We start from the raw sequence: 176,366 nt of genomic DNA, 5'->3' as shown, positions 1-176,366 counted from the left end.
AGCATAGGGAGGAATTGGTTAGTTTTTGAATGTTTAGCAACTCCAAAATACTATTCTTTCACTCTCTATGCTATGTTGTGCTCTTTAAAACCCAGTATTATCCTATATTCCCTGAAAAGTTCGCGTTTTTTTACAAAGTTGACTGTGTCCCACAGTCAACGGGAAAGGGATACAAAAATACCTTAGTGCCCTTTGCGCCATTCTTTGTGAACTTTGCGGTTAATTATCTCTTAATTTTTGCAATCTCAATTTGTTGAGCGAGTTTATCTATTTCTGCATAGATCAATTCAGGTACCGAAGCATCCCAAACACTCGGCAGTCCATAGACCATTTGCGAAGAAGCCCCTTCATAGCCACCTTCCTTCAAAATTGTTACCGAAGGGATATAGCCCATCACGTCGTTGGAATAGCCCATCACAAAAATATCTTGCCCAAATCGCTTTTTGCATTCGATCGCGTATTCAATGACCAATTCTCCACCAAAGCTAAACAGCGGTTGGTCGCCCAATTTCCAAATTTGCAGAGGATAGGAATACGATGAGAGAAACGACTTTCCCTGCTTCATTTCGGCCAATGTTCGCGTAGCCCAACGTTGCAGATACGGCGTCGTTTCACTTTGGGTTTTTATCAATTCTGCTTCCGTTGGAGGAGTTGAAAGGGGGAGCGTTATCTCGGAATAAGCGGTTTGGAGTTGTGCCGACAAAGACCGCATGGGTTCTTCCAACACTCTATCCACGGCCGCTGCCAATTCGCGACCGTACTGTCGTGCCAATGAAATCGTGCGTCGAGGCAACGGATTTTGGTCACCGGCGGCTCCCTGAAAAAACAGTGCAGTAACGCCCGGGTGGGTGTTTTCCAGTTCAATTTGCGCAAATCCCGGGTAATCGCCCGAAAATTGGTAAATGTCCAACACCGTCGGGTGACAGGCGTAGCCAAAGGCAATTGCTTTGAGTTTTCCGTTGGCCGTTACGGCTTTTATGACCGGTACGGCATAATCATTGGGGCCTTTCAGTTCGGTTTGTTCTCGCAAAGACGCTTCTTTGTTGTTGCGTCGATTTACCTGAAACCTTGTTACGCCGTTTTGTGCAAACAGTTCAACGGGTTCTAAATCTTTCAGCGCCCGCTCTACCAAATTAATGACCTGCGCTTCCAGTTGACGTGAATAACGGGCAATTTTGGCTTCCTCGTTCGCATCCAACGGATAAATATCGTGCAACGCATCGTCCAAAACTGGTCCCGAGTGCGTATGTGAACTGTTGAGAATAATCTGTGCTTTGGTCAGTCCGAATTTGTCATGAAGTTGCACTCGAATGCGGTCAGACATCGCTTTGGGAAAACCCAGTATATCCGTCGTGACGAGCACACATTTTTTGCCGTTTTCATCTTCCAATGCCAATGCTTTGGCCCATAAGTCATGCAATTTCCCCTCGGAAGCGTGGGTACGGGAAGCATACCCTGCCTGCCAAACGGATTCTTTGGGCGTGATAATTACCTTGGCAACGCCCGCTTTCCACCCCTTTGCCCACGTTGTTGAAATGACTAAAAATCCAATCAGCCAAAGGTGATTTTTCATTTGACGCTCAGGAGTTTATCGGCGTGGGTATAGATTTTTTCGATGGCGTTGGCGATTTCGTCCATGTCTGCCTTCGTGCCCAACAGCATATTTTGGGTAAACCAAACCGCTTCTTCATTGCAAAGTCGGTCATTTTGGGGACAATGATTGCGTTCTACGTAGCTTTTGAAGTCAAGCTGCGCTTTGGTATACATTTTTTGGAAATTTTTCGACTGAAATGCGTCGTTTAGGTATGGCATATTATTTAGCGTCGCGTAGCCTTTGGAGCAGGGAATCCCCTCCGCTGATAACGCTTTCAGGAAGGTATCGCGAGACAATCCTTTAAATCCTTCTTTTTTGTAACGGAAAGGAAACAGGTGAAAAGCCGCCCGCGTCACGTTGTCGTACAATTTGTAGGGAACAACGCCCGGGATTTTCTGAATCTTTGCTTTCAAATAGGCCGCATTCTCGTTGCGGAGCGTGGTTTCGGCGTCCAATCGCTTGAGTTGCGCCAGACCGATGGCCGCCTGGTATTCCGTGATGCGTTGTTTATTTCCCTGAATGATTGTTCCTGCCCCAATCACGCCCGACGCCATACCGAAAGGGTTTCCGTAGTTGTGATATGAGAAACATTTGTCCATGAACAGGTCATTGTTGCTCACAATGGCACCCGCTTCACCGATGGCTAAGTTCTTGGAATTCTGGAAACTAAAACAACCCGCATCGCCGAAGGTACCCACTTTTTGGTGGTTGATCTCAGCCATGTGCGCCTGACAGGCATCTTCAATCACCGCCAGATTGTGCTTTTTGGCAATGGCCAAAATTGGCGGCATGTTGGCCGGCAAGCCCAAAATATGCACCGGAATGATAGCTTTGGTGCGGGGCGTAATTTTGGCTTCTATTTTGGCGGGGTCAATCTGAAACGTTTCGGGGTCCACGTCCACAAAAACGGGCATCGCGCCCGTAGCAATGACGGGGGCTACCGTTCCGATAAAAGTATAGGGAGGAATCAGTACCTCGTCGCCGCCGCGAATGTCCAACTGCATCAAAGCGGTAATCAATGCATTGGTACCGTTCATGACCGCCAATGAGCGTTTTGCTCCTACGGTTTCGGCCCATTTGGCTTCAAATTCATTGACCACTGCCGCCCGCGACCACACGCCGCTCCGCATCACTTCGAGCAATTGCTTTTCGTCGGTTTCGGGTTTCCAGATGGGCCAAGTCGGCCAGCCTTTGCTGCGAACAGGCTTGCCGCCCAGTAAAGCCAGTGGCTCGGTCAATGAAAATGAAGTAGGGGCAAAGGGTTTTGTAGCCTGATTTTCAGTGGTTTTTGCAAGGAGGGTAGGTGTCAATACCGCCCCTAAGCCCGTCAATGAATTTCGTTTCAGGAATTCACGTCGTGAAAAATGGTTGGAAGGCATGGCAAAGGATAGTTTAAGATTTTTTTGCTTTTTTGATCACACTTTCAAGCGTCACAACGGCTCCCCCCTGACGTTTGCTTTCGTCGGCTGCTTCCATGAAAGCAAAGATTTCGATGGTTTCTTCGGGTGATACGGGAAGGTTGCCCGTTTCGAAATAGTTGACAATATCTTTTAGCAAGGGCTCGTAGCCGCCGTAGGGGCCCAATACGATGTTTCCGTTTTTGGTGTAAACTGTGCCGCCGTAGTCGTGTTTTCCCGTGCGCGTGCCGCGAAAGGTGCCTACGCGCCCGTCGGCCCAAGTGCCAATCACAATGTCGGTGCCTTCATTGTGAACACGGCTAACTTGTTTGCAACCCGTCCCCATAACAGTATAAAGCGTTTCGACGCCGTGGATGCCGTACCAAAACAAATCCGGGTGTGTTTTTTCAAGCACGGCCGGGCTGAACGTATCGGCACCGACGACGATACTTTTATCCACTTTTTCCACGCCTTTGATGTGCCGAAGTGACGAGGCCGAAAATAGAGGAATATTGTACTTTTTGGAAGCTTCAAAAATGGCAATAGCATCGGAAAGCGAAGCCGCAATGGGTTTGTCAATAAAAACGCGCTTGCCTGCCTTGAGCACCTGAAGGGCCTGTTCGAGGTGAAGGCGGCCGTCGTTGGTTTCCAGCAATACAACATCCACTTTTTTGAGTAAATCAGCGATGGAGTCGACGATTTCTACGTTCTGTTTTTTAACTTCTTCGGTATAAGCCGGAACGCGCTTGGTGCTGCTTTCAATGTCTTTGCTGCCTTGCGGGTAGGCGGCCACTACTTTATACCCCAGAAAATCGGCACTTGCCTCGGGCGCATTGAGTGCTTTGACAAAAGCTGTGCTGTGGGAAGTATCCAAGCCGATAATGCCAACGCGTTTGCCCGCCGCCACAGACTTTGCGGAAACAGATTCAGGGTTGATGAAACTGAAAGCCAGTGTACTGAGTGCGGTATTTTTGACAAACTTTCGTCGGCTTACAACTAATTTTTTCATGACAAAATGGTAAGAGTTAAAGAATAGACAATCAATATATCTATATTTAGTAGGACATTTTGTACTACTGCCGGGAAATTTTGAAGGATTATTTTTTTAACTTTACAAAGTTAGTTAAAATTTGTTTACATTTTTGCATAAAATTTGATTACAAAAAATGAAGATAGACTCGCTTGCCAATAAAGTATATATAGAACTAAGAAAAAAAATCCTGTCAAATCAGTTAGTGTCGGGCACGAGATTGAAAGAGGATATTTGGGCTAAACGGTTGGATGTAAACCGCATGGCGGTGCGTGAAGCGTTGACGCGACTGCTGGGGGAGCAATTGATCGAGACGGGAGAAAAGGGGGGCTATTTTGTAAAGTCAATGAGTGCAGAAGATGTTCGGCAAATTCGTGAGTTGCGGGAAATTTTGGAATTAGGCGCTATTCGCCTGGCTATTCAAAAAATGGACGAAAAAGGGATTCAGAAATTGGAAGAGATATGCAATGATTTCACTTCGATGGTGGAAAGGGGCTATTTTGGCGGAGCCTGCGAAGCAGATGTTAAATTTCATGAAACCCTTATTGATTCTGCACAGAACGATAAATTGAAGGATATTTACGAAATAAGCAACATTCCGCTCTTTCACCAAAAGTTGGGAAAGTCGCAAACACACATGGATGATTATGAGCTTACTGATCAGGAGCATCGCCAATTGTTGAAAGCCATTAAAGAAAAAGATGTTCAGCTTGCCGAAGAAACCCTCACCAAGCATCTGCTGCGCGGAGAGGTAGAGGCGTTGGAGTTGGATTAGACATTCTGTCACCTTATTTACTTTGCCCGGCCCAAGATGCGTTCAGCATCTTGGGCTTTTTCTTTTCCTGAAAAGCACGGCTGTTCTGTCTCGGCTCAGTTATTTGGCGTGGGTCATTTTTTATTTTTCTAAAAAAAATTTAATCAACTTTTTTTGTTTACAAAAATATACTTTCTTTGTAAACAAATTTTCGAAAAATTGTCAGGTAATAATGATCGAATTACCTACTATCCTTCGGTAAATTGAGCTTCAATAATCAACTCACTAAAATTACATTCGTATAAACCCTATTCAGTAGTAACGCTTTTCTTAAACATCAATCTAGACATGAACAACTTTTTCCTACTCCGAAAAAAAGGGGTAAGCTTGCTATTGCTTTGCCTGCTTACGTCCATTGCGGTGTACGCTCAGACTTCCATCTCGGGGAAAGTCGTGGGTGCAGACGACTCGCAACCCATTGCGGGCGCTTCCGTTTTGATCAAAGGAAATACCACAAACGGTGCCATTACAGCCGCCGACGGGACCTTTAAGTTGTCAGTTGGCCCCAATGCGGTATTGGTCGTTTCTTACATTGGATACCAGCTTCAGGAAATTCCGGTAGGCAACCAAACAACCTTTAACATCTCGCTGACGCCGTCGGCAACTACGCTCGGCGAAGTGGTGGTGACGGGTTATTCGTCGGAACGAAAAAAGGACATTACAGGCTCCGTATCGGTCGTTGATGTGAAAGCACTGAAGTCAATTCCTGCGGGTTCGGCGGTGCAAGCCCTTCAAGGTCAGGCAGCTGGCGTAACGGTGCTGAGTTCGGGAGCGCCGGGAAGTCCGAGCAATATTTTTGTGCGGGGCATTACTTCCTTCGGAAATACGCAACCCTTGGTGTTGGTGGATGGTGTGCAGGCCGAACTCAACGACGTAAGTGCCGATGATGTGGAATCCATTCAGGTGCTGAAAGACGCGGGCGCGGCCGCCATTTACGGAGTTCGCGGGTCTAACGGCGTAATTGTAGTAACTACCAAAAAAGGTAAGTCAGGACAACCGGTTATTTCGTACGATGCCTACTTCGGCAATCAACAGCCGTTGTCGGGCAATGTCTTCAATTTGCTTAACTCGCAGGATTTTGCCCGTTTGACCAAAGTGGCTTATCCAAGCACGGGGCTATTTCAAAATGGCCTTCCCGACTTTACGTATAGAGGCCCGGGTGCCACGGGTGTGGGCAATGCCGGCAGCCCGGCCGTTGATGCTTCCAAGTATAATTTTGACGCGGCCAATCCCGGAGCCAATTACCTGATTCAATCTGTCAACAAAACAGGGACCGATTGGTTTCATGAATTATTCCAAAATGCACCCATGACCAGCCATAACCTCACCGCAAGCGGCGGGACCGACAAGTCTAATTACATGGTTTCGTTGGGGTATTTTAACCAACAGGGGACAATGCTGAAAAGCTACCTTGAGCGTTATTCGGCCAGAATAAACACGCAGTTTAAAGTTAAAAACAACATTCGGATTGGGGAAAATCTGTATATTTTCTACAAGAAAAACCCCGGCTTTGACAACTTGAGCACCGGTAACCCCATTGCCTGGACTTACCGCGCCATGCCGACCATTCCCGTGTATGACATCAAAGGCAACTACGGAGGAACCTTCGCCGGTCCCGAGTTGGGGAGTTCCTCCAATCCAGTAGCGGTGCAGATGAACACCATCAATAACAAAACCAACGCGTGGAATGCGGTAGGAAATGTGTATGCAGAAGTGGATTTCCTAAAGCATTTTACGGCCCGCACGAGTTTTGGCGGAAGTATTGATAATCAGTACGCTACCAACTTTACCTTTACCCCTTATAACAATTCCGAAGGAAATACGAACCCCAACACCTTCTCGGAAATTGCGTTGTACAACAGCAATACCATGTGGACGAACACACTTTCGTACACCAACGCGTTTGGCAAACATACCCTGAAAGTAATCGTCGGTTCGGAAGCCATTCGCAACTACGGACGCTACATGATCGGCTCGGCCAGCCGACTGTTTTCCACCAATTTTGACTACTTGAGTCTTTCCAATGGAACCATCAACATTACCAACGCCAGCAGCGCATACAACAACACGCTGTTTTCGGTTTTCAGTCGTTTGGATTATGCCTACAATGACAAATACTTAGTGGGCGTGACGGTGCGTCGTGATGGTTCATCGCGCTTTGGGTCTAACCGCCGTTACGGAACCTTCCCATCGGTATCTCTGGGCTGGCGCTTGTCGGGCGAAGAGTTTTTGAAGGATGTGACTTGGTTGAATGAGTTGAAACTGAGAGCCAGCTACGGTGTATTGGGATCGCAAAACAACGTAAGTCCGCAAAATGCCTATACTCTCTTTGGCGGAACATTTGCCAATGCCTATTATGACATTGGCGGTAATGGTTCATTGGCGCAGGGTTTTGCGCAAACCAGCATCGGAAACCCAAATACGGGTTGGGAAGAAAATATCGTGACCAATGCTGGATTAGACGCTACCATTTTGAACAACAAACTGGACATTTCGTTTGAATATTACCAAAAATCCATCAATGGACTGTTATTTACCCAGCCTCTCCCCGCCACGGCGGGCGGTGCCACGGCTCCGACGGTCAACATTGGTGACATTCAAAATAAAGGGGTGGATTTGGCACTCAACTATCGTCAAACCATCAACCCAAGTCTCAAATTCAATATCGGTGCCAACATCACGACCTACAAAAACGAAGTAGTAAGCATTCCCGGACCGGGCTATTTTGACGTTGCCAATACCCAAAATTTGGGGAATGTGGTCAGAAATCAGGTGGGTCAGCCGGTAAGCTCTTATTTTGGGTATCAGGTGCTGGGTATTTTCAAAAATGATGCCGAAGTAACGGCGTCTCCTACCCAAAGCGGCGCTGCTCCCGGTCGTTTTAAGTATGCGGATATCAACGGCGACAATAAAATCGACGCTACCGACCGTACATTCCTTGGCAGTCCCAACCCTGACTTTACCTATGGTGTCAATTTGGGCGTAACCTACCGCAACTTTGATTTCTCCACGATTCTGTACGGCTCGCAGGGTAACGAAATCTACAATACCATTCGGTCATTTACGCACTTTTTCAGTACCTACGTAGGGGCCAAAAGCAATGACCTGCTCAATGCCTGGACGCCCGAAAATCCGAACAGTTCGATTCCTAAAATTGAGTCAACGGGCTCGTTCAGTTCGTCGGGCGTTTCCAATTCATTTTACGTAGAAAACGGTTCGTTCCTCAAAATGCGCTCGTTGATGATAGGCTACACGGTGCAACCGGCCGTTCTGAAAAAATTCGGAATGAACAAGCTGCGGGTGTACGCACAGGGAGCCAACTTGTTTACGCTGACCAAATACACCGGCTTAGACCCCGAATTGAGCGGGAACAGTTCGGCGTTTGGGATTGATTACGCCAACTATCCCAACAACCAGAAGAACTTCATCCTTGGACTTAATCTCTCCTTCTAAAAACTTTGACTCACATGAAACGATTTAATTATCTCCTATTCATAGCCTGTTTGGCGTTGGTAACGACCACCAACTCCTGCAAAGAAGATTACCTCGAAATCGGAGCGTTGGGCTCTACGAGTGAAGCCACCCTGACCAACAAAGCAGGGGTGAAAGGTCTCCTGACGGGGGCGTATTCGCTGCTCGACGGCTGGGGTGTACCCAATACGACTTATTATTTTGTGGGTGTCAGCAACTGGATCTTTGGAGGCGTGACCTCCGACGATGCCCACACCGGTACGCAGGCCTCGGCTTTGCCACCGATGGAAGCGGTTGAAAGTTACAACTATGACGCGTCGATGTTGCCGTTCAACAATAAATGGATGGTGTTGTACGCGGGTGTTCAACGCGCCAACGACGTATTGCGGGTTTTAGCCAAAACGACAGATGTATCAATGTCGGCCGAAGAAGCCAAACAGATCAAAGCCGAGGCCATCTTTTTGCGGGCAGTGTATCATTTGGAAGCGGCCAAAATGTGGGAAAATGTGCCGTATTTGGATGAAAACGTCAGTTATTCCAACGGAAATTATAACGTAAGCAATACAACGCCCGTTTGGCCGAAAATCGAAGCCGATTTCAAATTTGCCGCCGAAAACTTAAGCGCCACCAAAACGGAAGTAGGCCGGGCCAATAGCTGGGCAGCAAAAGCATTTTTGGCCAAAACCTATTTATTCCAAGACAAATACACGGACGCTAAACCCGTATTGGAAGAGATCATTGCCAATGGCGTGACGTCTTCGGGTGCAAAATACGCGTTGGTTAATTATGCCGACAACTTCAACCCTTCCAAAAAGAACGGCCCTGAGTCGGTCTTTGCAGTACAGATGTCAATTACGGAATCGTTCCAAAACGGAAACTACGGCGATGCGCTCAACTTCCCGATGGGCGGGCCCGCTACCTGCTGCGGAGCGTACCAACCTTCTTTCAGCTTAGTGAATTCGTTTAAAACGGATGCCGAAACAGGTTTGCCATTGTTGGATACCTTCAATGATTCAGACGTTAAAAATGACCAAGGCATCGAAAGCAGCACGCCGTTTGCGCCTTACACGGGTACATTGGATGCGCGCCTTGACTGGACGGTGGGGCGTCGCGGAATTCCTTATTTGGATTGGGGGTTGCACCCGGGCAAAGCGTGGATTCGCGTTCAGGCGGTGGCGGGACCCTATAGCCCTATCAAAAGTATTTACTACCAGGCAGCGGCGGCAACCACTTCGTCTTCTTCGCGTTGGACGTCCAACAATTACACCATGATTCGTTTTGCCGATGTGTTGCTGTGGGCGGCGGAAGTGGAGGTTGAAATCGGAAGTTTGGCAAAAGCGCAGGAATATGTGAACCGAGTACGTGCCCGGGCAGCGAATCCGGCAGGATGGGTGAAAAAATACGTAGACAACACCGGTCCGTTGAAAGGCTTTACCAATGAGCCAGCGGCCAATTATAAAGTAGGTTTGTACACTACAGAATTTGCAGCCAAGGGCAAGGAGTTTGCCCGCGAAGCCGTTCGTTTTGAGCGTAAAATCGAATTTGGCATGGAAGGCCACCGCTTCTTTGATCTGCGCCGTTGGGACAATGGAACGGGCTACATGGCCAACACCCTGAATGCGTACGTAAAGCACGAAACATCTATACCCGGCTACGACTTTACGTACATGAAAGGTGCGACGTTTAAGAAAGGGAAAAGCGAATTGTACCCCATTCCGCAGGCACAGATTGATTTGAGTGTGGTAGACGGTAATTCTGTCCTGAAGCAGAATCCAAATTATTAGGTTATAGATAAATGAACAGTTAGTATTCACACCAGTTATTAGAATTCTTTGTCATTCCAGATTTGGAAGAAATCCTTTTTCGGGATGGCAAAGAAATTATCAAAAAAAACTATATTTAGTGCGGTCCTAAACTTATAAAGTATGCTGTTTTATGCCTCCACCTATGCTGACCTCAATCGGGCAGCAAAAGACAAAATAATTATCTTACCTCTGGGAGCCATAGAACAGCACGGACCACATTTGTCGGTGTCGACCGATACCGATATAGTAACTCAGGTTGCTCAGCAGATAGAAAAAAAATTACCCGATGCGGTGTTGCTTTGTCCGACGTTGCCGTTTGGGTCGAGCCATCATCATTTATCTTTTGGAGGTACCATCAGCATTGCCCCCGAATTGTACACACAAGTGCTGATTGATTTGGTAAACTCATTGGTAATCAGCGGTTTTAAAAAAATTATTTTACTCAATGGCCACGGAGGGAATATCACTCCTGCAAAACAGGCGTTGGCGGTATTGAGCAAACGTTTTGACGTAACTCACCAGCCAACGATTGCCCTGGCGACGTATTGGGAAGTGGGCGGAAAAGCCTTTGCAGGAGAGCCTCCCATGCAAAGCCCGGCACTCAGCCATGCCTGTGAATACGAGACCAGTATGATGCTGCATCTGTTTGCGGATAAAGTATGGATGGACCGAGTAGAGCGAGCCCAACGCCCAGAAAGCAACGGCTACATTCCGTGGGAAGATGACGAGCCGTATCGAGGGGTGACGGTCTTTAAGCAAACGGAATTCATTTCGAGCAACGGCAGCAGCGGTGAGCCGCAACTCGGCACGGCCGAAAAAGGCAAGCACTTGGTTGACCACGCTGTAAAAGCCCTGGTGAACTTTATTGAGTCGTTCAAAAATTGGCCGTTGTCGGAGCGGTTTGTTTAACCACAAAGGACATTAAGGTTTTACACAAAGAACCCAAAGTAAACTCCATTTGTGCACTTAGCGCTTTTCTTTGAGGACTTTGTGGTAAAATAATGCTTGTGTTTGTTTTTTTAATAGATTGATTGTTAGTAAGTTATGTCAAAGAAAATCGAAATAAAACATCCTGACAAAGCCGCCAACACGGGAGCGTATTCAGCGGGCGTATTGGTTGGAGAGTGGCTGTTTATCAGCGGGCAGGGGCCGTTGGATTTGGCTACGGGTGAGGTCATTCACGGTACCATAGAAGAAGAAACCTTGCTGACGTTGTCGCATATTCAAAAAGTAGTCGAAGCGGCCGGAGGTACGATTGATGATATAGTCAAATGCACGACTCATTTGGAAGATATCAACGATTTTGACCGCTATGATGCCGCTTACGCGTCCTTTTTCAAGGGCGTTAAGCCTGCTCGTACTACGGTGCAGTCGGTGTTGTCGGATGGGATAAAGATTGAAATTGACGCAATTGCGATTATTTCTAAAGAGAATGGCAAATAAAATACGTATCGGTACGGTAGGGTTGGGCCTGATGGGCAGCAGCATTGCTACCTGCATTTTGGCAGCAGGGTATGAGGTAACGTCGTTGGTCAAAGAGATTTCCATTGCCGATGAAGCACATACCCGAATCAATGGTTTTTTGAAACAACTCTACGACGAAGGGATTTTAACGGAAACGCCAGAAGTTGTATTAGAACGCCACATCATTACAGATAACGTAGCGCTGTTGCGTGACCATGAAGTGGTGATTGAATCCATTACCGAAAACATTGACGAGAAAAAAAGCGTCTATCACAAACTCGAAACGGTGCTCTCTCCCACGGCCATTATCGGCAGCAATACTTCGGCGATTCCCGTTACGGTACTGCAAAGCGGGCTCCAACATCCCGAGCGTGTTTTGGGAATCCACTGGGCCGAGCCGGCACATATTACGCGGTTCATGGAAGTGATTTGCGGAAATGAGTCAGACATCCAATACGCTTATCAAATCGTGGCTTTGGCCGAAAGTTGGGGGAAAGAACCTTCGTTGCTCAAAAAAGACATTCGTGGTTTTATCACCAACCGCATCATGTACGCGATGCTGCGCGAAGCATTTCATTTGGTCGAAAACGGCTACGCTACCATGGAAGACGTGGACCGCTCCCTGCGCAATGATTTGGGCTATTGGATTACGTTTGCGGGGCCGTTTCGCTTTATGGATTTGACGGGTATTCCGGCGTATCTGACCGTGATGAAAGACCTCTTTCCAGAACTCAGCAACGCAACCCAAGCCCCAAAATTGATGGAAGAATTGGTAGCCTCCGGGGCCAAGGGCGTGAGCAATGCCCAAGGCTTTTATCCATACACGCCCCAAAGCGCCGAGCATTGGGAAGAACAATTCATTGAGTTTAGCTATGATATCCGAAAATTGGCAAAAAAGTATTCACAAAACACCTCAGAAAGCGAAAAATGACGATTATCCACTCCATAAAAGCCACTGAAGTTGTCGTGCCGGCCAAGCCTGGCAGTTTGAATTCTGAGGAGGTGATTGACAAAGATGCGGCGTTTGCGCAGAAATTTTTAACGGGGGAACGTTGGACGGAATTTGCCAACCAACCCAAATGGATTCTTGAAATTACGCTGAAAAACGGCCTGACCGGCATCGGTGAAACCTACCGCAGCGCTTCAAAAGAGTTGCTTTACGAAGCCATGCAAACTTTTGTCGGACAAGATATTCTAAAATTAAACTGGCGGCGGTTGCCCGTAAACGACCAACGAATTTACGAAGCTTTTGAGACGGCAGTGCTGGACTTGGTGGGCAAATTACTGAATGTACCTGTCGCTCAATTGCTCGGCGGCGCTTACCGCGACCGCATTGATTGTTTTGGTTGGACGGGCCGCCGTACGCCGGAAGAGGCGGCCCAAAAAGCCTACGAAGCGATGCAGAAAGGCCATAAAGCCTTCAAATTCAAATGCTCCGATGAAGATCCCGTACGGCTGTGGACGGAAGAAATCAGGAAAAAATGCGGTGACGGCATCAAAATCCTGCTCGACCCCAACCAACGCTGGACTGACGTTGCCACGACCCTAAAACTGATGGAAGGCGTAGAAAAAGACATTATGCTCGGTTTGGAAGATCCTATTTTGCACGCTGATGTGGAAGGGTTCAAGTATCTGCGTGATAAGTTAGGCATTCCGATGTACCGCCATATTTCGTTGCCTTATACCCAAGACATTCGCGATATGATCGCTTTTGTACGGGCCGATGCCGTGGACGGTTATAATTTCAACGGCTCGGCGTACAATTGCGTTTTACTGGCCGAAATCGCGCATTTGGAAGGCAAATCCTGCTGGCGTGGGTCAGAAGTGGATTTAGGAATTTCAGAAACAATGGGTCTTCATATCGCGGCCGCAAGCGTCAATTGTACTGTTCCCTCTGATATTTTCGGGGAGCTGGTGCGGGAAGATGATTTGCTCGTTCAGCCCATTCAATTTGAGAAGGGCTCCGCACTTGTTCCGCAAGGCGCTGGACTTGGGATTGAGTTGGACAGAGCGGCGTTAGAGAAGTATAAAATAAGTGAAATGAACGCTCAGTAAATCCACAAACTATGAAAAAATCGGTTGTTTCCTGGTCTATTTTGTTTGCCTGTAATTTCATGTGGGCGTTTCATTTTACGAGCATCAAGCTGACGCAGGATCAGGTCGGGCCGTATTTTACGGTGTGGGCACCCATGTTGTTGGCCACCATGTTGTTGGCTCCGTTTGTAGCCCGAGACTTTAAAAAAGGGGGCAAAAAGCTGAAAGATATTTTGATTTTTGTTCAGTTGGCGGCGTTGGGCGCGTTTCCGTCGCAAGTATTGATGACCTGGGGGACGCAGTATTCCTTGGCCAGCAATGCCGCTATTTTGGTTCTGACCTTGCCCGTCATTACTGCCGTGTTTGCATTCCTCATTTTGAAAGAAAAAATGAATGCCGCCCGTTGGGTGAGTTTTGCCATTGCCATCATCGGGGTCGCTTTGTGCTCCACCGACGACATCAAAGGGGCCGATTTGAGTTCACGCTATGCGTTGGGAAATATCCTGATTTTTCTGGCCATTTTGGGCAATGCCTATTACAACGTCGGCTGCAAGAAAATTGCCGAGAAATACACCGAAATCGAAATGGTGTTCTACACCTATTTGGTCATGTGTATTTTGCTGACGCCGTTGGTGCTGTATTATGAACCCGAAATGTTTGGCAAAATTCCCGAGTTCACCACCAATACTTGGATAGGTATGATTTCGTTGACGGTATTCCATAATTTTCTTTCCATGGTGCTGTTTTTCAGGGCTTTGAAGTATTTGGACGCTACCCAAGTCGCCTTGTCAAATTACCTGATTACATTCATGGGCTTGCCCATAGCGGCCCTTTGGTTGGGCGAAAAACTCAACACACAGGCCATTATCGGAGGGGTATTGGTTCTGGTTTCTACCCTTATTCTCTCCATTGTTGATAGTAGAGTACAGCAAAAAAAATTGGTTAATAATAATTCCTAAAGTTATGTCAGAGCTAACAAACGAACTTTTCGGCGTTGTTCCGATTATTCCCACACCCTTTACCGAAAACGAGGAAATCGACGAAGAGGCCCTCCGCAGTTTGATTGATTTCGCCATAGCGGGCGGTATCAAAGCCGTTTGCCTTCCTGCTTACGCAAGCGAGTTTTACAAATTGACCGACGACGAAAAACTTCAAGTCGTACGTGTAGCGGTTGAGCACGCCGCAGGACGCCTCAAAATTGTGGCGCAGTCCAACCATCCATCTCTGAAAGTGGCCATAAAATTGGCGCAGGCCAACGTGAAAGCGGGCGCTGATGTGGTGTCGTTGGCGGTGCCGCGCATTTTCAGTTTGCCCGAAAGTTCGTTGAAACAATACTTATCAGAATTCCTGCAATCCATTCCCAATACCCCCGTTTTGATTCAGGATTTCAACCCCGGCGGTTCATCTATCAGCGTGGAGTTTATCAAAGAATTGATGGATGAAAATCCTAATTTCAAATACCTGAAACTCGAAGAACCGCTTTGTGCCCCCAAATTTGAAAGCATTATTAAAGCCACTAAAGGAAAAGTCGGCTTGTTTGAGGGATGGGGTGGTCTGTACATGCTGGAGTTGGTGCCCATCGGTATCAGAGGCGTGATGCCGGGGTTGGCGGTTTCTGATATTCTTCAACGCGTGTTTGACTTGCGTCGCAGCGGTGAAGATGGAAAGGCGTTTGATTTGTTTGAAAAAGTGATGCCTCAGATATTTTTCTCGCTGCAAAACATGGAACTGTTCCATTATGCCGAAAAAGAATTACTCATCGCTCGCGGCGTATTGAGCAACAGCATTGCCCGTAAAGCCGCTTATATTCCCGACGCGTCGAGTATCAGCTACATTCGTGAATTAAATCAACGTGTGATTGACGTACTCAATGACGAAACCTACGCCATTCGTCCTGCGGTGGCAGTGGCGGTATAAATGAATTTGAATTTTAAGAATGTGGTGTAAGCATTGGAACACGGATTTTACGGATCCCTAAAGCGTTCGGGGACACGGATTATAAGATTTTATCCGAGAAAATCCGTGTTCCCAAAGGGATTCGTGTCATCCGCGTTCCATTTTGACAATACTGTCAAATACTCTATATTCCTAAATAAATCGGTCAAATGCTCTCACTGAGAGTTACACAAAGTACACTTTGAGTAACTCTGTGACCCCAATTTTAATCAGATATAAAACATGAACGAATTTAGCAGACAGGTGGCGTTGATAACGGGTGCGGCCTCAGGAATTGGACTGGTGGTAGCCCATAAACTCCTTGCCGAAGGTGCCAATGTTGCCCTACTTGATTTTAACGAAAAAGGGTTGCAACAGGAGTTTGAAAGCTACGGCGACCGAGCGTTGCTTATCGGCATTGACATCACCGATGAAGCACGGGTGCAGGAAGTAATTCAACAGGCGTTGGAGCATTTTGGCAAAGTGGATATTCTCGTCAACTGCGTGGGAATCACGGGTATCACTAACCTCAAAAGCCACGAAGTGAGCAGCGAGAATTTGCATAAAGTGTTTGAAGTCAACTTTATGAGTTGTTTTTATACTTCAAAAGCTGTTTTGCCTTCCATGATGGCGCAGAAATACGGACGTATCCTGCACATTGCGTCGATTGCGGGTAAGGAAGGGAATGCAGGCATGTTGGCCTATTCGGCTTCCAAAGCGGCAGTGATTGGGCTGACCAAAGTACAGGGCAAAGAATATGCGGAATACGGCATCACGGTCAATGCCTTGGCCCCGGCTGTGATTCAAACGCCCTTGGTCGATGCTATGCCCGAAGTACAAGTAAAATACATGACCGATAAAATTCCGATGAAACGTTGCGGCACGCTCGACGAAGCTGCCAACTTGGTGGCTTACATCGTATCATCCAAAAATAGCTTTACCACTGGCTTCACCTTTGATTTGTCGGGAGGAAGAGCGACGTATTAGACAAATTGAAGTCACCAAAGTGCAGGCGGTTTCTCAAAACCGCCGGTGGATTTCCTCATCACCTGAGAACTTTGTTCACAAGGTTTTGAGAAACCTTATTTGGCGGATAGGAGTATCCGCCGGCACATTACTGCACTAAACCATTAATTTTTTATTTATGAAATCCCTTTTGATTGTTTTTTGTACCTGTTTTTGGGCGTTTGCAGGGATTTTTGCCCAAAATCGCCCCATTTTATACCCCGAACCGACTTCCATTCAGTACGGACAAGGGGAACTGTTGCTGCAAAATCTCTCGCTTTATGTAGCGCCGACGGCTTCTAAAGACCTTGTTTTTGCCCTGAACGAACTCAAACAAACGATTCGCGAGCGGAGTGGAAAGTCGCTTAAAATGGCCAATGCTGCCAATACGGCGAACATTCGTTTTACCGTCAAAACACCGGGACGGGAATTGCCCGAAACCAACGAAGCACAGCCCGGAAGCACACGGGAACAGTACTCACTTTCTGTGAATGCCAAAGGGGTGGAAATCAACGCTCAGACCTCAACGGGTTTGTATTACGCCGTTCAAACGATTCGACAGTTGATTCAGGGTTCGGGAGCCAAAGCAGCGTTGCCGTTTGTGACGATTCAAGACCAACCTCAGTTGGCTTTTCGGGGGGTGATGATGGATTTTGCGCACGGTGGTTTGTTGACTATAGAAGAGATCAAAAAACAGATTGACTTTTTGGCACGTTGGAAAACCAACCAATATTATTTCTACAACGAAGTCAGCATTGAGCTTGACGGCTATTCCACCCTCAATTACAAGGCAAGCTACACCCAAGACCAAATCAAAAGCATCATAGCCTATGCCCGTGAGCGGCACATCGACGTGATCCCGTTTGTGAATTTTTACGGGCATTTGCACGAACTGATTCGAAACGAAAAATACGCTTCACTGGCCATTGGGCGCTACGGACACGAGCTTGACCCGCGCAATGCCGGTGTACAGACGTTGCTCAAAAACTGGATAAAACAATATACCACGCTGTTTAAAAGTCCTTTTATTCACGTGGGTTTTGATGAAACCTGGGAAACCAAGCGTCTGAACAGTACGGGAGAAATGTCCTTGAATCCCGAAGCGCTGTTTATTCAGCAACTGACCTTTGTGAGCGATGAGTTGAAGCAATACGGCAAAACCCTCATGGCGTGGACGGACATGAACTCGTTTTATCCCGAAATCATGAAGAAATTCCCCGCCGAGGTCATTCCTGTCATTTGGCAATATTCGCCCGATTCGGCGGCTACGTACCATTATTTGAATCCCGTTTTGAAAGAAAAGAAGCCATTTTTTATTCAACCGGCCGTTTCGGGTTGGGGACATATTTATCCCGAAGCTGAGTATACGTACGACAACATTGATCTGTGTTTGCGAGCCGGAATGCGGCATCAGACGCTGGGCTTTATCACCTCTGTTTGGACAGATTCTGTGGAGCCGTTTGTGCGCTCGTCGTGGATGTTTATGGCCTATGGCTGCATTTCTGCCTGGCAGGGAAAATCTCCTGATAAAAAGGTATTTGCCCGAAACTACGCGTCGGTGATGTACCCCAATGCTGCCAAAGAAATGGGCGATGCCTTTGACAATATCGCTACCTCGGTCGAATATTTGAAGAAATGCTTGGGCAAAAATACCCAAAGTATGCCGCGCGGCACGTTAGTAGAAGCATGGTCGAATCCCTTTTCAGCCTATTATCTGGCCAATACCGAAGCACACGCGGCAGAGTTGAGGGAAGTTAGAAAATACAGCGAAGAGGCGCAGGCCAATTTGATAGATGCTCTGAAAAAAGCCTCTAAATCAGACAGTACTTTTATCAATTCATTGCTGGTGTCGGCACGGCTCATTAATTATTCGGCCACGCGATTTATCTGGGCCAAAGCCATCGTGGACCGCTGGAATTATGCCATGCTCGTCAAAAAGAAGGAAGATTACGTCATTTATGATTTGACGTATCCCTGTCACAGTTTATTGGTGGATGCGATGGACGAAACGGGCGAGTTGAAACAAATTTACACTCAAACGTGGCTTTCGGAATACATGCCCTATCGACTCAACTCTATTTTGGGGCGGTTTGATGTGGAATATAGTCTTTGGCGAAAACTGCACCTCAAAGTCGTTGATTTCCAGATTCAACGAAAAAAAGAAGAGCCTGTGCAGTCATTTGAAGCAATGTTTAAACCCGATTTTTAGGAAATGAACAACATAGAATTTATCAGTCCCATCAACGGCGATATGCTCCATTCGTATGATGGTTTGGTGATAAAGGGAGCCTTGCAAACCATTGTAACGGTCAAAGCGCCATTGAAGCATTTGATTGTGATTAACGGCGTACAAGCAAGAGAACGAGAAGGTGTTTTTGAAGCACAAATCGTCCTTACTGAATACAAGAATTCGGTAGAAGTTCAAAACAGAACCACGGGCGAAAGCCAACAAATAACGGTTTTTTGGTTACCCAATTTCGCAGGTCACTACCGCCTTTCGATTGATGATAATATTTGGTTTTTGCGCGATATTCACCAAAATTCAGCTCATTATAATTCTATTTTTGAGAATGAATATTTAGGGTTTTTGAAGCAGGTTCACGACGCCTATGGTACCAAAATCCACCTGAATCTTTTTTACGAAACGGATGGTTTTAACCTGTCGCAACTAACTGATAAATATAAATCTGAATGGACCTCCAATGCTGATTGGCTTCGTTTGAGCTTTCACGCACGCGGTGAGTTTCCCGATATGCCGTACCGAACGGCGGGCTATCAACAAGTGGCGGAAGACTGCGAATTGGTCAAAAACGAGATTCGGCGCTTTGCGGGGGAGGCCGTAATGGGGCCTGTCACTACGCTGCATTGGGGCGAAGCCACCGTCGAAGGTTCACGGGCGCTTCGTGATGCGGGTTATGTGGGGCAATTGGGTTATTTTAACGTAGATGATGGTCTGTTCGCGGTGTCTTACTATTTGACTGTGGAGCAGCGCCGTCAATTGAAAAAACGCTTTGTATGGCACGATACACAGGAAGGAATTACGTTTATCCGCAGCAGCATTGTCATTGATAAAAAAGAGCTGCCCGACATTGTACCGCACCTCGACAATTACGCCAATCTGCCGTCAGGCTTGCCCCCGTACGTTGATTTTTTGGTGCACGAGCAATATTTCTATCCGTTTTACGAAGCCTATCAACCCGATTTTCGCAACCGCATCCTAACCTGCGTCCAATGGGCCACCCAAAAAGGCTACCAACCTGCTTTTCTCGGAGATTGTATTTTTTGAGATAAAGGGTTGAGTAAGTAGGCAAAAATGCAAAAAAGAATAATAATCAACCCAAAATCTCTGATTTTTTAGTTTTCTAGCCTTCTCGTGAAACGCCTTGTAATTTCGGATAAAGCGCAACGCGCCCGAAATTACAGAGCGTTGAAGGAGAAGGCGGGGCCCAGCGGCCTAGAGCGAAACCACTATTTCTAAACGCCAAAACTTGAAAAGGCTACCCAAAACATGGAAAACAACCGCAGAAATTTCTTAAAAACGGCAAGCGCAACAGGTTTAGGGCTTCTTGCTTCCAATCCCTTTGCCGCTTACGCCAATACCCCCGAAGAAATGGCGCAAGTTTACGAACAAGCCAATCATACCCGCGTCCAAAAATTCAACATGAGTGGCTATGCCGCTCCCAAACTCGACAAAGTGCGCATCGGATTCATCGGTTTGGGCAATCGCGGCATGGGAGCCGTGGAGCGGATGAACAAAATCGAAGGCGTAGAAATCAAAGCCTTGTGCGACCTTCGCGCGGAAAAAGTCAATGTCGCTAAAAAGTTGGTGGAAGCCTCTGGGCATCGTCCCGAAACCTACATAGGCAGTCCCGAAATCTGGAGAAAATTGGCTGAGCGCACCGACCTTGACCTGATTTACATACTTACGCCTTGGGCGTTTCATACCCCAATGGCGGTATTTTCGATGGAGCACGGCAAGCACGTATGCGTGGAAGTTCCCGCCGCCAAAACCATTGAAGAAGCCTGGCAGCTGGTCGAAACATCCGAGCGGACCAAGAAGCACTGCATGATGGTCGAAAACTGCTGCTACGATTTTTCGGAATTGCTCACGCTCAATTTGGCCCGTAACGGTTTTTTTGGAGAGATTGTCCACGGCGAGGCCGCCTATATCCACAATTTGCAGGAATACATGTTCTCAAAAACGCATTTCTATCAATTGTGGGAACTTCACGAAATGTATCAACGCAAAGGAAACCTGTACCCAACGCACGGGCTGGGGCCGATTTGCCAAGTGATGAACATCAATCGCGGGGATAAAATGGAGTACCTGACGTCGATGTCGAGCAGTGATTTTGTATTGGGAAATTTAGCCAAAGAGCTCGCCGCCAAGGATGATTTTTACAAACCTTACGTGGATAAGCAGTTTAATGGCAACATGAGCACCACGACCATCAAGACTAATAAAGGCAAAACCATTATGGTTCAGTATGATGTGTCGTCGCCAAGGCCCTATTCGCGGATTCAGTTGGTGAGTGGTACCAAAGCAGTGGGTTTGAAATACCCCGAACCTGCCCGGTATTCCACGGGGCATGAATGGATGAGCGCCGAAGAATACAAAACTTTGGAGCAAAAATACCTGCCGCCGATTGTGAAAAAAATGGGCGAAATCGCCAAAAACGTCGGCGGGCACGGCGGCATGGATTTTCTGATGGACTGGCGCACAATTGACTGCCTTCGCAACGGCCTCCCACTCGACCAAGATGTCTACGATGCGGCTTTGTGGAGTTGTATTGCGCCGCTGAGTGGCTGGTCGGTGGCTCATCGTTCTAATTCCATTGATGTACCCGACTTTACGGGCGGCTCGTGGAAAAACAACGCGCCCGTCGATATTTCGATGACCAAAGGCGGTACTACAAAAGCGAAAGTTTGATGAATGACCCCAAAAAGGATTTTGCCTTGACTTTTTGAATTTTATATGGCATTTTGCGTTTATTATTCTGTAAAATCAGTTGAAAAACCTAAAATCTCCTACATTACATGGCAAATCCAACCTTATCGGAAAAATCATTTATAAAGGCCGCGCGGGAAGGTGTTGGGCAGGGCCCAATGACCGTGCAGGGTACCGTCAATAAAATCATCCTAATGGGGGTGCTTGTACTCGCCTCCGCCTTGGGCAGCTGGTTTTTGTTTGCCTCCAATCCAGCATTGATTATGCCTTTGGCCATTGGCGGAGCCATTGCGGGCTTTGTGATAGCGTTAATTCTGGCTTTTAAACAACATTTGGCTCCTACGCTTGCACCTTTGTATGCAGTAGTGGAAGGGGTTTTTGTGGGTGCAACTACGCTCTTTTTTGAAAGTATGTATCCGGGCATCGGCCTATCGGCGGTGTTGCTCACGTTTGCGATACTGGCCGGAATGGTCGGTTTGTACAAAGCGGGTGTGATTCGCGCCACACCTACATTTAAGCGGACTATTTTGGCGGCTACGGCGGGCGTTGCCATCTTTTATTTGGTCGCAATGGTACTGCGGATGTTCAGTATTGAAATGCCCCTTATCTACGACAATGGTTGGTTTGGTATTGGCTTTTCGCTTTTTGTAGTGGGCTTAGCTGCTTTTAACTTAGTATTGGACCTCGACATGATTGAGCAAGGTGCCGAACACGGTGCTCCCAAATACATGGAATGGTATTGTGCCTTCGGCATGATTGTGACCATTGTGTGGCTGTACATCGAAGTACTGAGATTGTTAGCGAAGCTTTCCAGCCGCGATTAAAAAACATACTTTAAAATATTTTTTCAAAGACGTCGGACGTAGCTGTTCGGCGTCTTTTTTTTGGTGGCGTCTGATTTTTTTTAAAGTAGCGGCTACTTTAAGGTATATACGTGCATTTGTGAGAAATTGTGGGAATAATTATATTTTTTGTTAGTTAATAAAAAGTAAATAAGGTTTAAACAGAATAATAAGTATTTGAGCTAAAATATTTAAGTAGTTTAATTAGGTATTTTTGCAAATAAAAAGTTTATTATTTTGTATAAATAAATATATTTAAAATAATATTTGGAATAAAGGTGCAATAAATCTAAAATTGCATCTTTATTACTGCCAAGCAAGAAAAGCTCCTCGCTCTTTAAAATTAAGTTTTATTCGAAAATGGCCGCAAACTATTAAGAATATCAATGGCATAAATCTGTAAAAGAAATGTGCTGTTTAAATTGGAAAAATACAAATATTGCCCAATAACTTAATATCCATTAACCATGAGGAAGTTTTTTACCACAACCTGTTTAGTGGCCTCTATGCTTGTCTCTTTAGCGAGCTATGCCCAAGATCGACTGTTGAAAGGCCGTGTCCTTTCCAAAGACGGTTTAAGCCTACCCGGCGCCAGTATCGTCATCAAAGGTTCCGACCGCGGAACGAGTGCAAATTCAACGGGAGATTTCTCCATTTCGGGCCCTCCTAACGCCGTTTTGGTTGTTTCTTTCATCGGCTACAAGCCGCAAGAAATTGCTACTGGCAATCAAACAACTTTTGATATTTCGTTGGATGAAGATGCCTCTATTCTGAGTGAAGTTATCGTAACGGCTTTGGGAATTACCCGTGAGAAAAAAGCCTTGGGCTATTCTGTGCAGGAAGTAAGCGGTAAACAAATGACGCAGGCGCGTACCACCAACTTCGTGAATGCACTTTCCGGAAAAATCGCTGGGGTGCAGGTCACTGGCTCCAACGGCGCGCCGGGCGCTTCTTCCCGTATTCTGATTCGGGGTGCAAGTTCCATCGGAAGCAACAACCAGCCTTTGTTTGTCGTTGACGGGATTCCTATTGATAACGGTAACTATGGCTCAGGAACGGGCGTAGACTATGGCAATGGCGCGGCATCTATCAACCCCGACGACATTGAGAATGTAAGCGTACTGAAAGGGCCAAGCGCGGCGGCTTTGTACGGCTCGCGCGGGGCGAATGGCGTTATTTTGATTACGACCAAAAGCGGAAAAGGCTCGAAAGGCATTGGCGTTTCGGTCAATTCAAACACCGCATTTGACAGTCCGTTTCGTTTGCCTGAGTGGCAAAATGAATACGGACAAGGTAACAAAGGCCTGTTCTCATTTGTGGATGGAACGGGAAAAGGAGTAAACGACGGTGTGGACGAAAGCTGGGGACCTAAAATGGACGGCCGACTTTTGCCACAATTTGACTCGCCGATTGCCGCCGACGGTACCCGCACGCCTACACCTTTTATTCCGCATCCTGATAACGTTAATCAATTCTTCCAGACTGGTAAGACTTTCACGAACAACATTGCCATCACGGGTGGAAACGAAAAAGGCGATTTTCGTCTTTCCTATACTGACCTGAACCAAACAGGGATTTTGCCCAATACCGATTACAAGCGCCGTACGGTATCGCTGAATGCGGGTTGGAACCTGACCAAAAAATTGAGCATCCGTGCAACGGGTAACTACGTGGTAGACGGTAGCGATAACCGGACCAACTGGGGCCTTTATTTTATCTGGTTTGGCCGTCAGGTGGACATGGAGAAATTGCAGAATTATCAGGCACCGGGCAGCATTTATCAAAACAACTGGAACTACAACTATTGGACGAATCCATATTATGTGTTGAACTTGAGCACCAAATACAACAAGCGTGACCGCGTGTATGGCAACTTGGCCGCTACGTATAAATTTAACGATTGGTTGACGCTGACGGCACGCTCAGGAACCGACGTATATGTAGACCGTCGTAAAACCAAAAACGCCGCGCGGATTGATAACCTCAACGGCTCTAAACAGTACGATAGCTACAACGAAGAGCAGATTTTTATTCGCGAATCTAACTCCGACGTTCTGTTGACCGCTACGCATAAATTCGGTGAGTTTGACGTGGCTGCCAACTTTGGTACCAACCACCGCAGCAATTATTATCAACGCAACTACATGGGCGCTACGGAGTTGGCAATTCCTCGCGTATGGAACTTGGGTAACTCGCGCCAAGCCAAAGTTGCCGAAAACTCGTTTACCGAAAAACAAGTAAACAGCGTATACGCGGCCGCAAACATCGGCTTTAGAAATTACCTCTTTCTGGATTTGACCGCTCGTAACGACTGGTCAAGCGCTCTGCCTTCCAACAACCGTTCGTACTTCTATCCTTCGGGGTCGTTGAGTGCGGTATTGACGGATATGTTTAATATCAAGTCTACGGTATTATCATTTGCCAAAGTACGGGCGGGGATTGCCCGCGTAGGAAACGACACCGATGCTTACCGTTTGATTCAGGCATACAAGTACGAAAACCCGTGGGGCAGCACACCTTCATTGTCGGAAAACAACGCCATGTTGAACGCAAATTTAAAGCCTGAGTTGACCAATTCGTATGAGATTGGCGCAGAGGTAAAACTGTGGCGTAACCGCGTTGGGTTGGACGTAACTTACTATGACAAACAATCTTTCAACCAGATTCTTGACGTAAATATTTCGCAATCGACGGGCTTTAATTCTAAACTTTTGAACGCTGGTAAATTGCAAAACAAAGGTATTGAGATTCAACTGAGCGCCACGCCTGTAAAAGCGGGACCGTTTCAGTGGGACATTGCGGTCAACTGGGCGCGTAACCAGAATAAAGTCATTGAATTGGCCGAAGGCTTAACTACCTATACTTTAGGAACGGTGCGGGGAATGAGCATCGAAGCCCGGGTAGGACAGCCGTACGGAACTTTCTTCGGGCAAGGTTTTGCCCGTGACCCAAGCGGCAATATCATTTACGATAAGAGCGGTTATCCTACCTTAAATCCTACCCGTCGAATTTTGGGGAATTTCACACCTAAGTGGATTGGTGGTTTCCAGAATACCTTTACCTACAAAAATGTTTCTTTGAGTACCCTAATTGATGTGAAACAGGGCGGAGATATTTTCTCGCAATCGGTAAACATCGGCCGCTATACGGGTGTATTGGCCGAAACAGTACTGGGCCGCGAAGGAGGTATTGTTGGAGAAGGAGTTGTAAATACAGGGACAGCTACGGAGCCAGTATTCGTACCAAATACTACGCGGATTTCTTCGGAAGAATGGCACCACAAATACTACGCGCTGACCAACAACGAAGGAACTATTTTTGACGGAAGTTTTGTGAAACTGAGAGAAGTAAAACTGACATACGTGATTAGTGGTCAGGTGTTTAAAAAACTTCCATTCCGTGATATTTCGCTCTCGGTGGTAGGTAGAAACTTACTTTTGTTGCACAGCAATGTGCCGCATATCGACCCTGAAACCAGTTTTTATAACGATGGAAACCTTCAGGGAATTGAGAACGGGCAAGTTCCAACCACCCGCAGCGTTGGCTTCAACATCAGTTTTAATCTGTAACGAGTTGTTTCAGACTTGGAAAGTCTACAAACTTTCCAAGTCTTGTTAATTCTGTTCTAATAAATTTCAAAATGAACATTCACATGAAAAATATATTTCACTCTTTTCGCTATAAAGCCCTCACGGCCGCATTGATGCTCAGTGTTACGGCGTGTACGGATAAATTTGACGAAATCAACACCAACCCCAATGCGCCTTCGGTGGCCACGGCCGACTTGTTTTTGCCGCACGGTATTCAAAGTGCGGTTGATGCCTATTGGGGCGGGTCGTTGGGGATGGATATTGGCAATTTGATTCCTCAATATTGGGCGCGTATTCAATACACCGACATCGACCAGTATTCGATTTCTAGCGATGTGTACAGCAACGCTTGGCAAACCTTCCACGTGGAGGCGTTGCCCGATTATCAGCGGATTTATAAGCTGGGCGTTGACACAAAAAACCCTAACTATCAGGCAGTAGCCATGATTATGCGCTCTTGGGTTTATTCATTGTTGACCGATATTTACGGAGATATTCCGTATACGCAGTCACTTCAAGGATTAGAAGGTGTTTTACAGCCCAAATATGATACCCAAAAGGAAGTATACGCAGGTATCATCAAGGAGTTGAAAGCGGCCAATGACATGATTGACGCTGTCGATAAATCCAAAGCCATCGCGGGCGATATTCTTTTTGCCAATAACCTGACTCGCTGGAAGAAATTTGCTAATTCGTTGAGTTTGCGCCTGCTTAACCGGATGCTAAGTAAAGCCGATGCTGCAATGGACGTAAAAACCGAAATCGCCCGTATTTTGGGTGACCCCGCCAAATATCCCGTCATTGAGTCTAATGCCGACAACATTCAACTTAATTATCTGGATGCAACAAACAATAACAATCCCATCAATCAAAACCGAAAAACCCGCGACGACCACCGCGTGAGTGCTACAATTGTGAACAAATTGGCGGCCATGAAAGATGCAAGATTGGGCGTTTATGCCGACAGGCCCGCCGACGGTGGTGATTATAAAGGCGTTCCGAACGGCCTTTCCAATGCCGATGCCAACGCGTTAGGTCTATCTAAAACCTCCAAAGTAGGTGCTTATTTTGTGAGTGCCACCGCCCCTGGCGTTATTTTGAGTTACTCAGAATTACTGTTTATCAAAGCCGAAATGGCTTACAAAGGAATTACGGCGGCGGGCGATGTCGCGGCCAATTATACCAATGCCATTACGGCTTCGCATACGCAGTATAAACTGACGGTTGGGGCTGATTATTTGGCGGCCAACGCGTTGAAAACGGGCGCAGACGGGTACACGCAAATCATGGAACAAAAATGGATTGCTTTGTTTGGACAAGGAATTGAATCGTGGACGGAGTTTCGTCGCACGGGAATTCCTGCTTTGAAGCCTGCGGTTATTAACGTAAACGGCGGTGTGATTCCGACGCGCTTGCCGTACCCAGGGTCTGAAGAGTCACTGAACTATACTAACTTTAGTGCTGCGCTTAAACAGCAAGGAGGGGCAAACGATATGAAGTTGAAGCTCTGGATTGCAAAATAAAGTAACTCCTTATTCAACAACAAGGTTTTAGCTGTGGTGTTTCAGGGCTAAAACCTTGTTGTTTAGGTTTTTGTATTTATAATAAATCGTTATACTATACCAATCATGCTAATGAAAACCACGCTTCGGTCTACACTCATTTCCTGTTTTGCGCTCACGGCGTTGTCGGTGGCAGCGCAAGACGATGCCGCCTTGCTGAAAAAAGCGAAGAAAATTCACGAGAAAGCTTTTACCGTAGATACCCACGCCGACACGCCGATGTTGCTCTCGCGCGGCGGGTTTGACATTACCAAAGACAATGACGCCCGTACCACCAACAGCAAAGTAGACTATCCGCGTATGAAGCGCGGGGGATTGGATGCTATTTTCTTTGCCGTCTATTTAGGACAAGGACCACGTACGCCCGAAGCGCACGAAGCGGCCAAAAAACGCGCTTTGGGGATTTTTGATGCGGTCAATACCACGTTGAAAGAAACGAGCGAATTGGCCGAACTCGCTACCACGCCCGAAGATGCCTACCGCATTGGAAAAACAGGTAAGCGGGTGATTTTTATCGGGGTAGAAAATGGCTACGCCATGGGCCATGATTTACCAATGTTGCAGAAATTTTATGATTTGGGTGCCCGTTACATGACGCTATGCCATTCAAGTAACAACGATATTTGCGATTCTTCCACAGACCCAAAAGGTGCTGAATACCAAGGGCTAAGCCCATTGGGTGAGCAAGTCGTCAAAGAAATGAACCGTTTGGGTATGATTATTGACGTGTCGCACGTGTCAGATTCTACGTTTTATGACGTAATTCGACAGTCAAAAGTGCCTGTTGTGGCAACACATTCGGGGGCAAAGGCCATCTGCAATCACCCACGTAACCTCACCGATGATATGCTCAAAGCATTGGCTAAAAATGGCGGAGTGATTCAACTAAACTTGCTAAGCGATTATATCAAGACCATTCCAGCAAGCCCAGAAAGAGAAGGTGCGCTGAAAGAATTGTACGCAAAATACAGCATCAAAGACCGTCGGGGAATGATGACGTTGCCCGAAGCGGAGCAACAAAAAGCGCGGGCTGATTTTATGGAATTGAATAAAAAATACCCGATTCAGTTGGCTACCGTCAAAGATGCCATCGATCACATTGACCACATCGTGAAGCTAATCGGCATTGACCACGTGGGCATGGGGGCTGATTTTGACGGCGGCGGTGCATTGGCAGATTGCTTTGATGTTAGCCAATACGAAAACATGACCATCGAATTGGTGCGCCGGGGTTATTCTAAAAAAGACATTGAAAAAATCTGGAGTGGTAATTTCTTTCGCGTGATGAAGGCCGTTGAAAAAGGAAAAACGCGCGAATTAAGTCTCAAATAAACATAAACTGATTAAAATCTGATACCTTTAACCGTTAATTTACACTCACAACAATCTGAAACGAAAAGAGTCGAGCACTTGCCCGACTCTTTTTTATGAAACTTGGAAAGTCTCACAATGACGATTTTTTTACCTCAAAGGTAAACGTTTTACTTCCTGCCAAACCATTTTCGGACATGCCCTGAATGACTGCTTTGTACGTACCTGGTTGGTCGGATGAATAGAAACTGAGCGATTGCTTACCCTGAGCATCTGTGATGACCTGCGGTGCCCAAAACAATAGGTTCCTAAAATCAGGCGTGCGGCTTTTCAGTTGTTCGGAGGTGTCATAGACGGGTGCATAAAATGTTTTTTTCCCCTGAACGCCTTCGTACGACTGCACCAACGCCAGTGGGTCGAGCGGAAAGCCAGCCAAATCTCCTTTGTAGGTAGAAAAACTCACAATGCCCGAAAACGCCATTGGGCCTAAGTAATAAAGCCCACTAATTACTTCCAGTTTTTTGATTTTTAGCGGGTCAAACGCTATGATTTTATCGGTATCAAATACGGGCACGCCGTCAATCAGCATGAGTGGGTCTTCTTCAAAAAAGACGCTTGGTTGGAGTTTATCAAAGACTAAAAAATAGAATTTTCCGCGACGTTTGCGAACGCCCACACCCGGTACATATTCACGCAAAACCTCTTCTACCGTCGGAAAACGGGTAAAAGCATCTAGGAAATACTTCTCGTCGGGGACGCCGTAAAAAGCCAGCGTGTCGGTTTCTCCCGTTGTGGTTTGCAGAGCAGATTTGGGCAAAAACGCGTTTTGAGCTTGCATATTGATGCTTCTTGTTAGCAAGTGATTCTTCCAGCCAGCATCAAAGGCAAACTGGGGGAGCGAATACGACGAGATTTTATCGGAAAAAGGACTGTTGATTTCGATGCGGTAGGTGCTGTCGTACTGAGTGTTGGTTTGGACAATGATTTCTTTTGGTCCGAAAAAATGCTTTACCTCGTACGAAATCCGACCAGCGGTGTCGCTGCGCGATACAAATAGTTGAGGTCGCTTGCTTGGAGCGGCAAGATACGTGGCAACATACGGGGCTGGTAAGCCTGTTTGGGCATGTACAACCTTGCCCGAAACAAAATGCCCACCCTGCTCAGGGAGGTAGTTATAGACTACTTTCTTATCAATCTCTTCCCAATTGAACCGTCGCCATCCGTGGGTAAGCATCAGGTTATCAAGAGCTTGGTCAGCTTCCTGTCCTGAATTTATAAAATAATAAGAGGGTGACTCAACGGTTCCTTTCAGGTCGGAGGTCAGGGCCAGATACGTATCAATCAGGAGCGGCTCTTCGGTGGGGAGGGAGTCTGCCAAAAACACCGAAACCGACAAATCGGCCACGGTGGGCGTGTTTGATTTGAGGGAAGACGTGAGTTCAAGATTGATTTTTTCGCGTGTATTGTACTGCTTTTTATCGGGCTGGGCCGAGAGAAGGAGCGATTGCGTGGGGCGCTTAAAATAAAGTCGCTCACAAACGGGTTTTTGGTTTGCGTCAAAAATCGTAAGGGCCGTAATACCATCTCCTAAAGTGCTTTTAGGAAGCGTAAAGGTGGCTTTCCCACTGGTAAGAGCCTTCTTTTCCGTCGCTTTCGGAATAGATTTGGTATGCGAGAAGAGGTAAACTTCCGAATCCCCCGTTTGGGTAGGTGCCGAAACCGTGACTTCTAGCGCCAACGTCGATTCTTTGACCTGCATCACATAGCCCTGCGTTTTGATGGTCGGTAGAGTATACGTAAACCATTGTCTTTTTGCATCCAGGAGCAGTACTCGGTAGGCTTCACCTTCTTTGGGCGTAAATGAAAAAGTGCCGATTCCGAACTTCAAAGGTTCAAAATGGGCAACCGTATCATTTTGTTGATTGACGATACTTCCCTTGAATTTTATGCCTTTGCCATCTTGGCCCACGGCCCGAAAGGCTACATTGCTTTCCAGTCCCTGTACCAGATTTCCACCTTCGGGAAACAACTGCAAATCGTAAGCAAGAGTGGGTTTTGGGGGGGACGAAAGGCTAGGTTTGCTGAAAGGATTAACAATGCTGACGGTGGTTTCAAAATAGAAATCGGGACTAAAATTTTTCATCCAGTGGGTATAGCTACGCACCGAATACTGCCCACTTCCGACAAAAGGAGGAATAAAAACCGAGCCGAAACCCTTGCCGCCGTCCAATGCAATTTTTGTTTGTAACACTGGGTTGTGGTCGCGGTCTAGTACTTCCAGATAGGCTACTTTGCTCATATCCAACGGTGTATGCAACGAAGCATCCAGGCAAAAAGTCTTGAACCACATCGTTTCACCCACCAAATACAGCGGTCGGTCAAGGTGGACAAATACTTTTTCCTGCACTGCCTGTTGGTTGTGTTGAGCAAGCCGCTGAGATAGTGATTTGCTTTGTCCAACGCCAAGGGTGGGAGTCAAAAGACTCATCCAAAGTGCTGTTTTTTTTAAGAATGAAGAAGGGTTCATGGAGGCGGAAAAATTTATCATGACAACATTATGGCCAAAAACTTGGACGGGTGGTATTTCCGCCCTTGGTGCGACAATCTCCGCAGCCAGGGTCACCGATGATGTACTCAGGAACCCGGGCACCATCTGCCCAGTATTGCGTAAGAAGAAAACTTTGGGCTTTGATGGCATCCGCAATGCTCAGGGTATCAAGTGGTTGGCACGACTGAGGTCTCCCCAGAGCGGGCGACAAAAAAATGCGTTTTTCTTGCGGTACGCCTGCACTAAAAAAACCAAAAACAAGCTCCTGAGAGTTGGTCGTGCACTTAATGTTTCCGGTGATTTGAGAAGGCTGTGAGTCAAATAACCCGCCCGTTGTTTCGGTGGTTTTGGCGAGCGCGTTCCAATATTCATAGCCTTCCTGCGTCAATCCGAATTGCTTAACGATGATGCTGTATTTGACGAGCAATTTGCCAGCCGAGGCGGGAATGTGGGTGATGGGCGCATCCCGAATCACATCTTGGGTGAGTTTGATGGTGGAGCCAAGCAAAATAGTGGAAGGAGTTTCGGTTCTCCAGCAGGTGTTAATGTTTTGAACGCGGTCAATGATGGCATTATTCTTTATTTCATAGAGCGAATAAAGTGGCATGTTGTACTCCCAAGTTTCTTCAAATTTCCAGCGATAAAAACGTGTTTTATTGAGCGGGTCGTGGGTGTTGATATTGATTTGGAGTGAGCTTCGGTCGGCGGCTATTTTGTACGTAATGCTATCAATCGGTGGCGTTTGTTTGGGGGTTGTATAGTCAGAAAGGAATTCTTTTTTACCCGTAGTTTTAACCCTGATTCGAAAATTTTCGGCGAGGTTAAAAGTTCTGGGGGCCAATCGGTAAAGCCCTTTGCCGATTTCGGTAAACAAAAAAGTGCTGCCTTTGTCGCCCTCCACAATCACTTGGGCGCGTAGCTCGGGTGTAAACGAATTTTTGTTGGAGACCAATTGGGTGTAGGTCAACGTAATGCGGCTACTGTCTTTGCCGCCCGTGTTCAGAAATCCATCGATGACCAAAAAACGGTCGGCCGCCGTAACTTCAGGCGGGGTAAATGGCAAAACGCAGCCGTCCAACATCACCAGACTGACAACCACTGCGATAAGAGATAAGAGGGTTTTCATAAGTATCAATAGCGATGTGGGCTAAAATCTAAAATTGTACGTAACGGTCGGAATCGGTTGCCCGAAAATGGACAGCATGTAGCCTTTTACGACGCCGTTTTGACTTCTAAAATAAACGGAAGAGGGATTTTTACGGCCCAATACGTTGAAGATGGCAAAGGTCCAAGAGCTGTGCGCTAGTTTTTTGATTTTGTGATTTCCTTCAATGTTCATCGAGAAATCAACCCGGTAGTAATCTGGAATTCTGAATTGGTTGCGGTCGGCGTAGTAAATACGCGGCACGCCTTCCAAAATATATTTGCCGATAGGCGGAGTATACGGTCGGCCACTGCTGTAAGTAAAATTGAACGAAAGACTGAACCGGTGCGAAAACTTATAATTGCTGACCAGCGTAAAATCGTGCGGTTTGTCGTAGTTGCTCGGATAATAATTGCCCTTGTTGGGCGCGTCGGAAGAGGTGCGGTCGTTGGCGCGCAACAGTGAGCGGGCGTACGTGTAGCTTACCCAACCGTTGAGTTTACCCGTCAGTTTTTTCAGCATCACTTCAATTCCGTAGGCTTTTCCCGTGGTTGAAATCACGGCGGTTTCAACACGATGATTCAGAATAAGCGAGTCGCCACCTTTGTAGTCCAGAAAATTCTGAATGTTTTTATAATAGGCTTCGACCGAGAGTTCTAGTTTGTTGCCCCGCAAATTACGGTACACGCCTGCGGCCAACTGACTGCCCAATTGCGGCTTAATGTATGAATCACTCAATTTCCAGATGTCGGTTGGTGACATCACCATCGTGTTTGTCAGCAAATGAATGTACTGACGCGTGGTGTTGTAACTGACTTTGACCGAAGTACTGTTGTTAACCAAATACCGCGCCGAAACCCGGTATTCGGGCCCTTGGTAGGTTTTGATGTTTTGGCCTGCGGCGAAGGTTTGGCTACCGTCGCTGTAAATCTTTTCAATCGGGAGGCCGGGCGTATAGGTGTAGACGGTTTTGGGTCCAAGGTAATTGAACAATGAAAAACGAATCCCACCACTCAATGAAAGTCGGGCATTTACGTCAAATCGGTCTTCTAGGTACACGGCACTTTCGATGGCTTGCTCGGATTCCATCACGTCTGAAATCAGTAATGACTCGGGATGTGATGGCCGCAAGGAGCCAGGGTATAGTTTGTAATAAACCGTATTGACCCCAAAATCCAAGGTATGCTGACGATGCAAAAAGTAAGTAAAGTCGGCTTTGACGGTGGACTGGCTGATGTCAAATTTTAAATCAAATGCGGCGGTGGGCACGCGTTGGCTGCCGATGTCGTATTGGTAGCGACTGTAGGCGGTTGTAAAAACGCTGTAAAACTTGGGATTAAACGTATGTTTCCATTTCAACGAAGCCAATTGATTTTGGTATGAATAGGCCGTGTCGCCGAAAAAGCGGAACTTGTCTTTACTCAAATAACCCATCAGCGAAAGGCTGTTTTTTTCGTTAATTTCGTGGTTAACGTGGAGGTTTACGTCATAAAAAGAGGCCGTACTTTGGCTAAACGAAGCATTCTCCAGTTTTTTAAGTACCCAATTGGAATACGTCGAGCGTCCGGCCAAAATGAACGAACTTTTTTCCTTTACAATCGGCCCCTCGATGGCAAAACGCCCCGTCAGGAGGCCGATTCCCCCCGAACCGACGAATTTTTTCTTGTTGCCGTCGCGGCTATTGATTTCCAATACCGACGAAAGCCGCCCTCCGTATTTGGACGGAATGGTACTTTTGTACAGTTCTACTTCCTTAATCACGTCGGGGTTGAAGGCGGAAAAGAACCCAAACAAATGCGAAGGATTGTAGACCACGGCGTCGTTGAAAAGAATGAGGTTTTGGTCGGTAGAGCCCCCGCGAACGTTGAGTCCTACGCTACTTTCGCTGACCGCTTTTACGCCTGGCAAGGTAAGCACTGTACGTAGCAAATCGGTTTCGCCAAACGCCGTCGGTACCTGTTTCATGGTTTTGATATTGAGCTTCACCTGCCCCATTTGAGTTCCTGCGATGTTGACGTCACGGCCAGCGGTGATAGACACTTCTTTCAAGGCCGTTACGCTTTCCTGCATTTCAATGTCGAGTTTACCGTCGCCATACAGCACAATGCGCCGGTAGGTATCGCGCATTCCGATGCTTTTGATTTTTAGCGTTTGCTTTCCGCGCGGAAGGGTCAGCGAAAATAACCCTAGTGCGTCGGTAGAAACCCCCACGGAAGGCGATTCGATATAGACCGCCGCGCCGATGACAGGCTCGCCCGTCACGGCATTCCGGACATACCCCGAAACCGTCGATTTTCCTTCAGTGATGCGCTGTCGTTGGGCGCCGATGTTGTACAGTTTGCTCTCGGCGGTCGATAGCAGCTTGTCTTGTTCTTCCGAAGTGGGCGCTACGTATTGGTTTTGATCCGACTCTTTGTTGGACGTATTCAGGTTAAACAGGTCGTCGGAGAGTTGCGTAATGATTGGTTGCCCCGATGTCACAAACACCCGTTGTTGGTCATCGATTGAAAACTTAAACTCTGTGTCTTTAAATACCTGAACCAACACCGATACCAACGTTTGGTCTTTGACTTGCAGGGTGATTTTGAGGCTGTCGAGTTGCGAGGCGTCATAGTAAAAATAGTGTCCAGTTTGCGCTTCGGCTTCTTTAACAAATTGGCCAAACCGCGCCTCGTTTAAATCCACAGTTAGACGTTTTTCTGCCTTTGTTTGGGCCAACAAAGCCGAAAATGTGAGCGAGAAAAGGAGGGTTGTAAAGAGTAAAGAGTGTTTCATGGGCGTAGCTTATCATACTGAGTGGCCATCTGTACCAGCGCCTGTTCGCGGGCTTTTCGGAAATTGATTCGGTTTTCACGGAGCGCTTTTCGGAGCGCAATTTTACGGTCGTTGTAGAGATTGAGCGCGGCTTTTTTTGAGCGGATTAGATGATATACTCCGTCTTTTTTGATGTAAAAAAAGTTTTTTGGAGGAAAATAAACCGTGACTTTATTGTTCTCAATCTGTTCTTGTCGTTCTTTTATGCGCCGGGCAAGCACTTGCGTTTCTCCGTCGTACAAAAGCTGATAAAACCCCGTAGGTACTTCTACCCCTTTTTCTTCATTTTTCTCTATTCTGATAAAATGATTTTCAGCGACCGAAAAATGGTGAATTCGTTCGCTTTGCAACTGCACCAGCCCTGAGCGCTCGGGATGCCGGGCCACTACGTAGCCTTTTACAATGTCATAAAGCAGGGAAACATTCTCAAACAACTGCCCGTCGTAATACACGGAGCCTTTTTGCCAATCTTCGACCTGAAAAAACTGGTGTTCTTTCGAGCGGCTGTCATAAATATGATAGCGGGGGCCGTTGTATAAATGGGGAGAATAAATAGTTGCCGCTTGATAAAGGGCCAATGGCGAGTTTGTCGCATTTTTAGCAACGGTGCTTGTATCTGCGCCTTGACCTCGACCCAACAAACTCATCCAAAGGGATGCCGTAAGAAGGAATAAAATTTTTTGCATGTGGTGTGAATAATGCAGTTTTAATAAAAATAGAAAGTACTTCAATGATGGATTTTACTCCTTTGATTATCATGGTTTTAAGAGGTGTAAAAGTATTCTTTGCAGCCCGCTTGTAAAGAATACTTTTGCCTTTTTAGCGTATCACTGGCGCCCCTGACAAATACAGCGAATGGCCCCGAAACTGCGGGTTTCGGCGTGCCACTCAAATGCGGCATTGTAGCGATTGTTTTCCCAAAAAAACTTCTGTCGAGGGCGGTTATAATTGCCGGTTTCTGTCATGGTTTCGGCATCGTACAAGCGTCCGTTTACCATTACGTATTTTATGCTTTCACTGTTGCGAAGATTTTCCAACGGATTTTTATCAAGGACCAGCAAGTCAGCTAATTTACCAACTTCTAACGAGCCAATTTCTTTGTCCAAACCCAAGGTTTTAGCAGGGCCGATGGTGGCTTGTTTGAGCGCTTGGAGATTAGATATGCCGCCCTGACCCAGCATCCAGAGTTCCCAATGCGCACCTAAGCCTTGCAGCTGCCCGTGTGCCCCCAAATGAACACTGACGCCCGCATCGGTTAGCTTTTTGGCCGTTTGTGAATTGCCAAAGTGACCAAAATCGTCGTCTGGTAGCATTTCCCGGCGGCGAGAACGGCTGTCGATAATTGAGCGAGGAGTGAAGCGAAGTAAGCGTGATTGCTCCCAAACGTTGGTTTTTTGGTACCAATAATATTCACCCGAAACACTGCCGAAACTCACAATCAGCGTGGGTGTGTAGCCCGTTTTGCTGTTGCTCCATAAAGATACCACATCTTTATAAACGGGGTCAACGGGAATATTGTGCTCGATGGTGGTGTGACCGTCCATAATCATGGTCATGTTGTGGTTGAAGAATGACCCACCTTCTGGAACGACCAACATGCCCAGTTCGCGGGCGGCCTGAATGATTTGCTGGCGCTGATTGCGACGCGGTTGGTTATAGCTTTTGACCGAAAATGCCCCCACTGCTTTCATCCGCCGTAAATGCGAACGGGCATCGTCAAGGCTGTTTACCACGGCTTTAAAATCGCCGTCTGCTCCGTACAAAATAGTTCCTGTGGAGTATATACGTGGCCCAATCATACGCCCCGATTTCACCATCTCCGATTGACTGAAGACCATTTCGGTGTTGGAAGAGGGGTCGTGAACGGTGGTGACGCCATAAGCCAAATTGGCAAAATACGACCACTGCTGTTGCGCCGATTTTTCGTTGCCCGTGCCGATGTGTGCGTGGGCATCAATGATTCCGGGCATCAGGGTTTTTCCAGTGGCGTCAATGACTTTTGCTTCCGCGGGAATTTTGACCTTCCCCGCCGCGCCGAGGGCCACAATTTTGTTGCCTTCAACAACCAGTGTCCCGTTTTTAATTACTTCCAACTGCCCTTCTGCATTTTCTTTCATGGTTAGAATGGTTCCGCCCTTAAAAGCGACCATGCCTTTGGGTACATCGGTCGGTAGTGTGAGCCCAATCGGAATGCCCGTGGAATCAATAGCGGGCAGTTTTTCGGGTGCACCTTCAACAAACAAAAAGCTTTGTTGTACCGAGCGTGTGAAATAATCGGGGCCGATGGTCCAGTGTAGTTTTTGGCTATCGTTGGACCAGTGCAAATAATCGCCAGCGTCGCGCGTGACTTTATAAACAGGAAAGGCTTTGGTATTGCCCGATAAATCAACGGCTTTGCCCGTGGCGGGGAAGGCAGCAATGTAGAGATGAAATAATTCCTGAAACGCAATCCACTTGTTATCGGGACTGGGTACAAACTTGGTGGCGTATTGGGAGCTAAAATGGGTTTGCTCGTCGGTATTGCTGAGGTTTACGCTTTTAAAGGATTTGGTTTGCCCGTCTTCCAGAAAGAAAATGCGGTCGCCAGTGGCGTTGAAGAGTGGCTCTTCGCCGCTGTCGCGGAGCAAGGTTCCTTCGCCGCCAGTGGCGGGCATGAGGTATAATCCGGGTTCTTTGCCGAAGGCGTAGCCCATGTAGCCGTTGCCCGTTCCTTTTCGATATACAATTTTGGAGCCATCGGGCGAGAACGCAGGTGTTTGGTAAAAGCCTTTTTCGGTCGTCAGGGTTTCAACAGAATTGTTGGTCAGATTCAACTTTCGGATGCTGCCCGTCAACGAGTCATTCCAAGTGGTGTAAAGCAAAAACTTCCCGTCGGGGCTGAATGTCGGCTCATATTCAAATACATCGTTAGCGGCAGTGAGGCGCTCGGGCGTGCCGTTGGGCAATGTTTTTTTGTAGAGATAACCCGCCGCGTGAAAAATTAAAGTTTTTTCATCGGGGGAAGTTCGGGCGTGACGAATCATTTTGGATTGGAAGGTCGGTGTAAAGACAGTTTGCGGAAAACGAACTGCTTCCTGTACCGTCAGGCTGGCATTGACCGTAAACGGAATTTCGGTGGCTTTGGCGCTGGCTATGTTGACCCTAAATAATTTGCCTTTTGCCCAAATGACAATGTCTTTGCCGTCGGGTGTCCAGTCGTAGTTGGGATAAAGGCCCATGATGGCCCAGGCTTCCTGCTGGTCTTTGTTCAATTGGTCAAAAACGGGAAATTCTTCGCCCGTTTTTAAGTCATGGATATACAGGACCGACTTGGTGCGCACCCGGCGCACAAACGCCAGTTGCTTGCCATCGGGCGAAATCTGCGGCCGTACCGCACCGCCGGGCCCAGTCACGATATTTTTTAGCGCGCCCGTTTGGCGGTCAAAACGACGAACGACATAAATTTGTCCGTTGGGGTCTTTGTTGTACTGAAAGAAAGGACCCTGGCTCATGTCTTCGCTGAAATATACGTAGCGGCCTTCGGGTGAAACACAGGGCTCGCCCGCGTCTTGTTGGTCATTTTTGCGTTTGGTCAACTGCAATCCTGCCGTACCACCGCTGGCATGATACATCCACATTTCGCCCGCCCCTAATGAGCGAGACGCCGTAAAATGTTTCCGAGCAATAAGATACTGTCCGTCGGGTGTCCAAACGGCATTGTTAAGGAGTCTAAAATCTTCGTTGGAAATTTGTTTCAGGTCTGAGCCGTCGCGTTTCATGGTCCAGATATTGTCGCCGCCGCCTCGGTCGCTGGTAAAAGAAATGCGCTTGCCATCGGGGCTGTAGCGCGGCTGAATCTCCAGCGGCAATCCGCCCACCAGTAGCTTAGCTTCGCCGCCGCCGATTGGCAACGTATAGAGGTCGCCGAGTAGGTCAAAGACGATTTCTTTGCCGTCGGGACTAACGTCGAGGTTCATCCATGTGCCTTCATTGGTGGTGAATTTTACTTCCTTGGAAGGGCCTTGGGGTTTGGATACGTCCCAGGTTTCTTTGGGTTTTTGGGCCATGGCCTGACAAACGGCCAAAGCTGCCGCAAGGGCGAGGGTAGCATTTTTTTTCAAGGGAAAAGGGGCTTGGAATGATGAAATGTGTGCTAAGGATTGGCGAACCAAAGTTTCTCAAAAATAACGTTAAAGTACGGTAATGACAAATGAGAAGACGTAATGGCTTAAACTACTTCTTTTTTGCCCATCTGTTGTGCAATCATACTGCCCACTAGCAATTGTAGCGCATGATAAATCATCAGCGGCAGCAACGCCACGCCCAACGTGACGGGGTTGGGAAACAGCACTTTACCCATCACGGCTCCCTGCACTAACGATTTTTTGGAGCCGCAAAACAACACCGTGATGGTATCTGGGCGGTTGAAGCCAAGCCAACGACTGACCAAAAGCATGATTCCGAACATGACAGCAAAAAACAATAACATCCAAAGGCCCAGCCCCACGATTTCACCGAAGGATTGGTTGCTAAACATGTTGTTGGCAAACGATTCGCAAAAAGAAGTGTAGACAATCAACAAAATAATGAATTGGTCAAACATCCGCAGTGTACCGTTGTAGCGCTCGGTCCATTTGCCCCATTTTTTGTGCAGGAAAAAACCAAGGATAACAGGTAATAACACTTCTAAACATAGGCGAAGGATGATGGATGAGATGTCGAAATTAGCGTCCTGTTTTTCCAGTAACTGACTCATCCACAGTGGTGTAATAAAAATGCCGATGATACTGGAAACACTGGCGTTGAAAATAGCAGCGGGTAGATTGCCGCCCGCAATCGCCACCATCACCACCGAAGAAGAGACGGTGGAAGGCAGCGTCGCTAAATAAAAGATACCCAACCACGTCAACGAAGAAGTATCAACGTTGAAGGCTTCTCCAATACCAAGAATAATGAGTGGAAACAACACAAAAGTGGTCAATTGAATCACCAAGTGAAGTTTCCAGTTGCTCAAGCCACTTTTTAGTTTTTCAGGATTGAGTTTTAGGCCGTAAAAAAAGAAGATAACTGATACGCCATATTCGGTGATGTCGGGCAAGTGTAAAGGGCTTTGTTCGGTGCCGAAGGCCGGAAAAAAATAGGCCAATGCTATCATTCCAAGCAACGCGAAGAAAAATCCGTTGATGCCGACTTTTGCCAATAACTGAATCATTCGTATTCTATTTATCAATCGGTACAAAGTTAATCCGATAACGCAAATAAGTATGAACGAACCTTTAGAATGGAAAGAATCAGTGAAAACAATCGGAGATTACGTAAGAATAGGTCACTTTTAGCGAATTAGTGTTCAAAAACCAATTTTTTATCCCAATAAATACATCGAACAAAACCAATTTTTTAGTGAAAAAATTATATTTTTGTTGTAAACCCTAAATCTTTACAAACGATGAAAACAACGGTAATTTCTAACGGGTCGGAGCTGAAAACAGTCGTAGATTATTTTTATCAATGGGAAAAAACGCAGCCAGACAAGGTTTTTTTGCGTCAGCCTTTTGGTAAAAAATTCAAAGACTTTACGTGGGCTGAAACGGGAGAGCAGGTAAGGCGATTGGCTGGATACCTTGTTTCGCTGGGGTTAGAGCCACAAAGCAACATCGGGCTGGTTTCAAAAAACTGTGCAGAATGGATTATTGCCGACCTCGCCATCATGATGTCTGGGCATGTTTCGGTGCCGTTTTATCCCACCCTTACGGGCGAGCAGTTAAATCAAGTGTTAACTCATAGCGGTTGTCAGGTGCTTTTTGTTGGAAAAATCGATAATTGGCAGGGAATGAAAAAGGGAATTCCTACAGGTGTAAGCTGTATTTCTTTTCCAACGTATAATCCTGACCCTGAGCATGTACAGTGGGATGATATCCTTGCTTACAGCAAACCGATGACTGAGTCGCCCCGACCGAAGTTAGATGATTTATTCTCCATTGTATATACTTCTGGTACCACAGGCAATCCCAAAGGAGTAATGCTTACGTACAAAGCGATGGCCAAGGTCATGCACGTCACCCAAGATATGATGCTCTATCATTTGCCCGAGACCCGTTTTTTTTCGTATTTGCCCCTATGTCATATTGCCGAGCGGAATGTGGTGGCAGTAACGGCCGTAGGCACGGGAGGGACTATTTACTTCGCAGAGTCATTGGATACTTTTGCGGCGAACCTAGCTGCTGCACAGCCTACGCATTTTTTTGCAGTGCCACGCATCTGGACTAAATTCCAATTGGGAATTTTGGCAAAAATGCCCCAGAAAAAGCTCGATATGTTGCTCAAAATCCCTATTCTGAGTGGCATTATCAAGAAAAAAATCCGTAAAGGGTTGGGGCTTAATGAAGCGAAGTTTATTTTGACGGCGGCGGCTCCGATGCCGGTGTCATTGATTACGTGGTTTCGCCGTCTGGGAATAAAAATTCAAGAAGCGTACGGAATGACCGAAAACATGGGCGCAGTATGTATGGCCCCCGCCGATGCGCCCAAGGATGGAACCGTAGGAAAGCTGTATCCAGGGGTAGAAGTAAAAATAATGCCCGATACGGGCGAAATCCTGACGCGCGCTGAATGGAACATGATAGGCTATTATAAAGAACCCCAAATGACTTCGGAAACCATCGATGACGAAGGATGGATTCATACGGGGGATGTGGGCGAAATTGACAGTGAAGGCTATATCAAAATTACGGGTCGGGTAAAAGAAATGTACAAAACTTCTAAAGGTGAATACGTGGCACCTTCACAGATAGAATTTGGATTTGCGGACAATAAGCTGATTGAACAAATCTGCGTAGTGGGCCAAAGTTTACCGCAGCCCATTGCTTTGGTGGTTTTGTCCGAAATTGCTCGGGCCGTTGAACGCGACGCCGTCACTCAAAGTCTAGCCGCTACACTCTCGGATGTGAACCCCAAACTTAAATCTTACGAGCGTGTACAAAAGATTGTCGTAATGAGAGAAGCTTGGACGGTCGATAACAATATGTTGACACCCACCATGAAAACCAAGCGCAATGTGATTGAAAAAACCTATGGCCAAATGATGGAGCCTTGGTATGAAGGAAAAGAGAATGTCATTTGGGAATAATTGGTGAACTGGCTTGAAGGTCGTGAGCCAGCCCTTTAAAGTCGTAGCCCTCAATCTATTTTTTTCAAGAGGTTATCGGTTCTCAAAGGCATTGAGTTGCAGGTAGAAAGAAACCAGAAGTAGGGAGGGGAAAAGTACTTTTTTGTGGTATGCCGAATTATCTCAAGCAAGGATGTTGCCTTTTTGCTATTTTTAAGGCAAAAAAACGACACCATGTCTAAACCCCAAGGACTCCTTACTATTGACCAACTACGCGAAGCTGTAGACCAACAAACCATTGAAACCATTATTGTAGCCTTTACTGACCATTACGGGCGGCTCGTCGGAAAACGTTTCGACGCTGATTTTTTTGTCGATGATATTTATAAACACGGCACCCACGGCTGCAATTACCTCCTCACCACCGATATGGCGATGGACCCAGTGCCAGGGTTTTCGTTTGCCAACTGGGAACTCGGCTACGGTGATTTTCATTTAGTGCCCGATCTTTCTACGCTGCGGGTAGCGGCGTGGCTTGACCGCACCGCGATGATTATCTGCGATGTTAAAAACGAAAAATCGCACCAATATGTTGACATAGCGCCCCGTTCAATCCTGAGAAAACAGCTTGATAAAGCCGCTCAACACGGGTTTGACGTGCTGGCCGCTTCCGAGTTGGAATATTATCTGTTTGAAAACAGTTTTCGCGAAGCGCACGAAACGGGTTTCGCGCAACTGCGCGCTGTAGGCTGGTACATCGAAGATTACCATATTTTGCAAGGTACCCGTACCGAGCCGTTCAACGCGGCGGCGCGGCGTTATTTGAAGCAATCGGGCGTGCCCGTTGAAAACTCCAAAGGAGAATGGGGCTTGGGTCAACACGAGCTCAATGTACGCTACGCCGAAATACTAGACATGGCCGACCGCCACGTGGTGTACAAACAATGTCTCAAAGAAGTGGCCGATGCCATGGGTTGGAGTATTACGTTTATGGCCAAATTTGCCGCCGACCGCGCGGGTTCTAGTTGCCATATTCACATCAGTTTGTGGAAAGATGGCGAAACGGCCTTTGCAGGCGACAATACGCTGGGGCCCGTTCAGTGTTCAGATACATTCCGTTGGTTTTTAGGGGGTTGCATTGCTCATGCCCCCGATGTTATGGTATTTTATGCCCCAACCATCAACTCATACAAGCGCTATGTAGATGGTTCGTGGGCCCCTACGCGTCTGGCGTGGAGTTATGACAATCGCACTGCTGGTTTTAGGGTAGTGGGTCAAGGCAAAAGCCTACGGATTGAGTGCCGGATTCCGGGGGCGGACTGTAATCCTTATCTAGCTTTTGCGGGATTGTTGGCGTGTGGATTGGAAGGAATTGAAAAGCAGATTGAGCCACCAGCCATTTTTGAGGGTGATATCTATGCCGCGGCGCATTTGCCGAGGGTTCCGTACACCTTGGCTGAGTCCATTGCGATTTTCTCCAATAGCGAGTTTGCCAAGCGGAGTTTTGGGCCCGAAGTAGTGGAGCATTACACGCATTTTTATAAAACAGAGCAGGCCGCTTACAATGCATCGGTGACCGACTGGGAACGGAAACGGTATTTTGAACAGATTTAAGGGGTTAGAAAGAGTTGCTAAGTGAATTTTTAAATTTTTTCTTGAAATAATTCATTTAATCAATTTATCTACTACTTTTGCAACGATTATTTCTAAACCTCTACTACAAATACTTAAAAAAGCCTTCTGCATTGCGCAGAAGGTTTTTTTATTTTTACGCAGAAAATAACTTTCGCTGCTTTTCTTGCGTTGTATTCTACGTAATATTGCACATCATTCATTAATCAACTCTTTTTAGCAAAATGACAACTAAATTTCTCCGCAATGCATTTGCAATAGCATTGGCCGCAGGTTCGTTGCAGGCTATGGCACAATTTACGCAGGCTCCACTTCCGTACGCATCGGATGCTCTTGAGCCCAATATTGACAAGACTACCATGGAAATCCATTATGGACGTCACCATAAAGCCTATATCGACAACTTGAACAAGGCCGTGGCGGGTAAACCAGAAGAAAAATTGACGCCTGATGCGCTGGTAAAAGGAATTACGAAAGAAACTGCTCCCGCAGTGCGCAATAACGGTGGGGGACATTGGAATCACACCTTCTTTTGGAGCATCATGGGGCCCGGCAAAGGCGGCGCGCCCAAAGGAGCATTGGCCGATGCCATTACCAAAGATTTTGGTTCATTGGACGAATTCAAAAAGAAATTTAAAGAAGCAGGTACTACCCGTTTTGGTTCAGGATGGGCGTGGTTGATTGTAAAAGATAAAAAATTGGTGGTCACCTCTACGCCAAACCAAGACAATCCATTGATGCCCGTAGCTGATGTACAAGGCGCGCCGATTTTGGGGGTTGATGTGTGGGAGCACGCATATTATCTTAAGTATCAAAACAAACGTCCCGACTATCTAGACGCTTTTTGGAATGTCGTGAATTGGGATAAAGTAGCCGAATTGTATGCGGCAGCGATGAAGTAAAGACTTGATTTTATCTGTCATATAAAAAAAGAGAATGCCCTGCGGCATTCTCTTTTTTTATATAGTTGATTTGGTAATCTATTCTTTACTAGGTACTTGTGTGCTAGTGTTGTCATTTGTTGGGGGAAGGGCTTCCAAGGCAGATTCTGGCGTTTCTTCTTCCAATGTTGAAGTAGGCTCGGTGACATCTTGTGTTGGGATTACCTCCGTTTCTGATGCGGGTGTTTCGGTTTCGCCTTCGGATGCAACGATTGATGCAACCTCGGTAATTTCATCCGTTTTCGGAGCCTCTTCAATCTCTTCGTGCTCATCCAAACGCGGGAAAAAAGTGCCCTGAAACATCAAAATGATACAGACACCGATAAAAATACAGGCGTCGGCAAAGTTGAAAATAGGCGTTGTGTAGTATTGCCCCCCCCAAACAGGAACCCAATCAGGTACAAAACCTTCCCAAAAATCAATGAATACCATGTCAATAACCTGGCCGTGAAACCACGGAGTGGGAGAGCCGTAAGGGGCATTGTCGATAAGCACTCCGTAAAAAATACTGTCAATCAAGTTGCCGATGGCTCCCGCCAAAATCATGGCCATAGCCCAGAGGAGTCCGTTGGAGGCTCCTTTTTGGGCAAGGCGCAACATATAGCCAGCAATAAAAATCATGGCTCCCAGCCTGAATACCGTCAGAAACAACTTGCCGTATTCGTGGTCAATTTGCATCCCAAACGCCATGCCCGGGTTGGTTACGTAATACAGCTTGAACCAATCTCCGATGAGTCTAATTTGCCCAGCAAATCCCGGAGACATATACTGGTGTACGAGCAATTTTGAAGCTTGATCTACACTGATAAGCAACAGGGCGAACAAAAAGAATTTGAGAGGGCCTTTGGGGGATTGAGTCATGGAATGGGGATTAATGAACAACTTTCATGGTGTGGCGACGACCCACTTCACGTTTGATAAGCAAAAACTCGCGGCTGCTTTGTCCCGCAATGGATTTATTTTCTTCGGCACGACGGAACAAATATGGCATAACCGTCTCAACGGGGCCATAAGGTACGTATTTGGCTACGTTATAACCTGCATTGGCCAAATTGTAGGAAATATTGTCGCTCATTCCGAGCAACTGCGCAAACCATACGTGCGGGTCGTTGTGCGGAATGTTGAGTTTTTGCATTAATTCGATACAGTAAAAACAACTGCTTTCGTTATGGGTTCCCAAACAAATAAAAATCACGTCACGGTTTTCGAGGGCAAACAAAATGGATTTGTTGTAGTCGCAGTCGGTGTCTTCTTTGGTAGCGTGGATTGGGTCTTGGTATTCGCTTTCGTAGGCGCGTTGGCGTTCTTTTTCGAAGTAGGCACCTCTTACCAATTTAGCTCCTAGAAAATACCCGTCTACTTTTGCTTCGTGAGTGGCTTTTTTCAGATTTTCCAGCATATCGCGGCGGTACATCTGGAATGTATTGTAGACGATGGGCTTTTTGGTGTTGTATTTTTGCATTGCCTTGTACGCCAGTTGATCAATTACATCCTGAATCCAGCTTTCTTCGGCATCGACAAAAATTTTGACATCCAGATCGTGGGCTTTTTGGCATAATTGGTCCACGCGTTGTTTGAGGCGTTCAAAAGCAACTTGCTCGTTGGAAGTAAGGGGCTCTCCCGCCTGAATTTTCTCCATCAGAGGGGTTGAACCAATCCCCGTTACCTTAAAAACTGAAAACGGAATCCCTTCGGTTTGGCTCGCTTTTTCGATAGTTAGCAGAATTTCGCTAGCAGTTTTATCAAAACTCTGCTCATTGTCTTCTCCCTCAACCGAATAGTCTAAAATTGTTCCAATTTTAGACTTTGCCAAATTATCTATGGTTTTGTTGCACTCTTTTATATTTTCACCTCCACAAAATTGGCCAAATAAAGTTGCTTTTATGAGGTTTTTGACGGGAAGTCGTAACAAAAGCGCGAGTTTTATAAAAAAAGTTCCTAATTTTACAAGCCAAGGTTGATTCATTAATGCAAATAGCCAGTAAGTTTTCTTTAACTGGAAATTTGACTTTGATGAGAATGCAACCGAAGTGTCATCAAACGAAACCCCTACTTGGGGGGAAGCAACACTTATAGACATAATTTTAACGTGCGTTTGTTGTTATAACAATAAAACAAATGCAAAATTACAAAAGTTGTCCTTAGCTATCAAATTGTTAATATCAGATTGTTGTACTTAATTAATTTTTTTAATTTTTCTCGATTATGAGTGCCACCTTAGAAATTTTACCAATGAGTTCGTGGGTTGATACGGGAGGGAAACCACTCGTCATTGCAGGCCCATGCAGTGCCGAAACTGAAGAGCAGGTTTGGGAAACCGCGACCCAGATTAAAGCATTAGGATATGCAAACGTACTGCGCGCGGGCGTGTGGAAACCACGTACCCGTCCTGGAAGCTTTGAAGGAATGGGCGAGGCTGCGTTGCCTTGGCTTGCTGCCGTAAAAAAAGAAACTGGTTTGCCGATTGCTGTTGAAGTAGCTACTCCTCAGCACGTTGAACTTGCTCTTAAATACGGAATTGATATTTTGTGGATTGGAGCCCGTACCACCGTTAACCCGTTCAATGTTCAAGATTTGGCGGATGCGTTGCAAGGGGTGGATGTGCCTGTGTTGATCAAAAACCCAGTCAATCCAGACTTGGCATTGTGGATTGGAGCATTTGAGCGTATTAACCGTGCTGGCATCAAAAAACTCGGAGCTATTCACCGTGGTTTTTCGAATGCGCAGGAAACAAAATACCGCAACTCTCCCATGTGGAATATTGCCATCGAACTCAAAACGATGTTTCCAGAGTTGCCCATGATTGGTGACCCTAGCCACATGGCCGGAAAACGTGCGTATTTGTTCGAAATTGCACAACGGGCGTTAGATTTAAACTACGATGGTCTCATCATTGAGTCACACTGCAACCCAGACAAAGCGTGGTCGGATGCGGCTCAACAATTGACGCCAGCTGCTTTGGGCGAAATGCTGCACGAACTGCACGTTCGTAAGCCCGAGTACGGCACAGATTATATCAATCAGTTGGAACAACTACGCAGTAAACTCGATAATCTTGACCGTGAACTACTAGAGATTTTGGGCACGCGTATGTCGTTAGTGGAGCAGTTGGGTGAATACAAGCGTGATAACAACGTGGCCGTTTTGCAAATGGATCGTTGGAGACAACTTCGTAAAAACCGCGCCGATTTGGGTAAGCAAATGAATTTGTACCCTGATTTTGTGGAAGAGTTGTTTGAACTGATTCACATGGCTTCTATCCGTAAGCAAACAGAAGTAATGAACACGACGCCGGCTGCTTAGTTTCAGTTTAGGCACGATTGATTGTCATACCACGAGGCCGCCCCAATTGGGCGGCCTTATTTTTTGAAAGAAATAGATTGAACTAAGAGTGCTACTCGGTTTTGATACTGTCAACAGGATTCATGAGAGCGGCTTGGATAGCTTGGTAGGTGACCGTCAGAAAAGAAATAAAAATGATGATGAATGCCGTGTAGCCAAAAATGTTCCATGATATTTGGATTCGATAGGCAAAACCCTGCAACCATTTGTCCATGAAATAGAATGCAATCGGCGAGGCAACAATCACCGAAATAAAAGAGAGCTTTAAAAAATTCTTGGACAACAATGCAACAATACTCATGACCGAAGCACCCAATACTTTGCGAATACCAATCTCTTTGGTGCGTTGTTGAGCAGCCAAGTGCGTTAATCCAAATAAACCCATCCCGCAGAGTAACATCGAAAGAAGCGTGGCGAAGCCTATGATTTTTTGCCATCGTTGTTCTTGGATATAATCTCGATTGTTGAGCTCATCCATAAAACTATACTCATACACGGCATTCGGAAGGGCTTTTCGATAGATTTTTTCAAAGGCTTTGATGGCTTCCTGCTGCCGATTTTTGTCAATTTTAAGCCAAATACCGCCGTGATACACATCGTTTGTGGTCATAACCAAAGGAGAGATTCGATTGCGAAGTGACCCGAAATGAAAGTCCTTGACGACGCCCACAATTCGGGCGGGTGATTTGATAAAAAAATCTTCCGTTTTTATCAAGGCTCCAATAGGGTTTGCCAATGCTGACGCTTTTACAAACGCTTCATTGACAATGACTTCCTGGTTGCTGGATAAATTTCGTCCTTCTTTTAGACGAATGCCCAACACCGAGAAATAATTTTGGTCAATATTTTGGTAGCTGCTTTTCACCGTGCGTTGATTGACTTTGGCTTTGTAATTACTGCCCCGATCTTCGCCAAATGAAATCTGTACAATAGACGGTTCTTTGGCTACTTCGTTTTTGATAAATTCAGCAAAGGGTTTGGTCTCTCGGTTGCCGCTGATGTACGAACGAATGACTTGGTAAGGGTTGTACCCCAAATCCTTGGTGCGGACGTAGTTCATTTGTTGGTAAAAAACAATAGAAGCAATCAGCAAAATAGCCGCCAATGCAAATTGAAGAACCACCAAACTTTGTCCCAAAAAACCGCCTCCTGAAAGCTTCTGCTTACTGTATAAAACCTCGGCGGGTTTAAAATTGGAAAGCATATAGGCAGGGTATAAGCCGGACAGTAAAATGTTGACCAACAATACGATGATAAAAGAAAATATAAGTCTCCACTCAAAAATTTCCCCAATTTCAATTTGCTTATTTGCCAATTCATTGAATATTGGAAGTAAGATTAACATAAAAACAAGTGCCAAAAGAAAGGCTGTTACGCATAAAATAGCTGATTCGCCCAAAAATTGGATAATAATTTGGCTTTGATGACTGCCCGTCACTTTGCGAATTCCTACTTCTTTGGCGCGTTTGAGCGAACTAGCAATGCTGATATTGACAAAATTGATGCTCGCCATCAATAAAATAAAAATGGCAATGCCCAGAAAAACATACGAATAAAGTGGATTGCTGTAATTAATGGCCCCTCCTTCACCACCTGTATTTAAGTGATTTAGGTGAATGTCAGTAATAGGTTGCAAGCCATAATTTGTTTCAGGATTGTGGCCATTTTCCTTGATTTGCTCCTGGGCATGTTGGGCGTGAACTTGGTTAAATTTTTTGATAACCAATGCCTTATCCGCTTTAGGGTTCAATACTACAAACGTTCCGAGGTAAGCATTTAACCAAGCAGTATCCTCAAAACTCAACTGCATAAAGCTAAAAGGATGCAGTACATCAAACTGAATCGAAGAGTTTTTAGGAGGATTTTCCACAACGCCTGAAACGACCAACGGTTTGCCCAAACGATCGGCAGACGGATCGGCTTCCATGTGCAAAATTTTGCCGACTACGTTGGTTGAGTTGAAAAATTTGAGCGCTGTTTTTTCCGTAATAACGACCGAGCCAACGTCTTTCAACACTGTTTTAGGATTGCCATGAATCAACTTAAAACTAAAGACATTGAAGAAGTTATCGTCAGCAAAAAGCAATTGAAGTTTAAATGCTTTTCGGTCGGTGCGAATGTCTCCAAAAATGGCTCCGCCCATTACCCTTACGTACTCTTCCATTTCGGGTATTGCCGCTTTGAAAGCAGGTCCTTGTACTTGTCCCGTCCCTCCTGAGGTTTGAGGGTCTTCTCCTTTAGCAGCAATTAACGTAGTGGTAATTCGGTACAAATCAGGGCTTTTTTGATGAAATGTATCGAAATTATGTTCATCTCGAATGTATAAAATAGCCAACAATACACAGGTGAGACCAAAAGCCAGACCAATGACGTTGATACTTGAATACAGTCGATTTTGCCAAAGGTGGCGCAACGCGATTTTGAAATAATTGCGTAACATATAAACAAAAAGTCGTTTTCTGAGTAGCTTAAATGTTCTCTAAATGGCTGACTTCGAGCCGATACCCAACGCCGTGTACCGCCGCGATTTTTAGCGAAGTATCTTCCTGAAGCAGCTTCCGCAGGCGCGACACAAAAACATCAATGCTGCGTCCTACCGTAACACCTTCATCTTCCCAAACCGATTTAAGAATAAAATCTCGTTCCAAAACCTGATTTTGGTGTTTGATGAACAAGTGCAGCAATTTAGCTTCTCGGAAGGTGAGATTATGTTGTGTATTGGCTGTATATAATAGTTGGTTATCCAAATCCATACTTGATTCGCCGAAATGCAACCGCGTAGATTTTTCAATGGTCTGTTCCTCAGGAATTTCAATAAGCGGAGTAAGGGGCGCTTTTCTTCGTGAAAATACAACATACGAAATGCCGATAAAGGCAACCCCTAACCCTAATGTCCACCAAACCGGGCTGGATTTTGGGCTGTTTTCAGGGGCAGAGAATGTTACTTTTACATTGTAACAGCCCACTATCTGATCACGCCCGATGCAGGCAACTTCTTTGCTTTTGGAATAATCCAGAAAATTGTATCCCAGTTGCAACTCGTTGGTTTTGCAGTCTATGACTGCTACATCGTAGTTGTTTTTGATGCCATGCAGGTCAAACGACTCTTGTAGCGCAACTGGTAACTGGCTGTAATCGAATGACTTACTTAGCTGTAGCACAAAAGTGCCATCATCTAATTTCCTGACCGCAGGGATGCGGGAAGTGGAATCGCCGCTTGCCAACAACAGGCGGTGGCCTGTGCGGCGAAGCGCGAGGTTCGTCTTTTCTTCAAATCGTTGCGAGTTGGTGGCATCAGTGTCAGGAGTTATCCAGGCAAACTGCCCAAACAGTAAGCTGATTGCTAAAAACGAAGCCACGATTGCCAATTTCCCTACCATGATTTCCATAAGTTCTTTATCAAATTTAGCAGAAATAGCTTATAATTTCGTAAAATACTACCAAGGCCCTTTCTTTTTCACCTGATAAAAGCGTTTGCCATCAAAACGATAGAGTCCTTGCCCCGTACCCCACCACATATTTCCTGACCTGTCTTGATACATACTTTGAACACAACAATTAAGTCCGTCGGCTACTGTAAACGCGGTAAATGCTTTGGGATTTGGTAAGGGAACGGAAGGGTCAAACCGCGTAGTACTGCCTCGGGCTGTAATCCAAATGATACCCGACTGTTCAATAATGAGTCCCCAAAATTCAGTTCCGCCTAATCCGTCTTTGGCGGTATATTCTGTAAAAGATTTGCCATCAAATTTACAAATACCGTTTTTCATGGTAAACCACATATTTCCGGCTTTATCCTGTGTTATGCCTCCGGCATAGTTTTCCCCTAAACCTTCCTTTTCATTGAAGTTTACAATCGTTTTTCTATCAAATCGAAAAACCCCTTTATTCGAAGAAGCAAACCAAATGTTTCCACTTCTGTCTTCCATGATGCCTGCAACGTTTATAGGAGGAAGTTCCTTAAATAATGAAAAAGGTTGACCACCTGTGCTATCGGCAGCCGGGTCATATTGGTAAACGCCGCCGTGGGTGCCTACCCAAATAGCACCCGATTTGTCAACAAGAATCCCTTTTCGAGTTATATCAAGATGGTTTAGCCCATCTTTTTGACTATAATTTTTAAATGTTTTTCCGTTGTACTTATACACTCCTTGGTCAGTGCCAAACCACATATTGCCATCTTTATCTTCATTGATAGCATACACAGTGTTGTTAATAAAACCATCTGGATTGGAAAAGTAAGTCAACGTTTTTTGGTCATACCTCACTACGCCTTCTGCTATGGTGCCAAACCATAAATTCCCTTTCGAATCCTGAAAAATACTTCGGATATATTGACTGACTAAGGTAGTGTCAAAATCAGGGGCTAAAGCGGCGGACTTAAAGTTTTTTATTACCGTTGGAATTGGTTTTGACGCATCGGTTGTCTTCCTCGGCTGACCATTGCAAGAGTTTAGAAATATCCCCACCAAAAGCCAGTTATAAATCAGGTTGCGAAACGCATATTTTGCCATTTTTCTTTGTTTTTTGCTGCAAAAATGTTCATAAAAAGCACTTATTTCTGACCGGCTGCACTTTTAAAGTCCGTGAGAGTCTTTCCATCATAACGGTAACGGTCACCTCCAATCCAAATACTTTCATCATTAGCCCATAACATCCCAAAAGGCAGATTCCTATGCCCTTCATATTTTGTCTTTATTACTGTTACATGTGGCTTTTTATCAGACAATGACTGTTCATCAAAACGGAAAATAGGCCCACCTATACTGGTCAAAACGTTTCCCTTTTTATCTTCGATTATAACACCAGCACCAACCTCATCGATTTGGCTAAAGGAACTGCCGTCATAGCGCCAAAGACCATCGGCGCCGAACCAGATATTGTCTTTTTTGTCTTTAATCATAGACCATACGTTACTGAAAGTTTTGCCGTCTTTATCGGTGAGAGTGGTAAATGATTTTCCATCATAAATGGAAATATCACCCCGTGATCCAAACCAAATTTTGCCTGTTTTGTCTTCAACAATAGCGTGAACATCATTATTGGACAGTCCATCCGCAGTTGTAAAATTTCGAAACGATTTACCATCATAGCGGCTTACACCACCTGCAGTGCCAAGCCAAATAATGCCGGATTTATCTTCATAAATAGGCATAACAGAATTATCGGCAAGTCCATCTCTTGTTGTAAAATTTTGAAAGGATTTTCCATTATAATAAAAAACACCTGAGCCATACGTGCCGAACCAAAAATTTCCCTTTCTATCTTCAAAAACAGAAAAAAAAGGCTCTGAGATCAGTTGGCCTGTGATTTTGGTAAACGATTTTCCACCTGCCCGTCTGGGATCGTATCGAAAAACCCCATCGCTCGCTGCAAACCAAATATCCCCATTTCTATCTTGCTCAATATCCCAAATGTTAGAAGTGAGTGTGTCTGTGGTTTCAGACTTGATATTATCTTTTGATGTGTTTGTTTGGTCTTGTCCACAGGAGGTGTGAAAAACAAACATCAAGAACAAAGCATATACGTGTGCGTATTTCATAATTTATTTACTCAGCAACCTCCTTTGCGAGGGGCACGTTTAAAAATTACTTTACTATCTCGTTCTACATAGTCGCCCGATACTATTGGATAGGCATACTTGGGCGCGTGCGATACGTTATGGCTTTTTATAATTATTTTGTCGTTAACTTCCAGACTATGCAATTGCTCAAGTTGAGACTTTTCTGGCTCAAATTTTACAATATAATCGTCCCCATTAATCCTTACCATCACTCCGAAACCTAATCTTGAGCCTGGCGGAAGAGAACGAGAGGTTACAACAGCCTCCATATTGGTAAAAGCACTTATATGCTTCCTTATTTTAGTTTCACTGGCATACACTTTTTTACCTTCGGGAGACGCTTCCCATTTTTTGTACATGATACCATCAGGGGTAGCCTCCCATTTTTTCAATGCAGCCTTTCTTTCAGCGGCAGAGAGCGGCACGCCGCCCAGAGGCTTTGGGATTGACTTTTTAGAAGTTTCATTTTTAATTTCAAGATTAGCAAATACCAGTCCGCTTACCACAACCAGCGGTAAGATCAGCGCATAAATGATTTTTTTCATATTTTTTGTAGGTTTAAATTTCATGGCTGTTCATTTCTTCCAAAACGATAAAAGAGAATTTAGCACCCGTCCCCGCCTTTTTGTTTTGCCAACAATGGGCCTAAAATCATGTACATTAAGTCGATCTTGGCCAAATTAATGACGCGCTTGGCCTTGGCATCGCTTTCGCGAGCGGGTTCGATGATGAGTTGGTCACCAAAACGGGCTAATGCCAAAATATGGGCTACCTCTACTTCGTACAATTCTCGGGTATCAGAAGATAAACCCTTGTTGACCACCTGGCCTTCGTGTTTGAGATAAATTTTAAATGGAACTCTGGGAGAATCTGCCGAATTGGGATTTCCTTTGACCAGCGCCAATAAGCCTTTACTTCCTTTCCAAAAAGTTTGATAATCCAACGGTTTGCCGTTCAATACCAGCGGATTTCCATAAAAATAGTTTTCACCGCCTCTGGAGAAGGTATGGGTGGTAGAGAAAGCCAACACTAAACTTAGCGTGGCGAACAGATGCATCATTGATTTTTTCATTTTTGTAACATTTTTAGTTGTTTATTTCCTTCATGAATTTTGTAATCTCACCCTTTACTTCTGGGTCAATATCGGGGCGTTCGACTTCTGCCTGTAGCTTACTGAGTGCTTTTTGCTTTTGGCCTGCCTGAATATAACTTTTGGCTAAAGCTGTGATATACATGTGGTTAGGCATTAGCTTATAAAAGTATTCGTAAAAAAGAATGGCGTCATTGACTCTCTTTTGACTGAGAAACTCATCGCCGATTTTTAAAATATTGTTGTGGTTAAAATAGGTGATTTCATACTGCTCGTGTACTTTCTCGCTTTTATACAATTGGTCAAAACCTTTCAGGGACTCTGCCACCGTTTGGGTTTTAAGCAGCGAATCCAAATAATTAGAGATAGGGTTTCTGTTTACATTCAAGGGTTTAGCCCCTGATAATACCCGTTTGAGATAATCGGTCGAATTGAAAATAAATACGTTTTCTCCCGTTTTGTCATCCTTGCGGGTATTGGAAAAAATACCTATAAGTTGCCCGTTGGCGTCAATCAAAGGAGAACCGCTGGAGCCACCCAAAAACGTTTTCTCCATTCCGTCTAACTTGACAAAAATGTGCGGCCCTTCTCTTTTGATGATTTTTCCCGCCACGGTAATCGTTTGGTCAAATCGATAAGGATTGCCCGTCAGATACACTTTTTCTCCTACTTTGGCAGTTTCCTCCCGCATTTTTAAGGGTTGAATTTTGGGAGAAACAGATTGCGTCGTGAAAACAAGCCAATCCCGTTGAAGCACGCCGTTGTCATATCCGTCGAAGAGTTTTTCGGTAGGGTCTTCGTTGATCAATTGTCCGATGACGACTGAATCTTTGGGATTTTTTTTTGGGTACATTTTCCACTTTTTCAGTTGGTCATTGACGGTAATGTTCTTCGATGTTTTATTTCGGGCTACCCACAAAACATGCTTGACGGTCACGGCCAACGTCTCTTTACCGGTGTCCAATAAAAAACCGCTGCCTACATACGTGATGGTCGGATCTTCGTAGCGGTCACCGTTTTTATACAATACATCGTTTATCAAAGCGATTTGCGGCCATTGTTCAAATGGTTTACTTACCCAAGGTTCCTTTTTTTGCGCAAAGCTCCCAAAGGAGATGAATACAAATAGAGGAATAAGTAATTTTCTCATTTGACCAAAATTTCGTTGTGGGGCAGGGCATATTGCTTCTCTAAGGTCAATAAAACGATGGAATCACCTTTTTTACACTTTACCAACACTTGCTGAACTTCAATTTTTCGGTAGTTTTCTCCCGAAAACATCGTTAACGTTTTCGTGTTTTCATCCCGAATCGCGATTTTGAAAGGCAGGTTTTCAACAGGCTTGCTTTTTTTAAGTGATAGCTCGGCAGTTGCTACCGTGAGTTCACCTCGGGCGTTTAGAGGTAAACTACATTTGCCCGTAGGTGTATATTCATTCACGACGATTTTATTGTCTAAAAAAGCCGCCGAACAAACCTGCTGACCATAGCAGTAAAATGCTAAGACGGAGAGCAACAAACTCCCCGTCATCATTTTGATTGTTTTCATTTTTTTGGTTGTTTTTAGGTAAAACTTCGATGGAAGCAAAAGTATCAAGCACAACCGAACAAAAAGAAAAACGCCTGTAAAAGAATGTAAACGAAATGTAAAAGTTTGTTATTCGGAGCGCAACGACCGGGTCGGGTTCATTAATGTAGCTTTAAAGGTCTGAAAACCAACCAGAAAAATGATCAATAATCCAAAAATAATTCCGACGCTCGCAAACGGAAGCCAACTCATTTCAATACGGTACGCGTAGTTTTGCAGCCACTGATTCATGGCCATTAATACCAATGGAAAAGATATCAGCGTAGCTACGGCGCTGACCATCAAAAATTCTTTCAGAAACAGCATCACCAAACTTACGCCCGATGCACCCAATACCTTGCGAATGCCCAATTCTTTGGTACGACGCGCTACACTCAGCGAAACCATGCCGATAACGCCCAAGAGTACAATGATGATGGCCAAAACGGTAGCCAACTGCGCAGCTTTTTTGAGGCGTACTTCCGATTGATACAAATTCTTCAGCATTTCATCCAAAAATTCGAGTTCAAACGGCGCTCCCGGCAGCAGTTCATTCCATTTTTTTTCGAGTGAAGCCACCGATTTGTTCAACGAAGAAGATTGAATTTTGAAGGAAAAATAACGGTAAACGTTGGTGGTTTTGAGGTGAATGAACGCCAATGGACCGATGTTTTTGCGCATAGATTCAAAATGGAAATCGTCCGTGACGCCCGTCACGGTAAACGGTTGCGGGAATCCCTGTAATCTTACTTGCTTTCCAATGGCGGCTTCGGGAGTGGAGAAATTCAGTACTTTGGCGGCTTTGGCGTTCAAAACAATACGGTCGGACACAAACGTTTGTTGTGGTTGGTGAAAAAACGTGCCGCTTCGGATGGGGATTTGGTAAGTGCGCGCATAGTTTTCATCGGTTTGTAAAACAGGCACAAAGACGGCTTGCGTGGAGTCTTGACCCACGTGGAAAAGCCCTGACTGAAAGCCCGTTTTTCCGTTTGGAATTTCAAATGAAAGGCTGACTTCTCGCACGTCGGGCAGGCGCGTCATCTCTTTGCGGATGGTTTCCATCTTTTCAATGCCCTGCGCCGACCAATCGCGCGGAACGGCGGCCCACACGATGGATTCTTTGGAATAGCCTAAGTCTTTGTCAAAGAAATAGTTGACTTGACGGGCAATGACAACGGCGGCTCCAAATACAAACAACGCAATGGCAAACTGAACGGTCATCAGCGAGTAGCGGAAAATGCTTTTTTGGTTGACGGTTTTCATTTTGCCCTTCATGGAATCAATGGACGGCAAAGACGAAAGCACAAAAGCCGGATAAGCTCCAGCAATCAGTCCGACAAAAAGCCCCAACAATACCGCACTGATTAAAAAGACCGGAAGCGCACTGAACAGGGAACGGAGTTCTTTTTCAAGGATTTCAGCAAAAAACGACCGCGTCACTTCGTACAAAACCAACGAGAAAAGGGTGCTGAAGGAAGCAATCAGAATGGATTCGGTCAAATATTGCCCAATCACCTGCTTTTTTTCACTCCCCAATACTTTCCGAACGCCAATTTCTTTCAGTCTACTTGACGAACTCCCAATGGAGATATTAACAAAATTAACAACGGCCATGAACACAATGAACAGAGCCACTAAGCTGAGTGTCAGGAGGGTTTTGTTGATAAGTCCGTTGTTGTTTTCTCGGTGCAGCGTGCGTAACGGTTTCAAGATCACCTCAAGATTCGCTTTTACCAATTCGGAGGCGTTCGTGGCAATGGTTTGGGCAATGGGTTTTTGTAAATCGGCGGGCGTGATGCCTTTTTTGAGTTCAATGTAGTTGACAACGTAAGCATTGTTCCAAGTATTCATGCCTGCTTCTCGGCCAAAAAAAGCCAAACTGCTCATGGGCAACAAAACTGGAATTTCGGTACTGACAAACTGAGTGACGGAATTGAAGGGTAGGGGAGCCAATACGGCCGTAATCATAAAGTTCTTCCGTTCGCTCGTAAAGGATTCTATTTGAATGGTTTGTCCGACAATATCCGTTTTGCCGAAATATTTTAAGGCCATTTTTTCTGAAAGAACGACCGAATTGGGTTGATTCAGCGCCGTACGGGCATCTCCGTGCAGGAGCGGAAAACCGTACATGGTCAGCAACGTGGAGTCGCCGATTTGAATATCTTCCCTAAAATGTTTGTCGCCTTTGGAAATTGTGGTGGAAACGCCGTCAAAACGGTAATAATTTTCAATCAGATTGGGATATTGCTCTTTCAGCGTTTTGGCCAACGGTGCCAATGACGTAATCTCTATGCCCATGTTGGGCTGCTTCCACTTGCTTTGAATAATGTACTGGTTCTCAATATTCCGTAAGTCGGAATTGACCTGCCATTCGTCCCATACGTAGCTGCCGATCAACAGCGTAAAAGTCATGCCGACAGACAGGCCAAAAATGTTGATAAATGTAAATATTCCGTTTTTGCGCAGATTGCGCCAACCGATCTTGAAGTAGTTTTGAAGCATGGTTTTGTACGTTTAAAATGGCCTTGCAAGGTACGTACAAAACATTTTTGGGGTTTGTTAAAAAACCTTAAAGAAGAAGTAGGGGCGGCGTCCGCGTGCCTCCGCCCTCTTTCTGCATAAAACTATGCAGACGTAAAATTGGGTAGACGTAAGCGGTGCGCCGCCGCGGGCCTGCCCCTACATTGACAGGCATCAATTACTTTTACATTCGCCCTTTGAAACAACGGCAATACCCACCCGGCCTGCTTCGCAGGAGTTTCCGTAAGTTTTGCCGTTGCACCCACAAACTGGGTCATACAGGGTATAACAGGCCATTCCGTTGTCTGGTTTTTCTACACATTCGGTGCTTACTTCTTCTTTCTGACAACCAGCCAAGGCCGCAATCAAAACGGCAGCAAATACTTTTTTCATGGGATTTTGGAATTATTTAAATCTATGTCCTCAGCGTGTTATGCGTATTTCTGAAATCTCAATTTCGTCCATTTCATTGGTTTTCCCCCAGCCGCATTTGACGGTTTGTTTTTTGCCCGTAAGCGTGTATTTCATCTCTACCTCCACCGAATACACCCCGTATTGGGCAGTGGCCGCCTGAATAATGGAATTTACTTTTTCTTTCGATGAATCGCTCGGCAAATAAGAAACCATTTCATCCTTCAAGTCAACTGTAAAGTGCCAATCGCAGCCATCAACCGCCAGAGCATTCACCAGTTTAGCCTTGGCAATCGTTGTTTCCTGAGGCTGAACTTTGGAGGAACAGCTAAAAGTGACTGCCAGTAGCAATAGGTTGAGAAAAGTAATCGGTTTCATCTTAGTCGTTTTTTAGCTAAGACGAAATTGGAGAATAAAAAGTTGTAATCCGAAGAAAGAAAGCCAACAATGGGTAATTTCTATAAAAAATATTCCAAGCCTGACTTCTGAGAAATCAAGACTTGGAATGGTAGAATTTCTCTTTGAGCTTTATTCGGAGCGCAAAGAAGTGGTCGGATTGGTGAGCGCGGCGCGAATGGCTTGAAAACTAACGGTCAAAAATGCAATCGCGATGGCGATAAGCGCCGTGAGGGCAAATACCCACCACTGAATTGGTGTACGGTAAGCAAAATCGGATAACCACTGACTCATGAGCCACCACGCCGACGGCGACGCAAGGAGAATGGCAACGCCGACCATTTTGAGAAAATCGAACGACAACAGCGTCATAATGCTCATGACCGATGCGCCCAGAACTTTGCGCACGCCGATTTCTTTGGTGCGTTGCGAGATGACCATGATGGCAATGGCAAACAGCCCCAAGCAGGATAAAATAATGGCCAAGGTGGCGGCGCTGAAAAATATCTGTGAGATGCGCTCTTCTTTTTGGTATTGTTTGTTGGTGTTTTCGTCCAAGAATGAACCCAGAAATTCAGATTTGGGGGCCACTTCGTTGTACGTTTTTCGCAATAAGCCAATCGTCTCATCTACGTGGTCGGGGGCAATTTTGACGAAAATATAATTGATGGGAAAACCATTCATAAAAAAGGAAACGGCTTCAATTTCGCGGTGTAGCGATTCAAAATGAAAGTCTCTGACCACGCCGATAACTTTGTGTTTTTCTTCGGTATTGAGCGTCACCCCAATCGGATTTTTTACACCCAATTGTTTGGCCATTGTTTCATTGATGACGGCGGCGCCTGCGGTATCGGTGGCGAATGTTTCCGAAAAATCCCGTCCATCAATCAGCTTCAGATCGAGGGTTTTCACGTATTCATAATCTGCCGTCCGCATGTTGGTTTTAATGCCTTTGCCATTTTGTTCAAAACTCAAGACCGACTTAGAAAAAGAGCCGTCTTGCCCGCGCCCCAGATTGACATCGGAGCCCGTCATGCTCAAGATGCGCGGCTGATTGGCCAAGCGAGTGCGGAAATGTTGCAAAAGACGTTTGCCCGAGATTTCATGGCCAATCGGAATGCTGTATACTTGTGTAGTGTTAAATCCTAATGGCTTGGAACGCAGGTACTTGATTTGGGTCCAGACAATCATCGTGCAGGCAATCAGCAAGACTGACATCGTAAACTGGAAGATGATGAGCATGTTGCGAATCCCCCCCGAGCTGCCGCTTACTTTAATTTTCCCTTTCAATACCTCCACTGTATTGAACCTTGTTACGGCCCAAGCGGGATACCCACCTGCAATCAGCGTAATGAGGACAAAGCACAACAAAATAATGCCGACCAAGGCGGGAGTTTTGAGCATTTCGAGCGACAGGGTCGTGCGGAAAATGGCGTTATATTGGGGAATAAATAGATAGGCCAAGACGATTCCCACGCCAAAAGCGGCAACGCAAATCAGAAAAGCTTCTCCCCAAAACTGCCCTACAATCTGGGACTTAAAGGCGCCGAGTGCTTTGCGCATTCCCACTTCTTTGGCGCGGGTAAACGATTTGGCGATGGACAAATTGATGAAGTTGATAGCCGCAATCAGCAAAATTACCAGGCCAACAATGAGCAACGTATAGGGATATATTTTGTTGATGGCCTGTCCGCGACCGCCTACTTTGGTGTCAAAATGGCTGTCGGCCAATCCCATAATTCTAGTGCTGATGATTTCGCCCCGGGCATCGGGTTTAGCTCCTTCTTTTTTCAATTGCTCGATGTTGCCTTTGTAATATTTGGCCGTGAAAGGTTTCAGGCGATTTTCAAAAGCGGCCAACGATGTTTTTTCGTCAAGTTTAAGATAAAGCGCGTGTTGAACGTTGTCCCATCGGTCTTTATTGAGACTATAATCACTGATATTTTCGATACGAACCAGTATTTCATTGTCAATACTGGTATTTTCTGGGCCTTTTTCCAGAATGCCCGTCACCAAAAATGATTGTTCTTTATTGCCGTGATTGATGGTGAGGGTTTTTCCCATCGGGTCTTGGTCCCCAAAAATATTCTTGGCAATGTCTTCGCGCAACACTACATTGCTTAAATCCTTCAGTGCCGTATTGGGGTCGCCTTTCAACAGTTTATACCCAAAAACCTGAAAGTATTCAGGGTCGGTGAAGATAATCATTTCGTTGATGAGCTTGTCGCTTTTCAACAATTGCGCATTTCCGGTCAGAATACGTGCCGCTAGTTTTACTTCTGGGTATTCTGCTTTCAGGGCGGCGCGCATGGGTAGAGGCATGTTGTTGCCGTATTGTTCACCCTGCGGCTCGATTACTTTTTGGTAAACGCGGTATACGGCGCCTTGTTCTTCGTGAAATTGGTCAAAAGTCAGTAATCCGTATGCCGTCAAAAGCAATAAGGTACTGATGCCGAAGGCAACCGAAAGGCCTATCAGATTAATAAAGAGGTAGGTCTTGTTTTTCCACAAGTTGCGGAAAGCGATTTTGAGGTAATTGCGTATCATGGTTGTTAGATAAAAACAAAAAAAATATAGGGGCAGGCCCGCAGCGGCGATACCGTTTGCGTCTGCCCATTTTATGTTTGTTCGCGTTCTGGGCAGACGTAAAGCCTGCCCCTACGGCAGAATACTAATTTGCACCCGTCAAAATTTGTCGTTGTTTGATTAAATCTTCTTTTTTTACGAACGTAATAGGTACGAATTCATCCGTCGGTGCGCCGATGTAATAGAGCGTCCAGTCTTGATCGTACTTGGAAAGAATGTGACGAAGGCAATCGGCCCGGTCAACGGTCGGAATACCGCAATCCTCCCAGTAAAAAAGCTCTACACGGTAGTGCAGGGCCTGTTTTTGGCCATTGATGGTGACTTCGATTTCGATGTCCTGCTTCCCCAATTGGGTCGGAATTGGAATTGCAATATGTGCCATGTGTTTAAAGGTTTAATAAGGAGTATAAAAAAGGAGATAACAGCAAAGTCTCTTTTTTTCGGACAAACGTAATCGGAATGAACTGCTCCGTGGGCGAACCCATATAATAAAGCGTCCAATCTTTGTCATACTCAGAAAGGATATGGCGCAAGCATTCCGCGCGGTCAACGGTTGGCATACCGCACTCGTTCCAATAAAATAATTCAACGCGGTAGTGCAGCGCCTGCCGTTGACCATTGATGGAAACCTCTACTTCAATGTCCTGTTTTCCGAGTTGAGAAGGAATTGGAATCGCAATGTGTGCCATACGTTTGAATATAATAATGATTTTAAAATGGCTGTTTTTACAATAGCTCAAACCTTGTACCAAATACTAAATGTGACTGATTAGCAGTGTTTTGTGCTTAGAGGAGAAGTGAATAATTGTCCGAATATGGACACCCTTTGTTCGTTGATGGACAGCGGACAAAGGGTGTAAATTGAATAGGGGTGAAGATACCGCAGTTTGATTATTCCGAACGGAGTGCTTTGACGGGATTGGCAATGGCCGAGCGGTACGTTTGAAGACCGATGGTCAGGCCGCCGATGAGAAACAATAGCGCAAGACAGGGCCCAAATGTCTCAATACCAATGGAAACATGGTACGAGAAATTGAGCAAAATAGCCATGCCCGCGAGATACCCCAACGGAATAGCAACGGCCGATGCAATGAGTAGCAACCGCACAAAATCCCAAGATAGGCTCCAAATAATTTGGTGAACGGCGGCCCCCATTACTTTCCGGATGCCCACTTCTTTGGTGCGGGTTTCGGTGTTATAAGTCACCATTCCCAGTAATCCCATGCAGGCAATCGAAAACGCAATGGCCGTCAAAACGCCCAGAAAATTATTGTCGTCGTCGTGAGAATGACGCTCCAGAAGATAGTCGTTGTACCACTGCCCAGCAAACGGCTCGTAAGGATACAGTTGTTTCCATACTTTTTCAATGGCGGCAACGGTAGTAGTGGAACCTGCTGTTATGGTTACGTTCAGAAATCGAAATTGCGCAGGCTGATACTGAAGCAGCAAAGGTTTTAGGGCCCACACAAAACTGGCATAATTGAAATTTTTCACCACCCCCGCAACGCTGACCTCGCGGTTGTTGCTCAATAAAATTGTTTTTCCAATGGCCTCTTTGGGCGTTCCCAATCCGAAGCCTTTGAGCGCTTCTTCGTTGATAATGACCCGGTTTTTAGAGGCGTCAGCAGGCTTTAAATTGTCTCCTGCCAGCAGCTTTAGCCCCAAAGCAGGTATCAACTCATGGTTGATAGAAAAATAATCAATCAGGGTTGAATCGTTTTTGTCGCGTTGGCGATACGCCCATTGGTTATCGGGATGGGAGCCAAAAAGAGCAGAAGTGGCCGCCACGTGTGCTACACCTGCCTGCTGGTCGATGGCGCTAGCGAGTTTTTCGTAGGGTTGGTCGGGCAGAACAGGAATCGTCAAAACCTGTTCGCGCACAAAACCGTAATCTCCTTCTGCCATGTAGGTTTGCTGACGATCAAGTACATACAACGTAATCATGGCTAACAAAGACACCGCAAATTGCACGACAATCAGCGATTTTCGCAACGAAATTCCACGAATAACCTTCAGGCCCGTGTGGCTGCGGAGTACTTGAGCTGGTTCAAAATTGGAAAGAATACGGGCAGGGACCCATCCTGCCAGCAGGCCCGCTACAATGCTGAAAACCACAAACAGCAGACCCGTTTCCCAGCCCCACTTTACGCCGCCGATGAGCCAACGCTGTACAAATCCCATGGGTTCTACCATTTTCAGCCCTACAAAAGCCAACGCTAATCCTAGTAAAGACAAAATCACCGACTCAGCCATAAACTGCGCCATCACCTGCCAGCGCAGCCCGCCGACTACTTTGCGAATGCCTACCTCCCGAGCCCGGCTCAGTGAACGGGCTAAGGTAAGGTTGATGTAATTGAAAACGGCCAATAAAAGAGTCAATAAACCGACGCCCATTTCCGTGGCCAATTTGCCGTAGGTCGGTTCGTAGGTGCCGCGCATCAACTCTTCATGCGAGGGCGCAATGGCCGATAGCGCCTGAGCGCGAAAGTGGTAGGAATTAATTTTAGTATTTTGAATAATTTGGGTCGTACGGGCCGCTACCGACGCTAGACTTTTCTCGAATGTCTCCTGCGTTATACCTGGCTTGAGCAGAATGTAAGTGTAGCCTTCCTGATGGTTTTTCCAGTCGGTGAGGGCTTCGCTTTTCAGGCTTTGGGCCGATAGCAGCATGTCAAACTTTTGGTGAGACCTACCCAGCGTGGTATTGTCAATGATACCGGTCACGGTAAATGCCCCAGCTCCATCATATTGAATCACTTTTCCGATTGGGTTGGCTTTGCCGAAAAACTTCTCGGCCATATTCTTGGTAAGGACCGCCGTGTGAGGCGCAGTCGCGGAGGTTCCTGAAATAATCGGATAGCCAAATACCCTAAAAAAGTCCGCATCTACCCAAAAGGTCATGGGTTGGAGGCGTTTGCGGCCGTCGTCAAACTCGCCATAAGCCCGAATAAAATGCGTGGCACCTTCCACGAAATCATAGTCTTTTTTTAGTACATCGGCCAGCGGCAGAGGTGCCGTGGCAAAAGCCATGCGGTCGTTGTTTTTGTTAATTACATCTGTCAATAGCCGATACGTGCGCTCGGGATGCGGATGGAAATCGTCGTAATCAAAGGAGCCTTTGATGTCAATCAGCGCCAATAGACAAATCATCATTCCCGACGCCAACCCAAAGATGTTGATAAACGAAAACAGCTTGTATTTTCGAAGATTACGAAAGGCGATTTTGAAGTAGTTGTAGAGCATATTGGGTAACTGCTAAATGAACTTTTTCTGATTACGTCTTTTATTTGCTCAAACCTCGTACCAAGAAATTAATGTGTTGACTGTTAGTGGTTTGTTGAATGGAAAAAGCATCTGTTTGTCCGATTTTGGACATGCTTGTGCGGTTACGGACAGCTGTAACTTGAAGTTGTAAAGCTATCGAAGAATCAATTCGACGCGACGGTTTTGGGCACGCTCCGTTTCGTTGGCATTGGACGTGAGCGGCCGCGTGCCACCGTAACCTTGAGCCGTAATTCGGTCTTCTGCAATTCCTTTTTCAATAATATAATGACGGACTACCTTGGCGCGATTTTCCGACAGCGCTAGGTTGAGGCGCGGGTCGCCGACGTTGTCGGTGTGGCCGACAATTTCTACCGTCAGGCTAGGATTCTTCCTCAAATAATCGGCCAATTTATCCAATTCTGGATAAGAACTTGGGAGTAGATTGTAGCTACTTTGCTCAAAAGTAACGTGGTTCAAAACCATTGGTTGTCCTTTTTCGGGTGGAAAACCCACTTTCTCCGTAACGGCTTTAGGTAGTTCAGGGGTTTTGGTGGGTGGTGTATTGACCTCCCTTTTTAGGGGCAAAGAAGCGGGTGATTTAGAGGTTTTGGGGCCTGGTTTTAGCGTTGATTTAACCACAATAGGGGGCAAATCTGTTTCTGGTTTATCGGGGACGACAACGGGTTTTGGAATCGATGCTCCAGCTTTGTATAAAAAGTTGGTTTGGATAGGTTGCGGTTCCAACGCATTGGGCATTTGCCAATAAATCTGTACTTCGCCTTCCAGCATCGCATTGAAGTACTCGATTTTTAAATCATAGAATTTCCCTCCTTCAAGTTTTACATTTCCCCGAAAATTGCCCGAATCGTGCAAGCCCCACGCGTCCATGATTAGCTTCCCGCCGACCCATATTCGAACGCCATCGTCTACTTTGGCCGAAAACTGATACACGCCCGTGGTGGGAGGATGTAATTTGCCCGTCCACCGTACGGAATAATAACTGTTGTCCATGTTGGGCCCAGGATTGCGGCCACGCCACGAAAAATTGATTTGAGGATCGACGCGGGTAAATACCTTTCGTTCAAAATTTTGCCCATTGTAGTACTCTCCTTGCAAGCCATGCTGCGCTCGTATTTGCATTGCCAGCAAGGCAATGCTTAAAAATAATATCGTTTTCATGCTGTTTTCTTAAAGGCTGCGTGTCGTTCTGACTAAACGAAAATAACACAACTTTCAGAAATGACGAAACGAGAAATGATGAGCGGTGGCCGTGAGTTTTGAAAATGGGCGTAGCGCTATTTTTTTAGCGCATAAACGGTTCCGTCAAAGCAGGTAATGACCAATAAATCGTCGGACAGTGCAGGAGTGGAAAAAATGGCGCCTAGTTGTTGGTACATTATTAATTGGTCTTCGGGAAAGGGCAACAGTTGCCCAATGTCGTCGCGGTAATCGCCGTTTTCTTTGAAATACTTGGCTTGATGGGTGCGCGAGGCGTCGTTGGTAAATTTCCATTTAACTGTCCCCGTTTTCAGTTCTATCCCAACTAATTGGCCTTTCAATGTGCCGAAATAACCCATTGTTTTCCCCAAAGCCGTTCCCCCGAAAATATTAAAATTCGCATCAGCTTTCCAATGAACTTTACCCGAAGCAATGTCAACCGCAAACAGTTGTCGGTCATCGGAAGTGCCGAGGTAAATCACTGAATCATTGGGCGTGATTGGTAGTGCCCAGCCCCGCGGGAAGGTTTTTATCCAATGACAATACCCGCTGTTTTCATCAATGGCATAAAAGTTAAAATCGCGCGAGCCCACCAATACCAAGCCCTTCGCCACCACAGGGTTTCCCATGATTTCCCCTTTAGGAAAAAAACGTTGCCCCGTTGATTTGAACTTCCAGTGCAGTAGCCCAGTTTGGGCATTTAGAGCGTATAAATAGCCATCAAAAGAACCAATAAAAAGTCGGTTATGGTGCAGGAACGGTTTGGTATGCACGACATCGTCGGTTTTGTAATTCCAAATCAATTCACCAGTGCTGCTTTTGAGGGCGTAAACATAGCCATCTCCCGAACCAAAATAGACGATTCCATTTTGAACAATGGGCGAGGAATGGTAATAATCAGCAAAGTCGTTGCGGCGGTCACCCAAGTAGCCCGTTGCAGTTTGAAACTTCCAGTTTTGCTTGCCCGACTTTTTGTTCAAACAATACAAAACGCCGTTGCCGCTGTAAAAAAATAGATTGTCATTTTCGAGGCACACGGTAGAACGAATCACGCCCGAGGTTGGGTATTTCCACTTTAGGGCCCCCGTCTTTGTTTCAAGAGCGTACAGGCTGCGGTCGAGGCTGCCAAAGTAGACTAAATCTCCATCCACATCCATGACGGGCGAAGAGATAATGGGCCCAGTTTTGAATTGCCAAGCCAAAGAAGGAAGCTTGTCAAAATCAGTGGATTGCGAAAAGGTATTCACTCCACACGCTAGAAGAAGAAAAAAGAAGATTTTATGCATTGGACTCAATTACCAAAGTTTAAATCTGACCTCCTTTAAGCCTTTTGATTGCAGATAATCGAGCAATTCTTTAGCATCTTCGCCGCCGCGTTGGGCGTGATGAAGCAACGAAAATCCGTGTGCTCCTTTGGAGGTAATAAGTTGAGGCATAGCTTCCAGTTGCGGCTTGACCAAAGCAGTTTTGCCGAGCATAGTCAATACGAAAATATTGGGACGTGCGCCTTGGCTGAGTAGGTAATTCGCAATTTCTTTGTTGCCCACGTGCCCAGCGGCTTCGAGTGCTGTTTCAAAATCACCACCACCCCAATCCCATGCCGCAAAGAGTAAATTGGGGTGCTCCTTGTGCATGGCCTGAATTTTTGTCAAATCTTTGTGTCCTGCTCCCACAAAATCGCGCACCAAGTCTGGGGCGTAGGCAGCCGGCTTTTCTTGTTGGGCCAAAATCAGTTGCGGAGCGGCGGCAAGGCCCGTTCCGAAGGCTATTTTCTGTAAAAAATCAATTCTTTTCATGAAGTGTAAAAAGGTTTACGATTAAAGGGCGTCTGCTAAAGGCAATTTAATCATAAACCCTCATGCCTAGCGAATCAGCGTGTTTAAGTTGCGCTAAAATCCCACGATTTGGGGGAGGTTTTAGGCGGCTATTCTGATTTTAATGATTTTACAGGATTCATCAACGCGGCTTTGATACTCTGAAAACTCACGGTCAAAACGGCGATTGCCATTGACAACACCCCCGCCGTCACAAATACCCACCACTCGATGTCGATGCGGTAGGCAAAGTTTTGCAGCCATCTATCCACGGCGTACCACGCAATGGGAGAAGCGATGACTATCGCAATCAGTACCAACTTGATGAAATCTTTGGAGAGCAGCGTTGTGATACTCAATACCGAAGCGCCCAGCACTTTTCGAATACCGATTTCTTTGGTGCGCTGCTGAATCACGTAGATAGCCAAGCCCAGCAAACCCATGCAGGCAATGAAAATGGCCAACAACGAAAACACTCCGAAAATACGTTGCGACACCTGCTCCGACTGGTACAGTGCATTCCAATCGGAATCTAAAAAGGAATAATGAAACGGTTGGTCGGGTTGGTATCGTTTCCAAATGTTTTCTATTTGACCGACCAACGGCTTGGGGTCTTGCGACTTGACCCGTACCACGATTTCGTTGTTAAATCGCCGGATTAAGCGGTCGTTAAGGATAAACAAAGGGACGATTTTTTCGTGCAATGAACTGAAATGGAAGTTTTTAACCACCCCCACTATCGTATAAAAAACGGGTGGGCCGTCCTGTTGCGCAAAATTGTCGGGACTGATGATTTGCTTGCCTATGGGGTCGGTTAGGCCTAGTTTAGTGACAGCCTCTTCGTTGAGAATGACCGATACGGAGTCGTTGAATGTACGCTCAAACGCTCTGCCGGCCAGCATGGTCATGCGCATGGTTTGCAGGTATTGCTCATCAACGAGTGTGCCGCGTCCCGTCACGCTTTCGTTGTCGCCATTTTTGCGGAAGGTAATTCCGAAAAAGCCTTGTTTTTCGCCAGGGGTTGACGAGGTTCCTCCTACGCTTTCTATCCCTGAAATCTGCTCCAATTCCCGCTTAAAGGTCTCGGTTTTGTTCCCAAGAAAACCAACGCCTTGTAGTTTGATGATGGATTCTTTGGTAAAACCGAGTTCTTTTTCCTGCAAAAAATTCAACTGACTGTACACGATGATGGTGCCAATAATGAGAATGATGGAGATGGAAAATTGAAAAACCACCAGACCATTGCGCAGCAGATAGCCTTGACGAGTAGATAAAAATTTGCCTTTCAACACCTTAATAGGCTCAAACGCTGAAAGTACGCCCGCTGGATAACTTCCCGCCAACAAACCCACAAAAATGGCCAATGCTGGTAAGAATGGGAATAAAGACCAATTGAGAAAATAGCTGATAGCCAATTGCTTACCTGCCAGATTGTTGAAAGAAGGAAGAAACAATGCTACCAATCCAACGGAAACCAAAAAACTGAACAGGCTTAGCAAAACCGATTCGGTCAAAAACTGTGCGGCCAACTGCCCTTTCGTGGAGCCCATGGCTTTGCGAATACCTACTTCGCGGGCGCGCTCGGATGACCGCGCTGTGGCCAAATTCATGAAATTGATGCAGGCAATCAGCAAAATAAACAGCGCGATGACCGAAAATAAATAAACCAGCGTGCGGCTACCGTTGGGTTGTAGTTCTGCTTCTATGTTGGAGTCAAGGTGAATGTCGCGGATGGGTTGTAGGAAATAGAAATAGCCGTTTCCTGCTTTTACGTAATCTTTGTACGAAACCCCAAAATTGCGCTCCACTTCACCAGCGGCGTATTTTTCGACGACCTTTGGAAACTTCGCTTCCACGGCGGCGGCCTGCGTATGCGGTTTCAATAACAGATACGTATGGGCTGAAAAACTAATGTGGTTAATTTGGTCGGCGGGTTGTAAGTTGACCGTAGAAGCCAGAAAATCAAAGGTAAAATGCGCATTGGTTGGCACATCTTCGCAAACACCAGAGATTTCCAGTTTCGGTCCCTGCACGAGCTCGACGAATTTGCCGATGGGACTCACTGTGCCGAATAAACGTCGTGCGGTGCGTTGGGTTAGCACGACCGTATTGGGCCGAGATAGTACTTTGGTCGGTGCGCCTTCGATCAGAGGAATTTGGAATACTTGAAAAAAGGCTGAATCGGCAAAAAGAAAAGCGCGCTCTTCGAGGGTTTTGTTGTTATGACGTAGCAGTGTGGCGCCTTCTCCGTTAAAATTGAAGACTCGAATCGATTGCTCTATTTCGGGAATTTCCTTGCGAACCGACTGCGCGTAAGATGCTGGTATGATGGCGTATTTGGTGCTGCGGTCGGGGTATTTGCGTTCCAATGCCATGCGATAAATGCGCTTGCCCTGCGGCCAAAAATGGTCAAAATTCAGTTCGTCGGCCACGTACAGCACAATCAGCATACAGCAGGTCATGCCGATGGAAAGACCCGTAACGTTGATGAACGTATTCGTCTTGTTTTTCAACAGATTACGAAGCGCGATTTTGAAGTAGTTTTTGAACATGGGTTTTAGGTTTTGTCTATTGGGACAGGGAAAAAACGGAACACGGAGTAAAGAAAACGTACGTTCTCCGTGTTCCAATTTTATTCCTTTCTCCAAATTTTATTCCGATTTCAGCGACCTTACTGGATTCATCAACGCGGCCTTGATGGCTTGAAAACTGACGGTCAATAGGGAAATGACCACTGCTAAAACTCCCGCAAGGAGAAACATCCACCACGAAATTTCGATGCGGTACGCAAACTCCGTCAGCCATTGGCGCATGGCAAAATAAGCGATGGGTGAAGCAATAACGACCGCAATGACGACCAGTACCAGAAATTCCCCAGAGAGCAGACTCACGATGTTGGGCACACTCGCTCCCAATACTTTGCGGATGCCGATTTCTTTGGTGCGTTGCTCGGCCATGTACGTAACCAGCCCAAAAAGTCCCAAGCAGGCAATCAAAATCGTCAGAATAGCAAAGGTGAGGGCTACCTTGCCCACGCGCTGCTCGGCGCGGTACATTTGGTCAAATGATTGGTCTAAAAATTGGTAGCTGAAGGGCATATCAGGGGCCATTTTTTTCCATTTGGCCTCCACTTTACTCACCAATCCTGGCACGTCGTTGGTGTTGATTTTGAAGGCCGCCGACCAACTGTTGTTGCCCAAACGCATGCACAAAGGCCCGACCGTTTGGCGGAGCGATTCGTAATGAAAGTTTTTCACTACCCCCACGATTTCGTACACCATATCCAGACCAGCAGACGGGCCACTTGAAGTATAGATTTTTTTGCCGATAGGCTCGTCATAGCCCAGTAGTTTGGCGGTGGTTTCGTTGATAATCACGGCGGAAGAATCTGAACCGAATGATTTTGAGAAGTTTCGGCCTTTGATGATTTCCATGCCCAGCGTAGGTACATACTCATAATCTACCCTCCAAACCTGCATATTAAAGCCGTTTTTCATGTCCATCACGGCCTCTTTAGAAAACGTGTTATCGTTGCGAGAAGAACCCGCAACGGGTAGAAAACCCGCAAACGAAGCACTTTTTACGCCCGCTATTTGGGCTATTTCATTTTTGAAAACTTCAGCGTTGGTGGCCAAGGCGCCTGTGCCATTGATGATGAGTACTTGGTCTTTGTCAAAACCCAGTTTTTTAGTTTGGATATAGTTGAGTTGTTGGTAAACAATAATGGTCCCGATGACCAACACCATTGATGTTACAAACTGAAACGTAACGAGCAAATTGCGGAGATTGCTGCGCTTAAAACCCGCATTGAGCTTGCCTTTAAGGACTTCAATGGGCCGAAACGATGACAGGAAAAAGGCAGGGTAATAGCCAGCTAAAAGTCCGACCGCAAAAGGCAACAGAAGCAGAAAGGGCAAAAGACTAGGTTGAAGCAGTGAGAAAACCGAAAAAGTCTTGGCCGAAATATCGTTGAAATAAGGCAGTAAAATAAACGTCATAAGCAGGGCGAAGGCAAATGCTAGGTAGCTCGTCAGGGTAGATTCGGCAATAAACTGACCGATGAGTGTTTGCCGTTCGGTACCCAACACTTTTCGGATACCCACTTCTTTGGCGCGATTGGAGGAGCGGGCGGTGCTCAGATTCATAAAATTGATGCAGGCAATGAGCAACAAAAACAACGCCACTGCCGAAAAAATGTACACGTATTGAATATTGCCGTTAACGCCCAGTTCGGCCGTAAGATCTGAATGTAAGTGAATGTCGGTCAGCGGCATCAGATTGTATTCCAGTTTGTTGCCTGCTTTTTTGAATTCATCCATCGTCTCGACCTGCATAAATTGCTTGGCTTGCGGGAGAATATACCGTACTACATATTCGTCAAATTTTTTCTCAAAAGCCTTATAATCGGTGCCTTCCCGGAGCAAAAGGTACGTGTGGAAATTGTGACTTAGATAACTACCGAACTGATAATCAACATTGTCCATCGAGAAAATAAAGTCAAAATGGAAATGTGAATTGACGGGCATATCCTTAATAACCGCCGTGATGTTGTACATCGTTTTATCTTCCAGACCTACCTCAATTGATTTTCCGACGACATTGGTTGTGCCAAAATACTTACGGGCGGCGCTTTCGCTGATGACGGTGGTGTTGGGGTTATCGAGCGCCGTTTTGGTATTCCCTGCGATGGCTGGCAGCGTAAACACATCAAATAACGTAGAGTCGGCGTAGGCTACCCGTTCTTCTACAATATACTCATTGCCTTTTTTGATGTGCCTTGAGCCGCTCGACGCATAAAAACGGACGAACTGTTCCACTTGCGGGTAGTCTTTTTTGAGCGTTGCGCCCATCGGGTCGGAGGTGACGGCGAGGTTTAAATCAGTGCCACCAAAACGTATAGCGGAGTGAATGCGGTAAATGCGGCCGGCCTTTTCATGAAAACGGTCATAGCTCAGCTCGTCGGTCACGTAGAGCGCAATCAGCATAAAACAGCACAGACCAATGGCCAAACCCGCAATGTTGATGAATGAGAAAGTCTTGTTTTTCATCAAGTTTCTCCAAGCGATTTTGAAATAGTTTGTCAGCATGATTTTTTTGGTGATTAAAAATGTAGGGGCAGGCCTTGCGTCTGCCCTCTTAATTCTGATTTGCGTCTGTACTCTTATGTTTCCTGCGTTATGTTGTAGGGCAGCCCCTACGATTATTCCGATTTTAATGATTTCACGGGGTTCATCAGCGCGGCTTTAATACTTTGAAAACTCACCGTCAGCAAGGCAATGGCAATTGCCGCGATTCCGGCCAGTACAAATACCCACGCGCTGATTTCGATACGGTAGGCAAAGTCCTGCAACCATTGATTCATGCCCCAGTAGCCCAATGGAAACGCCACGACGCAAGCAACGACAATCAGTTTCAGAAAATCTTTGGATAACAAACCGATGATTTGTCCCACGTTGGCCCCCAACACTTTGCGCACGCCGATTTCTTTCGTGCGTTGTTCGGCGGTAAAAGTGGCTAAGCCAAACAATCCCAAACAGGCAATGAAAATGGTTAGCCCCGAAAAAAGACTCAGGATAGTACCTGTTTTTTGTTCGGCGATGTAGGTTTTTGAGAAAAGCTCATCCATAAATGCGTACTCAAACGGCTCATCCACCCCAAACGCCGCCCAACGGGTTTTTATAGAGGTGAGCAATCCAGACACGTCGCGGGTTTTCACCTTTACGATAAGTCCCCAGTTGTTTTCATAGACCATCAAAAGTGGCGAAATGGACTCGTGGAGTGATTTAAAGTGAAAATCTTGCACGACGCCAATGACTTTATAGACTTTCTTGAAGCTGTTGTTACGTGTGATGTGGTGCCCTACGGCGTTGTTGCCCCAACCAAAGGCTTTTGCCGCGGCTTCGTTGATGATGATGCCCGCCGAATCGGAAGCAAACGCTTTCGAGAAGTTACGACCTTCAACGATTTTCATGCCCAATGTGGGAATGTATTGGTCGTCAATGCCGTATTGCAACGTACGCATGATTTGCGCTTCGTTGTTTTCGGGATACGCCAGCGAATTGTTGGAGTTGGTAGGGCCAGCAGGTCGATATGGTGAGGCTGTTACATTCACCACCCGCGAATCTTTTAGGAGTTCTTCACGGAAAATGGCTTCGTTTTTACCCAACGCCCAGGAGTTTTGCAACACTAACAATTGGTCTTTATCGTAGCCGAGTTTTTTGTTTTGAATGTACGAAAGCTGTTGGTAAACCACCGTTGTCCCCACAATAAGGCAAATCGAAATGCAGAACTGAAATACCACCAAACCGCTGCGCAGGCCAATGGTTTTTTTGCTACCTGTAAACCGGCCTTTTAATACCGCAATGGGCTTAAAAGAAGAAAGAAAAAAGGCTGGGTAGCTTCCCGCCAAAACGCCGACCACCAGACCAAAGGCCAGCAGTCCTGCCAACGTGAGCGGATTAGCCATGAAGTCAAGGTGTAGGTTTTTGCCAGACAAATCGTTGAAAACAGGCAACGCCACTTGGACCAAAATCATCGAGAGTACCACCGCAAACGACGTCAGCAGGATAGATTCGAGCAAGAATTGGCGTACTAATTCAAGTTTAACGGAACCCAGTACCTTCCGAACCCCCACTTCACGAGCGCGTTTGGAAGCCCCCGCCGTGGCCAAATTCATGAAGTTGATGCAGGCAATAAGGAGCATAAACAGGGCAATAGCCCCAAAAATATACACGTATTTTATATCCCCACTTGCCTCCAACTCATTGGTGCCTTCAGAATAAAAATGAATATCGGTCAATTTCTGTAATTGCAAACCAAGTTCATTGCCTTTGGTGCGAAACTGCGACAGGCTCATGCCCATGGCCTGAAGGATTTGCGGTCCCATGTATTTTTCGACGGTGGCGGGTAGTTTGGCTTCTAGTTTTTTGTAGTCAGTTCCTTCTGCCAACAGCAAATAGGTGAAGTAATTGGAAGTCAGCCAAGAGGTTGATTTTGCCTCGTCATCCGAGGCCATTGAACCCAATAAATCGAAATGAAAATGAGAATTGGACGGAATTTTATCAAACAGCCCCGTCACTCTAAACGCGGGAGCATCGGCGCCTTTTCGGAAATGAATGACTTTGCCAATGGGGTTTTCGTTGCCAAAATACTTTTGAGCCGCAGCCTTGGAAAGTACCACGCAATTGGGTTGAGTCAAGGCCGTTTTGGGGTCTCCTTGCAAAAAAGGAATGGTGAATACGTCAAAAAAATTGGCGTCAACGTAGGCCATTGGGGCGTCGTTGAATAGTTTTTCGCCTACAACTACCCTTGGTGTGCCGAAATTACGCAGCCGGGCGGCCTCTTGCACCTCCGAATAATCATTTTTTAATGCTTGTGCCGTGGGAGGCATCACGAATGATTCGTTGATTTTTCCGCCGTTGATGTTGGCCTTAAAAACAACCCGCACAATTCGGTCAGCATTTTCGTTGAAACGGTCGTAACTCAGCTCGTCCTGTACAAACAGGCTGATGACCAGGCATGTAGCCATCCCGATGGCTAGGCCGAAGATGTTAATAAATGAATAGACCTTATTTTTGACAAGGTTACGATAGGCGATTTTGAGGTAATTTCGTAGCATAATTTTTATGTAGGAAAAGAGGAAACACGGAAACCGGAGTAGCGGAACACGGAAAACGTACGTACTCCTTGTTCCAATTTTACTCCGATTTCAATGATTTTACTGGATTCATCAAAGCCGCTTTAATGCTTTGAAAACCAACGGTTAAAAATGCAATCAGTACAGCCAGACCACCCGCCGCCGCAAATACCCACCACGAAATGGAAATGCGGTACGCAAAATCTTGCAACCATTTGTCCATGAAATAATACGCGACGGGCGAGGCAATAAAAATGGCCAACAGCACCAACAACAGAAAGTCTTTGGATAATAACGCCGTAATACTTGCCACCGAAGCACCCAGTACTTTGCGGATACCAATTTCTTTGGTGCGCGACTCTACCGTAAACGTAGCCAAGCCAAAGAGGCCCAAGCAGGCAATAAATATGGCCCACAAAGAAGCAGTGGTGAAAATATGGCTGTATTGCTGCTCCGAAACGTAGAGTTTGTTGAAATTCTCATCGACAAAAAAGTAGTCAAACGGATTGCCAGTAAAATACGTTTTATAGAGTTTATTCAACGAGGCTATTTTTTCGGGCATCCGGTCGGCCGTTAAGCGAATGGTGAAGTAGGCGTTGTTGTTTTGGGGATAAAAAATTATGGGGTCAATGGCTTTTTGTAAGCTGGTATGGTGATAGTCTTTGACCACACCAATGATTTCGAGGTAGCGCTCATCCCATTTGATTTTGGTGCGAATCGCCTGCTCGGCAGAGGTGAACCCTAGTTGCTGAATGGCGCGTTCGTTCATCAGAACCTTACTGTTTTGATTCCACTCCACCTTACATTCTTCGGCGGTGAAATTCCGACCCGCTTTGAGGCCAATTTCGTAGGTTTTTAGAAAACGCTCGCCAATGATGGCAAACGAATACGCTTTGAACTCATCGCCCGATTTTGAATTGGGCTGCGTAAAGCCAGCCGTAGAAAAATTGTACCAACCACTGGGAATCGTTCCCGATGTACAATAGTCTTTTATGAAGCTCTGCTGCGTCAATTCGTTCCAAAAAGCGTTTTTACGCGCGGCGTAGGTGCTGTCTTTGCCGATTTCAGGCCCGCGAATGACCAATAACTGCTGCGTGTTCATGCCCAGATTCTGACTTTGCATGAAGTTCAACTGGTTGTAAATCACGATCGTTGCCAACACCAGCGTAATCGAAATGGAAAATTGGGCCACCACCAGCGATTTGCGGAGAAAAACCCCTTTGGAGGTTTTGTTCAGCTGCCCTTTCATCGTTTTGATGGGATTGAAATTAGAGAGTGCGAAGGCGGTATAGGCGCCCGATGCCAACGACCCAAACAATACGACGAACAATCCCCATATCCAAACGGGGGTGTAGCCTAATGTTTTGAGAGACAGTGGTTTGTCAAGTAATTCATTGAAGAATGGTTGTAGCGCTGATACGAGCACGAGCGCCAAGGCAAAACCCAATAGGTTGACCAACATGGACTCGCCCAAAAACTGCTTTACCAAATGCCACTGTGTGGCTCCGATAACTTTCCGTACGCCTACTTCATTGGCACGTTTGAGCGAATTGGCGGTCGAAAGATTAACGTAGTTGAACCACCCGATGATTAAAATCAAAAAGGCGATTCCTCCGAGCATGTACACGTATTTGAGATTGCCCAAGGTTTGAAGCGTATCGTTGAGCGATGCCGACAAATGGGTGTTTTTGAAGGCTTGTAACCGAAAACGAACCCCGTCATTCTCTTTGCTCAATTCGTTGCGCATGGCCGTCAATTTGGCTTCAAACGCGCTAGGATTTACGCCTTTATTGAGCAGAAAAAACATGTTTATGTATTGAGAATCAATATTTTCTGTATCGGCCCAATCGTTGCCTGCCAAGTTGGCGGGAATTTTTAAGGTTTCTAATGAGAAGACCAAGTCGTACTGAATGTCGGAGTTGGAAGGCATGTCGGCGTAAATGCCCTCGACAGTAAAGGGCATCGTTCCAAATTGATTGGACAACGTGAGCACTTTGCCCATTGGGTTTTCAGTTCCAAAGTATTTTTTTGCACTTGTTTCCGACACAAAAACTACGTTAGGTCTGGCTAGTGCAACAGGCTGTCTGGATTTGAGCGGAAAGCTAAAAAAGGAGAAGAAATTGCCTTCGGCGTAAGAAATGTTCGTTTCACGAAATGATTCGTTGGCGGGGCCTTCTTTTTTGACAATTCCTTGCGCCATGCCGTCGGCGAAACGGCAGTAGGATTGAATATCGGGAAAGCGCTGCTTGGCCCGCGAAGCCCAACCGGGCTCCACTTCGCCCCATGTAACTCCTTTGGGGTCTTCATTGAGCAGCCGGTACATATCTGGCAGATTGGTATGAAACTGATTGAAGCTTTTTTCGTGGCTGATGTATTGGAGTATCAGCAAAAAAGCCGAAATGCCCATGGCCAACCCAGCGATGTTAATAAAGCTGTACACCTTGTGGCGAAATAGGTTACGAAATGCTATTTTGAGGTAGTTTTGGAGCATGGTTTCGGGAGTTTGGGCGAGAAAAAAAGAAGGAAAGAACAAAGATTCATTCTTTCCTTCACAGGCTTTTGTTTACATATTACCCGATGGGGTGCATGGGTTGATTAAAATACAAAATTCGTTCATGGCTGTATGAAACGGAAAATGCTTTATAACGAGTGAGAGGTAGTAAATGGCTGTTAGTAACCTCTTTTAAATGGTTTCTAATCTTATTTCCAAATCCGTACCAAAAACATAAGTGTTTGGTAATCAGTAAATAAAAAAATCGTCAGTGTAAAAAAATGTCCATAAACGGACATTTTTAGTTCGTTTATGGACAAAGAGATTCGTAAACATAAAACACGGAGAACGGAAATACGGGAAAACGGAGAACGTACCCATTCTGTGTTCCGAATAGTTATTCTGATTTCAAACTCGTTACGGGATTCATCAACGCGGCTTTAGTGGCTTGAAATATGACGGTGAGCAGAGCAATGACAATAGCCAAGACACCAGCCAAAATGAAAATATCAGCACTTATGTCGGTTTGATAGGCAAAGTCCTGCAACCATTGATGAATGATGTAATAGGCGATAGGAAAGGCAATGCCGTTGGAAATGAATACCAAACGAAGGAAATCTTTGGACAACAGCGAAACAATATTGACCACGCTTGCCCCCAACACTTTACGAACGCCAATCTCTTTGGTTTTTTGTTCGGTTGTAAACGTAATTAACCCAAAAAGCCCCATACAAGCGATTAAAATGGCAATGCCCGTAAATCCTGAAAAAAGATAGCTCATGCGCTGTTCGGCGCGGTATTGCTTGTTGAATGCCTCATCCAAAAAATAATATTCAAATGGTGCGTCTGACTCGTATTTTTTGTAGCTCTTCTCAAGGGAAGCAATTTTCTGCTGAAAATCTATTTTAGGATCTAATCGCAGATAAAGTGCTTCTAGACTCGTCGTATCTTTGACCACTTTGAACATCATTGCGTCAATTTTTGACTGTAGCGAAGTAAAATTAAAATCTTTCAAAACGCCTACTATCTCAGCTTTCTGACTGTCAAATAAGTCTAATTTTTGGCCAATGGGCTTGTTGGCAATTTTTAACTTTCCTATGGCGGTTTCATTAATTAAAATGCGATCACCGAAAGCCAGTTCATCCATATTGGCGGGTTTGTATTTCCATTCTAATCCCAGTAGCGAGAAGAAATTTTCATTTACGGTCATGTTATTGATACTCACATCTTCGTGGGTGATAGGCGTTTTGGTAAAAAACATATTCCAACCACCAGTAAACAAACTCATTGAAGCTGCGCCAATTTGTTGAATTCCAGCACTCTGTGTTAGGTCATGGCGAAAAGCAGCATAATGTTTTTGGGCGGCTTTTGATAGCGTAATAACCAATACCTGCTCTTTGTTTATCCCAATCTTTTTGGTTTGCAAGTAAGTCAGTTGTCGTTGTACCACAAGACTAAAAATAATTAGAACAACAGAGGCTCCAAATTGAAAAACGATAAAAGTTCGTCGTAAGGCAACCCCCTGATTGGATGATGATAACTTTCCTTTCAGAATCGAAAGAGGTGAAAATTTTGACAGCAACAGCGCTGGATAAGAACCTGCAATCAGTGCGGTAATTATAACTAACGCCAACAAAATGGCCAAAAACAAAGGGCTGGTCACGAAAGAATCATCAATGTTCAAATCAAGCAAACCGTAGAAAGATTGTTTTAACACCTGAAAAAGAACCAATGCCAAGACAAAGGAAATCAGGCTCATAAGGATGGATTCTCCGTAAAATTGCGCTGCCAGATTTTGCCGATTTGCGCCAAGCACTTTTCGCACCCCCACTTCTTTGGCGCGTATGGTGGAACGGGCAGTGGTCAAACTCATGTAATTGATAAGTGCCAATAGCAACACAATACCTGCAATGCAAAGAAAAATCATTACGTATTTGGTATTGGAAGAATCTGCCCAGTTATTGCCCAAATGTGTATCTAGCAATGGAAGTAAAAAGTACGCGGAATGGCTCTCAAGCTCGCTTTTTTTATCAGTCAGGAGTTTAGGAATGACCTTTTCAACTTTTGCTTTTGATTCAGGCTTATCCAAAAGAAAATAAGTTTCATAACTTCCAGTTCCTACAGCGTCCTCTGTCTCATAACGGTTCTTGGGATTGCGTTTCATGATTCCTTCAAACGTAGGAAGTGAAGCAATAAAATCGAAGTGAAGCGAGGAGTTAGTTGGAAGTTGTTTGATAACTCCTGTTACTTTCAATAGGTCATTTTTGTTATAAGTCAATGTCTTTCCTATCGGGTTTTCATTGCCAAAGTATTTTTGTGCAATTTCTTTGGTAATGACTACGGTATTGGGCTCTGCCAACGCAGCAGATGCATTGCCTTTCAGAAAATCAAATGCAAAAATCTTGAACAAAGAAGGCTCAGAGAAGTAAAATCCTCGCTCAAAAAATTGATGGTTTGCGTCAGATTTGACAATCACATCCTCTCGAAATGAGGAAGCAATACGTACAAAATCTTTCACTTCTGGGTTGGCTTGTTTAACGGCAGGTCCAAAGTTTTTAGATATCTGATTGAATTGAACCGTATTTCCGCCAAATGTCATTCGAACCAAGGTAGAAAAAATTCGTCTCCCATTGGGATGAAACCTGTCATAGCTCAATTCGTGCGAAACATACAGTAAAATCAACATGCTTACGGCCATACCCATGGCCAAACCGACAATGTTAATGAAGCTGAAGGTCTTGTTTTTGAGCAGATTCCGAAGTGCGATTTTAAAATAATTGCGCAGCATATTTTTTATGATTGGAAAACGGAGTTATGGAACACGGAGAACGGAGTTATGGAAAACGGAAATACATTCTCCGTTCTCCCTTTTTCCGTGTTCCCAATATTTATTCTGATTTCAACGATTTGACTGGGTTCATCAACGCGGCTTTGATACTCTGAAAACTGATGGTGATAAGCGCAATAGAAACCGCCAGAATTGCCGCCAAGACAAACATCCACCAACTGATTTCAATATGATAGGCAAAATTTTGTAGCCATAGATTCATAGCGTAATACGCCAACGGCGAGGCAATTACAATGGCAATGACTACTAATTTTAAAAAATCTTTGGACAATAACGTGGTGATTCCTGCCACCGAAGCGCCTAAAACCTTGCGAATCCCGATTTCTTTGGTGCGAATTTCGGTCGTAAACGTAACCAAACTAAACAGCCCCAAACTCGACACCAAAATCGTTAAAAATGCAAAGGCATTGAACAAAACCATCATGAGGTGGTCTTTCTGATATTGTTTTTCGATAGTGCTGTCGAGAAATGAATATTCAAAAGGGTCATAAGGGAAATGTTGCTGCCACGCTTTCTTGACAGTCGTCAGGTGTTCAGGGCGTGTTTTTACAATTAAATTATGAGGTGGAAATTTGTTATAAACCATGACCAGTGGCTCAACTAAATTGTGCAATGATTTATAATGAAAGTTCTTAACGACTCCAACGATTTTTCCTTTATGGCCAAATCCATCAATAGGTTGTCCGATGGGTTGTTTCCAACCACTCATTTTAACAAATGCTTCATTGACCAGAAAACCTTCATTTTTGTCGGAAGTATTGGTGAGTGATAAATTGCGACCTGCGGCCAATTTCATACCAAGCACCGAAACATAATGTTCGTCTATGAAAGAAAAATGAACCATAACTTCGCGTTTTTTACCGTTTGAAGTAAAGATTGCTGGTCCTATAGCAATAGGCTCAAAGCCTGAGCTTACGGTGATGTCTTGAGTATCAGGATGTTGACGCAGTGTGGCGGCCAACGCGTGACCTTTGGTTTGAGCCAAGGAATCAGCAGGTAATTGCACTGCCAGAATATGATTTTTATCAAAACCCGGAGAATGATTCTGTAAAAAATCCATTTGCCGGTAGATGACCAACACGCCCACGATCATCCCGACGGCCAACACAAATTGAAAAACGGTGATACTTTGACGCAGCCAAACGACTTTCCCTGTTTTGTTTACCAAACCTCGCAACGCTTCGGTCGGGCGAAAAGCCGATAGGACAAAGGCAGGATAAAGTCCACCTAAAAGCGTAGTGATGATTAAACCCAAGGCAATCCAAATGCTGAGTTGAAGCCAGCTGGTTTGGAGTTGAATTTCCAATAAATCATTCAAAACAGGAATTGCTATCTGTAAAAGCAACACACTCATAAGTACGGAAAGCGTACTTATGAGCAATGATTCAAACAAAAACTGTCGAATCAATTGCGTCCGGAAAGCTCCGTTTGCTTTCCGAATTCCGACTTCTTTGGCGCGCTCGGTAGCCCGTGCGGTAAGTAGGCTGATATAATTCAGCAGCGCAATCACCAATACAAACGCGGCCAGAAAGGAAAAAAGATAGCCGTATTGTTTGTTGCCCTTGGGCGTATCTTCCAGTTTTCCCTCACTATAATGGACATCATTCAGCCATTCGGTTTGAAACTCCAATGAATACCCTTCATCGCCCATTTGATTTAATTCAGGCTGAATATAACGTTGGCTAAGAATATTCAGTTTTTTCTCAAGTGTTTTTAAATTCGTTGTTCCTTTCAATAAAACATAGGTATAAACAGAGAGGTCGTCAATGATCCAAGTTTTGGCTTTTGAAAAGTCACGAGAAAGTAAGATATTGATTCTCAGATCGGCATTAGAAGGCAAATCAGCCATAACGCCCGTAATCTGGTAAGGCGTTTTGTTAATTTGAAGTGTTTGGCCTACCGCGTCTTTATCCCCAAAGTATTTTTTTGCCAAGGTTTCGGTAAGAACGGCGGTATTGGGTTGAGTCAATGCCTGTTGGCTGCTTCCTGCCACAAAAGGATACGAAAACACGTCGAATACGGCTTGGTCGGCATAGTATACATCGCCTTCGTTGAATAGCTTGGCCTTATGTTTAATGGTTGCTGCAACAGAATGAAAACGCACCGCTTTTTCTACTTCGGGGTAATGACGGTTAAGAAAAGGTGCTAAAAGTGTCGGGCTGTTGGCCACCGCCATCGGTTCGTCAGGTGTTTTCAAAAAGGAGGTGATTCGTATGATGCGGTCGGCCTTTGTGTGAAAACTGTCATACGTCAGTTCATGACGCACGTACAAAGACATCAGCAAACAGGCCGCCAAACCAACAGCTAGCCCGATGATATTGATGCTACTATACAATTTATGACGCCACAGACTTCTCAATGCGATTTTAAAATAATTGCGCAACATGGTTGTTAGGGTTTCATTATTGGGACAGGGAAGAATGGAGTTGCGGAACACGGAAAATGTACTTTCTCCGTGTTCCGCAACTCCGTGCTCCGAATACTTACTCCGATTTCAAACTCGTCACGGGGTTCATCAACGCGGCTTTGATGCTCTGAAAACTGACCGTGAGAAAGGCAACACTTACCGCAAGGAGCGCCGTAGCCGCAAAAACCCACCATTCAATGTCGATTTTATACGGAAAATCAGCCAGCCATTTGTTCATCACGTACCACGCTATGGGTGACGCAATAATCAACGCAATTAACACCAGACCGATGAACTCGACGGAAAATAGGCTCACAATTTGACCCGTAGAAGCGCCTAATACTTTGCGGATTCCCACCTCTTTGGTCCTTGATTCGGCCATGAAGGCCACTACGCCGTATAGCCCCAAGCAACCAATAAAAATGGCAATGCTTGCCAGCAACCGGAAGAGTGCGTACATGCGTTCTTCGTTTTTATAAAAGTTATTGAGTTTTTCGTCCAAAAACTCGTATTTAAACGCAAAATCAGGGAAAGTGGCATTCCAAGTAGTTTCTACTTGGCCGATTAATTGACTGATGGCCTCAGTGCCACCCTGTTGCGTCGAAAGTTTAATGCCGAGCGATTGGTACGTATCGCGCCGGGTGGTTAATACACATGGATTGGTTTGTTGGTGAAGCGAAAAAGTGTTAAAATCTCTGACTACCCCAACAATCGGTTTTTTGACTCTACTGCGCCCGCCGATTGTTAGGTGCTTGCCGATGACCTCGTTCGGGTTTTGAAAGCCCATTTTTTTTACAAATGACTCATTAACAATGACTTCTCGTATGGTGTCGGCGGGTAGGTACATTCGCCCCGCTATCAGGTGCAGGCCGTAGGTGTTGATATAGGAGGTGTCTGCCATGCGCATCACGATGCCGAAATCGGCCTCCTTTTCGGCGTTTTCAAATCGGAAGCTCGACCACCAGTTGCCGTCTGAAGAGGGAACCGAGATGCCGTAACTCAGCGACTTAACGTTGGGCAACGCGGCCAATTGTGCCCGTAGTGTTTCGAGTTGGCCCGGCTTGCGTTCGGGGATATTGATTGTCAGCACCGCTTCTTTGTTATAGCCTAAATCTGCCGAACGAAGGTGAGTCATTTGGGTGTAAGCGATGATGGTGCCGATAACGAGCATCTGTGAAATGGCAAACTGAAATATAATCAGCCCTCGGCGAAGCGATAACTGGTTGCCCCCTGTCATGCGCATTTTGCCTTTTAGCGCCAGAATCGGCTGATAACCAGATAAAACCAATGCGGGGTAAAAACCAGCCAGCACGGTGGTGACCAACGCCAACAACAGTACAAAACCAATAACTACTGGGTCGAACAGCACGAGTGCAGTGGCTTTGATGTCAAGTAATTCGGCGACGTAAGACATGGATAAATACGCTACTAAAAAGGCTAACAAAATAGCGAAACCCGTCATTAGGCCCGTTTCACTCAAAAATTGACGCACCAACTGAAATCTAGAACTGCCCAATACTTTTCGTACTCCCACTTCTTTGGCGCGGCGCAGGGCTTGGGCGGTGGCCAGATTGATAAAATTGACGCAGGCCGTAATCAGGATAAACAACCCAATCAGCGCCATGGCCCAAATCATCTGTTTGCTAACGGTTCGGCTCGCAGGGTTCTCGGTACGGGTGTCAAAATGGAGGTCAGTCAGGGGCTGTAATTCGTATTGAATCTCTTTGGCATCGTCGGGCTCGAGGTATTTGTTGACAAACGGCACCAACCGCTGCTGCATTTGGGCGGCGGCTACTTTTTCGGGTAATGCCAGATAAATTTGAGCACCACTGTAGGTAGAGCCCCAAGAATCCCAGTCTCCGTTGGCACCGTATTGTTTGAGCGAAGCAAATGACAGCAGAACCTCAAAGGGCAAACTGGTCGTAGCTGGTGGGTCTTTTACAATGCCCGTTACGACGAAATCCATTTTATTTTCAATCTTGATGGATTGTCCCATCGGGTCAACATCGCCAAAATATTTCTTTGCAATGCGTTCCGTCAATACAACCGTATTTGGATTCTTCAAGGCAGCTTTTGCATTTCCCGCTTTCCATTGATAATCAAACAATTGAAAATATTCTGGCTCTATAAAAGCGATAACGCTGCCTTCTTCCTGAAACTTATTCGCTTTTTGGTTATTGACCCTTACCAGTGCGCCGTAGAGGTCATAAACCATCGTCAATTGGTGTTTTAGCTCGGGAAAATCATTACGTAGAGCTGCTAAAGCAGGCAACGGAAGGCCAGTGTTGCGGCCATCTCCTTCGGAGGTTTTGTTGTAGGTAATGATTCGGTACGTGCGGTCGGCATTGGCGTTGTGTCGGTCGTAGCTTAGTTCGTAGCGAATGGCCAAAAACAACATGAGGCAGCAAGCCAGCGCGAAAGTGAGTCCGGCAATGTTGATGAGCGAGTAATTCCAGTCGCGCTTGAGGGCGCGGAGGGCAGTTGTGAAATAATTTTTTAACATGGCTTTTTGGGTTAAATGAGGGAAGATGGAAAAACGGAGTTATGGAACATGGAGTTTTACGGAGTACGGAGTTACGGAACAAATACGGTCTCCGTGTTCCCCTTTTTCCATATTCCAAATTTCACTCCGATTTTAAAGATTTTACGGGGTTCATCAATGCAGCTCTGATACTCTGAAAACTCACCGTCAGAAATGCAATGCCAACCGCCAAAAATGCGGTAACGCCAAAGACCCACCACGGAATATCAATCCGGTACGCAAAATCCTTGAGCCACAGGTGCATGGCATACCAAGCAACTGGCGAAGCGATGAGGAGAGCGATAAGAACCAGTTTGATAAAATCAGTTGAAAGCAGCGTTACGACGCTGCCCACGCTGGCGCCTAGCACTTTCCGGATACCGATTTCTTTGGCGCGTTGCTCGGCAGTGTAGGTGGCCAAAGCAAACAGGCCCAAACAGGAAATGAAAATTGAAATGGCCGCAAAAATCAAAAAGAGCGTGCGCTGCTTTTGTTCGGTTTGGTACTGGTCGTTGAAGCGTTCATCCAAGAAGGTGTATTCAAACGGATTGTTTGGAAAAAAACGTTTCCACACCTTTTCAACGTGCGCAATGGCTGCGGGCAAATCACCCGTTTTGGCACTCACCGACAGCCGACTGCGCCAGCTTGGACGCATAAACATCACCATCGGGGCAATTTTCTGGTGCAGTGATTCAAAATGAAAATCTTTGACTACGCCCACGACTTGTCCGTCGAGGTTGCCATATTTGAAGCGTTGCCCAATGGCTGCTTCGTTGTTTTTCCATCCGATTGCTTTTATGGCCGCTTCGTTGAGAATAAAATTGGTGGTATCGGCTCCAAAAGTCCGTGAAAAATCACGGCCAGCGGCGAGTTGTATTTCGTAAGTGTTGATAAAATCATAATCGGTCGAAAGTCCCTTGATTTCGGTGCTGACGGGCGTGGTGGTATCCCCTTTGGCCACGGAAGCGCCCATCGAATCCAACAACCGAATCGTGGGTACGCGCGAAGAATGCGTCACGTTGGTGATGCCCGAATGTTGTTTGAGTTGTTGTTTCAGCGTTTCAAAATCAGCCGCCGAACTTCCCACACCCGACATGACCAAAATCTGCTCTTTTTTATAGCCCGTCTTTTGGTTCATCATAAAATCAAGTTGATTGTAGACCACGCTCGTACAAATAATCAAGGCACAGGCAATGGCAAACTGCGTAATCACGAGTACTTGGCGCAGTTTTCCGTTTTTGAGGGCATTCACAATACTGCCTTTCAGGACTTGAATAGGCTGGTAGGCCGTCAGAAAAAAAGCGGGGTAGCTGCCCGCGGCCAAACCCGTGAGTAACACCGCTAAAGTGGCCGTCAATAGGAACTGTCCGCTGAATAACTGCGTGAAAGAGAGGTTTTTGTTGGTAAAATCATTGAGCGTAGAAAGCAACGCCGCCGTGGCAATCAATGCCAATAGCAACGCAAAAAACGTCACCAAAACAGATTCACTCAAAAACTGGCCGATGAGCTGTTGACGTAATGCCCCCACTGCTTTCCGCATTCCTACTTCCTTGGCGCGACTGGCCGAGCGGGCCGTGGCCAGATTCATGTAATTGATACAGGCAATCAGCAAAATAAACAATGCAATGGCCGAAAAAATGTAGACGTATTTGATGTCGCCACCTGGCTCAATTTCGTAGTCTAAGTGTGAATAAAGGTGAATATCAGGGACTTTGGTCAAATGAAGTTCAGAGTATTTGGAGCCTTTTGTACCGTTGTGCTCGGGCAGGTGCTTGTCCTGAAACGCCGGAAAGGCTTTTTCTAGTTTGGCGGGGTCGTAGTTGGCAGCGAGTAAAAAATAGGTAGCAAAGTTGTTGCCGCCCCAGTCGCTACGTAAACCTTCGGCACCGTACAGGCGTTCGTCGTTGAGTGAAGCCGCCGAAAACAAAACGTTGGGGTGAATGTGCGACTGTGCGGGAAGTGGTTCAAAAACCCCTGTAATACGAAAGTCGTATTGGCTATCAAACTTGATGAGTTTTCCAACGGGGCTGACGTTCCCAAAGTATTTTTCGGCCATCGGTTTTGACAAAACTACCGTAAAGGGGTCTGAAAGTGCTTTGTCAGGATTTCCTTCCAACAGCTTGAAATCAAACACTTTAAAGACATTGTCTTCGGCAAAAAACAGCTTGTCTTCGGTATATTTTTTCTCCAAATTATCGGGCAATCTCATTGTTCCCTCGTATTCCAACAGGCGGGTTATTTGTTCTACTTCGGGAAAATCATTCTTGAAATGCGGAAAAAAAGCGGGCGCTACCGTCCCCAGTCGCAGACTGATTTGGCCATCGGTCGACTTGAAATACCGCGAAACCCGGTAAATACGGTCGGCTTTTTGGTGAAAACGGTCGTAACCCAACTCATCTTGCACGTAGAGCGCAATGACCAAAAAACTCGTCAGTCCCAAACTGAGACCTGCAATGTTGATAAACGTAAAACCTTTGTGTTTTAAAAGGCTACGAAAAGCGATTTTGAGGTAGCTGCGTAACATAGTTTTTATAGGAAAAAGGGAACACGGAGTTCTGGAGAACGGAATTTGGGAAAAGGAGCACGGAAATACGTTCTTCGTTCTCCCCTTGTACCGTTCTCCATTTTTCACTCCGTTTTTAATGACTTCACGGGATTGGCCAATGCGGCTTTGATACTGTGAAAACTGATGGTAATCAGGGCAACAATTATCGCGACCAATCCAGCCACCACAAAAATCCACCATTGAATCGTAATGTGGTAGGCAAAATTGTCCAGCCATTTATTCAAGAAAAAATAAGCAATCGGACTGGCAATGAATATGGCGACGAGAATGAGTTTGATAAAATCGGCCGACAAAAGCGTTACGACACTCCCTACGCTTGCGCCCAACACTTTTCGGATGCCGATTTCTTTGGTACGTTGCCGCACCACAAACGCAATCATGCCAAACAAACCAAAACAGGATAAGAAAATAGCCACCCCGGCAAACAATCCGATGAGGGACGCAAATCGACTTTCTTCTCGGTAGCTATCAGCGAGCGACTCATCCAAAAAGCGGTGTTGGAATACTTTTTCGGGGAAAAATTCTTTCCACGTTTTTTCTACATAAGCCAATGTAGCGGGGGTATTGGTCGATGAAATTTTAATGCCAAATTGAGAAAATGTTCCAGGACTTACCTCCATAAATAAAGGGCTTAGGCCCGTACGAAGGTTTTCGGAGTGAAAATCATTGACCACACCTACCACTCGGCCTTTTTTGCCGCCGCGTTGGATATTCTGGCCGATAGCGGCCTGCGGTGACCCAAAATGAAGGGCTTTTACCGCTTCGTTGTTGATAATAAAACCCTCTAAATGATCAGTGCCGTAAGTTTTGTCAAAATCGCGACCTGCCACTATTTTCAGGTCGAAGGTTTTAATGAAGTCATAGTCAACCGAAATACCGGGAAGAACTATACCGTCTTCAATTCTGATTTTTTCGGTCGCAATGGGGTGACGCGCACCGCCCATTCCCGGTAGGTTTGAGGCCAAGGTGACGGCTTTAATGGAAGGGTTTTGCAGTAATTTTTCCTCAAACGCATTGGTCCGATTGCGCAGTTGTTGGTCACCAGGCGAAAACAGATTGTTCATATTTTGACTGAAGAGCGGCACCGCCAGTGTCATGTCGCGGTTGAATCCCAAGGGGCGGTTTTTTAAATAGTCAATCTGCCGCAGCACAATCCCTGCGCCTGCAAGCAGGGCCACCGCTACGGTGAATTGTAGGGTAATGAGGCCTTGGGTCAGCCAATTGCCTCCTTGGCCTTTGCCGCTGGCTTTTCCACGAAAAATGTCGGTGGCCTTGAAGCGCGAAGCAAAAACGGCTGGGTATACCCCTGCCAATAAACAGGCCATCGTAAATACCCCCAAAAACAGCAAAAGCATTTCTGCATTTTGGACGAAAGAAAAGTCGGGTTTTCGACCAAAAAAGGTTTCCATTTGGCCCAAAAACTGTTTGGTGAGTAGTAAGGCCAGCAAAAAAGCGGGAAGTCCCAATAAAAAAGTTTCCGTCAACAATTGTCGGACGATTTGCCACGACTGGGAGCCAAGTACTTTTCGCACGCCCACTTCTTTGGCGCGACTCAGCTGGGCGGCGGTACTGAGATTGACAAAATTAACCACCGCAATGGCCAAAATGAGTACTCCAATCAGGGAGAATATTTGTAAGAAATCGGGGTTGGCGGTAGGAACTACTTCGCCTTCTGCCGTTGATTGTAAGTGGATGTCGCGTACTGGAAAGAGGGCGAAATTTTGTTTGTCCCGTACTTCTTTCATGCCATTTTTAAGGACAAAATCCTTAAACCGCGCATTGACGGAGGAGGCTTTTGCCCCTTTTTTTAGCAATACATAGGTAGTGGCATAAGAGGCCAATTTGTTGTTTTGGATGACGTCTACGATGCCTTCACGAGCAAAATCAGGCTCCACATCGGCGATATTGCGGAAAGGAGCCAGAAAGTCAAAGGTAAAGTGGGCGTTTTCGGGCAGGGAGCGTATCACGCCGCCCACTGTGAAAGGCCCCTGATTGGCGAGCATTAACTGTTTGCCCATACAATCTTCTTTGCCAAAAAAGCGCAGAGCCGTTTTGTCGGTCAATACAATCGAAAATGGGGTATGCAACGCGCGGTCAGGGTCGCCTTGGAGGGTTTCAAACCCAAAGACCTGCATAGTGGTTGAATCGGCAAAAAAAGCATTTTCTACCTCAAAGCCCTGGTCTTGGCCGGGGATTCGTACGCTGATGCTACGGGGATAAAACCGCGTAGTTTGCTCAATTTCGGGGAAATAATTCGGGAGCATTGGCGCAAAAGGTGCTGGTGAGCGCGTGATGGTAAAAGCACTTCCCGTAAAATTAAGCTCATAATTCAGGCGATACAGACGGTCGGTGGTGGGATAATGGCGGTCGTAGGAGTGTTCAAAACGGTACCAGATGAACGTCAGGAAGCAAAACGTCAGCCCCAATGTCAATCCCGCAAAATTGACGAAGGAAAAGAGTTTATTTTTGCGGATTTGCCGAAAAGCAATGCGAATGTAATTGCGTAACATAGTTTTTGTGTTTGGAACATGGAAAACGGAGTAAGAAGAAAGAAGCCCGTTCTCCATTGTTCCGTTGTCCGTTTTTACTCCGATTTCAATGATTTTACGGGATTCATCAGAGCCGCTCGGATGGATTGCGCACTGACCGTTAATAAAGCAATACCGACGGCAACAACTCCCGCTAACCCAAATACCCACCATTGGATGTCCATCCGGTAGACAAAGTCTTTGAGCCACTCGTTCATGGCATACCACGCAATAGGTGAGGCGATGACGATGGCAATCAACACGAGTTTTAAGAAATCTTTTGACAACAACGCCGTGATTCCCAACACCGAAGCACCCAGCACTTTCCGAATGCCGATTTCCTTAGTGCGTTGGGCAGTAGTGTATGCCACCAAGCCGAATAGGCCCAAACAAGCCAATAAAATAGCCAAGCCCGCAAACACCGTAAACACGCGGCTGATGCGGTTTTCGTTGGCGTACATTTGGCGGTATTCTTCGTCAAGGAAGGTGTAGCTGAATGGACGATGTGGCGCAAGCGTTTTCCATTTGTTTTCCAAAAAAGACAGCGTTTGCGGAATATTATTTCCCGTCATTTTGACCAACAATACGTTGCCCCAAGTGACTGGAAAAATACCCAAAGAACCGATGGGCTGTTTCATCGAAGCAAAGTGAAAATCGCGAAAAACGCCCTTGATTTCTCCCAAACGGCCGCCCAATTTGATTTTTTTTGCAACAGCTTCCTGTGGTTTCCAACCTAGTTGTTTGGCCAATGTTTCGTTGATTAAAAAGCGATAATCGCTCTTGGAATCATCTTCAGCGTTGAGCAGTTGTATGTCGGCCTCGGTAAGGTCGCTGCCCGCTATAATCTTGATGTCTAAGGTTTTGGCCAAATCTTCATCTCCCGGAAATGCCGTAATCATCTTCTGGACGGGATTGGATGTGCCTACGGTTTCCACACCGTCGCCCCATTGAATAAACGTGGGCGTTTCGTACGCCAGTGCTACATTTTTGACGTTGGGGTTTTGCGTAAATTCATTTTTCAGCGCCTTCAGATTTTTATTGATGCGCCCATCCGTTGGTAAAGCAATAATGTGCTGTTTATCGTAGCCCAGTTTCTTGTTTTGGATATAATTCATCTGATTGTTGACCACGAGTGTACTCACAATCAGAAAAACGGAAATGATGAACTGTAACACAATCAAGGATTTACGCAACAATAACCCCGAAGCCGTATTCTTAAACGCGCCTTTCAATACTTTGATGGGCTGGAAGTACGACAGCGCCAAAGCGGGATAACTCCCCGCTACAAAACTAACCAGCAGCCAAATGCCCGTCAATGACAAGATTCCAATGGGTTGAAAGAGAACGTTGAATGAAAGTTGGCGTTGAGAAAGTTGATTAAACGACGGCAAAAAGGCTGCTGCCGCCGCTAAACTCAGCGCTAATGCAACCAAGGTAAGCACCAACGACTCGCTCAAAAATTGCCAAAATAACTGTCTGCGAAAGGCCCCCAGTACTTTTCTCATGCCCACTTCCTTGGCGCGCTCGGTGGCGCGGGCGGTGGTGAGGTTCATGTAGTTGGTGGCGGCAATGACCAAAATAAGCAAGGCAATAACCAAAAAAATATAGACGTAGGTGATGTCGCCAGCGGCGCTCATGCCACCTTGGGCTTCGGAATAGAGGTGAACATCGGCGAGAGGTTCGAGCAGATAAGTGACAAAATTGTTACCAGTCATTTCGGTTTCGGCCGACTGTTGGCGCATGTACGAGGCGATTTTTGACTGAAGCGCAGCTATCGAAGTAGAAGGGCGCAGCAGTAAATAAGTGACGTAATTGGCGTTCCACCACGTCTCGGTTTTAGCGGCCGAAAGTGAGTTGAAAGACGCCACAAAATCAAATTGTAATTGAGAATTGGAAGGAGCATCCTCAGCAATGCCTGTCACTAAATAGTCTACTTTGTCTTCCAGTCGAATGATTTTGCCCACAGGTTCTTCTATTCCAAAGTATTTTCGGGCGGTTGAGGCCGTCAGAACCACCTGATTTGGGGCGTTGAGCACCGTTTTTGGGTTTCCTTTCAATAATTTGAACGAAAAGAAATCAAAGAAAGATGAGTCGGCCCAGCAAAAGCGAGGTTCGTTAAACAACAAGTCACCTTGTTTGACCACGACGGTACTTTGAGAGTGGGCGGGGTCGGAGACCCGAACGAAGCCTTCTACCTCGGGAAAGTCGCGCCGAAACGCTGGCCCGACTTTGGTGCCCGTCATGACGGTTTTGTTGGCGGTTCCTTCAATACTATAATGCATCACCGCCCGTGCAATGCGGGAACCGTTTTGGTGAAATTGATCAAAACTCAGTTCGTGTTGGATGTACAAGCCAATCAGCAGACAGGCGGTCAAGCCCGCCGCCAAACCAAATACATTGATAAATGTAAATGCCTTGTGTTTCCACAAGTTGCGCAACGTGGTTTTGAGATAATTCCGTATCATAACAAAAGAAGAAGAAAAGGCTTGTTGAAAATTGTTCAAATGATGTACCAGAAGAGTAAGTAATTGATAAATAAAGATTTGTGTTTTTGGTTTCTAAAGAAAATGTCCGCAAACGGACAGGTTTAGCTTCGTTTGCGGACATGCCAACGATTGGTTTTTTGCCTGATTTGATACTGCTAAACTGCATTGAAGGGAGTTATTCTCTATATTTTGCCCGATAAAGTTTTAAGATACGCCCGTAAAAATGGTCTTTCTGTCGATTAAGTTTGAGGTTTTCCCCAATTCATTATAATCTTGTAGCTTAGCTTAATACTATGGAATTAGGAAAATCAATCAGCAGTTTAACCGTTTTGGTGCACATCATGGTGTGGTTGCTGCTTGGATTTATTGTCCTTTTTTATCCACCCCTTACTTGGGATATGACCGTCCCTACGGCCTTTTGGATTAAGCAGATATTGAATTTTTTTATGTTGGCAGGGATGTTTTATTTCAACGCCCTTTACATGGTCCCTGCGTTTTTAGTCAATGAAAAAAAAACGGTGTTTATTGTGTGGTTTGTGGGGGCTATCGTTTGTTTTTTGGTACTGGCCCGAATCATAGAAATTAATCTTCATGTAAATGAACAGATGGCGGCCTTGAAAGGCAGTAAAAGCATTAAGAGTAAATATACCCTCGATGTTCATCTGTTTATGGTTGCTATTTTGGTCATGGTTATCAGTACCAGTTTTGCGGCTGCTCAGAGATGGCAATCGGAAGTAAAAAAGCATGAAATGATTGAAAAACAGCACATTGCTTCGGAGTTAGCGTTGTTAAAAGCGCAGATAAATCCCCATTTTTTTTTCAACACCCTTAATAATATTTATGCTCTGACTTATTCCGATATTCCTCTATCTAGAGAAGCGATTCTGAAACTTTCTCGCATGATGCGCTATTTATTGTACGAGACCCTGCTAGAGAAGGCATTGTTAAGTCAGGAGATTTCCTTCATGAATGACTATATTGAACTGATGAAATTGCGTCTTCATGCATACACAACCTTGGAGGTTCAAGAATTTAAGTCGGACCATGAATATTCGGTAGCACCCATGCTTCTGCTGCCATTCATTGAAAATGCTTTCAAACACGGGACCAGTTCTCTGAACAAAACGGCCATTTTGATTGCGCTCAATGCCCAAAATGGTATCCTAACCCTAAAAGTAAAGAATCAAATACATCCCAATAAAGATGCTTTTGGGGATACCAACGGGGGTATTGGGCTAGTTAATACCAAACGAAGGCTTGATTTACTTTATCCAGGTCGACATTCGCTTATCATTGATGAAGACTTTGAAAACAAAACGTACCAAGTTGAGTTGAAAGTAGAATTGTAGATACCACCATTCCCGTCAAAAAAGCCATGAAATTAAATTGCATTACCGTAGATGACGAACCACCTGCACTCGGGCTGCTCAATACTTTTGTGGTGCAAACTCCTTTTTTAAACTTAACGGGCCAGTATGCCAACGGGGTAGAAGCGCTACAAGCCATTCATAACCAGCCAATACACCTTGTTTTTTTGGATATTCAGATGCCAGATTTAAACGGAATGGAGCTGGCGCGGATTATCAGCCAAACAAATTCATTGGTGCAGACCCGCATTGTGTTTACCACGGCCTACAACCAGTTTGCGGTCGAAGGCTACAAAGTAGATGCGCTGGATTATCTGATGAAACCATTCAGTTACGAAGAGTTTTTAAGGGCCGCCACCAAGGGAAAAAACCATTTTGAGTTGGCTGAAAATAACCTTCAAGACAACTGCATGTTTGTGAAATCTGACTACAGACTGATTCGGGTAGATTTTGATTCTATTTTATACATCGAGTCATTCAAGGATTACGTCAAGATTCATCTCACCGCGCCTGCCGCTCCCATCATTACGCTGAGCCGCCTGAAAGCCATCGAAGACAAGCTACCTCCCTCAAAGTTTCTCCGGATACACCGCTCGTTCATTGTCGCTATTCATAAAGTAGATTCTATTAGTAGAAATGCCGTTTCTATCGGAAAAACAACGCTTTCCGTGGGCGATTTGTACAAGGATGCTTTCAAAGAATTAATGGGAGTATAGGGGAAGTTAGGCTTATACAGGAGACAAATGGGGTTTGTTTGCCCGAACTTATTTCCCTGGTTAGAGAGTGCGTCTGTCGATAAATTCATCCTCTCTGGCTGATTTTTATTGTGGTTATTGACGCAGAATAGTAGTTTTAAAGTTGCTTAATTTATTTAAGTAGATAGATAATAGTCTTACACCCCTTTGGCACTGCGGGAGGGGTGTTTTTATATGCCATACTCATTGGATTATGTTGTTAAAGAAAACGATGACGTTCCGAAGCAGTTAGCCGCCGAAAATGTTTGAAAAACGTACTAAAAAAGAGTGATTGACGTTATATTTCTAAGTGTAATGCGTTATAAATCACAAACTTCTATTTTATTTCCATGAAATCCAACGTTCTACTTTTTAGCCTTGTATTAGCAATGGGATTATCGGCTTGTGAAAAAATAGACTCCGAAGAACCACCAATCCCTACTGTACCAGAACTGACGCTTGCCGAAAAAGCGAAAAAATATACCGATGAACATCCCGATATTCAGTCTCCCTTGATAGTTAATGCCCTTCCTAAATCGGTAAATGTTGCGCTGGGTACTGTATTCATTGATACTTTTAAGTTTGGTTACAATGCACAGGAGCAATTAGTGCAAATCTCTACGGATAAAGGTCCGGTACTTGATATTACCCTTGACCAAACGGCTCGGAAAGCTACTGGTAAATTTGGTAAGCAGGAACTCAATTTTCAACTCAATCAGAACGGATTAGCTGAAAGTGCCGTAGGTTTTTTTCCAAGTGGGAAGGAGGCCAATAATCAATATTTTTATAAAAATGGCTATTTGGTGGCCATGACGGATAAACTTTACCTGACAACCTTAAAATACAGCGGAAACGGAGATTTATTGGAGTGGAAAGGTACAACCCATCAAGGGGAAAGAGTCAATATATCATACGAATATACTGATTATCCCAATACCATTCGTCAGGAAGTTACCTATTGGACGACTAACCATTTATCTTTCAGAGGTGATTTTTTAGGGAAATACAGTAGTAAATTGCTGAAAAAGGCAGTAATCGGTGTACCTTCCTTAGGTGGCAGTACTTTTGTGCTTGATTTTGAATATACCTTTGACATTAAAGGCCGTGTTTCTAGAATGCTGATTAAACGAGATGCATTGTCAGATGTTTTGTATGAATATCGTTATTAGAAACCACCTCGGTCAATATTGCTTTACTCGTCGGATAAAAACCGACGAGTTTTTTTATGGATTTTTAAAAATAACCACCGTTTGATATTTGCCAATCTGCCTCTACCTTTGACTTCTTGTTTTAAACTTCATTAACGTACTGCAATGAAAAAGACCGTAACCGTTTTATTATCAGTAATTTACTTGACTGTGCTTGTGTCCATGGATGTTGCTTCCCAAAACCCTTTTTTTAGTAACTACAACACGCCTTTTGGCGTGCCGCCCTTTGCTCAAATCAAAAATGAGCATTTTGAACCCGCCTTTATCGAAGGTATGAAACAACAGGCGGCGGAGATTGCGGCCATTGCCGCCCAAAAAGAAGTGCCAACCTTTACCAATACGATTTTGGCGCTGGAAAACAGCGGCGATTTGCTGGACCGCGTCGGAACCGTGTTTTTTAATTTTAATAGCGCCAATACCAACGACGGTATTCAGAAAATTGCGCAAACGCTGTCGCCCAAAATGTCTAAGCACCGCGACGATATCCAACTGAATGCAGAATTGTTCAAGCGGGTAAAAACCGTTTATGACCAACGTAGTACCGCAAAACTAACGCGAGAACAGCTGATGTTGCTCGAAAAAACCTACAAAAGCTTTGTGCGTAGCGGCGCGGCACTCTCGGCCGAAAAGCAAGAACGGATGCGTAAAATCAACGCCGAAATGTCGCTGCTGACTTTAAAGTTTGGTCAGAATCTGTTGGCAGAAAACAACAATTATACGTTAGTCATTGATAAAAAAGAAGACTTGAGTGGCTTGCCAGAGTCGTTGATTGCCGCCGCTGCCGATGATGCTAAAAAACGTAAAATGGAAGGTAAATGGGTGTTTACGTTACAAAACCCCAGCATTATGCCTTTTTTGCAGTACGCCGATAATCGCTCATTACGGGAAAAGATTTTTAAAGCCTACCTCGAACGCGGAAACCACAACGACGCTTACGACAACAAAGCCATCATGACAAACATCGTGGCGTTGCGGGCCGAAAAAGCAGCCTTGCTTGGTTACGAAAACCATGCGGCCTACGTGTTGGAAGAGAGTATGTCGAAAACGCCCGCCAAAGTGAGCGAATTGTTGAATCAATTGTGGACTGCCACCGTGCCCGTGACCAAACAGGAAGCGACTGAGTTGCAGACGTTGATGGACAAAGACGGCAAAAACGAAAAACTAGAAAGTTGGGATTGGCGCTACTACGCCGAAAAATTGCGCAAGCAAAAATACGACCTCAACGAAGAGGAATTACGTCCTTATTTTTCGTTGGAAAACGTGCGTAAGGGTATTTTTACGCTTTGCGAACGACTCTACGGCCTGAAATTTGAGCCGCGTGCCGATATTCCCGTGTACCACGAAGAGGCCACGGCTTATGAAGTAAAAGAGACCAATGGGCAACACTTGGGCGTCATATACATGGATTTTCATCCGCGTGCGAGCAAGCGCGGCGGTGCTTGGATGACGAGTTACCGCAAGCAAGAAATGGAAAACGGCAAGCGCGTAGCTCCGGTAGTTTCCATCGTTTGTAATTTTTCCCGCCCTTCGGGCAATGCCCCCGCCTTGCTCAGCATGGATGAAGTGCAGACGTTCTTTCATGAGTTTGGGCACGCATTGCACGGTCTACTTTCCAACGTCAATTATGGAAGCCTGTCGGGCACGTCGGTGCCGCGTGATTTTGTGGAGCTGCCTTCGCAAATCATGGAAAACTGGGCCACCGAGCCAGAAATGTTGAAATTGTACGCCAAACATTACCAAACAGGCGCGGTGATACCTGAGGCCCTTATTGAAAAAATGAAAAAAAGCAGTTTGTTCAATCAGGGCTTTGAAACGTCGGAATACTTGGCGGCTTCGTTGTTGGATATGAGTTATCACACCCTAAAGCCTGGGCAAACGCCGACGGATGTACTGACGTTTGAAAAAGAAGCGATGGACAAAATCGGCCTGATTTCTCAAATCCCGCCGCGTTATCGCACCACGTATTTCCAGCATATTTTCTCGGGCGGGTATTCGGCAGGCTATTACAGCTACATTTGGTCGGCGGTGTTGGATGCCGATGCTTTTGAAGTTTTTAAGCAAAAAGGCCTTTTTGACCCCAAATCGGCTCAATCTTTCCGTAAAAACGTACTCGAAAAGGGCGGAACCGACGAGCCGATGGCACTTTACCTCAACTTCCGTGGCGCCGAGCCAGACATTAAACCGCTCCTGCGCCGTCGGGGGTTGATGAAGGACGTGAATTGAGGAGTTATCCGTTAATAGTTATCCATATTAAGGAGATTTGATTAAGGAGATTTGAACGTTTGTTCAGGTCTCCTTTTTTGCTTTGGAGAAGCCCGAGTCTTGGGGGTAGATGCAATAATCGGGTTTGCTTTCCATCAGCCAATAAGGCCTGTCTATCCTTTCGATTCCGGGCTTTATCCTATTTTGCTTTCTGCGGGATTAATTCCGACTCACCTTTACAGCACCAATTATACAACCATGAAAAAAATTTATTTTCTTCTCGCTATTACACTTCTTGCTTCTGCCCTCCTGACGCCCGCAATGGCGCAGTTTCCGATGGGGGGAGCCGCTCCGACCAAAGCCCTGCCCGGAACGGCGGGCGACCAAACCCCGAAAGGTAGCTCTAAAATTACGGGTTTTGTGGTGGATTCATCAGTTACTAAAGCCGTCGAATTTGCCAATATTGCGCTCTACAACAAAAGCACTGGCAAAGCCGTAGATGGGACTGTTGCTGACGAAAAAGGGAAATTTGTTTTGAATAAAATCGTGGAAGGAGAGTATCGTTTGCTCATTTCTTTTCTGGGGTTTAAGAACAAAACGATTGAAAACATAACGCTGACCAAAGGTCAAGAACTAGAGCTGGGGGTGATAAAGCTAGGAACTAATGTGCAGACCCTCAGTGAAGTAGTTGTGACTGGGCAGGCCGCTTTGATTGAAGAAAAAGTGGACCGCTTGGTGTACAATGCCGATAAAGATATCTCGGCCAAAGGAGGAGACGCGGCCGATGTATTGCGCAAAGTGCCCTTGCTCACAGTAGATTTAGACGGTAACGTATCGCTCCGGGGTAGTCAAAATATTAGGGTGTTGATTAACAATAAACCCAGTACTATTATTGCCAGCAGTGTTTCCGACGCGTTGAAACAAATTCCTGCCGACCAAATCAAAACTGTGGAAGTGATTACTAGCCCGTCGGCAAAATACGATGCCGAAGGCTCGGCAGGGATTATCAACATCATTACCAAGAAAAACAGCCTTCAGGGAATGAACCTGAACATAGACGGTGGCGTGGGCAACCGAGGCTCTTCGCTGGCCCTCAACGGAAGTTACCGAAAGGGGAAAGCAGGATTTACGCTCGGTGGATTTGGCCGCGCCAACTACAACGTAATTACCAAAACGAGCCTGGAACAAACGGGCATCGTCAATGGTATCACCACGCTGACCCGACAAACGGGCGATGGTAGCAGCAACATGTTGTTTGGGCAATATAACCTTGGTTTTGACTACGACTTGGCCAAAAACCAAAGCATCACCGCTGGGGTACGTTATGGGGTTCGAAACATGGTGAACCAGCAAGATTTGGTAACAAGATTGTTTACCAACGGTGTGGGTGGATTGGCTTCGAGCCGCAATGTAGATGCTAAAAACCTGTCAGGAACGGTTGATATCAACGTGGATTACCTGCATACTTACAAAAAACCGCAGCAAGAATGGAGCATTTCGACGCTCTACAGCCGCAATGGCTTGACGAATGATTTTGACGCCAATTTATTGAACGGCGAAGGCAGCCTGACGAGCCGCCAACGAAACCTTAACGCTAACGTAAATCAGGAATTTACGTTGCAAACGGATTATCAAACACCGATTAAGAAAAACCAGTTGCTAGAATTTGGAGCAAAAGGGATTTTTCGGGAAGTTACCAGCGATTACCGCTACTTATTGGCGGGTCCAACGGGTGAATTTACCAAAGAAATCAATCAACCCTCTGGCGAGCTGATTTATCACCAAAACATCGCGGCGGGCTACACATCTTACACCTACACCACTAAAAAGCGTTATACTTTCAAAGGAGGATTGCGCTACGAACACACATTCATCGACGCCAGCACCCGCGAAGGTGGTCCCATCGGAATCGGTGATTATGGCGTCTTGGTGCCGAGCGTCAACGCTTCCAAAACCATTAAAGGTACGACCTTAAAATTGGGCTACAACCGACGGATTCAGCGCCCAGGATTGCAGCAGCTGAACCCTAACTTCAACGCCGCCAACCCCCAAAATATCACGATTGGTAACCCAAGTTTGCGGCCTGAATTGACCAACAACTTTGAATTAGGATTGAGCAAAACCATCAAAAAAGTATTTGTAAATGCTACCTTTTTCGGGCGCGTGACCAATAATGCCATTTCGCAAGTACGACGCCCTTCCGACACTCTGGCGGGTGCGATTGTGACTACGTTTGAAAACATTGGTCGTCAACACGCTTACGGGACCAACATTTTTGCCAACATTGCCGTTACCTCCAAAATCAACGTAGGGATTTTCTCAAATGTATTCTACACTACCCTGAGCGGACAAGCAATGGGAGAGAACGGGGTGTCACAAAATCTCACCAATGACGGTTTTAACGTAAGTGGTGGGTTGTTTTCGCAGGCACAATTTAAAAATGGTTGGGGGGCGCAGGCATTTGGATTTTTGCAAGGTTCGCAGGTGCAGTTGCAGGGAATGCAGGGAGGATTCGGTTTTTATACCGTAGGAATCAAGAAAGAGTTTAAAAACAAAAAAGGCAGTATCGGGTTGGCGGGAGAAAACTTCCTGAGCCGTCGTTTCAACATCCATACCGAACTCAATTCTGCCCAATTCAATCAGGTAAGTGATGTGTACCTTTACAACCGAGGTGTGCGTATGACATTCACCTACAAAATTGGAAAAATGACCATGGAAGCTCCTAAAAAGAAAGCCCGCTCGGTCAACAATGACGATGTAAAGACGGAAGGAAACGGCCAAGCGGCCCCTGGAGCAGCTCCCGCAGGCGGTGCCTCAAGACCTTAGTGGACTATTTTTAACCTATTCATAATTAACGTATTATAACTTAAAAATCCTAACAAAATGAAAACAAACAAACTTTTGGTTGCAACATTGGTCGCCTTCGTTTCAATCAGTTCGTACGCCCAAACGGTGGATGAAATCGTGGATAAACATATTGCGGCAATGGGCGGCGCGGATAAATTAAAAGGGGTAAGTACAATTGTGATTGAGCGCACACTCTCGGTTCAAAACATGGAAATTCCTAACAAAACGACGGTGATGGTGGGCAAGGCCTTGCGTACGGAATCGTCGGTAATGGGTAATTCTATGGTGCAGGTGGTGGAGGGTGCTACGGGTTGGATGATACGTCCCGCCATGATGGGTGGAACGGGAGACCCAGAAGACATGCCTGCCGAAATGGTGAAGCAACAGTCGGGCCAATTAGACCCATTTGGCGAGTTGTATAATTACAAAGACAAAGGCAATAAAGTAGAGCTGGTAGGCAAAGAAAAAGTAGAAAAAGACGATGCTTATCACCTCAAAGTTACGACGAAAGACGGTCAGGTGATGGAGCAATACATTGATGCTAACACCTTTATGTTGACCAAGCTGAAAACAACGATAAATGGTCAAGATGGCGAAATTATGTTTTCAGATTATAAAGAGGTAGAAGGCATCAAGATGGCCAATACCATGGATATGACTAGTCAAATGGGAGCCTTGACTTTTATCACCAACAAAGTGACGGTCAATGCAAAGGTAGACGAATCTATTTTTAAGAAGCCAACGAAGTAAGAAGTGAAGAGGCTACACATTTTCTTCACCATCTGTTGAACACAAAGCCGCTCCGAAAGGGGCGGCTTTGTGTATTTACTAGTTATTCAACAGATTATTTTCATGGCTTACTCTCTACGACTAACCTCTGCGATAGGGGCGGTCAAATTTTTGATTGTGTTGGTGGGCCGCTAAACGTTGACGTTGTACGGGTGTCAAAACGGACCAAATTTCGCGTTGTTTTTCGTTTTCCAAACGCTGAATATCTCGGCCACTGAGACGTCGTCCTTTCAGGATGCGGTCATAATGATTCTCGATTCTTTTCAACTCATTCTCCTGCTTACGCGTCAGTTTGACGATGTTATCCAATCGGTTGATTTTTAGTTCTTCGTAGGCATTATCAATTCGAGGATTGTCGAATTGTGGTGCCTGATTAGGACGTTGGCTTGGATATTGGCCGCGTTGGGCATTGACAGTTGCGATGCTCAAAAGAGCGAAAGCGGCGATGGCTAAGATGGTCTTTTTCATGGTTGCTGTTATTTGAATTGCTTGTTTTTTGTTGGTTTACGAAGGTTAGAACGAAATGAAAACCCAACGTTTAACGCACTTTTAGTCTAATCTACCAATCGACTGTTCTAGTAGATGGTCTCAAAAAACACACCGATGAATGGAAATATATTTTTTCTTTAGCCCCAATCCCATGTCGCCATTTTGGGGAGAAGAGGCTTCAATGATTCCTTGTTTGATTAGCAATTTAGCCTCAGAAAACTCATTCGTAACTGGGTCGTACCATTGACCGACTATTTCCAAAAAGTTGGTTTTTTGTTTGTTCCCCCCAGTTCTCGGCAATCACTACAGGCCGCACTGCCAGTGGTATACCAAAGTTCTTGGGAACCAGGAACGGGGAATTCTACCAAAATTAGATGAGATAACATCTCAAACATCCTTATCGCTTCAGATGCTGGTAATGTGTCGATAGGTTCGCAGGAGCTATCCAAGAAAGTAAGTCCGCCCAGATTTTCTGTAATAAATAGTCGTTTTTCTTGCATCGAAGACGCGCTAAAAAAACCAAAAACAATTTCATTTGGGTCGCTAATGCACAAAATATTGCCCGTTACTTGCGATGGCTGAGAATCAAACAGCCCACCCGTTACTTCGTTGGTTCTGGAAAGTGCATTCCAGTATTCAAATTCCTGCTGCGAAATTCCATACTGTTTTACCAGAATACTGTATTTAATCCGCAACTTATCACCGAGTACAGGCACAAACGTAATCGGTACATCCCGAATAACATCCTCACTGAGTTTAATGGACGAGGCAACCGTAATCAGCGTCGATTTTCGATTATCCCAACACCTATTAACATCTTCTGTTCGCCCCTTAATTTGTTTGCCAATTACTTCATAGCCAGTATACAGTGGCATTTGATACTCCCAGGTTTCTTCAAAATTCCACCGGTAGAAGCGGGTCTTATTCAACGGGTCATGCGTATTAACATTGATTTGTACGCCTGTTTTGTCTGGACTCACTCTGTAAGTGACACTATCAATGGGAGGCGTTTGCATGGCTGGTACATACTGAGAGATGTATTCTTTGCCGTTTTTTGTACGGATATGGAGTCGGAATTTTTCGTTATCTAAATAAGCAATGGCTCCCACTGTATAAATTCCGGGTTGCATTTCTACAAATTTAAAATTGCTGCCTTTGTCACCTTCTACACTGACCGTGGCCTCCCGCTCCACCATGGGCGGGTCTTTCTCATTGATATTTTGGGTGCGGCTCAATTTAATTTGGCTGGTAGTCAAAGGGCTGACATTCAAGGAGCCATCTACTACCAGAAAGCTGGCCGCCTGCGTGATTTCTGGAGGCATATAGGGTTGAACACAACTATATGCTAAATACAACCCCAACGACAGTATGGATAGATAGAGTAACTTAACGTGATTTTTCATGACTTATCGGACTTATTCTATAAAGTTCTGTCTCTCATTAGAATACCTACAACAAGCACCTATTTTTTTGGATTTCATCGGGCCGCTTCGAGGCCACATATCATTTATTGATTATTAATGGGAGTCGTTTTATGTCCCTATTAAGTCGCTTTAATGACAACTTTTCCCGTTCCATTTCATTCACTATTGGGCACACTTAACACAAGACCGATATTTGTACCCATACTTCACTGTATAGTAGTCGAGTATGCCATTGAAAGTTTTTTATTATAAACAGCCCTTAAAGGTGTATTCACATGTAAGATGCATTAATGATAAATTTCATATAAATAAACAATAAACCTATTAAAGCTATGGACTACTCATTGCCACAGACCATCGATAATCACCTTGGTGAAAAATTGATTTTTAAGCGAATACTACATGAGCCAGACGGTGATGTTTTGATTGGCGAAAACTTTGTACAACCTGGTAGCGGCCCACCCATGCATACACACTGGCTGCAAGACGAAGGTTTTACAGTCTTAAAAGGCCGAATAGGCTACCAATTGGCTGGAAAGCCTAAGCAGTACGCAAATGTAGGGGAGTCGATTGTGTTCAAAAGAGGCGTTCCTCACCGTTTTTGGAACGATGGCTCGGAGGTGTTGCACTGTGAAGCGTGGTTGAAGCCCGCAAACACCATTATATTTTTTCTGAGTAGCATCTTTGCCGCTCAAAATAAATCAGGCAAAGCCCAACCTGAATTTTTTGATGCGTCTTACCTTCTCACCCGCTATGCGAGTGAATATGAAATGAACGAAATACCATACTTCGTCAGGAATGTTGTGATGCCTATTGCGTATCGAATAGGTAGGCTATTTAATAAGTATGAGCATTTTAAAGATGCCCCCGAACCAGTAAAATAACCTTAAAAAGGGTCAGAAACTTGCTAAATATTAAAATCTATCTACAGTTTAGCAAAGGGGACGGCAGAGGAAATCACACCAGTGGTAGGGTAACTCGAAATTCGCGCCCGTCATCCTCAATGATGGGCGCGGGTTGCCCAAGCATTCGGTACTTGGTAAGGATGTTACTCAGTCCTACGCCGTTGCTCAGCACCCGAGTGGATTTGCGCTGTATGTTATTGCTGACTACCAGCTGGTTGGTCTCATTAAGAAACAAATTGATGGTTAGCGGCTGCTCGGGCAATATGACGTTGTGCTTAACGGCGTTTTCAATCAGTAGTTGGAGTGTCAAGGGGGGGAGTTGGCGCTCTTCACCGTTGGACAAAACATTTGCGGTTAATATAAGCGAATCTCCGTGGCGAGTTTTGAGTAAGTGGTAGTATGAGTTAAGAAAGTCAAGTTCTGCCGATAACGGCACCAACGTTGCATCGTTGCAGCGGAGTAAATAGCGATATACAGAACTCAGCTCTTCGCTAAAAGTTTCGGCTTTCTGAGGATCTTCGCCGATTAGGGCCGTTAACGAGTTAAGGCTATTGAACAAAAAGTGTGGATTGACTTGCTGGCGTAGCGCATCTAATTCGGTTTGCATCTTTGCCTTTTTGAGGTCTTCGGCATCCGTCAGGGCCAAACGATAAAGTTTTAGATAATAAATAACTTCATAGACGCCACCGACAATGAAAGCAAACGAAATGGCCATTGCAATATGGGTCAGATACACGCGGGGTGTTGGGGCAGCAATCAGGCCCGTAGGATCAATCTGGCTGAGCCCCCAGGTTTCTATTGGCTGTATCAAGGAGATGAATACCGCGTAACCGATAAACGTAAGTAGAACGCGCCGACCAGTATTATCAATCTGAAAATAGTTGGCTCGTGCTTGAAATACCCACCAGCGTAGTAATTCCCAAGCAGTACCAGTTGTTATCAATCCCCAACCAAAGGTCAGCCATACCAATGACCAATTAAATCCGTACTCACGTATGTAGAAGAACACAAACGGTAGAACAGCCACCGGAACCCCGATGAGTCGAAACCATTTATCGTTGGGTTTAGCACGTTGAGAATCGTAGGTAATTATTGTTTGCACACCGAATCAAAATAGAGAATGTTATGGTAAAAATACAAATTTAGGGATGATAGGCAAAGCGCTAATGACCTAAAAAAACACAAAATCATAAAGGGGGAAACCATTAGGTAATTTCTGTTAAATCTAAGCTATCTTTTGTACGAAAAAGAATGTATGTCCGGCGGCACCTTCGGCCACAAAATGACGCTTCATGATCGTAAATCCGGTTTTAATCAACCAAGATTGATAGGTGTCGGCATCGGCATGACTCCAGTACATAAGCGTACCAGATTCAATCCAGTTTGTTTCTGTGCCTGTCCACTCATCAGCCCCCACCACACACAAAAAATAGCCGTTGGGCCGTAGCCATTGATAAACAGCATTAAGTAACGCCGATTGTTCGGCTAAGGGAACATGAATAATGGAATACAGCGCAATAACGGCATCAAATTCAGCGTCCAGAAAGGTCAACGTTGCCATATCCGCAACCTCAAAACGAGCCTTCGGAACGTTATGGCGGGCCAGCTTGATTTGAACGGGCGAAATGTCAATTCCCAAATACTTGACACGTTGACTTAAAAAGCGGGCCGTTGGGATCCCATCAGCGCAGCCCAATTCAAGAACGTTTGCTTCCAACGGTAAACGTTGGGTTAATTCGTTTAACCAATAACTGTAACGCTCTGGATCTGCCTCTTCATGGTTCATTCGGTAGCGGCTGCCCAATTGGTCATACCCTTGCTGTACAATACGTTTGGGATCTTCCATGACCTGATGCGTTGGTGAAATTTTCTTCATTGACAACGAAGGCAAACAACTGCTTTTGATCAATGCGGCTGCTTTTTCAGTTGCAGATAATCCAAAAAGTAAATGACTTTGAGGGAAAGATTATTGTTTTGGTCGGCTTGCAGGGTGTTTTGTAAGTTATCGAAATAACGTTCATCGGCAACGTTTGAACCGTGAAACGTAGCATTTTTCCAGACCACATTCAAAAAACTTCCCGGGGCAAACTGCCACGTATAGACCATATCGACGTTGAAATAATTGACATTGCGGTTTAACGGATCGGAAAGTTTGGCGCGGGGCGTCAATGCGCCGTCGATTTGCAACGCGAAGAATTCTTTGTTATTAACGGTGCTTGCATAATGTCTTGCTCGGAAAGTGAGCCCCATTTTGTTGGTAAAACTGTATTTTAAATTGAGTACGTTATCAATCGTGTTTACCTTACGCAGGGCAAAAATGATGCTGTTGTCGGGCAAGGTAGTGGTATAACCCATGCCACGCGGACGAGGCAAAAAGCCCAGCCGATAATTGATGGAAAACCTACTGTTGAATCGGTAGGTTTGGCCTAAAAAGAGGTCAATCCCGTTGAGATCATAGAAATTGAGAAACATTCGGTCGAAAAGCTCGGCAGTAAATGAATATTTTTTTGCCGAATTACTTTCTATCCAACCACCCAACGTAACGCTTTGGCCTCGGCTATAAACGTGGCCCATTTGGCGTGGTTCATAAAAGTCGTTCTCGAAGGGACGGTAGTTGAGCATGAGTCCAAACCAAATCAATTTTTTTGTTTGAGCGTTGATATTCAACTGAATACGAGCGTTTTGGTATTTGCTTTCGATATTCCCAATGGGCGAGTACAAATAGCTGATGTCCGAATTTAGGTTGAACATCAACCGATTGTACCAGCCTTTGGGTTCAGTAAAGCGATAGCCGGCATAGATACGATGATTGATAAAATTGTTGTTGGTAAAATACCCTAAGTCATTGCTGTTGAACTTGGTATCGGTCAATTCCTGCGCCACATTGAATGTAAATAGACCGCTGGTTTTGGCAAAAGTAAGGGTATGGCTGTAGCCAGTACTGTTGGGCGTAGCGGCATCTTTGAAGTTTAAACGGCTGATTGCTGCGCTTCCCGCGAGGTTGTAGGTATTTTTCTTGTCAAAAAAACTGAACAGGCCCGCGCTCACATTGGCGTTGTAGTTACTGCTGCCCCGAATCACGCTTGTATTGACAAAACTGACGCTCGAATTGTGTTTCAGCGTTTGGTCAAACACGACAATGTTATAATTGGTTGTTGGGTCGGTTTCAAAGCGACGGATTTCACCGTTTTCAGTATTCTCAATGAGGGCGTGTTGTGGTCGGGTAATAGCATTTAAGATACCGATGCCTAACCCATTTTTGGTACGTCCCGAGATTTTGGTGGCATTGAGCAGTTTGGATTCAGTTGGGTTTTTAGCAATTTTTTCGTTGGAATTCAATGCGTTATATGCTTTGCCTAAGTGAATGGGCGTACCGCCGATGCGTCGGGAATAAAACAGGTTGCCTTTGTTAAACAGCTCCGTTCCTTCGGTAAAAAAAGTGCGGTTTTCATTAAATTTTACTTCAAAAGGCGTCAGATTAAGGACTTGGTTATCGCTTTGTACTTGTCCGAAATCGGGAATCAACGTGGCATCCAACGTAAAAGCCTGATTCAAGCCTAACTTTAAATCAAGACCACCGGAAACTTGATTTGTCCAATTTTTTTGTCCAGCTTCATTCATCGGAAAATGATTGGCATACACCGAAAAATAGGGCGAAAACTGAAGTCTGAGCGGAGGTTTGATGTCGGTAATTCCCGTCCAGAAGCCTTCTTGGGTCAAAAAGCCGTTTATGTTGGGATTGATGGCGTTCCAGGTGTATTGCTGCTCCGTTTTTCGGCGGCGGCGTGTGATGTTTAAGCCCCAATTTTGTACCTTATCTTTGCTGAATCGAATGGCAGAATAAGGGAGAAAGATCTCGAACGACCAGCCTTTGTCGTGCATCACCACCGCACTTTTCCAAACGGCGTTCCAACTGAAATCTTCCCCGCCGTTGTCGCTGTTGGTGTTGGAGGTCATTTTGGCGTCCCATTGCTCGCCGAGCGGCGTGACGAAGTACTCAAAACCGTTGAGTTTGTCGTTGTAGGTGTCAAAAATGATTCCGATGTAGTCGTTCATGCCGAAACCATCGCGGCCTTTCAGTTCTTTGGAGACGCTGTCGAGGCTTCGCTCAAAGCAGGTTCCGCTAAAGTAAATTCCCTCATTGTCATACATCAAAAAGGTTTCGGTATGATTTCCCTGCTCTTCTTTACGCCCGATTACGGGGCGAAACTCCGTGTAATCGTCGGCTTTGGCGGCGTCTTTCCAAGCCAAATCCGTTAATTTTCCATCAATGACAACGGGTAAAGTGGTGCGTTGGGCAGGAAGATTTTTGGGAATGATTTGACCGAATAAAGGGTAAGAAAAGACGGTGCAAAACAGAAGTAAACGCAGTAGTAAACTGTTTTTCATGGGAGAAAGGGGAATGGCTGTAGTACGTTTTATTCAATGACACAAAGCTATCTCAAATTTGCATGACGCCTTCTTAAATAATGTTAAAGGGTCACAAATCCTGATCGGGAGGTATTTTTTAGTCAATGAATAAAGACAAATCTCGGAGGGAAATGTTGCATTTGAGAGTGGATATTTTTTTGGAATACGGAGGACGGAACACGGAATAGGGAGAACGGAAACCCGGAACACGAAATCCGTTCTCCTTGTTCCATATTCCGTTCTCCAACTTCTACTCCGATTTCAAACTCTTCACCGGATTCATCAACGCCGCTTTGATGGCTTGAAAACTCACCGTTAATAAAGTAATGGTCAAAGCACCCGCTGCGGCTGCTACAAAAATCCACCACGAGATTTCGGTTCTATATTCGTATTTTTTCAGCCAATCGCTGAGAAAATACCACGCGATCGGGGCAGCAATAAGACAGGAAATGATGACCAACAGCACGAAATCTTTGGATAATAATCCCCAAAGATTGGTAACGGTAGCGCCCAATACTTTGCGAATGCCGATCTCTTTGGTGCGTTGCTCGGCCACGAACGAGGCCAATCCAAATAGGCCCAAACAGGAAATAAAGATAGCCAATGCCGCAAAAATGCTCGCCAGTTGACCTATGCGCTCTTCTGCTAAGAATTTTCGTTCGTATTCCTGATCGGAAAATTTATAGTCAAAAGGACTTCCCGGATTGAATTTTTGAAATACCGCTTCTATCTTTTTCAGCGATTCGCCGGCGCTCAATGCAGGATTTAATTTGATGTTAATGACGCCCGCCCAATTGTAGTCCATCATGAAAACAGTTTGGTAAACGGGTTCAAAAGGTGAACCCATGAGCATATCCTTCACAACGCCCACAATTTGAAAAGGCTTTCCGTTCCATTTCATGATTTTACCTACTGGATTCTTCAAGCCCATATAACGAACGGCCGTTTCATTGAGCACCATTCCCGACGAATCAGTGGAAAACTTGCGGGAAAAATCTCTCCCCTGCACAAATTGCCAACCGACAGTTTTACCAAAATCATGGGTGACGGCAATGGTTCCGAAGCTATCCTTGAAATTGGGGTCTTTGCCCTCCCAATCAAAACCGCCGTTATGTGAATTGAGATTCGTGGCTGCTGTAGAGGATGTTGACATTTCTATGGCTCCGCCGCTTGCCAAAAGGGCATCTCTGAGAACGTTATAGTCTCTGTAGAGTTCGGGTGTATTCATCGTAACCGTAATCAGCCCGTTGCGATCATACCCGATGGGACGATTTTTAGCGTGTTGGATTTGACGAAAAACGATGCTCGTCCCGATAATGAGTGTCACCGAAACGGTAAACTGAACAACGACCAGTACTTTCCGGGGAACCGAAGCAAAACGACCTACTCGGAAGGTACCTTTCAGTACTTTCACGGGTTGAAAAGAAGAAAGATAAAGCGCCGGATAGCTGCCGGCAATCAAACCCGTTATCAGGCTAAAACCAACTCCCGCGAGCCAGAAAACAGGGTTCTCCCAAAGCAAAGACAGCTTTTTGTCGGCTACTTCGTTGAAAAGCGGAAGCGACAGAAGAACCAAAAGCAACGATACCACAAAAGCAAGTGCCACGACCAACAACGATTCACTGAAAAACTGACTGATGAGTTGTGAACGAACCGAACCCACCGCTTTGCGAATGCCCACTTCTTTGGCGCGCTTCTCGGAACGAGCGGTTGAGAGATTCATAAAATTGATGCAGGCCAACAGCAGCACAAATATGCCAATGATGCCAAACAGCCAAACATACTGAATACGCCCATCTACTTCTCCCGTTTTATCCCAACCGGTGTACAAATGCCATTGGCTCATGGGGTGGAGAAATACCTCATTTTTAAAGGTAGCCATCTCTGGAACGTGTTTTATTTTTACATTTTTAATTTTTTCATTGATTGCCTTAAAATCGGTATTGGGCGCGATCTGAGCCAGCATTTGCCAGGAATTATTGTTCCATTCCGCGTTGTCTTGTGCCCGTTTTACCCAAGATTCTGTCGAAACGTACAAATCCCAAGGTGCAATAAAGGTCATGTCTCTAAAATCTGTGTTGTAAGGCAAATCTTCGTACACACCCGTTACTTTTACGTTGAGTTTATTGTCGATTTTTATGATTTTGCCGATGGGGTCGGTATCGTCGAAAAGTGCCAACGCCACAGATTCAGACAATAGAATAGAAGAAGGGTCTTTTAAACCGGCTCGGGTGCCTTTGAGCATGTTCAATGAAAACATCTCGGGTGCTTCGGGGCTTAGATAATTACCCTTTTTGGTGAATTTCTTTTCGCCGTAAGCCAGAATGTGTTCGTTGGTCCAGGAAGACATAATTACGTGGGTGAAATCAGTTCCGTAAACGGTACGCAGTTCGTTTCCCAGCGGAAGCGGCATGTGCCCGCCCACCCCAAAATCTCCGTTAAATATGCCGCGTTGCATCACTTTTGCAATGAGGTTGTAGTTTTTGTGGTATTTGTCGTATGATAATTCATCCCATAACCACAGGCCGATGAGCATCGCCACGGCCATACCGGTAGCCAAGCCAAAGATGTTGATAAAAGAGTAACCTTTGTATTTCAACAGGTTACGAAAAGCGATTTTAAAATAGTTGCGTATCATGGTCGGGCTGTAGATATAGGTTGTTGGGTAATCGTTTATCTTTTTTCGTTTGGCAAATGGCCGCATTAATTTCACTGCACTGAGCGCATAGCGCCAATCGGCTTTTTGCTTTCCCGCCGTTTGAACCCAATAGGAATACAGTTCCAACAAGTCACCCTCTACCTCTTCGAGAGTGCTTGGGTCGGCCCACCAACGTAAAAGTGTGGTGACCCAGCGCGGTGGTATGGCTGATTTGGGCTTTCCCATGCTATCCTCCCATCAATTGCAGCGTGTCCGGCGGCAATGCTCCCCATAACTCTTCGCGTACTTGCTTTACTTCCATCAGCGCTCTTCGCCCCAATGCGGTCACTTCAAAAAAGCGTTTGCGGCGTCCTCCGCGCTCGGCGGTGGCGCCGCCCATTTTGGAGGACAAAAAGCCTTTTTCTTCCAAGCGCTGCAGCGTGGTGTGAATACTGCTGAAACCCACCGCCCGGCCCGTTTTTTGTTCGAGTTCCTGGGTTACCGTAACGCCGTAAGCTTCTTCGCCCAAAATGGCGACGGTCAGTAAAACTATCTCTTCAAACTCTCCCAAAAAGGTTCGTTTCATATCTTGTTTTATTTGATACGATAATGTCGATAAAATGCCGTGCCAACGAAAGTAAACCCACAGAAAAGGGTATTTGCAGCACTTTTTTACAAAAATGAAACATGGGAGTGTCCGCTTTTGGACAGTAGACGTACCAAAGCGGACAAGGCAATCCGTACAGATTGCCTTGTTGAAATGAAGAATAAAATACAGGTTTACTCCGTTTTTAAACTTTTCACGGGATTCATCAAAGCGGCTTTGATGGCTTGAAAGCTGACGGTTAACAACGTGATGGCTAACGCACCTGCGCCCGAGGCTATAAAGACCCACCAACTGATGTCGGTGTGGTATTCATATTTTTGAACCCAATCATTCATAAAATAGTAAGCGATTGGAGAAGAAATCAGGCAGGAAATAATAACCAACAACACAAAATCTTTGGAAAGTAAACCCCACAAATTGGCTACTGATGCCCCTAGTACTTTGCGTATACCGATTTCTTTGGTGCGTTGCTCGGCAACAAAACTAGCTAACCCAAATAAGCCTAAACAAGAAATGAAGATGGCAAGCATGGCAAAGAAGGTAGCCAATTTGCTGATGCGCTCCTCGTCGCTGAATTTTTTGGCGTATTCATCATCGACAAATTTGTATTCAAACGGAGCCGAAGGATTATGTTTTTTGAAAACAACTTCAAGCTTAGCCAATGCCTCACGTGAGCTGATGGTAGGGTTGATTTTGATATTAATCACGTTGACATCTTTGTAATCCAATACAAAGGAGGTGCGGAAAACGGGGCTGTATGGTGATTGCATCACCAAATCTTTTACCACGCCAATGACTTGAAAAGGTTTTTCGTTAATCTTTACAATTTCGCCAAGGGGCTTCTTGAGGCCCATAAATTTGACGGCGGTTTCGTTCAAAATAATCGCCGAAGAATCCGTTACGAATTCTCTGGAAAAATCGCGTCCTTCTTTAAACTCCCAACCGATGGTTTTTCCGAAGTCATGGGTGACCGATACTGCCGCAAAATTGCCCTGAATGGAGGGGGCTTTGCCACGCCAATCGTAGCCGTTGTTGATTGCCCAAATGGAAGTGACGGGGTTGGATGATTCCGACATTTCGGCCACTACCCCCGTTTTCAATAAATCATTTCTAAGCACATCGTAATGGCCCGTAAGATCAGGCGTATTGATAGGGATCGTTAGTAATCCGTCGCGACTATAGCCGATGGGCCGGCTTTTGGCGTGTTGAATTTGACGAAAAACAACGATGGTGCCGATGATTAAAGTAACTGAAACCGTAAATTGAACCACTACTAATACTTTGCGGGGAACCGCCGCAAAACGCCCTACTCTAAAAGTGCCTTTTAAGACCTTAATGGGCTGAAAAGAAGATAGATATAGCGCGGGATAACTCCCCGCAACTACGCCCGTTAATAAAGTAAATCCGACGCTAAGTAACCAAAATACAGGATTGGACCACAGAAGGAACATTTTCTTGTCGGCAACTTCATTGAACGTCGGTAAAATAAGCTGTACTAATAGCAGAGATAATCCAAAAGCAATAATGACCACTAGCAATGATTCACTGAAAAATTGGTTGATTAACTGTCCGCGTACCGAACCGATCGCTTTGCGAATCCCCACTTCCTTGGCGCGTTTTTCGCTACGAGCGGTGCTCAAATTCATGAAATTGATGCAGGCCAACAACAACACAAAAGCGCCGATAATGCCAAACAACCACACAAATTCGATGCGTCCGCCCGTGTTTATGCCGTTTTTAAACTCAGAATACAGGTGCCATTTCGACATAGGGTGCAGAAAAACAACGGGTTTGAACGCTTTTTCTTCAGGGCGGATTTTATTGAATTTTACATTTTTGATTTTTGCCGAAACCTGAGCTATATCAGCGTTGTTGGCCAATTGAGCGTAGGTTTGGGTAAAATTGCTGCGCCACGGATTCGTCATTTCTTTGATCCAGGGCTGATTACTAAGATATAACTCCCACGGCAGAATAAACGTTAAGTCCCTGAAATCGGAATTGTAAGGTAAATCTTGATACACACCCGTCACTTTTACATTCATTTTATTGTCGACTTTCATGATTTTTCCTAGGGGATCAGCCTCGCCAAAATACGCTTTGGCTACTGACTCAGAAAGCAGTACAGAATTCATGTCTTTCAAACCCGACCGCGTTCCTTTAAGCATTTTCAAGCTTAGCATTTCGGTAATGGCTGGCTCAAAGTAGTTGCCAGTTTTGGTCAGCTTTTTCTCCTCAAAATTTAAAAGATGTTCACCCGTCCACGACGACATAACGATATGCTTGAAATCACTGCCGTATTGAGCGCGTATTTCATCGCCTAAAAGGTAAGGATTGGCGGTTTGGGTGTTTACTTCGCCATCAAATGTTTGATGTTGCATTATCTGCGCAATGCGGTCGTAGTTTTGGAAAGATTTGTTGTACGACAATTCATCGTAAATCCATAGACCGATCAACATCGCGACAGCCATGCCAGTAGCCAGGCCAAAGATGTTAATGAAAGAGTAACCTTTGTATTTCAACAGGTTACGAAAAGCGATTTTAAAATAATTGCGTAGCATGATTGGGCTGTATAAATAGGTTTTAGGATATTTACTTGGTTTACGTTTAATGTATCTTAGTTTAATAAATCCCAGCACTTCCCACCAATAAAACCATTTGGCGCGAGGCTCTCCGATGCGTTTGACTTGATATTCAAACTCTTCGTGCAAGTCTCCTTGGATGTTTTCCAACAAATGCGGAGCGCAAAACCATTCCAGAAAACGGTCAGCGAAGCGAGGTGGTTCAATTTGGGGTTTCATGATAAGGGTTGGTGATGGGCGGACACGAGGCCCGCCCCTACGTTTTTCTTACTCGGTTTTCAAACTCTTCACGGGATTCATCAATGCCGCTTTAATGGCTTGGAAACTTACGGTCAAGAAAGAAATTCCAATGGCAGTAATGCCTGCAACGACAAAAACCCACCATTCTATACCAATACGATACTCAAAGTCTTCTAACCAGTGATTTAGGCCGTAGTAGGCCAATGGAAACGCAATGCCGTTGGCAATCAACACCAATTTGATAAAGTCTTTGGATAACAAAGTAGTAATGCTCGCAATAGAGGCCCCCATTACTTTTCGAATACCGATTTCTTTGATGCGTTGCTCAGCCGTAAAGGTGGCCAAACCAAACAAACCCAAGCAGGCAATCAAAATCGTGAGGATAGAAAAGCATAAAAGCAGCTGTCCAGTGCGTTGCTCAATGGCATATTGGCGTCCTAAATCCTCGTTTACAAATCCGTAGGAGAATAGCTGATTTGGCTCAATTTTTTTATAGATTCGGGCAATGTCGGCCAATGCACGTTGTGTCTGAGTGGGGCGCGTTTTAATTAATAGATTGAAATAGAATTCTTTTGGGCGAAAGCGAACAATGAACGGCTCGATTTTGACATTCATCGGACGGAAATGAAAGTCGCGTAAAACACCAACAATTTTTCCGTCCAAGCCCCAAAAATTTACTTTTTTACCCAGTGCCTTCTGCGGTGTCCACCCCATGCGGCGGGCGGCAGTTTCGTTGATGAGATAGGTGCCAAACTTGTCACTTGTGTCGCTTGCAATGGCGGGAGAGAAGTTGCGCCCAGCGGCTAACGTCATGCCGGTTGTTTTTAGAAAATCAGCGTCAACGTTCATTTGAGTGATCAAAAATTCATTTTTGGGAGTCTTTCCGTCCCATTCGATATACGAAGTGTTTTGCATATTGACCAACGTACTCGTGGTAGCCGAAACCGATGCAATACTGCTCTGTTTGGTCAGTAACTCTTTCAGCGTCATGGCTTTTTGGCGAGTGTCGCCTTTGAGGCGAACGTACAGTAACTGTTCTTTATCAAAACCTAATTTTTTGTTTTGTATAAACTGTAACTGACGGTACAATCCCACCGTGCCAATAATCAACACGATTGACATCACAAACTGCGTTACGACCAGGGTTTTCCGAAAACCCGCCCCTGATTTTTTATCGAAAATCCCTTTTAAGACGCTGACTGGACGGAAAGAGGAAAGATAAAAAGCGGGATACAGTCCCGTCAAAAAGCTGATAAACAGTAATAAGCCGACCATGAAAGCCCCAAACAGCGGTTGTTGAAAAGGCACGGCCATTACTTTACCAGACAACTCGTTGAAAAAAGGCATCAGCAGCTGAAGCAAGAGTAATCCAACTCCCAATGCTAAGCTGGTCATTAACAATGACTCGCCCCAAAACTGCGCAATCAGGCTGGAGCGTAACGCGCCCACGCTTTTGCGAACCCCCACTTCCCGTGCCCGTTGCGTGGCCCGTGCAGTGGATAAATTGATAAAATTGAAGAGAGCAATGAGCAGTACAATCAACCCCACAATGATGAAGATTCGGACGTAGCGGATGTCACCGTGCTTGCCCCAATCGGTGCCAAAATCGAAGTCAGAATAAAGGTGAATGTCACGCAGAGGTTGCAGCAAAAGCGGTGTTTCGTTGCCTTTATCGTAGTTTTTCAGCTGTCCTGCCAATTTTTGGCCAAAGGCGGCTACATCATTATCGGGTCTGATTTTGAGGTAGGTATGGTAATTATTGCTACCCCAATTATAACTCCATTTATCATTCAGTTCAAAGTATTTAAAGGGCAACAACACATCAAATTGAAGATGCGAACGCGCCGGGGCGTTTTCAACAATGCCCGACAATCGAAGCGGACGTTCTTGATTATAATGGATGGTTTTTCCTAAAATGAATTGCGCCCGCCAGTCTTTGCCAAAAAAACGCTCGGCCACGGCTTCACTGATGACGATTTCGTCGGGCGATGATAAAACCGTTTGCGGATTCCCTTTTAAGAGTTTGAACCCAAAAAACGATAAAAAAGAAGGGTCAACCACCCGCATGGCTTCGGGTTCCACCGCCGTTTGTTGGTATTGAAGCAGTCCCGACCAAGCTCCGACGCGAACCGTTTCGGTGATTTCGGGAAAATCATTTTTGAGCGCGGGAGCCAGCGGGCCGGGAGTTACGGCAATGTCATAAAGTCCAGTGGCTTGTTTTTGCCTTTCCGTAACCCGATAGGTTTGCTCAAATTGAGGTACGGCACGGTCGTATTGGTATTCGTCCCATACGTACAGTCCAATCGCTAGGCAGCAGACCAGCCCAATGGCCAATCCAGTGATGTTGATGAGCGAGAAGGTGCGGTTTTTCAACAGATTTCGAACCGCAATTTTGAAATAGTTTTGTAACATATCGGGGCTGTAGGAATAGGTTGTTGGATATTGAGTTGGCTTTCTTTTAATGTATCTTGGTTTCATAAATCCCAGTATCTCCCACCAATACCGCCAACGAGCGCGGCGCACGCCGATGCGTTTGACTTGGTATTCAAACTCTTCGTGCAAGTCTCCTTGAATGTTTTCCAACAAATGCGGAGCGCAAAACCATTTGAGTAGCTTATCGGCTAAGATGGGCGGCTGGGTTTTCATCGGTAAAGGCTGGATTAAACAGATAATTTTAAAGGGCTTGTTAACCGACTCCAAAAACTGACCCGCACTTCCTGAATTTCCTGCAACGTGCGGTGTCCGTAGGCTGTGACCGAAAACAGACGTTTGCGACGGCCGCCGCGTTCGTTGGTAGGTTCGCCCATCTCTGAGTTAACCATTCCTTTTTCTTCCAGACGTTGCAAGGCCGAATGCACCTGATTCAGTCGGACACTTCGGCCCGTTTGTTCAATGATTTCGTGCATCAGTACTACGCCGTAGGCTTGGCCATCCAGCACGGCAACGGTCAGTAAAACGATTTCTTCAAATTCTCCCAGATACGTCCGTTTCATCGGTTTGTATTATTTCTATTTTTGCTGAGCAAATAGTTTGCCAGTAGAGTTTATTGTTATTAAGTATTTGTTTATCAATATTTTATGAGAATAAAAGGCTCTTGTTGTTTGTCCATAATCGGACAACTTTGTACGCTTTAGGACAAAGAGCCTTTGTGCTCTTTGTGAATTCTTAGTGTTCTTTGTGGTTAAAAAATTCGACGTATAGGTAAAGGCAGATAACCAAACCCTTTTTAAAAAAACAAATCATTGATTTATGAAATACATTACGAAATACCTTTTGTGCGGATTGATGCTTTCATTGGGGGCTTTTTCGGGGCAAGCACAGAAAACTCCCGAAGACAAGGCAGGCTGGAAACTCGGTTCTCAGGCCTACTCGTTTCGGTTGTTTACGTTTGCCGAAGCCATCCGCAAAATAGACAGTTGCGGTCTGAAATATGTAGAAGCTTTCCCTGGCCAAACCATCGGCGGCGGGCTACAAGGGAAAATGGATTTCAGCATGGACGCCGCTACGCGTACGGCTGTGAAAAAGATGATCAAAGACAAAGGATTGACGATTGTAGCGTACGGGGTGGTCAATCCCAAAACCGATGCCGAATGGACTACTTTGTTTGAGTTTGCCAAAGACATGGGCGTTTTGAACATCAATACCGAGCCTTCGCCCGCCCAAATGCCGTTGGTGCGGAAATTGGCCGACCAATACAAAATCAACATTGCCTTGCACAACCACCCCAAGCCTTCACGTTATTGGCATCCTGATACCGTTTTGGCGGCGATTGGCGGTAGCAAATATGTAGGCTCCTGCTCCGACATCGGCCATTGGGTGCGCTCAGGTCTTGACCCAGTCGAATGCCTAAAAAAACTGAACGGACACGTATTGGGAATGCACTTCAAAGACGTGAAAAAAGACACGCCCGAAGGTCGCTATCACGACGTAGTTTGGGGTATGGGCGACTGTAAAGTAGAAGCCGTGATTGCTGAAATGAAGCGCCAAAACTTCAAAGGCCCTATCTCGGTTGAATACGAATATCACTGGGAAAACAACGGCCCCGAAATCGCCGAAAGTGTAAAAAACTTCCGTGCAATCTATAGCCAAACGAAATAAACTCCGTAGGGGCAGGCCTTGCGTCTGCCCTCTTTCCTGCGTCTGTCCCTTGCTCTAAGTCTGCCCTCTTTCTTGCGTCTGTCCTCTGCTCTAAGTCTGCCCTCTTTCCTGCGTCTGTCCCTTGCCTTCGCCTGCCTTTTTTTATCAAGTAGTGACTTGCTTCTTCCGACAGATATTTTCAGCCCTTATCATTTATATTTTCGAGTTTTATTGGAGGATAAAGTGCTTCAGGGTTCAGATAATCAGCATTTTAGTTGTTATTGCATTCCTGAATACTAAGTTTAGAAAGCTGCGTAGTTTTTATTGATGGGTTTACACTAAATTTGATAAAAACGTACTCTTTCTTATGAAAAATTTTGCAAGTTTATGGCTGGTAGTATTGGTCTATACTTCCACTTTTGCACAGGGTATTTTCCCTGATCGAGTGACGATACCCAAAATGAGCACCGTTACAAAAAATGCTTTGCCCAACAAAACGGAAGGCATGATGGTGTATGATTCGGACTTGAAGCAATTTAGCTATTGGACTGGTCAACTTTGGGCCAACTTTGGCAGTACCGCTGCTTCAGGAACGGGCTGGCAATTGATAGGAAATGATTTGAGTACCACCAACACTGGCAACGTGGGCGTGGGCATTTCAGTGCCTACGCGCGGAAAATTTGAGGTGTTTGGGGCATTGGGCAACGGCCCTACGTCGGCCGTATTTGGCTCCGACGGGACAGGGCTCTCTTTGCAACGCAATTGGCCTACGATTGGCTTCAATCAATACCGTGATGGCAGCAATGTACAACGACGTATTGGAGAAGGCTATGCCGCTACGCAGTTTTTTGACCCCAACACGGGAGCGATGTTTATCAACACATTCGGCACTGGGGTGGCTAACTCCACATCCTCTTTCAGTGTGCCTACGGGTATTTTTACATTACTCAGCAATGGCAATATTGGCGTGAGGAATGGGGGCAGTTCAAACACTGGTATGTGGATAACACGCGGTGCTACCAACACAAATGGCTCATTGGTGGTATCTGGCACTACCCACAATTCACATTTTCATTACGATGTAGCCGAGGATACCTACATACGGGCGGGCAAAAACAACAGTCGGGTCGTGCTGAATGACATCCCTGGGGGCAATGTTGTTATGGGGGCTGGAAACGGAAAATTTGGTATAAATTCAGGTAACCCCCAATATACGCTAGAAATAAAGCAGGCCGCCAACAATACAGGGTTGGTGCTTATCAACAATACGAATTTTAACAATTGGGAGTTGAGGTCAGAGGTGTATAGTACAGATAACGGAACAGACTGCCTGATGGCGTTTTACAATAATTCATTAAAAGGTTGGATGCGGCCTACGGACGGTGGGTGGTCGGAGAATAGTGACCGTAGATTGAAAAAGAATATTCAAAATTTGGAGAGCGTGTTGGATCAAATCATGCTACTTAGGCCCGCCCGGTACCAGATGATAGACAGCAACCCAAATGCTACGGAATTCATTGGGTTTATTGCCCAAGAACTAAAGGAGGTCTTTCCAGAAGTGGTAGATGTGAGATTAAAGCCGACGAAACACGGTGCTGCGGGCGAAATTGCTGACCTACATGGGGTAGATTATGCTCACTTGTCGGTCGTAGCCATCAAGGCCATTCAGGAACAACAGGGTCTCATTGAAAAACTCCAAAAGCAAAATGAAGAATTGGTACAGTCGTATACGCAATTAATGAAAGATGTAGAGACCCTGAAAAAGAAATGAGCCGACAGAAGAGAAAAAAGTATTGAGAATGGGCAAAAGAAAATAAACAGTTATTCCTTTTGCCCATTCCTTTTTTATTCCACCTTCAAACTCTGCACGGGATTCATCAGCGCGGCTTTGATGCTTTGGAAACTCACCGTCAGGAGGGTGATAAAGATAGACAAAGTGCCCGTCAACCCAATCATCCACCACTCAATTTGAATATGATACGCAAAATCCTGCAACCATTGGTTCATAGCGTACCAAGCCAAGGGCGACGCAACAACGATGGCAAGGGCTACCAATTTGAGGAAATCCTTGGAAAGCAGTGAAATAATACCCGCTACAGAAGCACCGAGTACTTTACGAATACCGATTTCTTTGGTGCGTTGTGTCATGGTAAACAGTACCAAACCGTACAGGCCAAGGCAACTGATCAGAATGGCAATACCCGCAAAAACCACGGATAGCTGAAATACCAGCGTTTCTATTTCGTAGAATTTGGCCAATTGTTCCTCTAAGTATTCATACATAAATACCTCATTCGGATAGCGTTTTTGCCAAGATTGCTGAATAAATTGTAAGGTTTGGTTCGCATTTTGCCCCGAAATTTTAACGCCCACCTTTTTGTAACGATCTGTTTGGGTGGCAATAAAGCAGGGTTGGATTTCTTCATGAAACGAGCGCAGATGAAAATCTTTGACCACCCCAACGATGGGCAAAGCCACGGGCGACAGATAGGTTTCCAGTTTGCGCCCTAAAATTTGTTGCGGGTCCTGAATGTTCAGCTTTTTGAGTAAAGTTTCATTGACCAAATACTCCCGAATGGTGTCGCCGGGCGTAATGTTTCGTCCCGCAACCAAGTGTAAACCATAGGTTTCCAAATACTCAGAATCGGCCGGCCGTTCCCGAATCGGAAACGTTTCCCAAGTGGTTTTTTTTCCAAATTTGAAGGAGCCGCCGTTCATGACCATCGCTGCCGGCGGGCGATAGGACGCGCTCACTGACTTGATGGAAGGAGATTGGCGTAAGTCATTCCGAAAAGCTTCAAAAGCGGTTTTTGAAGGATCGGGTAAATTGATCACTAAAACATTGTCTTTTTTGAAACCTAAATCTGATTCATGCAAATAACGAACCTGATGGGTAACAACTAATGTGGCTACCAGAAGTGCCTGACAAATAGCAAATTGAAAAACTATCAGCAGTTTTCGCAACGAAAAATTCTTGCCGGGTTGAATCAATTGGCCTTTCAGCGCAGCCCACGGACTAAAGCCCGACAATACAAAAGCGGGATAACTGCCGGCCAATAGTGTAACTGCAATGATAAGTAACAGCAAAAAGACAATTGCCTGTGTGTTGAATTGAAAGTTTGAATCATTGGGCAACCATTGATTAAAAATAGGGATACAAATCAACGTAAAAAAGAAGGCCAAAACGGCGGCCGCCAGTACAATAAGGGCTGTTTCGAGCAAAAATTGAAGCATCACCTGGGGTTTGGTGCTCCCGAGTGTTTTACGAATGCCGATTTCTTTGCTACGGCTAAGGGCCTGCGCCGTTGCCATATTGATGAAATTAATGCAGGCAATCAGCATCAAAAACAGACCGATACCTCCCAACGACCAAAGCAGTGAAAGTCGGACGGTTGGGCTTGCGCCAATGCGTTGTACATCAAAATGGACATCGGCCAGTGGTTGCAGATGAAACCGGAAAACGGAGGCATCTTTGCCAAAATGCTTTTGGGAAAGTGCCGGCAGTGCGGCTTCCAGTCCAGCGGCGGCAAGCGGATTTTTGAGGGTAAGATAAACGCGGTCGGTGGAATTCAACCATCCCCAATCATTGACATTAAAACCGGGCATGAGTCGAGGTAAAGTAGCAATAGAAATAAACAGTTGAATGTCGGTGTTGGTCGTTTTGGGAGGGTCAGCCAAAACGCCGGTTATTTTGGCTTCGGCCAAATTGTTTAAGTTGATGGTCCGACCTAGAGGGTTTAAGGCACCGAAATATTTTTTTGCCAACGATTGCGTAATCACCACTGTATTGGGTTCGTGAAGCGCGGTTTTTGCGTTTCCTTGGAGCCATTGATAATCCAAAATATCAAACAATTGCCCCTCGACAAGGGCGGTGGTATTGAGTTCCAAAAAACGCGTTGCCGTCGATTGATGGGGGAGTAGTACGCTGACCGTCAGCTCACGGTTCATTTTTAAGTAAGCTGCTTGCTCTATTTGCGGAAAATCGGCCCGAAATGCCCTAGCCATAGGCAATGGTGCTTCGGGGTAGTATTCTACCGAACCATCTTCCAGATGCAAGTCGGTGACGATTCGGTAGATACGGTCAAATTTTTGATGATGTCGGTCGGTACTCACATGGTGGCTTATAAACAAAAAAATAAGTAAACCACTTGCCATACCGACCGACAGACCAATGATGTTCAGCGTTGTATATACCCGCTTAGCGCGGAGATTTCGCAGAGTGATTTTAAGGTAGTTCTTTAGCATTCCTCTGATTTGTAATGAATTGCGGCTACAAGGTACAGAAGAAAGAAAAGAATTGACGGTTAAAAAATGTTAAGATTTATCGGGTAGACAACTAGCGAGTTTATTCTATCTTCAAACTCTTCACTGGATTCATCAAGGCGGCTTTGATGCTTTGAAAACTCACCGTCAGGAGGGCAATTAAAATGGCTAATGCGCCAGAGAGTGCGTAAACCCACCATTCTACCGTGGTTTTATACGCAAAATTTTGCAGCCACTTATCCATGAGCCATGAAGCCAACGGCGAAGCAATGACGATGGAAATGACTACCAATTTGAGAAAATCACGGGATAACAGCGCCGTAACATTCGACACCGATGCCCCTAGTACTTTACGAACCCCGATTTCTTTGGTGCGTTGTTCAGCCGTAAAGGTAGCGAGGCCAAACAGCCCGAGGCAGGAAATAAAAATAGCCAGAAAGGCAAAGTAATTTGTCAATGAGCCGATGGTCATTTCGCTGCGGTATAGATTCTGAAACTGCTGATCGGCAAACTGATAAGTAAACGGAAATTTCGGATTCAGTTCACGCCACGTTTTTTCAATGCTTGCCAGCGCTTGTTTGGTCTGGCCCGGCTGAGTTCGGACAATGATATTTTTGTTGGATGCATCACGGCTGAGTTTTACAATCATCGGTTCGATGGCCACATGCATGGAATTTTGATGAAAATCTTCCAATACGCCTACGATAGTCCCGGGTTTGTTCCACAACGTCAGCGGTTTCCCGATGGGGTCGTGGTAGCCAATCCGACGGGCAGCGGCCTCGTTAATCAAATAACTCACGGAATCCATGCCAAAATCTTTTCCAAAATCGCGCCCTTTCAACTTTACATTCAAGGTTTTGGAAAAATCATAATCAACGGTAGAAAACTGAAAACTGACGCTGGAGTTAGGGTCTTTGGTGGGCCATTTTACATTGTTTGTACTACCAAAGGTATTGGTAGGGGTGCCATCCATGAAGGTAATGCTCTGAATACCTTGGCTTTGTAGGAGTTGTTGTTTAAATGTGTCATACTTTTTAGGTAAGTCTCCCTCGGACGATAAATAAATCAGATTCTCCCGGTTATAGCCTAAATTTTTGGTTTGAATGAAGTCAAGTTGGCGATACACAACAATGGTTCCGATGATGAGCAACATCGATAGCACAAACTGAAATACCACCAACCCTTGTCGGAATAGCCGGGCCCCCGCCCCGAAGGTGACGGAGCCTTTGAGTACTCGAATGGGATTTAGGGATGATAAAAACAGCGCGGGGTAGCTTCCTGCCACGATTCCCGTCATGAAAACCATGCCAAGCAGTGTTCCCCAAAATGAGAGTTGGTGAAAAGGCAACTGAATATTTTTTTCGGTCAATGTATTAAAAGTAGGCAGCAGCAGACCCGATAACGTGACCCCGAAAATCAACGCCATGGCCGTCAGGAGCAATGCTTCGCCCACAAACTGACCAATCAATATACCCCGTACTGCTCCCACTACTTTGCGTACGCCTACTTCGCGGGCGCGTTTGAGTGAGCGGGCCGTGGCAAGGTTCATAAAATTGATACAGGCAATCAGCAGGATAAAAACGGCCACAATGCCAAACAACCGAACGTACTCAATACGCCCTCCATCCTGATACCCATCTTTGAAGTTTGAATAGAGATAGGCGTCTTGGTAAGGCTGAAGAAACAGTTGAATAACAATATTTTGGCCGATTAAATTGGGGTTGTGCTTCTTCAGAAAGGACTTCATTTTGGCTTCTACAGCCTCGGCTTTGGCATCGGGGCGTAGCTGGATTCGGGTGGCGGTGGCATTGTTGCCCCAGTCTTTAATCCATTCGTTTCGCCTGATAAAATCATCCCAAGTGAGCAGGAAATCATATTTTTCGGAGCTGTGTTGGGGCAAATCTTCAAATACGGCCGTGACCAAATAATCGGCTTTGTTATCTATACGAATACTCTTGCCCACGGCTGCTTGGGGGCTTCCGAAATAATTCTGCGCCATTTTTCGCGAAATAGCAATGTTTGTCGGCCCAGTGAGGGCGGTTTGGACCGAACCTTCAAGCAGGGGTAGACTAAACATCTTAAACCAATCTGCCCCCGCAAAACGGCCCTTTTCTTTGTTGAGTTTTTCACCGACCGAAAAAGTGTGGGTACTTTCCCACGATAACCCCGCTGCGTGGACGATTTCTGGAAACTGTTTCTTGAGTTCGTCGGCCAGTAAGGCGGGAGTACTGGGGGCGGCATCAACTTTGCCGTCGTAGTATTGGCGCTCCATCACGTGGTACAACTGAGGTCCATTGGCGTGGAAGGCATCCATTTTCAGTTCGTCCTGCACCCAAAGCAATATGAGCAGACTACAGGCCATCCCAAGCGCAAGACCGAGAATGTTGATGGCTGAAAAAGTACGGTTGTTGGCGATGTTTCGCCAGGCAATTTTAAAATAGTTACGTATCACGGCTGTGTGTTTTGTTGAAATACGTTATCACTGAAATGGGAAGGAAAAACGGAAAGATACTTGTGAACTAAATTTTATTCCGTTTTTAAACTTTCCACGGGATTGTTCAAGGCGGCTTTAATCGCTTGGAAACTGACCGAAAACAGCGCAATACCTAACGCAACAACGGCGGCCAACGCCAGATACCACCACTTGATTTCGGTACGATAAGCAAAGGTCTGGAGTAATTTGTGTCCTAACCAATACGAAATGGGTAGCCCAATGAGTAGCGCAAGACCGACGAGTTTTAAGAAATCTCCCGAAAGCATGGTGGCAATGCTGCTGATGCTCGCGCCCAGTACTTTCCGGACCCCAATTTCTTTGGTGCGCTGTTTGGCCACGAGCGAAATTAACCCAAAAATCCCCGCACAGGCAATAAGAATGGCGAGAATCGTTACAAAACTGGTCATGCGCCAGATGTTGTCGATGGCTTGGTAAGACTTGGCGACTTCATCGCTGAGGTAAAAATGATTCAATGTTCGCCGTGATGGAATCTTTTTAAACCGTGCTTCAAGATTGTTTATCAGGTCTTTACCTTTGGATTCGTCGGTGAGGCGTACACTTAAAAAACTGCTGAGCTGCTGTTTGCCCGCGTACCAATGCAGGAGTGGCTCAACGTCATCTTTGAGACTTTGGTAATGGAAATTTTTGGTCACACCAATCACCGTATAAATCTGGTCGTTGTTGTTTTGACGTAAGCGTTTGCCCACGGCGCTCGTCCAACCGAATGCTTTCATGGCTGCTTGGTTGATAACGACGGAGTGATTGACGGAATCGGCCGAATTGTCCAAAAATCCACGACCTTCAATAAACGGAATCTTGAACGTTTCAAAGTAGCCAGCGGTACCGCTCACGTGGCGTAAGATGACCTTTTTAGCCTCGTTGCCTTCTGGGAAGTAGTTATTGAAGTTTTGCCAATACTGCACTGGCGTAAGTTCGGAAGCCGTAGATGACACCACGTTTGGGTTTTGGCGCAGTGCGTCCAATATTGCTCTTCCTTCCGAAAGCGCCGCATTTTCGTTGCGATAGGCCAAATCGGTGTTAAAAACCAGCACGTTGTTTTTATCGTAACCAACATCGGCGGTTTTCATGAAATTGATTTGTTGCCGCAGCCCAATGGTTGCCACAATGAGCACGATGGCTAGGGCAAATTGCAAGACAATGAGGCTGTTTTGGCGCAGGCGGCCCCGGCGCGGGTCAGCGGAAATTTTTCCTTTTACGGCCTCGGCCGTTTTCAGGCCCATGAGGTAATAGGCGGGATAAGTACCAGCAATGAAGGCAATCAGCAATGAAATGCCGAAAACGGTTAAAATGGTGGGGTAATCATTGCCGAATGAAATATCCAATTGCATACGCCCGTCGCGGAGCTGATTGAAAGACGGAATCAGAAAATAAATGGCAAAAAGCACGGCCAAGAATGATGAAATCAACATCACAATGCCCGATTCGGTCCAGAATTGATTCAAAATGATGCGTTTGCTCGCTCCTGCCACCTGCTTTACGGCCACCTCTTTGATGCGGGGTAATGCCGATGCCATCGTGAGGTTGATGAGGTTAATGCTGATGATTAACAACAGAAAAATCGCAATGGCAATGGCTCCGTAAATCAGCCCTTTGAACGTAGGGTTTTGATCATGAATAAAGTTTTTGAACGCGCTTAGTCGTAAGATTTGTTTTCGGGATTCGGGCGCAAAATGGGTTTTGACGAGTTGGGGTAATTTAGCTTCTAGCGCGTCTTTGTTGGCTCCTTTTTTGAGTAGTACAAACACGGGCGCAAAGGTATTGTACCAGTCGGCATTGCTCTTAAATCCGGGGAGGGAAGTAAGCGTGCTTGCGGGCATCAATACATCAAACTGCTGCGACGAATTGGCGGGGAGTTTGGCCAGTACGCCCGAAATCTTGAATTGAACGGTATCATCGAGTGTGACGGTCTTACCCACGGGGTCGATGTCGCCAAATAGATTTTGAGCTATTTTTCCGCTCACTATCAAGGCGTTTCGGTCTTTGAGCGCGGTGGTGGCGTTGCCGTATTTGAGCGGAAAGCTAAACACCTGAAAGAAAGTCGAGTCTACAAAAACGGTGCTCTCTTGTACATCTTTGGTGCCGTAATGAATCCAAGGTCGGTACCACGTCTGAACGTGCGTGCCTGTTTCGATTTCGGGATAATCCTTCAGCAATTGCTCCAAAATCGGGTAGACGGTTTGTCCGTATTTTTGGCCGTTGGAAGATTCGGTTTGAACGTAATAAATACGGTCACTTTTTTCGTGAAATGCGTCAAAAGTGAGACATTTTTGGGCAAAAAGTACCAAAACCACCACGCAAGCCATGCCCACCGACATTCCCACGATGTTGATGCCCGTAAAGAGGCGATTTTTCCAAAGCGTGCGTAGCGCGATTTTTAGGTAATTACGTAGCATAAATCGAAAGGTTGAGAATACGTACTTTCTTCACCTCACACTTCATGCCACGCAAAAATGGGCTTGATTTTGAGTGGGTTATGGTTTTTTTGAGGGAGTCAATGTCCATTTTCGGACATTGACTGTTCGGAGATGAACACTTCTAAAAGCTACCTTACCCATTCCCGATAAATGAATAAGGAGAAAGAAATCCGTGTTCCATTCTCCTTTTACCCCTTTCTCCAATTTTACTCCGTCTTCAACGATTTCACTGGATTACCCAATGCAGCTCGAATGGATTGAAAACTGACGGTGAAAAAAGCAATCAGAATGGATAAGGCGGCAGCGATTGCAAACGTCCACGCGCTGATGTCAATGCGGTAAGGATAATTTTGCAACCATTCTTTGATGGCATAATAAGCAGTAGGAAAAGCGAAAATAAAGGAGAAACTGACGAGTTTTAAAAAGTCGGCCGAAAGCAATGTTGTAATGCTCGCCACCGAAGCGCCCAGTACTTTACGGATTCCGATTTCTTTGGTGCGCCGCTCTGCCGAAAGCGTCGCTAGTCCAAACAGACCGATGCAGGAAATAAAAATGGTCAAAATAGCGCCAAACAGCATAATTTGCTTCCATTTGGCTTCCGCTTCGTACCGTTTGATGTTTTCTTCATCCATAAATTTGTATTCGTAAGGGTTGATGGGGAACAGCTTTTTGTAGGTTTTTTCTACGTGTCCCAAACTGGCAGTCTCTGTGCCGGGTTTGATTTTGATGAATACTTTTCCATAAAGGTTGCCAGGTTTCATGGTGAACAATTGCGGTTTGATTTCCTCGTTCAATGACTCAAAGTGATGGTCTTTTACGACACCGATCACGGTATATTTTTCTCCTTCGTTGTACCAAAAATCCACCACCTGCCCCAACGGGTTTTTCCAGCCGACTTTTTTAGCGAATGTTTCGTTTATCAATACTGCTTTGGTCGAGTCTGAAGGAAAATCAGCCGAAAAATTGCGCCCTTTGATGATAGGAATGTGTAACAGTGGGAAATAGGTAGCGTCGACAGTTTCATAGGCAAAACTCTGCTGGGTTTCGCCGTTTACTTTCGCCACGGTTCCCCAACGCCCTCCGTTTTTAGGAGCTACATCTACGATAGTGAGGCTTTTCAACAACTCTTCTTTCAACAATTTTGCCTCATTGCGACTCATCCGGGATTTGTCAATAGTGATTACGTTTTTGTCGTTATAACCCAAGTCTTTGTTGGTCAGATAGCTAAATTGGGAGTAAATCGTCAAAGTGGCAATAATCAAAAACGAAGCCAGTGAAAATTGTAAAACGACCAATCCTTTTTGAAGGTAATTTTTGCCTGAAAGATTAAAGCGGCTGTAGAGGGTTTGCACTGGACTGTAATTGGATAAAACCAACGCGGGATAAAAACCAGCCAATAAACCCGTGGCGATAAACAAGCCGATATAACCCATCACCAATTCGAAATCAAACAGATACGAAAACGAAAGTGCCTTGTTGGAAAGCTCGTTGAAGATTGGTAGTACCAGTTGTAACAAGGCCAAGGCAAAAGCAAAAGCGGCAAAACACAGAATAAAAGACTCGCCCAAAAATTGCATAATTAACTGCCCTCGGCCGCCGCCCACTACTTTACGAACCCCGATTTCTTTGGCACGTTTCAATGAACGGGCCACGGTCAGATTCACGAAATTGATGCAGGCAATCAGCAAAATGAAGAGCGCAATGCCGCTCAGAATGTACGAAAACATGGGATTGCTGCTGTCTTGCAGACCGTTTTGGGCGGGCAGGTCTTTGCTCAAATGCATATCCGTAAAAGGCTGCAACGCATAAACAACTTTGTTTTTATCGCCATACTTCTCGGCAATCATCTTGATGGCTTCCTTGGCATCGGCCAGATAAATCCGGTTCATGGTCGCTTCGACCTTTTTAAGATTCGCATTGGGTTGAAGCACAACAAAGGTGTTCTGAAAAACATTGAACCAGTTTTCGTTGCTCTCCATTTCCTCCTTACTCACCACGTTGGGAAAAAGCACATCAAATTTGATAGAGGAGTTTTGCGGGCAATTTTTAGCAACACCAGTCACGGTATAAGGCTCAAATTGGCTTGCTTCGCCAAAGGAATCCTTTACGAGCAGTGTTTTTCCTAAGGCATCCGTTGTTCCGAAGTGTTGTTCGGCCATTTTCTGTGAAATCACCACTGATTTAGGCGCTTTGAGGGCCGTGTTGGGATTGCCGCTTATCAATGGGAAGGAGAAAATTGAAAAGAAACTGCTGTCGGCGGCAAAAGATTCATAGCTTTTGACTTCTGTTCCCTTCTTAATATCGCTGCGGTCGCCTTTATAACGCACATAAGAACGTATTTCTGGAACGCCAGCACTGAACTTGGGGCCTTGGAAATGTCCGGTATTACCGTCAACGTTTTCTGCGCCTTCGGGCGTAATGGATTTGCTTGTTATCCGATAAATGTTCGGATTATTGGTATGAAATTGATCGTAACTGACCTCATCTTTGGTATACAACATGATCAGCATGGCGGCAGCCAAACCAATGCTTAATCCGATAACATTGATGGCTGAATATACCTTATTATGAGACAAGGTGCGGAGGGTGATGGTTAGATAATTACGAAACATAGATGGCTGAATTAAGGATGGCTGATGGTATTCGTTTTTGGGTTGACGTTGTTTTACAAAAGGGGGGAGCACCGAGACGACATTGAGCACATAGCGCCAAGTTGCCTGTCGTTTTCCCGCTCGCTGATACCAATAGGCGTATAGTTCATCCAAATCACCTTCGACTTCTTCGAGGGTTTCGGCGGGATGAAACCACCGCAAAACGCGCCGGGGCCAGTGTGGAGGATGGAGTTTATTTGCTTTCATAGTCCAGTAAGCCTAAGTTTGGTGGGAGGCATCATTTGCCAGAGTTCGTGGCGGAGTTGTTGAATTTCTTGCAAAGCACGGCTGCCCAAGGCCGTCACCTGAAATATCCGTTTGCGCCGTCCGCCGCGCTCGTTGGTGGCTCCACCGAGTTGAGAACTCACAAAGCCTTTTTCTTCCAGACGAATAAGCGTATTGTGCACCGTGCCAAAAGTCACAACCCGACCTGTATGCTCCTCCAGCGCCTGACTGACCGTAACGCCGTAGGCTTCGCCGTCAAGGATGGCGACCATGAGTAAAACCACTTCTTCAAATTCACCTAAATAAGTGCGGCGCATACCTACAATGATTAGTTTCTATTTTATCGTACAAATAGTTTGCCAAGACACAAAAAATGCCTTCAGGGTCGATTGAAGGCATTTTTTGTAAATTATATCAAGTATAATCTGTCCGTTTGCGGACAAACATTGTCCCGCAGTGGACAGAGAGTAAAAGGTCAGACGATAGTCAGACCGATTTTTACTCCGTTTTTAAACTCTTCACTGGATTCATCAACGCCGCCTTAATGGCCTGAAAACTGACGGTCAGGAGTGTAATGACTAACGCCCCAAAACCTGCCACTGCAAAAATCCATCCTGAAATCTCAGTGCGATAAGTGTATTTCTGTAACCATTCTTGTAAAAAATAATAGGCGATAGGGGCAGAAATAACGCACGAAATGATGACTAAAATGACAAAATCTTTGGAGAGCATTTGCCACAGGTTGGTCACCGATGCACCCAATACTTTGCGAATACCGATTTCTTTGGTGCGCTGTTCGGCAATGAAAGAGGCCAATCCAAAGATTCCCAAGCAACTGATAAAAATGGCGAGAATGGCAAAAAAAGTGGCTAATTGGCCAATACGCTCTTCATTGTCGAATTTTTTGGCATATTCCTCATCCACAAACTGATATTCAAACGGTTGGGAAGGGTTAAACTTTTTGAAAACCGTTTCTACCTCGCTCAATGCTTTGCCAGCACTTGCTAAAGGGTTGATTTTTACGATGATAACTCCTCCCGGATACGGAGTTAAATGATAAATAGAAGGTTTTACCTGTTGAAAAGGAGATTGTACAATCATGTCTTTCACCACGCCGATTACTTTGTTGGAAGTTCCGTACCACTTAATGGTTTCGCCTACTGGATTCTTCAAACCCATAAATTTTACGGCCGCTTCGTTCAAAATCAACCCCGAGGAGTCGGTAGAAAATTCTTTGGAGAAATCACGCCCTTCTTTGAAAGACCAGCCGATGGTTTTGCCATAGTCAAACGAAATGGCTATTGTCTGAAAATCAACGGATAGATTCGGGTCTTTGTCTTTCCATTCAATCGTACTCGTGCTTGAATAATTCTCCGTTGGGGGACTTCCCGCTTCGGCCATGTCGATAATTGCCCCTGATTTTGTCAGTTCTTTTTTTACGGCGTCAAAATGGGTATGAATTTCGGAAGTGTACATGGGTAAAGTCACTAAACCATTGCTGTTATAACCCATCGGGCGATTTTGGGCAAATTTTACTTGACGAAAAACAATGATGGTACCGATAATCAACGTCACCGAAACCGTAAATTGTATCGTTACTAGCACCTGACGGGGTAAAGCTGCCCAACGGCCTGCGCGGAAGGTGCCCTTTAAGATTTTTAGGGGCTGAAACGAAGATAAATAAAAGGCAGGATAGCTGCCCGCCACCAATCCGCAAAGCAAACTAAAGCCAAAGCCTGTGAACCAAAACAAAGGATTCCCCCAAGGAACAGACATGGTTTTATCGGCCACGCTGTTGAAAAAAGGGAGCATGAGTTGCGCCAAAAGCAAGGCGAAAACAAAGGAAAAGAACACCATTAAAAGGGATTCAAAAAAGAACTGATAGACAATTTGGGCACGAACCGAGCCCACGGCTTTGCGAATCCCTACTTCTTTGGCGCGTTTTTCGGAGCGAGCTGTACTCAAATTCATGAAATTGATGCACGCCAATAACAGCACAAACAGTCCGCTGATGCCAAACAACCACACATATTGGATTTTTCCGCCAACGTTGACGCCATTTTTAAAGTCAGAATACAGATGCCATTTGCTCATGGGATGCAGAAAAACCTCTGGTTTTTTCTTTGCTAATTCTTTGCTGACCTTGTTCAACTTGGCGTCTTTAATTTTGTAAGAAACGGTGGTTATATCCGCGTTTGGAATGAGTTGAGCATAAATATGAAAGGCATTGGGCCGCCATGGGTCGGCCATTGTTCTAACCCACTCATTGTTGTTGTAATACAGCTGCCACGGAGCTATAAATGTTACTTCGTGAAAATCGGAGTTAGCAGGCAAATCTTCATACACGCCCGTTACTTTCACATCCGTTTGGTTGTCCATTTTCATGATTTTATCCAATGGGTCAACCTCCCCGAAAAATGCCTTGGCTACCGATTCAGATAACAGGATAGCGTTGGGGTTTTGGAGGCCGTTTCTCGTTCCTTTCAGCATTTTCAGCGTCAGCATTTCCGTAATTTGGGGTTCAAAATACGCACCTTTCTTGCTGAATTTCTTCTCGCCGTAAGACAAAATACTGTATGCATCTTGCGACACAGTCACGTGCTTAAAGTCACTCCCGTAACTTTTGCGGAGTTCTTCGGCCAAAGGAAGCGGTGTATTGGGCCACGTTTGCACTTCGCCGTTGTTGGTCACGTGTTGCATGACCCGCACAATTTTTTCGTAGTTTTGGTGATACTTGTTGTACGATAATTCATCCCACATCCAAAGTCCGATGAGTATTGCCACGGCCATACCGGCTGATAAACCGGCAATGTTGATAAATGAGTAAACCTTGTTTTTGACAAGGTTTCGGACTGCGATTTTCAGGTAGTTGCGAAACATATCGGGGCGGTATAAATAAGTGGAAGGATACTCGGATTTTTTACGTTTAAGGGCAAAAGGGCGAATAAAACTCAGAACATTCCATGCGTATTGTTGTCGCGCTATTTTTGCGCCAAACAGCATCGCCTGCCGCTGAAAACGCTCGTGTAAGTCACCTTGAACCTCTTCCAAAAGATGAGGCGCGCAGAAGAATTCGAGCAGGCGTTCGGCCCAGCGAGGCGGTTTGAGGTCCGGTTTCATGATGGAGCTAAGTTAGCAAGTGGCTTGATGGAAATGGGCGGAGGTAAACCCCGCCTACTATTCTGTTTTCAAACTTTTTACTGGATTCATCAGGGCGGCTTTAATGGATTGATAACTGACCGTCAACAACGTAATCGCTAATGCACCTACGCCGGCCAAGGCAAAAACCCACCACGAAATGTTGGTATGGTATTTATAATCCTGCAACCAATCATTCAAATAATAGTAAGCGATAGGCGTGGCGATGAAGCAGGAAATAATGACTAAAACGACAAAGTCTTTGGAAAGTAAACCCCATAAATGGAATACGGAAGCGCCCAACACTTTTCGGACGCCGATCTCTTTGGTACGCTGTTCGGCCGTAAACGAGGCCAGTCCAAACAAACCCAGACAGGAAATAAGAATAGCCAAAATGGCAAAACCCCCGGCCAATTTGCCGATGCGTTCTTCCGAGACAAACTTTTTGCCAAACTCGTCATTGACAAATTTATAGGAGAACGGAGCCGACGGGATAATTTTTTTGTAGGTTGCTTCAATCTTGGCGATGGATTCGGAAGCACTTTTATTGGGGTTCAATTTGAGCGTCATCCAGTTCACATTTTCGTAGCCCATGAAGTAGATTGTCTGCTTGACAGGCTCGTAGGGAGATTCCATCAGCATGTCTTTGATGACACCCACAATGGTAAAATACTCAGCATCTTTGTCGTCTCCCCATTGCACTACTTTGCCGACGGGATCCTTGATACCCATAAATTTAACGGCAGCTTCATTGATAACGATGGCGGTGGTATCGGTCGAAAATTGCCTTGAAAAATCGCGCCCTTCTTTGAATTGCCAACCGACCGTTTTTCCAAAATCGTGTGTTACCCAGATGGTGGCAAAATCGGCATGCAGGCTCGGGTCCTTCCCCGGCCAGCTAAAACCGCCGTTGTTAGAATGAACACCCGTTAACGGACTGGAAGATTCGGCCATCTCGACAATAGCACCTTTGTTTTTGAGTTCTGTTCTCAACACATCGTATTTGCCGTAAAACTCAGGTGACATCATCTCCATCGTAATCAACCCGTTGGTATCATAACCCATCGGACGGTTTTTGGTGTGCTGAATTTGGCGATATACAATAATGGTACCCGTAATCAACGTCACCGAAACGGTAAATTGAATCACGACCAGCACTTTACGCGGAACCGCCGCAAAACGCCCGGCTTTGAAGGTACCTTTTAAGACTCGAATGGGCTGAAAAGAAGACAGATACAACGCCGGATAGCTTCCGGCTAACAAACCCGTAATGAAAATAAAACCCAGACTGATGAGCCAGAACGTAGGCTCTGCCCAAGGGAAAACCATTTTCTTGCCGCTGACTTCATTGAACCAAGGCAGCAGGACTAAAATAAAGAGGATGGCTCCGACGTAGGCAAAGGCAACCACTAAATAGGATTCACTGAAAAACTGATTAATCAACTGAGCGCGAATCGAGCCGACGGCCTTGCGAATTCCTACTTCTTTGGCGCGTTTTTCGCTGCGGGCTGTGCTTAAATTCATGAAATTGATACAGGCCAACAACAACACAAACCCTCCGACAATGGCAAAAAGCCAAACATATTGAATAAAACCGCCCGTTTTGACGCCTTCTTCCCAGTTAGAGCGCAGGTGCCAATCGCTCATTGGATGAAGAAAAATCTCGGCTTTGAATTTTTTCTCTTCGGCATCCACTTTGTCCCATTTGACATTTTTGATTTTGGCGCTCAATTTCGTCATGTCGGATTGCCGCACCACGGCATTATCGGCGATTTGAGCAAACAACTGAAACGAATTGTTGCCCCATTGATTTTCATCGAACGCCCTTTGAACCCATTTTTGAGAAGAAACGTACAATTTCCAGGGAGCAATAAATTTGAGGTCGCGGAAAGAGGTATTGAAAGGTAAATCTTCGTAAACGCCTGTTACTTTTACGTCCATTTTATTTTCAAGCTTCATGATTTTGCCCATCGGGTCGGTAGCACCGAAAAGCGATTTGGCCGTGGAGGCAGAAAGTATAACGGAATTGAGCTCTTTCAGACCGTCATAGTTGCCTTTCAGCATCTTGAGCGACAACATTCTGGGCATATCCACATCCATGTAATTGCCGGAGCGGGTAATTTTCTTTTCTTCATAGGAAAGAATACGGGCGCCCTGCCAAGTGGCCATCGCCAAATGCTTGAAATCGCTGCCGTATTTGGTGCGAAGTTCGTTCACCAAAGGCATAGGAATAGAGCTTTCGGTGCCTTTGTGTCCATTAAAGGTTTGGTGCTGCATCACTTGGGCGAGGCGGTCGTAGTTTTGGTGATATTTGTCGTACGACAGTTCATCGTAAATCCATAAACCGATGAGCATGGCCACGGCCATCCCAACGGCCAGGCCACCGATATTAATAAAAGAGTAGACCGTGTTTTTGGCAAGGTTGCGCAGGGCGATTTTGAGATAATTGCGTAGCATAGTCGGGCTGTATAAAAAGGTTGTTGGATATGGGTTGGGTTTGCGTTTCAAAGCAAAAGGGCGAATAAAACTCAGGACATTCCACGCGTATTGGCGTCGGGCTATTTTTACGCCAAACAGCAACACCTGCCGCTCGAACCGCTCATGCAGATCTCCCTGCACTTCCTCCAGTAGGTGAGGCGCGCAGAAGAATGTCAGTAAGCGTTCGGCCCATCGGGGAGGTTTGAGGTGAGGTTTCATGATAATGCCAAGTAAGCAAGTGCCTTGGTGGAAATGGGCGGAGGTAAATCCCGCCCCTACCATTTATTCTGTTTTTAATGTCGTTACTGGATTCAGTAAAGCGGCCTTTATAGCTTGGTAACTAACTGTAAATAAAGAAATTGAGAAAATGGCTATACCTGCAAAAACAAAATTTTCCCAACCAACATCCGTACGATACACAAAGCCTTCCAACCATTTGCTCATGGCGTAATAAGACAATGGCGAAGCAATGACGAGAGCAATCAAAACAGGTTTCAAAAACTCTTTGGAGAGTAAAGCGGTGATACTCACCACACTTGCTCCCAGTACTTTTCGGACGCCGATTTCTTTGGTGCGTTGTTCGGCGGTAAACATAGCCAAACCAAAAAGCCCTAAACAACTGATCAAAATGGCGATGAAAGTGAAGGAGTTAATGATTTTTCGCAGTGTTTTTTCTTCTACATATTGTTTCTGAATATCCTCATCCAAAAATGAATATTGGAAGGGAACTTCGGGAACGAGCTTTTTCCAGATTTTTTCGGCATTGGCAAACAAGCTTGTATAATCATTGGTTTGTGCTTCAAGAATCATGTAATCTGGCTGTGAATTATAATGGGTCATTACGGGCGTAATTTCATCTTTCAGCGAATTATTGATGTAATCTTTATGAATACCAATAATGGTATAAGTAGCGATATCATTTCCTGAACCCGTAAAAACTTGGGTTCCAACCGCCGTTTCGACGTTTAATTTTAAATCTTTTACGCTTTTTTCGCTCAAAATCACTTGTTGGTTGGTATCGGCTGGCGTGAAATTTCTTCCTGCAATCAGCTTAATTCCGAGTGTTTTGAAAAAGCCCTCGTCTGCAACATTATTCTTAATTAATTGTCCTTTATCCATACTTCCGCCTGCCTTAAAAACCAGCATATCTTCAAAAAACTGAGAAGAAGGATAATACCTCGCTCCACCTATATTTTTAATCTGATTTTGGGTCAACAATTCATTTTTCAAGGCAGTAAATTTACTTTTGGCGTTTTCGTTGGAAAGAGACACCACGATTTTTTGCTTTTGGTCAAAACCTAAATCTTTGTTTTGCATATAATTCAACTGCTTCGAAATTACCAACACTCCAATGATGAGCACAATGGCAATCGAAAACTGAAAAACGACCAAGCCTTTGCGAAGAACCACCGAGGCAGGATTGAACTTAAACGTTCCCTTCAACACACTTACCGGTTTGAAACTTGATAAATAAAGGGCCGGATAAATGCCGGCTAATAAGCCAGTCGATAAAGCCACAAGAACTGTAATCAGAAGTATGTCAAGGTTTTGAGTAATGTTAAGCTCTAAAGAGCTGTCGGTGAGGGAATTAAGAAAAGGTAAAAGAAGTCTGACGATTGGCAACGCCAGAAAGATGGAAATAAAAGCAATGAGCATTGATTCGCCCAAAAACTGCCCGATCAACACCGACCGAAACGCTCCAACTGCCTTTCTGACACCGACTTCTTTAGCGCGCCGAACTGAGCGGGCGGTAGTGAGATTGACAAAATTAATGCAGGCTATCAGTTGTATAAAGGCCGCAATGGTGAGTAAAATGTATAAAAATGAGATGTCGGAAACCTTATCTGCTTGATTCGTAATGCCTTTTGAATGTAAATGAATATCGGTGATTTTCTGTAGGAAGATCTGCTTGTTCATTCCCAATTCTGCCAATCTTTTTTCGCCGTATCGCTTCAAAAAGGAGGGTATTTTTGCTTCCACACTTTGAGGGTCTGTATTGGGTTTGAGTTTTACATACCCATAAATAAAATTATTTCCTGCCCATTCGGTGTTGTTTCGGGCAAATTCTCCAAAACCTCCACTGTTCAGATTCACCAAAAAACTGGGGCGAAGGTGCGATCTGCCGAAATTTTCATCATAAACCCCTGTAACGGTGTAGGTTGTAGTATTTACATTATTGCCTACTTTGATACGTTTGTTAATGGCTTTTTCATTGCCGAAGAGTTTTTTAGCCACTCTTGTTGAAAGCACTACAGTGTAAGGCGCATCCAACGAATGCTCCGGCGACCCTTCCACGAAACGATAGTTGAACACTTTGAAAAAGGTTGAATCCACCAAAAAGCCTTTGTCTTCAGTGAACGTCGCGGTTTTGCCTTCTACCCCCAAAATGTTATTTTTTGTCGTAAAAAAATTAAGCACTCGGGTGTATTCCATTACTTCCGGAAAGTCCTTTTTCATGGTTGGAGCAATGATAGGCGAACTGGTACCACTGTTAAAGCCCGGCTGATCACCGCTATTGAACTCAATATGAGTGTGAAGGCGGTAAATGTTTTCGGCATCCTTGTGATGAATGTCGTAGCCGAATTGGTCTTTGACAAAAACCAAAATATACAAACAGCACACCGTCCCGGTTGTTAGGCCAAGAATATTGAGCGAACTGAACATCTTGTGACGAACAAGATTACGAAAGGCGATTTTGAGATAATTGCGTAGCATAGTCGGGCTGTATAAAAAGGTTGTTGGATACTCAGGTTTTTTACGTTTAAGGGTAAAAGGGCGAATAAAACTCAGGACATTCAACGCGTATTGGCGTCGGGCTATTTTTACGCCAAACAGCAACACCTGCCGCTCGAACCGCTCATGCAGATCTCCCTGCACTTCCTCCAGTAGGTGAGGCGCGCAGAAGAATGTCAGTAAGCGTTCGGCCCATCGGGGAGGGGCGGCTTTTTTGGGTTTCATAGTCGTTTTTTACATCACAATGCCGAAAGCTGGCAATGATTGAGGGGCAATGGAGTCCCAGAGGCGGTTGCGTTGCTCTCGTACTTCCTGTAAAGTTCTGCTGCCAAGGGCCGTTACGCTGAAAAGACGCTTGCGTCGCCCGCCGCGCTCGGCGGTGGCGTCGCCCATGTGTGAGGAAAGCATTCCCTTTTCTTCCAGACGATGCAAAGCCGCGTGTACGGCACTGATACTCACCGCCCGCCCCGTCTGACGGTCGAGCTCATCGGTAATGGCGACGCCGTACGCGCCTTGTCCGAGGACAGCCACGGTCAGAAGAACAATCTCTTCAAATTCGCCCAGATACGTTCGTTTCATAAAGTATATATTATTAACGTTTGTAGAACAAATCCTTTGCCGGACCGCTAAAAAGGCCTTTGCGGGCAATGAGAGAGGGTTTGCTTAAATAAAATTGTCCGAATTCGTACACGACCTGTCCGGAACTGAACAAAAAAACGGCAGGACAGATGTTGCCGGAACGATATTTTGCTATGCTATCTTTGGTAGAAATGGAATGGTTGCAGGAAAAGATCAGCGGCAACCGTCGGCGGGATATTGAAAACAAAGCCAAACTGTTATCCTTGGGCTGGCGTATCATTACCATTTATGAATGTGAACTAAAATCGACAAAACGGGAAGAGACCGTGTCAGATTTATTATGGACATTGCAGGAAAATGCCACCGATATGTAACCTCGTGGAGGTCATATATCGGTGGCATTTGTACGTCTAAACAAGTTAAACTTCTCCTACGTTGAAGATATGGTCAACAACAGGTAATTTTTAAGGGTTATTTTTTCTTCGCAGGCAAATCCAGCTCCTTTTCAATCTTATCCACTATTTTTTGCCGCTCGGTGGCAGAAGTGTCAGGAGCATTGAGCGTACGCTCGTACAGTACTTCTTCGCCGTTTTTTATGTAGCGGTAGTGTACAAACAATTGCCCAGATTCGGCATTGTATTTTACTTCTTTGTCAAAAAGCTGATTGGGCGCAAGAGAGGATGTTTTTTGCGTATTACTGTGCGTGCTTTCGGTTGAACTCCGCTGCGAGCCGGTAGGTTCAAAGGGCGGGACTGGTGGCACGGGAGGCGTAGGCGGTACCGGTGGGGTAGGAGGCACGGGAGGTGTCGGCGGTACTGGCGGTGTTGGCATATCAAGCCCAAGTGAGTCAAGGATATGAGCCCGAAGTTCGGTGCGCTCGTTCTTACTTAAATGAGCAACATCGTAGGTACGGTCAAAATCAATCGTCCGTCCATCGATGGTGCCGTGAATGCGGATAGACATGGTTTTGCCGTTGTCGTTGGTACTGCTGCTGATGGAGCGATATTGGGCCACAGCCAATGAACTAATGAAGGCTAAACTGAGGATTGTGAAAGTTTTCATGCTTTGGATGGTCTGTTAAACGATTGATATTCAGTAAAATATAAAACGTTGATCAAATGACTTGATTCATCATAACACGCTTAAGAATCAGTGTTCTATTGGTTAAACGTTATTCTGTTTTTAAGGACTTTATCGGGTTCATCAATGACGCTCGAACGGCTTGATAACTGACGGTCAGCAGGGCAATCGCTACCGCCGAAAGCGCCGCAATGGCAAAATACCACCACTCAATGTCGATACGATAAGCGTATTTTTCGAGCCAATTTTTGAGGAAATACCACGCCACTGGAAACGCAATGAGCGTAGCAAGCAACACCAATTTGATAAAATCCAGCGACAACATTCCTACCAGATTAGATACACTTGCGCCCAGCACTTTACGTACGCCTATTTCTTTGGTGCGTTGCTCCGCCGTAAACGATGCCAATCCAAATAGTCCCAGACACGAAATAAAAATGGCCAAAAACGCAAAATAATTGGATAGCTTATTGACCACATTTTCGCTTTTGTACTGATTGGCGTATTCTTGGTCTGCAAAAAAGTATTTGAATGGAAAATTAGGGTTAAACTTCTTGAACACTTTTTCGGTGTTGGCAATAGCATCGGGGGTTTTGCCGCCTTCGGCGCGGATGATGACGACGCCCCAATTCTCCGTTTTGGGCTGTAAGCGCAAAATCAACGGCTCGATGGCTGAGTGAAGCGTGTTGTAATGAAAATCTTTCATCAGTCCCACGATGGTTCCCTTGCGATCCCACATGGTCATTTCTTTGCCAACAGGGTCTTTGTAGCCCATTTTCTTGGCGCTGGCTTCGTTGATGATGTAATTGGTGGTGTCGGTTCCGTATTGCTCGCCGAAATCCCGCCCGCCAATCAGTTGAATACCCATTGTTTTGATGTAGTCGTACGAGATAGCGTTGTTGGCAAAAAGCAATAACTGGGTTGTGTCTTTCCCTGGCCACCTTACGCCTTGTGTAGAAGAGCCTACTTCCAGCGGGTCTGATTGGGAGCAGGTGACGGATTTGATGCCGGGCTGACGTTGAAGTTCCTGTTTGAACGAAGCGAAATTTTTCTGCAAATCACCTTCCAACGGCATATAGAGCAGATTCTCGCGGTCGTAGCCAGCATTTTTGGTTTGGAGATAGTTGATCTGTTGGTGTACAATGATCATACCCACAATGAGGGTAATGGACAATGCAAACTGAAATACGACTAATCCCTGCCGAAAATAAGTGGCACTGGGCTTAAACTTCAATGCGCCTTTCAGCACCACCACAGGATTGAGTGATGACATGAACAGAGCAGGATAGCTGCCCGCCACAACACCTGTCAGCAGGGTTAGGCCAATCAAAACCAATAGAAAACTTGGGTCTGTGAAGTTGAGCGACAGCTCTTTTTCGGTCAGAAGGTTAAAGGTAGGTAAGAGCAAAAAGACCAGCAGAATAGAAAAGAGAAGCGCACAAAATGCAATCAGTATGGCTTCGCCCATAAATTGCCCAATCAGAATGCCTTTGACTGCGCCGATTACTTTCCGAACGCCCACTTCTTTGGCGCGTTTGACGGAGCGAGCCGTGGCCAGATTCATGAAATTGATGCACGCAATCAATAAAATTACGATGGCAACGATGGAAAAAATACGCACATAATCAATCCGTCCGCCGTTCTGTTTGCCCGAATCCCAATTGGAATAAAGGTAAGATTCCTGATACGATTGCAAGAATATTTCGACGTTGCTGTCTTTGTTTTTGGTCTTGATGTAGCCCTTGATTTTGGCGTTTACCTTTTCCAAAGATGCGTTTTTGGTCAACATTACGTAACAGCGCGGCCCGTTATTGCCCCATTCTTTGGCCCATGAGTTGTTTTTGAGCCAGCGGTCGAAGCTCATCAAAAAGTCAAATTTCAGCGATGAGTTTTTAGGAATGTCTTTCAAAATTCCCGTAACCATCACGTCTTCTTTGCCATCAATGCGGATGGATTTGCCCAGTGGATTTTGGTTAGGAAAATACTTTTGGGCGAGTTTTTTGGATATAACCACTCCATCGGGGCGTTTTAGGGCGGTTCGGGCATCGCCCTGCTCCAGTTTGAAACTGAACATCGTCAGAAAATCCCCTTGCACATAACGGCCCTTTTCTTTGTCGAAAGCAGTGCCTACGGTAAAAAGCGGCTGTTCTTCCCACAGCATTTGGCTGGCTTTTTCGATTTCTGGAATGTCTTTGACGATGTTTTCGGCCAGAAGCCCTGGTGTTGAAGGATAGGTCTCAATTTTGCCCGAATAATACTGATTTTCCATGACGCGGTACAGACGCGGGCTATTGTCATGAAATGCGTCCATGGCCGTTTCGTCCTGTACCCACAGCATAATCATCAGGCTGCAGGCCATGCCGAGGGCTAGTCCAGTGATGTTAATAAAACTGTAAACCTTATTTTTAAGCAGGTTTCTCAGCGCAATATTAAAGTAATTACGTATCATAGCTGTATGGTTTTTTGTATATTTGGTAAAAAAACAATCATTATGGGATTAGCGACTGAACCAGTATTGCAGCCAAGAGAACTTTCGCAATACGAAATCGAACGTAAGAAACCTATGCCTACTTTAATTCATGGAGCTATTCAATTTAATATTGGATTTGAATTGAAACTTAAATACCCAAACCAATATCGTATTGCGAGTGAAGTTACCTTAGATACGAAACCTGATGGTAGTACACCCGATTTGGTTTTATACCCAATGAGCGAGCTGGATTATAAAAATGACCCTTCGCGACGAACCGATGCTCCTTTATTAACCATCGAAATACAATCGCCTTCACAAAGCACCAAAGACATGGTCAGTAAATTAGAGCCCTATTTTTATTTTGGCGTAAAATCATGCTGGATTGTCGTTCCCGATTTACAGGCGATTTTAGTGTATGACAATCCCTTTCATTACACGTTTTTCCATAATATAGAAATGCTCAAAGACACTAATTTGAACATAGAAATCAGTCTGGCTGAGGTGTTTAAATAATAGATTGTATTCCGACCTCAAACTTGTGACGGGATTTCTCAAATCCCGTATGACATAGAAGCCAACTGTGAAAAATAACACGAAATGTCCATGGCTGTATAGATTTTGAGCATAGCGGAAAAGGCAGAGGACCATTGCCCTATGCCTTCACGCACTACTTATATGGGTGAATATGTGTTTATACGCGCATTTTCTCGGTCACCACTTTACCATCAAAAAGATTGACGATTCGGTGGGCAAAACCTGCGTCATACGGCGAGTGAGTCACCATGATGATGCTCGTGCCTTCGTCGTTGAGTTGGGAGAGCAGCTTCATCACTTCTTCGCCGTTGGCGGAGTCTAAGTTTCCCGTGGGCTCATCCGCAAGGATTAATTTGGGCTTGGCTACCACCGCGCGGGCAATGGCAGTACGTTGCTGCTGTCCCCCCGAGAGTTGTTGCGGAAAGTGATTGCGACGGTGCATGATGTTCATGCGGGTCAATACCGTTTCAACCATTTCTTTGCGTTGGTCGGCGGGTACTTTGAGGTAAAGCAGGGGAAGCTCCACGTTTTCATACACGGTCAGCTCGTCGATGAGGTTAAAGCTTTGGAACACAAATCCGATGTTTCCTTTACGTAATTGTGCCCGTTGACGCTCCGACAGTTTTGCTACCTCGGTACCGTGGAAGTCATAGCTACCTTCGCTGGGGTTGTCTAAGAGGCCCAGGATGTTGAGCAATGTAGATTTGCCGCAACCAGAAGGGCCCATGATGGCGACAAATTCGCCGTCTTTTACTTCCAAATCAATTCCGTTCAAGGCTGTTGTTTCCACTTCTTCGGTGGTGAAGATTTTCTGGAGGTTAGCTGTTTTTATCATTGTGTTATTTTGGAAAATGGAAAATCGGAAAAAGGAACACGGATTTCACTATTTTGCGTTACTTTTTCACATTATCAATTAATTAAAATGGCCGCTATTCAAAAATTTGAAGATTTAACAGTTTGGAAAATGGGACTTGCTTTAGCAATAGATGTTTACAAGACCCTTGCAGACTGTAAAGATTATGGACTTCGTGACCAAATGCAACGTTCATCTGTATCTATTCCCTCCAATATTGCAGAAGGCTTTGAAAGAGAATATAATAAAGAATTCATACGTTTTTTAAAGGTTTCCAAAGGTTCTGCCGGTGAATTGAGAACTCAAATCTATATAGCAATAGGCATTGGTATCATTGATAACGAACTAGGGGAAGTTTTGCTGGACAAAAGCCGACACATATCGTCTATGCTTAGGAACTTGATTAAAGTCAGAGAAACCCAATTTTCTTAACCGATAATTCTGTGTTCTTGCTTTTCGTGTTCCGTTCTTACTTAACTCCGTTTTCCGTTATTTCAATTCAAGCACTTCTTTATCGCCAAAGTTTGCGTAGCTGCTGGTGATTACTTTTTCGCCCGTTTGCAGCCCTTCCAGTACTTCGTAATATTCAGGGTTTTTGCGCCCCAGTGTGATGTTACGCTTGATGGCGCGTTTGCCGCTGTTGTCTAGCACATACACCCAGTTGCCGCCTGTATCGGAGAAAAACCCGCCTACTGGCAAGAGTACTGCTTTTTCTGCTTTGCCTAATTCTAAACGAATCGGTGTGGATTGTCCGCGTTTAATGCCTTCGGGTGTGCCTTTCGGAAAATTCATATCTACTTCAAAACGTCCGTTTTTTACTTCGGGATAGATGCGCGTAATGGTCAGCGGATTGTCTTTTCCATTAAATTCAAAACTTCCCCCCAACCCGACAAAAATCCGCGATACATAGTGCTCATCAATCGCAACGCGCATTTTGAAACCGTTGAGGTCGTCAATCTGCCCGATGTTTTGGCCTTGGCTGATATTTGAACCTACTTCTACATCTATTGAAGAAAGCAATCCACCAACAGGTGCTTTTACCACGAGGTTATCGAGGGTTTGGCGCCACAGGTCTACGTTGCGTTGGGTCCGCAAAAGCGTTCCTTCCAATTGGCCAATCTGCATTTTGGCGTTTTCTTCCTGATAGATTTGCGATTCAGTTTCGATTTCTTTTTGTTTTACCAACAGTTCGTAATCACGTTTCGAACGCAGAAAGTCAGATTCAGGAATCACCTTGTCTTTGAATAATTTCTGATTACGTTCGTAAATATCTTTGGCTTGGTCAATTTTAAATTCCAGTTCGTTTAACGTCCGACGGATATTAAAACGCGCTACTTTCAATTGTTGACGGGTATTTTGGAGGTCATTCACCAATCGGCTGGCCTCTGTTTCTGATTGTAGGAAGTTGAGTTTGAGGTTTTGGTTTTCTAGTTTCAAGAGCACTTGGCCTTGGGTCACCATGCTGCCTCCTTCCACGATTTTTTCCCGAACATACCCGCCCACGATGGCGTCCAAACGAATGATTTTAAGGGGTTGCACTACACCAGTCACAACAATAAACTCATCAAAAGAGCCAGTTGAAACACTGGATACCGTGAGTTTTTCGGCTTCTACATTGAGTTTGGAGCGTTTATCGGAGAAAAATAATTGATACACGATAAAGGCAATCAAAGCACTGCTCCCTGCAAAAATGGCAATGCGCTGGGTATTCCAAAATTTCTTTTTACGTACGCGGTCCATGGTGCCCTGAGGGTTGTTGCTTTGGCCGATGATCGGATTCTTAACTTCCATTGTTACTATGCTGATTGATGAATGAGTACTTTCTTAAAATGCAGTAAGGAGTTGATTACTTTTCGACCCCTTACTGCTTCATTTTCTAATGGCTGTATGTGTCTGTTTAGTATTCTGCCAATACCCGTGCCAGAAACATAAGTTATTGGTTATGAATGAATTGGTATTGTCTGTGAATTTTAAAATTGTCCGAAAACGGACATGGGTTGTACGCCATTGGACAAGAATAAAAAGTGCACTTTATCTTAATGGTTGATAATGAGGTATTTTGTATTTTGGCACTCTTATTGGGTAAATTTATACATACCGTCAAAAGAGTTGTATTTTACCAAAATTACTAATTAGCTCATTTACAAATATTTCAAATGCTCACCGCCAAAGTATTGATTGTTGACGATGATGTCGACGTTTTGAGTGCTGCCAAATTGCTCCTCAAACGGCATTTCAGTCAAGTGGATATTGAAAAAAATCCCCAGCGTATTCCCTTCTTAGTTACCAACGGCAATTACGACGCTATTTTGTTGGATATGAACTTCACGCGTGATGTTATCAGCGGCAAAGAAGGTTTCGATTGGTTGGACCGTATTTTAGACATTGACCCGCTGGCGGTTGTGGTTCTTTTTACTGCGTTTGGTGACGTAGAAATGGCCGTTCGGGCCATGAAAGCGGGAGCCATGGACTTTGTTTTGAAACCTTGGGAAAACGATAAGTTACTGGCTACTATGCAAGCGGCGGTGCGCAAAAGGGAGGAAAATAAAGCCAAAGTAGGCGGTAGTTCAGTGGCTCCAGCCAACAAACCGACGCCCGGGAAGCCGTTGCCCCAACCCAATTTTGTGGCTTCCAGCGCCATTATGCAGCAGCTGTACGCCACCGCCGAGCGCGTCGCGGTGACGGATGCTACAGTTTTGGTGTTGGGAGAAAACGGAACAGGGAAAAGCGACTTGGCCCAACTTATCCACCAAAAATCCAATCGCGCCGACAAACCTTTCGTCATTGTAGATTTAGGGGCAATTCCCGAAAGCCTGTTTGAAAGTGAGCTTTTTGGCCACGTCAAAGGTGCTTTTACCGATGCCAAAGAAGACCGCGCGGGGCGGTTTGAAGAGGCCCACGGAGGAACGCTGTTTTTAGATGAAATCGGCAATTTATCTCTGCCCATGCAGGCTAAACTCCTGACCGTGTTGCAAAACCGAACGGTGACGCGGGTGGGTTCTAACAAAACCAAACAAATAGACGTCCGAATCATTTGCGCCACCAATCAACCTATTGGCCAAATGGTGGCTGACCGGACTTTTCGTCAGGATTTGCTTTACCGCATCAATACCATTGAGTTGCGTATTCCGCCTTTGCGGGAGCGTCCCGAAGACATTGTGCCGCTGACCGAGCTTTTCCTCAAACAGTACCGTCATCAATACAAACGCGTGGTAACGGCTCTGAGTGCGGCTTTGATTAAACAATTGCAACGTTATCATTGGCCGGGCAACGTGCGCGAACTCCGCAGTGCGGTGGAGCGAGCCGTTATTTTGACCCAACAAAACACGTTGCAACCCGAAGATTTTTTCCAGAATGCGTTTACCGAAACCTCACAGTTTACCGAAACCTACCAGCTGGAAGAAATGGAAAAACAGTTGATTGTAAAAGCAATGAAAAAATACAACGGCAACATCACCGAAGTGGCCAAGGAATTGGGGCTTTCGCGGCAGGCATTGTACCGTAGAATGGAAAAATACGGGCTATGAAACACTTCTCAATCGGTATTTTGTGGCGGGTGTTTTGGCTGACGCTGAGTTTATGCGCACTGTTTTACTTTGTTCCTGATGAGCAGTGGATATTGTCGGCATTGATGGCGTTTATGAGTGCCATTGCGGTATTTCAGTTGTATTATTATGCCACAAGTACAAACCGAAAACTGGCGCGCTTTTTTGAGTCCGTTCGCTATTCAGATTTTGCCGTAAAGTTTCGCTCAGATGATAAAATGGGTGAAAGTTTTCGAGAAATCAATCAGCAGTTCAATGAGGTTTTGGAGGCATTTCGTGTTGCCCGGGCCGAAAAAGAAGCCAATCTTCAGTACCTCAATACCATCGTTCAGCACATCAGTACGGGCCTGATTAGCTTTGGCAGCGATGGCCGGGTGGAGCTAGTCAACAGCGCGGCACTCAAGATGTTGGGGATTTATCGGCTGCGTCAGTTGGAAGATTTACAGGAGCCACACCCGCAGCTTTTTACGTTGATAGCCACGCTTCGCACGGGCGTACGCCAACTTTACCAAACCTCCGACGACGAGTCGTTGTCGGTGCAGGCTACGCAGATTCAGTTGAGAGGCAAGGTGTTACGAATTTTGGTTTTGCAAAATATTCAGTCAGAATTGCAACAAAAGGAGATTGAAGCTTGGCAAAATCTGACGCGGGTGTTGCGTCACGAAATCATGAATTCGCTCACGCCCATATTGTCGTTGGTAGGAACGATGAAGGAAATTGTGCAACTCGACATCGCGCCCGTCGCGCCCGAGAATGAAGGGGTGCAGGACTTGACAGAGGCGCTGCAAACGCTGGAAAAACGCAGCGCGGGAATCATCCAGTTTGTGAATGCCTACCGTGATTTTACTACCTTACCAAAACCTACCTTTGTAGAAATACCCGCCCGTGAGCTACTCAGCGGGGTGCTGCAATTGTTTCAAAAAAGTTTGCAGGAAGCATTTATCAAAACGACCTTAACGATTGTGCCTGAGAGCCTTGTCATTACGGCCGACGCGGACCAAATTGAACAGGTATTGATTAACCTCATCAAAAACGCCATCGAAGCTTTGCAGGGACATGCCAATGCGTTGTTGACGATACGTGCCTATTCCGACATGAATCAGCGCGTGTACATTGAGGTGGCCGACAATGGTCTTGGCATTGAGCCAGAAGCCTTGGAGCGGATTTTTATTCCTTTTTATACCACCAAAAAAACGGGTTCAGGTATCGGATTGAGCCTTTCACGCCAAATTATGCAACAGCACGGCGGTCAGCTCAGTGTGACCTCAGAAGTAGGCAGAGGCACTACGTTTGTGATTGTATTGTAGAGACGCATACGGCGTCTCTACAAAATATTTCCGTCTTTTTTGAGCCAACCTATCTCTACAATGGCCTCAGAATTAATGGGGCCATACACGTGCGGAAAGAGTTCGGTGCCGTTGGGCGCGGGTTCGTACAACAGCGGCGAAGTAAGCTTGTTCTCGTCAATGTGCATCAAAAATAGGTTGTCTACTCCGCTGTAATATCTTTCCAAGACCCCCGCTATTTGGGTTTGCGTGCTGCAATGAATGAATGTTTCGGCATCCAGCGTCTCGCTTTTGTAGGCGGGCGCATACTCAAATTGTGTCCAATATTCTGGCGTAACAATGTGATAAATCATCAGCTTGGAGAAGTAACAGGTTCTTCTTTTTTGGGGAATAACAGGGACGCGATAACGGCAACGGCCAAAATTCCCACAATGATATAAAGCGAATAAACGGTCTTAAAGCCCCAGTCTTCCAGTTGATGATGCCCCAACATTTTGAGTCCAATGAAAGAAAGCAAAATTCCCAAACCGGGTTTGAGGTAATGGAATTTGTCCATGATGCTCGATAAAAAGAAGAACATCGAACGCAACCCCATGATGGCAAACACATTGGAGAAGAAGACAATGTAAGGGTCTTTGGTGATGGAGAAAATGGCGGGGATGGAATCAACCGCAAAAATCAAATCCGTAAAAGCAATCACAATAACGACCACAAAAATGGGCGTGATGTACCATTTATTGTAACGTCGGTGGAAGATGAAAAAATGGTCAACAACGTTGCGGTTATATACGTTAAAATACTTTGAGGCAAATTTTACTGCGATGTGCTCACTTGGATTGATTTCTTCATCTTCTTCTTTCTGAAAGAGAATTTTAGCACCAGTGTAGACCAAAAATGCCCCGAAAATATAGATAATCCACTCAAACTTTTGTAGGAGCGCCGCGCCGACAAATATAAAAACGAAGCGAAGCACTACCGCCCCCGAAATTCCCCAGATCAATACCTTTTTGTAAAACTTTTCGTGAACACCGAAAGAACTGAAAATCAGGATAAATACAAAAATATTGTCGGCAGAAAGGGAGTATTCAACCAGATAACCTGTGATGTACTCAAGGGCCATGTTGTTCTGAAAAATCTGTAAACTGGCCTCAAAATTGCCTGGAACAAGTACTAGATGGTCGGCATATGTGCTTGCAATCTCCTGTAAATGAGCCATATCTGAGACATCATGCACGAGATAGCCGAAATTTTTAATGAAGAAATAAAACCCAACGGACAGTGCCACCCAAACGGCACTCCAGATACCCGCTTCTTTGAAACTGACAATGTGACTTTTTTGCTTAGTAAATACACCGAGGTCGATGAGCATGACGAAAATGACAAATACCGTAAATGCTCCAAAAAATAGAAGTTCGTTAGAAATCATCGCTTACGCGTGGGTTAATTAGTGAAATCGTTCTTGGCTAATAAGCTTCAAACAGCTATCAAAGTTCCGCAGATTCTTTCACATTGACAAACGGTTTCTATCGGGCCCAAGCGGGTGTAGGCGTGGTTTCGTCAAACAGCTCATCAATATAGTACTGCCGGCGGGCGCGTTTGTCGCAGTCATTACTGTTGTCGATGGGGTACAAACAGATAGAATAAACTTCGGTATTGTCAGGATTCATCAAGCTGGCGTAGGTGCCGTCGGCGAATTTTTTGGAGGTATGGAAGCGCGCCAAATAGCAGTGGGCGAGTTCATGAAAAACCAACCCTTCGCGGGTTTGGGGGGTGGTATCTTTCCAGCAAAACTCCTGAATACCAAGGACAATGTGCTTTTGTCGCGTTTGGAGACCTTTACACATTCCGCAGATATAGTTGGCGTCGGGTTGGGCAAACTCAACAATAAGGTTATTTATTTTCAACTCCAATCCGCGTAGTTTAGCTTCTTTGACAAACGCTTGCACGTAAGGTTCAACTTCGGTAGGTACGCGGTATTCGGGGTCGGTTTCTTTTTTACAACTTCCAAAACAAATCGTCAGAAACAAAAACAAAAGGGTGTGCTTTGCCATCGTTTTATTTATTAAAGCGGGAACCAACTTTGATTTTACTTTATCCTAAAAGCAGATGGGGTGCTGATTATAAGTATTTTACCTTAAAACATCAGCGCCATCTATGCGCAGTTGTTCGTAATTTAAAAGGCAGACGACGCTGATGCTGGCTTATTTCTAAAGCGTTTCCATAAACTCCCTGATGGCTTCCGCCGAAGCTTTTGGGTCTTCGACCATCCCCATGTGGCCTGCTTCTTTGAGTACCAAAGTGTGGGTGTTGGGAGAAAGTTTAGACAACTCAATATTCTTTTCAAAGGAAATGAGTTTATCTTCTTCCCCAAAAACAAACAAAACTGGAAGGTTGGAATCTCGAAGTACCACCGTACGGTCGGGGCGAGTCATGATGGCCTTAAATCCCGCAATAACGGCTTCTGTTGGCAATTGAGCGTATTTTTCTATGTGATTTTTGATGACTTCGGGATGCGTTTTAGCATACGCCTCGGCGTACATGTTGGGCCCCGACTGGCGGATAAAAGCGGCCGCTCCGTGGGTTTTCATAAAGGTCAACGTCTTTTTTCGTTGTTCAGTTTTGGCTTCATCGTCGGCATAGGCGGTGGAATGAAACAAGCCAAATCCTTGAAGGAGCTGTGGGTATTTTTCGGCAAATGCCAAAGCGAGGTAACCGCCCATTGAGTGCCCGATAAGCACACATTTTTTAATGCTTATTTCTTCCAACCAAGCGTGCAGCCCATCGGCATATTCTTCAATACTTTTAAACTTGGTCTCGGTCGAGAAATCAGGAGTCAGTACTTGATACTCCTGAAGCAGTGGCTTTATGTCTTCCCAAATGGAGGCGTCAACGCCGTGACCGTGAATCAAAACGAGTGTTTTCATGCTGCGTTGGAGTGGTTATATAATGGTAAAAAATAACAATAGCCCAACAGGAGAATTTCTGCGGGCTATTGTCAAAGATACTCAATAATTAGATTTATGCCACTGATTTCAGGACATATAATGAGGAGCGTTCAAATTTCTCGCGGGCATAATCCAGCGTGAGCGTAAACTCCGTCACGTCTTTCATGGATGGTAAATCAAACATGGCGTCGGTCATGATGGCTTCGCAAATGGAGCGTAAACCACGCGCGCCTAGTTTGTAAGACAAAGCCTGCTCCACGATGTATTCGAGTACATCATCATCAAAGGTCAATTTGATGCCTTCCATGGTAAACAATTTCTGGTATTGTTTGGCCAATGCATTTTTAGGCTCGGTCAAGATTTGGCGCAATGCATCGCCGTCCAGTGGATTGAGGTAAGTCAATGCTGGCAAACGTCCGATGAGCTCAGGAATCAAACCAAATGATTTCAAATCCTGCGCGGCTACATAGCGCAACAGGTTGCCTTTGTCGAAAATTTCGCCCAAACGACGGTCGTTGGTAAAACCAATCGGACGTGAGTTGATGCGCTTAGCAATGTGTCGGTCAATGCCGTCAAACGCACCGCCGCAGATGAAAAGAATGTTTTCGGTGTTGATTGGAATGAGCTTTTGGTCGGGGTGCTTGCGTCCGCCTTGCGGGGGAACATTGACGACTGAGCCTTCCAAAAGTTTTAGAAGTGCTTGCTGTACTCCTTCGCCGCTCACGTCGCGGGTGATGGAGGGGTTATCGCTTTTCCGGGCAATTTTATCAATTTCATCAATGAACACGATGCCCCGTTCGGCGGCTTCGGCGTTGTAGTCGGCCGCCTGAAGCAAGCGTGTCAGAATGGTTTCCACGTCTTCTCCCACGTAGCCAGCTTCGGTCACCACGGTTGCATCGGCAATGCAAAACGGTACTTGTAGCATCTTGGCAATGGTCCGCGCGAGGTAGGTTTTTCCCGTTCCGGTTTCGCCTACCATGATGATGTTGGTTTTCTCGATATGCACCTCATCGTTCGATTTTGGCTGCATGAGGCGTTTGTAGTGGTTGTAAACCGCCACCGAAAGCGTCTTTTTGGCTTCGTCCTGACCAATGACGTATTGGTCGAGGTAGCGCTTCATTTCGAGCGGTTTGATGAGATTAAACTTGGGGGTGGATGGTTTTTCCTTTTTCTTTTTAGGATACAATTCTTCCTGAACTACGCCGTAGCCTTGCTCAATGCAAAAATTACAAATATGGGCATCAATACCCGAGAGCAGTAGCTGGACCTCATTTTTCCGTCTGCCACAAAAAGAACAATTTATTGCTGCCATGAAAGGAGTCAAAATGACCTAATGTTTAAAATTTACGTTGCAAAGTTAAGTTTTAACAATAACAAACCCCAATTAGTTTATCTAACGGACTACGCAGGTTAGGCGGAGTTTGTTGCACAGGTGTTTTTTCTTATGTCCTGAAAATGAGTGCTTCTGTGTTACAAGAACCTATTTAGTCGCTTTTTAGGCACTTTTTATAGAAACGAGTCGAAAAAAATAATGCTTGGATGTTTCATAATCATGCGATTATGAAACATCCAAGCATTAAAAAAGGAAAATATAAAATTAGCCTTTAAAAGTAGCTTCTGCTTTGTTCCAGTCTACTACATTCCAGAATGCATCCACGTAGTCAGGGCGTTTGTTTTGGTATTTCAGGTAATAGGCATGTTCCCACACGTCAAGGCCAATGATTGGCGTACCTTTTACGTCGGCGATGTCCATCAGTGGATTGTCTTGGTTGGGAGTAGAAGTAATGGCAACGCCATCGGCGGTTTTGATCAGCCACGCCCAGCCCGAACCGAAACGGCCCAAAGCGGCCTTTTTGAATTCGTCTTTGAAAGCATCGAATGAGCCAAACTTAGCATCAATTGCTGCTGCCAACTCACCTACTGGTGCACCTCCACCGTTGGGCGAAAGAATGTTCCAGAAGAAAGTATGATTCCAGTGACCACCGCCGTTGTTGCGAACTGCTGGAGAAATAGTACCCGCATTGGCCACCAATTCTTCAATGCTCTTGCCTTCGTTGGGAGTGCCTGCAATGGCGTTGTTGAGGTTGGTCACGTAGGTATTATGGTGACGACCGTGGTGGATTTCCATGGTAGTTTGGTCAAAATGGGGCTCCAACGCATCAGAGGCGTAGGGCAGAGGGGCTAATGTAAAGGACATGACAGTTATAATTTAAGTTTTAACGTGTTACTCGACTGCAAAACACCGTGCCAGCGTTTTATGTTCGCAGCCTGAGAAAAAATTTCTTCAGGAGTTGGGTAATTTCTTGCTCCAATATGCCCCTTTTAACGGTTGTTTTGGGATGAAGGATGTTTTGGGTTAACAAAGAATAGCCGCGTTTGTCGTCGGAAGCTCCGTAGACAATGCGCCCAATTTGGGACCAATACAGCGCCCCGCCGCACATTACACACGGCTCCAAGGTGACATATAACGTGCAATCTTTGAGGTATTTGCTGCCCAGATAGTCGGCGGCGGCGGTGATGGCCAAAATCTCGGCGTGGGCCGTGACGTCGGTCAGTTGCTCGGTTTGGTTGCGGGTTTTGGCGATGATGCGGTGTTGACACACAATGACCGCCCCCACGGGAATTTCTCCCGCTTCAGCGGCCACTTCTGCTTCATAAAGAGCGAGTTGCATGTAGTACTCGTCCGAAAAAAGAGGGTGCATATTTCCGACTTTAGGCATCGTCCGTTGAAATAAACCAAGATATAAAAATAACAAAAGAGGATACAACTGTCGCAGTTATATCCTCTTGTTGGGTTCTGTGGTGAGTGGCTTTAGGCCGCTGCATACATCACGCTCTGCTCTTCTTCGAGATAAACCATCAACTTGTTTAAGGTGGATAATTTGTGATAATCTTCGTCGGGAATGCGCAGGCCGAATTCCTTCTCAAGTTTCATCATCAAATCTACCGTGTCTAAGCTATCAAAGCCCAAATCTTTTACAAAATGAACATTGTCGGTGACCGCTCGGCGTTCTACACCAAAGTCTTCTAAAATAGTTAAAATACGTTCTTTCATGGCATTGTATGTTAATGTTGATGTATTAATCTACATTTAGCTTAACGCCAAAAAAGAGGCAAAAATTTCACGAAATAAGATGAAACCAATAACTATTTCAGAGGGTTTGTTTCAATGTTCTTTAAATCAATAAGATATAAAAAAAGATTTTTGTAAAAAAAACAGAACTAAACTGTTGAAATAGCGATTATTTCGCACTTTTCTTCAAAATAATCCCAGCCAACGGTGGCAAAGTCAAGACCACTGATTGAGGCTGATTATGCCATTTTTCGGGTTGGGTTTCTATCACTTGGGTGTTGCTCACACCGCTGCCGTAAAAAGAAGGAGCATCGCTATTAAACACTTCTTCCCATATTCCAACCGACGGAACGCCAATTCTATAGCCCTGTTGCGGAACGGGGGTCAGGTTGAGAACCACCACAATGGTATCGCTCGGATTAAGCCCTTTGCGCGAATAAGCAACAATGCAATTGTCGCGGTCCTGTGAGTCAATCCACTCAAAACCATCTGGTGAAAAGTTATAGTCATGGAGGGCAGGCTGATTGCGTAGGGCCGAATTGAGGGCTTTAACGCATTCCTGTACTCCTTTGTGCGGTGCATGGTCGAGCAGATGCCAATCCAATGATTGCTGAAAATTCCACTCACGGGTTTGGGCAAACTCCCCACCCATGAAGAGCAGTTTGGTGCCAGGGTGGGTGTACATGTAGGTAAACAACAACCGTAAGTTCGCAAAACGTTGCCATTCATCGCCGGGCATTTTGCCAATCAGAGAACCTTTTCCATACACCACTTCATCGTGAGAGAGCGGCAACATGAAGTTTTCAGAAAAAGCGTACACCAAGCTGAACGTAATCTGGTCTTGGTGCCAACGACGGAACATCGGGTCTTTTTCGAAATACTTGAGGGTATCGTTCATCCAGCCCATCATCCATTTCATACCAAATCCTAGTCCGCCTAGATAAGTAGGTCGTGATACGCCCGGAAAAGCGGTAGATTCTTCCGCAATCGTTTGGGCATCAGGGAAATCTTTGAAAACGGCCTCGTTCATTTCTTTCATCAACGAAATCGCTTCTAGGTTTTCGCGTCCGCCAAACTCATTGGGAATCCATTCGCCGTGTTTTCGTGAATAGTCCAAATAAAGCATCGAAGCAACGGCGTCTACGCGTAGACCGTCAGTGTGGTAGCGGTCCATCCAAAAAACGGCGTTGGAAACAAGGAAAGACCTGACCTCGTTACGACCGTAATTGAAGATATAGCTTTTCCAGTCGGGGTGGTAGCCTTTGCGGGGGTCGGCGTGCTCGTATAAATGCGTACCGTCAAAGTTGTATAATCCGTGGGCGTCGCCGGGAAAGTGCGATGGAACCCAGTCCATGTACACGCCAATGTCTTCCAAGTGAAGACGCTCAATGAGGTACATTAAGTCTTGCGGATTTCCCATCCGGGAAGCGCACGAGAAATACCCTGTGATTTGATAGCCCCAAGAAGGTGGATAAGGTGCTTCCATGATGGGCATCAACTCCACGTGGGTAAAGCCCATTTCTTTGACGTAGGGAACCAAACTATCGGCAATTTCGCGGTAATTCAAAAAACGCTCTGGATTGTCGGGGTCACGCATCCATGAAGCCAAATGCACTTCATACACTGAGATAGGAGAGGTCAGTGAATTGTGTTTGCGGCGGTTGCGCATCCATCCTTCATCCTGCCACTCGTACCATGTGTCCCACACCACCGAGGCGGTTTGGGGGGCTACTTCGCACCAAAGGGCAAAAGGATCGGATTTTTCTAATTCCAAGCCATTGTTCATCGATTTGATGAAGTATTTATAAACTTCACCGCGCCCGATGTTTGGCACAAAGCCTTCCCAAATACCCGAGCCATCCCAACGAGAGCTGAGTGGATGACTGCCGCGCTCCCAGCCATTGAAGTTTCCAATGACCGAAACGTAGTGAGCGTTGGGTGCCCAAACGGCGAAATAGGTGCCGATGACTCCTTTGTACTCGGCTACGTGAGAGCCCAACTTTTCGTATAATTTAAAGTGCTTGCCAGATTTGAACAAATAAATATCAAACTCCGAAAAGCGCGAATAATTTTCAACAGCTTGCAACTGAGCAGGGGCTTCGGCGATGGCGAGGTCTTCCAACGGTTCGGTTTTTTTACGGGTTTTCTTCGGAACGGGCGTTTCGGCTACAACTTCAGTTTTAGTTTTTGCTGATTTTGCCATAATATTGAGTTTAGCGATGGTTCATTATAGGTTGTATGGTGCAAAATAGATTTTTTCGAGCCAAAATTGCACTATAAGTACTAAAAAATCTTTTTCTTTTTCTTTAAGCCTCTTTTCAAAAACCGAGAACCACTTGAATATGAATTTTTTCGACATCAATTCCGTCCTTTTTGAGGCCTGGGGATACAAAATGAGCCACCTTGAGTTTTGGGCAACCGTCACGGGTGCAGTGGCCGTTTGGCTATCAGCACGTGAAAATGTGTGGAGTTGGATTATTGGTTTGTTGAATGTGGTGTTGGCGTTTGCGCTTTTTTACCAAATTCAGCTTTACCCCGATATGTTTTTGCAAGTTTTTTTCTTTATCACTAATCTCATCGGCTGGTGGCAGTGGAAATACCCTAAAGCGAATGAGGCCAACTTAAAAAATGAGTTAAAAATCAGCAAGTTAACCTTGCATCAATGGTTGGTACTGGGCGTAGGCGGGCTGGTGTGTACGTTTGCGATGGGTAGTTTTGCTAAAAATCTACACGAATTTTTCCCCGTACTGTTTAGTCAACCCAGTGCTTTTCCTTACATGGACTCGTTCACGACGGTCATGAGTATCGTGGCTACGTTTATGCTAATTCGTAAAAAAATCGAGGCGTGGTACGTGTGGTTGGTGATTGATGCCATTGCTACTTACATGTATTATGTCAAAGAAGTGAAGCTGTACGCGCTCTTGTATTTTCTGTTTTGCTTCATTGCGGCGTTTGGGGCGTATCATTGGACCAAAGAATACCGCAGCTACGATAAACGATGAAAAAAGGGTTGGTTTTTGGAAAATTTATGCCTTTGCACAATGGGCATTTGGCATTGATTGAGTTTGCATTGTCGCACTGCGATAAAGTCATGGTTTCAATGAGCTATACGCCCGACGACCCTATCCCTGCCGAAATACGCTTTGGGTGGCTACACCAACTCTTTGACCAAAATCCGCGTATCGAGCTATTTCAAGCATTGGACGATTTTCCCGATGAGGGGTTGCCTCTCACAGAAGCTACCAAAATGTGGGCTGATTTTATTCATCAAACTTTTCCTGATGTAGAGGGCGTTTTCTGCTCAGAAGCCTACGGTGTTCCTTTGGGCCGTCATTTGAATTGTCCTGTGGTGTTTTTTGATTTAGACCGCGTTCAAGTTCCAATTTCTGCCACGGCCATTCGCTCAAATCCGTATCAACATTGGGATTTTATACCGCAATTGGTGAGGCCGTATTTTACGAAAAAAGTCTGCCTTTATGGCCCCGAAAGCGTTGGGAAAACAACGCTGACGCGGCAGTTAGCAGAATGTTTTCAAACAACTTTTGCGCACGAAATCGCTCGCGAGGTGCTCACTTCCAATGAGTTTGAAATAGAAAAAATCATCGAAATTGGTGAATTACAAACTAAATTGGTCAAACAAAAAATACGGGAAGCCAATCAAGTGCTTTTCTGCGATACAGACTTGATTACGACGCAAATTTACTGCCAACAGTATTTTGGGTACGTGCCAGAAGAATTGAAAAAATGGGAGGCAGAGATTATCTACGACCTGTATTTGCTATTAAATATTGATACGCCTTGGGTGCCCGATTCATTGCGCGACTTTGGTGATCGGCGGGCAGAAATGTTCGACCTTTTTAAGAACGAATTAGAAAAGCGAGCGCTACCGTATGTGTTGATTGAGGGAAATTGGGACGAACGGTTTATTGCCGCACGAAAAGAAATGGAGAGAATGTTGCAAAAACACTAGCTTTTTTTGTCAAGAGCTAAGGCCACGGCCCTGGCCAAATCAATCGCCAAAAGCATGGGTTGGGTATCTACGTGGTCGAGGGTGTCTTCGGGGCGGTGAATGTGGGGCATAAGCCCGTTTTCATCCAATGCCGACAGCGTAACGCAGGGAATGCCCGCGCGCACAAACCAAGCGCTGTCAAAATCGGCGGTGTGCCAGTTGCCCGTGCTTACTTGGCCAAAATGACGATTGTTTTGAATAATGTTAAGCGCCGATTGAGTAACGATGTTGTCGTATTCAATCAAGGTCATGCTGCCCGTTTGGGTAATGACTTTTAATTGCCCGCTGCCCAACGTGTCAAAATTGATGAGGTATAAAGAACCATCAGCCACCTGTGATTTTCGCTGAAGGGACTTCCAATAGTGATAGGCTCCTACCATTCCTACTTCTTCGGCATTGGTGAGTACGATTTCAATCTCGGTGTTTTTGAGCTGGGTTTTGAGGTGTTCGCCCGTTTTCAACGCCGCTACCACGCCCGTGGCGTTGTCGCTTGCGCCATTGGTATAGCCTTTTTGCCAAAAACCCGCCGTTCCCAAAACCGCCTGCCCGACAAAATACATAGAAAGCAGTATTCGAATCACCAGAAGGTAATTATTTTGGGGTAAATGATAACTCAGACCCACAATCGGGACGGCCAGTGCCATCAGTACCATAGAAGCCCGAATGGAATTTCGAAACCCATCTTTGGACTGACGACTGTACAACGACGACACGGGTGCCGAGTCGTAATGTGCCATCAAAATGAGTTTACGTTTGGCAGTTGGAAGAGAATGCCTTCCAATGATATTTTTGGCTTGGACCAAAGGCGGTAGAAAAAGAAAGATAGAAGGACGCCAATCAAAATAAAGCAGCCCGTTGATGGCAAAGAAAGCGACCAAAATAACCGAAGCCCACCCAAGCCATTGGATGGTTAGCAACCCGACAATAAGCCCACCAATGAGCCAATAAATAACGGGAAGATAGGTCGGAGGTGTGCGGAATGACTGAAAATCAACCGAAAATCCTGCATTTTTCAGTTCCGTGGCGATGATTTCTGCCGCTTTTGCATTAGACTTGCTCGCGGCTCCCCGGTGAGGAAAAGCCGTCAGTTGTTCTAATAAAAGGAGGGGGTCGGTTGGCATAGATTCACCGAGGGCTATTTAATGCGCCACTTGGGAGAGATATTGTATCGTATCCCAATACCAGCGGTAAAACCTGCCCCGCGCGTCACAAATTCGGCATTTTCAATGGGCTCTTGATTGTTTTTGATCGACACTTTCACGTTGGCAATACTCGTAAGTCCCATGACCTGACGGGCGTATACGCTCAAGGTCCACCGTCTCGACATGGCCCAGTTGAAACTAGCCGCCAACTCGGCGTTGATGGAGTGTTGGCGAAGTACTCCTACCGAACCTGAATAAACGAGGGAGTCGGTCCACGTATGCCCACGGGTAGTAATGACGCCGTTGAATGTTTTCTGACTTATTTCGCCATTGGCCCAAACGTATTGCAATCCCCCGCCTAAATGGGCTTCAAGTTTGTCATAAAACACCCGGGCGCGCCAATTGACCCGCAACGGAAACGACATAAACTGAAGGGGATTGGTGCCAATCGCTCGGTTGGTCTGATAGAGATAAACGAGGTTGAGCGGCAAAGAATAGATGCCTGTTTCGACCGACATATAAGGGTTAACCACTCTGCCCACTTTCATGCCGTACATAGGCATAATTCCCGACCCGCCAGGGTTGTATTTGCTGAGCTCTCCCGCAATCATGCGCGTTTGATTACTGAAAATCCCGATGTCTGTTCCGACATACCAATGTCCTCGGAATAGCTTGCTCTGACCAAATCCCGACAATGCAAACAGACATACCAATCCAACTATCGCGTAGCAGTGTTTCATGGGTAGGCAGGGTTAATGACCTGAATGTGTGGCTAATATACGAAGTTTTGAAATTCGGTTTGCAAAAAAACACTGTATTATTTAGCAAAAAGCACTAAAAACAATGAAGGGCCGCTTTTCAGCAACCCTTCGTTGTTTTTAATATTTAAAACCAACCGCCTCCGAGGTTGCGGAAAGGCCAGGGAATGGAGATCAAAATAAGGAGTAATGCCACCAGATAAAAGGTGAAAACTTTGCCGTGGTTCAGCTTTTTTGCCTGTGCGTGGCCGATGGTAATCAGCACGATAGCAACCAACATTCCTACGATGTGTTCGACGGTGTAAAAACGATAAACTTTATCGCTCATCATGTCAAAACGCACTTTTACTCCCCAGTCTAACGCGTAGAGAACCAGCCCGATGAGCAACTGGGTGTGGGTGGCAATCATGGCAAACAGATATACTTTAGAATAGGGCGCATTGGGTTGGCTGCGTTTGGTAAAAGCGGTGTAAATCGCGGCAATCAGAAGCGCAAGGACTACGTAGCGAAGGCCAGAATGGGCGCGTACAAGAATTTCCATAGTTGGTTGTTTATGTATAAATGAATAAAATGCAGTGTTTAAAAAATGAATTTAGGATGGTTGATTGGTCAGGTGTTGCCAGCCTTGGGCTTTGATCGGAAAACGACTGCCGCCTTTGGTTACTAGTTCTACGTTGGTCGGGTCGTTGGTCATGAATCCAGCAAAGCTTATGTGGGGTGAATTCTTGATTTTCTCGTAATCTGACTGTTTAATGGTAAACAGCAATTCATAATCTTCGCCGCCGTTGAGGGCGATGGTCAACGGGCTGATTTTAAACTCATCGGCGGTCAAGAACGTATCGTCGGCAATGGGCACATTTTCTTCAAAAACTTGCGCTCCCGTTCCCGATTGGTTACAGAGGTGCAGAATCTCAGAAGCCAATCCATCCGAAATGTCAATCATCGACGTAGGCACCACGCCCGCTTCCAAAAGTTCATAAACAATATCCGTCCGTGCTTCGGGTTTGAGTTGACGACCTACCAGATACGATTTATCTTCCAACTGTGGCTGCATTTCAGGGTTTTCCAAAAACTCCCGTTTTTCTCGTTCCAGCAGTTGAAGCCCCATATAGGCGGCCCCTAAATCGCCCGTGATACAAATGATGTCGTTGGGCTGGGCACCGTTTCGGTACGAGATTTTGGTTTTATCGACGACTCCCACGGCCGTCACGGAAATCAACAAACCTGAGCGTGAAGACGTTGTGTCGCCGCCAACCAGATCCACTTTGTAGGCTTCACAAGCGGCCTGAATACCCGCGTATAATTCGTCGATGGCTTCGACAGAAAAGCGATTGCTTAGCCCAATGCTTACTGTCACTTGACGAGGAATGCCGTTCATGGCCGCGATGTCGGAGACGTTGACGGCAATGGCCTTGTAGCCCAAGTGCTTGAGTGGTACGTAACTAAGGTCAAAGTGGACACCTTCAACGAGCATATCGGTCGAGACCAGCAAATACTCCTCGGTGGCGGTATCAATGACGGCGGCGTCGTCGCCGATGCCTTTTATGGTTTGGGGAAGCACAGGCGTAAATTGCTGATTTATACGCTCAATCAGTCCAAATTCACCCAGTGTTGCAAGTTCAGTTCTAATCATTTTGAGGAAGATGTCGGATGCCCGACATTTGGTGTAAAGTAATAAGTGAAAGTTTGCATTACAAAACTTTTCGGTGCAAAGTTCGTTAAAAGAATGGCTTTTCCCGTATATCCAACGAATCGTTTTTAAACCCATTAGCTGCGGCAAAGCTCCGTAATCAGAACTTAATACTTACTTTTTTGTTAGAAATAAATATGAAGACGATCATCAAAAAACTCATTTTCGGCACGTTGACGTTGTCATCACTTAGCTCGTGCGGACAGTCAGCCAAAAAGATTGAACAAATGGAAGAAAAATCAAAAACCCTCACGGGGCTGGCCACGGCCACGTTTGGTACGGGCTGTTTCTGGTGTACCGAAGCGGTGTATCAGGAAATGGAAGGCGTTGAGTCGGTAGTATCGGGGTATTCGGGCGGATTTGTGGAAAACCCGACCTACGAACAAGTCTGTGGCAAAGCCACGGGCCATGCCGAGTGCGTAGAAATCAAATACGACCCCAAAAAAGTGACTTATGCTGAACTGTTGGAGGTGTTTTTTCGGGTGCATGACCCAACCACCAAAGACCGTCAGGGCAACGACGTAGGACCGCAGTATCGTTCGGTGATTTTTTACCACGATGCGGACCAAAAAGCCTTGGCCGAAAAAGCCATCAAAGAGCTCAATGCCTCAGGTGCTTTTAGCAAGCCGATTGTGACGGAAGTATCCAAAGCCGAGAAGTTTTATGTAGCCGAAGCCTATCACCAAAACTTTTTTGCCAACAACCCCAACCAAGGCTATTGCGCATTTGTGGTAGCACCCAAAGTGGATAAGTTCAAAAAAGTGTTTAAGGAGAAGTTGAAAGCGCATTGATTAGCCTCTTTTAACGTGATTCACACAAAAAGCCCGATTCGTCGGGCTTTTTGTGTGCCTTTATATATGTATATTTAAAAAAAAAGTGGATTGATTGCCGACTGGAATAACTTTTAGTTAGTTGTGAAAGAAAATATTGGAATTGCAATAGTATACTGGAGGTTTTTTAACAGCCATTGAGCTGGTGAAAAAATAAGATTCGCACAGAAGAGGAGTCTGGTAATCAAGCGTCGAATGTCTCCGCCGATGGTAGGATATTACCTGTAAAGTTAGAGGCTCTTCTCATAAATCTTCTCACCCGCTTCCACCCGCACAGGCAGGGTATTCTCTTTGGGCGGAATGGGGCAGGCGTAAGTAGGATTGTAAGCGCAGTAGGGATTATAGGCTACGTTGAAGTCGAGGGTGAGTTTGCCGTCGGTTATATCGTCGGTTTTAAAATCCAAATAACGCCCACCGCCGTAGGTTTCTTGCGGGGCCGTGGCATCGCGAAACAGGATAGAAAGGCCTTTTTCATGTTTATAAATGAGCAGGCGATACACGTTCAGCTCGGCCGCCTTGCTTGCATCAGGCAATGTAAACTCGGCAAAACCGTACTTTTCGTAGGTGGTGGTGCTGCCGTCGGTCATGGGTACGGTTACTTGCTTATCCTGAGCGTGGTAAGGGACAACAGTAGCCACCACTTTGTAGGCAGGGTTGGGAGCGAAATAATTAAGGCCTTTAAAAGCCGCTTTGTCGCCAATCGGAGAAGTATCGGAATCTTGGTAAAACTTATCTTTTTCTTTGCGGTCTTTCTCCAACTGCGCCACATAATCGGCATCCGAAACCGTTGTTTCTTCCCCAAAAAAAGTATAGCCAATCACCCCGATGATAACGATGGCAATCAGCAACTGTAAAAATTTATTTTTCAACATAGCTTTCAGGATTTAGCGCTAAAAGTGAAGGGGTTAGAAGTTAAGTCAATACCTAACACCTAACCCCTTTACGCTTACATTTATGATTATAGAATTGCTTTTTCCAGGGTAGTTTTTACGCTGGTGTTCATCATTTCTACCAAATATTCCGTCACGGTTTCGGCAAAACCAGTGAGCTTGGTCAAATCGGTATCCCAAAGTTTGGTATTGCTCAATACCACTTGCACAAATGCAGGTACGGTTTCGACCGTCACGCCCTGCCATTGCTCATAGAAATACGCCGCTTGTTCGTCGTTGATGACGTAAAACTCCTCACCGCGTTGACCGAAATAATGCTCATTTTGTTGCTTAACGGCCCGCATAAACAGCAAGTACGCGGCAAAGCCAATCGTAAACAATTTAGGCGCTTTATTGAATTGTTGATAATAACGACGAATGGTAGCTACATTCCTGGCGTTCATTTTCGACGATTGCTGGAGTGTAATTCCGATGAGTTTTTGTTGAATAAATGGGTTGCGGTAACGATTCAGAATATCGCCCGCAAACACTTTCAGCTCGTCCATTTGCTCCTCAAACGGCAACGTCGGTACTATTTCGTCGTAGATAATCTTTTCATAATATTTCGACATGGCAGGGTCGTTCATGCACTGAAACGTAATGTCAAACCCGCTTAAATAACCCAACGGAGCCGCCGCGCTGTGGCTTCCGTTCAGGATACGTAATTTGCGCTCGCGGTAGTAAGAAATATCTTCGTCGACAATGACATTTTCGCTGATTTGCTCAAAAGAAAGGGCTTTCTTCACGCGCTCATCTCCTTCAATCGCCCACAACAAATAAGGCTCCGCTACCGTCAAAAGCGCATCTTCATAGCCGATTTTCTCCTGCAACGCCGCAAACGTAGCCGCGTCGGGCTTACCAGGCACAATCCTGTCTACCAACGAGTTGCAGAATTTAACATGGTATTTAAGCCATTTATTAAACAGTTTCCCCAGTTCATTATACACCGAAATTTTTTCTACGCACTCACGGAGTTTAAGGCCGTTATCGGTAATCAACTCAGTAGGAACTACCACCAACCCCTTGTCTTTTTTGCCTCCGTAAGTACGAAAACGTTCATACAAAAACGCGGTCAGCTTGGCAGGAAATGATTGCGGTGGGCTCTGGAAAATACTCTCCTCTACATACTGAATGCCTACCTCAGTGGTATTGGAAATAATCACTTCCAAATGCGGATTGCGCGCCACCTGTAAGATGCTCTGCCAACTATCCTGCGCCGAAATCACCCGACTGATAGACGTAACGGCCGTGGCCTCGTCGATGGTTTGGCCTTCATTGTCCACCCCACGTACGCAAACCGTGTAGAGGCCATCCTGCTCGGCAAAATCATCGGCCGAACCTGCGGTAGATTTCACCACCACAATTCGTCCGTTGAAAATATTTTGCTTGTTTGCTTTATCAATCAGGTAGTCGCAAAGCCCTCTCAGAAGCACTCCTGTTCCAAATTGCAATACTTTTACGGGCAAATCAAAGGTATATTGAGTTTCGCTATCAATGACTTGTTTAGATAATTTCGGCATAGCTAATGGTATATTTAACAGTTTGGCAGGTCAAAAATGTTTGTATTGGCAAACCTAATAAATTTTGCGCAAAACTTATCTTTGTAGCGACCAAAGCAGTCAAAACTCTAATAGATTTTATTCATTCCGTGGATTTTAGGCCATCTAGTCAAGTCTAAATTTCATAGAATCGAACCGCTAAAATCATTCTTATGAACAATTACATCCTTTACGACGATACCGCCGTCCGTCCGCATCTCTTGCCGTTTACTTTCACGCGTCCTGTGTCAGAAATCCGCTGCGGCATCCTGACATTGACCGAAAAGTGGACGCATTTTCTTCATGCCAAACCCTCTTTTTTGACCGAACCTTATCTTCAGCATAAATTCCCGTTTGTTGCCACCAACGATAATATTTTCCTCAACGGCGCCGTCTGCGCAACCGCTTCCATCGCAATAGCCGTTGGCCAACTAAAAGCAGGGGAAGCATTGATTGCCCTCGAAAACGATCAAGTCATTGCCTACCGTTCACCGTTTGAAGTGGTAAATCCCGTGAGCGAGTTGAAAACGGTTCTTTTTTCCGAACCTATTGTTACAATTCAACGTCTTTGGGATATTTATGGCGAAAACGGTGCACAAATCAAAGCAGATTTTACAGCTCTTACCCAAGGCAGAGTCAGTCAGCCGTTGGCAGACCCTTTTACGCACGTTTACGCCCCAGAAAATGTATTTTTGGAAGAAGGAGCCAAGGTGCGTGCTTCCATTCTGAATGCCGAAAATGGGCCGATTTACATCGGAAAAAATGCGACTGTCAGCGAGGGCAGCGTTATTATGGGGCCGTTTGCGTTGGGCGAGGGCTCTGCCGTCAATTGGGGCGCTAAAATGCGTATGAATACCAGTGTGGGGCCGCATTGTAAAATTGGCGGAGAGGTCAGCAACTCGGTACTTTTTGGCTTCAGCAACAAAGGTCACGATGGTTTTTTAGGCAACTCTGTTTTGGGAGAATGGTGTAACTTAGGGGCGAATTGTAACAATTCCAACCTCAAAAATGATTATACCAATGTGAAGCTTTACAGCTACGCCACCGAAACGTTGGAAGATACAAACCGTCTGTTTTGCGGTCTCTTTATGGGTGATTTTACCAAAGCGGGCATCAGTACTTTATTTAATACAGGTACGGTGGTGGGTGTGAATACCAACGTTTTCGGCGCAGGCTTTCAACCTAAGCATATTCCGTCTTTTTCGTGGGGCGGCGCGGCCGAAGGCTTCACGGAATACCGCATCGAAAAAGCCCTCAAAGTAGCCTATGAGACCGTTAGCCGGCGAGGCGAAGCCTTCGGAGAAACAGAACAGGAGATTTTAAAGCACGTGTTTGAGTTAAGTCGGGGCAACAATCAGAAGTAAGAAGCGAAGAATGCCAAGTGAGAACGGGCAATTATTAATTTTGAACATCCAAAAGTCAAAGCAATGAATAAGCGAAATAAAGCAACTTTGTCATTCTGTAAGAATCTGCATTGCATCGTTCTCCCAGCAATCAGTTTTTTTCCACCACGCCTCCAACGTCTTTTATTATTGCTTTGGCTCATCGTCTTCAGTGCATTGTTCGTTCCTTCTTCATACGCCCAAACCGATACCCTAACGGTGCGTGGAAAAATAGAAAATCTCACGGTGAGGCTGTACCGCCAAGCACCCGAGATTACGGTAGCCCGGGTCAACATTTTACAATCTAATCAAGAAATAGTACGCGTCGCCCAGCTCCAACCCGATGGTCGTTTTGAGTTGAAAATGCCATTGGTGTATCCGTTGGAAGAATGTTATGTGACTTATGCCAACGTAGTAATGCCTTTTTTGGGCGAAAAAGGCACGGTGGAAATCACCCTCAACGGCGACTCTCTGACCAAAAGTGAGGTTCCTATCCGTTTTGGGGGCGCTCACGCGGCTACTAATAATCGACACGCTCATTTTTATGTAGCTTTCAACAAGTGGCTCAAGGCCAATCCCGAAAAGCCCATCAAAGCAGCGACTGGCTTTCACTTTTGGGAAAAAGTGGCCCAAGAGCGCGACCGTAAAATTGATTTCTATCGCACCTCCCAAACCGTCAAAGATACGCTGCTTGACAAATGGGTGATTTCTTCGCTCAACGACGCCGCCAAAGCGAGATTTTACAATTATTTATCGCAGGAAAAACAAAAACTCGCGTTGGCGATATCCGCATCGACCGAATTGGACACTAGCCGTTTTTTTACGTTTGCCAAAGCCGATAGTTACCGCCAATTCACCAATTACGCCTTGGCCACCACGCCCAATTTCCCCGAGTCGTCGTTGCCCGTTAATACCTTGGCTCGTTTGATTTTACAGTATGTGCCCAATATTTCGACCGCCGACAGCCTAAAACTGGTGGGTTATGTGCAGGGAGAAACGGCCAAAATGCGGGAGTTGCGGTGGCTTAGCAATCTGTTTAATCAAAAAGAAGATACACTTCGGCTTATTGCTGCGTTTGAATTGTACACCCGCAAATTCGGTGCCGCACATTCAGCCAAAGAGTTGGACTACTTAAATGCGGTATTTTACGCAGAAAACACCAATAATTTTACCCTAAAAAACACGACCCTCTGGTACAATCACCTGCGCCCAGGGATCAAAAACCCGTATTATGTGCGCTCTCTGGACGAACTTCACCACATCGCCAATCTGGATTCAGCGTTGATTCGTGCCACCGAACCCAAAATGACTAACGCTACTTTGAATAACCCGCTGGAAGTGGTCTCGGGGGTACTGTTGACCAATAACACTTCCTCGTCTGACGAAACGTTATTATGGGACCAGCTCAAACGAAAATTTAAGGGCAAAAATGTGTATTTTATCTTTTGGACAAACGATGAATTGGGCCGCAATGCACTGGCCGAAGCCAACGCTTTGCGGGCGCTTTTACCCGAAAAAAATATAGCGTTTGTGTACCTTGCCGAACATAAAATCAGTACAGAGGTATGGATGGAGGCTATCATAAAAAGCAAAAGTCGAGGCTGGCATATCAAATTGGACGAAGCCCAAAACGACTATTTTGCGGCAATCTGGGACATTGACCACGCGCCTTATTGCGTGCTGATAGATGCCAACGGCAAGTTTATTAAAAGAGACGCCCCACTGCCCAGCGACCGCGAAGAATGGGATAAAATTTGGGATAAAGTCCTGCGTTAAAATTACTTCGCAAAGCGATTGTTTAACAAAGGATACACAACAACGGCCAACAATATCACCACTGAGCCTGCATAAAAACCCGCTGTCATGCGCTCGTTTAAGATAAAATACGCCAGCACCATGCCGTAGACAGGCTCCATGTTGATGGTCAGGTTGAGCGTAAACGGAGAGACTTTTCGCAGTAAATGCACCCCCGCCGAGTACGCATACACTGTACACACAAAAGCTAGAATGACGAGCCAGAGCCAATCCGTCGATTGCGGAATCATTTCCTGGGTGGTCAGGCCACTCGTAAAAGCTACGCCCGCCAAACCTATCAACATGGCGATGGTGGCGCCGTTCATTTCATAAAAGGTAATCAAAAGCGCATTGTGTCGGCGCACAAAACGGCTGTTAGCAATGGTAAAAAGGGCCGCCAAAAAAGCCGACACCAACGCCAGCCCCAACCCCAACGATTGGTCTACCTCAAACCGAAAAATGAGGTAAAGCCCTACAATCACCAACAAACTCAGAAAAATCTCCAGCGGTCGCACCCGCCGCCGCGCAAACAGCGGCTCCAACAATGAAGTAAAAAGCGACGTGGTAGACATTCCCGCCAAACACACCGACGCACTGGATACGTGCGCCGAGCCAAAGAACGTCAGCCAGTGCAGCCCCATGATAGCCCCCACGCCGAGCATGGCCCAACGGTCGTTGGCTGGTACGCGCTTCCATTCTTTCCACAACCATAGCACCACGGCCAAACCAACGGCGGCCAGCAGCGTACGAAAAAACGTAAGACTAATGCGCGAAAGTTGCGGATTGATCAGTTTCCCCAAAATGGCCGTAAAGCCCCAGATAAGTACTAAAAAATGCAAATGAAGATAATCGGCAAAGGTGGGTTTGGGCAGCGGAGAATTCATGCGGGAGATTGATTACGAAAAAGCAAAAATCCATTGATTCTTTCAAAATGACAAACTAATTTTTGCGTTGTTTGCCAACGAATACATTCTAAAAAACTATTTTTACCTCTACATCAGTGATTACGCTTAAAGTAGTATTTCTAATTTAAACATTACCCTATGCGTCTTAATTGCGGTTTTATAATTTTATTAATGGGACTATTTTCCACAAGCATAGCACAGACCTGCGAAAAAACCCAAATTAAAGACCCTATTCTTATTGACGCTATTGGTGAGTTTATTATTAACTGTAATAAAGTCAATGAAATATACAAAGATATGGGGGTTATACATATGGGAGTGCATCCGGATAGTGGAAAGGAGGAAAAAAGAATTAATTTGTGGATAGATCTGACCGATAGTTTTAAAGATAATCCCCCCCAACAATATGCGCATCTGTGGGGAAAGGTTATTTTGATTTATCAACGTGATGCAAAGGGCAAGATAATTAAAAACGAAATTCCCCCCGAACAACTGGAAGCTTTGTTGAATGAGGTTGGTGATCGGGTATTTGTTGAACAAAGGTGGGTGGAGACTTACCATAGAGATGGAAGTTTAAAAAGAAGAAACTACCAAATAGGTATATCAATGGGAGGCTCGCCTACAAGTATTGTCCTTTTAATCAACAAAAAAACGGGAGAAGTAAGGAAGTTGAAAAGTGTCTAAGTGTCTCGTTTCTTACTTTGACACGATTCACCACCTAAAAGCAAATCCCCCCTCCCCTAAAAAATAAATCCGCCTTTCTCACGCCTCACTCCCGACTTCTCCCTACTTTTGTATTCGTCTTGGGTGCCTCATGCCTGCTTCGTAGTGGGCTTTGACGGCTTAAAAGGGAATTCCGTGCAAAACGGAAACTGTCCCCGCAACTGTAAGTTTCATCCAAAGTCGCTCTTAACAACTGCATAAACCACTGGTTTTCAGTCCGCAGTCGATTGTGAACAGTCCGCAGTACTTTTACTGCCAACTATAAACCACCAACTGTAAACTCCAAACCGGGAAGGTGCAAGGGCGATGAAACAAGTCAGGAGACCTGCCCAATGAACTATTTAGTCGCCGCGCACGGAGGATGCGCAGCTAAACCGATTTTATTCATTTACATAGTATGAAAAACACCCTCAATCCCCGTCTGCTGACGTTGCTGTGCTTTATGCTGGCCGCCGCGCTGATTCGTATTCTGAACGTGGCGCAGCTCTCGCCCATTTCCAATTTTACACCGCTTGGCGCGATGGCGCTGTTTAGCGGCGCGTATTTCAGTACCCGTTGGAAAGCCTTTGCTTTTCCGCTTATCACCCTTTTTATCAGTGACTTACTCATCAACGCTGTCATTTACCAAGGCCGCTACGGGATTATCTACGAGGGCTGGTATTGGGTATACGGCATTTTTGCGCTGATTGTTTTTTACGGAAAAGTATTACTACAAAAAATCAACGTCAAAAATGTCGTTTTGGCCGCCGTCATTGCCACGTTATCGCATTGGGTCTTGTCGGATGGCAGCGTGTGGCTGAGCGGTGGCATTGATCTGCGCACGGGTCTACCACTCACCCGCGATTGGGCTGGGTTTGTGCAATGCCTCACGCAGGGCGTGCCGTTTATGCGTAATTTCCTGGCAGGCACGTTGGTGTACAGTGCCTTGCTTTTTGGCGGCTTTGAAGTTCTGAAAATGCGTTTTCCCAACCTGGCCGTTGCTGAATAATGCAGACGGCTCTCATGAATTGGTCGGGAGGCAAAGACTCGGCGCTGGCATTGTACCATAGTTTGCAAAATAACGCCTGCGACGTTCGTTACCTCCTGACTTCACTGAACGACTCCTTCCGACGAATTTCGATGCACGGCGTGCGCGAAGAACTGCTCGACCAACAGGCCCAACGGCTCGGCATCGAACTGCTCAAGCTGCGCCTCCCCGAAACTACGTCTATGGAAGAATATCAAATCCGTACGGCTGAAATTCTCCAACCCCTAGCCGCCGCGGGCATCACAAAATCCATTTTCGGCGATATTTTTCTGGAAGACCTACGCCTTTACCGCGAAAATCAACTAGAGACCGTTGGAATGCAAGGAATATTTCCCCTCTGGAAACGTCCTTCGATGGAATTGCTGGAAGAATTTTGGGGCTTGGGATTCAAAACCATCGTTGTCAGCATAAACGGAAATGTGTTGGATCAATCCTTTTGTGGCCGCGTGCTAGACCGCGATTTTGTCAGCGAATTGCCCCCCAATATCGACCCCTGTGGCGAAAACGGCGAATTTCACACTTTTGTTTTTGAGGCCCCTTATTTCTCCCAACCCATTGATTTTCAGCAAGGAGAAACCGTCGAGATGACCTATCACTTCCAAAATACCGAAGGAGAAGACTTGACTTCCACTTATTTTTTTACAGATTTGTTGCCCATTTAAAGTCATTGCGCAAGATGAATCCTACGTTATCGAAAGACGCGGTACGCGAAATTTACGAATCCCCTATTTTGGAGTTGATTTACCGAGCCGCCACCGTTCACCGCCAACACCACGACCCCCAAGAAGTACAGGTCTGCACCTTGCTGTCTGTCAAAACGGGTGGCTGCCCCGAAGATTGCGCTTATTGCCCACAGGCTGCGCGGTACCACACGGGAGTACAAGCCCATAAATTGATGGAAGTGGATGAAGTATTAAGTGCCGCCCAACGCGCCAAAGACGCGGGTAGCACGCGCTTCTGCATGGGTGCCGCCTGGCGTGAAGTCCGTGATAACCGCGATTTTGATAAAGTACTGGAAATGGTCAAAGGTGTGAATCAACTTGACATGGAAGTATGCTGCACGTTGGGAATGCTGAGCGAAACCCAAGCTCAAAAACTGAAAGAAGCTGGGCTTTATGCCTACAACCATAACCTCGACACGAGCGAGGAGTTTTACGGCGATATTATTTCGACCCGTACCTACGACGACCGCCTCCAAACCATCAATCACGTGCAGAAAGTGGGAATTTCGGCCTGCTCAGGCGGTATCATCGGCATGGGTGAGAGCCACGACGACCGCATTGGAATGCTTCATACATTGGCGTCGCTTCCAGAGGCTCCTGAATCGGTGCCTGTCAATGCACTGGTGGCCGTAGAAGGCACGCCGCTGGAGCATCAAAAACGCGTATCGGTTTGGGATATGATTCGGATGATAGCCACGGCACGTATCCTGATGCCCAAAGCCATGGTTCGCCTCTCGGCGGGCCGTGTCGATATGACGATGGAAGAACAGGCACTTTGTTTTATGGCGGGGGCCAATTCTATTTTTGCTGGCGAAAAGCTCCTAACAACCCCCAATCCTGATGTTGATGCCGATCAAGAGATGTTTCAAACCCTGAATATCAGGCCGCGCCCTGCCTTCAAAGCACAAAAATTGGAAGCGGTTTAATCGCAACGTGCTCATTTGTTCTTGAAAATCCACTATTTTTGATTTTTATTTCGTTATCTCCCTAAAAGAGACACTGAACCAAGACCAAATGCCGCCGCTAAAACCCGCCCAAGGAAAATTATTAATTGCCGAGCCGACTTTGGGTGACCCCAATTTTGACCGGAGCGTGGTGTTTTTGTGCGAACACAACGAACATGGAACCTTTGGATTAGTCTTTAATCAAACCACCAACTTACACCTTAACGACGTTCTGAAAGAGCCCGTTGTGACCAACCTGCCACTTTATCTGGGCGGTCCAGTCGAACAAAACACATTGCATTTTCTTCATCGGTTGTCATTTATTGAAGATGCCGTACCCGTAGGTGATAATTTATATTGGAGCGGTGATTTTGAACAAATTATGAGCATGCTCAACGTCGGGAAAATAACCGAACGAGATTTGCGTTTTTTCATTGGATATTCAGGGTGGTCA

Annotated in this window: 124 protein-coding genes and 1 riboswitch (1 of these 125 only partly in view); of the genes, 45 read left to right on the top strand and 79 right to left on the bottom strand. The window is 45.5% G+C overall.

The window, feature by feature from the left end:
* Nucleotides 1-223 precede the first annotated feature (223 nt).
* From DVG78_RS14500 to DVG78_RS14490, 3 genes are read right to left on the bottom strand one after another with little or no spacing between them, the layout of a single operon-like run.
* Nucleotides 224-1,573, bottom strand: coding sequence for a neutral/alkaline non-lysosomal ceramidase N-terminal domain-containing protein (locus tag DVG78_RS14500; protein ID WP_114461775.1), 1,350 nt, complete (start codon nucleotides 1,571-1,573; stop codon nucleotides 224-226).
* Complete coding sequence (locus DVG78_RS14495; RefSeq protein WP_114461774.1) at nucleotides 1,570-2,973, bottom strand: DegT/DnrJ/EryC1/StrS family aminotransferase; 1,404 nt, start codon at nucleotides 2,971-2,973, stop codon at nucleotides 1,570-1,572. Before DVG78_RS14495 ends, DVG78_RS14500 begins: the two co-directional genes overlap by 4 nt.
* 13 nt (nucleotides 2,974-2,986) lie before the next feature.
* Nucleotides 2,987-4,000 carry a Gfo/Idh/MocA family protein gene (locus DVG78_RS14490; protein WP_114461773.1) on the bottom strand — a complete coding sequence of 338 codons (1,014 nt, stop codon included), beginning with the start codon at nucleotides 3,998-4,000 and terminating at the stop codon, nucleotides 2,987-2,989.
* A 157-nt stretch (nucleotides 4,001-4,157) separates the two neighbouring features.
* On the opposite strand from DVG78_RS14490, the gene DVG78_RS14485 reads away from it, so the two are divergent.
* The 17 genes from DVG78_RS14485 to DVG78_RS14405 all read left to right on the top strand — a co-directional run bounded on the left by DVG78_RS14485 (nucleotide 4,158) and on the right by DVG78_RS14405 (nucleotide 28,823).
* Nucleotides 4,158-4,796, top strand: coding sequence for a GntR family transcriptional regulator (locus tag DVG78_RS14485; protein ID WP_114461772.1), 639 nt, complete (start codon nucleotides 4,158-4,160; stop codon nucleotides 4,794-4,796).
* Between the two features lie 327 nt (nucleotides 4,797-5,123).
* Nucleotides 5,124-8,288 (top strand): SusC/RagA family TonB-linked outer membrane protein, encoded by a 3,165-nt coding sequence (locus DVG78_RS14480; protein WP_114461771.1) that lies wholly within the window; start codon nucleotides 5,124-5,126, stop codon nucleotides 8,286-8,288.
* A 14-nt stretch (nucleotides 8,289-8,302) separates the two neighbouring features.
* Complete coding sequence (locus DVG78_RS14475) at nucleotides 8,303-10,090, top strand: RagB/SusD family nutrient uptake outer membrane protein (RefSeq protein ID WP_114461770.1); 1,788 nt, start codon at nucleotides 8,303-8,305, stop codon at nucleotides 10,088-10,090.
* Between the two features lie 141 nt (nucleotides 10,091-10,231).
* On the top strand, nucleotides 10,232-11,020 hold the full coding sequence (locus tag DVG78_RS14470) for a creatininase family protein (RefSeq protein ID WP_114461769.1): 789 nt from the start codon (nucleotides 10,232-10,234) through the stop codon (nucleotides 11,018-11,020).
* Nucleotides 11,021-11,155: 135 nt separating this feature from the next.
* On the top strand, nucleotides 11,156-11,554 hold the full coding sequence (locus tag DVG78_RS14465) for a RidA family protein (protein WP_114461768.1): 399 nt from the start codon (nucleotides 11,156-11,158) through the stop codon (nucleotides 11,552-11,554).
* Nucleotides 11,544-12,506, top strand: a complete 963-nt coding sequence (locus DVG78_RS14460; RefSeq protein WP_114461767.1) for a 3-hydroxyacyl-CoA dehydrogenase family protein — start codon at nucleotides 11,544-11,546, stop codon at nucleotides 12,504-12,506. The genes DVG78_RS14465 and DVG78_RS14460 overlap by 11 nt, the downstream gene beginning before the upstream one ends.
* Nucleotides 12,503-13,630 carry a mandelate racemase/muconate lactonizing enzyme family protein gene (locus DVG78_RS14455; protein WP_114461766.1) on the top strand — a complete coding sequence of 376 codons (1,128 nt, stop codon included), beginning with the start codon at nucleotides 12,503-12,505 and terminating at the stop codon, nucleotides 13,628-13,630. The genes DVG78_RS14460 and DVG78_RS14455 overlap by 4 nt, the downstream gene beginning before the upstream one ends.
* A gap of 11 nt (nucleotides 13,631-13,641) precedes the next feature.
* Complete coding sequence (locus tag DVG78_RS14450) at nucleotides 13,642-14,568, top strand: DMT family transporter (RefSeq protein ID WP_114461765.1); 927 nt, start codon at nucleotides 13,642-13,644, stop codon at nucleotides 14,566-14,568.
* 4 nt (nucleotides 14,569-14,572) lie between these two features.
* Nucleotides 14,573-15,526, top strand: coding sequence for a dihydrodipicolinate synthase family protein (locus DVG78_RS14445; RefSeq protein WP_114461764.1), 954 nt, complete (start codon nucleotides 14,573-14,575; stop codon nucleotides 15,524-15,526).
* 261 nt (nucleotides 15,527-15,787) lie between these two features.
* A complete protein-coding gene (locus tag DVG78_RS14440; protein ID WP_114461763.1) occupies nucleotides 15,788-16,531 on the top strand; it encodes an SDR family NAD(P)-dependent oxidoreductase in 744 nt (247 codons plus the stop codon).
* A gap of 157 nt (nucleotides 16,532-16,688) precedes the next feature.
* Nucleotides 16,689-18,758: a beta-N-acetylhexosaminidase gene (locus DVG78_RS14435; protein ID WP_114461762.1), complete on the top strand. Its 2,070-nt coding sequence runs from the start codon at nucleotides 16,689-16,691 to the stop codon at nucleotides 18,756-18,758.
* A 3-nt stretch (nucleotides 18,759-18,761) separates the two neighbouring features.
* Entirely contained in the window at nucleotides 18,762-19,835 is a 1,074-nt protein-coding gene (locus tag DVG78_RS14430; protein ID WP_114461761.1) for a hypothetical protein, read from the top strand.
* Nucleotides 19,836-20,057: 222 nt separating this feature from the next.
* Nucleotides 20,058-21,479, top strand: a complete 1,422-nt coding sequence (locus tag DVG78_RS14425) for a Gfo/Idh/MocA family protein (protein WP_114461760.1) — start codon at nucleotides 20,058-20,060, stop codon at nucleotides 21,477-21,479.
* Between the two features lie 107 nt (nucleotides 21,480-21,586).
* Complete coding sequence (locus tag DVG78_RS14420) at nucleotides 21,587-22,321, top strand: Bax inhibitor-1/YccA family protein (RefSeq protein WP_114461759.1); 735 nt, start codon at nucleotides 21,587-21,589, stop codon at nucleotides 22,319-22,321.
* A 485-nt stretch (nucleotides 22,322-22,806) separates the two neighbouring features.
* The gene (locus DVG78_RS14415) at nucleotides 22,807-25,908 is read left to right on the top strand and encodes a SusC/RagA family TonB-linked outer membrane protein (RefSeq protein ID WP_114461758.1); all 3,102 of its coding nucleotides are present in this window, start codon (nucleotides 22,807-22,809) and stop codon (nucleotides 25,906-25,908) included.
* A gap of 83 nt (nucleotides 25,909-25,991) precedes the next feature.
* Entirely contained in the window at nucleotides 25,992-27,452 is a 1,461-nt protein-coding gene (locus tag DVG78_RS14410; RefSeq protein WP_114461794.1) for a SusD/RagB family nutrient-binding outer membrane lipoprotein, read from the top strand.
* Between the two features lie 111 nt (nucleotides 27,453-27,563).
* Complete coding sequence (locus tag DVG78_RS14405; RefSeq protein ID WP_114461757.1) at nucleotides 27,564-28,823, top strand: dipeptidase; 1,260 nt, start codon at nucleotides 27,564-27,566, stop codon at nucleotides 28,821-28,823.
* Between the two features lie 112 nt (nucleotides 28,824-28,935).
* On the opposite strand, the gene DVG78_RS14400 is transcribed toward DVG78_RS14405, so the two are convergent.
* The 6 genes from DVG78_RS14400 to DVG78_RS14375 all read right to left on the bottom strand — a co-directional run bounded on the left by DVG78_RS14400 (nucleotide 28,936) and on the right by DVG78_RS14375 (nucleotide 40,499).
* A complete protein-coding gene (locus DVG78_RS14400; protein ID WP_199563257.1) occupies nucleotides 28,936-31,290 on the bottom strand; it encodes a hypothetical protein in 2,355 nt (784 codons plus the stop codon).
* Between the two features lie 67 nt (nucleotides 31,291-31,357).
* Nucleotides 31,358-32,476: a DUF4249 domain-containing protein gene (locus DVG78_RS14395; RefSeq protein ID WP_114461756.1), complete on the bottom strand. Its 1,119-nt coding sequence runs from the start codon at nucleotides 32,474-32,476 to the stop codon at nucleotides 31,358-31,360.
* Nucleotides 32,477-32,497: 21 nt separating this feature from the next.
* Nucleotides 32,498-35,269 (bottom strand): TonB-dependent receptor, encoded by a 2,772-nt coding sequence (locus DVG78_RS14390; RefSeq protein WP_114461755.1) that lies wholly within the window; start codon nucleotides 35,267-35,269, stop codon nucleotides 32,498-32,500.
* On the bottom strand, nucleotides 35,266-35,994 hold the full coding sequence (locus DVG78_RS14385; protein WP_114461754.1) for a hypothetical protein: 729 nt from the start codon (nucleotides 35,992-35,994) through the stop codon (nucleotides 35,266-35,268). The genes DVG78_RS14390 and DVG78_RS14385 overlap by 4 nt, the downstream gene beginning before the upstream one ends.
* 141 nt (nucleotides 35,995-36,135) lie before the next feature.
* Entirely contained in the window at nucleotides 36,136-39,354 is a 3,219-nt protein-coding gene (locus DVG78_RS14380; RefSeq protein ID WP_229598232.1) for an amidohydrolase family protein, read from the bottom strand.
* 161 nt (nucleotides 39,355-39,515) lie between these two features.
* Nucleotides 39,516-40,499, bottom strand: a complete 984-nt coding sequence (locus tag DVG78_RS14375) for a bile acid:sodium symporter family protein (protein ID WP_114461752.1) — start codon at nucleotides 40,497-40,499, stop codon at nucleotides 39,516-39,518.
* A gap of 234 nt (nucleotides 40,500-40,733) precedes the next feature.
* Here DVG78_RS14375 and DVG78_RS14370 point away from each other — a divergent pair, with 234 nt between their 5' ends.
* The 3 genes from DVG78_RS14370 (at nucleotide 40,734) to DVG78_RS14360 (ending at nucleotide 44,926) form a co-directional block, all read left to right on the top strand.
* A complete protein-coding gene (locus DVG78_RS14370; RefSeq protein WP_114461751.1) occupies nucleotides 40,734-42,413 on the top strand; it encodes an AMP-binding protein in 1,680 nt (559 codons plus the stop codon).
* A 213-nt stretch (nucleotides 42,414-42,626) separates the two neighbouring features.
* On the top strand, nucleotides 42,627-44,006 hold the full coding sequence (locus DVG78_RS14365) for a glutamine synthetase family protein (protein ID WP_199563256.1): 1,380 nt from the start codon (nucleotides 42,627-42,629) through the stop codon (nucleotides 44,004-44,006).
* A 242-nt stretch (nucleotides 44,007-44,248) separates the two neighbouring features.
* Complete coding sequence (locus DVG78_RS14360) at nucleotides 44,249-44,926, top strand: superoxide dismutase (protein ID WP_114461750.1); 678 nt, start codon at nucleotides 44,249-44,251, stop codon at nucleotides 44,924-44,926.
* A 78-nt stretch (nucleotides 44,927-45,004) separates the two neighbouring features.
* Here the strand turns inward: DVG78_RS14360 and DVG78_RS14355 are convergent, their stop codons facing one another.
* Both DVG78_RS14355 and DVG78_RS14350 read right to left on the bottom strand, forming a co-directional pair.
* Entirely contained in the window at nucleotides 45,005-45,826 is an 822-nt protein-coding gene (locus DVG78_RS14355) for a lipoprotein signal peptidase (protein WP_114461749.1), read from the bottom strand.
* 10 nt (nucleotides 45,827-45,836) lie between these two features.
* Nucleotides 45,837-47,045, bottom strand: a complete 1,209-nt coding sequence (locus DVG78_RS14350) for a proline dehydrogenase family protein (protein ID WP_114461748.1) — start codon at nucleotides 47,043-47,045, stop codon at nucleotides 45,837-45,839.
* Nucleotides 47,046-47,170: 125 nt separating this feature from the next.
* Between DVG78_RS14350 and DVG78_RS14345 the strand changes: the two genes are divergently transcribed.
* Nucleotides 47,171-48,268 carry a chorismate mutase gene (locus tag DVG78_RS14345; protein WP_114461747.1) on the top strand — a complete coding sequence of 366 codons (1,098 nt, stop codon included), beginning with the start codon at nucleotides 47,171-47,173 and terminating at the stop codon, nucleotides 48,266-48,268.
* 91 nt (nucleotides 48,269-48,359) lie between these two features.
* Here DVG78_RS14345 and DVG78_RS14340 read toward each other — a convergent pair whose 3' ends face one another.
* The 28 genes from DVG78_RS14340 to DVG78_RS30575 all read right to left on the bottom strand — a co-directional run bounded on the left by DVG78_RS14340 (nucleotide 48,360) and on the right by DVG78_RS30575 (nucleotide 94,197).
* The gene (locus tag DVG78_RS14340; RefSeq protein ID WP_114461746.1) at nucleotides 48,360-50,747 is read right to left on the bottom strand and encodes an ABC transporter permease; all 2,388 of its coding nucleotides are present in this window, start codon (nucleotides 50,745-50,747) and stop codon (nucleotides 48,360-48,362) included.
* Between the two features lie 28 nt (nucleotides 50,748-50,775).
* A complete protein-coding gene (locus tag DVG78_RS14335; RefSeq protein WP_229598231.1) occupies nucleotides 50,776-51,696 on the bottom strand; it encodes a winged helix-turn-helix domain-containing protein in 921 nt (306 codons plus the stop codon).
* A gap of 48 nt (nucleotides 51,697-51,744) precedes the next feature.
* The gene (locus DVG78_RS14330; protein WP_114461745.1) at nucleotides 51,745-52,821 is read right to left on the bottom strand and encodes a ligand-binding sensor domain-containing protein; all 1,077 of its coding nucleotides are present in this window, start codon (nucleotides 52,819-52,821) and stop codon (nucleotides 51,745-51,747) included.
* 41 nt (nucleotides 52,822-52,862) lie between these two features.
* Nucleotides 52,863-53,849 (bottom strand): ligand-binding sensor domain-containing protein, encoded by a 987-nt coding sequence (locus tag DVG78_RS14325; RefSeq protein ID WP_114461744.1) that lies wholly within the window; start codon nucleotides 53,847-53,849, stop codon nucleotides 52,863-52,865.
* A gap of 11 nt (nucleotides 53,850-53,860) precedes the next feature.
* On the bottom strand, nucleotides 53,861-54,415 hold the full coding sequence (locus DVG78_RS14320; RefSeq protein WP_114461791.1) for a hypothetical protein: 555 nt from the start codon (nucleotides 54,413-54,415) through the stop codon (nucleotides 53,861-53,863).
* 59 nt (nucleotides 54,416-54,474) lie between these two features.
* On the bottom strand, nucleotides 54,475-54,930 hold the full coding sequence (locus DVG78_RS14315) for a hypothetical protein (RefSeq protein WP_147277084.1): 456 nt from the start codon (nucleotides 54,928-54,930) through the stop codon (nucleotides 54,475-54,477).
* Between the two features lie 25 nt (nucleotides 54,931-54,955).
* Nucleotides 54,956-56,110 (bottom strand): S1 family peptidase, encoded by a 1,155-nt coding sequence (locus DVG78_RS14310; protein ID WP_114461742.1) that lies wholly within the window; start codon nucleotides 56,108-56,110, stop codon nucleotides 54,956-54,958.
* Nucleotides 56,107-56,508, bottom strand: coding sequence for a hypothetical protein (locus tag DVG78_RS14305; protein WP_114461790.1), 402 nt, complete (start codon nucleotides 56,506-56,508; stop codon nucleotides 56,107-56,109). The genes DVG78_RS14310 and DVG78_RS14305 overlap by 4 nt, the downstream gene beginning before the upstream one ends.
* A gap of 108 nt (nucleotides 56,509-56,616) precedes the next feature.
* Nucleotides 56,617-59,028: an ABC transporter permease gene (locus DVG78_RS14300; protein ID WP_114461741.1), complete on the bottom strand. Its 2,412-nt coding sequence runs from the start codon at nucleotides 59,026-59,028 to the stop codon at nucleotides 56,617-56,619.
* Nucleotides 59,029-59,220: 192 nt separating this feature from the next.
* On the bottom strand, nucleotides 59,221-59,439 hold the full coding sequence (locus DVG78_RS14295; protein ID WP_114461740.1) for a Kazal-type serine protease inhibitor family protein: 219 nt from the start codon (nucleotides 59,437-59,439) through the stop codon (nucleotides 59,221-59,223).
* Between the two features lie 30 nt (nucleotides 59,440-59,469).
* Complete coding sequence (locus tag DVG78_RS14290; protein ID WP_114461739.1) at nucleotides 59,470-59,835, bottom strand: hypothetical protein; 366 nt, start codon at nucleotides 59,833-59,835, stop codon at nucleotides 59,470-59,472.
* Nucleotides 59,836-59,985: 150 nt separating this feature from the next.
* Nucleotides 59,986-62,400, bottom strand: coding sequence for an ABC transporter permease (locus DVG78_RS14285; RefSeq protein WP_114461738.1), 2,415 nt, complete (start codon nucleotides 62,398-62,400; stop codon nucleotides 59,986-59,988).
* 124 nt (nucleotides 62,401-62,524) lie between these two features.
* Nucleotides 62,525-62,821, bottom strand: a complete 297-nt coding sequence (locus DVG78_RS14280) for a hypothetical protein (protein ID WP_114068368.1) — start codon at nucleotides 62,819-62,821, stop codon at nucleotides 62,525-62,527.
* Nucleotides 62,822-62,825: 4 nt separating this feature from the next.
* Complete coding sequence (locus DVG78_RS14275) at nucleotides 62,826-63,128, bottom strand: hypothetical protein (RefSeq protein WP_114461789.1); 303 nt, start codon at nucleotides 63,126-63,128, stop codon at nucleotides 62,826-62,828.
* Between the two features lie 202 nt (nucleotides 63,129-63,330).
* The gene (locus DVG78_RS14270) at nucleotides 63,331-65,682 is read right to left on the bottom strand and encodes an ABC transporter permease (protein WP_114461737.1); all 2,352 of its coding nucleotides are present in this window, start codon (nucleotides 65,680-65,682) and stop codon (nucleotides 63,331-63,333) included.
* A 174-nt stretch (nucleotides 65,683-65,856) separates the two neighbouring features.
* Nucleotides 65,857-66,882: a PA14 domain-containing protein gene (locus tag DVG78_RS14265; RefSeq protein WP_114461736.1), complete on the bottom strand. Its 1,026-nt coding sequence runs from the start codon at nucleotides 66,880-66,882 to the stop codon at nucleotides 65,857-65,859.
* Nucleotides 66,883-66,998: 116 nt separating this feature from the next.
* Entirely contained in the window at nucleotides 66,999-68,207 is a 1,209-nt protein-coding gene (locus DVG78_RS14260; RefSeq protein WP_114461735.1) for an outer membrane protein assembly factor BamB family protein, read from the bottom strand.
* Nucleotides 68,208-68,216: 9 nt separating this feature from the next.
* The gene (locus tag DVG78_RS14255; RefSeq protein ID WP_199563255.1) at nucleotides 68,217-68,717 is read right to left on the bottom strand and encodes an ankyrin repeat domain-containing protein; all 501 of its coding nucleotides are present in this window, start codon (nucleotides 68,715-68,717) and stop codon (nucleotides 68,217-68,219) included.
* 128 nt (nucleotides 68,718-68,845) lie between these two features.
* On the bottom strand, nucleotides 68,846-71,287 hold the full coding sequence (locus DVG78_RS14250) for an ABC transporter permease (RefSeq protein ID WP_114461734.1): 2,442 nt from the start codon (nucleotides 71,285-71,287) through the stop codon (nucleotides 68,846-68,848).
* Between the two features lie 99 nt (nucleotides 71,288-71,386).
* Nucleotides 71,387-73,822 (bottom strand): ABC transporter permease, encoded by a 2,436-nt coding sequence (locus DVG78_RS14245; RefSeq protein ID WP_114461733.1) that lies wholly within the window; start codon nucleotides 73,820-73,822, stop codon nucleotides 71,387-71,389.
* Between the two features lie 113 nt (nucleotides 73,823-73,935).
* On the bottom strand, nucleotides 73,936-76,353 hold the full coding sequence (locus DVG78_RS14240; protein WP_114461732.1) for an ABC transporter permease: 2,418 nt from the start codon (nucleotides 76,351-76,353) through the stop codon (nucleotides 73,936-73,938).
* A gap of 79 nt (nucleotides 76,354-76,432) precedes the next feature.
* Nucleotides 76,433-78,862, bottom strand: coding sequence for an ABC transporter permease (locus DVG78_RS14235; protein ID WP_114461731.1), 2,430 nt, complete (start codon nucleotides 78,860-78,862; stop codon nucleotides 76,433-76,435).
* A gap of 397 nt (nucleotides 78,863-79,259) precedes the next feature.
* Nucleotides 79,260-81,650 (bottom strand): ABC transporter permease, encoded by a 2,391-nt coding sequence (locus tag DVG78_RS14230; protein ID WP_114461730.1) that lies wholly within the window; start codon nucleotides 81,648-81,650, stop codon nucleotides 79,260-79,262.
* A gap of 100 nt (nucleotides 81,651-81,750) precedes the next feature.
* A complete protein-coding gene (locus DVG78_RS14225; RefSeq protein WP_114461729.1) occupies nucleotides 81,751-84,096 on the bottom strand; it encodes an ABC transporter permease in 2,346 nt (781 codons plus the stop codon).
* 97 nt (nucleotides 84,097-84,193) lie between these two features.
* Nucleotides 84,194-86,620 carry an ABC transporter permease gene (locus DVG78_RS14220; protein WP_114461728.1) on the bottom strand — a complete coding sequence of 809 codons (2,427 nt, stop codon included), beginning with the start codon at nucleotides 86,618-86,620 and terminating at the stop codon, nucleotides 84,194-84,196.
* 121 nt (nucleotides 86,621-86,741) lie between these two features.
* Nucleotides 86,742-89,162, bottom strand: coding sequence for an ABC transporter permease (locus DVG78_RS14215; RefSeq protein WP_114461727.1), 2,421 nt, complete (start codon nucleotides 89,160-89,162; stop codon nucleotides 86,742-86,744).
* 104 nt (nucleotides 89,163-89,266) lie between these two features.
* Nucleotides 89,267-91,714 carry an FtsX-like permease family protein gene (locus tag DVG78_RS14210; RefSeq protein ID WP_158550032.1) on the bottom strand — a complete coding sequence of 816 codons (2,448 nt, stop codon included), beginning with the start codon at nucleotides 91,712-91,714 and terminating at the stop codon, nucleotides 89,267-89,269.
* Between the two features lie 74 nt (nucleotides 91,715-91,788).
* Nucleotides 91,789-94,197, bottom strand: coding sequence for an ABC transporter permease (locus DVG78_RS30575; protein WP_114461787.1), 2,409 nt, complete (start codon nucleotides 94,195-94,197; stop codon nucleotides 91,789-91,791).
* Nucleotides 94,198-94,511: 314 nt separating this feature from the next.
* On the opposite strand from DVG78_RS30575, the gene DVG78_RS14200 reads away from it, so the two are divergent.
* From DVG78_RS14200 to DVG78_RS14175, 6 genes are all read left to right on the top strand, one after another.
* On the top strand, nucleotides 94,512-95,567 hold the full coding sequence (locus tag DVG78_RS14200; protein ID WP_114461725.1) for a sensor histidine kinase: 1,056 nt from the start codon (nucleotides 94,512-94,514) through the stop codon (nucleotides 95,565-95,567).
* A gap of 26 nt (nucleotides 95,568-95,593) precedes the next feature.
* The gene (locus DVG78_RS14195; RefSeq protein WP_114461724.1) at nucleotides 95,594-96,301 is read left to right on the top strand and encodes a LytR/AlgR family response regulator transcription factor; all 708 of its coding nucleotides are present in this window, start codon (nucleotides 95,594-95,596) and stop codon (nucleotides 96,299-96,301) included.
* Nucleotides 96,302-96,669: 368 nt separating this feature from the next.
* Nucleotides 96,670-97,488: a hypothetical protein gene (locus tag DVG78_RS14190; RefSeq protein ID WP_147277082.1), complete on the top strand. Its 819-nt coding sequence runs from the start codon at nucleotides 96,670-96,672 to the stop codon at nucleotides 97,486-97,488.
* A gap of 144 nt (nucleotides 97,489-97,632) precedes the next feature.
* A complete protein-coding gene (locus tag DVG78_RS14185; RefSeq protein ID WP_114461722.1) occupies nucleotides 97,633-99,750 on the top strand; it encodes a M3 family metallopeptidase in 2,118 nt (705 codons plus the stop codon).
* Between the two features lie 237 nt (nucleotides 99,751-99,987).
* Complete coding sequence (locus tag DVG78_RS14180) at nucleotides 99,988-102,555, top strand: TonB-dependent receptor (RefSeq protein WP_114461721.1); 2,568 nt, start codon at nucleotides 99,988-99,990, stop codon at nucleotides 102,553-102,555.
* Between the two features lie 57 nt (nucleotides 102,556-102,612).
* On the top strand, nucleotides 102,613-103,326 hold the full coding sequence (locus DVG78_RS14175; RefSeq protein WP_114461720.1) for a LolA-like protein: 714 nt from the start codon (nucleotides 102,613-102,615) through the stop codon (nucleotides 103,324-103,326).
* Nucleotides 103,327-103,446: 120 nt separating this feature from the next.
* Here the strand turns inward: DVG78_RS14175 and DVG78_RS14170 are convergent, their stop codons facing one another.
* From DVG78_RS14170 to DVG78_RS14165, 3 genes are all read right to left on the bottom strand, one after another.
* Nucleotides 103,447-103,833, bottom strand: a complete 387-nt coding sequence (locus DVG78_RS14170) for a hypothetical protein (protein WP_114461719.1) — start codon at nucleotides 103,831-103,833, stop codon at nucleotides 103,447-103,449.
* A 120-nt stretch (nucleotides 103,834-103,953) separates the two neighbouring features.
* A complete protein-coding gene (locus DVG78_RS30080; RefSeq protein WP_158550031.1) occupies nucleotides 103,954-104,115 on the bottom strand; it encodes a hypothetical protein in 162 nt (53 codons plus the stop codon).
* Nucleotides 104,106-105,257 carry a DUF4249 domain-containing protein gene (locus DVG78_RS14165; protein ID WP_114461718.1) on the bottom strand — a complete coding sequence of 384 codons (1,152 nt, stop codon included), beginning with the start codon at nucleotides 105,255-105,257 and terminating at the stop codon, nucleotides 104,106-104,108. The genes DVG78_RS30080 and DVG78_RS14165 overlap by 10 nt, the downstream gene beginning before the upstream one ends.
* Before the next feature lie 353 nt (nucleotides 105,258-105,610).
* Here DVG78_RS14165 and DVG78_RS14160 point away from each other — a divergent pair, with 353 nt between their 5' ends.
* Complete coding sequence (locus tag DVG78_RS14160) at nucleotides 105,611-106,162, top strand: cupin domain-containing protein (RefSeq protein ID WP_114461717.1); 552 nt, start codon at nucleotides 105,611-105,613, stop codon at nucleotides 106,160-106,162.
* Nucleotides 106,163-106,235: 73 nt separating this feature from the next.
* Here DVG78_RS14160 and DVG78_RS30360 read toward each other — a convergent pair whose 3' ends face one another.
* The 8 genes from DVG78_RS30360 to DVG78_RS14120 form a co-directional block, all read right to left on the bottom strand.
* Complete coding sequence (locus DVG78_RS30360) at nucleotides 106,236-107,285, bottom strand: sensor histidine kinase (protein WP_229598230.1); 1,050 nt, start codon at nucleotides 107,283-107,285, stop codon at nucleotides 106,236-106,238.
* Nucleotides 107,286-107,408: 123 nt separating this feature from the next.
* Complete coding sequence (locus DVG78_RS14150; protein WP_229598229.1) at nucleotides 107,409-108,059, bottom strand: class I SAM-dependent methyltransferase; 651 nt, start codon at nucleotides 108,057-108,059, stop codon at nucleotides 107,409-107,411.
* Between the two features lie 29 nt (nucleotides 108,060-108,088).
* Nucleotides 108,089-110,572: a DUF5916 domain-containing protein gene (locus tag DVG78_RS14145; RefSeq protein WP_199563254.1), complete on the bottom strand. Its 2,484-nt coding sequence runs from the start codon at nucleotides 110,570-110,572 to the stop codon at nucleotides 108,089-108,091.
* Nucleotides 110,573-110,843: 271 nt separating this feature from the next.
* Nucleotides 110,844-113,477, bottom strand: coding sequence for an ABC transporter permease (locus tag DVG78_RS14140; protein WP_199563253.1), 2,634 nt, complete (start codon nucleotides 113,475-113,477; stop codon nucleotides 110,844-110,846).
* 1 nt (nucleotide 113,478) lies between these two features.
* A complete protein-coding gene (locus tag DVG78_RS14135) occupies nucleotides 113,479-113,817 on the bottom strand; it encodes a PadR family transcriptional regulator (RefSeq protein WP_114461716.1) in 339 nt (112 codons plus the stop codon).
* Nucleotides 113,818-114,011: 194 nt separating this feature from the next.
* Nucleotides 114,012-116,636, bottom strand: coding sequence for an ABC transporter permease (locus DVG78_RS14130; RefSeq protein WP_114461715.1), 2,625 nt, complete (start codon nucleotides 116,634-116,636; stop codon nucleotides 114,012-114,014).
* Between the two features lie 48 nt (nucleotides 116,637-116,684).
* Nucleotides 116,685-119,303 carry an ABC transporter permease gene (locus DVG78_RS14125; protein WP_114461714.1) on the bottom strand — a complete coding sequence of 873 codons (2,619 nt, stop codon included), beginning with the start codon at nucleotides 119,301-119,303 and terminating at the stop codon, nucleotides 116,685-116,687.
* Nucleotides 119,304-119,317: 14 nt separating this feature from the next.
* The gene (locus tag DVG78_RS14120; RefSeq protein ID WP_114461713.1) at nucleotides 119,318-119,650 is read right to left on the bottom strand and encodes a PadR family transcriptional regulator; all 333 of its coding nucleotides are present in this window, start codon (nucleotides 119,648-119,650) and stop codon (nucleotides 119,318-119,320) included.
* Nucleotides 119,651-119,906: 256 nt separating this feature from the next.
* Here DVG78_RS14120 and DVG78_RS14115 point away from each other — a divergent pair, with 256 nt between their 5' ends.
* Nucleotides 119,907-120,755, top strand: coding sequence for a sugar phosphate isomerase/epimerase family protein (locus DVG78_RS14115; protein ID WP_114461712.1), 849 nt, complete (start codon nucleotides 119,907-119,909; stop codon nucleotides 120,753-120,755).
* Between the two features lie 346 nt (nucleotides 120,756-121,101).
* Nucleotides 121,102-122,505, top strand: coding sequence for a tail fiber domain-containing protein (locus DVG78_RS14110; RefSeq protein ID WP_114461711.1), 1,404 nt, complete (start codon nucleotides 121,102-121,104; stop codon nucleotides 122,503-122,505).
* A 74-nt stretch (nucleotides 122,506-122,579) separates the two neighbouring features.
* Here DVG78_RS14110 and DVG78_RS14105 read toward each other — a convergent pair whose 3' ends face one another.
* The 9 genes from DVG78_RS14105 to DVG78_RS14065 all read right to left on the bottom strand — a co-directional run bounded on the left by DVG78_RS14105 (nucleotide 122,580) and on the right by DVG78_RS14065 (nucleotide 141,730).
* On the bottom strand, nucleotides 122,580-124,979 hold the full coding sequence (locus DVG78_RS14105; protein ID WP_114461710.1) for an ABC transporter permease: 2,400 nt from the start codon (nucleotides 124,977-124,979) through the stop codon (nucleotides 122,580-122,582).
* A 100-nt stretch (nucleotides 124,980-125,079) separates the two neighbouring features.
* Complete coding sequence (locus DVG78_RS14100) at nucleotides 125,080-127,449, bottom strand: ABC transporter permease (protein ID WP_114461709.1); 2,370 nt, start codon at nucleotides 127,447-127,449, stop codon at nucleotides 125,080-125,082.
* Nucleotides 127,450-127,523: 74 nt separating this feature from the next.
* On the bottom strand, nucleotides 127,524-129,905 hold the full coding sequence (locus DVG78_RS14095) for an ABC transporter permease (protein ID WP_114461708.1): 2,382 nt from the start codon (nucleotides 129,903-129,905) through the stop codon (nucleotides 127,524-127,526).
* A gap of 227 nt (nucleotides 129,906-130,132) precedes the next feature.
* Nucleotides 130,133-132,784: an ABC transporter permease gene (locus DVG78_RS14090; RefSeq protein ID WP_229598228.1), complete on the bottom strand. Its 2,652-nt coding sequence runs from the start codon at nucleotides 132,782-132,784 to the stop codon at nucleotides 130,133-130,135.
* Nucleotides 132,781-133,119 (bottom strand): PadR family transcriptional regulator, encoded by a 339-nt coding sequence (locus tag DVG78_RS14085; RefSeq protein WP_114461707.1) that lies wholly within the window; start codon nucleotides 133,117-133,119, stop codon nucleotides 132,781-132,783. Before DVG78_RS14085 ends, DVG78_RS14090 begins: the two co-directional genes overlap by 4 nt.
* Nucleotides 133,120-133,300: 181 nt before the next feature.
* Nucleotides 133,301-135,922 carry an ABC transporter permease gene (locus tag DVG78_RS14080; protein WP_229598227.1) on the bottom strand — a complete coding sequence of 874 codons (2,622 nt, stop codon included), beginning with the start codon at nucleotides 135,920-135,922 and terminating at the stop codon, nucleotides 133,301-133,303.
* Between the two features lie 57 nt (nucleotides 135,923-135,979).
* On the bottom strand, nucleotides 135,980-138,637 hold the full coding sequence (locus tag DVG78_RS14075; RefSeq protein WP_229598226.1) for an ABC transporter permease: 2,658 nt from the start codon (nucleotides 138,635-138,637) through the stop codon (nucleotides 135,980-135,982).
* A gap of 63 nt (nucleotides 138,638-138,700) precedes the next feature.
* The gene (locus DVG78_RS14070; protein WP_114461706.1) at nucleotides 138,701-141,376 is read right to left on the bottom strand and encodes an ABC transporter permease; all 2,676 of its coding nucleotides are present in this window, start codon (nucleotides 141,374-141,376) and stop codon (nucleotides 138,701-138,703) included.
* Between the two features lie 9 nt (nucleotides 141,377-141,385).
* Nucleotides 141,386-141,730 carry a PadR family transcriptional regulator gene (locus DVG78_RS14065; RefSeq protein ID WP_114461705.1) on the bottom strand — a complete coding sequence of 115 codons (345 nt, stop codon included), beginning with the start codon at nucleotides 141,728-141,730 and terminating at the stop codon, nucleotides 141,386-141,388.
* A gap of 149 nt (nucleotides 141,731-141,879) precedes the next feature.
* On the opposite strand from DVG78_RS14065, the gene DVG78_RS14060 reads away from it, so the two are divergent.
* Entirely contained in the window at nucleotides 141,880-142,104 is a 225-nt protein-coding gene (locus DVG78_RS14060; protein WP_199563252.1) for a PDDEXK family nuclease, read from the top strand.
* Between the two features lie 97 nt (nucleotides 142,105-142,201).
* On the opposite strand, the gene DVG78_RS30235 is transcribed toward DVG78_RS14060, so the two are convergent.
* Together DVG78_RS30235 and DVG78_RS14050 are read right to left on the bottom strand one after the other, a co-directional pair.
* Complete coding sequence (locus tag DVG78_RS30235) at nucleotides 142,202-142,792, bottom strand: hypothetical protein (protein ID WP_199563251.1); 591 nt, start codon at nucleotides 142,790-142,792, stop codon at nucleotides 142,202-142,204.
* Nucleotides 142,793-142,901: 109 nt separating this feature from the next.
* Nucleotides 142,902-145,259: an ABC transporter permease gene (locus tag DVG78_RS14050; RefSeq protein ID WP_114461703.1), complete on the bottom strand. Its 2,358-nt coding sequence runs from the start codon at nucleotides 145,257-145,259 to the stop codon at nucleotides 142,902-142,904.
* 42 nt (nucleotides 145,260-145,301) lie between these two features.
* On the opposite strand from DVG78_RS14050, the gene DVG78_RS14045 reads away from it, so the two are divergent.
* Nucleotides 145,302-145,796, top strand: coding sequence for a Uma2 family endonuclease (locus tag DVG78_RS14045; RefSeq protein ID WP_114461702.1), 495 nt, complete (start codon nucleotides 145,302-145,304; stop codon nucleotides 145,794-145,796).
* A 178-nt stretch (nucleotides 145,797-145,974) separates the two neighbouring features.
* Here the strand turns inward: DVG78_RS14045 and DVG78_RS14040 are convergent, their stop codons facing one another.
* On the bottom strand, nucleotides 145,975-146,652 hold the full coding sequence (locus DVG78_RS14040; RefSeq protein WP_013927702.1) for an ABC transporter ATP-binding protein: 678 nt from the start codon (nucleotides 146,650-146,652) through the stop codon (nucleotides 145,975-145,977).
* Between the two features lie 9 nt (nucleotides 146,653-146,661).
* Here DVG78_RS14040 and DVG78_RS14035 point away from each other — a divergent pair, with 9 nt between their 5' ends.
* Entirely contained in the window at nucleotides 146,662-147,102 is a 441-nt protein-coding gene (locus DVG78_RS14035; protein WP_229598225.1) for a four helix bundle protein, read from the top strand.
* A 57-nt stretch (nucleotides 147,103-147,159) separates the two neighbouring features.
* Here DVG78_RS14035 and DVG78_RS14030 read toward each other — a convergent pair whose 3' ends face one another.
* Entirely contained in the window at nucleotides 147,160-148,410 is a 1,251-nt protein-coding gene (locus DVG78_RS14030) for an efflux RND transporter periplasmic adaptor subunit (RefSeq protein ID WP_114461780.1), read from the bottom strand.
* Between the two features lie 416 nt (nucleotides 148,411-148,826).
* Between DVG78_RS14030 and DVG78_RS14025 the strand changes: the two genes are divergently transcribed.
* Nucleotides 148,827-150,197 carry a sigma-54-dependent transcriptional regulator gene (locus DVG78_RS14025; RefSeq protein ID WP_114461700.1) on the top strand — a complete coding sequence of 457 codons (1,371 nt, stop codon included), beginning with the start codon at nucleotides 148,827-148,829 and terminating at the stop codon, nucleotides 150,195-150,197.
* Complete coding sequence (locus tag DVG78_RS14020; RefSeq protein ID WP_114461699.1) at nucleotides 150,194-151,522, top strand: sensor histidine kinase; 1,329 nt, start codon at nucleotides 150,194-150,196, stop codon at nucleotides 151,520-151,522. The genes DVG78_RS14025 and DVG78_RS14020 overlap by 4 nt, the downstream gene beginning before the upstream one ends.
* 17 nt (nucleotides 151,523-151,539) lie before the next feature.
* Here DVG78_RS14020 and DVG78_RS14015 read toward each other — a convergent pair whose 3' ends face one another.
* From DVG78_RS14015 to glgB, 9 genes are all read right to left on the bottom strand, one after another.
* Nucleotides 151,540-151,854: a DUF952 domain-containing protein gene (locus DVG78_RS14015; RefSeq protein WP_114461698.1), complete on the bottom strand. Its 315-nt coding sequence runs from the start codon at nucleotides 151,852-151,854 to the stop codon at nucleotides 151,540-151,542.
* Complete coding sequence (locus DVG78_RS14010) at nucleotides 151,854-152,927, bottom strand: TerC/Alx family metal homeostasis membrane protein (RefSeq protein WP_114461697.1); 1,074 nt, start codon at nucleotides 152,925-152,927, stop codon at nucleotides 151,854-151,856. Before DVG78_RS14010 ends, DVG78_RS14015 begins: the two co-directional genes overlap by 1 nt.
* Before the next feature lie 97 nt (nucleotides 152,928-153,024).
* Nucleotides 153,025-153,552, bottom strand: a complete 528-nt coding sequence (locus DVG78_RS14005) for a hypothetical protein (RefSeq protein ID WP_114461696.1) — start codon at nucleotides 153,550-153,552, stop codon at nucleotides 153,025-153,027.
* Nucleotides 153,553-153,708: 156 nt separating this feature from the next.
* On the bottom strand, nucleotides 153,709-154,425 hold the full coding sequence (locus DVG78_RS14000) for an alpha/beta fold hydrolase (protein WP_114461695.1): 717 nt from the start codon (nucleotides 154,423-154,425) through the stop codon (nucleotides 153,709-153,711).
* 94 nt (nucleotides 154,426-154,519) lie between these two features.
* The gene (gene clpX / locus DVG78_RS13995; protein WP_114068411.1) at nucleotides 154,520-155,758 is read right to left on the bottom strand and encodes an ATP-dependent Clp protease ATP-binding subunit ClpX; all 1,239 of its coding nucleotides are present in this window, start codon (nucleotides 155,756-155,758) and stop codon (nucleotides 154,520-154,522) included.
* A 285-nt stretch (nucleotides 155,759-156,043) separates the two neighbouring features.
* Nucleotides 156,044-156,643: a superoxide dismutase gene (locus DVG78_RS13990; RefSeq protein ID WP_114461694.1), complete on the bottom strand. Its 600-nt coding sequence runs from the start codon at nucleotides 156,641-156,643 to the stop codon at nucleotides 156,044-156,046.
* Nucleotides 156,644-156,701: 58 nt separating this feature from the next.
* Nucleotides 156,702-157,148 carry a nucleoside deaminase gene (locus DVG78_RS13985; RefSeq protein WP_229598224.1) on the bottom strand — a complete coding sequence of 149 codons (447 nt, stop codon included), beginning with the start codon at nucleotides 157,146-157,148 and terminating at the stop codon, nucleotides 156,702-156,704.
* 110 nt (nucleotides 157,149-157,258) lie between these two features.
* Nucleotides 157,259-157,501 (bottom strand): acyl carrier protein, encoded by a 243-nt coding sequence (locus DVG78_RS13980; protein ID WP_114461692.1) that lies wholly within the window; start codon nucleotides 157,499-157,501, stop codon nucleotides 157,259-157,261.
* A 187-nt stretch (nucleotides 157,502-157,688) separates the two neighbouring features.
* Complete coding sequence (gene glgB / locus DVG78_RS13975) at nucleotides 157,689-159,722, bottom strand: 1,4-alpha-glucan branching protein GlgB (RefSeq protein ID WP_114461691.1); 2,034 nt, start codon at nucleotides 159,720-159,722, stop codon at nucleotides 157,689-157,691.
* 139 nt (nucleotides 159,723-159,861) lie between these two features.
* Between glgB and pnuC the strand changes: the two genes are divergently transcribed.
* Both pnuC and DVG78_RS13965 read left to right on the top strand, forming a co-directional pair.
* Complete coding sequence (pnuC, locus tag DVG78_RS13970) at nucleotides 159,862-160,521, top strand: nicotinamide riboside transporter PnuC (RefSeq protein ID WP_114461690.1); 660 nt, start codon at nucleotides 159,862-159,864, stop codon at nucleotides 160,519-160,521.
* A complete protein-coding gene (locus DVG78_RS13965) occupies nucleotides 160,518-161,489 on the top strand; it encodes an AAA family ATPase (RefSeq protein WP_114461689.1) in 972 nt (323 codons plus the stop codon). The genes pnuC and DVG78_RS13965 overlap by 4 nt, the downstream gene beginning before the upstream one ends.
* On the opposite strand, the gene DVG78_RS13960 is transcribed toward DVG78_RS13965, so the two are convergent.
* From DVG78_RS13960 to thiL, 4 genes are all read right to left on the bottom strand, one after another.
* Complete coding sequence (locus DVG78_RS13960; protein WP_114461688.1) at nucleotides 161,486-162,649, bottom strand: M28 family metallopeptidase; 1,164 nt, start codon at nucleotides 162,647-162,649, stop codon at nucleotides 161,486-161,488. The two genes, DVG78_RS13965 and DVG78_RS13960, sit on opposite strands and share 4 nt — an antisense overlap.
* Before the next feature lie 14 nt (nucleotides 162,650-162,663).
* Entirely contained in the window at nucleotides 162,664-163,410 is a 747-nt protein-coding gene (locus DVG78_RS13955; RefSeq protein ID WP_147277081.1) for a hypothetical protein, read from the bottom strand.
* A gap of 145 nt (nucleotides 163,411-163,555) precedes the next feature.
* Nucleotides 163,556-163,969 carry a cytochrome B gene (locus DVG78_RS13950; protein WP_114461686.1) on the bottom strand — a complete coding sequence of 138 codons (414 nt, stop codon included), beginning with the start codon at nucleotides 163,967-163,969 and terminating at the stop codon, nucleotides 163,556-163,558.
* A gap of 51 nt (nucleotides 163,970-164,020) precedes the next feature.
* Nucleotides 164,021-165,061, bottom strand: coding sequence for a thiamine-phosphate kinase (gene thiL / locus DVG78_RS13945; RefSeq protein WP_114461779.1), 1,041 nt, complete (start codon nucleotides 165,059-165,061; stop codon nucleotides 164,021-164,023).
* Nucleotides 165,062-165,255: 194 nt separating this feature from the next.
* On the opposite strand from thiL, the gene msrA reads away from it, so the two are divergent.
* The gene (gene msrA / locus DVG78_RS13940) at nucleotides 165,256-165,909 is read left to right on the top strand and encodes a peptide-methionine (S)-S-oxide reductase MsrA (RefSeq protein WP_199563250.1); all 654 of its coding nucleotides are present in this window, start codon (nucleotides 165,256-165,258) and stop codon (nucleotides 165,907-165,909) included.
* Between the two features lie 269 nt (nucleotides 165,910-166,178).
* Here msrA and DVG78_RS13935 read toward each other — a convergent pair whose 3' ends face one another.
* Nucleotides 166,179-166,820: a DUF1684 domain-containing protein gene (locus DVG78_RS13935; RefSeq protein WP_114461685.1), complete on the bottom strand. Its 642-nt coding sequence runs from the start codon at nucleotides 166,818-166,820 to the stop codon at nucleotides 166,179-166,181.
* Between the two features lie 86 nt (nucleotides 166,821-166,906).
* Nucleotides 166,907-168,397, bottom strand: a complete 1,491-nt coding sequence (locus DVG78_RS13930; RefSeq protein ID WP_114461684.1) for a tagaturonate reductase — start codon at nucleotides 168,395-168,397, stop codon at nucleotides 166,907-166,909.
* A 191-nt stretch (nucleotides 168,398-168,588) separates the two neighbouring features.
* Between DVG78_RS13930 and DVG78_RS13925 the strand changes: the two genes are divergently transcribed.
* Both DVG78_RS13925 and DVG78_RS13920 read left to right on the top strand, forming a co-directional pair.
* Nucleotides 168,589-169,779: a GlmU family protein gene (locus DVG78_RS13925; RefSeq protein WP_114461683.1), complete on the top strand. Its 1,191-nt coding sequence runs from the start codon at nucleotides 168,589-168,591 to the stop codon at nucleotides 169,777-169,779.
* 63 nt (nucleotides 169,780-169,842) lie between these two features.
* Complete coding sequence (locus DVG78_RS13920) at nucleotides 169,843-171,573, top strand: peroxiredoxin family protein (protein WP_147277080.1); 1,731 nt, start codon at nucleotides 169,843-169,845, stop codon at nucleotides 171,571-171,573.
* 2 nt (nucleotides 171,574-171,575) lie between these two features.
* Here the strand turns inward: DVG78_RS13920 and DVG78_RS13915 are convergent, their stop codons facing one another.
* The gene (locus DVG78_RS13915) at nucleotides 171,576-172,475 is read right to left on the bottom strand and encodes a DMT family transporter (RefSeq protein ID WP_114461681.1); all 900 of its coding nucleotides are present in this window, start codon (nucleotides 172,473-172,475) and stop codon (nucleotides 171,576-171,578) included.
* A gap of 159 nt (nucleotides 172,476-172,634) precedes the next feature.
* On the opposite strand from DVG78_RS13915, the gene DVG78_RS13910 reads away from it, so the two are divergent.
* From DVG78_RS13910 to DVG78_RS13890, 5 genes are all read left to right on the top strand, one after another.
* Entirely contained in the window at nucleotides 172,635-173,180 is a 546-nt protein-coding gene (locus tag DVG78_RS13910; protein ID WP_147277079.1) for a hypothetical protein, read from the top strand.
* A gap of 106 nt (nucleotides 173,181-173,286) precedes the next feature.
* Nucleotides 173,287-173,566: riboswitch (cobalamin riboswitch) on the top strand.
* A 50-nt stretch (nucleotides 173,567-173,616) separates the two neighbouring features.
* Entirely contained in the window at nucleotides 173,617-174,207 is a 591-nt protein-coding gene (locus DVG78_RS13905; RefSeq protein WP_114461679.1) for a DUF6580 family putative transport protein, read from the top strand.
* Entirely contained in the window at nucleotides 174,207-174,908 is a 702-nt protein-coding gene (locus DVG78_RS13900; RefSeq protein ID WP_229598223.1) for a Dph6-related ATP pyrophosphatase, read from the top strand. Before DVG78_RS13905 ends, DVG78_RS13900 begins: the two co-directional genes overlap by 1 nt.
* A 14-nt stretch (nucleotides 174,909-174,922) precedes the next feature.
* Entirely contained in the window at nucleotides 174,923-175,894 is a 972-nt protein-coding gene (gene bioB, locus DVG78_RS13895; protein WP_114461678.1) for a biotin synthase BioB, read from the top strand.
* An 88-nt stretch (nucleotides 175,895-175,982) separates the two neighbouring features.
* On the top strand, nucleotides 175,983-176,366 hold the 5' portion of the coding sequence (locus DVG78_RS13890; RefSeq protein WP_114461677.1) for a YqgE/AlgH family protein. The gene runs 171 nt beyond the window's last position; 384 of the gene's 555 nt are visible here — the first part of the coding sequence; its start codon is at nucleotides 175,983-175,985; its stop codon lies beyond the right edge, outside the window.

This window comes from Runella aurantiaca (assembly GCF_003339505.1).
Taxonomy (GTDB): Bacteria; Bacteroidota; Bacteroidia; order Cytophagales; family Spirosomataceae; genus Runella; species Runella aurantiaca.
Note: the sequence above shows the minus strand (reverse complement) of the source record. Positions and strands in the feature narration are given on the sequence as shown.

What these genes read in the sequence shown, in the direction of transcription:
- DVG78_RS14500 (WP_114461775.1), bottom strand. Translation starts at nt 1,573, where the DNA reads ATGAAAAATCACCTTTGGCTGATTGGATTTTTAGTCATTTCAACAACG.
- DVG78_RS14495 (WP_114461774.1), bottom strand. Translation starts at nt 2,973, where the DNA reads ATGCCTTCCAACCATTTTTCACGACGTGAATTCCTGAAACGAAATTCA.
- DVG78_RS14490 (WP_114461773.1), bottom strand. Translation starts at nt 4,000, where the DNA reads ATGAAAAAATTAGTTGTAAGCCGACGAAAGTTTGTCAAAAATACCGCA.
- DVG78_RS14485 (WP_114461772.1), top strand. Translation starts at nt 4,158, where the DNA reads ATGAAGATAGACTCGCTTGCCAATAAAGTATATATAGAACTAAGAAAA.
- DVG78_RS14480 (WP_114461771.1), top strand. Translation starts at nt 5,124, where the DNA reads ATGAACAACTTTTTCCTACTCCGAAAAAAAGGGGTAAGCTTGCTATTG.
- DVG78_RS14475 (WP_114461770.1), top strand. Translation starts at nt 8,303, where the DNA reads ATGAAACGATTTAATTATCTCCTATTCATAGCCTGTTTGGCGTTGGTA.
- DVG78_RS14470 (WP_114461769.1), top strand. Translation starts at nt 10,232, where the DNA reads ATGCTGTTTTATGCCTCCACCTATGCTGACCTCAATCGGGCAGCAAAA.
- DVG78_RS14465 (WP_114461768.1), top strand. Translation starts at nt 11,156, where the DNA reads ATGTCAAAGAAAATCGAAATAAAACATCCTGACAAAGCCGCCAACACG.
- DVG78_RS14460 (WP_114461767.1), top strand. Translation starts at nt 11,544, where the DNA reads ATGGCAAATAAAATACGTATCGGTACGGTAGGGTTGGGCCTGATGGGC.
- DVG78_RS14455 (WP_114461766.1), top strand. Translation starts at nt 12,503, where the DNA reads ATGACGATTATCCACTCCATAAAAGCCACTGAAGTTGTCGTGCCGGCC.
- DVG78_RS14450 (WP_114461765.1), top strand. Translation starts at nt 13,642, where the DNA reads ATGAAAAAATCGGTTGTTTCCTGGTCTATTTTGTTTGCCTGTAATTTC.
- DVG78_RS14445 (WP_114461764.1), top strand. Translation starts at nt 14,573, where the DNA reads ATGTCAGAGCTAACAAACGAACTTTTCGGCGTTGTTCCGATTATTCCC.
- DVG78_RS14440 (WP_114461763.1), top strand. Translation starts at nt 15,788, where the DNA reads ATGAACGAATTTAGCAGACAGGTGGCGTTGATAACGGGTGCGGCCTCA.
- DVG78_RS14435 (WP_114461762.1), top strand. Translation starts at nt 16,689, where the DNA reads ATGAAATCCCTTTTGATTGTTTTTTGTACCTGTTTTTGGGCGTTTGCA.
- DVG78_RS14430 (WP_114461761.1), top strand. Translation starts at nt 18,762, where the DNA reads ATGAACAACATAGAATTTATCAGTCCCATCAACGGCGATATGCTCCAT.
- DVG78_RS14425 (WP_114461760.1), top strand. Translation starts at nt 20,058, where the DNA reads ATGGAAAACAACCGCAGAAATTTCTTAAAAACGGCAAGCGCAACAGGT.
- DVG78_RS14420 (WP_114461759.1), top strand. Translation starts at nt 21,587, where the DNA reads ATGGCAAATCCAACCTTATCGGAAAAATCATTTATAAAGGCCGCGCGG.
- DVG78_RS14415 (WP_114461758.1), top strand. Translation starts at nt 22,807, where the DNA reads ATGAGGAAGTTTTTTACCACAACCTGTTTAGTGGCCTCTATGCTTGTC.
- DVG78_RS14410 (WP_114461794.1), top strand. Translation starts at nt 25,992, where the DNA reads ATGAAAAATATATTTCACTCTTTTCGCTATAAAGCCCTCACGGCCGCA.
- DVG78_RS14405 (WP_114461757.1), top strand. Translation starts at nt 27,564, where the DNA reads ATGAAAACCACGCTTCGGTCTACACTCATTTCCTGTTTTGCGCTCACG.
- DVG78_RS14400 (WP_199563257.1), bottom strand. Translation starts at nt 31,290, where the DNA reads ATGAGTCTTTTGACTCCCACCCTTGGCGTTGGACAAAGCAAATCACTA.
- DVG78_RS14395 (WP_114461756.1), bottom strand. Translation starts at nt 32,476, where the DNA reads ATGAAAACCCTCTTATCTCTTATCGCAGTGGTTGTCAGTCTGGTGATG.
- DVG78_RS14390 (WP_114461755.1), bottom strand. Translation starts at nt 35,269, where the DNA reads ATGAAACACTCTTTACTCTTTACAACCCTCCTTTTCTCGCTCACATTT.
- DVG78_RS14385 (WP_114461754.1), bottom strand. Translation starts at nt 35,994, where the DNA reads ATGCAAAAAATTTTATTCCTTCTTACGGCATCCCTTTGGATGAGTTTG.
- DVG78_RS14380 (WP_229598232.1), bottom strand. Translation starts at nt 39,354, where the DNA reads ATGGCCCAAAAACCCAAAGAAACCTGGGACGTATCCAAACCCCAAGGC.
- DVG78_RS14375 (WP_114461752.1), bottom strand. Translation starts at nt 40,499, where the DNA reads ATGATTCAGTTATTGGCAAAAGTCGGCATCAACGGATTTTTCTTCGCG.
- DVG78_RS14370 (WP_114461751.1), top strand. Translation starts at nt 40,734, where the DNA reads ATGAAAACAACGGTAATTTCTAACGGGTCGGAGCTGAAAACAGTCGTA.
- DVG78_RS14365 (WP_199563256.1), top strand. Translation starts at nt 42,627, where the DNA reads ATGTCTAAACCCCAAGGACTCCTTACTATTGACCAACTACGCGAAGCT.
- DVG78_RS14360 (WP_114461750.1), top strand. Translation starts at nt 44,249, where the DNA reads ATGACAACTAAATTTCTCCGCAATGCATTTGCAATAGCATTGGCCGCA.
- DVG78_RS14355 (WP_114461749.1), bottom strand. Translation starts at nt 45,826, where the DNA reads ATGACTCAATCCCCCAAAGGCCCTCTCAAATTCTTTTTGTTCGCCCTG.
- DVG78_RS14350 (WP_114461748.1), bottom strand. Translation starts at nt 47,045, where the DNA reads ATGTCTATAAGTGTTGCTTCCCCCCAAGTAGGGGTTTCGTTTGATGAC.
- DVG78_RS14345 (WP_114461747.1), top strand. Translation starts at nt 47,171, where the DNA reads ATGAGTGCCACCTTAGAAATTTTACCAATGAGTTCGTGGGTTGATACG.
- DVG78_RS14340 (WP_114461746.1), bottom strand. Translation starts at nt 50,747, where the DNA reads ATGTTACGCAATTATTTCAAAATCGCGTTGCGCCACCTTTGGCAAAAT.
- DVG78_RS14335 (WP_229598231.1), bottom strand. Translation starts at nt 51,696, where the DNA reads ATGGAAATCATGGTAGGGAAATTGGCAATCGTGGCTTCGTTTTTAGCA.
- DVG78_RS14330 (WP_114461745.1), bottom strand. Translation starts at nt 52,821, where the DNA reads ATGGCAAAATATGCGTTTCGCAACCTGATTTATAACTGGCTTTTGGTG.
- DVG78_RS14325 (WP_114461744.1), bottom strand. Translation starts at nt 53,849, where the DNA reads ATGAAATACGCACACGTATATGCTTTGTTCTTGATGTTTGTTTTTCAC.
- DVG78_RS14320 (WP_114461791.1), bottom strand. Translation starts at nt 54,415, where the DNA reads ATGAAAAAAATCATTTATGCGCTGATCTTACCGCTGGTTGTGGTAAGC.
- DVG78_RS14315 (WP_147277084.1), bottom strand. Translation starts at nt 54,930, where the DNA reads ATGATGCATCTGTTCGCCACGCTAAGTTTAGTGTTGGCTTTCTCTACC.
- DVG78_RS14310 (WP_114461742.1), bottom strand. Translation starts at nt 56,110, where the DNA reads ATGAGAAAATTACTTATTCCTCTATTTGTATTCATCTCCTTTGGGAGC.
- DVG78_RS14305 (WP_114461790.1), bottom strand. Translation starts at nt 56,508, where the DNA reads ATGAAAACAATCAAAATGATGACGGGGAGTTTGTTGCTCTCCGTCTTA.
- DVG78_RS14300 (WP_114461741.1), bottom strand. Translation starts at nt 59,028, where the DNA reads ATGCTTCAAAACTACTTCAAGATCGGTTGGCGCAATCTGCGCAAAAAC.
- DVG78_RS14295 (WP_114461740.1), bottom strand. Translation starts at nt 59,439, where the DNA reads ATGAAAAAAGTATTTGCTGCCGTTTTGATTGCGGCCTTGGCTGGTTGT.
- DVG78_RS14290 (WP_114461739.1), bottom strand. Translation starts at nt 59,835, where the DNA reads ATGAAACCGATTACTTTTCTCAACCTATTGCTACTGGCAGTCACTTTT.
- DVG78_RS14285 (WP_114461738.1), bottom strand. Translation starts at nt 62,400, where the DNA reads ATGATACGCAATTACCTCAAAATCGCTTTCCGCAACTTGTGGAAAAAC.
- DVG78_RS14280 (WP_114068368.1), bottom strand. Translation starts at nt 62,821, where the DNA reads ATGGCACATATTGCAATTCCAATTCCGACCCAATTGGGGAAGCAGGAC.
- DVG78_RS14275 (WP_114461789.1), bottom strand. Translation starts at nt 63,128, where the DNA reads ATGGCACACATTGCGATTCCAATTCCTTCTCAACTCGGAAAACAGGAC.
- DVG78_RS14270 (WP_114461737.1), bottom strand. Translation starts at nt 65,682, where the DNA reads ATGCTCTACAACTACTTCAAAATCGCCTTTCGTAATCTTCGAAAATAC.
- DVG78_RS14265 (WP_114461736.1), bottom strand. Translation starts at nt 66,882, where the DNA reads ATGAAAACGATATTATTTTTAAGCATTGCCTTGCTGGCAATGCAAATA.
- DVG78_RS14260 (WP_114461735.1), bottom strand. Translation starts at nt 68,207, where the DNA reads ATGCATAAAATCTTCTTTTTTCTTCTTCTAGCGTGTGGAGTGAATACC.
- DVG78_RS14255 (WP_199563255.1), bottom strand. Translation starts at nt 68,717, where the DNA reads ATGAAAAGAATTGATTTTTTACAGAAAATAGCCTTCGGAACGGGCCTT.
- DVG78_RS14250 (WP_114461734.1), bottom strand. Translation starts at nt 71,287, where the DNA reads ATGTTCAAAAACTACTTCAAAATCGCGCTTCGTAATCTGTTGAAAAAC.
- DVG78_RS14245 (WP_114461733.1), bottom strand. Translation starts at nt 73,822, where the DNA reads ATGCTGACAAACTATTTCAAAATCGCTTGGAGAAACTTGATGAAAAAC.
- DVG78_RS14240 (WP_114461732.1), bottom strand. Translation starts at nt 76,353, where the DNA reads ATGCTACGAAATTACCTCAAAATCGCCTATCGTAACCTTGTCAAAAAT.
- DVG78_RS14235 (WP_114461731.1), bottom strand. Translation starts at nt 78,862, where the DNA reads ATGCTCCAAAACTACCTCAAAATAGCATTTCGTAACCTATTTCGCCAC.
- DVG78_RS14230 (WP_114461730.1), bottom strand. Translation starts at nt 81,650, where the DNA reads ATGCTGCGCAATTATTTTAAAATCGCACTTCGGAATCTGCTCAAAAAC.
- DVG78_RS14225 (WP_114461729.1), bottom strand. Translation starts at nt 84,096, where the DNA reads ATGTTGCGCAATTATTTTAAAATCGCATTGAGAAGTCTGTGGCGTCAT.
- DVG78_RS14220 (WP_114461728.1), bottom strand. Translation starts at nt 86,620, where the DNA reads ATGTTAAAAAATTATTTCACAACTGCCCTCCGCGCCCTCAAGCGCGAC.
- DVG78_RS14215 (WP_114461727.1), bottom strand. Translation starts at nt 89,162, where the DNA reads ATGTTACGCAGCTACCTCAAAATCGCTTTTCGTAGCCTTTTAAAACAC.
- DVG78_RS14210 (WP_158550032.1), bottom strand. Translation starts at nt 91,714, where the DNA reads ATGTTACGCAATTACATTCGCATTGCTTTTCGGCAAATCCGCAAAAAT.
- DVG78_RS30575 (WP_114461787.1), bottom strand. Translation starts at nt 94,197, where the DNA reads ATGATACGGAATTATCTCAAAACCACGTTGCGCAACTTGTGGAAACAC.
- DVG78_RS14200 (WP_114461725.1), top strand. Translation starts at nt 94,512, where the DNA reads ATGGAATTAGGAAAATCAATCAGCAGTTTAACCGTTTTGGTGCACATC.
- DVG78_RS14195 (WP_114461724.1), top strand. Translation starts at nt 95,594, where the DNA reads ATGAAATTAAATTGCATTACCGTAGATGACGAACCACCTGCACTCGGG.
- DVG78_RS14190 (WP_147277082.1), top strand. Translation starts at nt 96,670, where the DNA reads ATGAAATCCAACGTTCTACTTTTTAGCCTTGTATTAGCAATGGGATTA.
- DVG78_RS14185 (WP_114461722.1), top strand. Translation starts at nt 97,633, where the DNA reads ATGAAAAAGACCGTAACCGTTTTATTATCAGTAATTTACTTGACTGTG.
- DVG78_RS14180 (WP_114461721.1), top strand. Translation starts at nt 99,988, where the DNA reads ATGAAAAAAATTTATTTTCTTCTCGCTATTACACTTCTTGCTTCTGCC.
- DVG78_RS14175 (WP_114461720.1), top strand. Translation starts at nt 102,613, where the DNA reads ATGAAAACAAACAAACTTTTGGTTGCAACATTGGTCGCCTTCGTTTCA.
- DVG78_RS14170 (WP_114461719.1), bottom strand. Translation starts at nt 103,833, where the DNA reads ATGAAAAAGACCATCTTAGCCATCGCCGCTTTCGCTCTTTTGAGCATC.
- DVG78_RS14165 (WP_114461718.1), bottom strand. Translation starts at nt 105,257, where the DNA reads ATGAAAAATCACGTTAAGTTACTCTATCTATCCATACTGTCGTTGGGG.
- DVG78_RS14160 (WP_114461717.1), top strand. Translation starts at nt 105,611, where the DNA reads ATGGACTACTCATTGCCACAGACCATCGATAATCACCTTGGTGAAAAA.
- DVG78_RS14150 (WP_229598229.1), bottom strand. Translation starts at nt 108,059, where the DNA reads ATGAAGAAAATTTCACCAACGCATCAGGTCATGGAAGATCCCAAACGT.
- DVG78_RS14145 (WP_199563254.1), bottom strand. Translation starts at nt 110,572, where the DNA reads ATGAAAAACAGTTTACTACTGCGTTTACTTCTGTTTTGCACCGTCTTT.
- DVG78_RS14140 (WP_199563253.1), bottom strand. Translation starts at nt 113,477, where the DNA reads ATGGGAAAGCCCAAATCAGCCATACCACCGCGCTGGGTCACCACACTT.
- DVG78_RS14135 (WP_114461716.1), bottom strand. Translation starts at nt 113,817, where the DNA reads ATGAAACGAACCTTTTTGGGAGAGTTTGAAGAGATAGTTTTACTGACC.
- DVG78_RS14130 (WP_114461715.1), bottom strand. Translation starts at nt 116,636, where the DNA reads ATGAAACCCCAAATTGAACCACCTCGCTTCGCTGACCGTTTTCTGGAA.
- DVG78_RS14125 (WP_114461714.1), bottom strand. Translation starts at nt 119,303, where the DNA reads ATGAAAACCCAGCCGCCCATCTTAGCCGATAAGCTACTCAAATGGTTT.
- DVG78_RS14120 (WP_114461713.1), bottom strand. Translation starts at nt 119,650, where the DNA reads ATGAAACGGACGTATCTGGGAGAATTTGAAGAAATCGTTTTACTGACC.
- DVG78_RS14115 (WP_114461712.1), top strand. Translation starts at nt 119,907, where the DNA reads ATGAAATACATTACGAAATACCTTTTGTGCGGATTGATGCTTTCATTG.
- DVG78_RS14110 (WP_114461711.1), top strand. Translation starts at nt 121,102, where the DNA reads ATGAAAAATTTTGCAAGTTTATGGCTGGTAGTATTGGTCTATACTTCC.
- DVG78_RS14105 (WP_114461710.1), bottom strand. Translation starts at nt 124,979, where the DNA reads ATGCTAAAGAACTACCTTAAAATCACTCTGCGAAATCTCCGCGCTAAG.
- DVG78_RS14095 (WP_114461708.1), bottom strand. Translation starts at nt 129,905, where the DNA reads ATGCTACGTAATTACCTAAAAATCGCGCTACGCACGCTTTGGAAAAAT.
- DVG78_RS14090 (WP_229598228.1), bottom strand. Translation starts at nt 132,784, where the DNA reads ATGAAAGCAAATAAACTCCATCCTCCACACTGGCCCCGGCGCGTTTTG.
- DVG78_RS14085 (WP_114461707.1), bottom strand. Translation starts at nt 133,119, where the DNA reads ATGCGCCGCACTTATTTAGGTGAATTTGAAGAAGTGGTTTTACTCATG.
- DVG78_RS14080 (WP_229598227.1), bottom strand. Translation starts at nt 135,922, where the DNA reads ATGAAACCGGACCTCAAACCGCCTCGCTGGGCCGAACGCCTGCTCGAA.
- DVG78_RS14075 (WP_229598226.1), bottom strand. Translation starts at nt 138,637, where the DNA reads ATGAAACCTCACCTCAAACCTCCCCGATGGGCCGAACGCTTACTGACA.
- DVG78_RS14070 (WP_114461706.1), bottom strand. Translation starts at nt 141,376, where the DNA reads ATGAAACCCAAAAAAGCCGCCCCTCCCCGATGGGCCGAACGCTTACTG.
- DVG78_RS14065 (WP_114461705.1), bottom strand. Translation starts at nt 141,730, where the DNA reads ATGAAACGAACGTATCTGGGCGAATTTGAAGAGATTGTTCTTCTGACC.
- DVG78_RS14060 (WP_199563252.1), top strand. Translation starts at nt 141,880, where the DNA reads ATGTTGCCGGAACGATATTTTGCTATGCTATCTTTGGTAGAAATGGAA.
- DVG78_RS30235 (WP_199563251.1), bottom strand. Translation starts at nt 142,792, where the DNA reads ATGAAAACTTTCACAATCCTCAGTTTAGCCTTCATTAGTTCATTGGCT.
- DVG78_RS14050 (WP_114461703.1), bottom strand. Translation starts at nt 145,259, where the DNA reads ATGATACGTAATTACTTTAATATTGCGCTGAGAAACCTGCTTAAAAAT.
- DVG78_RS14045 (WP_114461702.1), top strand. Translation starts at nt 145,302, where the DNA reads ATGGGATTAGCGACTGAACCAGTATTGCAGCCAAGAGAACTTTCGCAA.
- DVG78_RS14040 (WP_013927702.1), bottom strand. Translation starts at nt 146,652, where the DNA reads ATGATAAAAACAGCTAACCTCCAGAAAATCTTCACCACCGAAGAAGTG.
- DVG78_RS14030 (WP_114461780.1), bottom strand. Translation starts at nt 148,410, where the DNA reads ATGGACCGCGTACGTAAAAAGAAATTTTGGAATACCCAGCGCATTGCC.
- DVG78_RS14025 (WP_114461700.1), top strand. Translation starts at nt 148,827, where the DNA reads ATGCTCACCGCCAAAGTATTGATTGTTGACGATGATGTCGACGTTTTG.
- DVG78_RS14020 (WP_114461699.1), top strand. Translation starts at nt 150,194, where the DNA reads ATGAAACACTTCTCAATCGGTATTTTGTGGCGGGTGTTTTGGCTGACG.
- DVG78_RS14015 (WP_114461698.1), bottom strand. Translation starts at nt 151,854, where the DNA reads ATGATTTATCACATTGTTACGCCAGAATATTGGACACAATTTGAGTAT.
- DVG78_RS14010 (WP_114461697.1), bottom strand. Translation starts at nt 152,927, where the DNA reads ATGATTTCTAACGAACTTCTATTTTTTGGAGCATTTACGGTATTTGTC.
- DVG78_RS14005 (WP_114461696.1), bottom strand. Translation starts at nt 153,552, where the DNA reads ATGGCAAAGCACACCCTTTTGTTTTTGTTTCTGACGATTTGTTTTGGA.
- DVG78_RS14000 (WP_114461695.1), bottom strand. Translation starts at nt 154,425, where the DNA reads ATGAAAACACTCGTTTTGATTCACGGTCACGGCGTTGACGCCTCCATT.
- clpX (WP_114068411.1), bottom strand. Translation starts at nt 155,758, where the DNA reads ATGGCAGCAATAAATTGTTCTTTTTGTGGCAGACGGAAAAATGAGGTC.
- DVG78_RS13990 (WP_114461694.1), bottom strand. Translation starts at nt 156,643, where the DNA reads ATGTCCTTTACATTAGCCCCTCTGCCCTACGCCTCTGATGCGTTGGAG.
- DVG78_RS13985 (WP_229598224.1), bottom strand. Translation starts at nt 157,148, where the DNA reads ATGCACCCTCTTTTTTCGGACGAGTACTACATGCAACTCGCTCTTTAT.
- DVG78_RS13980 (WP_114461692.1), bottom strand. Translation starts at nt 157,501, where the DNA reads ATGAAAGAACGTATTTTAACTATTTTAGAAGACTTTGGTGTAGAACGC.
- glgB (WP_114461691.1), bottom strand. Translation starts at nt 159,722, where the DNA reads ATGGCAAAATCAGCAAAAACTAAAACTGAAGTTGTAGCCGAAACGCCC.
- pnuC (WP_114461690.1), top strand. Translation starts at nt 159,862, where the DNA reads ATGAATTTTTTCGACATCAATTCCGTCCTTTTTGAGGCCTGGGGATAC.
- DVG78_RS13965 (WP_114461689.1), top strand. Translation starts at nt 160,518, where the DNA reads ATGAAAAAAGGGTTGGTTTTTGGAAAATTTATGCCTTTGCACAATGGG.
- DVG78_RS13960 (WP_114461688.1), bottom strand. Translation starts at nt 162,649, where the DNA reads ATGCCAACCGACCCCCTCCTTTTATTAGAACAACTGACGGCTTTTCCT.
- DVG78_RS13955 (WP_147277081.1), bottom strand. Translation starts at nt 163,410, where the DNA reads ATGAAACACTGCTACGCGATAGTTGGATTGGTATGTCTGTTTGCATTG.
- DVG78_RS13950 (WP_114461686.1), bottom strand. Translation starts at nt 163,969, where the DNA reads ATGGAAATTCTTGTACGCGCCCATTCTGGCCTTCGCTACGTAGTCCTT.
- thiL (WP_114461779.1), bottom strand. Translation starts at nt 165,061, where the DNA reads ATGATTAGAACTGAACTTGCAACACTGGGTGAATTTGGACTGATTGAG.
- msrA (WP_199563250.1), top strand. Translation starts at nt 165,256, where the DNA reads ATGAAGACGATCATCAAAAAACTCATTTTCGGCACGTTGACGTTGTCA.
- DVG78_RS13935 (WP_114461685.1), bottom strand. Translation starts at nt 166,820, where the DNA reads ATGTTGAAAAATAAATTTTTACAGTTGCTGATTGCCATCGTTATCATC.
- DVG78_RS13930 (WP_114461684.1), bottom strand. Translation starts at nt 168,397, where the DNA reads ATGCCGAAATTATCTAAACAAGTCATTGATAGCGAAACTCAATATACC.
- DVG78_RS13925 (WP_114461683.1), top strand. Translation starts at nt 168,589, where the DNA reads ATGAACAATTACATCCTTTACGACGATACCGCCGTCCGTCCGCATCTC.
- DVG78_RS13920 (WP_147277080.1), top strand. Translation starts at nt 169,843, where the DNA reads ATGAATAAGCGAAATAAAGCAACTTTGTCATTCTGTAAGAATCTGCAT.
- DVG78_RS13915 (WP_114461681.1), bottom strand. Translation starts at nt 172,475, where the DNA reads ATGAATTCTCCGCTGCCCAAACCCACCTTTGCCGATTATCTTCATTTG.
- DVG78_RS13910 (WP_147277079.1), top strand. Translation starts at nt 172,635, where the DNA reads ATGCGTCTTAATTGCGGTTTTATAATTTTATTAATGGGACTATTTTCC.
- DVG78_RS13905 (WP_114461679.1), top strand. Translation starts at nt 173,617, where the DNA reads ATGAAAAACACCCTCAATCCCCGTCTGCTGACGTTGCTGTGCTTTATG.
- DVG78_RS13900 (WP_229598223.1), top strand. Translation starts at nt 174,207, where the DNA reads ATGCAGACGGCTCTCATGAATTGGTCGGGAGGCAAAGACTCGGCGCTG.
- bioB (WP_114461678.1), top strand. Translation starts at nt 174,923, where the DNA reads ATGAATCCTACGTTATCGAAAGACGCGGTACGCGAAATTTACGAATCC.